The organism is Cupriavidus sp. C2SS-8b, assembly GCF_057073745.1.
In genome coordinates this window covers 1-228,409 of record NZ_CP172718.1, presented here as the reverse complement: position 1 = coordinate 228,409, position 228,409 = coordinate 1, and the positions used below count along the sequence as shown (strand labels likewise).

The 228,409-nt window shown below is 60.4% G+C and carries 209 protein-coding genes and 16 pseudogenes (1 of these 225 cut by a window edge); 109 read left to right on the top strand and 116 right to left on the bottom strand.

Annotated elements, in window-relative coordinates; all coding sequences use genetic code 11:
* A protein-coding gene (locus tag ACIGJB_RS30700; protein WP_043355323.1) for an AraC family transcriptional regulator crosses the window boundary here: on the bottom strand, positions 1–60 show its start. The gene continues 939 nt to the left of window position 1, outside the view; 60 of the gene's 999 nt are visible here — the first part of the coding sequence; its start codon is at positions 58–60; its stop codon lies off the left edge, out of view.
* Positions 61–76: 16 nt separating this feature from the next.
* On the opposite strand from ACIGJB_RS30700, the gene ACIGJB_RS30695 reads away from it, so the two are divergent.
* The 3 genes from ACIGJB_RS30695 (at position 77) to ACIGJB_RS30685 (ending at position 2,356) form a co-directional block, all read left to right on the top strand.
* On the top strand, positions 77–1,141 hold the full coding sequence (locus ACIGJB_RS30695) for a sterol desaturase family protein (protein WP_306418434.1): 1,065 nt from the start codon (positions 77–79) through the stop codon (positions 1,139–1,141).
* Positions 1,142–1,151: 10 nt separating this feature from the next.
* Positions 1,152–1,559: a DUF4345 domain-containing protein gene (locus tag ACIGJB_RS30690; protein WP_043355321.1), complete on the top strand. Its 408-nt coding sequence runs from the start codon at positions 1,152–1,154 to the stop codon at positions 1,557–1,559.
* A gap of 461 nt (positions 1,560–2,020) precedes the next feature.
* Positions 2,021–2,356 carry a helix-turn-helix domain-containing protein gene (locus tag ACIGJB_RS30685; protein ID WP_043355318.1) on the top strand — a complete coding sequence of 112 codons (336 nt, stop codon included), beginning with the start codon at positions 2,021–2,023 and terminating at the stop codon, positions 2,354–2,356.
* Between the two features lie 338 nt (positions 2,357–2,694).
* Here ACIGJB_RS30685 and ACIGJB_RS30680 read toward each other — a convergent pair whose 3' ends face one another.
* Genes ACIGJB_RS30680 through ACIGJB_RS30665 form a run of 4 tightly spaced genes read right to left on the bottom strand, consistent with a single transcriptional unit; the run spans position 2,695 to position 7,230 of the window.
* Positions 2,695–3,705: a site-specific integrase gene (locus ACIGJB_RS30680; protein WP_035864567.1), complete on the bottom strand. Its 1,011-nt coding sequence runs from the start codon at positions 3,703–3,705 to the stop codon at positions 2,695–2,697.
* Complete coding sequence (locus tag ACIGJB_RS30675) at positions 3,702–4,685, bottom strand: tyrosine-type recombinase/integrase (RefSeq protein WP_035864569.1); 984 nt, start codon at positions 4,683–4,685, stop codon at positions 3,702–3,704. The genes ACIGJB_RS30680 and ACIGJB_RS30675 overlap by 4 nt, the downstream gene beginning before the upstream one ends.
* Entirely contained in the window at positions 4,675–5,940 is a 1,266-nt protein-coding gene (locus tag ACIGJB_RS30670; RefSeq protein ID WP_035864572.1) for a site-specific integrase, read from the bottom strand. Before ACIGJB_RS30670 ends, ACIGJB_RS30675 begins: the two co-directional genes overlap by 11 nt.
* 57 nt (positions 5,941–5,997) lie before the next feature.
* Positions 5,998–7,230: a tyrosine-type recombinase/integrase gene (locus ACIGJB_RS30665; RefSeq protein WP_483735130.1), complete on the bottom strand. Its 1,233-nt coding sequence runs from the start codon at positions 7,228–7,230 to the stop codon at positions 5,998–6,000.
* 526 nt (positions 7,231–7,756) lie between these two features.
* Between ACIGJB_RS30665 and ACIGJB_RS30660 the strand changes: the two genes are divergently transcribed.
* Positions 7,757–8,788 (top strand): DNA-binding protein, encoded by a 1,032-nt coding sequence (locus ACIGJB_RS30660; protein ID WP_043358190.1) that lies wholly within the window; start codon positions 7,757–7,759, stop codon positions 8,786–8,788.
* A gap of 60 nt (positions 8,789–8,848) precedes the next feature.
* A complete protein-coding gene (locus tag ACIGJB_RS30655) occupies positions 8,849–9,049 on the top strand; it encodes an H-NS family nucleoid-associated regulatory protein (RefSeq protein WP_373424148.1) in 201 nt (66 codons plus the stop codon).
* 25 nt (positions 9,050–9,074) lie between these two features.
* On the opposite strand, the gene ACIGJB_RS30650 is transcribed toward ACIGJB_RS30655, so the two are convergent.
* The gene (locus ACIGJB_RS30650) at positions 9,075–9,338 is read right to left on the bottom strand and encodes a helix-turn-helix domain-containing protein (protein WP_043355301.1); all 264 of its coding nucleotides are present in this window, start codon (positions 9,336–9,338) and stop codon (positions 9,075–9,077) included.
* 330 nt (positions 9,339–9,668) lie between these two features.
* Here ACIGJB_RS30650 and ACIGJB_RS30645 point away from each other — a divergent pair, with 330 nt between their 5' ends.
* Genes ACIGJB_RS30645 through ACIGJB_RS30630 form a run of 4 tightly spaced genes read left to right on the top strand, consistent with a single transcriptional unit; the run spans position 9,669 to position 11,972 of the window.
* A complete protein-coding gene (locus ACIGJB_RS30645; protein ID WP_043355300.1) occupies positions 9,669–10,199 on the top strand; it encodes an HAD domain-containing protein in 531 nt (176 codons plus the stop codon).
* Between the two features lie 5 nt (positions 10,200–10,204).
* Positions 10,205–10,528 (top strand): hypothetical protein, encoded by a 324-nt coding sequence (locus ACIGJB_RS30640; RefSeq protein ID WP_066735635.1) that lies wholly within the window; start codon positions 10,205–10,207, stop codon positions 10,526–10,528.
* 29 nt (positions 10,529–10,557) lie between these two features.
* Positions 10,558–11,193, top strand: a complete 636-nt coding sequence (locus ACIGJB_RS30635) for a hypothetical protein (protein ID WP_043355296.1) — start codon at positions 10,558–10,560, stop codon at positions 11,191–11,193.
* A gap of 47 nt (positions 11,194–11,240) precedes the next feature.
* Positions 11,241–11,972: a hypothetical protein gene (locus ACIGJB_RS30630; protein ID WP_066735637.1), complete on the top strand. Its 732-nt coding sequence runs from the start codon at positions 11,241–11,243 to the stop codon at positions 11,970–11,972.
* Between the two features lie 258 nt (positions 11,973–12,230).
* On the opposite strand, the gene ACIGJB_RS30625 is transcribed toward ACIGJB_RS30630, so the two are convergent.
* The 3 genes from ACIGJB_RS30625 to ACIGJB_RS30615 all read right to left on the bottom strand — a co-directional run bounded on the left by ACIGJB_RS30625 (position 12,231) and on the right by ACIGJB_RS30615 (position 14,116).
* Entirely contained in the window at positions 12,231–12,869 is a 639-nt protein-coding gene (locus ACIGJB_RS30625) for an NAD(P)-dependent oxidoreductase (RefSeq protein ID WP_043355292.1), read from the bottom strand.
* Between the two features lie 98 nt (positions 12,870–12,967).
* A complete protein-coding gene (locus tag ACIGJB_RS30620) occupies positions 12,968–13,699 on the bottom strand; it encodes an SDR family NAD(P)-dependent oxidoreductase (RefSeq protein WP_043355291.1) in 732 nt (243 codons plus the stop codon).
* 12 nt (positions 13,700–13,711) lie between these two features.
* The gene (locus tag ACIGJB_RS30615) at positions 13,712–14,116 is read right to left on the bottom strand and encodes a DoxX family protein (protein ID WP_043355290.1); all 405 of its coding nucleotides are present in this window, start codon (positions 14,114–14,116) and stop codon (positions 13,712–13,714) included.
* A 93-nt stretch (positions 14,117–14,209) separates the two neighbouring features.
* Here ACIGJB_RS30615 and ACIGJB_RS30610 point away from each other — a divergent pair, with 93 nt between their 5' ends.
* Positions 14,210–14,590, top strand: coding sequence for a winged helix-turn-helix transcriptional regulator (locus ACIGJB_RS30610; RefSeq protein ID WP_043355288.1), 381 nt, complete (start codon positions 14,210–14,212; stop codon positions 14,588–14,590).
* Positions 14,591–14,851: 261 nt separating this feature from the next.
* Here ACIGJB_RS30610 and ACIGJB_RS30605 read toward each other — a convergent pair whose 3' ends face one another.
* Positions 14,852–15,691 (bottom strand): D-alanyl-D-alanine carboxypeptidase family protein, encoded by an 840-nt coding sequence (locus tag ACIGJB_RS30605; RefSeq protein WP_052495066.1) that lies wholly within the window; start codon positions 15,689–15,691, stop codon positions 14,852–14,854.
* 63 nt (positions 15,692–15,754) lie between these two features.
* A pseudogene (gene cuyB, locus ACIGJB_RS30600) lies at positions 15,755–16,396 on the bottom strand (cysteate racemase); the annotation flags it as partial.
* 395 nt (positions 16,397–16,791) lie between these two features.
* On the opposite strand from cuyB, the gene ACIGJB_RS30595 reads away from it, so the two are divergent.
* Entirely contained in the window at positions 16,792–17,727 is a 936-nt protein-coding gene (locus tag ACIGJB_RS30595) for a LysR substrate-binding domain-containing protein (RefSeq protein ID WP_052495059.1), read from the top strand.
* Positions 17,728–17,843: 116 nt separating this feature from the next.
* A complete protein-coding gene (locus ACIGJB_RS30590; protein ID WP_043355224.1) occupies positions 17,844–21,842 on the top strand; it encodes a PIN domain-containing protein in 3,999 nt (1,332 codons plus the stop codon).
* A 1,996-nt stretch (positions 21,843–23,838) separates the two neighbouring features.
* On the opposite strand, the gene ACIGJB_RS30585 is transcribed toward ACIGJB_RS30590, so the two are convergent.
* From ACIGJB_RS30585 to ACIGJB_RS30565, 5 genes are all read right to left on the bottom strand, one after another.
* Entirely contained in the window at positions 23,839–24,309 is a 471-nt protein-coding gene (locus ACIGJB_RS30585; protein WP_483735129.1) for a 3'-5' exonuclease family protein, read from the bottom strand.
* 18 nt (positions 24,310–24,327) lie between these two features.
* Positions 24,328–25,566 (bottom strand): type II toxin-antitoxin system HipA family toxin, encoded by a 1,239-nt coding sequence (locus ACIGJB_RS30580; RefSeq protein ID WP_483735128.1) that lies wholly within the window; start codon positions 25,564–25,566, stop codon positions 24,328–24,330.
* Positions 25,563–25,904, bottom strand: a complete 342-nt coding sequence (locus tag ACIGJB_RS30575) for a helix-turn-helix domain-containing protein (protein WP_483735127.1) — start codon at positions 25,902–25,904, stop codon at positions 25,563–25,565. The genes ACIGJB_RS30580 and ACIGJB_RS30575 overlap by 4 nt, the downstream gene beginning before the upstream one ends.
* Positions 25,905–26,138: 234 nt before the next feature.
* Positions 26,139–27,251, bottom strand: a complete 1,113-nt coding sequence (locus tag ACIGJB_RS30570; RefSeq protein ID WP_483735126.1) for a PDDEXK nuclease domain-containing protein — start codon at positions 27,249–27,251, stop codon at positions 26,139–26,141.
* Positions 27,252–28,028: 777 nt separating this feature from the next.
* The gene (locus ACIGJB_RS30565) at positions 28,029–28,751 is read right to left on the bottom strand and encodes a metallophosphoesterase family protein (protein WP_483735125.1); all 723 of its coding nucleotides are present in this window, start codon (positions 28,749–28,751) and stop codon (positions 28,029–28,031) included.
* 312 nt (positions 28,752–29,063) lie between these two features.
* Here ACIGJB_RS30565 and ACIGJB_RS30560 point away from each other — a divergent pair, with 312 nt between their 5' ends.
* Both ACIGJB_RS30560 and ACIGJB_RS30555 read left to right on the top strand, forming a co-directional pair.
* The gene (locus ACIGJB_RS30560; protein ID WP_483735124.1) at positions 29,064–29,438 is read left to right on the top strand and encodes a PHA-granule associated protein 4; all 375 of its coding nucleotides are present in this window, start codon (positions 29,064–29,066) and stop codon (positions 29,436–29,438) included.
* Between the two features lie 208 nt (positions 29,439–29,646).
* Positions 29,647–30,351, top strand: coding sequence for a hypothetical protein (locus ACIGJB_RS30555; protein ID WP_483735123.1), 705 nt, complete (start codon positions 29,647–29,649; stop codon positions 30,349–30,351).
* Between the two features lie 1,086 nt (positions 30,352–31,437).
* Here the strand turns inward: ACIGJB_RS30555 and ACIGJB_RS30550 are convergent.
* The gene (locus ACIGJB_RS30550; protein ID WP_223999811.1) at positions 31,438–31,896 is read right to left on the bottom strand and encodes a fumarate hydratase; all 459 of its coding nucleotides are present in this window, start codon (positions 31,894–31,896) and stop codon (positions 31,438–31,440) included.
* Positions 31,897–32,214: 318 nt separating this feature from the next.
* On the opposite strand from ACIGJB_RS30550, the gene ACIGJB_RS30545 reads away from it, so the two are divergent.
* The gene (locus tag ACIGJB_RS30545) at positions 32,215–32,415 is read left to right on the top strand and encodes a hypothetical protein (RefSeq protein ID WP_483735122.1); all 201 of its coding nucleotides are present in this window, start codon (positions 32,215–32,217) and stop codon (positions 32,413–32,415) included.
* Between the two features lie 317 nt (positions 32,416–32,732).
* Here the strand turns inward: ACIGJB_RS30545 and ACIGJB_RS30540 are convergent, their stop codons facing one another.
* Positions 32,733–33,026 carry a hypothetical protein gene (locus tag ACIGJB_RS30540; RefSeq protein ID WP_483735121.1) on the bottom strand — a complete coding sequence of 98 codons (294 nt, stop codon included), beginning with the start codon at positions 33,024–33,026 and terminating at the stop codon, positions 32,733–32,735.
* A gap of 69 nt (positions 33,027–33,095) precedes the next feature.
* Positions 33,096–33,407 (bottom strand): H-NS histone family protein, encoded by a 312-nt coding sequence (locus ACIGJB_RS30535; protein ID WP_483735120.1) that lies wholly within the window; start codon positions 33,405–33,407, stop codon positions 33,096–33,098.
* A 275-nt stretch (positions 33,408–33,682) separates the two neighbouring features.
* Here ACIGJB_RS30535 and ACIGJB_RS30530 point away from each other — a divergent pair, with 275 nt between their 5' ends.
* From ACIGJB_RS30530 to ACIGJB_RS30515, 4 genes are read left to right on the top strand one after another with little or no spacing between them, the layout of a single operon-like run.
* Positions 33,683–37,360, top strand: a complete 3,678-nt coding sequence (locus ACIGJB_RS30530; RefSeq protein ID WP_483735119.1) for an ATP-binding protein — start codon at positions 33,683–33,685, stop codon at positions 37,358–37,360.
* The gene (locus ACIGJB_RS30525; protein ID WP_483735118.1) at positions 37,357–38,004 is read left to right on the top strand and encodes a condensin complex protein MksE; all 648 of its coding nucleotides are present in this window, start codon (positions 37,357–37,359) and stop codon (positions 38,002–38,004) included. The genes ACIGJB_RS30530 and ACIGJB_RS30525 overlap by 4 nt, the downstream gene beginning before the upstream one ends.
* Complete coding sequence (locus tag ACIGJB_RS30520; protein ID WP_483735117.1) at positions 37,997–39,217, top strand: hypothetical protein; 1,221 nt, start codon at positions 37,997–37,999, stop codon at positions 39,215–39,217. The genes ACIGJB_RS30525 and ACIGJB_RS30520 overlap by 8 nt, the downstream gene beginning before the upstream one ends.
* Positions 39,214–40,050, top strand: a complete 837-nt coding sequence (locus tag ACIGJB_RS30515; protein ID WP_483735116.1) for a DUF7281 domain-containing protein — start codon at positions 39,214–39,216, stop codon at positions 40,048–40,050. Before ACIGJB_RS30520 ends, ACIGJB_RS30515 begins: the two co-directional genes overlap by 4 nt.
* A gap of 699 nt (positions 40,051–40,749) precedes the next feature.
* On the opposite strand, the gene ACIGJB_RS30510 is transcribed toward ACIGJB_RS30515, so the two are convergent.
* The 7 genes and pseudogenes from ACIGJB_RS30510 to ACIGJB_RS30480 form a co-directional block, all read right to left on the bottom strand.
* Entirely contained in the window at positions 40,750–41,055 is a 306-nt protein-coding gene (locus tag ACIGJB_RS30510) for a type II toxin-antitoxin system RelE/ParE family toxin (protein WP_223999792.1), read from the bottom strand.
* The gene (locus ACIGJB_RS30505; protein WP_483735115.1) at positions 41,052–41,321 is read right to left on the bottom strand and encodes a type II toxin-antitoxin system ParD family antitoxin; all 270 of its coding nucleotides are present in this window, start codon (positions 41,319–41,321) and stop codon (positions 41,052–41,054) included. The genes ACIGJB_RS30510 and ACIGJB_RS30505 overlap by 4 nt, the downstream gene beginning before the upstream one ends.
* 385 nt (positions 41,322–41,706) lie before the next feature.
* A pseudogene (locus ACIGJB_RS30500) lies at positions 41,707–41,811 on the bottom strand (short-chain dehydrogenase); the annotation flags it as partial.
* Positions 41,812–41,883: 72 nt separating this feature from the next.
* Entirely contained in the window at positions 41,884–43,221 is a 1,338-nt protein-coding gene (locus ACIGJB_RS30495) for an MFS transporter (RefSeq protein WP_483713636.1), read from the bottom strand.
* A gap of 101 nt (positions 43,222–43,322) precedes the next feature.
* Positions 43,323–44,192 carry an amidohydrolase family protein gene (locus ACIGJB_RS30490; protein ID WP_483735114.1) on the bottom strand — a complete coding sequence of 290 codons (870 nt, stop codon included), beginning with the start codon at positions 44,190–44,192 and terminating at the stop codon, positions 43,323–43,325.
* 29 nt (positions 44,193–44,221) lie between these two features.
* The gene (locus ACIGJB_RS30485) at positions 44,222–45,181 is read right to left on the bottom strand and encodes a Bug family tripartite tricarboxylate transporter substrate binding protein (protein WP_483713634.1); all 960 of its coding nucleotides are present in this window, start codon (positions 45,179–45,181) and stop codon (positions 44,222–44,224) included.
* A gap of 90 nt (positions 45,182–45,271) precedes the next feature.
* Positions 45,272–45,913: a 4-carboxy-4-hydroxy-2-oxoadipate aldolase/oxaloacetate decarboxylase gene (locus ACIGJB_RS30480; RefSeq protein WP_483713633.1), complete on the bottom strand. Its 642-nt coding sequence runs from the start codon at positions 45,911–45,913 to the stop codon at positions 45,272–45,274.
* A 289-nt stretch (positions 45,914–46,202) separates the two neighbouring features.
* Here ACIGJB_RS30480 and ACIGJB_RS30475 point away from each other — a divergent pair, with 289 nt between their 5' ends.
* The 4 genes from ACIGJB_RS30475 (at position 46,203) to ACIGJB_RS30460 (ending at position 50,518) form a co-directional block, all read left to right on the top strand.
* Positions 46,203–46,895: a GntR family transcriptional regulator gene (locus tag ACIGJB_RS30475; RefSeq protein WP_483735113.1), complete on the top strand. Its 693-nt coding sequence runs from the start codon at positions 46,203–46,205 to the stop codon at positions 46,893–46,895.
* A gap of 137 nt (positions 46,896–47,032) precedes the next feature.
* Positions 47,033–47,896: an NAD(P)-dependent oxidoreductase gene (locus tag ACIGJB_RS30470; protein WP_483735112.1), complete on the top strand. Its 864-nt coding sequence runs from the start codon at positions 47,033–47,035 to the stop codon at positions 47,894–47,896.
* A gap of 41 nt (positions 47,897–47,937) precedes the next feature.
* Positions 47,938–48,918 carry a Bug family tripartite tricarboxylate transporter substrate binding protein gene (locus ACIGJB_RS30465; protein WP_483713630.1) on the top strand — a complete coding sequence of 327 codons (981 nt, stop codon included), beginning with the start codon at positions 47,938–47,940 and terminating at the stop codon, positions 48,916–48,918.
* A 1,168-nt stretch (positions 48,919–50,086) separates the two neighbouring features.
* On the top strand, positions 50,087–50,518 hold the full coding sequence (locus ACIGJB_RS30460; RefSeq protein WP_483735111.1) for a hypothetical protein: 432 nt from the start codon (positions 50,087–50,089) through the stop codon (positions 50,516–50,518).
* 788 nt (positions 50,519–51,306) lie between these two features.
* Here ACIGJB_RS30460 and ttdB read toward each other — a convergent pair.
* The 4 genes from ttdB to ACIGJB_RS30440 all read right to left on the bottom strand — a co-directional run bounded on the left by ttdB (position 51,307) and on the right by ACIGJB_RS30440 (position 55,582).
* Positions 51,307–51,915, bottom strand: a complete 609-nt coding sequence (gene ttdB / locus ACIGJB_RS30455; RefSeq protein ID WP_224010931.1) for a L(+)-tartrate dehydratase subunit beta — start codon at positions 51,913–51,915, stop codon at positions 51,307–51,309.
* Positions 51,912–52,811: a L(+)-tartrate dehydratase subunit alpha gene (ttdA, locus tag ACIGJB_RS30450; protein WP_224010933.1), complete on the bottom strand. Its 900-nt coding sequence runs from the start codon at positions 52,809–52,811 to the stop codon at positions 51,912–51,914. The genes ttdB and ttdA overlap by 4 nt, the downstream gene beginning before the upstream one ends.
* A gap of 44 nt (positions 52,812–52,855) precedes the next feature.
* The gene (locus tag ACIGJB_RS30445; RefSeq protein ID WP_224010949.1) at positions 52,856–54,157 is read right to left on the bottom strand and encodes an MFS transporter; all 1,302 of its coding nucleotides are present in this window, start codon (positions 54,155–54,157) and stop codon (positions 52,856–52,858) included.
* Positions 54,158–54,658: 501 nt separating this feature from the next.
* Entirely contained in the window at positions 54,659–55,582 is a 924-nt protein-coding gene (locus ACIGJB_RS30440; protein WP_224010935.1) for a LysR substrate-binding domain-containing protein, read from the bottom strand.
* Between the two features lie 124 nt (positions 55,583–55,706).
* Between ACIGJB_RS30440 and ACIGJB_RS30435 the strand changes: the two genes are divergently transcribed.
* The 5 genes from ACIGJB_RS30435 to ACIGJB_RS30415 all read left to right on the top strand — a co-directional run bounded on the left by ACIGJB_RS30435 (position 55,707) and on the right by ACIGJB_RS30415 (position 62,159).
* The gene (locus ACIGJB_RS30435; protein WP_224010937.1) at positions 55,707–56,795 is read left to right on the top strand and encodes a tartrate dehydrogenase; all 1,089 of its coding nucleotides are present in this window, start codon (positions 55,707–55,709) and stop codon (positions 56,793–56,795) included.
* 338 nt (positions 56,796–57,133) lie between these two features.
* On the top strand, positions 57,134–58,402 hold the full coding sequence (locus tag ACIGJB_RS30430; protein WP_483735110.1) for a glycerate kinase type-2 family protein: 1,269 nt from the start codon (positions 57,134–57,136) through the stop codon (positions 58,400–58,402).
* Between the two features lie 13 nt (positions 58,403–58,415).
* The gene (gene pyk / locus ACIGJB_RS30425) at positions 58,416–59,834 is read left to right on the top strand and encodes a pyruvate kinase (protein WP_224010941.1); all 1,419 of its coding nucleotides are present in this window, start codon (positions 58,416–58,418) and stop codon (positions 59,832–59,834) included.
* A gap of 9 nt (positions 59,835–59,843) precedes the next feature.
* Positions 59,844–61,130: a phosphopyruvate hydratase gene (gene eno, locus ACIGJB_RS30420; protein WP_483735109.1), complete on the top strand. Its 1,287-nt coding sequence runs from the start codon at positions 59,844–59,846 to the stop codon at positions 61,128–61,130.
* A 42-nt stretch (positions 61,131–61,172) separates the two neighbouring features.
* A complete protein-coding gene (locus ACIGJB_RS30415; RefSeq protein WP_224010945.1) occupies positions 61,173–62,159 on the top strand; it encodes a tripartite tricarboxylate transporter substrate binding protein in 987 nt (328 codons plus the stop codon).
* Positions 62,160–63,285: 1,126 nt separating this feature from the next.
* Here the strand turns inward: ACIGJB_RS30415 and ACIGJB_RS30410 are convergent.
* The 3 genes from ACIGJB_RS30410 to ACIGJB_RS30400 are packed head-to-tail and all read right to left on the bottom strand — an operon-like array spanning position 63,286 to position 64,534.
* Positions 63,286–63,849, bottom strand: a complete 564-nt coding sequence (locus tag ACIGJB_RS30410) for a hypothetical protein (protein ID WP_483735108.1) — start codon at positions 63,847–63,849, stop codon at positions 63,286–63,288.
* 1 nt (position 63,850) lies between these two features.
* A complete protein-coding gene (locus tag ACIGJB_RS30405) occupies positions 63,851–64,129 on the bottom strand; it encodes a hypothetical protein (RefSeq protein WP_483735107.1) in 279 nt (92 codons plus the stop codon).
* A 54-nt stretch (positions 64,130–64,183) separates the two neighbouring features.
* Positions 64,184–64,534 (bottom strand): hypothetical protein, encoded by a 351-nt coding sequence (locus ACIGJB_RS30400; protein ID WP_483735106.1) that lies wholly within the window; start codon positions 64,532–64,534, stop codon positions 64,184–64,186.
* 315 nt (positions 64,535–64,849) lie between these two features.
* Here ACIGJB_RS30400 and tnpA (ACIGJB_RS30395) point away from each other — a divergent pair, with 315 nt between their 5' ends.
* From tnpA (ACIGJB_RS30395) to ACIGJB_RS30380, 4 genes and pseudogenes are all read left to right on the top strand, one after another.
* Positions 64,850–65,248 (top strand): IS66-like element accessory protein TnpA, encoded by a 399-nt coding sequence (gene tnpA / locus ACIGJB_RS30395; RefSeq protein WP_483733949.1) that lies wholly within the window; start codon positions 64,850–64,852, stop codon positions 65,246–65,248.
* A 2-nt stretch (positions 65,249–65,250) separates the two neighbouring features.
* Positions 65,251–65,595 (top strand): IS66 family insertion sequence element accessory protein TnpB, encoded by a 345-nt coding sequence (gene tnpB, locus ACIGJB_RS30390; RefSeq protein ID WP_483733948.1) that lies wholly within the window; start codon positions 65,251–65,253, stop codon positions 65,593–65,595.
* 51 nt (positions 65,596–65,646) lie between these two features.
* On the top strand, positions 65,647–67,245 hold the full coding sequence (tnpC, locus tag ACIGJB_RS30385) for an IS66 family transposase (RefSeq protein WP_483733947.1): 1,599 nt from the start codon (positions 65,647–65,649) through the stop codon (positions 67,243–67,245).
* Positions 67,246–67,353: 108 nt separating this feature from the next.
* Positions 67,354–67,473: pseudogene (locus tag ACIGJB_RS30380) on the top strand (integrase); the annotation flags it as partial.
* 397 nt (positions 67,474–67,870) lie between these two features.
* Here ACIGJB_RS30380 and ACIGJB_RS30375 read toward each other — a convergent pair.
* Positions 67,871–68,779, bottom strand: coding sequence for a LysR family transcriptional regulator (locus ACIGJB_RS30375; RefSeq protein ID WP_483735105.1), 909 nt, complete (start codon positions 68,777–68,779; stop codon positions 67,871–67,873).
* A gap of 268 nt (positions 68,780–69,047) precedes the next feature.
* Between ACIGJB_RS30375 and ACIGJB_RS30370 the strand changes: the two genes are divergently transcribed.
* The 13 genes and pseudogenes from ACIGJB_RS30370 to ACIGJB_RS30310 all read left to right on the top strand — a co-directional run bounded on the left by ACIGJB_RS30370 (position 69,048) and on the right by ACIGJB_RS30310 (position 84,091).
* Positions 69,048–72,086, top strand: a complete 3,039-nt coding sequence (locus tag ACIGJB_RS30370; protein ID WP_483735104.1) for a xanthine dehydrogenase family protein molybdopterin-binding subunit — start codon at positions 69,048–69,050, stop codon at positions 72,084–72,086.
* Complete coding sequence (locus ACIGJB_RS30365; protein ID WP_483735103.1) at positions 72,083–72,898, top strand: FAD binding domain-containing protein; 816 nt, start codon at positions 72,083–72,085, stop codon at positions 72,896–72,898. The genes ACIGJB_RS30370 and ACIGJB_RS30365 overlap by 4 nt, the downstream gene beginning before the upstream one ends.
* A complete protein-coding gene (locus ACIGJB_RS30360) occupies positions 72,895–73,467 on the top strand; it encodes a (2Fe-2S)-binding protein (RefSeq protein ID WP_483735102.1) in 573 nt (190 codons plus the stop codon). The genes ACIGJB_RS30365 and ACIGJB_RS30360 overlap by 4 nt, the downstream gene beginning before the upstream one ends.
* Positions 73,460–75,013 carry an AMP-binding protein gene (locus ACIGJB_RS30355; RefSeq protein WP_483735101.1) on the top strand — a complete coding sequence of 518 codons (1,554 nt, stop codon included), beginning with the start codon at positions 73,460–73,462 and terminating at the stop codon, positions 75,011–75,013. The genes ACIGJB_RS30360 and ACIGJB_RS30355 overlap by 8 nt, the downstream gene beginning before the upstream one ends.
* 4 nt (positions 75,014–75,017) lie before the next feature.
* Positions 75,018–75,833, top strand: coding sequence for an enoyl-CoA hydratase/isomerase family protein (locus ACIGJB_RS30350; RefSeq protein WP_483735100.1), 816 nt, complete (start codon positions 75,018–75,020; stop codon positions 75,831–75,833).
* 114 nt (positions 75,834–75,947) lie between these two features.
* Entirely contained in the window at positions 75,948–77,318 is a 1,371-nt protein-coding gene (locus tag ACIGJB_RS30345; protein WP_483735099.1) for an MFS transporter, read from the top strand.
* A 23-nt stretch (positions 77,319–77,341) separates the two neighbouring features.
* Positions 77,342–77,458, top strand: a pseudogene (locus tag ACIGJB_RS30340) (XdhC family protein); the annotation flags it as partial.
* 349 nt (positions 77,459–77,807) lie between these two features.
* On the top strand, positions 77,808–78,587 hold the full coding sequence (locus ACIGJB_RS30335) for an ABC transporter ATP-binding protein (protein ID WP_020423670.1): 780 nt from the start codon (positions 77,808–77,810) through the stop codon (positions 78,585–78,587).
* A gap of 2 nt (positions 78,588–78,589) precedes the next feature.
* Positions 78,590–79,294, top strand: coding sequence for an ABC transporter ATP-binding protein (locus tag ACIGJB_RS30330; protein ID WP_029043246.1), 705 nt, complete (start codon positions 78,590–78,592; stop codon positions 79,292–79,294).
* A 21-nt stretch (positions 79,295–79,315) separates the two neighbouring features.
* Positions 79,316–80,203 (top strand): branched-chain amino acid ABC transporter permease, encoded by an 888-nt coding sequence (locus ACIGJB_RS30325; RefSeq protein WP_029043245.1) that lies wholly within the window; start codon positions 79,316–79,318, stop codon positions 80,201–80,203.
* 14 nt (positions 80,204–80,217) lie between these two features.
* The gene (locus ACIGJB_RS30320; protein ID WP_224081643.1) at positions 80,218–81,246 is read left to right on the top strand and encodes a branched-chain amino acid ABC transporter permease; all 1,029 of its coding nucleotides are present in this window, start codon (positions 80,218–80,220) and stop codon (positions 81,244–81,246) included.
* Positions 81,247–81,302: 56 nt separating this feature from the next.
* Complete coding sequence (locus tag ACIGJB_RS30315) at positions 81,303–82,523, top strand: ABC transporter substrate-binding protein (protein WP_020423669.1); 1,221 nt, start codon at positions 81,303–81,305, stop codon at positions 82,521–82,523.
* The gene (locus ACIGJB_RS30310; RefSeq protein ID WP_483735098.1) at positions 82,520–84,091 is read left to right on the top strand and encodes an aldehyde dehydrogenase (NADP(+)); all 1,572 of its coding nucleotides are present in this window, start codon (positions 82,520–82,522) and stop codon (positions 84,089–84,091) included. Before ACIGJB_RS30315 ends, ACIGJB_RS30310 begins: the two co-directional genes overlap by 4 nt.
* A gap of 78 nt (positions 84,092–84,169) precedes the next feature.
* Here the strand turns inward: ACIGJB_RS30310 and ACIGJB_RS30305 are convergent, their stop codons facing one another.
* Positions 84,170–85,048 carry a LysR substrate-binding domain-containing protein gene (locus ACIGJB_RS30305; protein ID WP_209761305.1) on the bottom strand — a complete coding sequence of 293 codons (879 nt, stop codon included), beginning with the start codon at positions 85,046–85,048 and terminating at the stop codon, positions 84,170–84,172.
* 163 nt (positions 85,049–85,211) lie between these two features.
* Here ACIGJB_RS30305 and ACIGJB_RS30300 point away from each other — a divergent pair, with 163 nt between their 5' ends.
* The 10 genes from ACIGJB_RS30300 to ACIGJB_RS30255 all read left to right on the top strand — a co-directional run bounded on the left by ACIGJB_RS30300 (position 85,212) and on the right by ACIGJB_RS30255 (position 94,817).
* Positions 85,212–86,333: a glycosyl hydrolase gene (locus ACIGJB_RS30300; protein WP_224081594.1), complete on the top strand. Its 1,122-nt coding sequence runs from the start codon at positions 85,212–85,214 to the stop codon at positions 86,331–86,333.
* Between the two features lie 26 nt (positions 86,334–86,359).
* Positions 86,360–86,800 (top strand): MaoC family dehydratase, encoded by a 441-nt coding sequence (locus ACIGJB_RS30295; protein WP_011296169.1) that lies wholly within the window; start codon positions 86,360–86,362, stop codon positions 86,798–86,800.
* 37 nt (positions 86,801–86,837) lie between these two features.
* Complete coding sequence (locus ACIGJB_RS30290; RefSeq protein ID WP_224081593.1) at positions 86,838–88,406, top strand: acyl CoA:acetate/3-ketoacid CoA transferase; 1,569 nt, start codon at positions 86,838–86,840, stop codon at positions 88,404–88,406.
* Between the two features lie 26 nt (positions 88,407–88,432).
* Positions 88,433–89,563 (top strand): iron-containing alcohol dehydrogenase, encoded by a 1,131-nt coding sequence (locus ACIGJB_RS30285; RefSeq protein ID WP_020201271.1) that lies wholly within the window; start codon positions 88,433–88,435, stop codon positions 89,561–89,563.
* An 11-nt stretch (positions 89,564–89,574) separates the two neighbouring features.
* Positions 89,575–90,717: an acyl-CoA dehydrogenase family protein gene (locus ACIGJB_RS30280; RefSeq protein WP_029043243.1), complete on the top strand. Its 1,143-nt coding sequence runs from the start codon at positions 89,575–89,577 to the stop codon at positions 90,715–90,717.
* Between the two features lie 28 nt (positions 90,718–90,745).
* Positions 90,746–92,401: an acyl-CoA synthetase gene (locus ACIGJB_RS30275; RefSeq protein ID WP_224081590.1), complete on the top strand. Its 1,656-nt coding sequence runs from the start codon at positions 90,746–90,748 to the stop codon at positions 92,399–92,401.
* A gap of 74 nt (positions 92,402–92,475) precedes the next feature.
* Positions 92,476–92,868, top strand: a complete 393-nt coding sequence (locus tag ACIGJB_RS30270) for a hypothetical protein (RefSeq protein ID WP_224081589.1) — start codon at positions 92,476–92,478, stop codon at positions 92,866–92,868.
* A 403-nt stretch (positions 92,869–93,271) separates the two neighbouring features.
* A complete protein-coding gene (locus tag ACIGJB_RS30265) occupies positions 93,272–93,634 on the top strand; it encodes a hypothetical protein (protein ID WP_224081588.1) in 363 nt (120 codons plus the stop codon).
* 239 nt (positions 93,635–93,873) lie between these two features.
* A complete protein-coding gene (locus ACIGJB_RS30260; RefSeq protein WP_224081587.1) occupies positions 93,874–94,101 on the top strand; it encodes a hypothetical protein in 228 nt (75 codons plus the stop codon).
* A 473-nt stretch (positions 94,102–94,574) separates the two neighbouring features.
* Positions 94,575–94,817 carry a hypothetical protein gene (locus ACIGJB_RS30255; RefSeq protein ID WP_483735097.1) on the top strand — a complete coding sequence of 81 codons (243 nt, stop codon included), beginning with the start codon at positions 94,575–94,577 and terminating at the stop codon, positions 94,815–94,817.
* A 352-nt stretch (positions 94,818–95,169) separates the two neighbouring features.
* On the opposite strand, the gene ACIGJB_RS30250 is transcribed toward ACIGJB_RS30255, so the two are convergent.
* On the bottom strand, positions 95,170–95,853 hold the full coding sequence (locus ACIGJB_RS30250) for a hypothetical protein (protein ID WP_483735096.1): 684 nt from the start codon (positions 95,851–95,853) through the stop codon (positions 95,170–95,172).
* Positions 95,854–96,117: 264 nt separating this feature from the next.
* Between ACIGJB_RS30250 and ACIGJB_RS30245 the strand changes: the two genes are divergently transcribed.
* Positions 96,118–97,386, top strand: a complete 1,269-nt coding sequence (locus tag ACIGJB_RS30245; protein WP_483729500.1) for an IS256 family transposase — start codon at positions 96,118–96,120, stop codon at positions 97,384–97,386.
* A 426-nt stretch (positions 97,387–97,812) separates the two neighbouring features.
* Here ACIGJB_RS30245 and ACIGJB_RS30240 read toward each other — a convergent pair whose 3' ends face one another.
* Positions 97,813–98,637 carry a hypothetical protein gene (locus tag ACIGJB_RS30240; protein WP_483735095.1) on the bottom strand — a complete coding sequence of 275 codons (825 nt, stop codon included), beginning with the start codon at positions 98,635–98,637 and terminating at the stop codon, positions 97,813–97,815.
* 9 nt (positions 98,638–98,646) lie between these two features.
* On the opposite strand from ACIGJB_RS30240, the gene ACIGJB_RS30235 reads away from it, so the two are divergent.
* Together ACIGJB_RS30235 and ACIGJB_RS30230 are read left to right on the top strand one after the other, a co-directional pair.
* Positions 98,647–99,264 (top strand): IS66 family transposase, encoded by a 618-nt coding sequence (locus ACIGJB_RS30235; RefSeq protein WP_483735182.1) that lies wholly within the window; start codon positions 98,647–98,649, stop codon positions 99,262–99,264.
* A gap of 106 nt (positions 99,265–99,370) precedes the next feature.
* Complete coding sequence (locus ACIGJB_RS30230; RefSeq protein WP_483735094.1) at positions 99,371–99,592, top strand: hypothetical protein; 222 nt, start codon at positions 99,371–99,373, stop codon at positions 99,590–99,592.
* 287 nt (positions 99,593–99,879) lie between these two features.
* On the opposite strand, the gene ACIGJB_RS30225 is transcribed toward ACIGJB_RS30230, so the two are convergent.
* The 10 genes from ACIGJB_RS30225 to ACIGJB_RS30180 all read right to left on the bottom strand — a co-directional run bounded on the left by ACIGJB_RS30225 (position 99,880) and on the right by ACIGJB_RS30180 (position 110,471).
* Positions 99,880–100,470 carry an HNH endonuclease family protein gene (locus tag ACIGJB_RS30225; RefSeq protein ID WP_483735093.1) on the bottom strand — a complete coding sequence of 197 codons (591 nt, stop codon included), beginning with the start codon at positions 100,468–100,470 and terminating at the stop codon, positions 99,880–99,882.
* Positions 100,471–100,558: 88 nt separating this feature from the next.
* Positions 100,559–101,077 (bottom strand): hypothetical protein, encoded by a 519-nt coding sequence (locus ACIGJB_RS30220; RefSeq protein WP_483735092.1) that lies wholly within the window; start codon positions 101,075–101,077, stop codon positions 100,559–100,561.
* 8 nt (positions 101,078–101,085) lie between these two features.
* On the bottom strand, positions 101,086–101,874 hold the full coding sequence (locus tag ACIGJB_RS30215; protein WP_483735091.1) for a TIGR04255 family protein: 789 nt from the start codon (positions 101,872–101,874) through the stop codon (positions 101,086–101,088).
* Positions 101,875–102,272: 398 nt separating this feature from the next.
* Positions 102,273–102,479: a hypothetical protein gene (locus tag ACIGJB_RS30210; protein WP_483735090.1), complete on the bottom strand. Its 207-nt coding sequence runs from the start codon at positions 102,477–102,479 to the stop codon at positions 102,273–102,275.
* An 841-nt stretch (positions 102,480–103,320) separates the two neighbouring features.
* Positions 103,321–103,569, bottom strand: coding sequence for an H-NS family nucleoid-associated regulatory protein (locus ACIGJB_RS30205; RefSeq protein WP_483735089.1), 249 nt, complete (start codon positions 103,567–103,569; stop codon positions 103,321–103,323).
* 351 nt (positions 103,570–103,920) lie between these two features.
* Positions 103,921–106,863, bottom strand: coding sequence for a Tn3 family transposase (locus ACIGJB_RS30200; RefSeq protein WP_483735088.1), 2,943 nt, complete (start codon positions 106,861–106,863; stop codon positions 103,921–103,923).
* A gap of 594 nt (positions 106,864–107,457) precedes the next feature.
* Positions 107,458–108,270, bottom strand: coding sequence for a DODA-type extradiol aromatic ring-opening family dioxygenase (locus ACIGJB_RS30195; protein WP_483735087.1), 813 nt, complete (start codon positions 108,268–108,270; stop codon positions 107,458–107,460).
* 34 nt (positions 108,271–108,304) lie between these two features.
* Positions 108,305–108,922: an ester cyclase gene (locus tag ACIGJB_RS30190; protein WP_483735086.1), complete on the bottom strand. Its 618-nt coding sequence runs from the start codon at positions 108,920–108,922 to the stop codon at positions 108,305–108,307.
* A 30-nt stretch (positions 108,923–108,952) separates the two neighbouring features.
* Complete coding sequence (locus ACIGJB_RS30185; RefSeq protein WP_483735085.1) at positions 108,953–109,960, bottom strand: zinc-dependent alcohol dehydrogenase family protein; 1,008 nt, start codon at positions 109,958–109,960, stop codon at positions 108,953–108,955.
* A 4-nt stretch (positions 109,961–109,964) separates the two neighbouring features.
* On the bottom strand, positions 109,965–110,471 hold the full coding sequence (locus ACIGJB_RS30180) for a MoaF-related domain-containing protein (RefSeq protein ID WP_483735084.1): 507 nt from the start codon (positions 110,469–110,471) through the stop codon (positions 109,965–109,967).
* Between ACIGJB_RS30180 and ACIGJB_RS30175 the strand changes: the two are divergent.
* Positions 110,355–111,541 (top strand): annotated as a pseudogene (locus ACIGJB_RS30175) (IS3 family transposase); the annotation flags it as partial. The gene ACIGJB_RS30180 and the pseudogene ACIGJB_RS30175 overlap by 117 nt on opposite strands.
* A 229-nt stretch (positions 111,542–111,770) precedes the next feature.
* Here ACIGJB_RS30175 and ACIGJB_RS30170 read toward each other — a convergent pair.
* The 3 genes from ACIGJB_RS30170 to ACIGJB_RS30160 all read right to left on the bottom strand — a co-directional run bounded on the left by ACIGJB_RS30170 (position 111,771) and on the right by ACIGJB_RS30160 (position 114,740).
* On the bottom strand, positions 111,771–112,142 hold the full coding sequence (locus tag ACIGJB_RS30170; protein ID WP_483735083.1) for a nuclear transport factor 2 family protein: 372 nt from the start codon (positions 112,140–112,142) through the stop codon (positions 111,771–111,773).
* Between the two features lie 71 nt (positions 112,143–112,213).
* On the bottom strand, positions 112,214–113,812 hold the full coding sequence (locus tag ACIGJB_RS30165; RefSeq protein ID WP_483735082.1) for a GMC family oxidoreductase: 1,599 nt from the start codon (positions 113,810–113,812) through the stop codon (positions 112,214–112,216).
* Between the two features lie 34 nt (positions 113,813–113,846).
* Positions 113,847–114,740: an SDR family oxidoreductase gene (locus ACIGJB_RS30160; protein WP_483735081.1), complete on the bottom strand. Its 894-nt coding sequence runs from the start codon at positions 114,738–114,740 to the stop codon at positions 113,847–113,849.
* A gap of 121 nt (positions 114,741–114,861) precedes the next feature.
* Between ACIGJB_RS30160 and ACIGJB_RS30155 the strand changes: the two genes are divergently transcribed.
* Positions 114,862–115,257, top strand: a complete 396-nt coding sequence (locus ACIGJB_RS30155) for a winged helix-turn-helix transcriptional regulator (protein WP_483735080.1) — start codon at positions 114,862–114,864, stop codon at positions 115,255–115,257.
* A 175-nt stretch (positions 115,258–115,432) separates the two neighbouring features.
* On the opposite strand, the gene ACIGJB_RS30150 is transcribed toward ACIGJB_RS30155, so the two are convergent.
* The 13 genes from ACIGJB_RS30150 to ACIGJB_RS30090 all read right to left on the bottom strand — a co-directional run bounded on the left by ACIGJB_RS30150 (position 115,433) and on the right by ACIGJB_RS30090 (position 125,596).
* A complete protein-coding gene (locus ACIGJB_RS30150) occupies positions 115,433–116,443 on the bottom strand; it encodes a Bug family tripartite tricarboxylate transporter substrate binding protein (RefSeq protein WP_483735079.1) in 1,011 nt (336 codons plus the stop codon).
* On the bottom strand, positions 116,424–117,245 hold the full coding sequence (locus ACIGJB_RS30145) for an alpha/beta fold hydrolase (RefSeq protein WP_483735078.1): 822 nt from the start codon (positions 117,243–117,245) through the stop codon (positions 116,424–116,426). The genes ACIGJB_RS30150 and ACIGJB_RS30145 overlap by 20 nt, the downstream gene beginning before the upstream one ends.
* Positions 117,246–117,281: 36 nt before the next feature.
* The gene (locus ACIGJB_RS30140) at positions 117,282–117,611 is read right to left on the bottom strand and encodes an EthD domain-containing protein (RefSeq protein ID WP_483735077.1); all 330 of its coding nucleotides are present in this window, start codon (positions 117,609–117,611) and stop codon (positions 117,282–117,284) included.
* A 14-nt stretch (positions 117,612–117,625) separates the two neighbouring features.
* Positions 117,626–118,090: a nuclear transport factor 2 family protein gene (locus tag ACIGJB_RS30135; RefSeq protein ID WP_483735076.1), complete on the bottom strand. Its 465-nt coding sequence runs from the start codon at positions 118,088–118,090 to the stop codon at positions 117,626–117,628.
* 39 nt (positions 118,091–118,129) lie between these two features.
* Positions 118,130–119,107, bottom strand: coding sequence for a Bug family tripartite tricarboxylate transporter substrate binding protein (locus ACIGJB_RS30130; protein WP_483735075.1), 978 nt, complete (start codon positions 119,105–119,107; stop codon positions 118,130–118,132).
* A gap of 128 nt (positions 119,108–119,235) precedes the next feature.
* Positions 119,236–120,123, bottom strand: a complete 888-nt coding sequence (locus ACIGJB_RS30125; protein WP_483735181.1) for an MBL fold metallo-hydrolase — start codon at positions 120,121–120,123, stop codon at positions 119,236–119,238.
* 14 nt (positions 120,124–120,137) lie between these two features.
* Entirely contained in the window at positions 120,138–120,419 is a 282-nt protein-coding gene (locus ACIGJB_RS30120; RefSeq protein ID WP_483735074.1) for a muconolactone Delta-isomerase, read from the bottom strand.
* Positions 120,420–120,444: 25 nt separating this feature from the next.
* Positions 120,445–121,335, bottom strand: a complete 891-nt coding sequence (locus ACIGJB_RS30115; protein ID WP_483735073.1) for an alpha/beta fold hydrolase — start codon at positions 121,333–121,335, stop codon at positions 120,445–120,447.
* On the bottom strand, positions 121,316–122,479 hold the full coding sequence (locus ACIGJB_RS30110; RefSeq protein WP_483735072.1) for an acyl-CoA dehydrogenase family protein: 1,164 nt from the start codon (positions 122,477–122,479) through the stop codon (positions 121,316–121,318). Before ACIGJB_RS30110 ends, ACIGJB_RS30115 begins: the two co-directional genes overlap by 20 nt.
* Positions 122,480–122,491: 12 nt before the next feature.
* Positions 122,492–122,779 (bottom strand): DUF1330 domain-containing protein, encoded by a 288-nt coding sequence (locus ACIGJB_RS30105; protein ID WP_483735071.1) that lies wholly within the window; start codon positions 122,777–122,779, stop codon positions 122,492–122,494.
* Positions 122,780–122,814: 35 nt separating this feature from the next.
* Positions 122,815–123,618, bottom strand: coding sequence for an enoyl-CoA hydratase/isomerase family protein (locus ACIGJB_RS30100; RefSeq protein ID WP_483735070.1), 804 nt, complete (start codon positions 123,616–123,618; stop codon positions 122,815–122,817).
* Between the two features lie 11 nt (positions 123,619–123,629).
* Complete coding sequence (locus ACIGJB_RS30095) at positions 123,630–124,391, bottom strand: SDR family oxidoreductase (protein WP_483735069.1); 762 nt, start codon at positions 124,389–124,391, stop codon at positions 123,630–123,632.
* Positions 124,388–125,596, bottom strand: coding sequence for an acetyl-CoA C-acetyltransferase (locus ACIGJB_RS30090; protein ID WP_483735068.1), 1,209 nt, complete (start codon positions 125,594–125,596; stop codon positions 124,388–124,390). Before ACIGJB_RS30090 ends, ACIGJB_RS30095 begins: the two co-directional genes overlap by 4 nt.
* 129 nt (positions 125,597–125,725) lie before the next feature.
* Between ACIGJB_RS30090 and ACIGJB_RS30085 the strand changes: the two genes are divergently transcribed.
* Positions 125,726–126,646 (top strand): LysR family transcriptional regulator, encoded by a 921-nt coding sequence (locus tag ACIGJB_RS30085; RefSeq protein ID WP_483735067.1) that lies wholly within the window; start codon positions 125,726–125,728, stop codon positions 126,644–126,646.
* Here the strand turns inward: ACIGJB_RS30085 and ACIGJB_RS30080 are convergent.
* The 10 genes from ACIGJB_RS30080 to ACIGJB_RS30035 all read right to left on the bottom strand — a co-directional run bounded on the left by ACIGJB_RS30080 (position 126,627) and on the right by ACIGJB_RS30035 (position 136,030).
* Positions 126,627–127,799, bottom strand: coding sequence for a thiolase family protein (locus ACIGJB_RS30080; RefSeq protein ID WP_483735066.1), 1,173 nt, complete (start codon positions 127,797–127,799; stop codon positions 126,627–126,629). The genes ACIGJB_RS30085 and ACIGJB_RS30080 overlap by 20 nt on opposite strands.
* Positions 127,800–127,806: 7 nt before the next feature.
* Positions 127,807–128,784: a Bug family tripartite tricarboxylate transporter substrate binding protein gene (locus tag ACIGJB_RS30075; RefSeq protein WP_483735065.1), complete on the bottom strand. Its 978-nt coding sequence runs from the start codon at positions 128,782–128,784 to the stop codon at positions 127,807–127,809.
* Positions 128,781–129,479, bottom strand: coding sequence for a 3-oxoacid CoA-transferase subunit B (locus tag ACIGJB_RS30070; protein WP_483735064.1), 699 nt, complete (start codon positions 129,477–129,479; stop codon positions 128,781–128,783). The genes ACIGJB_RS30075 and ACIGJB_RS30070 overlap by 4 nt, the downstream gene beginning before the upstream one ends.
* A gap of 9 nt (positions 129,480–129,488) precedes the next feature.
* Complete coding sequence (locus ACIGJB_RS30065; RefSeq protein ID WP_483735063.1) at positions 129,489–130,175, bottom strand: 3-oxoacid CoA-transferase subunit A; 687 nt, start codon at positions 130,173–130,175, stop codon at positions 129,489–129,491.
* A 124-nt stretch (positions 130,176–130,299) separates the two neighbouring features.
* Positions 130,300–131,256: a D-2-hydroxyacid dehydrogenase family protein gene (locus tag ACIGJB_RS30060; protein ID WP_483735062.1), complete on the bottom strand. Its 957-nt coding sequence runs from the start codon at positions 131,254–131,256 to the stop codon at positions 130,300–130,302.
* Positions 131,257–131,318: 62 nt separating this feature from the next.
* Complete coding sequence (locus ACIGJB_RS30055; protein ID WP_483735180.1) at positions 131,319–132,074, bottom strand: enoyl-CoA hydratase/isomerase family protein; 756 nt, start codon at positions 132,072–132,074, stop codon at positions 131,319–131,321.
* Positions 132,074–133,072 carry an NAD(P)H-dependent flavin oxidoreductase gene (locus ACIGJB_RS30050; RefSeq protein WP_483735061.1) on the bottom strand — a complete coding sequence of 333 codons (999 nt, stop codon included), beginning with the start codon at positions 133,070–133,072 and terminating at the stop codon, positions 132,074–132,076. The genes ACIGJB_RS30055 and ACIGJB_RS30050 overlap by 1 nt, the downstream gene beginning before the upstream one ends.
* Positions 133,069–134,232: a CaiB/BaiF CoA transferase family protein gene (locus ACIGJB_RS30045; protein ID WP_483735060.1), complete on the bottom strand. Its 1,164-nt coding sequence runs from the start codon at positions 134,230–134,232 to the stop codon at positions 133,069–133,071. The genes ACIGJB_RS30050 and ACIGJB_RS30045 overlap by 4 nt, the downstream gene beginning before the upstream one ends.
* A complete protein-coding gene (locus ACIGJB_RS30040; protein ID WP_483735179.1) occupies positions 134,229–135,008 on the bottom strand; it encodes a citryl-CoA lyase in 780 nt (259 codons plus the stop codon). The genes ACIGJB_RS30045 and ACIGJB_RS30040 overlap by 4 nt, the downstream gene beginning before the upstream one ends.
* 38 nt (positions 135,009–135,046) lie before the next feature.
* Positions 135,047–136,030, bottom strand: a complete 984-nt coding sequence (locus tag ACIGJB_RS30035) for a Bug family tripartite tricarboxylate transporter substrate binding protein (RefSeq protein ID WP_483735059.1) — start codon at positions 136,028–136,030, stop codon at positions 135,047–135,049.
* Between the two features lie 324 nt (positions 136,031–136,354).
* On the opposite strand from ACIGJB_RS30035, the pseudogene ACIGJB_RS30030 reads away from it, so the two are divergent.
* A pseudogene (locus ACIGJB_RS30030) lies at positions 136,355–136,694 on the top strand (winged helix-turn-helix transcriptional regulator).
* Positions 136,695–137,178: 484 nt separating this feature from the next.
* Here ACIGJB_RS30030 and ACIGJB_RS30025 read toward each other — a convergent pair.
* The 8 genes from ACIGJB_RS30025 to ACIGJB_RS29990 all read right to left on the bottom strand — a co-directional run bounded on the left by ACIGJB_RS30025 (position 137,179) and on the right by ACIGJB_RS29990 (position 144,602).
* On the bottom strand, positions 137,179–138,273 hold the full coding sequence (locus ACIGJB_RS30025) for a porin (protein WP_483735058.1): 1,095 nt from the start codon (positions 138,271–138,273) through the stop codon (positions 137,179–137,181).
* A 169-nt stretch (positions 138,274–138,442) separates the two neighbouring features.
* Positions 138,443–139,786: an MFS transporter gene (locus tag ACIGJB_RS30020; RefSeq protein WP_483735057.1), complete on the bottom strand. Its 1,344-nt coding sequence runs from the start codon at positions 139,784–139,786 to the stop codon at positions 138,443–138,445.
* A 66-nt stretch (positions 139,787–139,852) separates the two neighbouring features.
* Entirely contained in the window at positions 139,853–140,776 is a 924-nt protein-coding gene (gene kce / locus ACIGJB_RS30015; protein ID WP_483735056.1) for a 3,5-dioxohexanoate:acetyl-CoA acetone transferase, read from the bottom strand.
* 83 nt (positions 140,777–140,859) lie between these two features.
* A complete protein-coding gene (locus tag ACIGJB_RS30010) occupies positions 140,860–141,657 on the bottom strand; it encodes an IclR family transcriptional regulator (RefSeq protein WP_483735055.1) in 798 nt (265 codons plus the stop codon).
* Between the two features lie 53 nt (positions 141,658–141,710).
* Positions 141,711–142,439: an NAD(P)H-dependent oxidoreductase gene (locus ACIGJB_RS30005; protein ID WP_483735054.1), complete on the bottom strand. Its 729-nt coding sequence runs from the start codon at positions 142,437–142,439 to the stop codon at positions 141,711–141,713.
* A complete protein-coding gene (locus tag ACIGJB_RS30000) occupies positions 142,436–143,386 on the bottom strand; it encodes a DUF6282 family protein (protein ID WP_483735053.1) in 951 nt (316 codons plus the stop codon). The genes ACIGJB_RS30005 and ACIGJB_RS30000 overlap by 4 nt, the downstream gene beginning before the upstream one ends.
* Before the next feature lie 23 nt (positions 143,387–143,409).
* Complete coding sequence (locus ACIGJB_RS29995; protein ID WP_483735052.1) at positions 143,410–144,177, bottom strand: HpcH/HpaI aldolase family protein; 768 nt, start codon at positions 144,175–144,177, stop codon at positions 143,410–143,412.
* Between the two features lie 5 nt (positions 144,178–144,182).
* Positions 144,183–144,602 (bottom strand): cupin domain-containing protein, encoded by a 420-nt coding sequence (locus ACIGJB_RS29990; protein ID WP_483735051.1) that lies wholly within the window; start codon positions 144,600–144,602, stop codon positions 144,183–144,185.
* 189 nt (positions 144,603–144,791) lie between these two features.
* Between ACIGJB_RS29990 and ACIGJB_RS29985 the strand changes: the two are divergent.
* A pseudogene (locus ACIGJB_RS29985) lies at positions 144,792–145,118 on the top strand (ISKra4-like element ISBusp5 family transposase); the annotation flags it as partial.
* A gap of 671 nt (positions 145,119–145,789) precedes the next feature.
* Here ACIGJB_RS29985 and ACIGJB_RS29980 read toward each other — a convergent pair.
* On the bottom strand, positions 145,790–146,062 hold the full coding sequence (locus ACIGJB_RS29980) for a hypothetical protein (protein ID WP_483735050.1): 273 nt from the start codon (positions 146,060–146,062) through the stop codon (positions 145,790–145,792).
* Positions 146,063–146,124: 62 nt separating this feature from the next.
* A pseudogene (gene tnpC / locus ACIGJB_RS29975) lies at positions 146,125–146,787 on the bottom strand (IS66 family transposase); the annotation flags it as partial.
* Positions 146,788–147,170: 383 nt separating this feature from the next.
* Between tnpC (ACIGJB_RS29975) and ACIGJB_RS29970 the strand changes: the two are divergent.
* Positions 147,171–150,155, top strand: a complete 2,985-nt coding sequence (locus tag ACIGJB_RS29970) for a Tn3 family transposase (protein ID WP_483735049.1) — start codon at positions 147,171–147,173, stop codon at positions 150,153–150,155.
* Here ACIGJB_RS29970 and ACIGJB_RS29965 read toward each other — a convergent pair.
* Positions 150,139–150,774 carry an MOSC domain-containing protein gene (locus tag ACIGJB_RS29965; protein WP_483735048.1) on the bottom strand — a complete coding sequence of 212 codons (636 nt, stop codon included), beginning with the start codon at positions 150,772–150,774 and terminating at the stop codon, positions 150,139–150,141. The two genes, ACIGJB_RS29970 and ACIGJB_RS29965, sit on opposite strands and share 17 nt — an antisense overlap.
* Positions 150,775–151,108: 334 nt before the next feature.
* Positions 151,109–152,350, bottom strand: coding sequence for an MFS transporter (locus ACIGJB_RS29960; RefSeq protein ID WP_483735047.1), 1,242 nt, complete (start codon positions 152,348–152,350; stop codon positions 151,109–151,111).
* A 239-nt stretch (positions 152,351–152,589) separates the two neighbouring features.
* Between ACIGJB_RS29960 and ACIGJB_RS29955 the strand changes: the two genes are divergently transcribed.
* The 14 genes and pseudogenes from ACIGJB_RS29955 (at position 152,590) to ACIGJB_RS29890 (ending at position 167,762) form a co-directional block, all read left to right on the top strand.
* A complete protein-coding gene (locus ACIGJB_RS29955) occupies positions 152,590–153,471 on the top strand; it encodes a helix-turn-helix domain-containing protein (RefSeq protein ID WP_483735046.1) in 882 nt (293 codons plus the stop codon).
* A gap of 26 nt (positions 153,472–153,497) precedes the next feature.
* Positions 153,498–153,821, top strand: a complete 324-nt coding sequence (locus ACIGJB_RS29950) for a hypothetical protein (protein WP_483735045.1) — start codon at positions 153,498–153,500, stop codon at positions 153,819–153,821.
* 1,018 nt (positions 153,822–154,839) lie between these two features.
* On the top strand, positions 154,840–155,310 hold the full coding sequence (gene tnpA / locus ACIGJB_RS29945; protein ID WP_483730842.1) for an IS66-like element accessory protein TnpA: 471 nt from the start codon (positions 154,840–154,842) through the stop codon (positions 155,308–155,310).
* Positions 155,310–155,663, top strand: a complete 354-nt coding sequence (gene tnpB / locus ACIGJB_RS29940) for an IS66 family insertion sequence element accessory protein TnpB (protein WP_158577782.1) — start codon at positions 155,310–155,312, stop codon at positions 155,661–155,663. The genes tnpA (ACIGJB_RS29945) and tnpB (ACIGJB_RS29940) overlap by 1 nt, the downstream gene beginning before the upstream one ends.
* A 57-nt stretch (positions 155,664–155,720) precedes the next feature.
* On the top strand, positions 155,721–157,310 hold the full coding sequence (tnpC, locus tag ACIGJB_RS29935; RefSeq protein ID WP_483730843.1) for an IS66 family transposase: 1,590 nt from the start codon (positions 155,721–155,723) through the stop codon (positions 157,308–157,310).
* A 378-nt stretch (positions 157,311–157,688) separates the two neighbouring features.
* A complete protein-coding gene (locus ACIGJB_RS29930; RefSeq protein WP_483735044.1) occupies positions 157,689–158,927 on the top strand; it encodes an MFS transporter in 1,239 nt (412 codons plus the stop codon).
* Positions 158,928–158,996: 69 nt separating this feature from the next.
* Positions 158,997–159,845: a dihydroorotate dehydrogenase electron transfer subunit gene (locus ACIGJB_RS29925; RefSeq protein ID WP_483735043.1), complete on the top strand. Its 849-nt coding sequence runs from the start codon at positions 158,997–158,999 to the stop codon at positions 159,843–159,845.
* Positions 159,838–160,788 (top strand): dihydroorotate dehydrogenase, encoded by a 951-nt coding sequence (locus ACIGJB_RS29920; protein ID WP_483735042.1) that lies wholly within the window; start codon positions 159,838–159,840, stop codon positions 160,786–160,788. Before ACIGJB_RS29925 ends, ACIGJB_RS29920 begins: the two co-directional genes overlap by 8 nt.
* 16 nt (positions 160,789–160,804) lie before the next feature.
* Positions 160,805–162,076, top strand: a complete 1,272-nt coding sequence (locus ACIGJB_RS29915; protein ID WP_483735041.1) for a hydantoinase/carbamoylase family amidase — start codon at positions 160,805–160,807, stop codon at positions 162,074–162,076.
* Complete coding sequence (gene pyrC / locus ACIGJB_RS29910) at positions 162,073–163,116, top strand: dihydroorotase (RefSeq protein ID WP_483735040.1); 1,044 nt, start codon at positions 162,073–162,075, stop codon at positions 163,114–163,116. Before ACIGJB_RS29915 ends, pyrC begins: the two co-directional genes overlap by 4 nt.
* A 29-nt stretch (positions 163,117–163,145) precedes the next feature.
* A complete protein-coding gene (locus ACIGJB_RS29905) occupies positions 163,146–164,564 on the top strand; it encodes an aspartate ammonia-lyase (protein ID WP_483735039.1) in 1,419 nt (472 codons plus the stop codon).
* 13 nt (positions 164,565–164,577) lie between these two features.
* Positions 164,578–165,255, top strand: a complete 678-nt coding sequence (locus ACIGJB_RS29900) for an orotate phosphoribosyltransferase (protein ID WP_483735038.1) — start codon at positions 164,578–164,580, stop codon at positions 165,253–165,255.
* An 85-nt stretch (positions 165,256–165,340) separates the two neighbouring features.
* Positions 165,341–166,609: pseudogene (locus ACIGJB_RS29895) on the top strand (malic enzyme-like NAD(P)-binding protein); the annotation flags it as partial.
* Between the two features lie 82 nt (positions 166,610–166,691).
* A complete protein-coding gene (locus tag ACIGJB_RS29890) occupies positions 166,692–167,762 on the top strand; it encodes a porin (protein ID WP_483735037.1) in 1,071 nt (356 codons plus the stop codon).
* 216 nt (positions 167,763–167,978) lie between these two features.
* Here ACIGJB_RS29890 and ACIGJB_RS29885 read toward each other — a convergent pair whose 3' ends face one another.
* The 3 genes from ACIGJB_RS29885 to pdxR form a co-directional block, all read right to left on the bottom strand.
* On the bottom strand, positions 167,979–168,434 hold the full coding sequence (locus tag ACIGJB_RS29885) for a carboxymuconolactone decarboxylase family protein (RefSeq protein WP_483735036.1): 456 nt from the start codon (positions 168,432–168,434) through the stop codon (positions 167,979–167,981).
* Between the two features lie 24 nt (positions 168,435–168,458).
* Complete coding sequence (locus ACIGJB_RS29880) at positions 168,459–168,875, bottom strand: cupin domain-containing protein (RefSeq protein ID WP_483735035.1); 417 nt, start codon at positions 168,873–168,875, stop codon at positions 168,459–168,461.
* A 119-nt stretch (positions 168,876–168,994) separates the two neighbouring features.
* Entirely contained in the window at positions 168,995–170,404 is a 1,410-nt protein-coding gene (pdxR, locus tag ACIGJB_RS29875) for a MocR-like pyridoxine biosynthesis transcription factor PdxR (protein ID WP_483735034.1), read from the bottom strand.
* Between the two features lie 182 nt (positions 170,405–170,586).
* On the opposite strand from pdxR, the gene ACIGJB_RS29870 reads away from it, so the two are divergent.
* Complete coding sequence (locus ACIGJB_RS29870) at positions 170,587–171,246, top strand: HD domain-containing protein (protein WP_483735033.1); 660 nt, start codon at positions 170,587–170,589, stop codon at positions 171,244–171,246.
* A 51-nt stretch (positions 171,247–171,297) separates the two neighbouring features.
* On the top strand, positions 171,298–172,017 hold the full coding sequence (locus tag ACIGJB_RS29865) for an SDR family oxidoreductase (RefSeq protein WP_483735032.1): 720 nt from the start codon (positions 171,298–171,300) through the stop codon (positions 172,015–172,017).
* A gap of 168 nt (positions 172,018–172,185) precedes the next feature.
* On the opposite strand, the pseudogene ACIGJB_RS29860 reads toward ACIGJB_RS29865, so the two are convergent.
* From ACIGJB_RS29860 to ACIGJB_RS29850, 3 genes and pseudogenes are all read right to left on the bottom strand, one after another.
* Positions 172,186–172,305 (bottom strand): annotated as a pseudogene (locus ACIGJB_RS29860) (taurine dioxygenase); the annotation flags it as partial.
* Positions 172,306–172,462: 157 nt separating this feature from the next.
* Positions 172,463–173,653, bottom strand: a complete 1,191-nt coding sequence (locus tag ACIGJB_RS29855) for an MFS transporter (RefSeq protein WP_483735031.1) — start codon at positions 173,651–173,653, stop codon at positions 172,463–172,465.
* 46 nt (positions 173,654–173,699) lie between these two features.
* A complete protein-coding gene (locus ACIGJB_RS29850) occupies positions 173,700–174,656 on the bottom strand; it encodes an MBL fold metallo-hydrolase (protein WP_483735030.1) in 957 nt (318 codons plus the stop codon).
* 101 nt (positions 174,657–174,757) lie between these two features.
* On the opposite strand from ACIGJB_RS29850, the gene ACIGJB_RS29845 reads away from it, so the two are divergent.
* Positions 174,758–175,714: a GlxA family transcriptional regulator gene (locus ACIGJB_RS29845; RefSeq protein WP_483735178.1), complete on the top strand. Its 957-nt coding sequence runs from the start codon at positions 174,758–174,760 to the stop codon at positions 175,712–175,714.
* On the opposite strand, the gene ACIGJB_RS29840 is transcribed toward ACIGJB_RS29845, so the two are convergent.
* The 4 genes from ACIGJB_RS29840 to ACIGJB_RS29825 all read right to left on the bottom strand — a co-directional run bounded on the left by ACIGJB_RS29840 (position 175,711) and on the right by ACIGJB_RS29825 (position 181,016).
* Positions 175,711–177,177: an amidase family protein gene (locus ACIGJB_RS29840; RefSeq protein ID WP_483735029.1), complete on the bottom strand. Its 1,467-nt coding sequence runs from the start codon at positions 177,175–177,177 to the stop codon at positions 175,711–175,713. The genes ACIGJB_RS29845 and ACIGJB_RS29840 overlap by 4 nt on opposite strands.
* A gap of 107 nt (positions 177,178–177,284) precedes the next feature.
* Positions 177,285–178,661, bottom strand: coding sequence for an MFS transporter (locus tag ACIGJB_RS29835; RefSeq protein ID WP_483735028.1), 1,377 nt, complete (start codon positions 178,659–178,661; stop codon positions 177,285–177,287).
* Positions 178,662–178,759: 98 nt separating this feature from the next.
* Positions 178,760–179,794, bottom strand: coding sequence for a GlxA family transcriptional regulator (locus ACIGJB_RS29830; RefSeq protein ID WP_483735027.1), 1,035 nt, complete (start codon positions 179,792–179,794; stop codon positions 178,760–178,762).
* A 535-nt stretch (positions 179,795–180,329) separates the two neighbouring features.
* The gene (locus ACIGJB_RS29825) at positions 180,330–181,016 is read right to left on the bottom strand and encodes a M24 family metallopeptidase (protein WP_483735026.1); all 687 of its coding nucleotides are present in this window, start codon (positions 181,014–181,016) and stop codon (positions 180,330–180,332) included.
* A gap of 278 nt (positions 181,017–181,294) precedes the next feature.
* Here ACIGJB_RS29825 and ACIGJB_RS29820 point away from each other — a divergent pair, with 278 nt between their 5' ends.
* Together ACIGJB_RS29820 and ACIGJB_RS29815 are read left to right on the top strand one after the other, a co-directional pair.
* Positions 181,295–182,296, top strand: a complete 1,002-nt coding sequence (locus tag ACIGJB_RS29820; RefSeq protein WP_483735025.1) for a GlxA family transcriptional regulator — start codon at positions 181,295–181,297, stop codon at positions 182,294–182,296.
* A 144-nt stretch (positions 182,297–182,440) separates the two neighbouring features.
* On the top strand, positions 182,441–183,415 hold the full coding sequence (locus ACIGJB_RS29815; RefSeq protein WP_483735024.1) for an MBL fold metallo-hydrolase: 975 nt from the start codon (positions 182,441–182,443) through the stop codon (positions 183,413–183,415).
* Positions 183,416–183,421: 6 nt separating this feature from the next.
* Here the strand turns inward: ACIGJB_RS29815 and ACIGJB_RS29810 are convergent.
* Positions 183,422–183,668 (bottom strand): annotated as a pseudogene (locus ACIGJB_RS29810) (H-NS histone family protein).
* A gap of 79 nt (positions 183,669–183,747) precedes the next feature.
* A complete protein-coding gene (locus ACIGJB_RS29805) occupies positions 183,748–184,452 on the bottom strand; it encodes a dienelactone hydrolase family protein (RefSeq protein ID WP_483735023.1) in 705 nt (234 codons plus the stop codon).
* Positions 184,453–184,768: 316 nt separating this feature from the next.
* On the opposite strand from ACIGJB_RS29805, the gene ACIGJB_RS29800 reads away from it, so the two are divergent.
* Positions 184,769–184,996: a hypothetical protein gene (locus tag ACIGJB_RS29800; protein WP_483735022.1), complete on the top strand. Its 228-nt coding sequence runs from the start codon at positions 184,769–184,771 to the stop codon at positions 184,994–184,996.
* 890 nt (positions 184,997–185,886) lie between these two features.
* On the opposite strand, the pseudogene ACIGJB_RS29795 reads toward ACIGJB_RS29800, so the two are convergent.
* Both ACIGJB_RS29795 and ACIGJB_RS29790 read right to left on the bottom strand, forming a co-directional pair.
* Positions 185,887–186,204: pseudogene (locus ACIGJB_RS29795) on the bottom strand (PDDEXK nuclease domain-containing protein); the annotation flags it as partial.
* 339 nt (positions 186,205–186,543) lie between these two features.
* Complete coding sequence (locus ACIGJB_RS29790) at positions 186,544–187,158, bottom strand: TetR/AcrR family transcriptional regulator (RefSeq protein ID WP_483735021.1); 615 nt, start codon at positions 187,156–187,158, stop codon at positions 186,544–186,546.
* 109 nt (positions 187,159–187,267) lie between these two features.
* On the opposite strand from ACIGJB_RS29790, the gene ACIGJB_RS29785 reads away from it, so the two are divergent.
* The 9 genes from ACIGJB_RS29785 to ACIGJB_RS29745 all read left to right on the top strand — a co-directional run bounded on the left by ACIGJB_RS29785 (position 187,268) and on the right by ACIGJB_RS29745 (position 194,661).
* Positions 187,268–188,560: an NAD(P)/FAD-dependent oxidoreductase gene (locus ACIGJB_RS29785; protein WP_483735020.1), complete on the top strand. Its 1,293-nt coding sequence runs from the start codon at positions 187,268–187,270 to the stop codon at positions 188,558–188,560.
* Entirely contained in the window at positions 188,557–189,315 is a 759-nt protein-coding gene (locus ACIGJB_RS29780; protein ID WP_483735019.1) for a DUF1365 domain-containing protein, read from the top strand. Before ACIGJB_RS29785 ends, ACIGJB_RS29780 begins: the two co-directional genes overlap by 4 nt.
* A gap of 115 nt (positions 189,316–189,430) precedes the next feature.
* Complete coding sequence (locus ACIGJB_RS29775; protein ID WP_483735018.1) at positions 189,431–190,588, top strand: class I SAM-dependent methyltransferase; 1,158 nt, start codon at positions 189,431–189,433, stop codon at positions 190,586–190,588.
* A 2-nt stretch (positions 190,589–190,590) separates the two neighbouring features.
* Complete coding sequence (locus ACIGJB_RS29770; RefSeq protein ID WP_483735017.1) at positions 190,591–191,130, top strand: chalcone isomerase family protein; 540 nt, start codon at positions 190,591–190,593, stop codon at positions 191,128–191,130.
* Positions 191,127–192,425, top strand: a complete 1,299-nt coding sequence (locus tag ACIGJB_RS29765) for an MFS transporter (RefSeq protein WP_483735016.1) — start codon at positions 191,127–191,129, stop codon at positions 192,423–192,425. The genes ACIGJB_RS29770 and ACIGJB_RS29765 overlap by 4 nt, the downstream gene beginning before the upstream one ends.
* Complete coding sequence (locus tag ACIGJB_RS29760; RefSeq protein WP_483735015.1) at positions 192,422–192,958, top strand: DUF3833 domain-containing protein; 537 nt, start codon at positions 192,422–192,424, stop codon at positions 192,956–192,958. The genes ACIGJB_RS29765 and ACIGJB_RS29760 overlap by 4 nt, the downstream gene beginning before the upstream one ends.
* 10 nt (positions 192,959–192,968) lie before the next feature.
* Positions 192,969–193,757 carry an SDR family NAD(P)-dependent oxidoreductase gene (locus tag ACIGJB_RS29755; protein ID WP_483735014.1) on the top strand — a complete coding sequence of 263 codons (789 nt, stop codon included), beginning with the start codon at positions 192,969–192,971 and terminating at the stop codon, positions 193,755–193,757.
* Positions 193,754–194,215, top strand: coding sequence for a nuclear transport factor 2 family protein (locus ACIGJB_RS29750; RefSeq protein WP_483735013.1), 462 nt, complete (start codon positions 193,754–193,756; stop codon positions 194,213–194,215). The genes ACIGJB_RS29755 and ACIGJB_RS29750 overlap by 4 nt, the downstream gene beginning before the upstream one ends.
* 68 nt (positions 194,216–194,283) lie before the next feature.
* Positions 194,284–194,661: a response regulator gene (locus ACIGJB_RS29745; RefSeq protein ID WP_483735012.1), complete on the top strand. Its 378-nt coding sequence runs from the start codon at positions 194,284–194,286 to the stop codon at positions 194,659–194,661.
* A 342-nt stretch (positions 194,662–195,003) separates the two neighbouring features.
* On the opposite strand, the gene ACIGJB_RS29740 is transcribed toward ACIGJB_RS29745, so the two are convergent.
* The 10 genes from ACIGJB_RS29740 to hpsN all read right to left on the bottom strand — a co-directional run bounded on the left by ACIGJB_RS29740 (position 195,004) and on the right by hpsN (position 205,794).
* Positions 195,004–195,501: an HpcH/HpaI aldolase/citrate lyase family protein gene (locus ACIGJB_RS29740; RefSeq protein ID WP_483735011.1), complete on the bottom strand. Its 498-nt coding sequence runs from the start codon at positions 195,499–195,501 to the stop codon at positions 195,004–195,006.
* 413 nt (positions 195,502–195,914) lie between these two features.
* Entirely contained in the window at positions 195,915–197,384 is a 1,470-nt protein-coding gene (locus ACIGJB_RS29735) for an NAD(P)(+) transhydrogenase (Re/Si-specific) subunit beta (RefSeq protein WP_483735010.1), read from the bottom strand.
* Positions 197,381–197,740, bottom strand: a complete 360-nt coding sequence (locus ACIGJB_RS29730) for an NAD(P) transhydrogenase subunit alpha part 2 (protein WP_483735009.1) — start codon at positions 197,738–197,740, stop codon at positions 197,381–197,383. The genes ACIGJB_RS29735 and ACIGJB_RS29730 overlap by 4 nt, the downstream gene beginning before the upstream one ends.
* A gap of 10 nt (positions 197,741–197,750) precedes the next feature.
* Positions 197,751–198,869 carry a Re/Si-specific NAD(P)(+) transhydrogenase subunit alpha gene (locus tag ACIGJB_RS29725; RefSeq protein ID WP_483735008.1) on the bottom strand — a complete coding sequence of 373 codons (1,119 nt, stop codon included), beginning with the start codon at positions 198,867–198,869 and terminating at the stop codon, positions 197,751–197,753.
* A 648-nt stretch (positions 198,870–199,517) separates the two neighbouring features.
* Entirely contained in the window at positions 199,518–200,693 is a 1,176-nt protein-coding gene (locus ACIGJB_RS29720; protein ID WP_483735007.1) for a UxaA family hydrolase, read from the bottom strand.
* Between the two features lie 59 nt (positions 200,694–200,752).
* A complete protein-coding gene (locus ACIGJB_RS29715) occupies positions 200,753–201,034 on the bottom strand; it encodes a UxaA family hydrolase (RefSeq protein ID WP_483735006.1) in 282 nt (93 codons plus the stop codon).
* A gap of 134 nt (positions 201,035–201,168) precedes the next feature.
* Positions 201,169–202,182, bottom strand: coding sequence for a galactitol-1-phosphate 5-dehydrogenase (locus tag ACIGJB_RS29710; RefSeq protein ID WP_483735005.1), 1,014 nt, complete (start codon positions 202,180–202,182; stop codon positions 201,169–201,171).
* A gap of 55 nt (positions 202,183–202,237) precedes the next feature.
* Entirely contained in the window at positions 202,238–203,590 is a 1,353-nt protein-coding gene (locus tag ACIGJB_RS29705; RefSeq protein ID WP_483735004.1) for an MFS transporter, read from the bottom strand.
* Positions 203,591–203,698: 108 nt separating this feature from the next.
* The gene (hpsO, locus tag ACIGJB_RS29700; protein WP_483735003.1) at positions 203,699–204,481 is read right to left on the bottom strand and encodes a (S)-sulfopropanediol 2-dehydrogenase HpsO; all 783 of its coding nucleotides are present in this window, start codon (positions 204,479–204,481) and stop codon (positions 203,699–203,701) included.
* 2 nt (positions 204,482–204,483) lie between these two features.
* Positions 204,484–205,794 (bottom strand): sulfopropanediol 3-dehydrogenase, encoded by a 1,311-nt coding sequence (gene hpsN / locus ACIGJB_RS29695; RefSeq protein WP_483735002.1) that lies wholly within the window; start codon positions 205,792–205,794, stop codon positions 204,484–204,486.
* Positions 205,795–206,022: 228 nt separating this feature from the next.
* Between hpsN and ACIGJB_RS29690 the strand changes: the two genes are divergently transcribed.
* Together ACIGJB_RS29690 and ACIGJB_RS29685 are read left to right on the top strand one after the other, a co-directional pair.
* Positions 206,023–207,033 (top strand): LacI family DNA-binding transcriptional regulator, encoded by a 1,011-nt coding sequence (locus ACIGJB_RS29690; RefSeq protein WP_483735001.1) that lies wholly within the window; start codon positions 206,023–206,025, stop codon positions 207,031–207,033.
* A 393-nt stretch (positions 207,034–207,426) separates the two neighbouring features.
* A pseudogene (locus ACIGJB_RS29685) lies at positions 207,427–207,558 on the top strand (LysR family transcriptional regulator); the annotation flags it as partial.
* A gap of 40 nt (positions 207,559–207,598) precedes the next feature.
* On the opposite strand, the gene ACIGJB_RS29680 reads toward ACIGJB_RS29685, so the two are convergent.
* Together ACIGJB_RS29680 and ACIGJB_RS29675 are read right to left on the bottom strand one after the other, a co-directional pair.
* A complete protein-coding gene (locus ACIGJB_RS29680; RefSeq protein WP_483735000.1) occupies positions 207,599–209,212 on the bottom strand; it encodes a Fic family protein in 1,614 nt (537 codons plus the stop codon).
* Positions 209,213–209,441: 229 nt separating this feature from the next.
* On the bottom strand, positions 209,442–210,284 hold the full coding sequence (locus tag ACIGJB_RS29675; RefSeq protein WP_483734999.1) for a P-type ATPase actuator domain-containing protein: 843 nt from the start codon (positions 210,282–210,284) through the stop codon (positions 209,442–209,444).
* On the opposite strand from ACIGJB_RS29675, the gene ACIGJB_RS29670 reads away from it, so the two are divergent.
* Positions 210,267–210,449, top strand: coding sequence for a hypothetical protein (locus ACIGJB_RS29670; protein WP_483734998.1), 183 nt, complete (start codon positions 210,267–210,269; stop codon positions 210,447–210,449). The genes ACIGJB_RS29675 and ACIGJB_RS29670 overlap by 18 nt on opposite strands.
* A gap of 161 nt (positions 210,450–210,610) precedes the next feature.
* Here ACIGJB_RS29670 and ACIGJB_RS29665 read toward each other — a convergent pair whose 3' ends face one another.
* On the bottom strand, positions 210,611–210,799 hold the full coding sequence (locus ACIGJB_RS29665; protein WP_483734997.1) for a hypothetical protein: 189 nt from the start codon (positions 210,797–210,799) through the stop codon (positions 210,611–210,613).
* Positions 210,800–212,887: 2,088 nt separating this feature from the next.
* On the opposite strand from ACIGJB_RS29665, the gene hxsA2 reads away from it, so the two are divergent.
* The 12 genes from hxsA2 to ACIGJB_RS29605 all read left to right on the top strand — a co-directional run bounded on the left by hxsA2 (position 212,888) and on the right by ACIGJB_RS29605 (position 224,899).
* On the top strand, positions 212,888–213,169 hold the full coding sequence (gene hxsA2, locus ACIGJB_RS29660; RefSeq protein ID WP_483734996.1) for a His-Xaa-Ser repeat protein HxsA2: 282 nt from the start codon (positions 212,888–212,890) through the stop codon (positions 213,167–213,169).
* A gap of 61 nt (positions 213,170–213,230) precedes the next feature.
* Positions 213,231–213,521 carry a His-Xaa-Ser system protein HxsD gene (gene hxsD, locus ACIGJB_RS29655; protein ID WP_483734995.1) on the top strand — a complete coding sequence of 97 codons (291 nt, stop codon included), beginning with the start codon at positions 213,231–213,233 and terminating at the stop codon, positions 213,519–213,521.
* Positions 213,518–214,978, top strand: coding sequence for a His-Xaa-Ser system radical SAM maturase HxsB (hxsB, locus tag ACIGJB_RS29650; protein WP_483734994.1), 1,461 nt, complete (start codon positions 213,518–213,520; stop codon positions 214,976–214,978). The genes hxsD and hxsB overlap by 4 nt, the downstream gene beginning before the upstream one ends.
* On the top strand, positions 214,972–216,126 hold the full coding sequence (gene hxsC / locus ACIGJB_RS29645) for a His-Xaa-Ser system radical SAM maturase HxsC (protein ID WP_483735177.1): 1,155 nt from the start codon (positions 214,972–214,974) through the stop codon (positions 216,124–216,126). The genes hxsB and hxsC overlap by 7 nt, the downstream gene beginning before the upstream one ends.
* A gap of 732 nt (positions 216,127–216,858) precedes the next feature.
* Positions 216,859–218,178, top strand: a complete 1,320-nt coding sequence (locus tag ACIGJB_RS29640; protein ID WP_483734993.1) for an MFS transporter — start codon at positions 216,859–216,861, stop codon at positions 218,176–218,178.
* Positions 218,179–218,583: 405 nt separating this feature from the next.
* Entirely contained in the window at positions 218,584–219,477 is an 894-nt protein-coding gene (locus ACIGJB_RS29635; RefSeq protein WP_483734992.1) for a MurR/RpiR family transcriptional regulator, read from the top strand.
* A gap of 49 nt (positions 219,478–219,526) precedes the next feature.
* Positions 219,527–220,312: a transporter substrate-binding domain-containing protein gene (locus ACIGJB_RS29630; protein WP_483734991.1), complete on the top strand. Its 786-nt coding sequence runs from the start codon at positions 219,527–219,529 to the stop codon at positions 220,310–220,312.
* A gap of 34 nt (positions 220,313–220,346) precedes the next feature.
* A complete protein-coding gene (locus tag ACIGJB_RS29625; protein WP_483734990.1) occupies positions 220,347–221,729 on the top strand; it encodes an MmgE/PrpD family protein in 1,383 nt (460 codons plus the stop codon).
* 2 nt (positions 221,730–221,731) lie between these two features.
* Complete coding sequence (locus tag ACIGJB_RS29620) at positions 221,732–222,388, top strand: amino acid ABC transporter permease (RefSeq protein ID WP_483734989.1); 657 nt, start codon at positions 221,732–221,734, stop codon at positions 222,386–222,388.
* A gap of 3 nt (positions 222,389–222,391) precedes the next feature.
* Positions 222,392–223,036, top strand: a complete 645-nt coding sequence (locus tag ACIGJB_RS29615) for an amino acid ABC transporter permease (RefSeq protein WP_483734988.1) — start codon at positions 222,392–222,394, stop codon at positions 223,034–223,036.
* A gap of 38 nt (positions 223,037–223,074) precedes the next feature.
* Positions 223,075–223,833: an amino acid ABC transporter ATP-binding protein gene (locus ACIGJB_RS29610; RefSeq protein WP_483735176.1), complete on the top strand. Its 759-nt coding sequence runs from the start codon at positions 223,075–223,077 to the stop codon at positions 223,831–223,833.
* A 100-nt stretch (positions 223,834–223,933) separates the two neighbouring features.
* Positions 223,934–224,899, top strand: coding sequence for an agmatinase (locus ACIGJB_RS29605; RefSeq protein ID WP_483734987.1), 966 nt, complete (start codon positions 223,934–223,936; stop codon positions 224,897–224,899).
* A 104-nt stretch (positions 224,900–225,003) separates the two neighbouring features.
* Here ACIGJB_RS29605 and ACIGJB_RS29600 read toward each other — a convergent pair.
* The 3 genes and pseudogenes from ACIGJB_RS29600 to ACIGJB_RS29590 all read right to left on the bottom strand — a co-directional run.
* Positions 225,004–225,681, bottom strand: a pseudogene (locus ACIGJB_RS29600) (ISKra4-like element ISBte1 family transposase); the annotation flags it as partial.
* Positions 225,612–226,208 (bottom strand): annotated as a pseudogene (locus ACIGJB_RS29595) (Tn3 family transposase); the annotation flags it as partial. The pseudogenes ACIGJB_RS29600 and ACIGJB_RS29595, both read right to left, overlap by 70 nt.
* Entirely contained in the window at positions 226,166–226,738 is a 573-nt protein-coding gene (locus ACIGJB_RS29590) for a hypothetical protein (protein WP_483735195.1), read from the bottom strand. The gene ACIGJB_RS29590 and the pseudogene ACIGJB_RS29595, both read right to left, overlap by 43 nt.
* Before the next feature lie 46 nt (positions 226,739–226,784).
* Here ACIGJB_RS29590 and ACIGJB_RS29585 point away from each other — a divergent pair, with 46 nt between their 5' ends.
* The gene (locus ACIGJB_RS29585; RefSeq protein WP_483735194.1) at positions 226,785–227,114 is read left to right on the top strand and encodes a hypothetical protein; all 330 of its coding nucleotides are present in this window, start codon (positions 226,785–226,787) and stop codon (positions 227,112–227,114) included.
* Between the two features lie 138 nt (positions 227,115–227,252).
* On the opposite strand, the pseudogene ACIGJB_RS29580 reads toward ACIGJB_RS29585, so the two are convergent.
* Positions 227,253–227,690 (bottom strand): annotated as a pseudogene (locus ACIGJB_RS29580) (DUF4158 domain-containing protein); the annotation flags it as partial.
* Positions 227,691–228,409: the final 719 nt, after the last annotated feature.

The window sequence follows — 228,409 nt, the reverse complement described above, 5'->3', positions numbered from 1 at the left end:
CAAGTAGTCGAAAAGCAGGTTCACGTAGGTGCTGGCGTAGTAAGCGGTGGGCGCGGACATGGGATGACAATGAACAATGTCGCGAAGTGTCAAGAAAGTGTCGAGGACTGTCAATGCGGAGGGTCACCAGTTTGATCAAACTGTCGGCAAGCCAAGCGAACAGGAGTCTAAATTGCCGTCCGATATGATGAACTGGCTGCATTCCATATTTGGGAAGTCCGTGGATTGGAAGCAGGCGTTCATGCTCAGCATGGTTCCTCTCTTCATCATTGCATTCAGTCTCGAGACCCTGATCAATCGAAGGCGTAGAGCCGAATCGACACTGAACTGGAAAGAGGTGTGGGCGAACATCGCATTGGGCACCACTTACCAGATCATGGAGCCCCTGGGAGTGGCTCTTGTGACAGGATCCATCTATGCGTGGGTATATTCAAAACGTTTGTTTGATATCCCGGTGGACGGTTGGACCATTCTCCCAATCATTCTGTCGGTCGAGTTCTGCTACTACTGGTTTCATCGCGCCAGCCATCGAATCCGCTGGTTTTGGGCGGCGCACGTCGTTCATCATACCGGCGAGAACATGAACTTCACTACGGCGGCACGACAATCGATGCTCAATGTGGTCGCTGGGAGTTTCATCTTTTTCCTTCCTCCCGTGCTCCTCGGTGTGCCGCCGGCCGCAGTCGCACTCATCCTGGCCGTGAATCTGTCCTATCAGTATTTCATTCATACCGAACTGATCCGCCGCCTTCCTGGCTGGATTGAGTACATCTTCAATACACCGTCCCATCACCGTGCCCATCATGGCCGAAACGACCAATATATCGACAAGAACTACGGTGGCATGTTGATCATTTTCGATCGCATGTTTGGCACTTTCGAAGAAGAACGGGAGACGGTGCAATACGGCATCACCCAACAGATTAAGTCCTACAATATCCTGGTGCTGAATCTCCACGAGTTTGTCGACATGTGGCGTGACGTGATGTCACCGGGGCCCGTGTGGCAGCGACTGCAACACCTGTGGCGGCCGCCGGAATGGGTGCGCCGTGGTCATGAACCCATCCACACATGGACGGTGGACAGGAACGAGCCGACCGGCAGTGAGTCGACACCCACTCCGTCAACGTCCGCTACCTGAGAGCCAACTCATGCATCGCCTCTCTCAAATATACCTGGCCGTTTCGGCACTGGCTTTCCTGCTAATTGGCTTGCATACGTTTCACGACCCCGCTACGGCAATGGCGGGCCTCGATATGCAACCCCATTCGGTGAATGCCTTCAATGAGATCCGTGCCAACTACGGTGGCATGCATCTCGGTATCAGTCTGTTGCTGGCCCTGGGTCTACTCTCGAAGGCGTGGCGAAAGCCCTCGATGTGGATCAACGTCGTGTTCACCAGCGGCCTGGTGCTCGGGCGGCTGGTCAGCATTTCCGCTGACGGGTGGCCAAATGATCTCGTTCGAATGTTGCTTGGAATCGAAGCAGCAGCGGCATTCACCGGCCTAGCGCTGTTGTGCTTCCTCAACAAACATGATGCGCGCTCTTCCATGAGATGAGCGCTCACTTTGAGCGCCCGCGACGCGTGGACATGAGGTCATCGTTCACCCAGTCCTATCAAGTTAAACTCGCACCGATCAACCTCCACCTGTCCTGATACCGGTCTTGCGGACAACGCGCGAGATATCCGCGTTGACGGGCTTCACCGCTTTCTAAGCATCCTTTCATCGCGACGGGTCCGACGCAGCGAAGAGAACGCTAGCTCTCCCGAGAGCAGTCAAGGTGTTGGGGCCTGGCCCCAGTAGAGACTACGGAGGTTGCGTCCAGGACCGTAGTGTTCGGTCTCTTCTGGGGTCTTTCGATGCCGTGTCTGCAATTGCCACCCTCTGCGAAGTGCTTATTAGCAGGCGCAGATCTTTGCCGGCATCCGGCCGCCATTGTGAGAGTATAATTTCACGATAGTGAAACAACACAGAAAACCGCTCTCCACGCTGGTGTTCCTTTTGCAAGAACGACCTCCATGCCACGACCACTACCTGATCCGAAGCCACCGTCGCGTGCGACGATTCGCACCATTCACCAACTGGGCGACCGCATTCGAGCAACGCGGGCAGGGAAAAGGATGCCCATTGACCAGGCGGCAAGACATTGCGGGGTCTCGGTCGGCATGCTGTCCAAGCTCGAGAACGGCAAGGGCGTCAATCTCGAGCACGCCCTGCGTGCGTTGGACGGACTGGGTTTGGCGATGCTGGTCGTTCCCAGGGCGCATGCGCCTTGGCTTGAACAGGCAGCGGCCCATACGGCCAAGATCGGCGAGGACGCGGCCAGGCGACAGCACGCCTGGCTGGAAGAGTAGTAGAGGCCTGCGATCAGGCTGGGCATCAATCTCTGATGCGATCCCAGATCGGTGCGGAAATGCACTTCGCTTGGTGTGCTGACGCGCCTTATGCTTTCCTGATCCATCCGATGCGGTGCCGCTCCTGCGTGGCCTCGTGCCGCGCATCCTCTTCGCTGTGCAGATAGCGCAAATGTGCTGCAGCACATTTGATCTATTACCGGCCGAAAGGTTTTATGCGCAGTCTCAAATCCCACTCGCGATAGGCAAAGGTTCTCGGTCGTAGGAACTGTACATAAAAGTTTGGACAGGATGTGGAGGCCCGCAACCAACAAACGGCGTGCGTAACCTCCTCGGTCCTACAGCGAATGGAGCCATTCGAGCAGCGTTTTGTTCTGCTGCCACGATGGGAACTTTGGAAGCGGCGCACCGTCACTGACTTTCTCGAGCGCTTTGCGCTTCATCTCAAGATTTGCGCGAGCATAGATCTCGGTAGTCTTCACATCGACGTGACCCAGGAAGTCGCGGATGATCTCGAGCGGGACGCCACTTTGCAGCAGGTGCATTCCCTTTGTGTGCCGCAGGCTGTGGGGACTCACCCGCTGCGTAAACTCGGGGTGACTTCGTCGTATAGGAATCACATACTTTTCGAGAAGATACCGCACACCCGAGCGCGATAACCGTGTGCCTTGCCGGTTCTGGAAGAGTGGCTTGTCGGTCTGTTCAGGGCGATCGAGGTTGTTATCGCGTCGATACTGGCGCAGCAGTTCGACAGTCGAGTCCATCAGGGGCACGGCGCGTAGCTTTCGACCCTTTCCCATGAGTCGTACCTGCGACGGAGGATCCAGGCGCACGTCGCCAGCGTTCAGGTCAATCAACTCCTGTACCCGGGCGCCGGTGTCATAGAGTACGCTTAACATTACTGCATCTCGGCGGCCCTCAGACGTACGCAGATCCGGTTGAGCGAGAAGCTGTGCAAGGTATTCCTTGGAGAGATAATCGACGCTGGGGCGCGGCTGTCGCCGCAGCGGAATGGCGAGGACCTGCTGGCATTGCAACAGTTGCTCGGGCACTTCCGACTGTACGTAGCGGAAGAACGCGTGTAACGCCGCGAGGCGATGATTCTGCGTGCTGACAGAAACGTGCCGGTCGGTTACCAGGTGATCAAGGAATGCCTCAACAAGGGGTACGTCGATCTGTGCCAGAGACAGACGCTCCAGTGCGATTCCTCGCACGTCGCGACAGAATCGCAGCAGCAGGGTGAAGACGTCGCGATAAGCCTTGATCGTGTTGGGGCTTAGGTTGCGCTGTGCGGCCAGATGATGCGTCAGGAAGTCGGTCAGGAGCATGGAGAAGTCCGTTGGTTTCATGATCCATTCCTCCGCGGGATGACATCACCGAAGACGGCGCTGGTGCGCGCCGTGATCTCCGGAAACAGTTCAGCTATCAGGTGCAGGTAGCGCTGCGTTCCGACAAGAGACCGATGTCCCATGTAGGTCGCCAGTACCGGGAGCTTTGCATCGAGGTCAGCCCCCTCGCGGCACCAGCGCAGCAAGGCATGTGCGGCAAATGTGTGCCTCACATCATGTACGCGCGGCCCTTTGCCTCTGCCGCCGTGCGTGATTCCGGAGCGCAACAGGAGGTCCCGGAATACCCAGTAGACCGCTTCGAGACTGTACGGTCCGTCGGACGGTGAAGGAAAGAAGTACGCTTCGGGCGACCGGTCCCCCATGATTCCCGCATACCTGCGAAGGCGCTGCACCAGCGGCAAGGCTGGAGGCACGAGGCGGTCCTTCCCGAATTTGGCCTCACGCACCGTCAGGATACCCCGGTCAAGGTCCACATCGGCCACGCGAAGGTGCAGCACCTCGCCAAGACGCAGCCCACAGCCATACAGTAGCCGGAATACTTCCGGCATGATGAGATGGCGCATTGGCGATCGCGCGGTCGGCACGAGCTGGTCGGCCGCGTGGAGCAACCGGTTGATCTCGGCGTGGGTCAGGATGCGTGGCGAGAAACCATCTGCATTTCTTACTGTCAGAGATCGAGCTGGCACGTCAGCGGAATATCCCTGCCGGCACATGAATAGGGCGAATTGGCGAACCGCACAGATGCGATGATCGTGGGTGCCCCTACACTCGTGGGGCTGTTTGGAGAGCCACTTGCGACTAATCGAGCGCGGTAGCTCGCATTGCGATAGTCCTTCATCGCACAGAAAGCGATCAAAGCGCGCCAGCAATCGGGCGGGCTCATCATATCGGTAACCACACGCCCGTCTCTCCTGGACAAACTGTTCCATGAGCGAGCCGACAGCGCTTCGGAACCGTCCCTTGAATGATCTACTCGTCATGGCGCATCTCCTCGGTGTTCAGCGCGGCCGTGCGCAGCGCTTCCACGTTGGTCTTGGCGTAGATCAACGTCGACGCCGTCGACGCGTGCCCCAGGATGTCGCTGATGACTTGAAACGGCGTCTGTTCATGGAGCAGTCGCGTCGCGAGAGTGTGGCGTAGCGAGTGCAATCCGTGACGTTGTGGAGTCCGGAAGCGAATACCGGCACGGGCCTTCCAACTCTCGACGACGTGATACAGGTTATCTGTCTCACAGAAGGGTTGGAAAGGCGCATTCAATGTGAGGAACACTTCTCGATGACCCGATTGAGGACGGGCCAATCTCAGATACTCAATCAGTGCTTCGCCAACTTCTTCCGTTAGTGGCAAGCAAAGAGGTGCTAGGGTCTTCGACTGCTTAATCTCTATGGTGGCTGTATCCCATTTCAGATCGTCGAGGGATAGTGTCCGAATGTCGCTCGCTCGCAATCCAAGGCGACAGGCCAGCAGAAGGATCGCGTAATCGCGCTTTCCTTTGGGCGAGGTTCTATCAACGACTTCGAGCAGCCTAGTCACGAGTTCCGGGTCCCAGACCGATGGAACAGTCGCATCTCGGGGAACGTGGACTACTGGCAATACATGGCTGAGATCCTGCTGCAGAAGTCCTCGCAGCAGAAGAAACCGCAGAAAGCCGCGCACATCGGAAACGATTCGCGAGACGGACTTGGCCACCAGGCGATGTTGCGAGGTCACAAAGGCGCAGAGATCGGGCGGCTGTATCTGATCAAAAAACGTGATGTTCCTTGAACCAAGGAAATCCGCGAATATCGCGATCTCACGCATCCGCTCGCGAAGGGTCGTTGGGCGAAGATGAAGGCGATCCCGGCAGTACAGTTCATAGTCACGCAATGTCGTGCTCATGGGCGCCGGGACCTGTATCTTCTGCATGTCGGTGACGGTGCGTTCAATGTGCCCGTCATGCGCAAAGTCCTCCAGAACCTTGAGGGCAAACACGATATGCCGTCGCCACCCCTGGCGTGAGTTTAGGCGTTCACCCTCACGCATCTGATACGCGGTGCAAAACTGTTTCGCCAGCATCTGTGAGTACGCATCTCCCAGGCTCATCTCGTGACAAAACACGATGAGATGTCGCCAGACTACGCGATAGCGCCCCAGCGATCGTCTGCTGTAGTGAAGCCTTTCCAGTTCGCCCACGGCACCGGCAATGACCTGCTCCAACGGAAGGCGGCTTGAAACTTGATGGGTGGAATGCTCCATGATCGAGCTCCTCACAACGGCGGCCCCGATGGCCGCCAGGACTCCCATCATGAAACTTTATGTGCAGTAAACCAACGCTGGGGACTTGCCTACAAGGCCTTTACCTCGGCTACTGCGCATAAAACCTTTCGGCCGGTAATAGCCGCTCGTCGTCGACAGCGAGCTGTGCCCAAAGTTGTCGCGCACATAACGCAGGTCGACCTGCTGGTCGGTCATATGCGAGCCGGCGGTGTGGCGCAGCCAGTGGGCCGAGGCGCTGGCCAGCACCGCGGCCTGCGCCCCCCACTCGGGCCCGCGCGCCCGCAGGCGCTCCGCGGCCATGCCAAACACCTCTTTCAGGATCAGGTGCAGCGCGCCGCGTGACAGGGGTTTCTCGCCACCCTCTCTGCCAATCACCGGCAGCACCAGTGGCCGCGTCTCCCCGAACTGCGGGGTAGGCGGCAGGTCGTGGGCGCGACGGTAGCGCGCGAGTTCGGCAATCAGTTCGTCGGTCGCCGGCACCAGCCGGGTCTTGTTGCCTTTGCCGGTCACCTCGAGCCACCAGCGCTCGATGCCCTGGCCATCGCGCCGGCAGAAGAACGCGCCCATGGGGGTCGCCGTCAGCTCGGAGGCGCGCAGGCCGCCCAGATAGAGCACGGTCAGCACCCACCGGCAGCGCGCGGCGTGCCGGCGTTCCCGCGCGGTCTCGGTCGGCATGGCCGCGACGGTGTCTTTGACCGTTTCCCACAGGTCGTGGCTCAGATAGCGGGTGATGCGCGCTCGGGTGGGGGCGCGCCGGCGGCGGGCGAGGGCAAGCGGGTTGCCGGCCAGGTAGCCCGCCTCGGTCAGCCAGGCGAACAGCGCGTTCAGGATCACCATCGCGTGGCGCACGCTGGACGGCGACAGCGGCCCGGCAAACGGGCGCCAGTCGGGGTGGCCGCGTGCAAGCTTCTTGCTGCCGGCCAGCACCCAGCGCGCGGCGGGTTGCGGATCGGCGAGGAAGCGCTCGTAGGCGAGCAGGTCTTCGTGCGTCAGCGAGGACAAGGGCTTGCCCACCTGGAGCACGGTCCACAGGATCAGCCGCTCCACCTCGCGGCGATAAGTGGTGAGCGTCGCGGTGCTGTCGGCATAGCGCGCGAGCCAGGCGGTGACGGCGGCCAGGTCGTCGGCCGCGGCGATCCGCGTGGCGCTGGCGGGCGCGCGGTTGCTGCCGGCCGCGCCGGACAGCGCCGGGGTCAGGCGCAGGCGCTCCAGCGGGGTGGGAAGCGGGGCGGCCAGGCCATCCAAAGGTTTAATCGGGAGCAGTTCCATGGTGTATCGGCCTAAGCGTCGGTTTGCACAAATTTGTTCCCGCTGGTCGCACGCCAGCAAGCCGATTGCAGGGCGATGGTAACAATATTGCGTCGAGAAACGCTGCAAGAAATTGTTCCCCCAGCCGACACTTGAAGCAATTTTGTACCTTCCCCCAACGCATCGGTCCGTCGTCAGCCTTCACCCCGCCGACGGCGCGGGGCGATCCGATGGACGGGATTCAGCTGCGCAAAGCGATGACGTTCGCCGTCAGGCGTGCCACGCAAGCTAGCCGAGTCACGCCGCGCCTGCCGCCGGTGCGTGCGCTCCAGCGCGCCAGCCAGGCGTGCCCATGGGGGTCGGGAACAAAATTCTGCAAAAAGAGGGCACAAATTTATGCATACCGACAGGGGCAGCGTGGGGAGGCGATTCGAGCCAATATTATAGACATAAGCGTACTTATGTCTAAACTTTTACACGAATCTTGTTATCCACTACGTATTACGTAGTAATATTTAACTCTGAATGTCCAAAAAGGTGCTCGACCATGACGCCAGACGCTGTAGATCCCCTTCGCCTCGAAGCCGAGGTCGAGCAGTTGCGGCACCTTCACGCCGACACGCGCACGCTCTACCGCGAGGTGTGCGGGCTGCTGTTCTTTCGCTACGGCATCACGCCCACCACCAACAAGCTCTATCAACTGGTGCGCAAGGGCAGCATGGGCACGCCGGCCCAGGCGCTGCAGCAGTTCTGGCAAGACCTGCGCGCCCGTTCGCGGGTCACGATTGACCATCCCGATCTCCCCGACAGCCTGAAGCAGGTGGCTGCCGACGCCGTCCAGACCATCTGGCGCGCCGCCGGCGAAGCCGTCTTGGCCGAACTCGCCGCGACGCGCCAAGACATAGAGGCGCAGGAGCAAGTCGTCGCGGCCGAGCGGGATGCCGCGCAGATGGCTTTCGCCGACGCTCAAGCCGCGCTCACCGCGCTCGAGCGCGAGCGCGAGGCGTTGCGGGCTGAATGCCGCCAGTTGCAGGAGCAGGTGGCGCAGGCGCGCGGCGCCGAAGCAGCCGCATCGACGCACCGGGAGGCCTTGCAGAGCGAACTGCTGGCGGCGCGCGAGCAGGCGGGCGCCGCGCGCAGTGATTTCCTGGCGGAGCTGGAGCGCATGCGCGAGCAACTCGAAGCGATGGAGGCGCGCGGGGACGCTGCCGTGCGGCGTGCCCAACTGGAATTGGACCAGGAACGCACGGCGCGGCGCCAGAGTGACCGGGGACTCGATGCGGCGCGGGTGGAGGTGGATCGCTTGCGCGACATGCAGCGGCAGGAAGCGGTGGCCGCGGCCGAAGCGCTGGGTAGTTGGCAAGCCCAGGCGCAGGCGGCGCAGGTACGTTGCGCGGCGCTGCAGGACGCGCAGGAGAGCGGACAGCAACAACTGGGTGCCGCCCAGGAGGCCTTGGCAGAAATGACCCGGCGGGCCGAGCGTGCCGAGACTGAACGGGACCTGTCGCGCGAGTTGCTGGGCAATTGGCGCGACGGCGCCAAGGTGCGATCCGGGGCACGGCGCAAGGCCGCCGCCTAACCGCTTCGAGCCACCGCCCATGCACGCGCCCCATGAGATTGCCCGCGCCGACGCCATTCGCTGGGTGCGTATCAAGATGGCGCAATCGGGCCTGACACTGGCCGATTTATTGGCGGCCGGCTGTTTCGCGCCCACAGCGGCACGGCCACGCTACCGCAAAATGCCGAGGGGCAAACCTGGGATGGGCGAGGGGAGCGTCCCGACTGGTTTCAGCGGGCCATCAACGCCGGACAGCAGCCGGAATTCTTTCAGATCGACTGAGGAATCTGCGCCAAACGCCCCTGGCTCAATGACGCGGGGCGCGCTTGCGCGGGGGCGTCACGTCTGGCACGCGAAACAGTTCCGCGACCGGGACTTCCAGGGCGAGCGCCAGCCGTTCAATGACGTCGATCGACAAATTGCGGGCCGCCCTTTCGACGTGTGCCAGAAACGAACGGTCCATGTCCGCTTGCCAGGCCAGATCTTCCTGCGTCCATGCATAGGCCGCGCGCAGTCGCCGAATATTCAGGGCGAGCAATTCACGAGCGGAGGGCTGATGGACACGGGACATGCGTCCATATTGCGGACCGTTCCCTTATCTGTCAGTGGTCGTTGAGTCACAATATTTTCCTGCTATATAAGCTCGCCGTTTCCATGAAAGACAAGGCTTTCCGAACATATTCTTGCGTCAAGGTCTTCTCATTCTGTAGTCGTTGAGACACAATGCCGCCTTTGCAGCGGCCCTTAACCAAGGGCTTCGCGCGGCGTCACACTGCTGCGCACACCGATCGCCGCCCCGCGCGCATAGCACCGAGAGGGCCTGCCGCCGAACGGCGGATCTGGGGCGGCAGGCACGAGCGGCTACGCATTGCCCTGCGTCAGCGCAACGACACGATGCACGATGATTTTGTTTCTGGACTACGACGGTGTTCTGCACCCCGATGCGGCCTATCTGGTCAATGGCCGGCCTCAATTGCGTGCGGCAGGCTCGCTGTTCATGTGGGCGCCGATTCTCGTGGAAGCTCTCGCCCCCTATCCCCAGGTCCAGATTGTTCTCTCCACGTCGTGGGTGCGCGTGCTCAAGAGCTTCAGCCGAACCCAAGCCTATCTGCCCGCTGCGTTGCAGGCGCGCGTGATCGGCGCTACTTGGCATTCGGCCATGGCGCGACACCATGAGGGTGCGCACCGCATCGACGCGAGCTGGTTCAGCGAACTCACGCGGTATGCCCAGATCGCGCGATACGTTGCGCGATCTGGGCTGCGGGCCGAACATTGGCTGGCCATCGACGACGACAGCGAGGGCTGGCCCGTCGCGCTGCGCGACCACTTGGTCGAGACGGATGGGGCGCTGGGGCTTGCGAGCGCGTCGACACGGTGCGACCTGACCCAGCGACTGCAGGGGATGGCCGCAAGCACGCTCAGCGGGAAGTGAACACCATGCTACGCGTGACCGTGGAACTCATTCCAGACGGACAGGAAGACTGCCGCCGAACACTTGGGCAGCTTGAGATCGAGAACATCGCGGGCGATTCGCTGGTGACCGGTGCCTACCGAATCGTCATGGACGAGTTCGATGCGCGGGGCCCGGGGCCGCGCACAACGTTCCGGACCATCGCATCGCTAGACAATGTGGAACGGGACCTCGTTCGCCCAATGCAATTGGTCGGCATGGCGCTTAGCGTCGTGGCACCGGTTAAGCGCACGATGCATCGTTCGGAGGACGTGCCGCAGGGCACCGTGCTATCGCGCGAGTCGATCTAAGACGGTTTCGAGTTGCTGGGAGGGGTACCATGGCTGAAAAATTTGTATTCCGAGACCTGGCGTTTCGCGCGGGTGCACACCTATGGTCCAACCCCAAACTGCGCGGCACCCCGGCGGAAATCCCTATCATCCTCGCGCGTCCGACCCTGTTTGATGTGGTCCAACTCGCCCAACGCTACCCGCTGGAAACGTTGTACCGGGCGAATCGCCGGCTCCGGGCGACCCGGGAGATTTCCGAGCGCCAGTTTCTTCGCACGCAGGAGATTCTGCGCAACATCCAACGCGCAAAGAATGATGGTGCGCTCAGTTGCGAAGATTGCGTGACGGCGGTGACCGTAGGTTACGAAGATCCTCCGAGGGAGGAACGAACGTCGACACCAGCGCAACGACACTGCGCATTGGCGAATTGGTTGCCGGGCGGACTGCAAACCATCAAATCTGAACCCGAAGAATACATCCGCCTTGACGACGTGCCGTCGGAGTTCACGGTGCCTCTCCGTCGATGGCTACGGTGGCAACTCGATTGCGCGCCGGGCCAGTCGTCGGGGTGGCTGATCGATACGCCTGACGGCCAGGGTCTCTCACACGGCGGATGGTGCGCTTTCCTGTCCTGGCTAACCGACGCCTTGCTTTGTCGATTAGATCAAATCGAAGTTGGTATGTGACGAGCATCGCTCCGCCGCCGCTTCGACAACTTTCATGTAGCCGTCCGATGCAAAACTCTCTCGTTGTTCTTTCCCTTCCGGGCGCGTGGGTCTCCCGTGCCGAATTTCTATCCGCGCTAAGTTCTCAAGCGCCAAAGTATCGTCTTGTTGACGGCATGCTCACGGATTTGCACACGGGGGAGAGCGTCCTCATCGAGTTTCGGAAAGGACGTCGTAGGAATACCGTGCTGGATTTTTGGTGTTTTGGTCTGCACTGGCACGACACCAGCGAGATGCGTGCAGTGAGGCAGCACGCGTCGTGCGTCATTATCAAGGGCGCGGGGGGCAGTTTGCATCGGATGATGCATCTGATGGCTGCGGCAAGCGCTGTGGTTCAAGCTGGGGCGCTGGGTGTGCTCGTCGAGCACGTCGGCATTGCCCATACGCCGCAAAAATGGCTGGACTTCGCGAGCGAGGGCGTCGATGGGATTCTTCGGGCGTTTGTCGTGACGGTCGATGGGGCCGGCAGCGGTGCCTATAGTTGCGGTATGCATAATTTTGGGATGAAGGAAGTCAGTGCCCCGGCCGAAATCCCAAACTGTGCGAATGTTGTCGGAATCATTACCCGGCATTTGTTGGTGAAGGGCGCGAGCATTGCCCGCGGACAAACTATCGCCATCGGCGGGAAGGCAGACCGGTATCAATTTTGGGATGTGCGATCTGCGGTGGCTCCCGATGGGGCCGTATTCGACCACCAAATTGGCACGTGGAAGCTGCTGCGTGCCGAGGCCATCCATTAGAGTTCGAGGCAGCGCTGTGGACTGACGAGAACGGCCGTAGGAGGCGCCCTTCACCGACGTCAAATGCCGCCGTCCCGTACGACACTCTTGGTCGCTCATCATTCATGCGCCGAGAGTCCAGTTCGTGACTGAAAGGCGGTGCAACTCCCAACAGTCCCGGAAATCGATGTGTTTTACCGCTTTGTAAGCAGGACGGAAAATCAGCGTTCATGAACACTGGGCCGGGCAGTTAAGCGCTTAGCGGTCTCCTCCCCGAAGTCATTGTCGGGTGCTGATTCCGGGAGCCCGGCGAACGAAATCGTGGTTCGCAATTTGATCAAACATGAATTTGGCCAAGTCTTCACGGGCGACCGTCAGCGAATGCTTGGCGTGACCATACAAGCCGACGTTGAGTTGCTCCGCGGCGTGGCGATTCTTCAATACAGCCGCTCGAACCATTGTCCAATCAAGCGACGAGATACGGATCGCTCTTGCAAGTCCGATCATATCTTCGTAAGCACTTGGCATCGCGAACTTGATGATTGCGGCAGGCAGCCAGATCTTGAGGTCGAAATCATCGCCAGGATCAGCGGCTGTCCCGGTCGAGACCGCGATGAACCGCTTCACCTGCTCGCGTTCCATCGCTGAGATGATTGCCCGGGTCGCCGTAGTGATTGGCATACCTTTCGGGTGTGGCTGCCTGGCAGGGCCCAGCGCCGAAAGCACCGCATCTGATCCACGGATTGCGTCTCGCAACAAGTCAATATCGGTAAACTCGCCTCGGACAATCTGCACATTGGCGTTCTCAAACTTACTGCTGGAACGTGCAAAGACGGTGAGTTCGAAGCCGCGCTGCAGGCCCTCGTTTACAAGGGATGGCCCGGTTTTCCCGGTCGCTCCGAAAAGGGTAACTTTCATCTCTCTCTCAATTGCCGCTTCACAGCCTCAGGTGCTAGTGGCCCGATCAAATTTGATAGCATTGCATACGTGTTCGAACCACGGACAGTTGCTCCGAGCTATCGAGCGCTGTCGATGATCGAGCCGCCGTCGGGGGTAAGGCTGTATCCGGTCAAAAACTGGGCATCCTTACTCGCCAAGAACAGGACGACAGGCGCAATATCGTCTTCCGGCGAACCATAGCGGCCGAGCGGGTTGGTCGGCGGAGGGACGTTGGTTTCCGGACCCCATGTCTCGGCCACCGGCAGTACATTATTCACCGTGATCTTGTCGGGGCCCCACTCACGGGCAGCGGTGCGGGTGAGAGCGCGCACTGCCTCTTTGGCCATGTTGTACGGACCATATCCCACCAAGCCCAGGACACCAGCCATTGAGCCGAAGTTGATGACACGTCCTTCACCGCTCGCCTTGAGGTAGGGGTACGCCGCCTGCATCGTCCGCAGATACGCAATCGGTCCCATCTCGAAATTGCGCTGCAACTGTTCCGTCGACAGATCGGTAATGGAAGAGAACGGCGCGGATGAGTCGAAGGCATTGTTGACGAGGATGTCGATCCCGCCATAGGTAGCGACGACTTTATCCACCGCTGCCTTAATCTCGCCGGCATTGGCGATGTCGCAAAGCGCGCCGATTGCCGTTCCGCCATCAGCGCGAATGTCGGCAACGACCGCATCCACATTGGCCAGGGTGCGCGAAAGAACGGCCACTTTGGCGCCTTCTGCGGCAAACAGTTTTGCGATGCCGCGGCTGGCACCAGTGATGATCGCGACTTTTCCGTTGAGTCGAGCCATGGTTGATCTCCGTTAGTTGAGGGATGTTTGGCGCTCCGCAAATGGAGCGTAGGGGGACGGGGTCTCGCGAGCGATGTTCTGTGTTGCGAACGACGAAACGAGCAGCACAACGCCGACTACCGCAGGCAGCGCACCTCTCAGTTCACGGACGCCAAGGTGAGCCAAACCAGACAGCAGCAGGTGATAAAACATGCCGGCGTAGGCCAGGTCGCTTAGCGGCGCGCTGACGCGCGCCAAAATGGCGGCCACGCCCAGGAGCTTTACCGCAGTGAGAAACGGTACGAGATAGCCGGGATAGCCAAGGTCTGTAAGTGCCTGGACAACCCAAGCCCGTTTGGCTAAATACATCGTCGCGGAAGCGAGATAGAGCAAGGAGAGCAGCGCCGTGCTGATCCAGTACACGTAACTTTGAGTCATGAGGTTTCCTAAAGCTGGGGGATTGCATCGACACGCAACAGAATGTCGTCTAAGCTAAAAGTCAGCAAGTAGGATGAAAAACTGGTGGTTAGTATGGAAAAGAAGACTAATGGCGGCGATGAGATCAACATGCACGAGGAAATGCGCCGGGCATTTGCGCTACTGTCGGGAAAGTGGAAGCTGGAAATCATGTGGCTGCTCAACCAGCGGATCTATCGCTTTGGGGAACTGCGCAAGGCCATACCGGGGATCACTCAGCACATGTTGACGGCACAGCTTCGTGAATTGGAGGCGGATGGCCTAATATCGCGCACGGTGTTTGCTGAGGTGCCGCCGCGCGTCGAGTACGAGATCACGGCAAAGGCGCGCGGCTTGGGGGCCACGATGGAGGCGCTGACAGCGTGGTGGAATGAGTATGGGAGAAGTGTGCCGGCGAAGCCGACGTCGCGCGGGCGCAGGGCAAAGGGGAGTTAGCGCATCCGGCATGAGACTGCGTTTGCCCCGGCACCGGTTCGCATCACGCTCGCCAAGCGCAGGGGTGAGCATCGTCAACCCGCTAGTGAGGGAGAGTCTTAACGTGCCAGGAATTACACAAACTCCCGTCAACGGCGACCTGGAGTTCTCGTGCTTCGCATTGCGCGCCCCCATACGCCGGCACAACATGCAGTCAGAGGGCTATACCGCTGCTTGCCGTTGACCATCCCCAGCGACGAGCGGCTCAGAGCCGCAGCGGGCTCAATGAAAGCCGTAATCGATCAGTTGCCTGCCCGCGACGAAGCGCCCATCGTTGGAGGGTGCGCCGAGAACCACAGCGAAAACACGTCGCATCGCTTTGCCCTTGGCCACCGAGCGCTTTGCCGTGACCGCCAGGCAATAGCCTGCCTTGGCAGTATGGCCCGTCTTCAGGCCATCGATAGTTGGATCGTCCAGCAGCCGATTCTTGTTGTGTCTGGTGAAGCTGCCATAGCTGAAATCCCGCTGAGCGGAGAAGGCCAGGTAGACCGGAAAATCCTCCGTCAAGCGCACCGACAGGTGGGCAATGTCTCGGGCAGTCGAGTAGTGGTTTGGCGTGGTAATGCCGGAAGGGGTGGCGAAGTGACTGGCACTCAGCCCTAGACGATTGGCGTAATCGTTCATTTTCCCTAGAAATGCGTCCTCCGACCCGGCGACCGTACGGGCCAGGACCATTGCCGCATCGTTTGCTGAGACAACAATGAGACCCGTCAGTAGGTCCTGAATGCTGATGATCTGGCCGGCCTGGAGGCGCATGGTTGCCTCGTCGCCGCCCACATGAGCAAGGTCGCTGGCCTCCACACGCACCAACTGTTCCCACTTGATCGTGCTCGCCTTCAGGGCGTCAAGCACGACGTAGGCTGTCATCATTTTAGTTAGCGACGCGGGCTGTAGACGCTCGTCAGCATTCTTCTCGAGCATGACGCGATGCGAGCCGCTGTCGAGCAAAATGTAAGAGCGTGCTGCAATCTGTGGAGCCTGCGCGGCCGTTGCGGGGAGGGGGAGGGCGCCGAAAGCAAATGCCGAGGCGGCAAGAAAACGAGTGAAGCGCAAAAAAGGCATCAATGAACTGTCGTGCGTGGGCCGAGGCGTGAGGCCGCCTCGAGGAGAGCATTGTGTAGGTGACTACGCCTGGGCGGAGGACGCTAGCTGGACGCACCGTTTTGCAAGGACATCAGTTGGGTCCACTAGTGCGACGCTCGCGCTTCCGACCGGGAAGCTGTCGGTCTGCGAGAAAACGAGCGGGAGTTCGGTGCAGCCGAGGATCTGGACTTGCGCACCCTTATTTTGGAGGTGCTCGATGGCTGCCCGAAGCGACGCTGCACAGTGCCCCTGCGTGTAGCCAGCCTTCACGCCTGTCGGGCCATAGATTGCCTCCATCACCATCGCCTGGAAGTCGGGCGACGGTGTGATCAGTTCTAGCTGCCCTGCGGCAGCATCGTGATATACCCGACTCTCCACCGTGCCCGACGTCGCAAGAAGTCCAACTTTCGTTCCCTTTCCATACTTGCCGACGATGTGTCCGATGGTTTCCGTCAGCATGTTGACGATCGGAATCGAGAGATGCGGCTGAATCCGCTCAACATACGCATGGGCGGTATTGCAGGGGATCGCAATGGCGTTTGCCCCCTCAGATTCCAGACGTTTGCAGGTTGCGTAGAGTGCAACTGTCGGGTCCGCTTCGTGGCGCAGCAGATTTGCCGTGCGATCCGGGATTTGCGGATTCTGCTCCACGACCATCTTAATGTGATCCTGGTCCTTGGACGCGAGATTGGGTCGCCAGTGATCGGGAAGTTCTCCAGTGCCCTCAGCGTATGAATGCCGTAGTACGCGTCTGCCGGCACCTCGCGGTAGCCAAGCAAGTCATGCTCGCGCCGCGTTCCCTTGAAATCTTGTTGAATAGCCATCGCATTCCTCATCAGTGCGCCTTGTTTGCCAACCGGATTCTAGGAGCGCAATGGAATCCACTTTATGAGGATGTAAATTGAAACTATTCCATACCAGAATAGTTTTGCTTGGAGCGCCACATAGCGCACTTTATGCTGTACTTTGATGATCAGGATTCGCTTATTTCTTGCGTTTTCGGTCCATACATGGGGTTTACGTGGGCGTTCGGCTGCCCACTTGGGTACGTGTGACCCTCAGCGGCAAAGAGGTGCCAAATGCAACTGAAGTGGATCGAAGATCTTTTGGCGATCGAACAGACGCACAGCTTCTCCCGGGCCTCAGAGCTCCGATTTGTTACGCAATCAGCACTTTCTCGACGCGTAAAGTCGCTGGAAGATTGGGTTGGCGTCGAATTGGTAGACCGAGGCACCTACCCGGTCGAATTGACGCCTGCTGGCCGCAGGTTCTGCGAGCAAAGCAAAGAATCCGTCGGTGCCATTACGGAACTGCGTTCGGAACTGCGCCAGGAGGCAAAGATGCCAGGCCGTTCCATCCAGATCGCCGCCGGCCATACGCTCTCGTTGACGTTCTTGCCAAGGTGGTTGAAGCAGTTCCACCAACAAACCGGTGATTTCAATGCGCGAGTCGTCGCAGCGAACGTTCACGATGCCGTCGTCGCATTGGCTGAAGGCAGTTGCGACTTGATGATCGGCTATCACCATCCACTCGTGCCGATCCTGCTCGACCGCGACAAGTTCGCCGGCATCACGTTAGGCCATGAGGATTTCATCCCTGTATCTGCGCCAGACGACCGCGGCAAACCGATCTTTTCGCTGCCGGGCACGACCGACGCTCCGCTCCCGTACCTCGCGTACACGGCCACGACATTCATGGGACGCGTTGTCGATATGATCTTGAACAGCGCCGACGCACCGTACCATCTGCGTAGCTGCTACGAGGCGGACATGGCGATGTTGCTGATGAAGATGGTGGTCGAGCGATACGGCGTTGCGTGGTTACCGGTAAGCGCGGTTGCGGAGGAGATCGCAGCGGGACGCCTCGTCCAGGCGGGCCACGACACCTGGACTGCTCAATTGGAAATCAGGTGCTACCGGGCGATTGCCAACGCCAACCCTACGCTGCAAGACCTGTGGCAGTCATTGGACAATACTTCATCGTGTGAACACGTCGAAGATGATGCTCCAGTCTGAACAAGCGGCGAAGGGAAGGGGAGTCGCTGGGACCTGTTGGCAGAATGCGGGGAAGCAATGACCGCGGAATGGTTGCAAGGGTCATCCGTCGACACAGAACTAGAAAGGCCTACAGAATGCGCGCGTTCGAGATCGAGATCTCAAAGCCAACGAATGCTGACAGCTTCGAAAACATGTGCACGGATGTCTACGGTGTCGTGTTCGACGATCCGACTCCAAAGAGGAACGGCAGATCAGGGCAGAAGCAGGGCGGTGTAGACATTTTCGTTACATCAAGAGCCGGTCGAATTGGCATCCAGTGCAAGCGGTATGTCGATGGCGGGGTGACCACCAAGACAATTGATGATGAGGTTGCCGCGGCCGACGCGGCGGGTTGGAAGATTGTCCGCCTCATAATTGCCACGACAGCTGCAAGCGACACGGCGCTCGTCAAGCACGCACAGGAAGTCAGCGACCTTCGGCAGGCCAATGGCCAATTCTTGGTCGAAGTGGAATCGTGGACCGAGATATGCAACCACATCCAACGATACGACGCATTGCATCCGAAATACTCCCCAAACAGCGCGGGCGGTGCCATTGCGGTGCTACGTGAGCAGGGAGAAAGGACTGGGGCGCAGATCGCTGCCATGCCTGCGACGATGGAAGCAACATTCAAGGCGGCACTATTGCAGATGTTGCCTACAGGTCGGACAGATTCACCGAATGGGCTTGTGACGAGGCAGCTTGACAAGGTGAACGACCTGCTGCGCGGCCTGAAATTTCAGGCTGCGCAGGAGTTGCTTGCCACTCTCGAAACCGAGATCGCGAGCTTCGACAGACATCAGAAGGCGCGCTGGACTCTTCAGAATGGCATTGCACACTGGCAACAGAATCGTGAGGAGGTCGCTGCTGAGTGGTTTCTACGTGCCTATGACCTGTTTTGGGATGACGAGCGCATCGCCGCTAACAAAATCCGAGCGCATATCATCCAGGGAGACCTCAAGCTTGCCAACGCTGAAGGGGCACGCCTGCTAGGCCTATTCCCGCTTTCGCTCCATGTTTGGCTAGCGGCTACCAATGCTCGAATCTGCGAGAACGAGGACTTGACGGAAGCCGAATTGCCGGCGCGCTTCAGAGAAGAAGCAGATGCGCTGCAAATGATGGCCTACGCCTTTTATCGGCAACAGAGCGACTTGGCGGTAACCTACGCACGGCGAGCTTTACGCGCAAAGGATGCAGGCCTTTTCACCCGCAAAGGGGCCGCAGGCATCATCGTTAGCGTCGCAGGAAAGGACGGGATTTCCGCGGACTTCGACGCCTACGCCGAAGATTTGCGTGAGGGTCTCGATGAGGTAATCGCCGCGTTCGAGCCTGCGGCAACAGAACTATGGCGGATCGAAAATAGCCAGCACAGGGCCGAAGCTGCCTCGCACGTGGCGCTTGCCCACATGCTAACCGGCAAGCCTGGCGTGGCGCTCGCCATATGCGAGCGAATCGAAACGGAAATTCCTGAGTATGCCGATAACGTGGCCGCCCTACACATCGGATCCTTGCTCTTCCTCCGCCGGCACGAGGATCTTGTTAAATTTTCCATAGCCCACCTCAATGCGCTGGACGAAGACGGATTGCTCCTTGCGGCCGAAACGGCCGCAAACCGAGGCGAGTCCGAGGCATTTGCTCGCATCACTCACGCATTGCGCGAGCATGCGCCGGACGAGAAACCGGTTGTCAAGCTGCTTGAAATGGTGTGCGCGTGCAACTCCGGCCAATCCGAAAAGGTGGTCAAGGAAGTCAGTGAGACGCCCGCTGATGGCCTTGATCTGATTACACTCAGCGCCTTTGCGGGGCTGATGCTCAATGCCGGCCGTGACAGCGAAGCGCTCCGGTTTGTCGAGGTCATAAAGAAGCGAGTCTCCACCCATTCGAGTTCGCGCGAGCGTCTGATCGTCGCGGATATTTTGATTCGCGCCGATCAGTTCTCCGACGCCGTCGGCCTCTTGGAGTCGGTGGACCCCAGCGGCCGCAGCCTACCAATTCAGACGCGACGACTGCGTGCCCTATTGTTTGGTGGGTACCGGCGAAAGTCAAAAGACCTCCTGGAAAAAGTGCCACCCGAATGGCTTTCAGATGACGCCTTCCGCCGCCTAGCGATGGGCGTCGCACAAGAAGCCAATGACTGGAGCCAGCTCGAACTGCTTGCGAGACTGCATCGCGAGGCCCATCCAGAGCGGGCGGAAGCATGGGTCTTTTGGTACCAAGTTGTTCTTCATACCAGACCACCCGCACAAATCCGAAACGCCTTCAGCGAGGCGCCCGAGCGTCTTACGGGGACCCTGAAGCAGATCGCGCACTTGGCGGCGGCAGAGTTGCAGTATGGCAAGCCAGAGGTCGGGTACGCGCGGCTTTATCGCATGTTCCGCTCGAACATGGACGACGTCAGTGCCGCCTCCTCCTATCTAATGGGAGTTTTGATCGGTCACCGAGCCAGACACGGTAGAACACACTTTCCGGAGGTGAGGCCTGGCTCCATGGTGACGCTTGAGGGCGCGGACAGGAGCATCGTAAAAATCGTGATCGATCCTGCAGGCATGACGGATCTGCCGAAATCTGCGAGATTCCTTGCTGCGGACAGCCCGCTGGCGAAAACGATGCTAGGACTGGCATGCGGCGACACCGTTGACATCGAGGGAACGTTCGATGTTCGCAATTTCACGATTCGTGAGATCAGTGATGCTCATCAAGGACTGGGCGAGTACGCGCACGAACTCTTGTCGAAATCGCTAGAACCCGCGCCTGGTCTGCAGCTCTTCAGCCTGACCGAGAAAGAGGATGGGAACCTGGATGTCTCGCCCATCCATGACCGACTCAAGGCGCAAACGCAACGTAGCAAATCGGTAATGGAGCAATACGCCGAGAGCAAGCTTCCGCTTGGCTTGTGTGCGCAAATGCTCGGCGCCGACGGCATGCAAATGGTCTTCAGTTGGGACCAGCGCAACCCTCCGCTCGCAAGTGGTGTCACCACAGCGCCAGAGCTTGAGGCCGCAAGTGCATTGTTGCTCGACCAATCGTTCCCCGTTGTGATGGACGCGCTCACGCTGGCTGAACTTGTCCGCTTTGGACAGGGTGATCTTCTCTCAGTGTTGCCACGGGTGTATGTTTGCCGGGGGACCTACGATCGATTCAAACAAGCGGAAGTCGAGGCGTTGGATTCTCGCGCAGAGGGACATGCGGCCGATATAGATGGGCAGTTCGCATTCTTGCCTATCACGGAAGAGGCTCGCAAGTGGAAGGCAAGCCAATATACCGAAGCATTGAGGCTAATGGACGAACACTGCGAAGTTTGCCCGGTGTATGGGCCGGAGCAAATGCCTCACGAACTCATCCTTCTAAAGGATCTTCTCGATACAGATACCTATGACGCGCTCGCGTTGTGCCTCGAAAAGGGGGCAGCCTTGTTCTCGGTGGATGAACGCCTTAGGAACTGGGTCTATGGAGTGTTTGGTATCAAGGGTGTGTTCCCCTATCTCGTGGCGATGAAGGGCTTGCAGGACGGCAAGATCTCACGTGGTGATCACGCAGAGTTCGCCCTCAACTCGGCGCTGCACAATCGCACCGTTTTCGCCCTTCATGCAGATGACGTCTTTTGGGGACTCCAGCAGCCGCAGATGGCGGCGCGGACGCTTGAATTTGTTGCCACCCACCTCGCAACCGCGCTCAATCGCCGGTACGCGATCGGCCTAGCGCGCGACCTGATTCAAGGAATGCCAAACGTGTCCATGCAGTACGGCGCAGTTGTAGAGTTCGTGAAATTTATCGCCAATGGCTTGTTTCGCAGAAAGGATAACGTCACAGGAATGCGCGAGGGCTTTGCCCGATGGTTGCGGCAAGTAGCGGACATGTTGTTTGCTTATACCTCGCCGTATCCCGCTACACGAGAGATTCCCAGGGAAGACAAGGCTGAATTTCTCAACGTGCTGGAGCATGGCTTAGAAACGGGAATTGCATTGGCCGGGGAGGGCGGCGCGATAGAGCCGCCCGCGATCGGAGCGCTCTATTGCAGAACCGGCTTCGTCGTTCATCAGCCAAATGCGAAAGCGCTCACAAACGTCACGGTGTCACCGGCAACGGCAAGCTAATAGGACGGCGACGGGTCAACGCGTAGGGCAGGGCAGGCCAGCTTTCGTCGCATCACCTATACGTTGCGCATGAATGACGCACGTGCATTTGGCAATCCGCTGATATCGTGGCAGCAATGCGTGGCTAGTAGTCAATCATAAGCGTTCTGCTCGCGTCCACCGACGCTTTGCCGTGACCGCCAGGCAATTGGCTGCCTTGGCAGTGCGGCCCATCTTCAGGCTATCGGCGGCAGTTGGAATCTGCCCCCGTCTGCGAGATAGATGAAGCCCTGCTTCGCGATGGCATAATGGAAGCAGGCCTAGCCTACGAGGCCACCCCAATGTCTCATTGGTGGCCGCCAAAAGCCCGCGCAAGCGGGCTTTTGTTCGTCTCTATGGCTCAGAATTGCGCTGAAGGCGAACCTGAGCACTCGAGCGTGGCGCGATGTGTGAACGAGAAATAGCAGTTAGAGGATTTTCAGATTCAGCGCTAGTTGGCGGCGGCACAACACTCCACAGGCTCGTATAGCCGGTAACCCAGCCAGTGACAACGATGCCGAGACTATTCGCGTATCCATATGCCGAATGGTGGTGCCCTGGGCGGGTGCAGCGGTGCCGATATGCCGTAAGCTAAGCACTCATCCTTGGGATTGCGTAGACATTTTGCCGAGAATCTACGTTCATTCGACGATACGTGACCCTCAACCAATGGGGAGTTGCCTTCCTAAAACGGGCAGCTTCATCCGGATTTTTGTGTTCGATCCTGTCGGCAACGAGGTTCACGGCGTTTTTTACTATTCCATAGATTGAGTCCCGGCCTAAAGGAACAGCTTGCTCGTCTCCGTGGAGCCGGGATACCAAGGGCGTTGCTGACGGAGGAGGAGGAATGTGGATACCACGTGCCGCCAAGTATCTGTAAATGGCATACTTGGCCGAAGGATTCAGGACAATCTTCCTTGCCTGCTGCCCGCTCGCGTTCCTTAAAGAAAGCGACCACGTTTCATCTCCGGAGCTTGGTGACTTGTAGCAAAACAAATCGGACAGGCGGATACAGGCCAACTCCTCCCCGCGGATGCCAGTGTTTCCCATGAACCGAATTACGAAGAGCATCCGCTCGGCCTCGTCATGCGCTGGATGTCCGACTGGAAACTTCTCGCACTCTAACTCGAGCTCTCGGAGTAATCGAACAAACGACAAAAGGGGCAGGGATCTCGAGGGCTTTGTGGATCCCATGGCACTTTTCTTCCGACGGATTCGTCGCTCGCGGAAGAGGTTATATTGGATGTGCCGGAAATCGACCAGAAACGAAAATAAACTTTCCAAGACGCGAAATGCGAATGAGCAGCTCGCGTCCGACAAAGCTCCCTCGAACGGCCGCCAATCTCCGGCAGTACGACGCCGATTGCGCATTCCGCACCAGGAGTCTGGAGGATCCCGGAGAAATGCATCATAGAAGTCTAGGTCTGACGGGGTGATTTCGGCCAACAGCTTTCGATCGATGAAGAGCGCCCAGCAGTAAAACCTATGGACTTCCTTCTCATAGGCACGCTCCGTAGCATGGGTAGCAAATCCAGACAGCCACTGCAGTACAGTCCCCAGCTCCTGATACGCGCCATCATGTAAAGCGCGATCGACGGGATCGCAAGGATGCCCTGGTTGGCATAGAGTTCGGAGATCCCTCAGGGAAGAAGGAAACGGTGAGATGCTTAGCCCATCTTCTTGAGCGGCCATGTAAACTCCTGCGGCACGTATGCGTTGGACATCATCGCACGGGTCGAAGGCATTCGGCCGATAACAAAACTGTGGGCAGTAAGGGATGCAAATGAAAAAGTATGTTTGTTTTGGCGCGTATGAGCCGAAGAGCATTCGGACACGTATTTACGTCGCGATCAAACATAGTTTTGCGTCTTTCGACTAAAAATAACCTCTTAATTAACTAGCATTAGGCTAGTTACGAGTTTTCGCAATGCATGATAACCGCGCTTATCATGGTGCCAGAAAGAGATCTATAACACTCTTAGAGAAAGGCGCAGGCCTTGGCGCGAGCGTCATGCAACGCGTGATGTCGGGCACCGTGCTCGCGGAAGTAGGCTTCCTGTTTATCGAAAGCTAGGCGACTCCCGATGTGCTCGCACCTCCAGCCGGTCGGGATGTCGCCATCGACTAGGTCGGACAGCAAGTCGAAGTCGCCTTGGTAGTCGAAGCACAGAATCGGCTTGGGCTTAGCTGGCACGGCGAACAGCCATGCCCGCAGCTCGGCTTTCAGTTGTGCGCCCGACATCGACCGGCCCGATACCTGACCGAGTTGTGGCAGCACGGCAACGCGCACGAATTCGCTGCATGCCGACAGATCGACGTCGGAGCACTCACCGTAAAATTCGCGCCCGTCCTCGCCCACGATCGCGATGCTGATAAGCTGGCAGTCCAGAAAATCGGTGAACTCGGTATCGACGAAGTAGCGGCACTTCCAAGGACTGCGCGGTCTCATCGTTTTCGGGCGCGCGGCTCAACCAGTCGAGCGCTCGGAGCGCCGCCGGGTCGGGGGCGGCGGTAGCTCCGAATCTCGCATCATGAAGGGCTCAAGCTCTCGAATGTCACGTTCCGAGACGCCGGACTCTCGGAAGACCTCGCGCCAGCCCGACACCGTGTCCAGGAGTCGCTCGACTTCCAGATACGCCTCGGCCGGCGTCAGCATGAAGCGGCCGGCTTGGGAAAGCGCATTGGTCAGCGTAGGGTCGGTTCCTTCATCGCCAACAATGAGTTGCTGGTACTGAATTCCCTGCAGCTGCGGCTGAACGTCATAGACGGGCGACAGTCGCCAACGGTCCGCACCCTGATGCAGGAAGGCATGATTTTTTGCATGGTCGTCGGTGTTCTCGATCAGGATATTCAGGACCATGCGGCGGAACACCTGAAGGCTGTCTTCCGCGGGCGTGGGAGAAAAGCGGCGGGCGAACTCGGCGACGTCCGCATAGGCCATTTGCTCTTCGGGAATCCCGTCTCCGAGCAACATCGTGCGCGCACTCGCAAAGTGAATCCGGCCACCGCCGGGCTGCCGGTCAAATCGCTTCACCAGCAGCGTATGGCTGCGGCCCAGCTGAACCAAACGGGACTCCGGAGTCTCGATGCCGCATTCCCTCGCCAAGCGCAAGGAAGCATGTTCAATGGCGCAGAAATCGACATCATCGCCTTCGGCCGGGAATTTTGCGATCCAGGCACTGCCGTCGTCCTCAATGACTGCCTTGGGGCGAGCCCCGCCGGCGGTCCCTCCCGGGCGCAGCAGTTGGCGGAGCCTGTCATCAATCGGCAGCTGAAGCTCGACGGCCCGAGCGGCCTCGATGAGGCTAGGCAGATCGCCGCGGTGAAAAGGCGGAGCATCGTTGACCTGGTAGATCTCATCTGACGCCGAAAAACCCAGGGCACCGATTCGGTCCTCGCCCGCGAGAGCGAGGTAGTCGATCGCGGCGCGCCGGCGCGGGTTGAAGGCCCGATCAATGACGCGGCGACCCCAGCGGTCCGGTCCGGCATCCTCGAACACCGGATGCAGCTCCAAGCCGACTGGCGCGGCGTACTGGCCGTCGCGCAACGGCAGGTCGGGGCACAGCGCGATGGCGGCTTGCCGGCTCAGGTACTCGCGCGCATAGGCAAACAGACATTGCCGGCCACCGATTAGATCCAGGCGTCCGCAGAGCTGCGGTTCGTGGCCGTGGGGCGGATAGAACCAGACAAAAAGATGGTCATTCATGGCTTTTTCCACTGGGCCTGAGACTTGGCCGCTGGGCGCTGAATGCGGGAGAGCTCAAGGTCGAGCGCCACGTCATCGGCCGCGGGGTTCGCGATCTCCGGAAGCCATTTCAAGCGGCCGACCAACCAGAGCGCCATCGCATAGACCGCCACTGACACCGTCGGATCGCCTTGCTCCATCTTCCGGAGCGTAGGAACGGAGACTTGCATCCGCTCAGCAAACGACGCCATTGTCTCCTTGCGCCGTTTGCGGGCGACCTGGAGGTTGAGGCCGAGCTGAATCAGGGAGCGACTGACCGGTCCTGGCAGTGTCGAGACGGCGTTGGCTTTTCGCGGCATGATGGAATCAATAATAGCGAAAATGGCAGAAATCAGAAACTATTATTTGCTTTTATCCGTTCATTTCCTGGGCCACGCAGCCGCGTGTCAGCGCGTCATTGTACCGTATAGGGCGCTTTTCGGATAAGATACCTTATGTTAAATGATGGTGCCACAGTGACCGCCTTCATCCATTGCAGTGTCAGCGATGCGCTGGGGGCAACCGGGCGCCTTCACCACGGTCGCAGCGGCCGATCACGGCAGTTCCGGTTGCGCGGGGCCAGCGTCGCCGTCCGAACGATTCTCGAGCCGTGCCCGCGACAGGGCCACGGCCTCATGCAATTTCTGCTCCAGCAACTGCCGGGGAGGAAGCTCGGTCAGGTACTCCGCGACGTGAATGCCGGTCTGGTCCAGTTCCAGGAGTTCGATATGTTCGCGTTTCTTCCCCGTGCAGAGGATGATGCCGAGCGGCGGGGCTTCGCCTGGTTCCTGTTCGTGGCGGGCAAGCCAGCGGAGATAAAGCTCCATCTGGCCTTTGTCTGCGGCCTTGAACTCGCCAAGCTTGAGTTCGATCGCCACCAGACGTTTCAGCCGGCGGTTGTAGAACAGCAGGTCAATATAGTAGTCCTCGTTGTCGATTTGCAGCCGCTTCTGGCGGGCAACGAAGGTGAAACCGGCGCCCAATTCCAGCAGAAACTGCTCCAGCTCGCGCAGGATGGCGTCTTCGAGGTCGCGCTCGAGGTAGCGATCCCGCAGCCCGAGAAAGTCGAGCACATAGGGATCTTTCAACACCAGGGCGGGGCTCAGTTCGCCCCGCTCGCGCAGGGCCGCGAGCTCGTCGGCGAGCAATGCATCCGACTGACGCGACAACGCCGTGCGCTCGAACAGCATGGAGTCGAGGCGCTCCTGCAAGGTCCGGGTGCTCCACCCCTCGTTGCGGCACATTTCGAGGTAGAACTCGCGTTTGAGCGGATCGTCGAGGTAGATCAGGGTGCGCAGGTGGGTCCAGCTCAATTGTCTACTCAGTGCGTAGACAATGTCCTCGCTGGCAAAGACCTCAGCGAAGCGCACCATGTGACGCAGATTCTTCACACCAAAGCCGCGACCATGCTCGGTCTCCAGGCGCCGCGCGAGGGAGACGACGATTTGCTCGCCGTATTCGGCGCGCCCGCCACGCAGGACTTCCGAGCGGATGCGTTGGCCGACCCGCCAATACAGTAGGGTCAGCGCCGCATTGACCGCGACAGCCAATCCGGCGCGGGCTTCGCTGATGAGGCGCTGGATATCGCCGAGGACCGCCTCAGTTTGCAAGCCAGCGGCGGGAGATGCTGAGGGAGAGCCCGGTTTGGTCGCACGATGGCGCGTCATTGCCTCAATTCCTTACTGTCGGCCAGCGGCTCGCGGCCGCACCATCATCTTGTCGCTGCTGCGAACCGTTGCCTTGGACGCCAACCCGCCTTACCTGGCTGCACCGCCCTCGTGTGACAGATCGCCTGCCCTTCGCAGCCACTGTCGTGACCAAGACAGACCACACAACGATCTGGGTACATCACCATTTGCCGACCGACTGACGTTCACGTGTGAAAGTGCTCACCATAAAAATATGGAGGGTGACAGTATAAATAACAATCGTGGGAAATCCAGCCGCGTCCCCGCACCCATGGACGGCCAACACGCTGGGCGAGCGCCCCTTTGGAACTGCCGGGAAAAATGGCTCCTAATCCTGTGTTGCACGATGTTTATATCGCCGTATCCTTCTCCGGTAGGTCCTGCTACCACCCGCGCCCCTCCCCTGGTGAGCGCGGGTTCTTTTTTTCACGAACAGCTGCGCGGCGCAGGCTGGATTGCCGACAACGGCGATCTGGCAGATACTGAGTGTGGGCGACGCCGCAAGGTGTTACCCGATTTCTTCTTGGACGTTCTGCGGCTCTCCTCCATCGGAGCGAGGGCTGCTTTTTTGTCGCGCTCACTATCTGGCAACCGGCGCGTCCAACTTTCCGACGGCAGCCGCCGCATGCGCGATCAATCACCGGATCTGCCGGTGTCATGTCGACCTGCGGGCGTTCTGACCTGTGTGCGCAATCCGGAAAGCGCGCCAGTCGTTTGCCCCGCACCGCTGGCGCCCAATAGGGTTGCTTGCGAACCTCAACCGCCGATCGAGCCTGTTTCGTCTTGATCAGGACAAGTCGGGGCGCTGTGCAAGAAGTCTCCGCCGATCGTGGCCACCGCGCACGCACCGAGACCGAAGAAGCGGCACGGTCCTGTGTTCGGATAAACCGTGGATTCGTGGTGATGGCCGTGGAAAGCTCGTTTCACTCGCATTGCTTCGATGAGCGTGTCAATCACCTCGAACCCGTGTGGGTGACAAGCCGGAGCCTCGTGGCTGATCAAGACATCCGCATGCTGACTCAATAGCGCGTTATATGTCTGCGGGAAGATCGTGCTGCGATGGCGCCGCGGCAGACCGCCACGCCAGTAGTTTCCCTTCCCACATTTGGCAAGATAGTCAGACTCGCTCTCTACGCGCGAGGCATCGGGCGGCATCCAGACCTGGCCGCGAAAAATTCCCCCTAGCCCGGCAATCCGAAGGCCTGCGATCGTGACCACCCGCCCATCCAGGTTCCGGTCGGCCAGGCCCGAGCCGAATAGGTTGTCGTAGTCGGCATCGCTGTCGGTGTCGTGATTGCCGGGAATCCACCACACCTGCGTCAGGGGAAGGATGCTGGCGAGTTCCTGGTCCAGTGGGCGCCTAGCCTGGATGTCTCCAGCGAGCACCACCGCTTCGGGGCGGTGACGGTGGACGCTTTCGATCAGCGGGTCGAACTCCCCATGGGGGTCGCCGCAAATGAATACATGGCCTTCTGACATCGGTCGTTGGGGTAGGTGAATTGGTCTGAGTGGAACTGGCGGATCGATGACGGGTAACGCCGCCACTCAACCTCGGTTATTTCTGAATGATCACCAATTTACCTGATCAGAGGTCTGCCGAATGCGTAGCCACGACTGCACCCGCGCAAGGTTGCTGCATCCACGAGTACAGAGTCGTAAGCCAAAGTCGCACGCCGTAGGACAAGACTGACGAACGCGCCCCTTCCCCGTTTACAATGCTGCCTTGCAACATGAATCTGGACCGTAGAAGCGCGCGAATCGCCACAGGTCCTACGAGCAGGGGAGGCGGCAATGGCGACAGCTCTGGCTGCGACCAAAGGCGAGGCATTAAAGCTTCTGGAAACAGAGGGCGTCACGGTCGTGGATTTGGACTACGAATCAGGATGGCAGGATGCGATTGAACTGGGCAGGCTGGGGGAGAAGCTTGGCATACGTGTCCAGTATCGCGGCCATGAGAGTATTGCTGTCAGCTCGCCCGCGGCACTAGTTGCCGGGCTGAGTCGTCCAAAGTTGACATTCCGGCAGCGCAATCTCTACTGCCAATTTCAGCTCAGCACGCTGCCAGCGGCTGACTTGGAGCGCCTGGAGGGAAAAGCGGAGAAGCTCGGGGACTACATCCTCGCCGGACATCTCATGCGGGATGTCGATGCTGTGTGGGCGGAGTAACCCGTTGCCATGCAGCCTTCCTGAAGCCCAGAACAGGATCTGCGCCGTGAGTCGCGCCTTGATTTGCCTAGCCGCTCTCGGGTAGCTCTTAGCTAGCAGAGATGTGGTTGGCCGGTCGCGGATTGCCCGTAGTCGTGGCAGCAGCTACCATCCCTGAAGGTTTGTTGTGCCCGGCGATGTCGGGCCGGTCCTCGAGGGGTGTACCAACGTGAACGCCGTGACGAATCAGCTTGATCTCTTCGAAGATGGCCGCGATGTCATGCTTCGCAACGACGTGCTCACGGCGCTTGAGCAACGCAATGCTGCCGCCGGGCGTGAAGCACTGCAGCGCCTGGGCGTGGAATATCCAGACGACGCGCTTGTGCCAACCCTGGAGACGCTGGTCGGTGTGCTGGAGTCACCCGCCCACGAATACTTCACGAATCACGCGGCACTGCGCGACCGATGCGAAGCGTGGTGTTTGCCGTGCGTGCCGGCAGCTCGCGGGGCATTCGGCGACGCAGCGGGCATGGCTTGGTGCCTACCGCTGTGGCGCGCCATCGCCGGGGCCGCCTCTCAATTGCCGTTTCACCGGGAGATGTCCGAATGGCATGCGGCACCGCTATGGATGCGCGCAGCGGAGTGGACGAAAGCATGTGAAAGCATCAAGCGAATCGGGTCATGGCGACGCATTCCAATCCCGCTCGCCTGGATGGCCGAGACGGTCTACCGGCTCCAGGGGCTTGATTCGGCGTGGCCGCTCTTGTCGGAGCTTGCTTGGTTGTCTCCGAAAAAGCTTGGCGCGCTCATGCAAACGCTCGGGGATTCGTCATTGGTGGCGCTGCGCCGGCGGTTCGATGCGAATTTCGACGGTGACGGTACAGCCGATGATCTTGCCTTCTTTCCCGCCTGGGCCTTGACGGAAAAACCCTGACTTGCTGCCCTCTTACGCGCGTCCGAGCCTTCGACGGGCACCTTACCCGAACAGGGAATGCGGATCATGCTGGAGTTGCTTAACCTTGAGCGCCAAGGCCGCCAGCATGATTTGGTGGAACGGCGAAAGGACCTACGCGGCCTGCACGGGGGCCTCTTCGAGGCCTATATCCGTACGCGATAACGCTTCGGGGCTCTTCTTCGCTTCTGCACGCACTCAAATAGGGCAAAAAAACAGCTCTCCACCTAGCGGAAGAGAGCCGTGGAACATCCACGAAGAAGTCGGGCACCCGTTGTCAAGCACCCAGCTTCAGTATCCGCCAAGCTCCCAGGGCACGCAATTCCTCCCCCAGCGTGCCGCGTCGACCGTCCGGTGTCATGGGGAGCGCAGTGATCAGCAAATTCAAGCACCTGCGCAGCCATCACGCGATGCCACATGGCCACGCTGAACTTGCTCCATCACCATTCATCATGTTGGTGCGCCAACCGGCCGGTCGATCATTCCTGCGCAATGAGACTGTGCTCAGGTCGCTTGCCAGACTACGCAAGGCAAAGGAAAGAATCTCTGGACCGACGCCTGGCTTGTTCCGCGCCAATTCATTGGCCCGCAGGGGCCCGCAAGATGCCCAGGAGACGTCCCTTCACAGCTCGCAGAAATGGGTACGCACGCCGCAGACGGGTGTCATTGGCATGGGTCTAGAGCGCTCGGCGTGCGGAGTCGACTTTATGGCGACGCACGTTGCTGCTTGGCGCGCCGCGCAGTCAAAGCGTGTGTCTCGGCTGCGCAGCGGCAGCGATTGCCCAGCCAGATGAATTCAGATGGCCAGCGGTTCGCGGGTGGAAAAACGCGGGATCAAGATATGGGGGCGTGCTGGGTGGGCCCCGCGTGAGTTGTGCTGAGCTTCAACGGTATGGGGCCGCAGCACTAACGAGGTAAAGAGCCAAAGGCTGGGAATACTGCTAGAGGGTGAAGAACTGGCCGAAGCTCCTTCCGGCTAGTCTTAGGCGATCAAAACTGGGCGCCGGTGAGCGCCCATCTTGCCTCAATCGACCGGTTGCCGACGGCCAACTCAGTCGAGGCAAATGATCACGCCGAAGCTTCGGGTGTCGCGAAGGTCTGTGCCACCTTTTTCGCCGGGGCTCGCTTCTTCGTTACGGACTTCACCGCGGCCTTCTTCGGCACAACGGTCGCGGCGGCTTTGCTATCGGCAGCCTTTTTCGGGGCGACCTTCGTGGCGCCAGCTTTGCCTGATGCCTTCTTCGCGCCTACAGCCTTCGCCTTTTTCGCCGCGAGTTTATCCTTTGCGGCTTGCTTCTCAAAGCGCGCTGCGGACTTTGCGGCTTCCGTTGCCTTCGCGACGTCACGCTTTGCCGCTTCAATGGCCTTTTTCGAGTCGGCGCGCAGTTTCAGCAAGCGCTTTTTCGCTGCCTGGGCTTCACGTGCGAGCACGCTCGCCTTCTTCGTCGGTGCCGCCAACTTCTTTGCGACAGGCTTCTTTTTGGTGACCGCGCTCGTCGGCGTCGTTGCTTTGGTTGCTGCGACCATGTTGATTTATCCGTTATTCGCTGGAGTCGCGGAGTATAACCTTTGTCGCGATCTGCAGTGATCCGGGGCTCACCATTGGGTTGCCAAACGGCTGAAATATCGACCAACGATCCGAAGTGTTTCAGCGTCGCTGCGCTGCATTGCAGCACGCGTAAAGCTTGATCCCAGGGGCAAGAGCGTTTAGTGTCAATGCTCGGTGTGCGCATACTTAGCGCGTCCTCGCACCGAGTTCACTCAGTGTCTGTCATCCTCCGTGGAACTCCGTCCACGGACCAGCAGTCGTAGTTCCTTTCCCGTCCCCCCGACAAAGGAGCTGGCATGCTCAGTCCGCATGAAATCGCCGCGCTGCTACTGCTTGGCGATGCGCAAGACATCGACGATCTCGAACCGGAACAGTTAGACGGCTTGCTGGTCCACAAACTGGTGACGATGGAGCATGGCTACGGCAGCCCAAACGCCCACCCTCGCGTGACAAGTCAAGGGTATTCCATGCTTGAAACCGTGCGCCGCATTGCGTAACGCCGCTCGATATTGAGCGCCCTTCACGTTTTGCTCTATTTCTCGCGAAGGGTCCTTGGCGACGAATGCCGCGGATCCGATTGCATCGGGCAAAGCCAAAGCCATACCACTACAGTGACAAGTCGGTGGAAAAGACTGCCTTCTTGGCCAGGTCGGGTATCGCCGACTGCGCGTTGAAATTGAGCCAAAGACTTACCACCCAGCGCCTGAGTAACCCGCAGTACTGGCACGCATGTCCATGGGGCTCGACAGCCGGCGGCTCGATGCGAATCATTGCATCCAGTTCCTGACCGTTTTTGATCAGGCGGGGAAAGTGACTAGCGTTCGTCTTTCCGGATAATTTCCACCTGCTCGTCGATGATGACCAGGAGGTCAGCTACTGAGCCGGTGAAACGGTGCCGGACCCTCTCTCGTGCCTTGCGCTCGCTGGCCGAACGCACGAGCTCATAGGTACCGCCCTCCTCCGAAAGACGGATGACTCTCAGTTCTTTGCTTGGCGGAACCTGCAGCCAATAAGAGTACCCATTCCTTATCCCTTTGTCCGTGCGTTCGCGAGGAATCAGGTATGGCCGGGCAAGCATAATCTCGGCGTGAATCGCTTCAAGGGACATGGTGCTGCTCTCAAAAAACAAAACCCCTGCATTGCAGGGGCGATACTACTTCGAGCCAGAAGCTGAAAACTAGGCTTCTGCTGCAATCAGGAATCGCTTGGGGTTCTTGCCGAGCCAAGCCGGCTGGCGACCACGGCCGGACCAGGTCTTCCCGGTCTTGGGGTCGTGGTACTTAGGGGGTAGTTCCGACTTCGGCTTGCTCGCGGCGCTACCTGCTGGACGGCCGCGACGGCGCTTGGCAATGTCTTCGGCCGTCAAGCCGTAGTCCGCCATGAGGCTCCGAATCTTCTCGATGACGCCCGCTACTTCATTCGCGCGTACCTCTTCCAGTTGGGCTTCGAGGGCCTGCTTCTGGGACATGAGTTCCTTATAGGATGCCATGTGAGTTTCCTTTCCAGTAGAGGGATGACAGAAGACAGTTTAATGCTAATCAAGCTTAGACGCAAAACTGTTAAACACGATCATCATAAACCACTATTCAATGGAAAGATCGATGCCATACATCGGAATCCAATGGAAATAGGGCCTAGATTCGCATGAGGTCGGTAATCTGGCAAACTACCCGCGTGGCCGATTCACCATCTCGCTCCACCGCTGTGACCTTGGGCAACGCTCCAAACTAATAACGAAGGAAGCCCGTGCATCGAATCCGGAAAATGTTCCTCGTCAACGTGGGGACGAACAAGCAGCGCCCTTCACGCCGAATCACCGAAATCGACCCGCGCGACGGCGCCGCCGTGGTTGGGCCCAATGGTGTTGGCAAGACCACGACTCTTCGCCTCACCCCTCTCTTTTACGGGCACCTACCGAGTCAGATCATTCAGATCGGACATGGCCAGAAATCGATGCCGCGATTCACGCTGCCCACGCCGGAAAGCGCGATCGTTTTCGAGTACCAGCGCGGCCCGTCCGAAGCACACGATTTGCGCCTGGCCGTTCTGCGTGCCCGCCGGGACAATCCTGACGCCCTCGAGTATCGGCTTTTCGAATCCGGGTTTCGGCGCGAAATTTTCGTTGACGAGAACGGGACGTTTCTGGACGACGAAGGATCCAAGACAGCGGCCACCAATATCGGCGTAGCCTTCTCGATGAAGCTCGACGCTTCCGAGTATCGATCCATCATCCTGAATCTCCAGGCCAACACGAAACAGGCGCACAAGTTGCGCCAGATCGCCCGCGAATACTCTTTCGCCCCGCGCGCCATGCCCAACCTCGACCGCCTGGTAGGCTCGGTTGTCAAGGAACATGTGAGCTTCGCCGACCTCATCCAGGTCGCCGTCGGCATGGTCAACGAGGAGACGAGCGCCAGTTCGGACGCGGAAAGGAACAAGCTCCTCCTCAAGCAGACCAAGGCCGAGATCACCGATTGGATCAAGAATCGCCGCGCTTGCGAGGACGCCAACAAGGTAACTCCGATCGTGGAAGACCTTGACTCCACGATCGACCGCTGCTATCGCGAGGAAGATGACATTCGCCTGCTCTCTGCCGAGGTGAGCGCACTGCTGGACAACAAGACGAAAGCGCTCGCCGACGTCACTGCTCGTCAGGACACCGCCGAAACACAACGGCAACGCCAGCAGGAGTCCGAGCAGAATATCCAGGCAACCCTGACCACCGAGTTCGAGCAAGCGCAGTCCAATCGTCGGACTGCCGAACAGGCCTATAACGATCAAGCCACGCTCAAGGCACGCTTCGACAAGGAAGACGTCGCCGGGTGGGCTAAGAAGCAGGAAGGCGTACAAGCGTTGAATGCCGAACGGGCTGGCATCCTGCAGCAACGCCAGGTGTATTCTGCCGAGGCCGCTGTTATCGAAGACGAGATCCGGGCTGCTCGCGAGGAGATCGAGACGACCCGCGATGCCGACCTCGAGACGCTCAACCGAGAAGCTGAAGAGAACCGCGAACGGCGCGCGGCCCAGCTGGAGAGCCTGAACGACCAGAAGAGCGCATCGCTTGAAGCCGCTCGTGGGCGTCATGGGGAGCAGACTGCCGCCAACCAGGAACAGCTGGGCGACACTCGGGTGGCGCTTGAACGCGCCAAGATCGAATCCGAGCGTGTCGAAGGACCGAAAGACGCTCGAGCGCTGGTTGACGACCTCCGGGAACAAATCGACGGCATCAAGGACTCTCTGATTGGCGCCCGTAGCGTCGTGGTGACGAGAAGGCAGGAAAGCGCGGCCGCCCGCGAACGCTTTACCCTTCTCGATCAGGAAGTCGCGTCCGTTCAAGAACAGATTGGACGCATTGAGTCCGAGATTGGCCACCTGGATCGCAGCCTCAAGCCGGAAGATGGGACGCTCCTGGCAGCCATCCGGCGTAAACCCCAAGAGAACTGGGAACACTTCGCAAAGTTCGTCGATCCCCAGCATCTGACTCGGACGGACCTGAATCCGACGTTTGGCGACGGCCCCGACCCGACAACCGCCTTCGGGTGGTCCATTGATGTCGAGAATCTGGCGATGCCGGCGTGGGCGGACGAGGAAGAGATTCGGAAGGAGATCGAAGAGGCGTGCCGGCGCCTTACCGCCGCGAATACCCTCCAGGCCGAGACCAAGACCATGCGTGAAGCCGCCTCGGCCAATGTGACGAGCGCCCGTGAGGCGTTGCATCTCGCACAAAGCCAGGTGTCGGTTTACGAGAAAAACCAGGCCACAAAGGAACTTAGCCTTGCGAAGGCCCGGGAGAGTCTTGAACAAGCGAAGAAGGCAGAACGAGAGCGGCTTGCCGACACCATCAGTCGCCTCAGCAAAGAGTTGAAGGCGCTGAAGCAAGCGCAGGAGCAATATGCCGCCTCCGCGAAGGAAGAGATTGCAGGCATAGAAAGCCGCTTCGGTACCGAGATTTGGAACGCTGGCACTGCTGCAAAAAAAGAAGCGAACGATTTCGAGTCCCGCCGGGACGCCATCAAGAAGCAAGCCGTCAACCAGGTAGCCGCGCTGACCGCCCGACGCAATGAGCGGCTGCGCGCCCAAAATCTCGATCCAGAGAAGCTCGAACAATGGGATGCTCGCCGCAGGGAAATCGATGCGACCCTGCGGACCTTGGAAAACAAGGCTGTGCTGATCGAACAGTGGCGCACCTGGCTCAACAACAACGGGCCGACAGAACTGATCCGCCTTGAGGACGTGGCGCGCGATGCTAATACGGCCCTATCGAAGGCAGACGCCGCCATCAAGGCTCATGAAGATACCGTCAAGCGAGCAATCGAAGCCTATCGAGTGCAGCAAAAGGCCTTCACCGAGTCGATCAATGACTTGGACAACCAGGTCAAGAAACTGCAGATGCTTGAGGCTGAGTTGCCACCGCCCAAGCACGCAGATGTCTCCATCGACCCCAGTATGACCGCTGCACAATTGGCGATCAACGTCAGCGCTGCACAAAGCAAGTTGGCGTCGACGACACGCCGGATCGGCGAGCTCCACAATACGATCTACAACCGCCTGACGGCCGGCGACAACAACGTCAGGGAGTTTGTCGAGCGCTGCGTGGCGGAGGTATCGAACGACCGTATCGAGAAAGCACGCGCCCTCGTACGATGCCATCGCAATATCCCGAATGAGATCGTTGCGAACCTGAACAATACGCTGCGCGTGATACTGGACACCATCGAACGCTTCCATAGCGCAATTCAGAGCTTCGAGTCGGACATCAAGCGCTTCAACAAGGAGCTCGGCAAGGGCCTTCAGTCCGTGCAACAGTTCGAGCGCATTCGTGGGCTGGAGATCGAGATGGTCACGGATTTCTCTGACCTGGGCTTTATGGAACGCCTGAAGCAGGTCAGCAAATTCGCGAACGACTCACACCTTACCCTGGGACGCGCAGGCCAGCGCCGGCAAGTTCCCGACGAGGCTGCCGAAGTCGTACTCCATGAGTTCGCCAATACCATCGCTAGCGGTGGCCGGCTTGAAGTCGACCTGTCGCAGCACATCCGTATTCGCGGCAAGGTGATGGAGAACGACGTCGAGAAGACGTTCCACCGCGAAAGCGAGCTAGAAAACGTATCGTCGAACGGCCTGACCTCGATCATCCTTATTACGCTCTTGCTCGGGATGCTGAACATGATTCGCGGCAAGGACGCGATCTACATTACATGGGTCACCGACGAGGTCGGAAAGTTTGACGGACCGAACTTCATCGCCCTGATGGATATGCTCCGCGAGAACCGGGTCGACGTGATCACGGCTTCGCCTGATCTGAACCCTCGCCACTATCGCAAGTTCGCGCAGCGATATCGTTTGGAGGACATGGGCGTGATCCGCACATTCGCCGTACCGAAGCACGACATCGCGAGTACGGGCGAAATCATGACCATCGCCGCTGGGGGCGCTCAATGATCGCCGCCGTTCTCAAAACCCTTCTGTCCGGCCGCTTCATCTGTTCGGTCGCGTACCCGACCGAGTACAACTACCTCTCGGACCCGGAGGCGCTCGCAAAGGTCGAAGACGTTCTGGGACACATGGACTTCCGCCTCGCGCGCACGAATCCGGAGGACGGCGCGTATTACACGGCGCCGAAGGACGTCACGACCCTGTCAGTTACCCGTCTGAAGGAAGATCTCCGCCGCTTCCGGGATGTCTATGGACCTGCGGTGATGCTGCTTGACCTCATCCGGCAAACAAACTCCACGGAGATCGCCCTCAGCCCGGGCGATGTCATTCGACTGGCGCGGATGGAAGAACTGATCATCGACAGTGCGTCGCTGGAGAGCCAGCTCAATGGGCTCAGCCATGTGATTAAGGGCTTCAACCCGCGCCAGTCCATCCGGGAGAATTTCCGCAAAGTCCTGGAGCAGTTGCGCGACGAGGGTTACGTCATCCTCTTCAACCCCCAGGCCGACATCTACAAGATTACCGGCAAGATCGAGCACCTCTATTCTGTCATCGAATTCATCTCGGAGAACGAAGCCATCCAGGCCGACCGAATCGAGGACGAAGTGATCGAGGAGCAGAAAACGCTGGACGGGATGAGCGATGCGTGAGTCCTCCGATCAGATTGGCAAACTCCTCCGGGCGCTGAGTCAGAATGACGACTTGATCTCAGAAGCTTTCGATGCCTCAGTGGAGTTGGGGGACCGTACTCGCAACGCCAGAATCGACACGCTCTCGAACCTGAAGGCGCTGAAGCCACAGGACGAAGGCGTCTACCGCCTGAACCCGCGACTCCGCGATTTCATCGCCGACTACCTCGTCAGCTATCGCGCGTACCAGACGCTGACCCGCCTGTCCGGTGGGATCCAGCAAGCGCGGTCGGTCTGGCGTGAGATTCGCGTTCGATACGATAACGGCGACGCCAGCGACCGGGAGTCGCTGGTTGCCCAACTGGTCGACACGGTCATCGACATCTCCTACTCCATTGAGCGAAATTTGTCTTTGCTTCATGCGCTCATCTCCACGCAGTACGGCGACGTCTCGAACTTTCAAGCGAAGCTCCGGCAGAACAAGTTCTATGTGAACGAGGTCTCCGAGTCACTGAACGAGATGGAGCAAGTGAGCACCCTGTTCGGCGAGGTGGAAACCCAAGCGCTGAACATCGGCATGCTCGACGTCCGATCGATTGTGCGCAAGCGTCTGACGAGCCGCATCCTCACATGGACCTTGCAGATCAAGGACGTGCAGGCGGCGATCAACCGCTCTCTCTTTCGTGCCAAATTGCAGTCGGAGCGGGTGCGTAAGCTCAGTCGCGTTGCGCACTACCTGCGCCAGAACAAGACCGCCTCCGGGTTCGAGGTCTCGTCGGACAGCGCACCCCCTGCGATCTTCGTGGCCGAGCCGATCCCGCTGGTGCATAACCTGGACGTCAGGACGTGCAGCGACCGCGACCGGGCCGCGCTGATGGATGCGCTCCGGCGCCTGCCTCCGCGTGCGGTTCCAGTCCCGGTTCAGGAAGCAGAGCCAGCCCTCGCGATCATCGACGAAGAAGAAGTGGCCGCTCCCGATCCCCTCGAGCCCCACGACGCGATGCTGAGCGATCTGATCACGGCGCTTCATCAGTCCTCACAATCCATCTCGTTGCGCGACTGGAAGGAACGTCACGCGGACGGCGGGGACCTGCGGGATGAGGATTGGCTACTCTATGCGTCCATCCAGTTGGAGAGCGAAGGCGTCCATCTGACCTTTGTCAACGCTTTGCCTGCCGACCAGTTGTACGCCAACCAGGTTTCCAGCGATATTCTCGCGCACGGTTTCCTATGATTCTCTCCGCCCAGGAAATCACCTTTCTCCAACGCCTGATCGCTGCGCGGCCGGCGACGCGAAAGGCCGGACCACTCTCCCTGACCATTGCGACCTACGGTGTCGGGCGGGCTTCCGGGCGATCGATCCACTACGGCCCCAGCGACTGGGAAACGGCAGCTAAGCTCCTCGAGAATCGAGGCATCCCGCTCTCGCGGCCTGACGGGGAGATGCGCCGGGCCGAGACTGTGGAATATGCTGGGGTATCCGAGAAAGCGTTTGGTAGTCGACCCCATTCCAACTCAGTGGCTCTGCGCACCGCCCATGGCGACTGCGATCTGGACGGGGCGGGGTTAAAGGCGCCAGGCGGCGGCTATATGGTGCTGACGACCGAGGACGCAATGCGCGTCCGGTGCGACCGTATCCTTCTGGTCGAAAACCTCGAGACGTTCCGGCATTTGCACCGCTATGAATGGATTACTTACGGTCGCGGGAGCACCCTCGCGATATTCCGCGGAGACCCGACTTTCAGCCTTGCTGACGCGGCGAAGGTCCTTGCGGCTCGCGGGGAGCCAGTCGATGCTTTCGTGGATTTTGACCCTGCCGGGCTGTCCATAGCCGCTTCGCTTCCTCGTCTCGCCCATCTGATCCTTCCAGACGAGCGCTGGCTTATTTCGGCCATCCGAGGGCGCAAGCGCTACGACCTATATGACGATCAAATCGGAGTGTCCGGGGCCAAGCTCGCGGCGTCGACGCATCCAGACATCGTGCGCTCGTTCGCCCTGCTCAAGGAGTTTCGTCAAGGCTACTGCCAGGAATGGATGGAGAGCGCGCCTACATCCCCGACGTTGTGATTGACGGCCCCTCAACTGGAGGAATGTCTTGTGGCTTGGGGAGTCGTGGATCAGGAAGGACTCCAAGGTGCAATGGATTGGGCCGCAATATAGTGTCCTGACCATCCCAGTTCTCCAAACTCCAGCGAATCAGCCGAGTTCATGACATCGAACGCAGCCCAATGGCTCGTAACTGGGATATGGGCTGACTTTGCGGACCAAATCATTTCACCTTCCCTCGTCGCCATATACCGCAACTTTGTGATCGCGGGATCTGTCGGCAAGACGGGAAAATTACACTTCGGTGTGCCGTCTTTGACGAGATGCCCGCAACGACCAAGCGGCCACAGAAAACGTTGTTGGAAAGTTCGCTGGACCCGCCGAGCTGTCGGCTGTTGCATCGGATGCTCCCATGGCTTGTATCCAAATGCCGGACCACTGCTTCGCGGCCCGGGGGCTGCCGCCTCTACTCAGGAAACGAGTAGTACATCCCCTGTATTTTCACGATCACGAAACTATGAAATAACGTGTTCGCCGAAACCTGCTCTGCAAGAATTATCGCTAGGGTTTATACTTAATCTCGTCTCCTCCCTTTCCTTCTAAAGGGATTGCAGCCCGCCATTGCAGCGGGCTTTCTTTTGCTTGCGCGCCACGCTTGGCCGGCCACAAGCGCGCGGTCGCTCGCCAGGATCCGCAGCAGAAGTGTGCTCATTCTGTAGATCAGTTGAATAGCAGCGCGGCATAGTTGCGGGCGCTGTGCAGCACGTGCAGCACGTCGATTCGCGCAGGCGGACCGCCCACCACGCGGTAGAAGATCTGGTAGTTGCCGTGTACGCGGTGCCGGATGCCTCGGTCCTCATAGCGGGGTACCAGCGGGAAGGCAAGCGGCATGTCTGCGAGCGACAGGCATCGGTCGCGCAACTCCTGCACGAAGGAGAGCGCGCGGCGCGGGTTGTCGCGGGCAATGTAGTCGGCGATGGCTTCGAGTTCGGCCTCTGCCAGCGGCGTCAGGTGAACGACGATCATTCGCCCTGTCCGGGCGTTCTATCTGCCGCGGCGCGATATTTCGCCTCGAGGCGGTCGAACACGGTGGCTGCGTCGGTGCCGCGGCCCGCGTCGGCCTCGGCTAGGCTCTGCGCGAGGGCCGCGTCCAGCGCCATCAGTTGCGCTTCGCGGTCCTGTATCAGACGCACGCCTTCGCGCAGTACTTCGCTTTTAGAGCCATAGCGGCCCGAGGCGACAAGTTCAGTCACGTAGCGCTCGAGTTGTTGTCCCAGGTCGGCACTGATCATTTTTACTCCTCTCCAGACGAAGCCGGCGCGACGCGCCCGGCTTTGTTGTTCAGTGTACCGGCCTTAATAATAGTTATCAATCTGAGACGTAAAGTGTATTGTAAGACTCTTAAATGTCGGTTCCTCGTGGAGCGCATACGCCGATAAAGCCTCATAGCGCGCCTCATCGCCTGGACTTATAGCCCCGAGGGTTTAGTGGGGTGCAATGGCAGTAGCCGGCCACCAACGGACACTGCGCTGAGCCTTGCCCCGGACATCCAAACGTCCGTTCCATTTCACGAAGCGGCCGTTCAGCTCCCCGCTCGCGAACGTTGCTGCGTCGTCCGTCACTACCGGTTATATATGGCGTAGGCGCCCTCATGAGACACCATGGCGCGGACAAGGACAAATCGGTATCGACCCAAGGCGGCGCTACCAGCAGGATCCTGACGTTGCTATCACGTAGCGTGAAGCGTTGCGACTACGCGTAAGAATGAACGGCTGCCTTGGTCACCCCGGTGTGTAGTCATTTGCTGGTCAACGCGGATCGGCCTCGTTGAGTCCAAGCCGCTACCGATTGCTCTCACGCGGCCATAGCGGTCGCCATCGTTGCTCGCATGCGTTGTTCCGCTTCCTTGACGAATCGCAGGCGCACCACGAGGATGCCTGCAGCGACGAGCGTCAAGCTTACAAAGGCCAAGCCAGCATAAATCGACCCCGTCGAATCCTTCAACGCGCCAAATGCGACCGGTCCGACGAAGCCACCAAGGTTCGCGATTGAGTTAATCGCCGCCAGACCAACGGCCGCCGAGGAGCCGGTCAGGAAAAGAGAAGGCATCGCCCAGAAGGGCCCATACGGTGCGTAGATTGCGGCAGTAACCACTGTCAGCAATGCCAGGGATACCCACAGGTTGCCGGCCGCTATCGCCATCAGTACGAGGGCGACGCCAGCGGTAAACAGCGGTAGCGCCACATGCCAACGCCGCTCGCCGGTCCGGTCAGAACGCCGTGCCCACCAGACCATCACCACGGTCGCGACAGCGTAGGGAAGCCCGTTCAGCAGGCCCACCGTTGTGTTGCTAAGTTCCTGGCCGAGCCCTTTTAGGATTTGCGGCGAGTAGAACGCGAGCACATACACGGCCACGGATTTGGCGTAATAGATGAATGCAAGCAGCCAGATGCGCACGCCACTGAGACTCTTCCAGAACGACATTTCCCCGTGTTGCTTCACCTTTGCCTTCGCTTCCGCCTCGAGAATGCCGGTGAGCCACGCCTTCTCATCCGAGGTCAGCCATTTGGCATCACGCGGACTGTCTAGAAGTATCCGCAGCGCCACGAAACCCAGCAGAACCGCCGGCACCCCTTCGAGGATGAACAACCAGCGCCACGAAGCAACGCCTGCCCAGTGCACGTGGTCCAGAATGACACCAGAAAGCGGTCCTGCCGCCAGAGTCGCGATGGGCAATGCGACCATAAACAGCGCCACTACGCGGGCCCGCTCCCTCTCCGGAAACCAGTAGGTCAGGTAGAGGAGCACACATGGGAAAAAGCCTGCCTCAGCGATGCCCAGCACTGTGCGCACGATGGCGAGCTGCGTGTAGCTGTGCACGAAGCCCGTGCAAGCGGAAACCGCTCCCCAGGTAAACAAGATGCGTGCAATCCACTTGCGGGCGCCGTAGCGATGCATCAGCAAATTGCTCGGTACTTCGAAGAGGAAGTATCCGACCGTGAACAACCCCGCAGCGACGCCAAACTGTGTCGAGGAGATTCCCAGGTCCCCGTTCATCTTGAGCGCGGCGAAGCCGATGTTGGACCGGTCAATGAACGCGATGATGTAGAGGAGCACAAGGAATGGAAGGATGCGCCACTGAATCTTTCGAATCGTTGTCGCGCGGTAGTCAGTCTGCGCTGCCGCTGTCATGCGGGTCTCCTATGCAGTGCATGTGCTACGAACGGCTGTTTGAAGAATCGCTCGCTGCATTAAACAAGTTATGTTCGACAGGTTCGTTCGTGGGCCAGAGCTCACCGTCGGCTGTCGAATTGGTAAAGAGTGGAGGGGTTCGCTACCAGAATGGTGCTTCTTACACCCTCGTCGGGAATCCATCTTGCGAGGAGATTCATCAATGCCGCATCATCCGGCTTAGTCGCTTCTGTCACGTGAGGCCAGTCTGTCCCCCACACCAACCGGTCGGGGTATCGCTCTACGACCGAATTAACGAATTCCCCGAGCCGGCATGAGTCCGGGTTTCCGTCGGGAACCGCCATATAGGCTCCGGAGAGCTTCAGCCAGCCGCGGCCACTCCCTAGCAATTTATGTACACCCCGCTCAACGAGTGGCGCCAGCCTCTCGTCGCTCCACACGCGGGCGAAATGGTCAACGACCACATCAACGCTCAGGGAAAGCAGCAGGTCCAAGTTTGTCAAAAACGCTTCGGGCCACAGGTGGACCTGCAAATGCCAGCCCAGCCGCCGCAGTTTCGCCGCCAAGGGACGGGCCATGACGATGTCTGTTGCGCCGCGCTGGACCAGATTCATGCGTGCCCCGACGACATTGGCGGTAGCTAACTGATCCAGCGCCGCGTCTTCCGTCTCTGGCCTAATGACGGCCACGCCGCGAGCGGTATCGCCAAAGTCCTGGAGGGCAGCGAGCAACGCCCGGTGGTCGGTCCCATAGGATGAAGGCTGAACCACTACGTTGCGCGACGTGCCCAACCGCTTCTGCAGCATTCTGTACTGCGCCGATGTCGCAGGACCATGTGTCAGCAATGCATTGGCTGCAAACGGTAGAGCCGCATCAAACACGTGCATATGGCAGTCACACGCGTCAGCCGGCATGCGAAACAAAGGCCTTCCCGTGCCGGTCGAGTGCGGGACTGTCATAGCAATGGGCATGGTGGGTATCGTCTGTCTGCGGTATCGAGTTATCGCTTGGCAGGCGCTGCAGTGTGCCAAAAGCGATATGTACGCTGCAGTTCTGTCGTCGCGTCGGCAAGCGAACTCGACGATGCGATGTCGAGGGACATGTCATTGATCTGCTTTCGGACGTCCGCATCTTGCAATGTCTTGCGAAGGGCGGCATTGAACTTCTCTGCGATAGGCGCCGGCAGGCCCTTTGGTGCAAAGAAGGCATTGAAGCTGCTCAGACTCAGGCCTTGAACGCCCTGCTCCTCGAAAGTCGGCACGTCAGGCAGCAGTGTGGAACGCTTGTCTCCGGTAATCGCAAGAATCCTCACCTTCTTTCCGCGTGCCATCGTGACTCCTTCTGGAGTGCCAGTTACGCCCGACGCAAGCTGGCCACCTATCAGTTGAGGCATCATCTGGGCCGAACCGTTAAAAGGAATAGCTTCCATGGAAGCACCCACCTTGCCGCCTACACTGGCTCCGATAAGGTCGGGCATCCCACCCATCAGCGGGACGCCAAAGTTCCGCTTGCTCGCATCCTTCTTTGCGAGCTCGATAAATTGCTTGAGTGTTGTCGCGGGACTGGTGTTGGGAACGGAAAAGGCCCACTGGAAGCGCGCAACCGTGCCGAGCGGCGTGAAATCGCGCAGCGCATCGTACCCCGCCGAAGGCGTAATCAAGGGCACGATGACTACCGAATGGTCGAGCGCCAAAAGGTAGGTGGAGCCGTCAGCCGGGGCGTTCTTCACGTAGGCCGTGCCAATTTGCCCGCTTGCGCCGGGGCGGTTTTCGACGACGACGGTCTGGCCAAGCTCCTTGGCAAGTCCCGGTGCAAGCAGCCGCGCAAGCGCGTCCGTGGCACCGCCTGCGGCGAATGGCACCACCACTCGCACAGGACCATGGGAATCCGCAGCCATAGCAACGGTGGAAACCGTAACGCTCATGGCGAACGCGGTCAGAATGCGCACGAGAATGTGCATGGGATGTCTCCAAATTCTGGGAATGCGCTTCTGCGAGCGCTCGAGCAAGAGGTAGGTAGTCGCGCACCCGAAAATCCGGGTGCCGACACATCACTGGAAGCCGAAGCGGCGCAGAGTCTCACCGAGATTCATCAGTTCGACCATGGTCTTGCCCTCCGCGAGCGCTGCACGGATGCCTTCTTCCTTGTGCTCACGCTCTTCGCTCTTGGCAATGACACCCTCCACTTCATCAGCGGCTACCACTACCAGGCCATCGCGGTCGCCGACCACGATGTCACCAGGGTTGATTTGGACACCGCCCATGTGCACCGGAACGTTAATCTTGCCGGGCTGGTTCTTGTGGGTGCCCTTGATGGACAGGCCACGACAAAACACGGGGAAGCCCATTTCGATGATGGCATTACCGTCGCGAACGGAGCCATTGATGACCAGCCCTGCGATGCCGAGGTTCATGGCGGCCAACGTCAGAATGTCACCCCACGGACCGGCTTCCAAAAACCCCTTGGCGTCGACGACGAGCACGTCGCCCGGCTTCGTCTGGGTCAGCACGTACTGAATCATCAGGTTGTCACTGGGCCGGATGTCGACGGTGACCGCTGGGCCGGCCATGCGCAGGGTCGGGTCCAGCGGCTTCATGCCGACGTCCAGTGCGCCTTTCTGGCCTTGCGCCTCATGGATGGTGGCGGTACCGAAGGCCTTGAGGCGGTCAAGTTGTTGTGCGGTGATGGACATGTAGTCTCCTTGGTGGGGTTCGTGTTGGCGATTGCGCGTCGAACGGATAGTACAAAATAAAAACAATGAGGTGCAAGGAGATCGTTGTTTTGTACGGGTAAACGTTGGGGTTTGCGAGGGATGCTCGGTCGCATCGTACAGATAAAATACATACGCCGAAAAAGTAACTTGGGTGAAACCTGTTTCCAGGCGCCCGGGGGAGTCTTTGGTAGGATTGCGGCGCGTCTCGCTTGGCGAACGCAAGGAGACAGGACTACAACGGAGGCAGAGGAACCCCTCGACAACGGCGATGAAAAAGGGCAGCGAGCAGACCTACGAAGTGTTGAAAAAGCGTATCGTCGCGGGGCACTACACGGCGGGCACGCAGTTGAAAGAAGAGCGCATTGCAGAGGACATAGGCGTCAGTCGGACGCCCGTGCGCGCGGCGCTCAAACGGCTGATTGATGACGGTCTTGCTGTCGCAGAGGCGGGCCGCGGCGTTTTCGTTGCCGGCTGGACGCGCTGGGATATCGAGGACATGTTCCGCCTCAGGATTCGCTTGGAACCGTTTGCCGCACGGCTTGCTGCGGAGCGCGCCGACCCTCGAATGGTTGCGGAACTCAAGCGGTGCAACGAGGAGATGGCCCACGCCATCGACCAAGCTGAAGTCTCGCAAGATGCCATCGCCGAGGTCCAAGCCGCCAATAGCCGATTTCACCGCATGCTGCTCGATGCCGCAGGGTCTCAACGTCTGAAGACGATGCTTGAGACGATGATAGACATGCCCATCATTACCCGCTCGTTCTTCCTCTATGAGCGGGACGACCTCCTTCGCAGCCTTCAGCATCACCGCGACATTACCTTGGCCGTGGAACTGGGGAATGGTGACCTTGCCGAGCAAGTGATGACGGTCCACCTGCTCATTTCGAACCAGCGCTTCATGAGCCGCCGGCTGGACAGCTTGCAACCCGATGCCAGGAAAGATACAAAATTAGAACATTAAAATCCTATAACATCACTTTATAGGCTAGGACCGGCGGGCAAATCTCACGTTTACCCGGAGGTTGCTCGATTCCCGTTGCTCGAACTGTATTTTATTTGTACTCTTTGGCTGTATCAGCATCCAGCCAGGAGACAGTCTTGAACATCGCAATCATTGGCCTCGGCGAAGTGGGCCGCTGCTACGCCAACGCCCTCGCCACCATCCCGGGAACAACATTCCAGTTCTGCGACACCCACCTCTCGCAAGCCGGCCGCGAACTGGCCAGCAAATTCGGCGTACCCGTTGAGTCGGCAGTTGGCCCCTGGCTCGCCGAAGCCGATTGGGTGTTCTCGTGTGTGTTTGGAGCCGTGGCGCTCGATGTGGCCGGCCAGTGCTTCGAACACATGAAACCCCATGCCAAGTACGCGGACTTGACTACGGCGAGCCCCGCGGACAAGCGAGCCGCGTCGGAGCGAGCTAAAAGCAAGGGCATTGACTACGTTGACGTCGCGGTGATGGGCGCCATTTCCCTCGCCTGGGCACGGACACCTTTGCTCTGTGCTGCGACGCAGGGCGCCGATGAACTCGCCTCGCTGATTCAGACGGCTGGAGGCAACATTCGCGTCGTTGAAGGCGGCGCTGCAGGAGACGCTATTTCGCTGAAGGTGCTTCGCAGTGTGTTCACCAAAGGAATGGAAGCGCTCGCCGTCGAGTTGCTCATGGCGGCGGAAAAACAAGGTGTTCGCGCAAAGCTGTACGCCGTACTGAAAGATATCGACGAGAGCCCGTTGGCCGACTTCATCGACATGCTCGTGCGAACGCACACCATCCACGCGAAGCGTCGCACTCACGAAGTCGCTGAGGCCCAGAAGGAACTGAAGGGATCCGGCCTAACCTCGCTTGTGCTACCTGGTGTCGAAGCTCGTTTCAAGAATACTGCCGCCGCTATCGATGCTCAGCCCGTGGGCGAGAACCCCTCTCTTGACGATGCGCTGAAGTGGCTGCTGGAGAAAGCGGCCTGAGAAAAGAATCCAACCAAAAAACAAAGCCTGGAGACACCATCATGCAAAAATTCCTCTTTGCCGTATCGGCGGCGGCCGTCCTCGCGAGCACGTGCGTAGCGCCGGTGGCGCTCGCAGCCGACTCATATCCCAACAAGCCGGTGCGCATGCTCGTCGGCTTCCCCCCCGGCGGTTCGGCTGACATCAACGCGCGCATTGTGGCTCAAGGGCTATCGACGCAATTGTCGACATCGATTGTCCCCGACAACAAGCCCGGGGCGGGCGGCAACATCGCGGCGACGGAAGCCAAACGCTCGTCGCCAGACGGCTACACGATTTTCTACAGTACCTCGGCCATCGTCCTGGCGCCGTCCCTGTACCAGAACGTGCAGTTCGACGCCTTCGCCGACTTCATTCCAATCAGTCTGACGGCAAATATCCCGCTTGTTCTCGTGGCGACTCCCAAGCTTCCAGTCACCAATGTGAAGGATTTGGTGTCGTACGCGAAGGCTCACCCTGGCAAGCTGAACTATGCGTCATCCGGCTCGGGGGCCCTGTTGCATCTTGGCGGCGCGCTATTTGCCAAGGAGATGGACATCAACGTTACGCATGTGGCGTACAAGGGAAGCGCTCCGGCCATCACCGACCTCATTTCCGGCTCGACGCAGTTCATGTTCCTTCCCCTCAACGAAGCGACGCCGCACATCAAGGCGGGTAAGCTGAAGCCCTTGGCAATTACCAGTGCCAAGCGTTCGACGTTGCTGGCCGATGTACCGACCATCAAAGAGGCAACGGGCAAGGACTCGCTCGAGATGGGTGCCTGGCAAGGTATTCTTGTTCCGAAAGGCACGCCTGATGCCATTGTCAGTCGCCTGCGTCAGGCAACCGAGCACACGCTGCAGGACAAGACCGTTCGGAATAAATTGCTCGACCAAGGTTCCGAAATCCTGGGTGGCACACCGCAGCAGTACACGCAGTACATGAAGAGCGAATCTGTTCGCTGGGCGCGCGTCATCAAGGAGTCGGGCGCAAAGGTCGAATGATAGGGCGGCCATGGCGGAAAAGGCGTCAACTGGTATGCCGGAACTCCACTCAGGTGCCCCGCAGAGGCTACTCCGCGGATAGAGTCGGCACGCTCGCACGGCAATTCGTTGCTTGCTGGCGCATTCTCTCTGCAGTGAAACCGGCTTGGAGCCTGGTACGTGTGCGCGCAAGCGCAGCGGCCGGACGCGGAAAGCGGAAGGCGTGGCGAATGTCACGCCCGATATATTTTTCTCGGCACTCTTCAGTCGCCCATCGTACGAGCCAAAGAGCGCAGTTCGCTTTTTGTAGTGGTCGACGCACGCGGCCAATGACCGGTGGACGCTGAGAACGGACGTTGCAGTTGCGACGTCCCCGATGACCGCAGCGGGTCGGTCACCGCCCTTCGCCGTCCGGCGCCGGTGAGAATGACCGGCACACCGCCCTTCACCTCCGGATCCTCAACGACGCTGATCACCTCGCCCCCCTACAAGTTCACATCGTGGCGCAATTATGAGCTGGCCATAATTATGGCCAATCCATAAATTCCATAAATGCAGCCAGCGGGACCCGCATAGCCGCGGCGCGTCTCACTAATGACTGTAGGGCGGCGCGCCATACTGCGGTCACTGTGGCCACGAGGGAATTCGGGATCAGGCCGCGGCCGGCATGCCAGGAGATTGGACAGAGGCAGCATTCTGTCTAGACTCGCATGAAATGCGCCGGCAACGTCCCCTGCGCTAGGGGCCGCGCGACACGACACGGCGAATCGGGGCCGCACCGGGCGCTATCGTGACGTGGACTTGGAGGAATTCAATCAGCAACACGCTGCGATCCGGCGCCAATTCAAGGGCCAATTCAAGGGCGAGGACGATGACCATGGCGCGTGAACTGGTTTGCTGGGGCAATGCCGGCTGGCTGAGTCAACGGCTAGCCGTGCTGACGCTGCGCGACCGACTGGATGCAAGTCCAGCGCATTGCCCATCCCCCCGCTACAGACCGGACGGGGACCGGGCGCGGCTTGACGAAGCGGCGGCGGCCTACCCTGTTGCTGGGCAATATGGCGCCGAACCGGAACGTCCGGTTTTATGGAGTGACGCCAATTCCTGTCCCATCGGGGTCCGCTCCGAGCGCGGCCGGGCACCTATGATGGAGGGAGTCGATCTCCATCGAGATCCATCGGGACGTGTCATGACCACCCCAAAATATGAGCCGGATGACGACCCACTCCGCGACGATGACCTGAAGCGACTGCGGAAGGCCGCCGCCACCAGACTTCCCCAGGGCCGGCTGTTGCGCCGCCGCGTCCTGTCGCTGGCCTTGCTGGAGCAAATCAGCGAGCACATCAGCGCCGGCGACTATGCGGCGGTCAGCCACCTGCTGGGTGCCGACCTCGGGCCGCGCGCGGAGGACAACGAGCCGGTCGGAATCGAGGATCTGCCAAGGTTTGGGGAGGACAATCTGCTCGCGCGCGCCACGCAGGCCTTTAGCGATCCCGCGCGGGCGTGTGACTGGCTGGAGACCCCACTCGATAGCCTGGGGGGGGCGGAGCCCGCTCGAGGTCGCAGAGACCGTCGAGGGCGCACGCCAGGTCGCGGCGCTCCTGGCGCAAAGGATCGCTGACCTTCTGGCCGTGCCTGGCGCCGACGAGATTGAACTCGATATCCCTCGGCATCGTGAACGTGCTCGTTCTGCGGATCTTGACTGATCCCATGACGCGGAAAATTGGGGGCGAGATGGCAACCATGAGTCATTTTGTGACCGCATGGGGCGGGCTTCGTGGGTGAACTTTGCCTCCTCTTCGACCGATGGCTCTTCCCGGCCAATTGCCGACAGTTGCAACTCGCCCTCGAATGGCCGCTTCGGGTAGGTCACCGGACATCTCTACGAGGATGGCAAAGACGACTACATGGTGTAAATTCAAAAAAATAGCGCCGCGGCAGGGCGGTCGTGGTGTCAAAGCTCGAATGAGGCCCGGCGGACTGGCCACTGCGGGCCCTGCCTGTTCGAATACCTTGGTCATGCCAATATTGCTGGACTCCTCAATCACCCTGCCGCGGTCAGAACACCGTTGGCACCATCGTCGGTGATGTTGGCCCTTCAAGCATGTAGCGGCGCAGGTCCTGTGTCGATGAGCGTGTCCGGTGTCACTCCCGCGGCGAAGCTTGGCGGGGGTAGCCGTCCTCCGCCTGCCTTGGCGACAACACAAAAGCCGACTGCTGCGTTCTAGATAGAACAAAGACGGTGCCCGGTTCTTTTGGATGGATTCCCTCCGGGCACCGTTCAAACAACACCGACTGCCGACGCCGCACCGGAAGTCAACTCGGTCACTGAGCGCAGGCGCCCAGGAGCGATAAATCTGTTTTGAGACATCGCCGGCCCGCTACCGCCCGATCGTGACCCACAACTAATTACTTGATGAAGCTCAACTGCTGATTGATCCGATCCAGAACGGGCTGCTTCTTTGCCTTGAATTCTTCCTTGTTCTGCTGGATCAGATTGTTACCTTTGGTGTCGATGGAAATGATCAGCGGGCCAAATTCCTTGACACGGTTCACCCACAGCGTTTCAGGCATACCCAAGTCCTGCCACTCCGCCGCTTCGATCTCCTCGACCTGCGTGGCTGCCAGCACCGCGCATCCGCCCGGGAAAATGGCATGCACTGCGATGTTCTCCTGGCAGCCTGCCGCCGTCTCCGGACCCATGCCCCCCTTACCAACGATCAGTTTGACGCCTGTTTGACGGATAAACTCGCGCTCAAACTTCTCCATGCGCATGCTCGTGGTCGGCCCGATGGAAACCATCTCGAACTTGCCGTCTTCCTTCTTGCGCACAATGGGGCCCGCGTGAAAGATCGCCCCGCCCTCCAGATTCACCGGGAGCTCACGGCCCTGCTCGATGAGTCGACGATGTGCGACATCGCGGCAAGTGACGAGTCGCCCAGTGAGGTACACCACGTCACCAACATTCAGATCGGCAAGGTCTTCGTCTTTGATAGGCGTAGTCAGAATCTTCTTCACAGCACCACTCCTTCGTGGGAAATGATTTCGTACGACATGTCCGCGTTGATGCGGATCTTTCCGCGCCGGTGCGCCCAGCATCCCGTGTTGACCGCCACACCAATGGTCGAAGGATGGCGTGCGGAAGATTCGATATTCACGCCCATGACGCTGTTGTTGCCCGTCAAGCCTTGGGGTCCGATACCAATCTCGTTCAGCCCCTGTTCCAACAGATCCTCCATCAGCGCGGCACGGGGATTGTCGCTCTTCGAGTCCACGGGACGCATGATTGCCAGCTTGGACAAGCGGGCGGCCGTCTCGACCGATGTCGACACACCGACGCCAACGAGAAGCGGCGGGCACGCATTGACGCCACGCTCCGTGATGACATCCATCACGAACTCCGCGACACCTTCATAACCTTGCCCTGGCATCAGCACCTTTGCCGCCCCAGGCAGTGTGCAGCCGCCACCCGCCATGTAGACGTCGATGGTGCACGTGTCACGGTCGGGAACGATGCGCCAGTCAAGCCAAGGAATCTGCGTGCCGGTGTTCGTGCCGGTGTTCTTCTCGTCGAACGTTTCCACCGCGTTATGGCGCAGCGGACCGATGCGCGTTGCTTCTGCCGTCGCTTCCTTCAGGATGTCCTCAAGCTCTCCAAGCAGTGGGAAGTGGGCGCCAGCCTCAACAAAGTACTGGATCACGCCGGTATCCTGGCAGCTCGGCCGGTCGAGCTTGTCTGCCGCCTCTTGATTGCCCGCCATCGAGTCATAGATCGATTTGGCCAACGGATTCGTTTCCATCGTCCGCAGCTCGCCAAGCTTCTTCGTGACATCCTTCGGCAGGCGCTTGCCGATGTAGGCCGTGAACTTGGCCATCGTGTCGGTCAACGCGACAACAGCGCTTTCCTTTTCCATGGAGTACTCCAGTTTCTTTGTGGGGGTATGCAAGCCGCGTACGCTCAGTGCGCAGCGACCTCGTTTGTGCTTGGCTTTACTTTCTGCGCCAGCGAGAGAATTAGCGCGAGCGTTGCGGAAAGAACCAAGAGACCTGCGACAAAATACAAACCGCCGGAGAAGCTGCCGGTCTTGTCCTTAACCCATCCAATCATCGCAGGTCCGACGAACCCGCCGAGGTTGCCGATCGAGTTGATCGTCGCTATACCGGTCGCGGCTGCCGCGCCAGACAGGAACATCGTTGGCATGCTCCAGAGCGGGGGCTTGGCGCAACTGATGCCTACGTTGACAAGCGTGAGCGCAGCGATCAGTCCGATGACGCCGTTCGAATTGCCCGCGATGACCAGGCCGACGGCGGCTGCGAGACAGGGCAGCACAACGTGCCACGTCCGTTCCCGGGTCCGGTCGGAATGCCGCGACCAGATCACCATGGCGACCACCGAGACCAGCGGCGGAATCGCATTCAGCACGCCAACCGTCATCGAAGACATGCCGAGCTGCTTGATGATCTGCGGCGCCCAGATGCCGAGCGTATACAGCCCAGCCGAAGTGCCGAAGTAGATCAATGACAAGGCAATTACCCGGAAATCGGCCAAGCCGCGCAGGATGCTGTGACCGCTGTGTTTGGCCTTCCCCGCATTCTCTTCCTCCATGACTTTCACAAGCCATTCGCGCTCGTCATCCTGCAGCCATCGCGCCTGCTGAGGCCGGTCCGTCATGTAAAAGAACACGACCACGCCAAGCACCACCGCCGGAATGGCCTCAAGCAGGAACATCCATTTCCATCCGGCCAAGCCCCAGAATCCGTGCATTTCGAGGAGTGCCGCCGAGAGCGGCGATCCAAGTGCCGTTGAGATCGGTGCCGCGGCCATGAAGAAGGCCGTGACCCCTGCGCGGTGCTTCGCCGGGAACCAGTAGCTCAGGTACAGAATGATGCCGGGGAAGAAGCCGGCTTCGGCGGCGCCAAGCAGAAAGCGAATGACGTAGAAGCTCGTAGTCCCTTGGACAAACGCCATCGCCCCGGAGATCAGGCCCCAGGTCAGCATCACGCGGGCGATCCAGAGCCGCGCTCCTACCTTGTGTAAAGCAATGTTGGAGGGCACCTCAAACAGGAAGTAACCCCAGAAGAAGATGCCTGCGCCGAAGCCAAGAATCGACGCAGTAAAGCCGAGGTCATCCTTCATGGTGAGCGACGCAAAGCCGATGTTGACTCGGTCGATATAGGCGATGAAGTACAGCAGCATGATAAACGGCACGATGCGCCAAGTGATCTTGCGCAAGGTGCGTTTCTCAATGTCTCGCTCCATTTTTATGTCTCCATGTCTCCGACTGGCAGTGCCAATCATGTGTGAGGTTTCTTGTCTGGCTACGCTGAGGGACTTGCCCTTCTGCGACATCGGATCTGAGCTCTTCGGCTGCATTGGATCGAACGCCTTTTCTCGCGTCGATGTTTCGATTGCCATGTGCGTCAGCACGGTGAACAGCGCGATGGCGCTGCTAGCCAGCAAGTCGAGGTCGCGTGCCGCTCTCGTGAATGGAGCGTTATTGCGTGGAGTGGATTTTGGTGGCGCGGGACGCCAATGGCGCGAGGGCGAAGTTAAACTGCTCTTAACTTCAGCTTAAAGATGGGGGCAGAAAAGCTTAGCTGTTCACGCGTAGGACCGCGCAAAACGCGCATCAGGGCGGCGTGCGCCGTACTGGCCTGTCGCCCTAAGCCTTCGCGGGACACGCGAAAAGGGATGCGCAACGCGGCCGCCGTCGAGCGACATGCCTAGAGCTGCGGCAAGGCGTATCAGAGGGAAAAAGTTTTACTTGCCGAATTGCCCGAATTTTTTGGCCAGGAACTCGACGAAGAGCCGAATACGTGAGGACAACTGGTGCCGCTGCTGATACACCGCGTAGATATCTGCTTCGGGCGTCGCGTAGTTGGAGAGGACCTGCACCAGCCTGCCGCTACGCAGGTAACGTTCAACATCCCATTCCGCCCGCAACACGATGCCATGTCCCTCTAGCGCCCAGTGGACGGCAATCTCGCCGTCGTTGGTCGTGAGGTTGCCACGCACATGGATCGACTCCGACTGCTGTTTCGGACCCTTCGTGGCTCCAAGGCGCCACACGCCGTAGGCATCGCTACCCTGCCGAATTCCGATGCAGTTGTGTCGCAAGAGTTCTTGCGGTGTTTGCGGTACGCCGTGCTCCCTAAGATACATCGGCGAGGCGCACAGGATGCGGCGGTTCGGCGCCAAGTGCCGCGCCACGACTCTCGCATCCGGCGGCTCGCCAAAACGGACGCAGACGTCGAACGCATCCTCGATTAACGGCGGCGGGTCGGCCGATAGTTGCAACTGCACGTCCACATCCGGATACATGCGCGAATACTCGGAAATGACCGGCGCTACGTGCATGCGTCCAAAGCCAAGCGTAGCGTTTACCCTTAACAGGCCGCTAGGCCGTCCCTTGGCACTGGTCAGCAACTGTTCGAGATCGTCAATATCGCCAAGGATGCGGCGGGCATGCTCCAGCAGAACTTCGCCCTCGGGGGTCAGACTCATACGACGGGTCGTACGCGTCACGAGTGGCATGCCGATACGCGTCTCCATCAGCGCCAAGCGCTTGCTGACGGCCGCGGTCGAAATCCCAAGATCCCGTGCCGCTGCACTAAGGCTGCCGGCGCCCGCGACCGACACGAAAAAGCCCAGCTCCGCCGGCTGGATCGCATTCCCTGCACCCATCTGAATCTTCAACCTGTAGTTAAAAACGGTTTAACTTTAGCCGCAGTCAAAACTTGCGTCTACCCGACAGAATCACCTTCACGCATTTTTGGTTGAAGTTCGATTCAAAAACAGGAGACGAAAGATGAAGACGTACAAGATCGCAACCATCCCGGGTGACGGCATCGGCAAGGAAGTAGTGCCCGCAGGTCGTGAAGTCATGGAAGCCTTGGCCGCTGCCGGCGCCAACTTCCGCTTCGAGTTCGAGGACTTCGACTGGGGCGGCGACTACTACCGCCAGCACGGCGTGATGATGCCCGCCGATGGCCTGGATGCACTGCGCGACAAGGACGCGATCCTGTTCGGCTCGGCCGGCGACAACCAGATTCCCGACCACATCACGCTCTGGGGCCTGCGCCTGAAGATTTGCCAGGGCTTCGACCAATACGCCAACGTGCGTCCGACGCGCATCCTGCCCGGCATCGATGGCCCGCTCAAGCGTTGCGCGCCCGAAGACCTGAACTGGGTCATCGTGCGCGAGAACTCCGAGGGTGAATACTCGGGCGTGGGCGGCCGCGTCCACCAGGGCCATCCGATCGAAGCTGCCACTGACGTGTGCATGATGACGCGTGTGGGTGTCGAGCGCATTCTGCGCTTCGCCTTCAAGCTGGCCCAATCGCGTCCGCGCAAGCTCCTGACCGTGATCACCAAATCCAATGCCCAGCGTCACGCCATGGTGATGTGGGACGAAGTGGCTGTAGAAGTCGCGAAGGACTTCCCGGACGTCACGTGGGACAAGGAACTGGTCGATGCCGCCACCGCGCGCATGGTAAACCGCCCGAAGACACTCGACACGATCGTGGCCACCAACCTGCACGCCGACATCCTGAGCGACCTGGCCGCCGCGCTGGCCGGCAGCCTGGGCATCGCCCCGACCGGCAACATCGATCCGGAACGCCGCTACCCGTCGATGTTCGAACCGATCCATGGCTCCGCCTTCGACATCATGGGCAAGGGTCTGGCCAACCCGGTAGGCACCTTCTGGTCGGTGGTCATGCTGCTGGAACACCTCGGGGAAAACGACGCGGCCCAGCGCGTGATGGCCGCCATCGAAGCCGTGACCGCCAACCCGGCGCTGCACACCGGCGACCTCGGTGGCAAGGCCAAGACCGTTGACGTCACCAAGGCGGTCTGCGACTTCCTGGCGAAGAGCCAACAGAACCTGGCCGCCTGAGCCGCAGAGGGTATACACCCCCACCGCACGATTGCGTGCACCGCGGGCGCCTTTTGCGCACGCACCCTTGCGCTAGCTCAAACAGCCACCAGAGCTGCTAGCGCGAGAACATTCCGAATCAGAAGGAGACAGCCATGATTCACAGAGTGAAGGGCCCGCAGTCCGTCAAAATCGCTCCATTGGACCGGCTCTCCGCAGCCGCAGGATTTTTGCGCAGAAGAGCCGGCCAGGCCGACCATGGCGGCCACGCCAAGCGCTGTCTCCCCAAGCTTCGCGCGCTTCTACAAAGAACCGCCGAAGCTCATGCCCATTTGCTCCACTAGCTCTCCGACATAATCATGAACGCGGATCAGGCGCGCGGCTTGCTGCGCGAAATGTTCGATGCGGCGATCGCCGCAGCGCAGCCGTCTAGAACGCTGGCACACCATCTTCCCGAGCGTCCCCGCGGACGCACCATCGTGATCGGCGCCGGAAAAGCCTCAGCCGCCATGGCGCAGGCGTTTGAATCGGCTTGTCCCTGGCCTGTCGAAGGGCTGGTCGTCACCCGGTATGGATATGCGGTGCCCTGCGCACACATCGAAATCGTCGAAGCTGCACATCCCGTGCCCGATCAGGCAGGCCATGACGCCGCGCGGCGCTTGCTCGAACTGGTATCGAATCTCACGGAAGACGACCTGGTTGTCAGCTTGATTTCCGGCGGTGGCTCCTCACTGCTGCCTTTGCCACTGTCGGGCATCTCACTCGAAGACAAACAGGCCGTCAATCACGAGCTATTGAAGTCCGGCGCGACCATTACGGAGATGAACTGCGTTCGCCGCCACCTCTCGGCTATCAAGGGCGGTCGTCTGGCGGCCATCTGCCACCCCGCAAAGGTCTTCAATCTCCTGCTCTCCGATGTTCCCGGGGATGACCCCATCGATATCGCATCCGGGCCGACTGTCGCCGATCCGACCACGCGCGACGACGCAATCGACATTCTGCGGCGCTACGCCATCGAGGTGCCCTCGCACGTGATGACGGCGCTCAGCACCGAGCAGGCGGAAACCATCAAGCCGGGCAGCCCGCAACTGCCGCCGATCCAGACCACGATGATCGCCACGCCCCGCATGGCTCTCGAAGCCGCAGCGGCAATGGCGCGTCGCGCCGGCCTGCCGGTGTACATGCTTGGTGACGCTATCGAAGGCGAAGCCCGTGATGTCGGCCTCGTGCTGGGATCCCTAGCCTTGGAAGCGGCGAACCACCAGCAACCGTTCGCACCGCCCTGCGTCCTGCTCTCAGGCGGCGAGACGACCGTGACAGTGCGAGGCACTGGCCGCGGCGGTCGCAATGTCGAATTCCTGCTGTCCTTGGCGCTCACCCTGCGCGGGCATCCCTCCATCTACGCCTTGGCTGGTGATACCGACGGGGTGGACGGACAGGAAGAGATCGCCGGCGCAGTCATTGCGCCTGACACCCTGCAGCGTGCGAGAGATCTCGGGATCCGTCCCCAGAACGCCCTCGCCAACAATGACGGCCACGGATTCTTCGAGGCATTGGGCGATTCCGTGGTCACCGGCCCGACCCTCACCAACGTCAATGATTTCCGCGCGATCCTGATCGCACCTTGAAAGGCAAGAGAATATGAGACGCCAACGCAATGCAAAGATCGTTGCCACCCTCGGTCCGGCGAGCACGTCCCCCGAGATCATCGACGCGCTGTTTGAGGCTGGAGCCGATGTATTTCGGCTGAACTTCAGTCATGGTTCGCATGACGACCACAAACAGCGACTTGCAACGATCCGCGAGATCGAACAACGCCGCGGTCGTCCCGTCGGCGTCCTGCTCGATCTACAAGGCCCGAAACTCCGAATCGGCACCTTTGCCGAGGGCCCGGTCCAACTCTCCGCGCAAGCAAAATTCCGACTCGATCTGGAAAAGAGCGTGCCGGGAACGAGCGAGCGCGTCAGTCTGCCTCATCCGGAGATTTTCGCTGCATTAGAGGAGGGAACGGAACTGCTTCTCGACGACGGCAAGCTTCGTCTTCGCGTCGATCGCTGCGGGCCCGATTTTGCCGAGACGACTGTCATCAATGGTGGGACATTGTCCGAACGCAAGGGCGTGAACGTGCCCGGCGTTGTGCTGCCGTTGTCGGCCATGACGGAAAAGGACCGACGCGATCTCGACTTCGGCCTGACGCTTGGCGTCGACTGGATCGCACTCTCCTTTGTGCAGCGTCCTGAAGACATCCAGGAAATCAAGGCCATCGTGCAGAATCGCGCAGGCATCGTCGCGAAACTGGAGAAGCCAGCAGCGATCCAGAGCCTCGAGGCCATTGTCGCCGAGTCGGACGCGGTGATGGTCGCCCGTGGTGACCTCGGCGTTGAGATGCCCGCGGAGCAAGTGCCTTCGCTGCAGAAGCAGATCGTTCGCGCATGCCGCAAAGCCGGGAAGCCGGTCATCGTAGCGACCCAAATGCTCGAGTCGATGATCTCTTCGCCGGTTCCCACACGCGCGGAAGCGTCCGACGTGGCCACCGCCATCTACGATGGTGCGGATGCGGTCATGCTTTCCGCCGAATCTGCCTCGGGCCGCTTTCCGGTCGAAGCCGTCAAGATGATGAACAGCATCATCAGCCGCACCGAATCGGATCCGCTTTATCACGACGCAATCCAGGCCTCCCATACCCCACCGCGTGCAGAGGCAGCCGATGCCATCGGCTATGCCGTTCGCCATATTGCCGGGCTGCTGAAGGTCCCAGCGACGGTGGCCTACACCAGTTCCGGATACTCCGCCCTTCGCATGGCCCGCGAGCGCCCGGAGGTTCCGATTCTTGGCATGACACCACGCGTGGCGACCGCGCGCCGTCTCGCACTGGCTTGGGGCGTCCACGCGGTCCTTTGCCATGAAGTCGTCGACGTGCTCGAAATGACCGACCTGGCGAGCCACACCGTCCTGAAGGAGGGCTTTGGGCAGAGCGGTCAATCCATCGTGATCTCGGCCGGCCTGCCCTTCACGGTCGCCGGCACCACCAACCTCCTGCGCATCGCGCAAATCGCCTGAGGAAGCAACATGTCTGTGATTCAAGAAGTGCGTGGTTATGAGGTGCTGGATTCGCGAGGCAATCCTACCGTCGCTGCACAGGTATTGCTTGCCGACGGCAGTGTCGGATTTGCCGCGGCGCCATCGGGCGCTTCCACCGGGTCTCGCGAGGCCATCGAGCTTCGCGACGGAGAACCGCACCGCTATGCTGGCAAGGGCGTCCGGAATGCGGTGAAGCACGTCAACACGGACATTTCGCGCGCACTGTCTGGACTCCCCATCTCCGGACAGGCGGAGATCGATCGTTGCCTGATCCAGCTTGATGGGACGGCGGACAAGTCCAGGCTTGGCGCAAACGCGCTGCTTGCCGTGTCGTTGGCTGCAGCGCGCGCTGCGGCCTCGTCCGCACGAATCCCGCTCTATCGCTCGATTGCCGGCGCAAACCAAGAACTTCGTCTGCCAATGCCGATGATGAACATCGTCAACGGCGGCGCCCACGCCGACAACAACGTCGACATGCAGGAGTTCATGATCCTGCCCATCGGCGCTCCGTCGTTCGCGGAAGCGGTGCGTTGGGGCGCGGAAGTGTTTCACACGCTCAAGTCACTGCTCAAGCAACGTGGCCTGTCGACGGCCGTCGGCGACGAAGGTGGATTTGCACCCGACCTCAAGTCGAAAGTCGAGGCGCTTGACGTGATCATGCAGGCCATCGACGCGAGCGGCTTCGAAGCAGGCCGCGATATCGCCTTGGGGCTCGATGTGGCGAGTTCCGAGTTTTACCGTGGCGGCGCCTATGTGCTCGAATCCGAGGGGCGGAGCTATGACGCCGCAGGCTTCGTCGAACTTTTGACGAACTGGGCCGCCCACTACCCGATCGTCTCGATCGAGGATGGCATGGCCGAGAATGATTGGCGCGGTTGGAAGTTGTTGACTGACCGCCTGGGCCGCCAACTCCAGTTGGTGGGCGACGATCTTTTCGTGACCAATACGGCAATCCTGAAGGAAGGCATCGACGCCAGCGTCGCGAATGCCATCCTGATTAAGCCCAATCAGATCGGTACGCTGACCGAGACACTGGCGGCCATCGAGATGGCCCGGACCGCAGGCTATGCATCGGTCATCTCCCACCGCTCAGGTGAAACCGAAGACACCACCATCGCAGACCTGAGCGTTTGTACTGCCGCCACCCAAATCAAGACGGGCTCTCTGTCTCGGTCCGATCGGACGGCAAAGTACAACCGACTGTTGTTCATTGAAGCTGAGTTGGGGTGCGCTGCCACATTCGCGGGGCGCGCCGCCCTATCCGCCTCGAAGTAAAGCCATTCTTTCGCAGACTACTACAACCAGAGGAGACACATCATGCGTAAGTCAGAGTTCGCAACCAAGGCGCTCGGCGCTATCCTGGCCGTTGCCGGGATCGGTATAACCAATGGGGCTATTGCCCAGACGTGGCCGGCCAAACCGATCAGCCTGGTCGTGCCGTTCCCCTCGGGCGGCACGACAGACATCCTGGCCCGGGCGCTGGGCGACCAGCTATCGAAGAACCTCGGGCAACCAGTCATTGTGGAAAACCGCCCGGGTGCCGGCGCAACCGTCGGTGCCGACTACGTTGCAAAGGCTAAGCCAGATGGCTATACCCTTCTCATGGGAGCCGTCCACCATACAATCGCCACCAGCGTGTACAAGAAGCTGCCCTACAGTTTCCAGAAAGATCTGGCACCCATCTCAACGCTGGCCATGGTGCCGAACGTGCTAGTCATTAACAGCGCCAAGACGCCGGCCAAGAACGTATCGGAACTAGTAGGGCTGGCGAAGAAAGCCTCGCCCGAGCTGTCCTACGGCTCAAACGGCAATGGAACGGCCCAACACCTGATCGGCACGCAGTTTCAGAAGGCAACGGCCACGCAACTGCTTCACGTGCCGTACAAGGGGAGCGGGCCGCTGACCACCGACCTGCTGGGCGGCCAGGTTAGTATGTCATTCGATACGATCACTACCGTCCTGCCCCACATAAAAGGGGGAAAGCTGTCCGCCCTGGCGGTGACGACCGCGAAGCGCTCGTCGGCCTTGCCTGACGTTCCGACCATGGAAGAAGCGGGGTTGAAGGGCTTTGACATCGGCACCTGGTTTGGCGTGCTCGCACCCGCCGCTACCCCGAAACCCATTGTGACCCGTCTCAACGCAGAAATCGTAAAGATCGTCGGCTCCGCTGACTTCCAGCAGCGCCTGCTTGCCGCCGGTGCAGAGCCGATGTCGAGTAGTCCCGAAGCCTTTGCCAAGCGGATCAATGACGAGACCGCAAAGTTCGCTACCCTGGTGAAGGAAGGCAAGGTCACGATCGAGTAAGACTGCTGGCGGTTCGGTGTTCCGTTGCCGAATCCTTCAAGCCGCCCTCGCTGTCTGCTGGCAAAACGCCGGAGAGGCTGACAGCGAGGCAATTTGCTTCTCGCGGTCACTCGCGGAGAAGCATTGACGTACGGCCGAAGGAGCTATGCCGCATTGGGAATGTCCCTCGCCGTCCGACGTTCTCGCGAGAACAACGGCGTCAAGATACAAGCCTTTCGTTTGACTCTCGACGCATCATTCAGTAAGGGATGGCACAGGCTTTGGCGACGCTTCAGACACCGACCCGATATGAACGACCGATGTTGACCGAGTAGCTGCCATTGCGACCAATCTACCAATCCTATGCAACGTCTCAGAAGGGTCGGTATTCGCCTCTGGCGCCGGAATGCCCTGCCCAGGTGGATCAAGGGCCGAGATCGGCCGCACCTGACCACTACACGTCTCGTAGCACAGCCGAGCGGACAAGACGCGTTGAAATGACGTATGCGACGAGGATCGGTCCTGCCAGGTGCCAATGCACTCGACCGAGGAGCTACGCCGGCGGGTGGAACATGCCCCCACTGGGGCCGCGTGGCTCCAGTGCGCGCGTGGGGACATGGGTACGCGCCCCGGCCCCCTCAAATTCGACGATGACGGCGGTGGGGCTTGCAATGCGGGTGATGATCACGTGCGCGCCTCGAAATGTCCATATAGTTTCGATCTGGTAGGGACTCTTTCGGTACGCTTTGCGGCGTTGTTTGCTGTTCACGCCGAATTCCGCTGAATCGCCGCGCGCCTCCCGTCCATCTTGCACGATCTCTTGCGACGGAGGGTTCGAACTTCGTCGGCGACGGCCAGGGGCGGTAGATTGAGGGCGGTCATGGGCTCGATGCTGATCATGGGTAGCGATTGTTGCAGCATTCGCAAACTGTAATGCAGGCGGCGCTGGTGACCGGCGTGTCGGTAAACCCGCTAGGCTCCACGCCAGGAAACTTGGCAATTCCGCACAAGGTGACGTTGCCTCAGACGTTCATCGGGCTCGTAAGTTTCCTGCAGACCTGGCCTTCTTTTCTCAGCTATATGAGGCGTTGCCATCGGGCAACGTGGCTGCGGCCTGCGCCCGGACCTAGAACATTCGCGAGCGAGATCAAAGAATGCCCGAGACAATCAGGCCGGCAGCGATGTAAGGCCGCATCTGCCAAATCCATTGGTCCTTGCTGGACGCGCGCAGATCCTCTTCGGAAGCGATTGCGTGCGTCATTACCGGCGAGCCGTTGCTCCCCTTCGGCAGCTCGATCGGCATCTCCGCGAAGAGCATGGCCCCCAGGAGCCCATACTGCAGGTTGGCCGCCGAATAGTTGGCGTAGCCTGCGGCCTTGGCGAGTTCGGTTGCCGTAATCCTCTGGTCGACAGCCTTCAAGTGCGCCCGGAGCATTGCCTTGTGGCCCGGCGTGAGTTGGTGCTCAATGCGAAGAAATGCCCTGGCGGCTTCCTCTGCGGTCGGATCGGCGCCGCGTCGCGCAGCGGCCAGCGAAATCTGTCGTTCGTAAAGCGCGTCCCAGAGCTTGCCCCAGACATCGTCGATCTTTGCTCCTTGGATATCCACGACCTTCTGCTGGTCAGCCCACATGACCCCGCGGAACCCGGCATCAATGGAACGTGCTACCAGCGTGTATCGGCCGGCTTTCATGGTCTTTAGCTCTTCGGACATTTCACCCTCCGCTTGCTACTTGCTTGATAAATGCATCGAATGACCCGTCTTTCATCAACCGATCGATTGTCTTGGCGAGTTCGTGATGCATGACCAGCTCAAATTCGGTACCGGCGGGCGTGGCGGAGTTGCCCACACCGATGGAGCTACTATAAAACAGCGTCTCCCGCCTGGTACCAGGCTGAAACTCCATCCCTACTGCCTGCCCCAGTAGCTTCCCGAGCCTGAAAAACCATGCCGAAGACGGAAGAGAGTCAGAGGATTCATCAAATGACTCCATCCTCATGCCAACGGCAACGGATATTACAGGACAGGAAGACATGTTGGCCTTGCGCTAGTCAACGCGCCGAGTCCTAACAGGGAACGGCTTGCCGGTTACGAGGACGATGAAGATATAGCCTCTACTGCGCCGGTCGTTGTTCGGGATGAATCGGCAAAATGCTTGAGCTACGTTTTGGATGCAGGCGACCTCATACTGCTCCCGGAAGCTGGGCGGGAAATAGGCCCGGATCTCTTTGGCTGAACTGTCCCTGTATTCGCAGCCCGGATCGCAGGGCACATTTTTCCAGTCTTTGCCCGGCAACTTACTGGCGTTCACCCACTTGCCGCCGGAGCGGCTGAATTTCTGGAGTACGCCCGTCGGGGTGCGATCCTCCTTGAGCCACTCATAGGTGCCTGCATCCACGTCTGACAACTCTGCTGCCCACGTGACTGAGCACAGTCCGAGGAGCACCATTCCCATCAGCAAGCGTATCCCAACCATTGCCTATCCTTTCGCCCCAGTCAGAGCCTCACAAACGAGGAATGCCTCAGCCTATCAATAGATATGGGAATTAGGGGGTGGCAACTGTGTGCCAGCCCGCACCGGCATGCTTCGCTTCTGAAACCGCGGCGGCAGCGTATTCAGCGTAAGCGTCCGCTGATGGCCGTGTAGACGCGAGAGTCGAACCTATCCAGAGTAGTTCCCATCAGAAATCTGGCGGGGACTACTTTGGAGACCGTGGCAAAGCGTGGTGGCCGCGTGCGCGGCACCCGCAATCATCCGATCGAACTGAAGCAAAGGCTTGCAGAAGCTGCGTGCGTGCCAGGCGTCTCGGTTTCAAAGCTGGCGCTGGAACACGGTCTAAACGTGAACATGGTCTTTCGGTGGCGTCGCATGCTTCGAGCAGGCCAACTAGGCGTCCCCCATGTTGGTGACACCCCAGTGTTGTTCCCCGTTGTGGTCAGAGGCCCCGGAGTCGAAGAACCGTCCGTCGCGTCGCTCACGGGAAAGCCATGCGAGCGACCGGAAGCGTTGCCAGCAGGAGTCATCCGATTGCACTTGGCCAAGGGCCAGGTGAGCATTGAAGGCCGAGTCGATCCGGAAACCCTGCGCATGGTGGTGCAGTGCCTGAGCTAACGATGGAGCCGCCGGCAAACACCCGGATCTGGGTTGCCGCAGGATTTACGGACATGCGATGTGGCTTCGATGGCCTGGCTGCCAAGGTACAGACAGTACTGCAAAAGGACCCATTCTCTGGCCACGTTTTTATCTTCAGGGGCAAACGTGGTGATCTGCTCAAGTGCCTGTACTGGCGGGACGGTGGTTTGTGCCTGTTCGCCAAACGTTTGGAACGAGGTCGGTTCGCCTGGCCGCGTGCCGAAGGTGGCGTGGTGGCCCTGACGAATGCGCAACTCGGACTTCTGTTGGAGGGATTCGACTGGCGGCAGCCCATCGATGCTGCCCGTCCATGCAGTGCTTTGTAAACGTCTGTGACAACACACGTAGGAGGTGATGCTGGCGCCTAGACTGCTTGCATGAGCTCCAGTAACGCTTCGCTTCCCGACGACATCGACGCCTTGAAGGCCCTGCTTCTGGCTCGGGAAACGACGCTTCGTGAGCGCGACAGCGACTTAGAGAATCTACGCGACACGGTCGCGACGCTGCAGAAGACACTCTCAGATCGGGCGCTGGAAATCGAGAGCCTGAAGGTGTGGATCGCAAAGCTCCAACGAATGCAGTTCGGGCGCAAATCCGAGAAGATTGATCGCCAGATCGAACAACTGGAATTGCGTCTGGAGGATCTGCAGGCCGACGAAGGCGCAGGGGTGCTCGACACAAGCAAGCAGCGCTCAAAGGACGCGACCAGGCCGACTGGACGCAGAGCCCTCCCTGATCATTTACCGCGCGAAGATATCGTCCATCAACCTGACGAGGTGTGCTGTCCGCAGTGCGGCGGAACGCTCAACGAGCTTGGCGAAGACATTGCCGAGCAACTCGAGTACGTGCCCGGGCACTGGCGAGTGATCCGCCATCGTCGACCAAAGAAGGCCTGTGCCTGCTGTGACTGCATCGTACAGGCACCGGCGCCCAGCCGACCCATTGATCGCGGTATGCCGGGTCCTGGCCTGCTCGCCCATGTCCTGGTTGGAAAGTTCTGCGACCATCTTCCCCTGTACCGGCAGTCGGCGATATACGCGCGGGATGGCGTCGAGTTGAGACGCTCGACACTCGCCGACTGGGTCGGACAAGCCAGCGCACTATTGCGCCCGCTGGTCGATGCAATCCGGCAGTACGTGATGGCGGCCTCGAAGATCCACGCTGACGATACGCCGGTACCCGTACTCGAACCCGGGAACGGCAAGACCAAGACAGGCCGACTCTGGACCTATGTACGTGACGACAGGCCCGCTGGTTCGGTGGACGCGCCAGCCGTATGGTTTGCGTACAGCCCGAGTCGGTCAGGCGAATATCCGCAAGCTCACCTGAAAGGCTTCAGGGGAATCCTGCAAGCTGACGCATTCGCAGGCTACAACTCGATTTACAGAGATGGCGAGGTGCAAGAGGCTGGATGTGTCGCTCACGCGAGACGAAAGTTCCACGATCTGTACCTGGCACGCAGGAACGACGTCAACACTGAGGCGCTGCGCCGGATCGGTGAACTTTACGCAATTGAGGCTGATATCCGCGGGAAGCCTCCCGACGAGCGAAGGCGCGTCCGACAGGAACGGGCGCGTCCATTGCTCGAAGCCTTCGAAATCTGGCTACGTTCGACGCTCAGCAAGGTGTCGCCCAAAAGCGATACCGCGAAGGCCATTGGCTACGCATTGAATCAGTGGTCGGCATTGACCCTGTATGCCAGTGACGGTCACGTTGAGATCGACAACAACGCAGCGGAGCGTGCGCTGCGGGCCGTTGCCCTCGGCCGAAAGAACTTCCTGCACTTCGGCTCTGACAGTGGCGGTGAACGCGGTGCCGCTATCTACTCGCTGGTGGCCTCAGCCAAGTTGAGCGGCCTCGACCCAGAGGCCTACCTGCGCCACGTCATTGCGCGCATCGCCGACCACCCTGTCAATCGCGTCAGCGAACTGCTGCCATGGGCCATGGCTGAGCAGATCAGCTCGACCGCCGCCTGAAAGCAACCCCGTCGTCAAGAACGCTGTCCGTCGGACGGTTACTATTCAGCCGCAAGCGACCATTCTGGTGGCGGTAGGACGTCGACGCTTGTCATGACACTCATCGCAACATCCCGGACGCGGGCGGTGCAGTTGCTGCTTGGCCATTCCAAACTTGAAAGCACCGTCCGATACTTGGCATTGAGGTAGACGATGCGCTCGAAGATAGCGGAGCAAACTGAAGTCTGATAACCCGATATCCGGCGAGCGGTCGCTTGCGGCCAATTGCGGTCCTCGGCCCCCAACCTTGCCAAGTCATTCGAACGTCGGCTGAACTCTCTACTCCGGACATGCAGGCTCGATACTCATGCCACTTGAGAGGTGCCATTCACTTTCGACCTACGGCAATAATGCCGCCAGGATTGCAGCCATCGCCGCACTTGCCGCAAGGCAGTAAATGGCCAGCGTGAAATCGCTCGACTGGCTGCGGGCAACGCCCACGAGCCACGGGGCGAAGAATCCAGCAAATCCGCTAATCGCGTTGATGAGCGCGATGTCACTTGCCGCTCCCGCTCCGGAAAGAAAGGACGGGGTCTTGATTGGATCCCGAGTTCCAGCGATTGAATGACGCCATGTTACGTTAGTCTCACGGGTGGCCGCCCCCGGAAACTCGCCGGATTTCCTCGGCCACGATGGTGATCAACGCTTCCGTGGCCGTACTCAGCGGCCGCTGCGGATGGCTGACGCAGACCAGGTGCCGCACGATGCGCGGAGCAACAATGGCATGCATGCGTAGCCGGCCGTCTTCCACGGCCCGCTGCACCACGATGCGCGGCAGCACGGTAGCAAAGCGCGTGGCTTGCACGAATTGCACGATGGTGCCGAGGATGTCGACCTCGAACTTCGGCGCTAGCGTGACATCGTGCGCCTGCGTGGCCGTATCCAGCACCACGCGCAGGCCATGGCGCTTGGTCGGTAGCACCAACTCCAACCCTGGCAGCTTCGCCATCTCTACCGATTCCGGTAGTTCTGGACCATGCGCGGCGCTGGTCACCAACACCATCTCCTCGTCATGCAGCGGCTGCACCTGTAGCGCTACCCGGCCGCGCTGCCGGTGGACCACCGCGGCGTCGAGCTGGCCAGCGGACACGAGATCGATCAGCGCGGCGCTGAAACCGTCCGCCACGGATACCTCCACATTCGGGTAGCGTGCGTTGAAGCGCGCTAGCGATCCCACTAGCACGCTCTCTGTCTCAGAGGCGACCATGCCCAGCGCGATGCGGCCGGCCATCTGCTCCTCGCGCTGCATCATCTGCTGCCGCGCGCTCGCGAGGTCGCGCACGATGGGCAGGAACAGGCGGTACATCATCCGGCCAGCAGCCGTAGGCGCCATCCCATGTGGGATACGCTCGAATAACTTCTGCCCAAATTCCTCTTCCAGCCGGGCGATCTGCATGCTGAGCGCCGGCTGCACGATGTTGAGCCGCTTGGCCGCCCGTGTGACGGAACCGTCCTCGAACAACGCAATGAAGTACTGAATTTGCTTGAGGTCCATTTTCGGATAGATATCAATAAAGATGCATCACATCATCAGTTTCTGTGATGCAAGTCATCATGTGGACGCGGAGAAGTAACCCTCGCGTGCAGCTTATTAGTCACAACGGATCGATGAAAGCCAACTAAGGCTGGCATCAAAAATAATGATTTTGTTCATCAAAAAACAATATTAGAACTTATATCTTGATCTCACTAATCTCCGCTTGACGTCGCACGATTCCACCGACCTTCCGGCCCGGGATTCAGCGCTTCGAACGGAGCTGCAAATGAAAAGATTCGATGCCGGCGAAACGACCGGCACGGTACAGGAGACACAGGAGACCCGGCAGGCACCCCACGTCGGTCGCCCAATGGCGCGCGTCGAGGACGCCGCCATCCTGACCGGCCGCGGCCGCTATGCCGACGACCTCGGCGTCAGGCCCGGTACCCTGCACGCCGCCATCCTGCGCTCGCCGCACGCGCACGCCGAGCTCGGCGCCATCGACTTCGCGGCGGCACTGAAGGTACCGGGCGTGCGCGCGGTGCTGACGGCCGCTGACCTGCCCGCCTGGTCCCGGCCCTTCGTGGTCGGCGTGAAGGCGCCGATGGAGCAGTGGGCGCTGGCGATGGATCGCGTGCGCTACGTAGGCGAACCGGTGGCCGTAGTCGTGGCCGAAAGCCGCGCGCTGGCCGAGGATGCGCTCGACCTCGTGCGCGTGGATTACCGCGCGCTGCCACCGGTGGTGTCGATCGAGGCTGCCGTGGCAGGCGACGCCCCCGTGCTGCACTCCGGCCTCGGCAGCAACGTCGCCAGCGACCGCCATTTCTGCTACGGCGACCCCGAGGCCGCATTCGCCGCCGCGCCGCACCGCGTGACACTGACCGCGCACTACCCGCGCAACACCTGCACACCTATCGAGTGTGGCGTGGTAATTGCCGAACACTTGCCGGGCGACGAGGGCTACCAGGTTACCTCCAACTTCATGGGGCCGTTCTCGCTGCACGCCGTCATGGCGATGGCCCTGCAGGTGCCCGCCAACCGCCTGCGCCACGTCGCTCCGCGCGACTCGGGCGGCAGCTTCGGCGTCAAGCAGGCGGTGTTTCCCTACGTGGTGCTGATGTGCCTCGCGTCGCGCAAGGCCGGCGCACCGGTGAAGTGGGTGGAGGACCGGCTCGAGCATCTGAGCGCCGCCACCTCGGCCACCGCGCGGCTCTCCACCCTGGAAGCTGCCGTCGAGGCCGATGGCCGCATCGTTGCCCTATCGTACGATCAGCTCGAGGACTGCGGCGGCTACCTGCGCGCGCCGGAGCCCGCTACCTTCTACCGCATGCATGGCCTGTTGACCGGCGCCTACGCGATCCCCAACCTGCTGGTGCGCAACCGCGTGGTGTTGACCAACAAGACACCGACTGGCCTTGTGCGCGGCTTCGGCGGGCCGCAAGTGTACTTCGCGCTGGAGCGGCTGGTACAGCGGATCGCTGTGGAACTCGGCCTCGATCCGCTCGACGTCTACCGCCGTAACTTCGTGCCCGCCGACGCCTTTCCGTATCGCGCGGCGGCCGGCGCGTTGCTCGATTCCGGCAACTACCAATTGGCGATGTCTCGCGCCCTGGAAGCGGGGGCTTACGATGAACTGAAGCGCCGTCGCGATGCCGCGCGCGCCGAGGGCCGGCTGTACGGCATTGGCTTTGCTGCCATCGTCGAGCCGTCGGTGTCGAACATGGGCTACATCACCACCGCCACACCGGCCGAGGCACGCCGCAAGGCTGGGCCAAAGAACGGCGCTATCGCCAGCGCTACAGTCAGCGTCGACCTGCTCGGCGGCGTGGTAGTGACCGTCGCCTCCACGCCAGCAGGACAGGGCCACATGACCGTATGTGCACAGGTCGTGGCCGATGTACTCGGCATCGACCCCGCGGACGTAGTGGTCAACGTCGAATTTGATACCCACAAGGACGCGTGGTCCGTCGCTGCGGGCAACTACTCGAGTCGGTTTGCCGGCGCCGTGGCCGGAACCGTGCACCTGGCCGCTACGCGTGTGCGCGACAAGCTGGCGCGCATCGTGGCTTCCCACCTCCGTTGCGACCCGGCCGAACTGGTCTTCACCAACGGCCGTATTGCCCGCAAGAGCGCTTCGCCAGACACCGCACTACCCTTCGCCCGCGCCGCCAGCAACGCGCCGCACTGGTCGCCGCAACTCCTGCCAGCCGGTGAGGAACCCGGCCTGCGTGAGACCGTGTTCTGGTCACCGCCCAACCTCGACGCGCCGGACGAACAGGATCGCGTCAACACGTCCGCCTGTTACGGCTTCGCCTTTGACCTGTGCGGCGTGGAGATCGACCGTGCCACCGGCCGCGTGCGCATCGACCGCTACATCACCGCGCACGATGCCGGCAAGCTGCTCAATCCGGCACTGGCCGACGGCCAGATCCGCGGCGCCTTCGCGCAGGGACTCGGCGCGGCGCTGATGGAGGAGTTCCGCTACGGCCCCGACGGCAGCTTCCAGTCCGGCACGCTGGCTGACTACCTGCTGCCCACCACGTGCGAAGTGCCCGACCCGGTCATCGTCCATCTGGAAACGCCGAGCCCGTTCACGCCGCTCGGGGCCAAGGGGCTCGGCGAGGGCAACAACATGAGCACACCGCCCTGCGTCGCAAACGCCGTGGCGGACGCACTCGGCGTGCGCGACGTCCGCCTGCCACTTACGCCCGCCAAGGTGATGGCGATGATCGGCTTTGACGATCCGCCGCCGTCGCGCCCCGAACTGGCCGAAGCGGCGAAAGAGGCAGCGCCTGCAAACGGCAAAGGCGGCAAGGCCGCGAAGGCCCTGAGCGCACGCGGGACGGTCGATCTCGACGCCACACCTGAAGCCGTCTTCGCCGTCCTGCTCGACCCGAAGGCGCTGGCCCAGGTCGTGCCCGGCTGCCACGCGCTCGAACGCATCGGCGAGAACCGTTACCGCGCCGACGTAACCGTGGGCGTGGGCATGATCAAGGCGCGCTACGAAGCCGAGATCGCACTGTCCGACCTGGAGCCGCCGCACCAGCTACGGCTGGCAGGCGCCGGCCTGTCCTCGCTCGGCAGCGCGCGCGGCTCCGGAATGGTGGAGCTGACCCCGCACGGCGACGGTACCCGTCTCGCGTACGACTACGAGGCCGAGGTGTCCGGCAAGGTGGCGGCCGTCGGCGGCCGCATGCTCGAAGGCGCGGCCAAAGTGGTGCTGCGCCAGTTGTTCGAATCGCTCGGCCGGCAGGCAGGCGGCAAGCCGGTGCGCAGTCCCGGCTGGATCGCTCGCCTGCTGGCGCTCCTGGGAGTCCGTCGATGAAACCCGCCACGTTCGACTACCTGCGCGCCGAATCCACACCGCACGCGCTGGAGACACTCGCCCGTGCCGGCGAGGGCGCCCGCATTCTGGCCGGCGGCCAGTCGCTGATGGCCGTCCTCAATATGCGGCTCGCGCAGCCGCAACTGCTGGTCGACATCTCTCGCACCGCCGACCTCAATACCGTGCGCGTAGAAGACGGCCATCTCGTGGTGGGCGCCGCCGTGACGCAGGGCAGCGTCGAATGGCGCGCATCGCTCCCCGACGAGGTACCGCTGCTCGCGCTCGCCTTCCCGCACATCTCGCATTTCCAGATCCGCAACCGGGGCACGGTGTGCGGCTCCGTCGCGCACGCCGACCCCAGCGCAGAACTGCCGCTGGTGCTCACGGCGCTCGGTGGCGAAGTCGTGCTGCGCTCCTTGCGCCGCCGTCGCGTGCTGCCGGCCGCCGGGTTCTTCCAGGGAATGCTGATGACCGCGCGCGAGCCAGACGAACTGGTGGAAGCCGTGCGCTTCCCGCTGAGGCGGCCTGGCGCGCGCTACGGCTTCATGGAGTTCTCGGCCCGGCATGGCGACTTCGCGCTGGTCGCGTGCGCTGCAATCGTCACCGACGACGCCATCTCACTGGCCGTGGGCGGCGTCGCCGACCGGCCAGTACTGGAGAGCTGGCCACGCCTGCAAGGCAAGGCGCTGGCCGAGGCCATCAACGATTTCAGTTGGAAGCTGGGCGCGCAGGACGACGCCCATGTTAGCGCGCAGTACCGCCGCCACCTGGTGCGGCAATTGGGCATGCGCGTAATCGAGGAGGCAAGATGAGCAAGACCCTACGTGGCGCGCCAGCCGGCACGCTCTCAGTGATGCGGCGCGACGAGCGCCATCGCGTCACCCTGACCCTGAACGGCAGCGAGCGCAGCGGCCTGTGCGCTCCGCGCGAGCTGCTGTCCGACTTCCTGCGTCATGAACTCGGCGCCACCGGCACGCACGTCGGCTGCGAGCACGGCGTCTGCGGCGCCTGCACGGTGCGCGTGGACGGCGTAGCCGCGCGTTCCTGCCTGATGCTGGCCGTACAGGCCGACGGCCGCGCCATCGACACCGTCGAAGGCCTCGCGCCGCGCGAAGGCCTGGGCGACCTGCAGGAAGCCTTCCGACGCCACCACGCCCTGCAGTGCGGCTTCTGCACGGCAGGCATCCTGATGTCGTGCGCGGACTACCTGGAACGGGAGCCCGAGCCGACTGAGGCGCAGGTGCGCGACATGCTGTCCGGCCACCTGTGCCGCTGTACGGGCTACACGCCGATCGTCGCCGCCGTCCTTGATGTCGCGGCCAGTCGGGCGCGGGCACGCCACGTCGAAGCGACGACAGCCGGGGAGACCTGCGATGCTTGATCTCGGCCGCACTTTCCTGCAAAGCGTGGAGCGCAGCCCCAGCGCCCCCGCCATCATCGACGGCGACCTGCTGCTGACCTACGAGCAATGGCTCACGCGCATCCGCTGCGTGGCCGCCGGCCTGCACGACCTCGGCCTGCGCCCCGGCGATCGCCTCCTGGCCATCCTGCAGAACCGCTGGGAAACGGCCACGCTGCACTGGGCCTGCCAGTTCGCCGGTGTGGTCATCGTCCCGCTGAACTGGCGCGCCAAGCCGGACGAGCTGGACTATTGCGTGCGCGATGCCGGCGCCAGGGCGCTGGTGTTCGAGCCCGTCAGCGCCGACGCCGTGCTGGAGAGCTCCGCCGCGCAGGAGATACCCTGCATCGCATTGGACCATGCGCCGGGCGGCTCGCTGTCGTTCGACACCCTGCTCGACGTCACACCCCGGCCCGACAGCACATTGGCCGAAGCCGACGACATCTCGCTGATGCTGTACACCTCCGGCACCACCGGCAGGCCGAAGGGCGTGCCGCGCCGCCACCGGCAGGAGCGCGCCGCCGCCCTGGCGCACGTCGCGCAGAACCTGTATCGGCGCGGCGAGCGCACGCTCGGCGTGATGCCGCTGTACCACACGATGGGCGTGCGCTCGCTGCTTGCCATGGCGCTGGTGGACGGCCTGTTCGTCTGCGTGCGGCGCTGGAGCCCATCGCAGGCGCTGCAGGCCATCACCGACCATCGCGTGAGCTGCCTTTATCTTGTACCAACGCTGTACCACGACCTGCTGGCCGACCCGGGCTTCGACAGCATGGATGTCCGCACAGTCACCAAGCTTGGCTTCGCCGGCGCGGCGATGAGCGACGGTTTGCTGTCACGGCTCGAGCAAGCATTCCGCCCGGAGTTGTTCGTCAATCACTACGGTTCATCCGAGGTGTACACATTCAGCATCGAGCAGCGCGCGGGGCGCAAGCCGGGCAGCGCCGGGCGCGCCGGCCTCAATACACGGCTGCGCGTGGTACGGCTGGACGCCACTTCGCCTGAGGCGGTGACCGCTTCGGGCCAAGAGGGTCAGATCATTGCCGACCTGCGCGGCGATGAAGCGTTCGAAGGCTACTGGAACCGCGACGACGCCAATGCAAAGTCGCTGCACGACGGTTGGTACTTCACCGGCGACATCGGCTACTTCGACGCCGACGGCGATCTCTTCGTGACCGGCAGAGTGGACGACATGATCATCAGCGGCGGCGAGAACATCTCGCCCGCCGACATCGAGTCGGTTCTCTCCCTGCATCCGGCCGTGGACGAGGTGGCCGTGGCTGGGCTGCCGGATCCCCGCTGGGGCCAGAAGGTAGTGGCCTTCGTCAAGCCGCGCGGTTGCGTGGACGCCCTGGCACTCGACACCTACTGCCGCGGCTCCGAACTCGTCAATTTCAAGCGCCCGCGTGACTACGTGTTCGTGGCCGAACTCCCGAAGTCACCGGTCGGCAAGATCCTGCGCCGCAAGCTGTCGGCCGGCGAATACACCTCGCTTTCCTGCCCTTCTTCCAACGTCCCGACCAAGGAGTAACGACGTGACACAAACCTTCGCATTGACCCATCCCGACCAGCAGCGGCTCCAGGACCTCGACGGCTTTTCCGTCGAGATCGACCCTGCGCGCGAGCGGGCCGACATCATCCTGCACCGCCCGCCCTACAACGTGATCTCGATGGCTGCCCGCGACCAGATGCGCGCCGTGTTCGAGACGCTGGACGCCGACGACCGCGTGCGCGTCATCGTCCTGCGCGCGCAAGGTGAACATTTCTCGAGCGGGGGCGATATCAAGGGATTCCTGGAGGCATCGCCCGAGCACGTATCGAAGCTGGCGTGGAACATTGCGGCGCCGGCGCGTTGCAGAAAGCCGGTTATTGCCGCCAACCGGGGCTACTGCTTCGGCGTTGGCTTCGAACTCTCGCTGGCGTGCGACTTCCGCATCGCCACCCACACCACCGAGTACGCGCTGCCGGAACAGAAGCTCGGCCAGATTCCGGGCTCGGGCGGCTCCGCGCGGCTGCAGAAGATGGTGGGCGTCGGCCGCACCAAGGACATCGTCATGCGCTCGCGCCGCATTGCCGGCCGGCAGGCGTACGACTGGGGCCTCGTTGTGGACTGCGTGGCCGATGCCGAACTGGAAGCCGCCACTGACGCGCTGGCCGACGAACTGCGTGCATTCTCGCCGCTGGCCCAGCGCACCGCCAAGAAGTTGCTGAATGACACCGAGGACGCGCCGCTGTCGATCGCCATCGAACTCGAAGGGCACTGCTACAGCCGCCTGCGTAGCTCGAACGACTTTCGCGAGGGCGTGGAAGCATTCCACGAGAAGCGCAAGCCTGTATTTCGCGGTAGCTGACCGTATGCGCGGGCGCGGCTGAACTGGCCGCCCCAAAGGTAAGAAGGACTCGCGGCGATGCCCTTTGGCGGGCATCGCGGGGAGCCGCTTGTTCAAAGAAACAAGGAGACAACGATGGAAATGCTGGCAAACGACAAGACGAAACCGGGCGGCTCGGGGATCGTGGTGTCACCGGCTGCGAGCAACCGGCAGGTGCTGGGAGCGGTGACGGCCTCATGCATGGGATGGGCGCTCGATCTGTTCGACCTGTTCATCCTGCTGTTCGTGGCACCCGTGATCGGCAAGCTGTTCTTTCCGTCCCAGCATGCGATGCTGTCGCTGGCAGCGGTGTATGCATCATTCGCGGTCACGCTGCTCATGCGGCCACTGGGCTCCGCCATCTTCGGCTCCTACGCGGACCGACATGGCCGCAAGGGGGCGATGGTGGTTGCCGTGACCGGAGTGGGCCTGTCGACAGCGGCATTCGGGCTACTGCCGACGGTCGGCCAGATCGGCCTCTTTGCGCCGGCGCTGTTCATCCTGCTGCGCCTGGTGCAGGGGGTGTTCGTCGGTGGGGTGGTAGCGTCGACGCATACCATCGGCACGGAATCGGTACCGCCGTCATGGCGCGGCGCGGTGTCGGGGCTGGTGGGCGGTGGCGGCGCGGGCATTGGGGCGCTGCTGGCGTCGATCACGTATATGGCGATGACGGCCCTCTTTCCCGGCGACGCCTTCGGGACTTGGGGATGGCGCTGCATGTTCTTCGCCGGCATCGTCAGCTCGGTGCTCGGGCTGGTCATCTTCAATTCGCTGGAGGAGTCGCCGCTGTGGAAGCAGTTACAAGCGGCAAAAGCGGCAACAGCGGCAAGCGGCCAAGCAAAGCCGCAGACGCATCCGCTGCGCACGCTGTTCTCGCGCGAATATCGCGGCGTACTGCTGGTCAACATCCTGCTCACCGTGGGCGGCGGCAGCGCCTACTACCTGACTTCCGGCTACCTGCCGACCTTCCTTAAGGTCGTGGTGAAGGCGTCCCCCGGGGAGGCTGCGGCGACCCTGATGCTGAGCAGCATCGGCGTGATTGTGGCGTCGGTAGCAGCGGGCCACCTCAGCACGATGATCGGGCGCAAGCGCGCCTTCCTGCTGATCGGCGCGGTCAGCGTGGTGCTGATGCCGCTGCTCTACCAGTGGATGCCGGCCGCACCGACCGCCGTTCTCCGCGGCGTCTACGCGGCGGCCCTCAGCATGCTCGGGTGCGCCGGCTTTGCGCCGATCCTGATCTTCCTGAACGAACGATTCCCTACCAGCATCCGCGCCTCGGGCACGGGACTCTCGTGGAACATCGGCTTCGCCATCGGCGGAATGATGCCGACCCTGGCCTCACTCGCTGCGCGCACACCAGCCGACCTTCCGGTAGTCCTTGGCATCTTCGTCGCGGTGGTCACGCTGATCTACCTGGCGGGGGCAGCAATCGTACCGGAGACGCTGGGCCGTCTCGCGGAAAAATAGACACGCCATTCGTGGAGCACATCATGGACAGCATCGACCTGCAGGTGCTGAAGGACGCACAGCGCTGGCTCGATGCTGGATTCGGCGTGACGCTGGTTACGGTGACTCGTACCTGGGGCTCGAGTCCGCGCCCGATCGGCGATCAAGCGGGGTAACCTCAGATTCCCTCACATAACGCGCGCAGCGTTTCAGCAGCGGAGAGTACGCGATCGGTCCCACAGCCAAGGTGCGATTGTGAGCACGCCCAGCGGTTCGCGCGCCGGCGTTACCGCGTAAGTCGGGTGCAGATACCAATCGCTTCTGTCGCCTTGTGGCGCTTCGACACGCCTTCGTGTCCTGACGTCCGCGACAATTCGCAAGTAGCGCCCGACTGGCTGGCGCGTCCGTCATATACACAAAAAGTGTCAATGAATAACCAATAATATATTGGACGTGATCTAGCTGCGGCCATATTCTCCAGCAGACCCAACAACGGGCGCGGAAATGACCATGGCAAGCAATCTCATTCTTGAAACCGTCGGACTGAGGAAAGAATTCAAGGGATTTGTCGCCGTAAACGACGTCAGTCTCAAGGTCAGGCGTGGGCACATCCACGCGCTGATTGGTCCGAACGGTGCAGGCAAGACCACCTGCTTCAACCTCCTTACCAAGTTCCTGGATCCCACGCGCGGCACCATACGGTTCAACGGTGCCGAGATCACGGGCGAGAAGCCGGCGCAGGTCGCACGCAGGGGCGTGGTGCGCTCCTTCCAGATCTCGGCGGTGTTTCCGCACCTGACCGTGCTCGAGAACGTACGTATCCCGCTGCAGCGCAGGCTCGGGATGTCGTTCCAGTTCTGGCGCTCGCCGAAAGTCCTCGCATCGCTCGATGACAGAGCCATGGCATTGCTCGCCGACGTCGGACTGGATGACTTCGCCGACATGACGACCGCCGAGATGCCGTACGGCCGCAAGCGCGCGCTGGAAATCGCCACCACGCTGGCCCTCGACCCCGAGCTGATGCTGCTCGACGAGCCCACGCAGGGCATGGGCCACGAAGACGTTGACCGCGTCATGCAGCTCATCAAGAAGGTCTCGGCCAATCGCAGCATCCTGATGGTGGAGCACAACATGAAAGTGGTGTCCGGCATCTGCGACGCCATCACGGTGCTGGCGCGCGGCAGCGTGCTGGCCGAGGGCACATACGCGGAAGTCTCCGCCAACCCGCAGGTCATCGAGGCCTATATGGGCAGCGCCGATGCCGCGCTCGCTGCGCCGGGAGGGCATTGATCATGGCGACGGAATACCTGCGGGTCACCGACCTCCACGCCTTCTACGGCGAATCGCACATCCTGCACGGCATCGACTTGCTGGTGAACGAGGGAGAGTGCGTGACCCTGCTCGGCCGCAACGGGGCAGGCCGTACCACCACCCTGCGCGCGATCATGGGCCTGACGGGGCGGCGCGCCGGCTCGGTCATGATCGACGGCCGCGAGGCAATCGGCATGCCGGCCCATCGAATCGCGCGTCTCGGCGTCGGCTTTTGCCCGGAAGAGCGGGCGATTTATTCCAGCCTCTCGTGCGAGGAGAACCTCCTGCTGCCGCCGCAGGTGGGTGGCGGCGGGATGAGCCTCGACGAGATCTACGCGATGTTTCCCAACCTCCACGAGCGGCGGCATAGCCAGGGCACGCGGCTCTCGGGCGGCGAGCAACAAATGCTGGCGATGGCGCGCATCCTGCGCACTGGGGCGCGGTTGCTGCTGCTGGACGAAATCTCCGAGGGACTGGCGCCGGTGATCGTGCAGAAGCTCGCCCAGGTCATCCGCGACCTCAAGGCGAAGGGCTACACGATCGTGCTGGTGGAGCAGAACTTCCGGTTCGCCGCGCCGCTGGCCGACCGCATGTACGTGGTGGAGCACGGCCAAATCGCCGCGGAGATCCACCAGCACGAGATTCACGAGAAGCAGCACCTGCTCCAGGAACTCCTGGGTGTCTGAGACCGCTGCGGAGGAGACAACATGACAACGATTCTGGGAGTCCCGCTACAGGGGCTGTTGGGGCAACTCGTGCTCGGGCTGGTGAACGGCTCGTTCTACGCGATTCTCAGCCTCGGGCTTGCCGTGATCTTCGGCATGCTCAACATCATCAACTTTGCCCACGGCGCGCTGTTTATGGTGGGCGCATTCGTCGCCTGGGCGGGCCTGGAGTATCTCGGCATCAGCTACTGGTGGTCGCTGCTGGCGGCGCCGGCGCTGGTCGGGCTAGCGGGTATCGCCATCGAACGCGGCCTGCTGCGGTGGCTGTACAAGCTCGACCACCTGTACGGCCTGCTGCTCACCTTCGGGCTGGCGCTCATTATCGAAGGCCTGTTCCGCTTCCAGTTCGGCGTCTCGGGGCAGCCCTATTCGATTCCCGACGAGGTGGCTGGCGCCTTCAACCTCGGCTTCATGAGCCTGCCGAAATACCGCGCGTGGGTCATCGGCGCCTCGCTCACAGTGTGCCTGCTGACCTGGTTCACGATCGAGAAGACCCGCCTCGGCGCCTACCTGCGCGCCGCCACCGAGAACCCAAGCATTACCCAAGCCTTCGGCATCAACGTGCCGGTGATGGTGATGCTGACCTATGCCTTCGGCGTAGGCCTGGCCGGGCTGGCCGGCGTGCTGGCAGCACCGACGGGGCAACTAAGTCCGCTGATGGGGTCGAACCTGATCATCGTCGTGTTCGCGGTGGTGGTGATCGGCGGCATGGGTTCCATCCTTGGCGCGATCGTCGCCGGGCTGGGGCTGGGCGTGGTCGAAGGACTGACCAAGGTGTTTTATCCGGAGGCGTCGGCCACGGTGGTCTTCGTGATCATGGTCATCGTGCTGATGGTTCGGCCGGCAGGCCTGTTTGGCAAGGAAAAGTGAGGTCGAGTATGAAAATGAGAAATCTTGGCTACGGTGTCCTGCTGCTGGGCGCGCTGGCGGCCCCGGCCGTGCTCTATCCGGTGATGCTGATGAAGGTGCTGTGCTTCGCCTTGTTCGCCTGCGCCTTCAACCTGCTGCTCGGCTATACTGGCCTGCTCTCGTTCGGCCATGCGGCGTTCCTCGGCACGGCGGCCTATATATCGGGCTACGGCATGAAGACCTGGGGGCTGACCCCGGAACTCGGCCTGCTGCTCGGCACGGCCGTCTCGGCTGCCGCGGGCTTTGTCGTCGGGGCGCTCGCTATTCGCCGGCAGGGCATCTACTTCGCGATGATCACGCTTGCGTTGGCACAGATGTTCTACTTCCTGTTCCTGCAGGCGCCGTTCACCGGCGGCGAGGACGGCATGCAGGCCATTCCGCGAGGCAGGCTGTTCGGCCTGATCGACCTGGCGTCGGACCTGCGCATGTACTACTTCGTGCTGGCGATCTTCCTGTTCACCTTCTGGCTGATCCACCGCATCATCCATTCGCCTTTCGGCCAGATCCTGAAGGCGATCCGCGAGAACGAGGCGCGCACCACCTCGCTGGGCTACGACGTCGCGCGCTACAAGCTGCTGGCCTTCGTCCTCTCGGCGGGCCTGGCCGGCCTTGCCGGGGCCACCAAGACCCTAGTCTTCCAGTTTGCCACGCTGACCGACGCGCACTGGCACACCTCCGGCGAAGTCGTGCTGATGACGCTGTTGGGCGGCCTTGGCACGGCCTTCGGCCCGGTGGTGGGCGCGGGCATCGTGGTCGCCATCCAGAACGCCTTGGCCGACAAGGTCGGTTCCATGATCACCGTGATCATGGGGAGCATCTTCGTCGTGTGCGTGCTGGCGTTCCGCCGCGGAATCGTCGGCGAGTTGAACGCGTTGTGCCAGAACATCGCGGGCAACCGCCGCGTCCGGCCCGCACCGTGCCACGCTGCCGTGCCGGCACCAAGTCATGACGAAACGTCCGCCGGAGCAGGCGTGCCTGGCGGGCGCGTGGAAGGAAAGGCATGAAATCTGGCGCTGAACGGAACACCCCATATCTATCCCCACAGTAGAGGAGACACATGATGAACAATCGCATCAAGCTGCTTTCGCTCGCCGCGCTGCTGACGGCCTCGACGGCGCAGGCCGAGATCACGGACGGCGTGGTCCGGATCGGCGTGCTCAACGATCAGACCGGCGTTTATGCCGGGCTGGCTGGTCCCGGTTCGGTCTGGGCTGCGAAGAAGGCAGTCCAGGACTTTGCGCCCGAGAAGCATGGTCTGAAGGTGGAGATCGTGGCCGCCGACCACCAGAATAAGCCGGACGTCGGGGCGAGCATAGCCCGCCGCTGGTTCGACGTGGACAAGGTGGACGCTATCGTCGACGTACCGACCTCGTCGGTCGTCCTGGCGGTCAACCAGGTGGCCAAGGAGAAGAACAAGGTGATGATTGTCACCGGCGGCGGCACCTCCGACCTCACCGGCAAAGCCTGCACGCCCAATGCGATCCACTGGGCCTACGACACGTGGGCACTGGCGAATGGGACTGGTAAGGCGGTTGTCAAGTCGGGTGGCAAGAGTTGGTTCTTCGTGACTGCTGACTACGCCTTCGGCCACTCGCTCGAACGCGACACCGAGGCCGTTGTCGTCAAGAACGGTGGCAAGGTCCTCGGCAAGGTCCGGCATCCTTTCCCGGGCAACGATTTCTCCTCCTACCTGCTTCAGGCTCAGGCCTCCAAGGCGCAGGTAGTGGGCCTGGCCAACGCCGGGGGGGACACCATCGGCGCGGTCAAGCAGGCCGCCGAGTTCGGCGTGACCGCCGGCGGTCAGAAGCTGGCAGGCCTGCTCGTCTTCAGCAGCGATGTCCAGGCGCTCGGCCTCAAAGCCGCCCAAGGCCTTTTGCTGAGCGAGACCTGGTACTGGGACATGACCGACGAGAACCGCAAGTTCGGCAAGGAATTCGCCGCCGCCAACAACGGCAAGTTTCCAACCATGGCGCAGGCGGGCACGTACTCGGCGGTGACCCACTACCTGAAGGCAGTGGCGGCGATGAAGGCGGACGGCGACGGCGCTGCCGTGGTCGCGAAGATGAAGGCCATGCCCACCGACGACAAGCTGTTCGGCAAGGGCAGCATCCGCGAAGACGGCCGGAAGATCCACCCGCTCTATCTTTTCGAGGTGAAGAAGCCGTCGGAATCGAAGTACGCGGGCGACTTCTACAAGCTCATCGCCACCATTCCCGCCAACGAGGCGTTCCGGCCGATGGAAGAAGGTGGCTGCCCGCTCATTGGGAAGAAGGCGTCATGAGGATCACCGGACATATGCTGATCGGGCAGAGCAGCGTCAGCGGCACCGCCGGCGCGTTCAAGGCGTTTTCTCCGGCGCTTGCCGCCGACATCGAGCCCGCCTTCGGCGGCGCCGGCCCCGCCGACGTCGATCAGGCCTGCCGCCTCGCTGCGAGCAGCTTTGCGAGGTATCGCGAGACGACGCCCGAGACCCGCGCCAGCTTCCTGGAAGCAATCGCCACCGGCATCGAAGGCCTCGGCGACGCCCTCGTCGAGCGCGCCATGGCCGAGACGGCTCTGCCGCGAGCGCGTCTGCAGGGCGAGCAGGCGCGCACGGCGGGCCAGTTGCGGCTGTTCGCAGGGGTTGTACGGGCCGGGCACTGGCATGGGGCGACGTTGGATACGCCCTTGCCCTATCGCACGCCGCTGCCGCGCCCGGACCTGCGCCGACGCAACGTCCCGCTGGGCCCGGTGGCCGTCTTCGGCGCCAGCAATTTCCCGCTGGCGTTCTCGGTGGCCGGCGGCGACACGGCGTCGGCCCTCGCGGCGGGCTGCCCGGTGGTCGTCAAGGCCCACCCAGCGCATCCCGGCACTTCCGAACTGGTCGGCCGGGTCATCCAGGCGGCGGTTGCCGAATACGGGCTGCCGGAGGGGACGTTCTCCCTGCTCTTTGGCGTTGGCAATGACGTAGGACAGGCGCTCGTCGGGCATCCCGCCATCCGGGCGGTCGGCTTCACCGGCTCCCGGGCCGGTGGCCTCGCGCTCTCGCGGCAGGCGATGGCCAGGCCGTTGCCGATTCCGCTTTACGCCGAAATGAGCAGTGTCAACCCGGTGCTCCTGCTGCCACATGCGCTGGCAGATCGTGCCGAAGGCATCGCGCGGGAATTTGTCGATTCGCTCGTGATGGGCGTCGGCCAGTTTTGCACCAACCCCGGTTTGGTGATCGCGCTGGAAGGGGACGACTGTGATCGCTTCGAGGCCGAAGCCGGGCGGATCGTACAAGGCAAGCCGGCGGGTACGATGCTGACGCCCGGCATCGGCCGCGCCTACGCCGCCGGGGTGGCGCGCCTGCGGGCGCATGAGGCAGTCCGAAGCGTGGCCACCGGCGAGAGCAGCAGCGGTGCCTGCGCGGCGACGGCCCATCTGTTCGCCACCGACGCGGCCAGCTTTCTGGCTTTTCCCGAACTGGGCGAGGAGATATTCGGTCCCTGCTCGCTGATCGTCAGATGCCGCTCGGCGGCGGATGTGGCGGCGGTGCTCGACGGGCTGGAAGGGCAACTGACCGCCACGCTGCAGATGGCGCCGGCGGACGAAGCTCTCGCGGCCGAACTGCTGCCGCGGCTGGAAGACCGGGCGGGCCGAATCCTGGTAAACGGCTTCCCGACCGGCGTGGAAGTGAGCCACGCCATGGTCCACGGCGGACCGTTCCCGGCCACGTCCGATGGGCGCAGCACGTCGGTCGGCAGTGCCGCCATCGAGCGGTTCCTGCGCCCAGTGTGCTATCAGAACTTCCCATCCAGCCTGTTGCCGGCCGCGCTGGCCGACTTCAACCCACTGGCGCTCGACCGCCACGTCGACGGTAGCCTGTAGCCGACCTCCCGTCGCGACTGAACACCCGCGCCATCCTCCACCTTGCCCATGTTGCAGCGGGCGAGGTCGGGGGAACCCTCACAGCATGCTTTTGGCCGTCTCGATGAACGCCGTCATGAGCGGCGTTGGGGTGCGCTGGCTATAGCCGAGCATGATCTCGATTGTCGGCTGCCGGCCTTCGATCGGCTTGTAAACCACGTGGTCGAACTTCACCTTCCGGACTGACGCTGGCACGAAGCCGATGCCCGCACCGGAGCTGACCAGGCCGAGCAGCGTATAGACCTGCCCCACTTCCGAGATGACCTTCGGTACAAAACCCGCCGACGCGCACATGCGCATGTTCATGGCGTGGAAGTCCGGCGCCATCTCTGGTATGTACATGATGAAGGGCTCCTGCGCGCATTTCTTCAGAGAAATCGACTCAGCGTTCGCCAACGGGTGTCTTGCCGGCACGGCCAGCACGAACGGCTCTTCCAGGATGGTCTCCCATGTCACTTCCTCAAGGTCTGGCACCGGCCGCATGAAGGAAATATCCGCGTCACCCCGGCGCAGAGCTTCCGCCTGTTTGACGACCGGAAACCAGCGCAGCAGGATTTCGACGGAAGGAAAACGTTCTCGGTAGGCGCGCAGGATGGGCGGCAGCAGCGTGTAGGACGTGTGTTCGAAGAAGCCGACCGTCAGCCGACCCGTCTCGCCGCGATGCGCGCGTTGCGCCTGCACGACTGCCCTCTCGGTAGCTCGCAGGATCTGCCGCGCTTGCTCAAGGAAAATGCGACCCGCTTCCGTCAACTCCACGTGCCGACGCGAGCGATTTAGCAGTGTGACATCCATCTCCTCCTCGAGTTGGCGGATCTGCATGCTCAGCGGAGGCTGGGCGATGTGCAGTCGCTCGGCCGCTCTCGTGAAATTAAGTTCCTCAGCGATGGCGATGAAGTACCGCAGGTGGCGAAGGTCCATCACTATATCCATTGAGTATCAAAGATCCATTAATTATATATTGGACACTAGTTTGTGCAATCCCTAGGATTCCATGCATACCCCGCTCCGCACGCCACCCCAGTCGGTCCGCAAGGCTGGCACCGGAGACCGGACAAGCCAATGTACGCATGGAGACAAACATATGGATTCCAGACTGATCGATGATGCGCTCGATCGCATCCTGCAACGCATCGATGCGACGATCGCGCAGGACGAGGTGGGCTTTCCGCACTATGGCAATCCGGCCGACGGCACCTGGACACGCACCCCGGCCGGCGACTGGACCGGCGGGTTCTGGGTCGGGATGCTGTGGCTGGCTGCCTTGCGCACTGGCGAGCAGAAGTACCGCGACAGCGCCCGCATGTGGTCCGCACGGCTGGCGCCGCGGGTGGTGTCGAAGTCGGTGTTCAAAGGGTTCCTCTTCTGGTACGGCGCGCAACTCGGCGGCTCGCTGCTGGCCGATCCGCAGGCCGCGGGGCTCGCCCTCGACGGCTCGCGTGGCCTGGCGGAAATGTACAGCGAAGCAGCCCGCCTGATCCCGCTCGGCACCGAGGCTGAGGAGGCTTCCAGCGTGGGGGCGTGCGAGGTCAACATCGATGCGATTCCGGGCACCGTGGCGCTGCTGCTGCGGCACGACGCCGCGCTCGGCACGGGCGAGATCGGCCGCCAGCACCTGCGCCAGCACATTGCCTTATGCGTGCGGGAGGATGGCTCGGTTTGCCAGTCCGCCACATTCAATGCTGCCGATGGTTCGCTCGTGAAGCGCTACACGCACAAGGGCATTCATGACAGCAGCACCTGGGCCCGCGCCCAGGCGTGGGGCATGCTCGGCCTCGCACAGGCGCTGTCGTGCGGCGAGCAGGCGTTCAAATCCGACGCGATCCGCGTGGCCGATTGGTGGGTCGCGCACCTGCCCGCCGACTGCGTGGCCTTCTGGGATTTCGACGATCCCGCCATCCCGCACACTAACCGCGACACCTCGGCCACTGCCATCGCCGCCGCCAGCCTGTTCAAACTGGCTGCGCTCATCCCGGAGCGGGCGGAAGTCTACCGCCAGGCCGCCGTCGAGAGCATCGAGCAACTCGTGATCCGCTTCCTGACCCCGGTCAGCCCAGGCGATGTACGGCAGGCGGGCATCCTCACCGGCGGCTGCTTCAACAAGCGCAATGGCGTCGCCATGGATAACGAACTGGTCTGGGGCGACTACTTTCTCTTCGAATCTCTGCTCATCCTCGCGGGCAGGATTGACGCCACCCAGGTCTGAACCCAACCCACTCCCGGAGAAACCAAGTGTCCGACATCAAGATCCCGCACGAAGGCAACGTATCCACCCTTATTGGCACGCACACCAGCTACACGCGCACCCTCGGCGAGTACGACATCTATGCCTTCGCCGGCATCAGCGGTGACAACCACCCCAATCACATGGACGAAGAATACTGCAAGCGCATGGGCTTCGGCGGCCGCATCGCGCAGGGCGCCATGATGGTCGGTTTCATCGCCGGCGCCGTGACCAAGTATCTCGACATGATCAAACGCCCGGCGGTCTCCTACGGCTACGACAACGTGCGCTTCACCAAGCCCGTTCGCATCGGAGACACCCTCACCGTGAACTACCGCATTGCTCGCGCCGACGACGAGAAGAAGCGCCTGTGGGCTGAGGCAACGCTACTCAACCAGCGGGGCGAGACGGTCTGCGTCGGTACCCACATTATCCATTTCCAGGCCTGAGCCCGGGCTGCGAGCAGCGAGAAAGGTGAGAGATCGCATGAGCAAGATCTGTACTGCGGCGCAGGCCGTTTCGGATATCCGGCCCGGCCAGAGCGTGGGCAGCGTCGGCGTGATCGGCTGGCTGACGCCGGACGCGTTGTTCCAGGCGCTGGCGCAACGCTTCCATGAGACTGGATCGCCTCGTGACCTGACCTTCTTCTTCCCGGTCAGTGTCGGCGACGGCATGGGCATCCGCGGCATGGATCACGTGGCAGTCGAAGGGCTGATGAAGCGGATCGTGTCGGGCAACTTTACCAATGCGGTGAATCCGGCCACCGGCGAGCGCCCCGAGTTCATGCGCCTGATCCGCGAGAATCGGGTGGAAGCCTACTGCTGGCCGATCGGCGCCACCATGCACTGGCTGCGCGAAGTCGCCCGGCGCAGCCCAGGCTACCTGACCCGCATCGGCCTAGGCTCCTACATCGATCCGCGCCAGCAGGGTGGCAAGTACACGGCGCGCGCCACCGACGACCTGGTGCGGATGCAGGAGCTGGACGGCAAGGAATACCTCTTCTATCCGAGCTGGCCGCTCGACGTGGCGTTCCTGCGTGCCACCAGCGCCGACGAGCACGGCAATCTGAGCTTCGAGGACGAGCCGATCACGTCGTGCGCGCTGGCCATGGCGCTGGCGGTGAAGGCGTCAGGCGGCACCGTGATCGCACAGGTGCGCAAGCTGGTGCCGCGCCACGCCCGGCCGGCGCATGCGGTGCGGATTCCCGGCGTGCTGGTGGATCGCGTCGTGGTGGAACCCGACGCCATGATGACCACCGACATCCGGTACGACGATGCCTATCTCGGCGGCCAGCTTTTCGACGGTCGCGCCTCGGACCGCCTGACGCCCGGCGCCGACAAGGTGATCGCTCGGCGGGCGGCCCGGGAAATCAGGCCCGGCGAGGTCAGCATCTTCGGCTTCGGCGCTTCGTCCGACGTGCCCACGGTGATGATGGAAGACGGCCTGTTCGCCGACGGCGGCCTGCATCGCTACAGCTTTACCACCGAGCACGGCCCCTTCGGCGGCGTCGTGATGAGCGGTTGGCAATTCTCCGCCAACAAGTATCCGGAGGCCTTGATCGACGGCCCCTCGCAGTTCGACTTCATTGACGGCGGCAACTGCCCGATGGCGGCGCTGGCCTTTGCCCAGTTCGACCGGGCCGGGAACATCAACGTCAGCCGCTTCGGCGCGGCCAATCCGGGGCCGGGCGGCTTCATCGACATCGCCTACAACGCGCGCAAGCTGCTGTTCACCGGCACCTTCACCACCGGCGGCCTCGCCGCCGACACCACCGACGGTTTCCTGTCGGTCGGGCGTGAGGGAAGCGTGCGCAAGTTCGTCGAGCGCGTGGACGAAATCACCTATCCGCTCGGGCGCAACGTGGCCGAGCGCGGCCAGGAGGCCAAGGTCATCACCGAGCGCGCAGTCTTCTCGGTGGCGCCAGACGGACTGGTGCTGGAGGAGGTTGCGCCCGGTATTGACATCAGGTCGCAGGTGCTAGACCTGATGGCCTTCCAGCCGGTGCGCGTGGCGGAGCCGCTTGCGCGCATGGACCCAACGCTATTCCGCGCCTGACGCATCGACATATCTACGAGGAAAACATGGCTGTCATCAACTACCTGACTACCGTTCACATCGACTTCGGCGCCATCCGGATGCTGGGAGCCGAGCTGCAGCGCCTGGGCATCCAGCGACCGCTGATCGTCACCGACCGCGGCATCCGCGCCGCCGGTATCGCCGACAAGGTGCTCGACGCCCTGGGCCCGGATTGCACGCCCACCGTCTTCGAGGACACCCCATCCAACCCGACGGAAGCCGCTGTGTCCGCCGCGACCGGCCTTTACCTCGGCAATGGCTGCGACGGCATCGTGGCCGTGGGCGGCGGGTCGCCCATCGACCTGGGCAAGGCCACCGCGCTGCTGGCGACCCACCCGGCACCGCTGCAGACCTACGCGGCGGTAGAGGGCGGCGCGAGCCGGATCACCAGCCGGGTCGCCCCGCTGGTGGCCATCCCGACGACTGCGGGTACCGGCAGCGAAGTGGGCCGGGGCGCTGTCATCGTCATGGAGTCCGGCCGCAAGCTCGGCCTGCTTAGTCCGTTCCTGCTGCCGAAGCTCGCTATCTGCGACCCCGAACTGACGCTGGGCTTGCCTCCGGCCCTGACCGCGGCGACCGGCATGGACGCCATCGCCCACTGCATCGAGACCTTCCTGGCGCCGGCGATCAACCCGCCGGCCGAGGCGATCGCTTTGGACGGCCTGCGCCGCGGCGTGGCCAATATCGGCAAGGCCACCGTCGACGGCTGCGACCGCGACGCGCGCTGGAACATGATGATGGCCGCCATGGAAGGCGCGCTGGCCTTCCAGAAGGGGCTGGGCGCGGTGCATGCCCTGTCGCACCCGCTGGGCGCGGTGCCCGGCGTCTCGTTGCACCACGGCACGCTGAACGCCGTGCTGCTGCCGGCCGTGCTGCGCTTCAACAAGCCGGCGACCCAAGCCAAGCAGGCCGCACTGGTACAGGCCATGGGCCTGCCCGCCGGCGGGGACCCGGTTCAGGCCATCAGCGACCTCAACGCCCGTCTCGGCTTGCCGGCCGGTCTCGGCGCCATGGGCGTGCCGCGTGACGTGTTGGAAGACATCGCGGTCGCCGCCACGAAGGACCACTGCCACGCCACCAATCCCCGCATTGCCACGGTCGACGATTACTTGGCGATGCTGCAGGAATCGTATTGAGGAGGAAGACGATGTCATACGTCGCAGAACACCACGAGATGATCCGCGAGGCGGTGCGCCGCTTCGCCGAGGAAGAGATCGCACCGGTCGCCCACCGGTTGTGGGAAGAGGAGAGTTTTCCCTACGAGATCTGGCGCCGGGCCGGCGAACTGGGCTATATCGGGCTGCCGTACCCCGAAGCCTGGGGAGGTAGCGGCGGCGACTGGCTTGGCTTCGCCATTGCGCTGGAAGAGATCGCCCGCGTCGATTGCGCCGTGGCGGTGGCCATCATGGCCAACTCGACGGCGGCCAGCCTGCTCAACAACTACGGCACCGACGGCCAGAAGGCGCGCTTCCTGCGGCCGATCCTGACGGGCACGCAGGTCGGCTGCATCGGCCTGACAGAGCCGAACGCCGGCTCCGACGCCGCCAATATCCAGACCCGCGCCGTGCTGAAGGATGGCTGCTGGGTCATCAATGGCGCCAAGACCTTCATCAGCAACTCGGGATCCGAGATCACCGGCCCGATCGTCATTGCGGCGGTGACGGGAACCCGGCCCGACGGCCGCAAGGAGATTTCGAACTTCATCGTGCCGAACGGCACGCCCGGCTTCAGCCATGGCAAGAAGCTTCACAAGATCGGCTGGCGCGGATCGACCACATTCGAGCTGTTCTTCGAGGACTGCACCATTCCTGCCGAGCACCTGCTCGGCGAGCTCGGGGCCGGCCTCAGACAGACCCTGTCACAGGTGAGCACCGGCCGCATCCTGATCGGAACGCTGGGCCTGGGCATCCTGCAGGGCTCGCTGGAACGCTCCGTCCGCTACATGAGCGAGCGCACAGCGTTTGGCAAGACGCTCAACCAGTTCCAGTCGCTGCAGTTCAAGCTGGCCGACATGGCGACCCACGCACACGCTGCCCGTCTGATGCTCTACGACGCCGCGGTGGCCAAGGACGAGGGCCGGCCCTACGATCGGCAGGCCTCGATGGCAAAGCTCTTCGCAACCGAGAAGGCCATGGAGGCGGCCCACCAAGCCGTGCAGATCCACGGCGGCAACGGGATCATGACGGAATACGCGGTATCGCGCGCGTTCGGGGATGCCAAGGTGCTCGAGATCGTTGAGGGGACCTCCGAGATCCAGCGGATGATCATCTCCCGCGACGTAATGCGCTGACGCACGGCTGCAGCCAGTGAGGCAATCCATGGAATACGTCGAACACAGCGCGGATGGGCTGGAGCGCAGCCCGGTCAACTTCGTGCCCCTGACGCCGATCTCCTTCCTGCGCAGGACGGCCGAGGTCTACCCTGAGCGTACAGCCATCGTCTACGGCGAGCGCCGCACGAGCTGGCGGGCAATGCTGGACCGCAGCCGCCGCCTCGCGTCGGCGCTGGTGGCCACCGGCGTCAGGACTGGCGATACGGTGGCCGTGATGGCCGCCAACACGCCGGAGATGCTGGAGATGCATTTCGGCGTGCCCATGAGCGGCGCTATGCTGAACACGCTGAACGTGCGTCTGGACGCGGCCGCCATTGCCTTCACGCTCAGGCACGCGGATGCGAAGGTGCTGGTCACCGACACGGAGTACGCTGACGTAGTCGAAGCCGCACTGGCACTCCTCGACGACAAGCCGCTGGTGATTGACATCATCGATCCCGCCGTCGAAGGAGGCCGCAGGCTGGCGGAGATCGAATACGAGGGCTTCCTGGCCGGGGGCGATCCGTACTGGGAGGGCGGCGAGCCCGTCGACGAATGGCAGGCCATCGCCCTCAACTATACGTCCGGCACCACGGGCAACCCAAAGGGCGTGGTCTACCACCATCGCGGCGCCTATCTGGCTGCGCTGTCGAACATGCTCGACTGGGGCATGCCCCGGCACGCCGTCTTCCTGTGGACGCTGCCGCTGTTCCACTGCAATGGCTGGTGCTTCGCCTGGACGCTGGCGGCCAACGCCGGTACCAGCGTCTGCCTGCGGCGGGTGGATGCTGCCGCCGTGCTCGATGCGATTCGCGAGCACCAGGTCACGCATTACTGCGGAGCGCCGATCGTGCATGCGATGCTTGCCCACGCACCTGAAGCGTGGAAGGCGGGCATCGACCATCCGGTCCACGGACTCATCGGCGGCGCGCCTCCGCCGATGCCGGTGATCGAGGGCCTGTTGCGCATGGGGATCAGGATCACCCAGATCTACGGGCTGACCGAGGTCTACGGCCCCGCGGCGGTTTGCGTGGAGCAGCCCGAATGGAACGACCTCGGCATCGATGCGCTGGCGGAACGGAAAGGACGGCAGGGCGTCCGCTACACTGCGCAGGAAGGCATGGCCGTGCTGCATCCCGAAACCCTTGTGCCGGTGCCGTGGGACGGGAAGACCATCGGCGAAGTCATGTTCCGCGGCAACATGACGATGAAGGGCTACCTGAAGAACCCCGAGGCCACGGCGGAAGCTTTTGCCGGCGGCTGGTTCCACTCGGGTGACCTCGCAGTCGTCTGCCCGGATGGCTATGTACAGATCCGGGACCGTTCCAAGGACGTCATCATTTCCGGCGGAGAGAATATCAACTCGCTGGAGGTGGAGGAGGTGCTCTACCGGCACCCCGCGGTGCGCGTGGCAGCCGTCGTCGCCCAGCCGGACGAGCGTTGGGGGGAGACGCCATGCGCCTTTGTCGAAGTCGTCGATGGCGCCAGGGTCGGCGAGCGCGAACTGATCGAACATTGCCGCGCCCACTTGGCGCACTTCAAGGCGCCGAAGAAGGTGGTCATCGGCCACCTTCCCAGGACGTCGACCGGCAAGATCCAGAAGTTCCTCCTCAGGCAACGAGCAAGCTCCGGCGCTCCCGGACCCGACCACGTACCGGCGTGAGTTCCCCCGTGAATGTCTTTCGGTGGCCCGCCGAGCCTGCTCTCCACATTCGGGATATCCGTGAGCGCCCGGTCGTGGCGGAGCAGAAGACTCGTGTCCGGTATCGCATCGGCAGCGAAGACCGGTTGATCGACCGCCTTGGCGACATCTTGCGCGAGATGCGTGACTGGCGCGGTGCTACCGCACGGCAGGCACGGCATCTGTCCAGGCGTCACGGTATCGGCTACCAGGCCGCCCTGCTCTTCCTCTATCGCGCGGAGATGCGTTCGGCGTGCCCGCGGCGCATGGTGATCTGTCTGGCTGCGGCGGTGGAAACTGGCATTGACTTGAGCGGCTTCCCGCCTGGATGCAGGATCGAAGAGGCAGAGCTGTCTTCGGAAGTTCGGGTCATGTATTGGGCGGCCTTACGGAGGGGCGCAGGGCGGAAATGGAGCCAGTGGCCAGGTGATGGCGCCGGACAAGTATGAGAACAGGGTAATTTCGGATGGTGGTCGGCTGAATCCGCGGTGGTACGCGGCCGTAGGCATGGCAACCTGTGACAGTTGCGCCGATCCTTTTCTGCCGTTGGCGCGCGGATTACCGAATGACTGAAATGGCGACCGTCTACCGCAGCAGCATTAGGGCGGATGACCGTTGGACTCGAATAGCCGTCATCGTGTTGAGGAAGATTCGAACGGCGCATAGGGGTCGTTCAGGGACCGTCGGGCTCTCGCCGCTGCATCTAGGTTGGCCAAGTCGGGACTAGTGCGAATCATCTGGACCGTCGGAGCGCATGCCCCCGGGCTGCGCCGTGGCCACGCACGGCAAATGTCAACCCCGTCGTTTCTTTGTCGTTAAAAGACTGTCGCTCGGGTAAACCGATCCAACATCATGAGCGGGGTAAATATGCCAGTTGATGGCAACGACGTGCCGAAATACCCAAGGGGCGACCTGCGGCGAATGCTTACCGTTCTGGCCGCGATCGACGCCATCACCGATGCGACCTTGGTCAAGGTGGTAGCGCGGACTGGCATCGATAAGAAGACTGTCACCCTGCTAGTTAAGCAAGCGGCGGCGCAGGCCGGGGTTCGTATCGAGAAGGACGGACCGGTCTATCGGCTGGTCGATTGGGGACCGGTCTTCAAGAAGTCTGGCGCGAAAATGGCATTGAACGGTGTATTAGGAACCGACTCAGTGACAGCTGCAATGCAAAAGCAAATGCCCTTGGCCATGCGAAGCATTGACGAGCCCTGACGCCGCATGGTCGACTGCATCTCGTCCTTCCTGTCCTGGGCTGGCCTTCCCGCGTTGCGATACCCCACCGGCGGTCGGGTGGAGGCGGCGACTGGCCGAAGCACCCCGCCCTTTCAGAGGCCTTCCAGCGTCCTGTCCCATAGTCGGCCCTTTGCAACGGATCCAGTGGCTCGCTCGTCAAGCTCATTGACGTGCGCCTCGTCACGCTAGACTAGCGCAGGAAGCCACATGGAGCCGCGATGGACCCGGATGACGTAATACGAGATTTCGAGCGCCTGGCGCTGGATGACACGACGGAATTGGAGGTCGACGACGCGATTGCGGGCTTGGCCGTGCTGTTGGCCGATCCTGCGATCGCGGGGAAAGAGCGGGCCTTGTTGACCCAAGTAGGTGCAACACTCTACCGGTTGGGCCTCAACGAACGGGTGGTGGCGGCGCTCAAGAAGCGAGGCGACACAGCGCAGTGAGCTCCCCCTGCGTTCGCCGTGGGTTTCCCCGGAGCTGAAGTTCAGTGGATGCGAGAGCACCGGCTTCAAGACTCCCTACAACGAGCCCGTGGCGGCTCGTCAGCTTCCGCCGTGTCCGCGGAACTGTGCCGGTTGTGAAGGCGGTTGTGCACCGTCTCGCAGCGGATCAACATCTTAGCCGCGGGCGCCTCATCCTCGCTGGCTGTGCCGGCTTCTGCGGCGCTCCGCAGATAGACTTGCCGGGAGACGATGGCGACGATCACAATGATGGCAACGACGCAGCAGGCCCGCGCCGCAAATTGAAGGTATCGTGCCATGGAAATCGCACCGGATTGCAGGAGGTGATGGGTGGCGAGACTACATGAAATTGTCACAGAACTGTGCTACGCCGTTGTGGGATTGACATCGCCTCCGTTTCGGCGTGGCGGGGTCGGAACCGCGCCTTGTGCAACACCGCACCGGGCCAAATGAGCATGCCAAAGACAATCGCGCCCCTACCGAGCGGCCACTACTGGGCCACGCCCCACGCGCCCTTTCCGCTGGACGTTGCTAACGGGTATGACGAAGTGTTCCCTGGCGCGCGCTGCGTCAGCGACGGCAAATGGGTCATCTTCGATAAGAACGGGGACGAAGTCTGGGCGTGCAATGCCATGTATGCCGCCGCCCATTTCGACTTTGCTCCCCTGTCCGGCGCCTTCGCCTTGGCGGCCGATTGAGGGTCTGGCGGTGCCGGTCGGCCCTGCGCTACTTTCCGCTCGGACAGTCGTTTTTCACTGTCCGGGCGTTATGTTAAGTCCAAGCTCCCGACAACTGTGACGTGGCTCCTGGCGTTGGGTTGTACGATCTTGTTCCATCGTTGCGGCATTGTGCTCAGACCCGGTTCAGAACCGCCCGCGCATGGGATCGGCCTCATCGTTACTTGCCGGGCCCAGCATCCAGCCGGCTCGAACAATTCACGCGGAAGGACCTCGGGGTCTTAAACGTAAATCAACAGCATCCATCAGATAGGCGCGAAAGCAACCCGTAGCGGGCTCATAAGGGCTCATGGGTGACATCGCGTGCGTCTGACTAGCGCAGTGCTCCCGGCGGAACGAGGGAGCGGAACAGTAACTCCTGCACGGCACCCCGTGTGAACTGAGCCTTCTTCAGCACAGTATCCCTCTCGATCAAGTAACCCTTGGCGTCGCACCAGGCGAGCATTTCGCCCTCCATGCAATAGTGGAAGGCGCTTGGTTCGTCCGCCTTGGCTGCAGGATGCATGGCGGGCTTGATGTCGCGTGCGTAGAACGGTTCGAAAGTGACGGTGATTGTATTGTTGGCGGTACGAGTGCCTCCTGCCGAAGGGCCAAATTCAAGCGGGCCGATTTTTAACTCTTCGCTTTCGCTAGTTGTGTTGATGAGGCTCAGCGTGTAAGTGCCAGCCAGCTCCGAGGAATCTGGTGTGTACGAGGTGAGGCACGCGAGTGGCGGTTTGACCGCCGCTGCCGGCCGCGCCGTTGGTGCGCCTGTTGCGGCAAGCAAGCCTTCGCGGAGGTCGGCCAGCGCCTTCGCGAGTGGTGCCTTGTTCAGGTCATCATGCGTATAGGTGGTGAAGATCGTCGGGTCCTGGTAGTAGGCAGGGACGACGCGTTGGGGATATACAAGCGTCTGTTCGTTCTCGGACGAGGCGGTGATCGTAGGTATGGGCGGCAGTCCCTTGATCCCGGCGTTCACGTTGATGGTAGTGATGAGCTTCGTTTCAACGTTCGTCAACCTGAATTCGAGGTCGCCGAGCCCGCAGTGCGCCGGAGGCTGGGGCGGGGATCGCCGGGCATCGGCCATCAGGCGTTGTTGCTCGGCAAGATAAATGGCAACCTGTAGCTTGATTGCCTCCTGGACATCCGCAACTCTGTCGAGGCGGATAGCCGGGCTTGAGCAACCGCTAATCAGAACGATGGCGCTTGCGGCGCAGCCCAGGTTGAGAGCCTGTCAGATTTTTAGTGTGACGAGGTCATGAGACGATTACGGAAACGTCCTATGACCGACACAACAGTGACCAAGAAGAGCAAGAGCCCGAAGGCACCCAAGCTGTTCCCTGATGAACTGATCGATCAACTGCTGGCGCAGGTCCAGAACAAAGATGCCGAGTCGATCCTCGGCGAATCAGGCCTGGCTGGGCAGTTGAAGAAGCAATTGGCCGAGCGAATGTTGGCGGCCGAACTGACTCATCACCTGGAGAGCGAGGCGGAGCAAGGCAAAGCCGGCAACCACCGCAACGGCAAGAGCCCCAAGACAGTCATTACGCCCAACGGCGAGCTGACGCTCGATATCCCGCGCGATCGGCAGGCAACGTTCGAGCCGCAGTTGGTTGGCAAGTATCAACGCCGGCTTCCAGGCTTCGACGACCACGTCATCAGCATGTATGCGCGCGGCATGAGCGTGCGCGAGATTCAGGGCCATCTGCTGGAGCTATACGGGCTCCAGGTGTCGCCCGATCTGATTTCCACGGTCACGGATGAGGTGCTGGCCGACGTCGAGCAATGGCAGCAACGGCCGCTCGAGGCCATGTATCCGATCGTGTACTTTGACGCGCTCCGGCTGAAGATTCGCGACGAAGGCACGGTCAAGAACAAGGCGGTCTATCTGGCGCTGGGCATTCGGGCCGACGGCCGCAAGGAAGTACTGGGCCTGTGGATCGAGCAAACCGAGGGCGCCAAGTTCTGGCTGAAGGTCTTCAACGAATTGAAGAACCGCGGTTTGAACGACATCCTAATCGCAGTGGTCGATGGCTTGCGCGGCTTTCCCGAGGCGATCGAAGCGGTCTATCCGGATGCCCAGATCCAGACCTGCATTGTGCATCTCATCCGCAATTCGCTGAGTCTGGCGAGTTGGAAGGATCGCAAGCCGCTCGCTGCGGCGCTCAAGCCGATCTATCAGGCCGCCACGGCCGATGCGGCAGCAGCGGCGCTGGAGGCTTTCTCCCAAGGCGAATGGGGTCGTAAATTCCCTACCGTCGCGGCCATGTGGCAACGCCAGTGGGAGCAAGTGATTCCCTTCTTTGCCTATCCACCGGAAGTACGCAGAATCATATATACGACCAACGCCATTGAAAGCATGCACATGCAGTTGCGCAAGATCGTCAAGAATCGAGGCCACTTCCCCAGCGACGAAGCGGCCAGCAAGCTGTTGTTTCTGGCCTTGCGCAACATCGAAAAGGATTGGAAGATGCCGCCTATCACCTGGCGGCAGGCAGTCAATCAGTTCGCCATTCTGTTTGGCGAGCGATTCACCAACGCCATCGGCTGAGATTTCTTACAACGACCTCAGCACACGAAATTCCTGACACGTCCCAGGTTGATGAAAACCGGGATTGTTCTTCTAGGGCTATTCGACACGACTTCCCCTCCCAAGGCGTCAGAGACTCTTCTTTATAGAAAAGCGCCGCGTGAATCTCAACCGCCAGCGACAGTGGAAGCCCACCACCGGATGGGGGCAGCCGTGCCACAGGTGCCACTCGGCGCTATGCAGCGCCTTGATCAATTCCGCGTTGCTGGGGCCATCGCAGTGCGCCGGCCCGCCCTTGATCATTTGTTAGAGGTTCTGTACGCGCATGGCAATGTGCCAGGCCGCCAGTTTCCTCCCGCCACGAAAGGTATGATCCTCCCGCTAGGACTTGTGTTTCTCGCTGTGGGTCAAACGGCTTCGATGCCTGCCCACGCTAGGGTGCAGAAATCAATTTTCCAGGGCCAAACGCGCGAGCTTTTCAAGCACGCTCATCTTTGAATTGTCTCCGCCCACAAGCATTCCGTTGGTCATAGTGTGCAGATACAACTGGACGAGGGGCAGGTCCAGCAATCCGGCCTTGCTGATTTCGCCGTCGGGGCAGTAGTGCATAACGTCGCGCATGCCAGAAAGCGCGTCCCCGGAGCCGTTGATACCGCCCTCCGGCGGCACAAAGAGCCGCACCCACGAACCACAGTCCTGCACCGGCATCTTCAGCCCGATTCGCTCGCCATGCTTTGTGTGCTCGGGTCTGAACATCGAAATGTAGTACGGAAGCAAGTTAAAATCGCGACTCTTGGAAAGAAGCCGGCCCTTTCCACCGTCCTCTATCTGCGCAGTCAGGTAGTCGTCCTGCGCGGCGATGGCCGCTTCGATGCCGGGATACGCGTCATTGAGAATGATTTTGGGCACGAATTTGCCAGCCCAGACGTTCAACCTGGCGCCCGTTGTGGCATCTACGACCCAAAACTGCTTGTCCCGAATCCAGTTTTTTCGGCTCTCCTGCAAGAAGGGGAACTCAGCTACGAATTCCAACAATGCACTGGTCTTCCCCCAAGGGGTGCGACGAGTCCGTGTCACATACACCGCGCTGCCCTCGATCATCACATCGACAGCCGCCACCATTTGTTCAGGTGTCTGGCGGCCTGGCAGCTTGATGCGCCTGGTTGCGAGTAGTGTCAATTGTCGCGAGACAGCATCAGGCATCGAAGGGATCAAGACCGGCTTGCCTTCCTGGGAGGTGCCAGCGAAGACCGCAACGAGCGATGTTGGCAAGGTACCTTGGTGCGCGACGAATACGCTGCCTATGACAGCGTGTTGCAAGCCAGCCCCGGTCGCGTAGCGGCGGGATGTCTTGCTCATGCCCGACGTCGGTACGACGAACTGCTGCGGAACCAGGGCAACAGCACGGTCGCCCCAGAGGCGCTGCGTCGCATCGCGCAGATCTACCGTCTTGAGCGCGAGCTCGCCACGCTGAGCAGCGAGCAACGTCAGGCCAGGAGGCACAGCGACGCCAAGCCGCTGTGGGAGCAACTGCATGCCTGGCTGCAACTGGAGCGGTCACGTGTGCCTGACGGCAGCATCACAGCCAAGGCGCTCGACTACAGCCTCAAGAACTGGCCGACGCTGACGCACCACCTCCTCGATGGAGAGGTCAGTGTGGACAACAACAGCCTAGAAAATCTGATCCGCCCCTGGGCCCTAGGAAGGCGCTCGTGGTTGTTCGCTGGCAGCGAACTGGCCGGTCAGCGCGCCGCGGTCGTGATGAGCCTGGTGCAATCAGCCAGGCTGCAAGGGCACGATCCATGGGCCTACATCACCGATGTGCTGACCCGCCTGCCCACCCATCTGAACAGCCGCATCGACGAGCTGCTTCCCCACAACTGGCGTCCCGCACGCTGAGCGCGTCTGCTCTCTCACAACCGCTCCCAACCGGCAAGGTGGGACGGCGAGACGCTTACCTCGCAGATACAAGCTTCCTGCAATCGACTTGGGCGCGGGCCTCTCGATGAGCAAGGCTCTTGTGACGCTTGTGGGTACATCAGGAAATCTTCAGCCCAAAGCAATCGGCGAGTGTGTTTGGGAGGCTTCGAAGCTTAGTGGTGGACGAAATGCAGTGCTGGTGGCGGAAGGCGTCAAGAAGGCTTGGCCCACGACGCAAAATGGCACCCTTCGCTTTCTTCCAACCTCCATTAAGGGGGTGGAAGGCTACAAGGTGATAAGCAAGTGAACCGAACTCCTTGCTGACCAACGATGTCAGCTCGCGACCAGGGTCATCGCACTTTGCGTGCGAAATTTGGCGGTAGCCGCCCTGGGTTCGGCTCCCAGTAAGGCTTTCAAGTCAGAAGGATTCATTCTGCCAGTAGCTTTCCAACTACTTGATTCAGAAAGAATTTCCGGAGTCAGACCGCCCGTTTTCGCACGCAAAGTACGAATACTCCTACTTGTCGACGATTTTCGCGATGGACTGCAATTCCGGACCTACGCAAGCAGACCGCCACACTGGCGGGCGACCCTCTAATCCTGTAGAAGCACCACACTGCCCTTCTTCTTCTGCAGCGGGGCCAGCGGCAAGGTACCGGACTGGGCTTGCAGCGTGTACCGAAGAGACTCAAGGTCGCGAACAACAATGTCATGTTCCGCAGCAAACTCAGTATCCGACATATCTCCCGCCGCTTTCAGCTTTTGCAGGTTAGCTAGATACTGCTCCTGAGAAATGATTTCACCTTCCAGCATGCGGACCAACCTCAAGGTTCCGAGCCGATACTTGACACTTGCGGGTTCGTTAAGCTGGAGTAATTCCTCCATGTGCTCGCCATCACTACTGCGCGATACCATCTTTCCCGTTGTAGCATCGAAACGAATATGTGCCGCCATTTCATGATCGCAAGGATTCACTACAAAAGGACCACCTTTTTCATCTGTCGGCCAATCATTATTTTTTCGACTATTGCAATTGCCGCAGCAATAATACAGATTTAAATATGTACAGAGCAGGTTAGCGAATTTATCCTTCGGTCTGTAGTGATCGACTCCGAAATTTAGGTTCGGCGCACTGCTATCAGGCTGCCGGCAATACACGCAAATTCTAGAGAACTCGGTCTGCAAGTACCGCTTATAAGTGCGGTACTGCTTAAATTGCCGAGGGGCAAGAGTGCGGGTGTGCCTCCCCTTCGGATACTGAAAAAGGGACATGTCAGATAAGCCCCAATCGCCGCGCCATTTCCTCCCGTCTGGCGCGTGCCTGGAGCACCTGTTCTTCGGCAGCTTCCAATGCGCGCACCTGATCTTGCGACACTCTTGGCGCTTTCTCCAATAGGCGATTGTTCAGAATTTCGAGGCGTGCTACGACCTCCGCCTGATTCTCTCCTTTCGCATACTTGGCAGCCAACATGAGCACTCGATCCTTGGCTACACGATCAACTTCAGCATGATCTATTGAGGAATACGATGGCGAACGCTTGATTGAACCTGTCGCCTCACTCACCGTCCGCGTGGTTGCTGGTTCTGTGGCAGAGCGGATTTCATGAGTGCTCGTGGGCGAATCCGGTCCAACTGCATTGTCGAGAATATCTTCGACGTACTTGTAGCGAGACGCTATGAATTCAGTCCGGTGCCAAGACTTCTGTGGTTTTCTCTCAGAAAGAAAGGCGGAGGCACTGCGCCAATTTTCAAACGAGCCAGTGGCAGACTGTCCGCCGGTATAGTAGCGCATGACTGATCTCAGCGTTTTGAAGGCGTTTTCTCAGTTGAAAGAAAATCTCTAGCCTTCTCTCCTAAAGCCCAATCAAATACCTCGAAGGCCTGAGCATGCATTGCATCTAGGGCTGCAGGTGCGTCCCCCACGGGAACCTCCGTCCGAAACGCATCAACATCAATCAAATACTCAGGGTAATCGTCGCTCGCCTCAGCGCTCGTCCGGTGCTTCTTAAACTTGATTCCATGCTGCAGCAGGCAGCCGCCATCTGCGGCTCCCACCTGTAACTTTCCAGCGAAATCCTGAATACCCGTGAAGCGCTGCGACAGCAAAGGGCCCGTCAATTCAGGATTGACCCAGCCGTCGACAGGATCGCTTCCGCTGTCGATCACATTGATATATCGCACACCGACTCGGGTAAAGAAATCCGAATCGATAACCTTCGATGCTGCCTCCACTACATGAAGAACCCTGTCTTTCATCTCAGCGTACTCGGTATAACGGTTCGTTTCAATCGAAAACGAGTTCTGCTTAAGCGAGACCGTCCAGGTCATCTTCGAAGAGCGGAATATATGCGTGTGGTTGAATCCATTAGCCCCACCAAGGTTAAGCGTCACTTCGTTGCCAAGCTCTAAATGAGGGTACTCCTTCCGCAGCGCCGAAACGAACTGCGCGGGCGGACGCGTCCCGCCCAGTTCAAGGAGGGTCGGAAAACGAAACTCGCACACCGCTTGCTGTAGGAAATTCCGCTTGTATCGGTCTATGTTCTGCGAGCGCGCGGGGACCAAGCCGTCAGCTTCCCAAGTTGCAGCCATATTTCGTATCGTGGAATGATTTCAATTACCAACGGACCGATTCTGCCATGCAACGCGCCCAATAGGGCAAGTTCGCAGTGTCGAACGTGGCTCGTATGCAAACAATATCCCTACTCTCGGTTTCCTTCATGGCGATGGGGATCTGGACGCGTGGCGCCAGCATATGCCCAGTTGGCAACTGGCGCTCCATGGGGGCGGAAGCGCAACGCAAGACGGCGGGTCCGCTAGGCTGGCATAGTGCCGTATATACCACTTTCGGTTCTTCTTCCAGCGTCTGTCTGGCTTTATCCGGAAGTCAGGGGCGCCGTCGGCGCCACGGGATCGCACCAAACCGGGGTGGGGCTGACTAAGCACCGATCACCCTCAGCGGCGGAACTTCTCCGTCGTGTTTAAGTTGATTACGTTGGCGCAACCAAAGTTGGTGCGAATGGAGCCCCATTGATAATCTGCAGCCCTCCGATTTTGATATGGCCGGAAAGTTCGCATGCATGAAGGGAGAGTTGGCCCCAGCCGCCGTTCGGAGTAATTTCTGACCACTCTTTCGAGATACGCTCGAACACGATAATCGCCCGTCTGGCCTCCAGCTTCAACAGATTCTTCCCCATCAGGAACTGTGCTCCGGCGGCCTGGAGTGCCCCCCATCCTAGGAGTCTGTCGGACTTGAACAATGCCGACGTGCTACAGGCCGAAAGTTGAGGTTTGATGAGGGCGTTGAAGACGACTTTTCTTCTCTAACGCGCAAAATCTGCTCAACATTTAATCAAAAGCTCGTCGGGCAGCGAAAGTCCGACAGGCTCCTAGGCATTCTTTCATCTCGAGAAGAATCGTTTCACCGCCTGTCGTGACGAGGTAGCCGTCCACCCTCGCTGCGCGACACCTATAGAGCCGTTCGATCCCCAGTGCGAGTCGGTTCTCAAGTAGAGCATTGAAAGCGCGGTGTTCGATTCCATTACCGACAAAAATTCCGTCACCTCCGTCGCGTGGGCATCGCTCATACGATTGTTTGGCTCGTGATCAAAGCAAGCGTTCAACATCGTTATTCCCTCTCAGTTATTGTCCGTCGAGGCCTGGGCTTGCCCAGAATCGTCTCATGCCGCCCCGCCGCCGCGTCTCCTCGGGGCTGAAGCTACGCGTCGTGGCGTCCGGAGAAGCGTGGCCGGCGTCTTGTGCGACTCGAGCAGTACGCCGGCGACTACCGCGTGCGAGATATGTGTGTATCGCAGCCCAGTGCGTACTGCGCCCAGTCGCTTCCCCAGGCGCGTCCGCCGGCTCGATCGCAGCCGTGTAGCGAGCGGCGCAGGCCTCGGTTGGGAAAGAAGACACCCTATCACGAGGGATACCGAGGATCACTTGGCATTGAAAGGAAATCTACAGCCCGCTTTGCACGCTGATTTAGCTGAAACATTCAGAGTGCTCCGGATCACCCGGCCTCGAAATTGAAGCCTCTCATCTGGCCCGGAAAAACTCAACGCTCTGCCCCGCATTGACCGCGCGCTTGAGCCACGAGGGCATCTCGCCCTGCCCGTCCCAGGTGAGCCCTTCCGCGTTGCGGTAGCAGACCACCGGCGCCGGTGGTGCGGGCGGTGGCGGCGCGAAGCACCCCGCCGCGTCCAGGTCTTCCAGGGTCAGCCCGTAGTCGTCCATCTGCGTCTGGATCCAGCGGAACGCGTCCGCCCGCTCAGTTTTTGCTGTCATCGCTGCCGTCACTGCTGTCGTTGCCTTCGTCCTGATTGTTGGGGTAATCGTCCTTTTCGTGCAGATTGATACGGTTAGGGTTGAAAAGACATTCTGAAACAATGACTTAGCGATCCTCTGTTTCGCGGTGCGCCGTCCTTTCCTTGCGGATTAGTACGCTTGTCCACCGTTTCCGCCTTTGAAAAGCTGGCACACGTAGGGCCATGCTTAGGTGCACCAACGGATCGGTTATCTGCGGCGCGCTACTACTGCCGCAACTGCCGCCGCAAAGGTACTGCCGTATCTCGGCCTCCAGCCACTGCGGTGTGCCAATCTGTGCGCGATTTTGCTCTGTGGCGTTTGATGTTGCGGTCATCCCATAGCCTGTCGCGCTGTAGCTCGGTGGCCTTGGATCAGCGCATCCATGTAACGCTCGACACCGAAACTGAGGATCCCGCGGAAGTTAATGTGCCCGAAATGCCCGGGCCCCATGCGGCGCAGCCAAGCGTCCTCGAGAGTCGTACCTCCTATGCGAAGTTGCTCGACAACATCGTTCATGCGGTGGGTGTTCCACGCCAGTACGGCGTTGGTCAGAAGCGCGTGCGCTCCCGAGATCGCCTTCATCTCATCGCCTCGCCGGCCGCGTTCGTGTGGTACCCGGCCATCATGGATCGCGCGCTGCAACTGGTGCACCGACTCCCCCCGGCTGAGCAATGTATGGATTTCACGGCGGAAGTCTTCAATGGTCACGTAGTCGCACAAGAAGATGCTACGCAACAGCCGGCCGAGATGCTCGGCAGCTTTGTGAGCTTTGTTGGTCCTGGCGGCGCCGCCTAACCGTTGCATCGCGAGCTCAGCGCTAATTCGGCCGATACGGATTGATGCCAGCACCCGTAGAAAATCGTCCCAACCCAGGCGTATGGCTCTTAAGGACAGTCGCTTCGTGGTGACACGCTCGATACCCTCAGGCACTATGAACTCTGCAGGCAGGTACAGCTTGCGCTCTGCCAGATCGCGCAGCCGCGGACATAAATCGAAGCTCAGGCCTTTGGCCAGGGCCATCGCGGCGTTCGTGTAGCCATGCGTGTCCACTGCCAGCAACGACAGGCGGATACGGTCCTCGCTGCGGTTGTGCTGCTCCACGCCCTCGATGGCAACCCCTGCCTGACGCTCGTTCAAGACGATCGGTTGGTCATAGACGATGCCCCACTTGTCAAGCACGTGGGTGTAGATGCCGGTCGCGTAGGTGCGTCGACGTGGATCAACACGAGCGATCCACAGATGTCGTGAAACGTCCAGTGACATCATGTCGGCCGATGCCTTCTTTCCGGTGCCCCAGTGCGTGGCTAATGGGATCTTTCCTTGAAATTCAGCCACCACCTCGTTGGCCCTGCGCAAACGGCCATGGGTCTCCAGCCCGCGCATGGCAAGTGACACCTGAGCGGTGTCGATGCCGGGAATCATCGCAGCAATGCCCTTGGCATCGATCTCCGTGCCATGGGCGAGCAAGGCCGCGTAGGTTGACAGCAGCTCGGCCACGGACTTCGCCCGGTGCCCGAGTAGCACCTCGCTGAAATTGGTCGAGGCGTCGACCTCCAGCAATAGGTCCGGGAACTGGACATCGCCAATTGTCTTGAAGATCAAGTCGCGCGTGCGGCGCGGCTCATCGTCCTGCTCCACCGGCACAATCGCCGGCAGGTGAAGCATGCCATCGTCTCCAATTTCGATCTTGCCTTGAGCGCAGGCTTCGGCCACCGCAGCCACGCCAGCACGAAGCGTATCCAGTAGTTGTTCGATGAAGGTATCAGCGGCAAGTGGCAGGCCCAACAGCCCGAGATACTTGGCACGGTCGCGCTCCCACTCCTTGGCAGGGATGAGCATTTGGTCGCCATCACGAAAGCGCATCGAGTGGTCAATCCATACGCTGCCCCGGCGCAGGCTATTTCGTAGCGACATCATGGTGCAGGCGGCGAAGGCCTGATAGCCACGCTTTGGATCAGGGTCATGGACGAGGTCATGCCATGCCGTGCCAACCCCGCTAGTCTCCGTAAAGTCTTCTGGCAGGGCATTGAGCTTCCTCGTCTGCAGGTCGCGCCACGCCTTGAGGTTCGCAAAGCCCGGATCGTCCTCCCTGCCGCCGAATTCCAGGCCCTCCAGGCCCGACAGGAGAGCGTGAATCCGCTGATGGTCACCGGTCAGCGCCGCGCGCACATGTGACGCAAAGCTCGATTGCTCCGCATCGGTGACGTCGGCCAGGTGCTTCAGCGCTTCATCCACCCGCTGCTTGGTGGACTTGCTCTTGTCTTGCAGAACGGCCTTGGCCTTGAGCGCCTGCTGCCTGTCTTCCATGGCAGAGCGGGTGTGCGTCGACTGCGCCGTGCTGGCCGCGCGTCGGAACAAATCCTGGCTGCGTCGGCTGGTCTGGTGTAATGCGATATCGGTGAGTTCCAGCAAACTCATCCGTAGAAAGCACACCAGTTCAAGCCCCTGCGTGCTCTCCTTCAGTGTTTTGGTCTTGGCTGGTCGCCTTGCTTGCACCTTCTGCGCATAGGCACGCAGTTTGGGCAAGGCGATGTCATCCAGGTTCCATTCATGCACAGCGAGGGACTTCAGGTACCGGACCTTGTCCAGCGTTTCAGCGAGGTTCTTGGGACCGTTGCGCCTGGAAGGCGCCTTGATCCACTCGAGGTGCGTTGCAGAGCCGTCAGCCCGAGGACTTCGGACGGATTCCATGCAGTGCTGCAGCGTGGCCGCCGGCACTGCACGGTTGACCGCCGCGAGCATTTGCGCCTCGTAGGCGGAAAATGCTTGGCGTGCCAAATCGGTGATCTGGCGCTCGCCGGGAATGAGGCGGCAACGATCGTAGAGCCATCGCTGGGCGGTGGTGACAAGTTCATCCATGTGCGCCGCTGCGGCAGCTTGCACGTGGAGCATCTCCAGCAAAGCAGCCTGGCTGGTGACATCGAACGCCTTGATGCCAAGGTGCTCCTTGACCCATTGCTGATGCTCATACAACGTCGGGCGTCGTTGGTACAGCGTCTTCAGGCTGGCAATCGACAGCAGCGGCGCGGAAAAAGCCTCGCACAGGTACTGAAGGAGATTGCGCGGAACGGCAGCAACCCGGTCCAACGGCCGACCGAAGGCGCGGAGACAAACGAGCTGTAGGCCTACCGCCGCGTATCTGTCGGCCCGAAACCGCTCCCGTATTGCCGCAATGTCAGCACTGGTGAGCTGAAAGAACTGCCGCAGGTCAAATTCTGTCAAGCGGGCAGGCAAGTCTTCCCTGCCAACGTAGCGATACGCAAATGCCGACATCTACACTTTTCAGAGCGTCGTTCGGGACAAAACTGTACGACAAGTGCTTGGATGGCCGCAATAAGGTTAACCGAATGGGATGCAGCCTACCCAACATAGGACTCGGGGCTGGCTAATAACCGTATCAATCTGCACGAAAAGGACGATTACCCCTTGTACCATACCTGCTTGCACGGCAAGCGAGCTATCGGCCAGCAAGCGCTTCAACTCTCGGAGCGCTTCACAATTGACGACGGGGGACGCTGCAGAGGTGAGGTGACTACAAACTATCGGATCGAACATCCACTGGGGCACCTCCAGCACGCGCGCCGACTCGAGCGAGTTCAGCGCACAGCGCAGAACGATCTCCCCGTTCTTCGTGACCGTGTTGAAAATCCACACCCTGCGACCATACCAGGGGTGCCAGCGATACAGAACTTCCCTTGAGTCGGTAATGTGGGCGTTGTGTTGACGGCTTGTATAACCCGGTGCGCTTGCACTCAACCCTGGGGTATCTGTCGCCCACTGCCTACGAGGTGAAATCGACAGTGAAACAACCTATCTGCCTGTCCGAAATTACTTGACCACTACACGGAACCGCTGTTCAGCGGGGCGTCATTGAGCTGTAACGCCCAACTGAAAGCTCGAAGCTGTCACACCACCCATAAAATCTTGCTCATGGTAAACAGCACGGGCGACCTCCCGCTCCGCGGCACCGACAACCACCATCAGCGGGAGCAAGTGCTCTTCACGCGGATGCGCCAAGCGGGCTGCAGGCGCTCGTTCCCATTCAAGCAGCGCCTGGATCCGTTCGGCAGCTGGCAACGCCAACGTCTGGTGCAGCCAGCCATCGAATGCCGTCGATGCTTGCGCCGCTGCAGGCCCGAAGGCCCGCAGATTGTGGTAACTCAAACCGCTGCCGACCAGCAGAACACCTTCATCGCGCAATGGAGCCAAAGCCCGTCCCAGCTCAATGTGTGCCTTCGCATCTAAGCCTGCCAACAGAGAAAGCTGAACGGTGGGCATATCTTCATTCGGATAGGCGATGGCCATGGGAGCGTACATACCATGATCGTAGCCTCTGTCAGCATCCAATCGCACGTCAAGATCAGCGTCGCCTAACACCTCTGCTACACGCGCGGCCAAGGCAGGATCACCGGATGATGCATATCGAATCCGGTACGTGTGTTCGGGAAACCCGTAGTAGTCGTACACCATGGATGGATGCGGATTCGACTGCACCGAGAAGACGGGCTCCTCCCAATGGGCAGACACCATCAAGATAGCGCGGGGCCGGCCGCCAGCATCGGCCGCCATGCGGCGCAATGACGCGGCCAGCTTCGAGTAGGGCCCCGCGACCATCCCGTCCATCCATGGCCAAGGTCCACCACCGTGGGAAATAAAGAATGTTGGCAATCGGTCCGTCATGGTCGCATCACTTTGGTAATTCGCGCCTGGCGCATCACTGAGCCAATCCGATCTGCTTCATGAATGCCTGGTTGTCCCAGTACAGCCATTCCTCGTCCATCACGCCGTCCTTGTTCCAGTGGCCGATGGTGACCATGCCGAGCTTGAAGGCTTTTCCGGTGGGGGCAATCGTCTTGCCGTCGCCAATGGGCATCGGCTGCGAGAACGTCCCTTCCACATATCCGGACACTGCTGTCCACACGCCGGAGGCAATACGGATCGGATGCTCCCTGATACGCACATCGGGGGCGAAGACGAGCATCGGTTTGAGCTCTTCGATGTGTTCGGGCAGGCCCTTGGTGATGCGACCGTCCGGCATATGGACGACGATATCCGGCGAGTGGCTCTTGGTCATCTCGTTCCACTTCCGACCGCTATAGACATTGAAGTCGAGATCGTCGAAGTTGGCCAGATTGGCCTGCTCGGTTTGACGCTGAGCGGCAATCGCGGCGACTTGCCGTTTGAGCGCTTCCACTTGGGCCCGGTCCTTGGCCTCCAATGCGGTTTCCGGGACGGCAGGCGTCTGCGTGGGGGCTGCAGATTGAGCGGCTGCGGCCAAAGAACCCACTGCCATGCTAAGCGCCAAACAGACTTTTGCGAGATGCGATTTCATTGCATTCTGTCTTAGATGAGGAAAGTCGGTTCAATACTCGAGGCCGATCTTTCCGAAGTGCCCACCTGCCTGCTGCAAACGGAAGGCTTCGGCGAGATCGGTGAGTGGGAACGACTTGTCGATCACGGGTCGGATTGGCAACACGTCGAGAGCGCGAACGAGATCTTTTTGATGCTGGCGACTCCCGACGATCAACCCCTGCAGGCGCTGCTGGCGAATCGTCAAGCCTGCGGTAGGCACCGGCCCGGCCGCACCGGTGAGGACGCCGATGAGCGCAATGTGGCCAGCCACGCGCGCGGCCTGGATCGACTGCGCGAGTGTTCCGGGGCCACCGACTTCAACCACATGATCGACACCGCGACCACCGGTGATCTCAAGAACCGGCTTGGCCCACTCGGGTTCGCGCCGGTAGTTGATCAGGTGATTGGCACCGAGCCGACGCGCGCGCTCGAGCTTCTCGTCTGAAGACGATGTCACAATGACTGTCGCTCCAAGGGCGTTGGCGACCTGCAGAGCGAAGACAGAGACGCCGCCGGTCCCTTGCACCAGCACGGTGTCGCCAGCCTTTATGCCACCGTTTACGACCAAGGCACGCCAAACCGTCAAGCCTGCCGTCGTCAAAGTAGCTGCTTCCGCATGGCTCCAGCCTTGGGGGGCGTGGGTAAAAGCGGTCGCTTCGGCCACCACCCATTCGCGGGCATAGCCATCAACGCCGTCTCCGGGAACCGTCGAGAAGTTTCCGCTCAGCGGATCGCCGTTCAACCAGGTGGGGAAGAAGGTCGAGACGACGTGATCGCCGACGGCGAATTCACTGACGCCAGCACCGACCGCCTCGACGATGCCCGCGCCATCCGCCATCGGAATACGACGATCGGCCGAGGGCATGTGACCGGTAACCACGCCAAGGTCGTGATAGTTCAGAGAACTAGCATGGATACGGACGCGAATCTGACCCGGCCCCGGTGTGCCTGGGTCCGGCAAGTCGACAATCTCAAGCCGGTCAAGTCCACCGGGTGCGCGTAGTTGAATTGCTTTCATTTGGTTAATCTCCCAGCGTGATTACGCCCTTGAGGTTGATGAAGGAGCCGTCCGCACCAGCGATGTTGGTATGCACCACGCCCAGATCGTAGTTCTGCACGTGCACAACGTTCGCCCCTGTGCCTTGCTCGTGCCAATAAATCATGTAAACGTTGTTCGCCACTTCGAGGGCGGTATAGCGCACTGTGTCCTGCACGCCCTTGAACGGTCCATCCACGCCGATAAAGGACATCGTGGAGGCATCCTTGAAGTTCAACTCGAACGCCAGTTCGCCGAACCTCACCTGGACCTTGCGCCCGACGGCCGGGAAACTAGGTGAAGTAAAGTGGACCCACGATTTGAGACAGTGATCAGGCGGTGGTTTAAGCTGTTGTCCTTGACGGGATGATGGCAAATGAGTGAAGGCAAGAAGCGCAAGGTACACACGGCAGAATTCAAGGCCAAGGTTGGTCTGGAAGCCGTGCGCGGGGTGAAGACGATCAGCGAGATTGCGCAGACATACGGCGTGCATCCGGTGTTGGTTGGGCAATGGAAGAAGGAAATTCTTGAGCGGGCCGGCGCCCTGTTCGAAACCAAGCGTGGCCCCAAGCCGGCCGAGGAAAAAAGCGACGAGGATCGCCTGTACGGCGAGATCGGGCGGCTGAAAATGGAAGTGGACTGGCTTAAAAAAAAGTTGGGGGAGTGAGCCGGGAAGCGCGAATGGGGTGGATCGATGGTGCGGAGGAACTGCCTTTGAGCCGGCAGTGCGACCTGGCGGAAGTGTCGCGCGCAACGGTGTATCGGAGGCAGGGCAAGACGACGCGGGAAAAGCGCGACGAGGATCTGCGGCTGTGCCGGTTGATCGACGAGGAATATACGAACCGGCCGTTCTACGGCAGCCGGCGCATGGCGGTATTCCTGCGCGGCCAGGGCTGCGTGGTGAGCCGCAAGCGGGTGCAGCGCCTGATGCGCGAGATGGGGTTGGCGGGCATGGCGCCGGGGCCGGCGACGAGCGCCAAGCATCCGAAGCACAAGGTCTATCCGTACCTGCTGCGCGGGGTCGAGGTGACGCGACCGAACCAGGTGTGGTCGACCGACGTGACCTATATTCGCCTGGCGCGCGGTTTTGCCTACCTGGTGGCGATCATCGACTGGTACAGCCGGAGGGTGCTGTCCTGGCGCCTGAGCAACAGCATGGACGCGTCGTTCTGCGTGGACTGCCTGGAGGATGCGCTGCGGGAGCACGGAAGGCCGGAGGTGTTCAACAGTGACCAGGGCTCCCAGTTCACGAGCCACGTCTTCACGGGCGTGCTCAAGCGCGAAGGCATCGCCATCAGCATGGATGGTCGCGGCCGGGCGCTGGACAACATCTTCGTCGAACGGCTGTGGCGCAACGTGAAGCACGAGGATGTGTACCTGAAGGGGTACGCCAACATGGCGGAGCTGATGATCGGGCTGGCGCAGTACTTCTCGTATTACAACGAGGAACGGCCGCACCAGTCGCTGGGCTACAAAACGCCGAAGGCCGTCTATGCCAGCGGCGAGGGCGGCGGGGCAATGATTGTCGATAAATTCGGCGGTGCGCGGGGAGAATCCCCTGCTCCGCTACGCTGCGCAGGGGATTCTCCCCGCGCAAAATCAGGGCAGCGCTGTTCCGCTGCATGTGAAGAAATGGATGCAGCTTAAACTCGGTTGAAATCTGTCTTGACCGAGGGGTCCACTTTAAAGTCACCACATCTGTTTGGGCCATGTCTTTCTCCTTATCTCAGCATTCATCCGGCGGCGGTCTTGGCGACGCGCATTGCGGGCCGCGCCACGCCAAGGGACCACCTTAAATGACTGGGAACATGCAGTTGCCGTTGGCCGCCTTGTTCGCCGGTACTTCTTCCTGCATCACGTCCCAGTGCTCCACCACCTTGCCGTTCTCCAAACGGAAGATGTCGACGGCAATCATGGTTTTGCCGAACCAGTTGGTGTAGCGGCCGTGGACCATCACCAGATTGCCATCCTCCATGGCGACGCCCGCCTCGTAGCTCGGGCCGGCGCCGGGGCTGCTGATGAAGCCACGCAGCACGTCCAGGCCATTCGGCATGCCAGGGTTGTGCTGGATCATGTCGCCAGCCCAGTACGTCTCGGCCTTGGTCAGGTCACGCCGATTGAAGACAACGTTTAAGTAATCGACGACGGTATCTCTATTGCTCATGGGATGCTCCTTTGTGAAAACGCTGCCGATACGGACAACGGGCGGAGAAAACGAAATAAGTTAGGCGGTCACTACCCCAAAATGAATCGTGCAGCTTGTTCTCCAACGTAGATGGCCGGCGCCATCGTGTGGCCGCTAGTCAACGTCGGAAAGACAGAGGCATCGGCCACGCGCAAATTCTCAATGCCGCGAACCTGCAGCTTGGCGTTGACGACGGCCGAAGTGTCGTCATCGGCTCCCATCTTTGCTGTGCCAACTGGATGGAAAACGGTGGCGGCGGTCGCTTTGACGAAGGCGAGCAGATCGGCGTCGCCAGTCGTTGGGGCGGGGAAAACCTGTTCGGTCAGCGGTTTGAGGGCCTGAGTCTGCGTCAGCCGAAACAGCTGGCGCACGCCTTTAACCAGTGCATCGGCATCGTCCGATTCGCTAAGGTAGTTTGGGTCGATGACCGGCGCGTCGGTTGGATTGGCACTCGCCAGCCGCACCGTGCCCTTGCTCTTCGGGTGCAAGAGCACCACGGCGTAGGAGTAACCGGCGCGCGGCCCATTTACACCCGGGAACAGGTCATGACCTTCACTATCTTTCAAAGTAGGCTGGTACATCGGGATCAAATCGTACTCCGGCTGGCTTTGGCCGGGGGAGAGCGAGAAGAAGCCGATGCCGTTACCCGAGAAAAATGTCGCTGGCCCGGTACGATGGAAACGCCACTCTGTCATCGACGCAGGATCAGCACTCGGGTAGACAGGAACGGGCACCTCTTTGGGCGCGACAGCCTGGATGGCCACGCTCAAGTGGTCTTGCAGGTTGGCGCCGACCCCGGGAAGATCGGCCGCCACGGGAATGCCGTGTGCCCGCAGATGCGCCGCGGGTCCGATACCGGACAACATCAGCAACTTGAGCGTGTTGATTGCTCCCGCTGCCAACACGACCTCGCGGCGCGCCCGCGCAGTCCGCTCTTCGCTACCAACGGTGAACCGTACGCCAACCGCTTGCTTGTCTTCGATGATGATCTGCGAGGTGTGCGCATAGGACACCAACGTCAGGTTTGGTCGACGCCGCACCTCGGGCGTCAGGTAGGCATCGGCTATGGTGTGCCGATACTTATCCTTGTGGATGGTCTCGACCCGTGTCGCCACATAGGGACTGGCCCCGTTGATATCGCCTTTAGGCCCCAAGCCCGCTTCCACGAAGGCGTCGAGCAATAGGTCCGGGACATAGCCATCGGTGATCAGGGGCTCCATCACCACCGGGCCGTGACCGCCACGCAATGCGTCATCTGGGGCCCGCTCGGAGTTCTCAATCCGCTTGAAGGTTTCTGCAGCGGTTTGGGCATTCCATCCCTCGAGACCCAAGGCAGCCCATCGGTCGTAGTCGGCCAGCGCTCCCCGCGTCCAGAAGCCGACGTTGATTGCACTGCTGCCGCCGACCGCCTTGCCGCGCGGCGTATAGATCGATCGGCCGTTCAAATTGGCTTGCGAGACTGTGCTGTAGGCCCAATCGGCTTCTCCTCCCCATAGGGAATGAAAGGTGCCTTGGGCCCTCCCCAGTTCACTGTTGGACTCGCTACCGGCTTCCAGCAACAGCACGGTGCGGTCCGATCGCTCGCTCAAGCGAGCGGCTACGGCGACGCCAGCAGGGCCAGCGCCGACGACGATGTAGTCGTATGTCATCGCATCCTTGCAAGACGTGTGATCCTGGCAGAACTCAAAGCGCGGCGAGGGCTGCTGTGTTCGCTTGCAGCCAGTCCTCGAAGGACTGAGGTTGACGGCCGGTGATGTCCTGGAAGTCACCCGTGACTGCGGCAACGCGGCCGGCCTCTGTATTGGTGTCGAATGACGCGAAGACGCGAGCCAACGGCTCGGGCATGCCAGCTTGCACCATGCCTTGCACCAGGGCCGCCAACGGAATCTGCACGGCTTCGATCGGCTTGCCGATTGCTGCGCTCACCGCAGTAGCGATCTCAGCCTTGGTCAGAGACTTGGGCCCGGACAGAGTGTAGGTCTTCTTACCGGTCCCGGTGCCTGCGAGCACCGTCGCCGCAGCCAACGCCAAGTCGCTGCGAGCGATGTCCGCACTGCCTTGACCACCATCGGCCGCGTACCACTTGCCCGAAGCAATTGCAGGCGGCAGGAACAGGAACAGGTTCTCGAAATACCAATGGTTGCGCAGCACGGTCCAACCTGCCAAGCCACTTGCAGCAAGTGCCTTTTCTGTGCCCTCATGGTCGGGGGCGATCAGCAGCGGCGCCCTCTCGGGATTGGGAGCCGAGGTGTAGATTACGTGGCCGACACCGGCAACTTCCAGTCCTCGAATGGCGTTGGTGTGCTGTTCCAGCCGGCGACCATGGCGGTCCAGTGCGTCGGTGCTTACCAGCAGGGCGCGTTCGATGCCATCAAAGGCTGCAGCGAAAGTGCTGGGTTGTTCGAAGTCCAGCGCACGCGTCGCAACGCCCACGGCGGCCCAATCGGACAGTTTGGCGGGATTGCGGCTGGCGGCAACGATGCGACTGGCGGGAACCGACAGCGTTTCGGTCAGATGCCGCAGAACCAGTTGGCCGAAATGGCCAGAAGCGCCGGTAACGAGAATCAAACTGCTCACGAACAACCTCCTAACAGCGTGCTTTGAATTCCAAAACAGAATGCTAGTGATTACACTATATTTTTGGAAGTACGCACCAAAAGGTTAGTGTCATGCCATTGAACCCGCATCGGGAGAAAATATGCCGCAAGAAGCGCGCAGTAAAACCCTGACCGAAAAGGTCAGACTGGGCGAGTTGTTTACGGTTGACTGTCCTTCGAGGGACGTCCTCAAGCACGTGAGCAGCCTCTGGGGAGTGCTGTGCCTGATCAGCCTGCGCGACGGGACACTGCGCTTTAGCGATTTACGCCGCAAGGCCTCCGGCGTGAGCGAAAAGATGCTGGCACAGACCTTGAAGCGGCTGGAAGAAGACGGATTTGTCCTGCGCTTTTCTCATCAAGTCGTCCCACCATATGTGGAATACAGCTTGACTCCGTTGGGGCGTGAGGTTTCCGACCAAATTTCGACACTCGCCGATTGGATCGAACTCAATGTCTGGCGCGTGATGGAAGCCAGACGAGAGAAGGGCATCGCGTAATGCTGCTGCGTTCGCTGCATAGCACTGCAAGCCCCCTCTTAGGTTGCCCCTCTGGATAGCTTGTAGGCTGTCTGCCCGCAAGCGCCGCAGGCGGCGTCGCCTGCTCTGCCTCGTCTAGTCTTACTCTTGTTGTCAGAAGCGGCCGTAGTCGGCTGTTTCCGCTATTCGCCCCTTCCTATTCTGGATGAATACCGGCGGCCTGGATACTCTTTCCCCATGCACGCCGCTGAGCATCCATGAATGATGCAAAGGCGGAGGGCGAAGCAAAGGCTGGCTCCACAAGCAGTTGCTCGAGTTTGCTGCGAAATGCTGGCTGGGCGAAAGCCCTCTGTAGTGCGGCGCTGAGCTTCGCCACGATCGCCTCTTCCATCCCAGCAGGACCCACAATGCCACCCCAGGCCACAGGCTCGAACCTCGATAGCCCGGCGGTCTCCGCAGAAGCCGGCAGGTCCGGTAACAGCGGAGACCGCGTGCCACCGACAGTCGCGACTGCGCGCAGCTTACCGCCGGCAACTAGCTCTTTCGAAGCGGCCGCGTCAACCACCATCCACGTGACATTGCCTCCTATAATGTCGGCCATCGCTTGCGGTGTACTTTTGTAGCCAACGCTTTGCGAGGCCAACTTGGCCTCGCGCGCAATCGCAGCTCCGGCGACCTGGCCTGTACTATTGCCATAGGCGTACGACGTTGGCGACGTCTTTGCGTAACGGATCAGATCGCCGATGCTTTGGATGGGCAGCCTCGCATCAACCACAAGCGTAAACGGCGCGAGGAAAGTACGAGCGATCGGCGTGAAGTCCCGCACGGGATCGTAGCGCAACTCCTTGAACAGCCAGGGATTTGCCGAGTGCGATGTGTTGGTCGTGAAGAAAAGCGTGTAGCCATCCGCAGGCGCCTTCGCGACGGCTGCGGCGGCAATTTGTGCCGATGCACCGGGCCTGTTGTCAATAACGAAGGGTTGTTTCAGCACACTCCCCAACTCGGCTGCAATCAACCGCGCGGCCAAGTCTGCTCCGCCTCCCGGCCCGAAGGGGACAACGACCTTCACAGGCCGACTCGGGTATTGATCGGCTTGCGCTCCTCCGACAGGAGCCAGGAATAGGCTCAGGAAAGACACCAAAGCTGTTGACTTCAATCGAAAATCGGAACGCCGTGGTAGGCAGTGCTTAGGAATGATCGATTTCATGGGTTCTGAATACGGAAGGGGACCAGAGAGCCAGTGCTTCAGCCACGGCGTCAGGCTGTTCAGGAAGTAGCGCATGACCGGCATTTGCGATAACGCAGACCGTTACACGGCTACCCAGCGCGCTTGCTAGAACATGGGCAAATCGGCGCGGTGCGACGCTATCCTCAGCCGCCTGCAAATCGAGGACGGGCTTTCCGCCGGCCGCAAAGTAGGCGTCCACTGGGGTGCTTTCCCATGCAGCGAGTTGCATGGGCTTAATATGGGGGTACCACCCCCCGAGCCACACGCTTTCATCGTTCCCCGGTGCGAAGAACGCCTTGCGAAGGTGGCCGAGTCGCTCTTCTCGGCTTAGCGAAAGGTCTCCACTAGCTTTGACCGACGCCATAATGTCAGGTGGGATGATTTCCTCTCCTGGCGGTGCTTTACCAGCCGAGGCTGCGAGCAGCGCGACCCCCGCGACAGTAGCAGGCCAGCAGGTGGCTAGCATGCGCGCTACGAAGTTCCCATATGCATGGCCTGCCACTACCGGCGGCTCGTCGCAGGTTGCACGTATCACGGCCAGTACATCCTCGGCCAAATCTCGAAGGCTGGTCGCCACGCTATTGCCTTGACTTAAACTAAGGCCGCGAGGAAACGGACGAAGGACGCGAAATCCGCGCTGCGCAAGCCGCTCGGTGATCCCGTCGAAATCGGCTGGACCTCTGCCAAGGGACGGCAGCAGAACAATGCATTGCCCTTCCCCTTCGTCCAGATATTCGACTACGGAGCCGTCGTGGCTGACTATTCGTATCTGATTGTTCATAAGACCTCCTTGCACGAAAGCGCCGGGTCGCCTCCGTCAGATGATCGGAAGCTCGTCGCAGATGAACATTTCAATCCGGCCAATGAACTCGACCCCATCGTTCGTCAGGGCTTTCCCGTCAGGACTATCGAGCGCGCTATGCATACTGTCTCGATTGTCGAACCATAATTCCGCGATGCCATCGACGCCCACGCCTTGCGAAGGGATGTCCGGCCTCGTCAAGGTACCGTCGACGGGGCACACGACGTACTTCCTGATACCTTCCACCGCGAGAGCGAGTGGCGCGTGATGGTCAACCCACCGCCGGATGAACTCCTCATGTGACAGTTGTTCGGAACGGGTGAGAAGGGCAACGATCTTGATCATAAGTTGCAGCCGACTTATCGAGCGAGGGATAGCCCAGGACGCTGTCCAGTGAATCCGTCCTTGACGGGGCTATAGAAGTAGAAGGTGATCTTTCGCGAAGCAAACTTCCATTGTCCGTTGACCCTTTCGAGCACATCGTCGTAATGCCCGGCGGAGAGGAAAGACACACCGTCGGTAACCGACCAATATTCCATGGAAATGCGGCCCGTGGCCCGGTCGCCGGCGAGGTCCAAAGTGCCGTTGGAGCAGAAGTGCCAAAACTGCTCAGCGATGCGTGGAACATCCTCGGAAAAGAAGCGGTGAATCGCGCCACGCCCGACGACCCTGTGCAGTCCGTCAAATACTCCCTCCGAGGTAAACAAATCCGCGAAGGCGTCCCACTCCCGGTTGTCCAACAGTTGACAATACCGTCCACGGAGGTCCGCGATAGCCAGGCGGTCCTCAACCGCAAGCACTCTCGCCTCGATGTCGGGTTGCATATCTTCTCCTCGAATATGGCTGCCTAAGACGGGTAGGTGTTATTGGTCCAGACGCGCGCCAGAGTCCAGAACGCGCTTCTGCTGAACCGGACGCTGGGTTTTCAAGAACGCAGCGAACTCGGCCGGGGACGACCCCACCGGGACCAGCGCAAAGGGATCGATGTTTGTCGCCCGAAACTTCGGATCCATCAGGACCTTGCGGGTGTCTTTGGCGATCTTGTTGATGACATCCAAGGGAGTTCCAACTGGCGTGACCAGAGCGACGATGTAGTTTGCCTCGGGGTCTGTGATTCCAAGCTCCCTAAACGTGGGAATGTCCGGAAGTGCCGCCAATCGCGCTTCAGAGGACACCGCTAGACCGCGGAGCTTTCCCGCCTTGACGTGAGGCTCGATCATCGAGCCGCCGATCACACCGGCTTCCACCTCATTCGCGAGGAGAGCTTGCATAACCGGCGCGCCACCCTTATATGGAACGTGAGTAAAGTGAATGCCGTACTCCTTTCCAATCGCCGCGAATGGCAGATGCGTAGGGCCGCCAATACCAGCGGAACCATAAGTCACTGACTCCTTTCCCCGCGCGCGCGCCTGCTCGATAAAATGCTTCATCGTCATCGCTTTTGACTGGGCTGGCACGGTGAAGACCAGTGGTGCCTTGACCAGTTGCGTCACCGCCGCGAATTGCTTCGCGGGGTCGTAAGACAGCTTGGTGTAAAGAAACGGATTCAGCAATAACGCTGCCTCACTGGAGACGAACACCGTGTAGCCATCGTTGGGCGCTCGGGCCGCCAAATCAGCGCCAATAATCTCATTTGCGCCTGGGCGATTGTCCACCAGTACTGGCTGCTTCCACTCAGCGTGGAGCGCGTCCGCTAGGGCACGCACAAGGACGTCGATTGGACCTCCGGCAGAGTACGGCACGATAAAGGTTACCGGCCGCGATGGGTAACCTGCAGCAACTGCTATGCCATTCGCGACGGCAAGAAGAATGCCCAAAACACATTTCCAGACGTGCTTCATTTTATGTCTCCTCTAACGGCATTTCGCCAGGCTAGTAGTCCCGCCGTGAGAAACTGCGGACGTGCAATGGCGCGGCGGGCACCCGCCGTCGTCTCACTGGTAACCTTACGTAAGAATGACTTTCTGCTCTACCAGCCTGCGGGCTCGTACAGAAAGCCACTGCCCTCTCGCCTGACAAAACCGCAGTAGGGGTCGCCGAAATGGACTGGCAGAATTAAGACTTCTCTGTCAGCAGCATCGCTCAGCAAAGCATGCCGCGTGCTGCGCGCCTGGTCTGGCCAGATGCAATAGCCCGAATTCATCTCAGGGTATGCAACTTGGAGAGGGTTGTGCAGAACGTCCCCGCTGAAGAGCGCCTCATCGCCCCGGGATCGCAGACGGTATACGACCTGCCCCGGACTATGACCTGGGGCCGGCTCGCAGTGCAGGCAATCGCCGACTTCCATACCCGGCATGACCATCTTCGCCAGGCCCGCATCCACGACGGGCATCACACTATCGAAGAATGCGTCGCCAAAGACGTCTAGACCTTCGACCTTGTTGCGTCCAGACTCGCAAAACTGGAAATCGTCTCGCGGCAAATAGTAAGTGGCGTTTGGAAAGGTCGGCGTCCACCGGTTGTCCTTCCACGTGGTGCACCATCCTACATGGTCGACATGAAGATGCGTCAGCGCCACGTGCGTGACCTTCTCGGGGGGCGCACCCGCGGCGTGAAGCCATTCAAGCACCAGCGTGTTGAGCATATGCATGCGAGCGAGCCCTGGCCTTGGCTTGTGATTGCCCACACCTGCATCTACCAAGATAATGTTGTTGCCTGCATGAACGACCCAGAACTGGACCGTAAGAACGAACTTGTTCATGTGCGGCACCCAGTGGTTGGGGGCCATCCATGAGGCATTGCTTCGCAGAATCCCTTCTTCCGCGTCAGGCAGGAGGAACTTTGGATCGTGAGTCGGCCCGGAATACTCTAGGATGCGAGTGACTTTCAGGTCGCCGATCATGCGGGATTGCATCATCATCGCGCCGCCCCTTAGCGAGGCAGCGCAGACGGGTGCCGTGCCAAGGGCGTAACCGTTGTGCTGAAGTAAGGGAACATCGGCAACGACGACAGCAAGGTATGCAGTTCGTCGTGATCTATACAATCCCACACGCTGATGTTGGCCATGCGTCCTGCGACCCGCCACAGGTGCAGAAGCTTCCCCTCCTGTTGAAGAACATGAGCACGCTCCTGTTCGCGGTCGCGCAGCGCGTTTAGCGTGGCTGCGTCCATGTCCGGCGGAAGCCGGACTTCTACGTGAGTGCAGTAAAGCATTGTGCGTCTCCTTCTTGTTTGCTTGTCAAGCCGCGACGTATCGCTCGCGTCTCCAGTGCTCATCGTTCGATAGAAACTCGGAAACCAGTGCCGCGGCGCTTCGGTTGGCGGCTACATAGTCCGTAATCAGCGCGCTCACGAGGCGGGGGCTGCTGACCGACATCATGTGCCCGCTGGGAACTGAGATTACCTCCGCCTCGGCAATGGCTGACAACCGCTCCACCTCGGACCGCGGGCGCAAGGGGTCATGCTCTCCCGCCACGAACACGGTCCGGCCAGGGAGGTTCGCAAGCGACTCCTCCATCTGCAGGTCCGCAAGCATCCGTAGGGTATGCGCCAGGCTTCGAGGATCTGTAGCAAACCAGCGGGCACGGTAAGAAGCATCCGAAGCACGATCCCCCTGAAGCGCCTCCGGATAGGCCCTATCCAGCATCGCGGCCGCAGCACGCGTTCCGCATCGCTCAATCTCATCAGCGAGAGACCGCGTGGCATCGCGCGCGCCAGCGGCGACACCGCAGGCTGGCGCCATTGCGAGCAGATGACTCACCTTTTCTGCGTGCTTAGCCGCGAACCCGATTGCGACCGCAGCCCCCACGGCGATCCCGGCCAGCGCAATCCGGCTATGCGCGCCTACACGATCCAGCAGCGCATTGAGGTCGTTCGCATGGTCGTCCACGGTGCAGGGGGCCACCACCTTCTCCGACATGCCGGCCCCTCTGACGTCGTAGCGCAGCACATTGAACCGCAAGGTGAGCGTCTCGAACACCCCGTTCCAGCTCTCCAGGCTGCCGCCCATCTCATGGATCAACACCAGAACTGGGGCGTCACCCGATAGCGCACTCCACTGAAATCGTATGCTTACCCCATTGACTTCTGCCCAGTCCAGGTTCGAAGTCTCACCGAAACGCAGCGACATCAGTGATCTCCCTTCCTTGTATCAGCGCAAGAATTCCGTTGGTACCGTCAGGCACCTGGAACATTCTCGCATCGCGCCAAAGCCGTTCGAGCCCGAGTTCAACACTGATTCCCATCGCCCCGTGGATCTGCATTGCCTTTTGGATAGCGCGCTCGCAAGCCTGCGTCGCATACCGTTTTGCCATCGCCGAGGTGCCGTTCGGACGCCTCCCGCGATCGATGGCATCCAGCGCATAGAAGCAGAGAAGCCGTGCCGTCACGATTTCCGTCTCGATCTCCGCAAGATCCTGCTGCACCAGTTGCATGCTGGCGAGCGACCGCCCGAACTGGCGTCGCGTAACAGCATACTCCCGCGCCATCTCAAATGCCTTGCGCGCTAGGTGAACGGTCATCAGCCCGACCAAGGGACGGTTACCGTTCCACCCGAGCGTGAGTTGCGTCGCAGCGTCGCCGCTGCCCTCGCCTTGCCCGAGCACGCTCTCGCGCGGCACGCGGGTTCGCTCGAATACCATTTCCCCCAAGTGACCCTGCTGCAAGCCCATCACGGGCGTTTCTCGCACCTCGAATGGTGAGATATCCCGATCCACGAGTACGCGACGGACGATCGGCCTGCCGGAGTTGTCTGCGCCCTCCACACAGGAGACATTCACGACGTCGGCGATCGAAGCATTGGTAATCCACATCTTCCGGCCTGTGATGTAGGCGTAATCCCCCTCGATCTCCACCTTCGTCGTTACTGCGCGCGAATCCGAGCCTGCCTGTGCCTCGGTGTTGGCGGTGCAGGCGATCTTGCGACCCGAGATAAGGTCGGGAAGGAAGTCATTGGCTACTGGCGAATTCCCGCCCGCATGAATACGCGCAATGGTCCCCTCATGCGAGAGGAGCGAAAGCGCCAGCACCGGAGGTAGCTGCTCGAGTATTAGCCCATAGTCAACCATCCCTAGTCCGCCACCGCCTGCGGACTCCGCAAGTCGCGGCGCGAGCACGCCGAGCTCCGCGAGGCTGCCATAGAGATCCAGCATGCTTGCCTTAGGCAGCGGCGCATCGGCACGATGCGCCGCCAGCTTTGGCTCGATCGCCTCGCGAACGAGCCGATTTGCTGCGTCCGCCATGGCCTGCTGGTGACCGGTTGGCTCAAAGTTCATCACATCCTCCCTTCAAATACCCGCGAGGGCTATCACGTCAAGTTCGCCGAGGCCGGCGCGCAGCGGGCGCAATTGTTCGTATTCCGGCGAATCCCACATCGCCTGAATCGCGTCCATTGAAGGGAATTCAAAGATCGTGATGCGATCCGGGGTGCACTTCCCCTCGAGAACATGTGGATTCGAGCGCTTAACCAAATACTTTCCGCCAAAGCGGGCAAAAATGTCACCCACTTGGCTCTGATAGGGCTCCCAGCCCTCGGACTTAAGTATCTTGGTGGAAACGATGAGGTATGCGGCCATTGTTGTCTCCGGATTGGAATCATTTTTACCTACGGTCAACCGCCAACGTAGCGCGGCTTTCGCTTCTCGGCGAAAGCTTGCCGTCCCTCCAGCCGGTCTGGGGAATCCCGCAGCAGACCCCACTGCTGATTGGACAAGCTGACGAAGTCACGCGGCGCCAGGTGCGCTGTTTCGAGCGCCAATTTCTTCACTACCTGGACGGCTAACGGACCATTCGCCGCGATCCGTTCCGCCAGCGCCATGGCGGCGTTCTGTAACTCCGCGGCCGGCACCACGTCGCTGACGAGGCCGATACGTAGTGCCTCCTGCGCATCGATACGGTCCCCCGTCAACGCCATTTTCATCGCGTGCGCCGCGGGAATCGCGCGGAGCAAGTACTGAACTCCACCAACTGCTGGCACGCTCGCCACCTTCACTTCTGGTAAAGCGAATGACGCGCTTTCGCTGGCAATGCGGAGGTCGCACTGCAAAGCCAGCTCCATCCCCCCGCCGAGGCAGTACCCGTTGATTGCGCCGACGATGGGCTTCCAGATCTCCAGGTCGCTGAGGTCGACCAAGCGCGTGTAACCACATTGTGTCGCCTCCTTGCGGCGGCTCTTGAGCATGCCGTTGGCGAAGCTCTGGGCCGGCGGGTTGGTGGCTTTGAGATTGGCCCCAGCACAAAATGCCTTGTTTCCCGTGCCCGTGAGGACAATGGCGCGAACGCCGTCGTCATCTTGTGCCTGCACCAGAACCTGGCGAAGTTGAAGCAAGTCCTCGATTGTCAATGCGTTCAGGGACTCCGGCGCGTCCAGCGTGATCGTGACAACATGACCGTCGCGCCTCGTTTCGATTGCCATACTATTTCTCCTCAAACACTGGGACTGGACAATGACCGGCCACCACAGACGTACAGCGTCTGGCCGGTGATATACGACGCGCCGCGGTCGGCGAACATCAGGACAGCATGCGCCACGTCTTGCGGCTGGCCGATTCGACCCACCGGTACGCTCCTCCGGAGCCGGTCACGCACCTCGTCGGTATAGGTGTTGAGTAGCGGCGTCTCAACGATCCCCGGTGCAATGGCATTGGCCGTGACGCCTTCGGAGGCCAACTCGATTGCCAGCGAGCGTGTGAAGCTAACTACCCCACCCTTCGCTGCGGAATAGTTGGCCTGCCCAAAACCGCCGAGCCACGCGCGCGACGAGATGTTGATGATCCGTCCGTGCCGCTGAGCAAGCATGCCGGGAATCGCTTCCTTAACACACAGAAACTGCGACTTCAGATTGGTGTCGATGACAAAGTCCCAATCCTCGACCGTCATACGGGTGATCCGCTTGTCCCGGCTGGTCCCAGCGTTGTTCACCAGGACATCAGGTGCCTTCCATCGATCGGTGACGGCAGCGAAGCCCGCTCGTACGCTTTCGGCCTTGGTCACGTCTACCTGCAATGCGATGAGGCTATCGGGATGCCCGAGCTCCGCCATCGCTTCATTCAATGCGTCGAGGCTCAAGTCAAACATGGCAGCACGGTATCCAGCACCGAGCAACGCGCGGGTGATGCCCAGGCCTATCCCCCTGGCCCCGCCTGTCACCACGGCCACCTGTCCCTCATTCGTATTCGTGGCGCTCATGCCATCGCTCCTTCGAAAATTGCTGCCAAGCCCTGGCCGCCGCCAATGCACATTGTTTCCAACCCGTACCGAGCCTTGCGTCGTCGCATCTCGTGCAAAAGCGTCGTCATGATTCGAGTTCCGGTAGCTCCGATTGGATGCCCGAGCGAGATACCAGAGCCGTTCACATTCACGCGCGGGTCACCGTCTAACTTCCACTCACGCAGAACGGCGAGCACTTGTGCGGCAAATGCCTCGTTCACCTCAATGAGGTCCATGTCCTCCAGTGACAGACCCACTCGGTTGCACAATCGCGCGACAGCGGGAACCGGTCCGATGCCGAAGCGCAGTGGATCACATCCCGCTGCCGCCCAGCCGACTAGACGGGCGATGGGCTGCAAATCGTGGGTGCGCATATATTTCTCAGAAACAACCAGACATCCGGCCGCAGCGTCGTTCTGCTGACTCGCATTCCCGGCGGTGATCGTGCCTCCGGGCAGCATCGGCTTGAGCTTGCTCATCTGCTCGAGGTTCGCGTCATGGCGGATCCCTTCGTCCAACGAAACGAGCACAGTTTCGCCCTTTCGCTGCTTTACCGGGACTGGTACCACTTCCTCCGCAAAGCGGCCGTCCGCCCATGCGGCGGCGGCTCGCCGGTGGCTGGCCACCGCATACTCATCCGCTGCCTGGCGTGAAATGTCATACTGAGCCACCAGACTTTCGATACCTTGCGCCGCACCCGAGAATGGCCCAAAACGCTCCTCGGGTTGAGAGCGAACCCGACCTCGATCCAGCCTGTCGTAGAGCTTTGCATCCCCCATTCGATGCCCCCAACGCATACCGGTTGTATAGAACTCAATGTTGCTCATGCTCTCTACGCCAGTGACCAGTACTGCATCCGAAATGCCAGTCTGGACCTGCATGGCGGCCTCGAGCACGGCCTGCAAGCCAGAACCGCACCTCCGGTCCACGGTATAGCCGGCGAGTTCAATAGGCAGACCGGCCAAGAGGGCTGCATAGCGACCAATGCAGGGGGCCTCGCTCGAAGAATAGGACTGGGCCACGACGACGTCGTCAAGCGACTGCGGGTCGACCCCGCTGCGCCGGACCACTTCGGTCATCACATGGGCCGCGAGATGGTCTGCTGTGACAGAGGCCAGTGCGCCACCGAACTTTCCGATCGGTGTGCGCACCGGGGCCACGATAAACGCGGTAGAGGAGGTCATTGCTTGATCCGAAGGTTTAATTTACAGTTTTGTAGCCGTGCATTTGGCCTGTCACCATTCTGCTGACGCGGCCCCCTCTTCGCAATTTCGACTTTTGAAAGCACCGCTTTCATACCTAGAAGAACTATCATGGCTTTTCACTTCGACATCAGTGACTTTCGGCTCTTCGTCAACATCGTGGAGTCGGGCAGTCTTACCCGCGGTGCGGAACGAACATTCCTGTCACTACCGGCCGCCAGCCAGCGATTGAAGAACTTCGAGGAGACCCTCGGGTTGAAGCTCTTGATCCGTTCCGCGCAAGGTCTGCAAGTCACCGAAGCTGGCAAGGTCTACCTTGAACACGCCCGGCGCGTGCTGGCGCAGCTCGATTTGCTCACCAGCGCCCTGCAGGATTTTGGTGCCGGCATCAAAGGAAAGCTGCGGCTGCTCGGAAACACAACAGCCGTTACCGAATTCCTGCCAGCAGTGCTGGGTTCCTATTTGCTAGACCATCCGGACGTGCAGATGGAATTGCGGGAACGGACCAGCGATGACATCGTGCGCGCAGTTCGCGAGGGTGCCGCCGATATCGGCATCGTTTCCGGGATGGTTTTGATGGATAAGCTGCAGACGCTACCGCTGACGTCGAGCCGCACGGTCGTTATTGCTCCACTGGGTCACCCTATCCTGGAGCATGAGCAGGTGTACTTCAAGGAAGTGCTGGATTACGAACAAGTGTGCCTACCGGAAGGCAGCGCAATTCACGAATTCTTGCTACAGAAGGCTAGCGCGCTGCACATGCCGTTGTCGGTGCGCGTTCAGGTGTCGAGCTATGACAACGTCTGCAGGATGGTGCAGAGCGGCATTGGTATTGCGATTGTTCCTGTCACCACCGTGAGCCGGCCTGAATTCGCGGAGCGTCTTGGGGTCTGCGAACTGCTCGACCTCTGGGCGCGGCGAGAGTTTTTTATCGTCGCACGGGACTTCCAGGGACTACCCCGCTATGCGACGGAGTTTGTCGAAGCGCTGCGCGAGCACTTCGACTCGCAAGTCAAAGCGATAGAATCGTAACGAGGGCGACGGCGGAGTCTCCTCCCATCTGCCCTCCGTTGTTCTCGGCCAAGGCGACTTTGGCCCCTGGCCTCTGCCGTGCCCCGGCCTGTCCTCGCAACTGATGCGTCAGTTCTACAATCTGTGCAGCACCTGTAGCGCCTACAGGATGTCCTCGACTCAGCAGTCCACCGCTAGGGTTGACGCTGATGCGACCACCGATGTCGGTAGCGCCGGAGCGGATCAGTTCCGGTGCAGCGCCTGGCGAACAGAAGCCGAGATTTTCATAGTGAATCAGTTCGGCCGGCGCCGACGCGTCGTGTAGTTCGGCGACATGGATCTCTTCGGGACCGATGCCGGCTTGCTCGTAGGCTTCGCGAGCGGCACGCACAGCAACAAGTTCCGCCCCCTCCTGTCCCGTTGCCGAGACAATCGAGCTGGCCCGGATAAATACCGGTCGCGCTCCGACCCTGCGCGCATACTGCTCCGAGCAAACCAGGATCGCTGCGGCGCCGTCTCCGATCGACGAGCACATGAATAGCGTCAGCGGATCGCTCACCATACGGCTAGCCAGCACCTCCTCTACTGACGTCTCTTTGCGAAACTGGGCCGTGGGATTCAAGGAGCCTGCGCGCCGACTCTTGACGCACACACGAGCAAAGTCAGTGGGCTCCGCGCCTGTCTTGGCCATCCACTTACGGGTCTTCGCCGCGTAGATGTCCATAAACAAGGTGCCGCTGCCCGACCCCAGTTCTGGCGGCAACGGCTCTTCCAGATCGACTCCCTTGGCAAACGCACCAAAGGACACCGCCTTATCCTCATGCGAGAGCTTCTCGGCCCCCACTACGAGAGCGGTTTCGCATTGCCCAGATGCCACTGCCAGCCACGCCAGATTCAGCGCCGTACTGCTGGAGGCGCACGCGTTCTCGACGTTGTACATCGGCTTGCCCGCGAGTCCCGTGTTGCGAAGCGACGATTGAGCACGGATCATTTCCTGCCCGGTCACGACGCCGGCCGCGGCATTCCCAAAGAAGACACGCTGTACCTCTTCCGGCTTCACATTGGCGTCCGCCAGGGCTAGTTGCACCGCCTCCTCGCACAGTGATTTGAGATTTCGGTGTATGAACTTTCCAAACGGCGTCATACCGACGCCTGCAATCACAACATTTCTCATGCTTTTCTCAATTAAGCTGTGCGCCAGAAATCTTGACCCGTTCGGCTTGAATGGGACGGCTTCTTTCCAGCCAGTCCCGGAATTCCGCAGGGGTAGATGCAATGGGCGTGAAGGCAAATGGTGCCAGGTATTTGACTCTAAAATCCGGGCGCGACATCACACCCCTAACGTCCAAGGCAATCTTCTCAATGATGTCGTTCGGTGTTCCCGCAGGAGCGGCAAGCCCGACCATGAACTCCGCCTGCACGTCCTTGATTCCGGTTTCCGCGAAAGTCGGGACCTGCGGCAACGATGGCAGTCGCGCGGCGGCAGAGACGGCCAGCCCTTTGAGGCGACCACTGGTGATGTATTGCTCCGCCACAGATGCGGCCACGGCCGCCAGTTGAACTTCTCCGCCCATCATTGCTTGCAGCAATGGCGCCGCTCCCTTGTAAGGTACATGCGCCATGGCGAGGCCGTTATCCTTCGCCAACATTGCCAGTGGCAGGTGCGTGGCACCGCCGACACCGGATGAGCCATAGTTCACCGAGTTCGGGCTCCTTCGGCGAACTTCGGCGATAAACTCCTTCAGCGTGGTAGCGGGAAAGTCAGCCGGTGTCACCAATACCATCGGCACCTGAACCAAACGTACCACCGGCGCAAAATCCGATCTGGGGTTGTAGGGAAGCTTACTGAACAGGAATGCGTTCATCATGATTCCCGATTCCGAACTCGCCAGCAATGTGTAGCCATCCGCCGGGGACTTGGCAACCACGTTGGCGCCGACGCTCTCGTTCGCGCCAGGCCTGTTTTCAATGATCACCGGCTGCTTCCATTTCTCCGACAGATCATGAGCGAGCGCACGCAGCAGCGTGTCGAACGGACCTCCCGGTGGATACGGTACGACGATCTTTACGACCTTGCTCGGAAAGGCTGGCGCAGCAGACGCCGAACCGAACGCCAAGGCGAAAACGACAAGAATGGATTGAAGGATCTTTTTCATCATGTCTGCGGCCACAGTGGGACGTATGAGTTCGAGAGGTCAAGTGCGGGCTCGCAGTCGGGATCGAATGAGAGCGCTGCGCCAGTAGCCGCCTGCAATGCAGCTTTCGTTACGCCCTCCGCCATCTCCACGACATGTAGCCCAGACTCACGCACCTCGATCACCGCCATGTCGGTGTAAATTCTGGACACGCAGGCAAGGCCGGTGACGGGATAACTACACTCCTCAAGGATCTTATGGGCACCCCCCTTACCGGTATGCGCCATCAATACAAAAATCTGCTTTGCCCCCGCAGCGAGGTCCATGGCGCCGCCTACGGCGGGTACGGCAGATGGATCCCCGGTATGCCAGTTCGCGAGGTCGCCCTTCTCTGACACCTGGTAAGCGCCAAGTACGCAGATGTCGATGTGCCCACCGCGCATCATCCCAAATGATTGAGCGTGGTCGAACAGCGCGCCACCGGGAAGTAACCGGATCGGCGATTTTCCCGCGTCTACGAGATCCCAATCCACGTCCGATCCGGTGGCCTTGACCCAGCGGCCCAACACGCCGTTTTCGCTGTGCAGAAAGACTTCGCGTTCCGCAGGGATGTAGTCCGCGACGAGGGTTGGCAGGCCAACGCCAAGATTAACGTAGGTCCCTTCCGGGATATCTCGGGCGGCGCGCGCCGCAAGCTTTAGTCTTGTTTCCAGGTTCATGATGCTTACTCAGACGTTGACGGTCAAACCGATTGGGAAACGGGGCACGACGCGGTGTACAAAGATCCCAGGGGTGACCACGCCTTCAGGATCAAGGTCGCCCAGCTCAGACACGTACCCGACCGAAGCGACGGTGCAGCTTGCCGCTGTGGCCATAACCGGGCCGAAGTTGCGCGCCGTCTTACGGAATGCCAAGTTGCCCCAGCGGTCGCCGCGCTCGGCGCGAACTAGGGCATAGTCAAGGCGGATCGGCGCCTCGAGGACATAGCCTCGTCCGTCGATCATCCGCGTTTCCTTTCCTTCGGCCAGCAGCGTCCCGAAGCCGGTGCGGGTGAAAAACCCCCCGATGCCTGCGCCTGCCGCACGCAAACGTTCAGCAAGATTTCCCTGCGGCGTCAACTCCAGTTCGATCTTTCCGCTCCGGTAAAGATCGTCGAACACGTTCGACCCGGGCATACGCGGATACGTGCAAACGATCTTACGCACAAGCCCTGCCTTCAGAAGCGCGGCGATGCCAATTTCCCCCGAGCCCGCATTGTTGGTAACGATCGTGAGGTTGGTCGGCGCGCGCGCGATGAGCGCATTGATCAGGTCCTCGGGAACCCCCGCTCCGCCAAAGCCGCCAATGCCGATCACGGCGCCGTTCGGTACGTCATGCAACGCGGCGGACGCGTCTGCGAAAACTTTGTTGATCATGGATTTGCGCTCTGTTGCGTTGTGATGGAATCAATCTTGCCGAACGAGCCCAGATCACACAATTTCGAAATATCGAAGCGTCGCTTTCGTCTAGCTTGAACAGCCTACCTGGCGGGCCGCAGCGCTAGCCGCCGAGTGCGCGAGCCGGGTGCTCTTCGCCGATTTCTCGCAAAAGCTTGCCGTCGAGCCATGCGAGCAGGTCCTCCACCACTGAGCGGTAGATCAACTCATACGTGTTACGTGTCACGTATCCTAGGTGCGGAGTCGCAATAACATTGCGTAGGGAGCGATACGGATGATCAGGCGGCAGTGGTTCCTGGTGAAACACATCGAGGCCCGCGCCGGCTATCCTGCCTGCCGCAAGAGCGGTAATCAATGCAGCTTCATCGACAATCGGTGCGCGCGATGTATTGATCAGAAACGCGCTGGGTTTCATGGCGGCGATCTCCTCCCGACCTACGAGCCCCAGCGTCCGCTCCGACAGTACGCTGTGGATCGACACGAAGTCGGATCTGTGCATCAACTCCATGAGGCTCCCGCAGCGCTCCACCCCGAGCTCGACACATCGTTCTTCGCGAAGGTTTTGACTCCACGCGATGACAGGCATGCCGAAGGCGCGCGCGATAGCACTGATACGCGCGCCCAAGCGCCCCAGCCCAATCAGGCCTAGCGTGGCACCGGACAAGTCGACGCCTATTGCACACTGCCATCCAACTGCATTTCGGAATGCGTCAACTTCCCGTGGCACATTGCGCGCCAGTGCAAGCAGCAACGCCCAGGTCAGCTCCACCGCCGGTGTCTCCAGGATCGGTGTTCCGAGAACTGGGATACGGCGCACTCTCGCTGCGTCCACTGCGAGAGCTCCATTTCGATGCCCTGCAGTCACGATTAACCTAAGATGCTGGAGCTGCTCAATCACTTCCCGGCCGAAGGCGGTACGCTCTCGCATTAGCACCACGATGTGGTAGTCCCGCAGCGCATGAACGGGGTGCTCTACGCCTTCCAGGCGCTCGTGAAAAAAGGTAACGTCGATCCGGTCTTGAACGAGAGACCAGTCGGCGCAAGTGGCTGCGGCGTACAAGTTGTCGTCCAGAACGGCGCACTTTAGACGGTCGGCTGTATTTGACATAGTACTTGGCTGAATCATGACGGTGCGCGTGCCAGCGCCGCATTCAGCGCTGCCCGGAACTCTATTGACGCCACCCTTTCGAGTTGCCGCTCGCACTCGTCGTCAAGCGCTTCACTTAGCGAGCCGTACGGCTTGGCCAACATCGCTTTGGTGATCGACCAGGCCTCGGGTGGTAATCGAAGCCACTGCTGAACGAGCCGCTTCGCCTCCATCAGCGCGTTGCCGTCCCCCACGATAGCGTCGGCCACACCAAGTTGCAGGGCCCGTGCAGCGTTCAGCTTCTCACCACCCAACAACACCCGACTAGCAACGCCCGTCCCAACTTTGGCGCGCAGCAGATACAGCGATCCCCAGTCTGGCACCAGGCCGAGCTTCACGAAGGGGAACAGCAAGCTGGCGCTCTCGGCCATCACGAGCGCATCGCAGGCGAGCGCCAAGCCCGCCGCCCCCCCCACCGCGTAGCCTTCCGCAGCCGCCACCACCGGCTTGCGCGAGCGCTTGATTGCCCTAACACAACGATGGGCGTTCCGGAGCAGTGCCTGCACGTCCGTCTGGGAGGCCCGCGCCAGTTCGCTCAGGTCGCCGCCGCCGCTGAAGTGGCCCGCGGCGCCCGTCAAAATGATCGCCCGCGTGCAATCGTCCTCGACAAGATGTTCGAGTGCACTCGCCAGCATCTCGCGCATCGTCCCCGTAAAGGCGTTGCGTCGTCCCTCGCGACAGAGTTCCACGGTCGCAATGTCATCCTCGTGGCTGATCCGGATCTCTTGCATCACGCGGGGCTCCGCAATTGCTGCATGCGTTGCATGGACGCATTTGCTTCGTCGATAATCTCGTCGAAGATTGCCTCTACGGGCTTGATTTCGTCTGCGAACGCCGCGGCCGGTCCCATATCGATCATCCCTTGCGACCAATCGCCGTCCACATAGGCATTGCGAACGATTGCCCCCGCGACCAATTCTCGGTACTGCTCGAAATCGGCCACACCGCTCGACTCAAGGGCAGAAACTTTGCGTGCTGCCTCATTGTCCAGCACCCGATGCTGCTTGCCGAACGAGCCCATGACCACGCGCGAGCCGGACTCCGACAGTCGAACAATGTGTTCTTTATAGGCGCGGTGCGCCCAGATCTCTTCCGCCACCACCATCCGCGACCCGAGGATGATGCCATCGGCACCCAGGCTCAGCGCCGCCACCAGATGTCGGCCGTCGCCCATCCCTCCCCCCACCACCAGCGGCTTACGAAGGGCGTCGGCAGCCAAAGGCGCTTGTACGATCTGGCCGACCATGTACTGGCCGGTGTGGCCACCAGCCTCGCCACTGATTACTGTGACTGCATCGACCTCTTCGCGCGCGGCGGTCATTGCATAGCGCACCGCCGGCACCTTGTGAATGACGATACAACCAGCGGCCTTCAGGCGTGGCAATAGCCATGCCGGATTGTTCCCCGAGGTTTCGATGAACCGGATACGCTCCTGCACCACGATATTGACGAATGGTTCAAGGAATTCCTTGACATTGGGCCGTCTCGGCAACGAGATGCTGACGCCGAAGGGCCGTCCTCCGGTCAGCTCCCTGCATTTCTGAATTTCGCGGCGGAAGCGCTCTGGCTCGTCCGGAAAAGAGAGGCATGTGATAAAGCCCATGCCGCCGGCATTGACGACTGCGGCGACATACCGGGCGTCCGCCAGCCACTGTAATCCTCCGCAAAGGATCGGATGCCGAATGCCGAATAGCTCCGTGACGCACGTGCGAAAGATCTGATCCCTCATCGTTTGGCGCTCCGCTTCGCATAGGGAGCGCGAATCTCGTCGGTATGCTCCCCTAGGCCTGGAGCCGGTCTCAGCCCTGACGACATTGGGCCACCAATGGGTCCGAACGTCATGGGCGGCACTACGTTCACCTCGCCGATTCCCGGCTGCATCACCTGAGCAGAGAGCCCCGCCCGCTTGAATTGCTCGGAATGTGTCACTGCCTGGTAGTCCAGAACAGGCGAGCAGATGATGTCCACTGACGACAATTTCTCTACCCACTGTTGCGTCGTCCTTCGCTTCAGCATCGGGGCGATCAACATGGTTAGCTCATGCCGATTGGCCACCCGCAGCGGGGACGTGGCAAACCGATGGTCGTCTACCAAGTGGGGCATATTCAGACAAGCGCAGAACGATCTCCAGCGATCCGGGTGATATGCCGCCACCAGCAACCAGCCGTCGGCGGTTTCATAGGCCTCGTTGGGCGCCGAATAGGGTGCTGCATTGCCTGTGCGTTCCGGTAAATCCCCCGATGTGAGATACGACGCGAGTGCCGTTTGTTGTAACTGCATCGCACAGGAATACATGCTGACGTCAAGCCACTTTCCCGATGCGCCCTGCGACCGCAGCAGCAATGCGTCAAGGATCGCCATGGTGGCAAAAAAGCCGGTCACCATGTCGATGACCGGAGCTTGCATCTTAATCGGCGGACCATCAGCAAATCCCGTCGTGCTCATGAGTCCTGAGACGGCCTGGATCGCGCCATCTACGCCAGGCCTCTCCCGATCCGCACCGGCCTGCCCATACGCGGAAATGCTGCAATAGATTAAGCCTGGATGCCGCGTCTTCAGCGTGGGATAGCCCAGGCCAAGGCGCTCCATAACTCCCGGGCGGAAGCTCTCCACAACGATGTCTGCGTCAGCTATCAAGGTTTGCGCAAATTCAACGTCCGCGGCGTCTTTCAGATCGAGAACGATGCCACGCTTGTTTCTGTTCAGAGCCAACTGGATAACGCTGTGCCCCTTAATCCACGGCGGCCCTAGTTGACGCCCCAGTTCGCCCGACGGCGGCTCGACCTTGATGACGTCGGCGCCGCGGTCGGCGAGCATCATCGTACAGGTCGGCCCTGCGGCAATTTGTGTGAAATCGATAACACGAAGACCTTCCAGTGACTCGTTCATTGCTCACCTTCGACGTTCGTCAATGCTTCCCGGTCCGCTCGCGCCCAGATTTCCATGCCGATCGGGTTCGTCATCTCTTCTAATATGTGCCCCACCAATCCAATCGAGCGGGCCATTACGCCAATGCCACGGACGATGCGGCACGGAATGCCCAGTTCACAGCAGATGGCGCCTATCGCGCCGGTTGCATTGATGGGAAGATTCTTCCCCGATTGGCGCTCGGCCTCTTTATGGATGAGCTGCATCAATTGCACGTACTGGCCATCTTTTCCACACTCTCTTGCGATTTCGAATAGCCGCGTGGCACGAGGATCGACAGGTTTGTGCACGGGATGACCGATGCCTGGGATGGTCTTGCGTTCAGCACGGAACCGTGTAATCACCTCTTCAGCAATGCTCTGCAATTCGACGCTGTCTCGTGAGGAGTGGCCGATCAGCGCGTCTTCGAGCATCTTCGCTGCTCCTTCCATGCTGCCGACAAAAACCGTCCCCAGCCCGCTTAGCCCCGCCGCGACCGCTGCTTGTATGGATTCGGGAGCGCCGGTGTACGTGAGCCTTGCAGCCAACGCGCTAGGAGTGATGCCGTGCTCGATCAAGGTGACGACACTGGCATTGAAGAGCCTTGATTCTTGCGGTGAAGGCAAGCGGCCCATGAGCACCAACCATGCCATGTCACCCAGGCTCACATTTCCCAGGATTTCTTCGGGAAGATCCAGGCCCCTCACGACTACGCTGTCGGGAGTGCTGTAGCCTAGCTTTGTCGAAATCGGATGCATCTCAGCATGCACGTTGGGCTCCTCTCCTGTTACCGGTTTCATTGCGCCTTGATACCTCGTGTCCTGATGAACTCCCCCCACTCTCGGTATTCGAGTAGAAAACGCTCCGCTCCTACCGATGGCTCCCCGAAGATCGGCCTAGCCTGATAGTCCCGCAACTTGGCCAGCAGCGCGCTGTCCTGCAGGGACTCTCGCACGTCACGGTTTATGCTCGCCACTAACTTTGGATCGATGCCCGCCGGCCCAATCAGCACCAGCCATCCAGGTGTTGGTGGGCCCTGGATACCCAATTCGTCGAACGTCGGAACATTGGGCATCTGAGGTGCACGCGCTGTACCGGACACCGCAAGCGGAGTCACCTTTCCGGAGGCGATCTGGTTCAGCGCACTGGAGAGGACACTGACCATCAGGCTGGTCTCCCCGGAGATCGTGCTCAGCATGGCCGGCCCCACCCCATTGAACGGAATGTGGCGCAACTGAATTTTCGAAGCCGAAGCCAGCATCTCCATGACAAGATGCGTGGAGTTCCCCATACCGCCACTCCCGTACGTCAACTCCCCCGGCCTCCTTCGTGCTGTGTCGATGAAATCGGCGTAGGAAGTCAGACCGCTTTTTCGACTAGCAAGCAGCACGAACTGCGCTTCCATGATCGGCGTGATGTAGGTGAAGTCTCTACGCAAGTCATACGGAACGGTGGGGTAGAGGTGCGGGTTGAATGCAAGAGGCGTGGATCCCGACACCAGAAGGGTGTAGCCATCCGGTTGTGAGCGGGCGACTTGCGACGTGGCAATCACTCCATTGGCCCCCGGCTTATTTTCGACCACGACCGCTCGCCCCCAACGCCTCGCCAATGCATCCGCAAGCGCGCGCGCGATCAGATCTCCCGTGGAGCCCGGGGACTGCTGAACGAGCAGGGTGACCGGTCTAGCCGGATAGGGTTCCTGGCCGTAGGCCTGCGTCATGAGCAAGACAGAAGCGGCCAACAACAGGCGGAGTAGCCTGAGCCACGGGTGCGTTTTCATTGAGTGTCTCCTAGAGTCGACGCACTTGCGGCGCCTTTATAGGAGTCTGCCCGCCTGAGCAGTGAGAGGCAATTTCGATGATTTGAAGCAGTGCTTTCAATCAGCGAACGCTGACCGCGGAGAGCGAGTACCTTATGAGGTCTGCGGTGTAGCGGCAGAGATACACGCTTGCTTCCTCGAAAGCCCTTGGATCGGCACTCCCCTGCCGCATGTGCACGGCCTCAATCGCGTTTCAAGCGAGTCGCGGCTGCACTATACGTCCTTCGGAAGGCAACCTGAGTCGAACCCCGCCCTGTCAGGCCCGGGAAGACAAAGGCCACGTCTTTGTCCGCAAAGGTCAAGCGTGGAGAACTGTTCACCGTAGATTGCCCGTCACGGGAGGTGTTCAGGGACGTCACCAGCCTTTGGGGTGTGCTGTGCCTGATCGCACTGCGCGACGGTACGTTACGTTTTAGAGAACTGCGCCGGAAGGCGACGGGGGTGAGTGAGAAGATGCTGGCGCAAACGCTCCAGCGCCTCGAGGAGGACGGGTTCGTGCTTCGCACTTCCCACTTCCTATCCCGAGGTCCCCCCGCGGGTGGAATACGACCTTACGCCATTGGGCGAGGAAACCACGGTGCAAGTGGCCAAACTGGCAGACTGGATCGAAGCCAATCTCTTCTAGGTGCAGGCGGGCAAAAAGGCAGGTTGGCTAACGAGGTTTTGGTGTGGGTGCAAACCAGAAGACAGCTGCCCGGCCGACCACGCACGTCACTGGCAGGGACCGCTCTTACGGCCAAATGAAGAAACAGTGCGCAGGTCCAGCTACATCCACCAGAAGAACGCAAGCTCCGCGATAGCTAAAGGAATGAGGATAAAGGCGACGGAAAGCCCCCCTTTGCAGTAGTCCCGATGCTCCGCAGATGTCATCACATGGGCGCTCCAGCAGCCCCCAACGATTAAAAGGTCTTCGACGCCCTCGTTCGAACGCTCATGACATAGGTGGCGCCTTCTAGCCATCGTCTCGATCCGAGTCTTCGCCGTCACACTTCGGCGCAATTGCGAATACGAACGCATCCGCAATAGTCCGAACTTCCTTAGTATTCGCATACCCTACCCCCGCTACAGAACAGGCGCCGCGACGAACTCCGACATAGCGCCATATCTCCCTAGAAGATGTGTTTGATGCCAAGCATCGCCCCGAGCTGATTGCCACCAGGCGCGGGGTTGGACCCAACCTGCCCTGCACTGACCGATTGTGCGAGAGTTCCGCCGTTATCGATAAAGCCAGCGGTCGCGTACAGGGACGTGCGCTTGGAAAATGCATAAGTGCCGCGTGCCGCGTACAACCAAGCCTTGTTCGCGCTATTGTGATAACGAAGGTTGAATACTTCGGCATCCACGCTGAATGCCGCTGTCACGGGATATGAGACTCCTGCGAAATACATGTCGCTACGCGGCGTAGGACTTCCCTTGTTGTCACGCCGCAGCCAGCCAAGTCCGATCTTCGCCTTTTCGACCATGAAATACCCGTTCAGCAAGAGCCGGTCATCCGTCAATCCGCTACTTGTAAGGCCGCCAAACGCGCCGGGGCCACCGCGCAGCGAGTCGTAGGCGGCCGCAATTTGCCACTTTTGGGTGCTATACATCAACAGCGCCGACCACTCTCTGCACGCACGCCTGTCTGCAGGATTCTCTCCGGCGCAGTTTGACCCGGCGGGGCTGGGGCCAGCATTGACGGTGTCACGCCCGAAGCTGTATGTCGCCCCAAGCGTCAAGCCCCCGACCGTTCCCTTGTACGAGACGGAATTGTCTGTCCGCGCATTGGCCAGGTAAGGATCGAGCGAGCCAGAACCATATACGTTAGGTCCGAGCATGTCGGGCTCGGCCATCCCCCAAAAGAGCATGGTGTATTGGCGTCCCAGTCCAATTTGCCCCCACTTCCCCGAGAGCCCCACTGATGCCTGGCGACCGAAGAGCCTGCCGCCCTGGTTATTCACTCCGCTATCTGGCGCGAATCCGGACTCAAGCCAAAAGAATGCCTTCGTGCCATTGCCCAGATCCTCAGTTCCGCGCAGACCCCAACGAGAGGGAACTGTGCCAGTGAGATTGGGTATGCGAAACAAACTGTCTTTTGCAGCCCCAACGTTGGAGACATACTCAATACCTGTATCCACCACGCCATATAAAGTCACTGCCGATTGCGCTGAAGCCGCCATCGGTGCGGCAAAGGTTACAGCCGCAATCGCCTCCCTGAATTTCATCTTCTCCTCCGTAATTAAAGGTATTTTTTTTGTATGTATCTCGGGCAATGTCCTTTTCGCTGGTTGTGTGAGGCCCTGCCTCCATCAGACTGATGGAAGCGAGCCTCAATATGCGAAAGGGAAAAATAACCGCGGTGATGGGACCTTGAACAAGGGCCCCAGCTCAGAATCAGGCTACGGAATTTCGTATGCTTGACGAACTCAGCGTTGTCGTAGCGCTCTTTGGGAGAAAGAAGATGATAAGGGCACCAATCGCGAGCGACACTCCCATGGCGTACAGCCCGAACTCAAGGTGCCCAGTCGCTTGTTTTACGAGTCCCATCATGTATGGCGCGAGATAGCCGCCTAGATTTCCGATTGTCGCCATCAGCGCGATGCCTGCCGCGGCAGCTGCGCCGGTGAGAATAGCGCCCGGTAGCGCCCACATGACGGCGATGCCCGCGAGGGCGCCAGCAGCTGCAAGGGAAAGGCCGAGAATGGCAAACATGGGGCTTGCAGCATTAGCGCCCGTGATCACCATGCCCAAGGCCGCGGTCAAGGTGCACCAGATCATGTGCCAGCGTCGCTCGCCCGTTTTATCCGAGTGTTGGCCGACCAGAACCATGGCAACGGACGCAATGCCAAACGGCAGTGCCGTCAAGAGGCCATTGGAGATCATATTGGTCACCCCCATGTCCTTGACAATCTGCGGCATCCAGAAAGACACACCATAGATGCTGGACAGAAGTGCGAAGTTGGCAAGCGACAACCGCCATACGTTAGCGCTGCGGATCGCATCCAAGAACCTGTGACCGTGTCCGGCGCTGCGTTGCATCGCCGCTTCTTTTTCGAGAGCGGTTGCAACCAGATCGCGCTGCTCTGCAGACAACCATTGCGCCTGTCGAGGTCCGTTGTCGAGATAGAAATAGGTGACGATGCCTGCCAGTATGGCAGGGGCGCCCTCGAGCACAAACATCCATTGCCAGCCCGAGTGTCCCCACACCCCGTGCATGGAGTGCATAATCCAACCAGACAACGGGCCGCCTATCAGACCGGACAAGGGAACGCCAAGGAAGAAGATGCTGCAAACCTGTGAGCGCAGACGCTGAGGATACCAGTACGTCAGGTAGAGGATGACGCCGGGGTAGAAGCCTGCTTCAGCGATACCCAGAAGGAAACGCAGGATGAGAAATGACGTGGGGGACGTCACCAGGCACATAGCCGTTGAAATGATGCCCCATACGACGAGAATCCGCGCTATCCAGAATTTCGCGCCAAATCGCTGCAGCATTAGATTGCTAGGGATTTCGAAAAATGCATAGCCGATGAAAAATATTCCAGCGCCTAATCCAAAGGCAGCGTCACTCAGACCTATTTCTGCACCCATCTGCAGCTTTGCGAAGCCAACATTGACTCGGTCCAGGAATGAGATAATGTACAGCAGCAGAAGGAACGGTAGCAGTCTGCGCGAGATCTGGTTGTAGGTTTTGTGCTCAAAGTCGTTGGAAAACGACGAGCGAGTTAGTAGTTTCATGTTGCCTCCTCCGAACTGTTTCGGACTATTCCGGGATCTGTGTTGTCTTGGCCGGGCTTTCTGCCGCTAGAAGCTCACCGCTTGCGCGCCTTTAAGTTTCAAAATTTCACGGGCCTCCGCCGGGCTCGCAATCTCCAGCGACAGAGATTCCAAAAGTGTGCGAATTCGAATGACCTGGTCTGCATTGCTTTCCGCCAGCTTGCCCGGCCCATCCCATAACGAATCCTCGAGCCCCACGCGTACGTTGCCTCCCATCGATGCAGCCATTGTTGCAAGTGGGATCTGACTTCGTCCCGCTCCCAAGATGGACCACACGTAGTCATCGCCGAACAGTCGATCCGCTGTTCGCTTCATATGCATGACATCATCAGGATGAGCACCGATACCGCCGCGGATACCGAAGACCGTCTGGATAAAGATCGGGCCCTTCAACAGCCCGCGGTCAACAAAGTGGGCCGCAGTGTACAGGTGGCCGACGTCGTAACATTCGATCTCGAATCGCGTCCCTAGCGCTGCGCACGACTCCAGTACGTATGCGATATCGCGGAACGTATTCTTGAAAATTAGGTCGTCGCTGTTTGCGAGATACGGCCGCTCCCAGTCATGCCGGAATTCCTTGAATCGGCCGAGCATCTCGAACAGTCCGAAGTTCATTGAACCCATATTTAGCGATGCCAGTTCCGGCGCAAATCGCAGGGCTGGTGCCAGCCGGTCTTCCAGGCTCATGACCGGCGATCCGCCAGTGGTGAGGTTAATTACGATGTCGGATTCAGCCTTAATAAGGGGCAGAAACTCCGCATAGAGGTCGGGTGCCTGGCTTGGCCGCCCGTCCACAGGATTGCGGGCATGCAAGTGAACGATTGCAGCCCCTGCCTCTGCTGCCCCAATCGCAGCCTTGGCAATCTCGTCCGGAGTTACCGGCAAATAGGGAGACATAGACGGGGTATGAATGGCGCCCGTGATTGCACAAGTGATGATTACCTTACCCATGACAGCTTCCTTAGGCGAGCGACTTCCCCACGGTTCTTCAGCCGTGATGGGATATTTGCTCAGAGTTTTGAGGATCCGGTTCGCTATGCCGCTTTCGCTGCGCTATGACCCTTGTAGCCGATCGCCTCGGAAACGACCCGTGCCGCCTCTAATACTCCCGAGAGTTGGCGCTCGGAAGGCTCGGGTGCGATCGCTTGCACCAGGTCTACGATGGCGATTGCACCGATCAGAACACCGGACGCATCGAGGATGGGTGCCGCCAGCGTATTCAGCCCGATAGCAGCCTGGTTGGGCGCCACGGCCCAACCTCGCGCGCGGATGGTGGCAAGTTCCTTCTGAAGCTCTTGCGGATTGACGATCGTATGCTGTGTGTGCGGCTCGAGCATGCCCGAGAGCACACGTTCCTGTACCTCGTTGGATGCATAGGCAAGCGTCACTTTGCCTTGTGCAGACCAGTGGAACCCGAGGACAGAGCCCGGTTTGACGATGATTTCGACCGGCGAGGTTCCGGTCATAACGGAGATGACATGCGCACCGTCCGGGCCGGCAAGCGACAACACGACCGAGTGGCTCAGCTTGTCGCGCAGTACCCGCATAGGACCCGACGCCATACGTGTCAGGTCAAAGTTTTCGCTGACTGCGTGACCGAGGGCAATTAGCCGCGTGCCTGCTCGATAGCGTTCGGATTCGCCATCCTGAACAATGTAACCTAGTTGGACCAGCGTTCGCAGATGTCGAAATATCCGATTCTTGTTCGTTCCGAAGTGCTTGGCCAAGTCCGTTATCCGAACGGCTTCCTTGTTTGCAGCCAAGTATTCCAATATTTGCAGGGCGAACAAAACGGCCTGCACGCCCCCTGCGCTCGTTTGATTATCTTTCATCCGTCACTCTCTATGGCTAGCTGCCGCCGGCTTTTCGTGCTGGACCGGGCGGTTCAGTTCGCACGTGCCCAAGCATCTCCTTGCGGAATTTTAGCCGTGCAGCGCAGACGGTCATCCGCCGAGGGCGCCAATACCCGCGCTGCCCCTGAAGCTTCCCTCACTTGCTTTCCCCAATCCTCTAGGTAAGCGGCTCGGGCAGCATCATCCACGCGGGGCGAAGCGTAGGCTACAAAGCTCTGCGCAACGGTCAGTCCCAAATACTCAAGCATGCACCGCCGGTGTGGGTGCAAAAGCATCTCGATGTCGCCATACGCGCCATCGGGCGAAAACCGATCACGAGTACCGCCAGTGCTGATTGCCTCGATACCGACCCGCCCCTTGAAAAATCCTCGGTCGAATCGCTGGCCATCGGCGTATGCGAACCCATACGCCAGTACGCGATCGAACCATCCCTTTAGAATTGCCGGCATCCCGCCCCACCAAAAGGGGTAGACGAAGACAAACAGGCTGGTGTCGGCAACGCGCCGCTGCTCGCGTGTGATATCGTCTGCAAACGCCCCTTCCTTCGACGCATGGAGCTGTTCGGCTTGGTAGTGAAATCGCTCCGGATCGCATACGGAATGAAAATCGTGCCGGCCCGCTACAGGGTTGAACGCTTCGGCATATAGATCTGAAACTTCGACGTCAAAGCCCTCAGACTCCAGGCAACGGACAGCCGTGTCCTTAAGCGCTGCGGTAAACGACGTAGCTTCCGGATGTGCAAATACGATCAAGGCCTTCATACGTTGTACTCATCCAGTCCGATCAGGGCCGCTGCGTTTTGGGAAACCATCTTGCGCACTTGAGCTTCGCTATAACCAAGATCCAAACAGATCTCGATCACGCTACGGAAGCCATCCACCAATCGCGGGTTACCGACCTGACCCAGGTCAGATCCTAGGATTGTCTGTTCCACGGTGCCAGCTTCAATCAGGGACTTCAGCGTCTCCGGCTCATAGAAACGGAACTTTGAATTCTCTGCAAACATGCACATCGAATGCTCGATGTACACACCCATCTGTGCCAGCGTAGTGAGATCTTCGACCGTAGCGTCAATGACGTATGTCGGGTGGTTGCAAAGTAGCCGCTTTACGCCCCGGCGCTTCGCCTCCTCGAAGAGAGGCCAGATCTCTGTGATGTGCAGGTGGCCTGACGAGAGCACCACATCGTGTTCGGCGACCATGTCCAGGATCGGCAACACTTCGGGTAGCAATGCACCCTTGTCGTCGACAACGGTCAGGGCCTTTGGCGCAAGCATCTTCTTCTTTGCGCGCGGAAACTGGAAATCATCCCCCTCCTTCTTGTGGTGTGCGATGTGGTTCGCCGATGTGAAAGTTGGCATCCAAACGAGGCGTGCACCAAGCGCGATACCATGTTCGACTGCGTAGACGTTAAGACCACCGGTCTGATTATTGAGCGGCACACCAGAGAGCAGCTTCACCTTCAAGTGGTGGCCGAAGTGCTTGTTCAAGAGACTAGTGACCGGCGTGGCAGAATAGTAGTGGTCCTTTATTAGCAGCGCACGGACGCCTGCTTCGGATGCCTCCTGCATGGCTTCGTAGTGGTCGAAATACCGCGGCATCACCGACGGGCCGCTATGGCAATGAAGATCAATCGCACCGTGCATCAGTCGGTCGACAATTCCAGGATCCGCAGTACGCCAATTGGTCGTTTGCATCGAGACAGACATTCCAGATTACTCCTTCAGCGTGCTTAAAGTTGATCAGGGGTGGCGAGTCGCTTGAACTGTTCGGCGGCCGATACGGCGGCGCCCCGTAAGAAGGCCTGGTCTGACCCGAAAATGAAAACTGTGAATCCCATGCTGTGGAACTCATCTACCTCGGATAGCGATGAGACGAAAATACCAGCCGCTCGACCGTGATTCGCACAGGCATCAGCCACCTTGCGAACCCCGGCGACAACGGCGTCGTCAGTTACGCGATGCTTGCCCATCGAAACTGCCAGATCGCCGCGTCCAACAAATAAGCAATCGACATCGCTGATCGATGCGATTTCGTCGATCCTGTCTATCGCGACGCTGTCTTCAATCTGGCATAGCACCACGGATGATGCGTCGGCCGCGTCAATGTGCTCGGCCATAGTGAGCCGTCCATATCCACCCGCGCGCGGCGAGTTAGAGAACCCGCGGGTTCCATCCTTGTAACGAGCCGACCGCACAACGCGCATAACATCAGCAACGCTAGTGGCGTGTGGAACGAGGACACCGGTAAGGCCGACATCGAGCGCGTTTAAAACTGAACTCTCCGAAGCCTCTGGCACGCGCACCAGCGCAGGAAATTCTCGAGCCGCCAGCGCCATGACGTCCAAGTGCGCTCGGTCAAACGGAGCATGCTCTGCATCTAGTACGGCAAAGTCGAGTCCGGTGTTTGCCAATACCTCCAACGTCTGGAACGCCGGCGTCTTAACGAACGTGCCGAGCAGAGGCGCCCGGCCGCGCATGCGCTGTTTGAAGTTGATCAAGGTAGTCACTGTTCGACCACCTTGTCTACTGTGTCCGACGGGCCCGTAACCGCGAATTCCGCCGCCTGGTATTCGACCAGATGTGCGTAGTCTTCGCGAATGGGCGAGAACACGTCCAGGTTAAGAACCACTTCATCGCCGACCGGCACGGCGTAGTGAACGGTATGGGGTGGCACACGAAGCATCGAACCTGGCGTCATCTCGAACACATCGTCACCAACGTGATAGTTCATTCGACCCTGAACGCAGATCGCGATCTGTTCGAAGGGGTGGCTATGCGGCCTGACGTCCATGCCAGGCGTCGCCCAGTTCATGACCATGACGACGTTCTCGCCGCGGAACCCGACCCGTTCCACACCCTTGCGCACCACTTCGCGATCAAGCGTATTCCAGTTGTACATCGTCGTTTTTGTGGATGCTGCCATACTTGCCTCCTGCGGTTTTCGGTGTTATGCTGTACATAACGGGATGTCATTCTGCATAACTGCATGATAGAGGCTTTGACGGGCAGCGCCAGTAGGGGTTAGCCCTATGGAAGTCATTGCGCAACGGCAAGTTGCAGGAAGTCGTAAAAAGGGCTGGAATTAGGCCCTCGGCGTCAGCGGAGAGTCGACATGCGATGCACGATCGTTCTCAAATTCGATGATGGCGATGCCATCCCGGTCAAAGGCGCCGAGCTGATGCGGCTTCACCGCACCGACTGCGCGGCCTCGGGCGACTGTCAGCTTGTCCCTCGCGGAAAGCCAATCATTAATTAATTGCGTCCAGCAGGAATTTGCCGTGAAGCAGAGCGATCGTAAGATCGCTACTGCGCGTCGCAGCGAGCTTGTAAGGCCTGCGGCGCGCTCCGTCGTGTGCACGACGGGCATTCCTCCGAACTGAAGATCACGTCGGGAAAGGTCTTCTACTGCCGCGAGCGATGGAAAGCATGCAAGTGTGGTGGGGGAGTGTTACTAACCCGTACACTAAATAGTGCGTCAATCAGGCTGCGTAGCAAACACGCTTTTCCTGAAACAGGTTACGGATGACATGAGGCTGCTGTTGAAGATCGCGGTTCGTGCGAGCACATTCATGAGACTGTCGCTTTTTTCGGATCATCAATCCTGCGACTGTGGCTTTTCAGTGCGAGACGACTTTCCGGTGGGGCATTGCGTACGCTCTTCGAAGCAGCTGATTGAAATTGCCAAGCGTAGAGATGTCCCAGTGCAAGGTCGTTTCGAGCTTACCCGGATGTTGCTCGCACGTTGAAAAGGTCGGATCCAGCCCCTCGAGTTTCCAGAAGGGCGAACAGACATCGGCGCGGTTCAGGATCAAACAGAGATAGCAACATCGTAAGCGACGTCGTTCATAGATCCAACCGATCGGAGTCTGCATGGCCCGCAGGCGATCCACGCTTACGTGGGTTAGTTGTGAGAGACGTTCCAAGGTCTCGAGCGGTACTGGCGGAAACAGTAGCCATTTCCCATCTGTCAGAGTTGGCATCGGACCGAGATCGGCGTGCGTCCAAAGCTGCTCGACCGTCATGGAGTACTTGCCAGCGAGGCGTCCAAGCCAGCCTCCAAATGCCTAGCCATCAAAGGGACGAGGGGCAATTGGCCACGGCCTCGGCCGGTTAGAGCAGGCAGCACCGGGCGTGTTCAATGTGGGAGACATCAATCATTTCCCTTCCATCGCGAATCGCAAGCTCGGTGGCAGCATTCAAAAGCCACGAGACCTCACCGGTCAAACCTCCGCTCGCCGCCAGAACCGCCGTGACAATTTCTCGCCTTGACAGGTTTGACGGCCGCCGCAAAGGAAGAATGCGCTCGAATGCCGCCGTCAGGCCACGGAAGGCTTCCGACTCCTGCCATCGAGGCATCTCGAAACGGGCAAAGCGACTGCTCATTTGCGAATCGGTTTGCAGTGGTAACCGTCCGACGGACAGCGTTCTTGACGACGGGGTTGCTTTCAGGCGGCGGTCGAGCGGATCTGCTCAGCCATGGCCCATGGCAGCAGTTCGCTGACGCGATTGACGGGGTGGTCGGCGATGCGCGCAATGACGTGGCGCAGGTAGGCCTCGGGGTCGAGGCCGTTCAACTTGGCTGAGGCCACCAGCGAATAGATAGCGGCACCGCGTTCGCCGCCACTGTCAGAGCCGAAGTGCAGGAAGTTCTTTCGACCGAGGGCAACGGCCCGCAGCGCACGCTCCGCTGCGTTGTTATCGATCTCAACGCGACCGTCACTGGCATACAGGGTCAATGCCGACCACTGATTCAATGCATAGCCAATAGCCTTCGCGGTATCGCTTTTGGGCGACACCTTGCTGAGCGTCGAACGTAACCAGATCTCGAAGGCCTCCAGCAATGGACGCGCCCGCTCCTGTCGGACGCGCCTTCGCTCGTCGGGAGGCTTCCCGCGGATATCAGCCTCAATAGCGTAAAGTTCGCCGATCCGGCGCAGCGCCTCAGTGTTGACGTCGTTCCTGCGTGCCAAGTACAGATCGTGGAACTTTCGTCTCGCGTGAGCGACACATCCGGCCTCTTGCACCTCGCCGTCTCTGTAAATCGAGTTGTAGCCTGCGAATGCGTCAGCTTGCAGGATCCCCCTGAAGCCTTTCAGAGGGCCGGCCGGGATTCGCAAAAAATCCGCCACATCTCTGGCAACTCTTTGATTTATCGAGGGAATCTAGCCTTCCCGGCACCCCGGATAACCTCGTGGCTGCGCCCCGGCTAGAATGAGCTCAAATTGCGATGAGTGCCTCAAACGGCACACATCGGCAAAGATGAGGCTGAAGTTGGGAGCGCTTGGCCCGTCGATCTGTCATCAAATGCAGGCAAATTCCACATCCTGGCACGCACGCTGTCGAAGGGCTCCGATACCGGACCAAGGGAAGTAACGGATTTGGAAAACAGGGGGTGAACGTTGGCAGCTCCAAATGGCGACAACACAATCCGCAACGATGACGAGGTCCGGTACATGGGGCGCATCAAGCTGGACGTTGTGCGGCGCTAAGGATGCCCCAAATCCACGATACCGCCTATCCGACGCTGCCGGCTGAGTTTACCGCCGCCGAACTCGACGCTGCGTTCACGCCGACACCGACCGAGATCCGTTTCGCGCGCAGCCAGTCCCGTCGCACCTCTACGACTGTGCTGATTCTCGTGCAGCTCAAACTGCTGCAGCGCCTTGGCTACTTCCCCATGCTGGTTGACGTGCCACCTATCGTGATCGATCACGTGCGCGCAGCACTGCGAGCCTCTGCCCTGCCCCGCGCAACGATCAAGCGCTACGATGCCTCTGGCACCCGCTCCCGCCATCAGAAGTTGCTACGCGGGTATCTCCACATTCGGCCGGTCGACGCCAACACGCTGAAATGGCTAGAGGCGCTCGCAACCGATGCGGCCCACACCAAGGTCGAATTGCCCGACATCATCAACGTGCTGATCGAAGAGCTGATCCGGCTACGGTGCGAACTGCCCCCATTAGCCAGTCTTCACCGAATGGCCACCCAAGCCCGCAGCCGGTGCAATGAAGCCATCTATCGTGCCATCGCTGATGCGCTCGATGGCTCGCAGATCGCTCGGATTGAGGCGTTGTTTGACGGTCAGGCCGATCAATCCGGTTGGGACCAGCTCAAACGTGAGCCCAAGCGCCCCGCCGCACGCGAAATCGCAAGCTTCCTCAAACACATCCAGGCCCTGCGAACCTTGGCCGACGGTCTGCCGCAGGCGCCAGCGTTGCTTTCCGTGTCCAAACGCGCGCAACTGGTGACGGAGGCCCGGGCGCTTGACATTGCTGAACTCAGGTCGCTCAAGCCAGCCAAGCGATTCACTTTAGCAGTGCTCTTCATTCACGCGCAGTTACAGAAGGCGCTCGACGATGTGGCCGAAATCTTCATCAAGGTCATGCGCAAGCTCGAGGGCCTCGCCAGGACCCGACTGCAGCAATATCAGCTCGCGCATGCCGACTCCTTGGAAGACCTGGTCAGCCAGTTCCGTGATGTGCTGCAGGTTCTCGAGGATGACGGTATTGCCGATATCTTCCGGCTGGATAAGGTGCGTGAGGTCCTCGGTAACGATGCAGCAGGTGCGCTTGCCCGCTGCAATGAGCATATCGCGTACGCTGGCAACTTCGATCTTCCATTCATGCTCGCGCCGTACCGCCAGCAGCGCTCCCTGCTCTTTCAGTGCCTTGAGGTCTTGCCGCTCAGATCCAGTTCGCAGGACAAGACGGTCCTGGTGGCACTGGCCTGGATACAGGGCTTCCGGGCCTCGCACCGCGAATATCTACAGCTCACTGACGACGACCTGCTGAACCTTCCGCTCGACTGGCTCCCGGCCAAGTGGGAAAAAGCCATCTTTCCGGACGGCCGGAGTTCTCGTCTGCTCCATCGCAGGTACTTTGAGCTATGCGTGTTCGATCAGGTCATGCGTGAGCTGAACTCGGGTGACCTTTACGTGGAGGGCAGCGACCGCTTTGACGACTTCCGCCTCCATCAGGTATCGGAGGAGGTGTTCGAGCGGGAGTTACCGCATTACTGTGACATCGTTGGCCTGCCAACGGATGGCAAGAGCTTCGTTAAAACATTGTCCGACAAACTGAGCACGGCCCTCGACGAGGTGGATGCCAACTTCCCCGAGAACGACGGCATTGAGTTTGGAGAACAGGGGCTGATCATCCACCGGCCCGGCAAGGCGCCTGACCCGCCCAACATGATGCTGATCGACCAGGCCATCACCGCATCGATGCCGCAGATCAGCATCCTTGACGTGCTGACCGAAACGGAGCAATGGCTAAATCTGCATAGGTTGTTCGGTCCATTGTCCGGCTTCGATGCCAAGCTCGATGACCCTCGCAAGCGAGTTATCTGCACGCTGTTCTGCTACGGCTGCAATCTGGGGCCGAGCCAGACGGCACGATCCGTCAAGGGGCTGAGCCGCAAGCAAATTGCCTGGCTGAACCTGCGTCACGTCACGGAGGAACGGCTCGACAAGGCCATCGTGAAGGTCATCAACGCATACAATCAATTCGCGCTACCGAAGTACTGGGGTAGTGGCAAACGCGCGTCCGCGGATGGAACGAAGTGGACTCTGTATGAGCAGAATCTGCTGTCGGAGTACCACATCCGTTATGGCGGGTATGGCGGGATCGGCTACTACCATGTCTCCGACATGTACATCGCGCTCTTCAGCAACTTCATTCCGTGCGGCGTGCATGAGGCGGTGTACATCTTGGACGGCCTCATCAAAAATGGCTCTGAGATCCAACCGGATACCATTCACGGTGACACTCAGGCGCAGAGTGGGCCGGTGTTTGGTCTGTCCTACCTGCTGGGCATCAACCTGATGCCGCGCATGCGCAATATCAAGGACTTGGTGCTATACAAGGCGGACCGGCGCCGGCGATACGACCATATCGAGCGCCTGTGCCGTCAGTCCATCGACTGGGACCTGATCCAACGACACTACTCTGACATGATGCGCGTTGCCGTCTCGATCAAGGCCGGCAAAATGACACCGTCGACGATCCTGCGCCGGCTGGGTTCGGAGAGCACGAAGAACAAGCTTTACTTCGCGTTCCGTGAACTCGGCCGCGTTATCCGCACGCTGTTCTTGCTGAAGTACCTGAACGACCCGGAGCTCCGTCGCACCATTCACGCCGCGACCAACAAGAGCGAGCAGTTCAATGACTTCGCGCAGTGGTTGATGTTTGGCGGCGACGGGATCATTGCCGAAAATCTGCGGCACGAGCAGCGCAAGGTGATCAAGTACAACCAGCTGGTTGCCAACATGGTCATCCTCCACAACGTTCAGTGGATGTCGCGCAAGCTCAAGGATTTGCAGGAGCGCGGGCACCCGGTGAATGCCGAAGTCCTCAAGGCGTTGTCACCTTACCGACGCGAGCACATCAACCGGTTCGGCGATTACCTGCTCGACCTGCAGCGGCGCGTGCCGCCGCTCGACCCATCGATCGATTTCATATTCAAATCAGCGGCTTAGCGAAGATGTGGCGGATTTTTTGCGAATCCCGGCCGCCCCTCGTGATGCGCAGATCGAGGACCGGCGGGCGGTAGACGAGCGGTGCATGAGGCGGTGGTGGCAACTCGACCTCGATTGTGTCACCTGGGCGGACCTCGCCGCCGCGGATCACGATGCTCATGACCCCTGCCTTCCTCACCAGCCCACTGGGTTCAGCTTCCACCACGTGCTGGAGCAACCCCGGCTTGAACTGCTCAATTTGCACACATGGATTGCGTAGGCCCGTCAGTTCAATCACAGCGTCATTGCCCAGATGCAGGCGGGTTCCGGTCGGGAGGCCCAACAAGTCGAGATGTCGTGTAGCGATATTCTCGCCGAGGTCGCCCGGCCGGACCAAATGCCCTTTCAGGTCCAACTCGTCGAACAGTTCCGTCTGGATCAGATGAACCTGCCGGAGATTGGGCTGCTGGCCAAAGCGCTTAACGTGGTACGCATGCTGATCGGTCGTGCCCGCATGGGCGTCGCCCTCGACGCCAAAGTTCTCGATGAGCCGGATGGCCTGCTTCGGGGTCTTACTGAATGTGTGGTGCTTGCTGATCTGCACTCCAACGACTATGGGCTTAACGTTTGTTTCTGACATGGAATAGTCCTGTTTCTGCACGCCCGACGGGAGCTTCCGCTGGCGTTATAACCGGGACGGACGCTGCTGCGCTCGACCGCGGCCGGTATTAACCGCATATGTGGGCACGGGCATCAGAATGTCGCATCCCAGCACTCGGCGTCAGCTTGACCCAGAACGGATGCTCGGTGCTCCGGCGGATCGCCGAGACCACCTCGCAGATAGTCTCGAGCAGGACATATTTGGCTTCGATCGCGACCGCTTCCGGAAGTCACATTTCATCGTCTGCACGCCGAATTCATCCGCGGTCTCGGCTGAGGTTGCACGTCCGGGGATTGCCTTGCTCAGTCCGGCGTCATTCCAGTTCGATACCCTTGAGTTCAGGCACCAGGAATACGGTGGCGATCATTTCAATGACGTAGAGGCCGGCGAGCAGCGCGATCGCGATTTGAAACGAGTAGGCAGCCGCTATGGCGCCTACGACGATGGGACCGAGCCCGCCCACCGCACGCCCAATGTTAAAGAGCACATTCTGCGCGGTAGCGCGGGCAGCCGTCGGATAGGCTTCCGAGATCAGCGCACCATAGCCGCCGAGCATGCCGTTGACGAACATGCCCATCACAGCGCCTGCCCACAGCATCGTCATGGGGTCGGACAGCCTGGCATAGAGGAGCACCATCACCACGGATCCGCCCTGGAAGATCAGGAACGTCGGTTTGCGGCCGATGCGATCTGCCAGTTGGCCGAAGGCAAAGATGCCGATCATCATGCCGACGATGGTCACCGAGGTCCACATTGCCGACTTGGTCAGCGAAAAGTCCAGGACTTTGGATAGGTAGGTGGGCAGCCAGATCATGATGCCGTAGTAGCCGAAGTTCTGGACTGAAGCGAGAATTACGATGCCAAGGCTGGTACGCACGGTCCTGCCGTCGGCCACTAGCAGCCGAAAGGCGTTGGGCTTGTTCCCTGCGCGCGCGCTGCGCACAAATACTTCGGGCTCGTGAAGGCGGTTTCGGATGAACCATGCAACCAGGGCCGGAATCACACCGACCACAAACATACCGCGCCAGCCCACCACGGGCAGCAGCACTGGCGTCAGTAAGGCGGCCATCAGCACGCCCGTCTGCCAGCCCAGGGCAACATAGGATGAAACGCGTGCGCGCTTGGCGGCTGGCCACGCTTCGGCCGCCAGGGCCATGCCGATGCCGAACTCCCCGCCCAGGCCGATGCCCGCGATGGTGCGATAAATTAGCAGGTCCCAGAACCCCTGAGCGAACGCACACATTCCGGTAAACACGGCGAACAGAACTATGGTCCAGGTCAGCACCCGTACTCGCCCATAGCGGTCACTCAGGGCTCCGAAGACGATGCCGCCGGCCACTGCCCCAATCAAGGTCCACGTCACCAGCGCACCCGACTGGCTGGAGTTCAGTGCCAGGGCCGCACTGATTACCGGCAGCATGAAGCCCAGGATTAGCAGGTCGAATCCGTCCATGGCATAGCCAATGGCGGATCCCGCCAAGGCCTTCCAAGCATAGGGGGGAGTAAGTGGTGACTCGACGTCCTGCGCCGGTTGGGTGAGTGGCTGACTTCTCATGCTGTCTCCATTTTTAGACTGAAAAAGCGCAAAAACACAGCAGCGCTGGCCGTCGAGCCGGGTCAGTGATCCTGCAGGCCAGCGCCGCCGCAAATCTCTTTTTTTAGACTATGCGGGACGCATCACAAAAGCAAGCTGTTTGTATTTTTTCGGGGTTTACGCCTAGCGCTTCAGTACAAATACAGCCCTCTCATGGCTGTGGCATGCTATAGTGACAAAATCTAATTAATGAGACATCTATGCCACGTTGCGCGACGGCACCCGGGGAGATCGACTTCGAAGCGATCGGTGCCCGGCTTCGGGCCTATCGCTTGGGCGCTCAACTGCGTGCCGAACAGATTGCCGACGTTCTCGGCATTTCGCGCGCTGCCGTCTATCGAATGGAGAAGGGCGAGATCGTCAAGATCGAAACGCTAGATCGCTTGGCCGCCATTCTGGGGACTTCGCTGGAGTCGTTGCTCGGAGCGGGAACTGAATACTATCCGTCGGCCATTGCCTACATCGAGCGAATGCGTCAGCTTGAGCAAGGCGCGACGCGCATCCTGGCCCACTTCGAACCGATTTCATTCCTGCTCACCTCACCAAACTATGAGAGGTATCTCGAGCAGATGCTACAGGAAGGTGGAGACAACGATGAGAGCCGTATCCAGGCCGTCATGGAGTTGCTGCGCGAGCGGAAAACGTCCTATGCTTCTCAGCCAACACCGATTGTCAGTCTTATTGGTTTGCGGGAACTCGAACGGTTCGTGCACTTTGGATTGATTGGCCGAATGGATTTGCCCCCGGCGACAAGGATGGAACGCTCGCTCGCTGCCCGAGCCGAAGTGGAGCGCATTGCCGGGCTACTCGAGCAGCAACCGGCCGGTATGCAAATCGGCATCGTGAACGAGAGCATGCCAAACGCCACGTTCCAGATCTTCGAGCGTCCGACAGGCTCCTATGTCGCGGTCAGCCCGTTTCGATTCGGGGAGTTTCCCAATATATCCGGAGGCATTGCGTCTGTAACCGCCGCGCCTGAGGCTGTCTCGCTGTACACCAGCATGGTCGATGCACTATGGCAGCGGTCCTTTAAGGGAATCGATGGCGCCAGGCTTTTGCGGCGCATGCTGCAACAGGTTTGATTTGATCGTTTGAAATAGAGAGACATATGGACTTCAAGACCGTCACCGCCGAGTTTGCACAGAGTGCCCCCGGAACGGACGCCTTCCTAAAGGTAAAGCAACAGTCGCTAGAGCTGATGAAAAGCGATATCGGCAATGCTGCTGCCTATTTCCTAATCTACGGTTTCGCACGTTCCTACGTAATCTTGCATGACGACGAAGGTATCACGACCGAAGTCGCGAACGCAGCCCAGATCCAGTTGCTCGGCTATATGAAGACAATTGAGCCGGCGCTAGGAAATACTCAGGCCCTTCTGGATGCGATGAACCGGATTGTGCTCGACTACGACGAACGGCGCCAGTTCTTTTAACAGAGCAGTCTAAGACCTTGAAGCTTGCGTGGCAAAATCCAACTGATGCCTCCCCAATATTTCTTCGATCCGGCCAAGATAGCTGAGTTTTGATGAGGGTGTAGAAGCAACGTAGTGAGTCCGGGTCTAGTAAAACAGAAACGTCTGCGTGAGGTGTGAGGCGCTCCCCATGATATTCAGCCTGCCCGGTCGAACGTGAGGGAGGTGGCCAAGCAATTACTAGATCCTAAGATCCGAGGTCATTGAAATTGATGGGGCCAAGACAGCCCAGGCAGCATTGAAGGTCAGTTGCAGCGCAGCATGGCTGCCGAACGATCGCCCATCACGGACTGGCAGCTTCGGCCGTTGCTGGAGCACTACAGGCCGAAAGGCCCGTCGGGCTAGTGTCTCGCACGCGTAGGCGCCCCGCGACAAATGCCTGTTCGGCTGAACGGGAGGCCGCGGCTCAGGCCTTTTTCCGAGAACGTTCTTTGGATTTCGGATCTACGCTGCATGCAAGAAGCTGCACGAATGCCACGGGCTGAACCTGTCAAAGGGTACGATCCGCAGGCTGATGGCTGTGGTGTGCGACGCAGCGTCTGCACGCTGCTCGCATACGTTGACGATATGACCAGCCTGATCATGGAGCTACGCTTCACGCATTCAGAACCTTGTGTTCATGTACTTCGACGCGATGCCACCTATTTGAAGCGGCATGACAATTCGGATGTCGCTCTACAGCGACAAGGCTAGTGTTGTCAGAGTCAACATGCCGAGCTTGACTGCGGCCACCTAGCATTGCCTTCGTCGATATTTCATCTCTCAACACCTGCTCGAGCTACCCATCGTAGCTTGGGCAGGTAAGCAGGAATGAGACGGCCTCCAAAGAGCCAGGATGCGTGTCGCAATTTTTTTCAGTCGAACGCGAGATCCCGAGTGCGCCTCTCAATCTGCTCGTAAGCGCGAAATTGACCCCACCTAGTATTTGCGGCTGAGAGTGGGCAGGCTTGCGTCCGCAACACTATTTGCGGACGCAATCATGATGGAAGCCGAGTTTGACGTTCTGCCGCTGAGGGTGATCCGTGTTCGCTCCAACGGGAAGCGAGACTTTGACCGGACGGACAAGCGCCGACTAGTCGAGGCATGTCTGCGGCCTGGGGTATCGGTATCCGGGATGGCCCTCAAGCTCGGTATCAATACGAACCAGTTGCGCAAGTGGATTCGGCTGCACCAGGTGGCAAATGAAGCCGCCGCGGCCACAGGGTCTACGATGCCGGCGTTCGTGCCGGTCGTCGAGGTGAACGACGTGATGCGCGTCACGGAATCGCCGGTGGTGCGGGGACGTCCGCCGGCCGAGGCGCCAGCTCGCACGCAGCCACCGCAGCGCTTATCTCTGACACCAGCGTTACTGAAGGCGCGGCTACCCAACGGCGTGACGGTCGAACTTGAATGCGGCGGGCAGGACGTTGCGCTGGTGAAGGCGATGATCGAAGCGTTGGGAGCGCGTTGATGTTCCGATTCGGCTCCGACGTACAGGTCTACCTTCACCGCAATGCGGTGGATTTCCGCCTCGGGATCAATGGGTTGGTTGCGCTGGTCGAGCAGTCGATGCAGCTTGATCCCTTTGCCCGCGCCGTCTATGCCTTCCATAACCGTCGGCGCAACCGCGTCAAGCTGTTGCTGTGGGACCGCAACGGGTTCTGGTTGCTGCTCAAGCGCCTGGAAGAAGACCGCTTCGCGTGGCCACGGCGTCAGCAGATGGTGGTCGAGCTGACAACCGAGCAGTTGCACTGGCTGCTGGACGGTATCGATGTGGACGCAGTGAAGCGCCATCCGTCACGCCAATATCAGCATACGGCTTGATGGCCGTGCGGGGTGACGTATACCTATCTGCGCAGTAGCTGCACTATCGTGTTCAGCATGACTGAACACGACTTCTCGCGATTGCCGCCGGCCGCCCAGGCCTATATCCGCGAACTCGAAGCGCGGGCTGCCACCAACGCCCAGCACATCGCCGAGCTGACGGAGCGCATCAAGCTCCTCGAAGAGCAGTTCCGCCTCGCACAGTCCAAACGCTTCGCACCGAGCAGCGAGAAGCTCAAGGACCGCGTGTTCGATGAAGCTGAGCAGATGGCTGCCACGGCCCTGTCTGACGACGAGGATGACGCGTTCGCGCTTCCGGACACGGGGTTGCCGGAACCTGATAGGCCTGCAGGCGGCAAACGCGGACGCAAGCCGCTGCCGGCGGAGTTACCGCGCCAGCGCATCGAGTACGACCTGACTGAAGACCAGAAGATCTGCCCATGCTGTCAGGGCTCGATGCACCGCATGGGCGAGGAGGTCAGCGAACAGTTGCACATCGAAGCAAAGGTCTCGGTACTGCAGCACGTACGCTTCAAATACGCGTGTCGGCACTGCGATCGCAATGCCGAGCGCACGCCGGTGTTGACCGCGCCGATGCCAGCCCAACCACTGCCCGGCAGCAACGCAAGCCCGGCAATGCTGGCGACGGTGACTATCGGCAAGTACGTTGACGGCACGCCGCTGTACCGCATGGAGGATGCGCTGGGGCGCGCTGGGATTGGGGTTGGCCGTGGCACGCTGGCGAACTGGATCATTCGCCCTGCACAATTGCACTACAGCCGTCTGTACGAGGCGCTACGCCGCACGCTGCTGTCGCAGCCGCTGATCCATGCCGATGAGACGACGGTGCAAGTGCTCAAGGAAGAAGGCAAGACCGCTCAGAGCAAATCGTATATGTGGGTCTACCGCAGCGCGGAGGACTGCGAGCATCCGGTGGTGCTATTCGACTACCAGCCGGGGCGCGGACAGGAGTATCCGCAGGCGTTCCTCGCCGGCTACGAGGGCATGCTGATGACCGATGGCTACAGTGCCTGGCGCAACCTCGAAGGCGTCACGCACTTCGGCTGCCTGGCGCACTCAAGGAGGATGTTCGTTGATGCGCAAAAAGGTCAAAAGAAGCCCAGCGCCCGAGTGGGAAAGGCCCTCGAGTACTTCAAGGCCCTGTATCAGGTCGAGGCGCTCGCCAAGGAAGATCTGCCCGATGGCGAAACGCGCGCCAACTACACGTATCGGCTGCGCCAGCAGCACAGCGTACCGTTGCTGAAAGCCTTCAAGGCGTGGCTGGATGAACAGGCGCCACAGGTGCTGCCGGAAAGCCTCCTGGGCAAGGCCATCGCCTACACGCGCAACCAGTGGGAATACCTGAGTCGATATGCTATCGATGGACGGGCGCCGGTGGATAACAACGCGGTGGAGCGTGACATTCGGCCATTCTGCACAGGTCGAAAGGCATGGCTCTTCGCGGACACGGTGGCTGGCGCGAAGGCAAGCGCCATGATCTATAGCCTGATGCTTACGTGCCGCGCCAGTGACGTCGAGCCATACGCCTATCTGCTCCACGTGCTCACAGAGCTGCCAAAGCGAAAGCCAGACGCTGACATTAGCGACCTGTTGCCGTTCAACTTCGCCCCGCCGCATCCTGCCTGAACAAGTTCATCGCACGCAAGGTGTGCAGAAACTAGCGCTTACATCTGCTCAGCCCATATAGCTGCTGCGCAGCCAACGCGGCAAGGCGGTTGGCACGAAGCCCCCAATCGCCTCGAAGTCAATCCCTCCCGATGCAACGTCGTCTCATTAATTGGATTTTCCAAAGTGTAGCATGCGACCGAGCTGCATCATGCTTGCGCATGCCCCGCCTCGGCGTAAACCCCGACATTGCCGTAAATCGCTTGCAATCGGCATTGTTCCGGCATAGTCTAAAAAATAAGATCTTCCACTGCATCAGCACTTCATCCTCATCAGGATCCCAAGCGCACCGCAATGCAGTGGTTTTTCAGGCTCTTACAGTCTAAAAATGGAGACAGCATGCGAAGCCAGCCCCTCACTCAGTCAGTTTCAGAGGCCGAGGTCCCCACTTCCCCGTACGCATGGAAGGCCTTGGCCGGATCGGCCATTGGCTACGCCATGGACGGCTTTGATCTTCTGATCCTGGGCTTCATGCTGCCGGCCATCGGCGCAGCGCTCGCGCTCAGCACCAGCCAGTCAGGAGCACTGGTCACTTGGACGCTGATCGGTGCCGTGGCGGGCGGAATCATCTTCGGCGCGCTCAGCGACCGCTATGGACGCGTTCGCGTGCTGACCTGGACCATTGTCCTGTTCGCCGTGTTCACCGGCATGTGCGCGTTTGCACAAGGGTTCTGGGATCTGCTGGTCTATCGCACTATCGCCGGCATTGGCCTTGGCGGCGAGTTCGGCATCGGCATGGCCCTCGCAGCCGAAGCGTGGCCGGCCAGCAAGCGCGCCCGCGTCTCATCCTATGTCGCGCTGGGCTGGCAATCCGGCGTGCTAATGGCTGCGTTGCTGACGCCATTGCTGCTGCCCCTTGTCGGCTGGCGCGGCATGTTCGTGATTGGTGTCGTCCCAGCACTGGTTGCATGGTTCATCCGTAATCGCCTGCACGAGCCTGAAGTGTTTGTCCGGAGTACCCGCAGGGAGAAAAAGCCCAATGCATTCAAGTTGCTGGTTGCTGACGGTAAGACCACGCGAATCAGTCTTGGCATCGTCGTTCTTTGTTCGGTTCAGAACTTCGGGTATTACGGCATCATGATCTGGCTGCCCACCTATCTATCCAAGACACTGGGCTTCTCGCTGACCAAATCGGCCATGTGGACCTCCGTCACGATCGTCGGAATGATGATTGGCGTCATCATCTTCGGCCAGCTCGCAGACCGCATCGGCCGCAAGCCGACGTTCCTGATCTTCCAGGCAGGCGCAGTGGCGATGGTGCTGTTTTACGCCCAGTTGTCGGATCCCATGACAATGCTGTGGGCTGGCGCGGTGATGGGAATGTTCGTCAACGGCATGATCGGTGGATACGGTGCACTGATCTCCGAGGCCTACCCCACCGCGGCACGCGCTACCGCACAAAACGTCCTGTTCAACATCGGACGCGCAGTCGGCGGGCTGGGACCAATTGTCGTAGGCGCCATTGCGGCAACCTACTCCTTTCAACTCGCGATCGCATTGCTTGCCAGCATTTACGTTCTGGACATGATCGCCACCATCTTCCTCATCCCTGAACTCAAGGGCGTCGAGCTCGAATAACGCCGGAACCTACCGGACATTCCTTAGGCTGCGCCGTGCGGCGCAGCGCATTTCTCAGGAGTTACCACCATGTGTGCCACCGTGTGTAGCGCGGATTCCGCGGCTACCGTAGCCTCCTATCGCTGTCGAATTGTTGAGCACTACTGGGTCAACCAGCGATACAAGTACATCAGGCTCGAATCCGATGCCCCGATTGCCGACATTACGCGCCCCGGGCAGTTCTACCAGCTCAATTGTCCAACGACTGCCGAGGAGCAACCGTTTCTGCTACGGCCGATGAGCGTCTACGGCGCCGGCCCGGAATCCGGGCGAATCGAGTTCCTATACAACGTCACTGGCGTTGGCACGAGGGCGATGGCCACTCTTCCCACCGATGGTTACATGGACATTGTTGGGCCGCTCGGCAACACCTTTACGTTCGAGCCATCCTTCCGAAGGATTCTCGTCGTGGCCCGTGGCGTAGGTCTGGCCACGATGGCTCCGCTGATCCATCAGGCTGCCGAAGCTGGCGTGGGCATCACCGCGGTGATGTCTGCACGCACCTCGGGCGACCTGATGGAGAAGGAGTTCTTGCGCGGCGCCACAGCAGAGGTGCATAGCGTCTTGGACACCGACGGCACGTCATCGGTGGAGTCCGTGGAGGCCCTGATTCGCCGCCTCATCGCCGAGCAGTCCCCCGACGCCATTTATACCTGCGGGTCGCACCGCCTGCTAATGCTGCTCCAGCGCGTGCTGCAAGACCACCCCGAGGTGCAAGGCGAGGTCGCAATGGAGCAGCGCATGGCCTGCGGTATGGGTGTGTGCCTGTCGTGCGTACGCCTGTTCGATTGCGAGGGTGGCAAGCAGTTCCTCCGCGTGTGTCGCGAAGGCCCGGTATTCAAGATTCGCGAAGTGGTTGGGGAGGTGGAGTTTGGCTAATTTGACTGTCCGGGTTGGCGACCTGACGCTGCGCAACCCCGTAATGCCCGCATCCGGCTGTTTTGCGATCGAGTATCGCGAAGCCATGAACCTGAACAAGCTTGGCGCCCTGGTCATCAAAAGCGTTTCGCCAAAATCGCGTGCCGGCAACCCCACGCCGCGCGTGGCGGAAACCTATACCGGGATGCTCAATTCGATTGGTATTCCGAGCAAGGGGCTGGACTACTACAAGAACGAAGTACTTCCGCCTTACACGCAGTACAACACTCCCGTTATCGTGTCGATCTCTGCTGACACTGCGGAAGAGTTTGGCGCGGCATGCGAAGAGATGTCACTGCCAGAGGTCGCGGCAATAGAGGCGAACATCTCATGCCCCAATCTGGAGGCGGACGGCATGGCCTTCGCCATGTTGCCGGAAACGACCTACAAGGCCGTGTCCGCAATCCGCCGTCGTACCAAGCATCCATTCTGGGTAAAGCTCACACCTAACGCCGGCAACATCGCCGCGGTGGCCAGGGCCGCCGAGGAAGCCGGTGCCGATGCGATTGTCATGGGTAACACGGTGCTGGGCATGGCGATCGATATCCGTACCCGCAAGCCCAAGCTTGGGAACGTCATGGGCGGTGTCTCGGGACCGGCCATCAAGCCGATTGCGCTACGCATGGTGCACCAATGCTACCGCGCCGTACGCATCCCGATCATCGGTTGCGGTGGCATTCAAAACGCTGAAGACGCCATTGAGTTCATGTTGGCCGGCGCCTCTGCCATTCAGGTCGGCACCGCCTCATTCCGCGATCCGGCGGCGATGCAGAAGATCATCGATGGGCTTTACGCCTTCTGCACGCAAACCGGCGTTGAATCCATTCGCGACCTCACTGGTCAGGTAATTCTGGATCGCCAGCTTAGCGACCGCTGGCTTCGCTTCGCCCAGCAATCCGGTTGAGCAACGAGATAAGCAAATGGACATCCTCCACCTCAAACCACTCGCCGAGCAGCTATTCGCGGACATCCATGCATTGTCCTTCGACGGTGTCGGCGTCACGCGCGACAGCTACGGCGCGGGCGAATCCGCAGCGGCAGACTACCTGCGTCGCGTCGCCGTCCAGCACGGACTCAGCGTGCAGAACGACAAGGCCGCCAACCTTGTCTTCTCCCTGCCGGACGAGGACGCCAGCGCGCCGGCTGCATGGGTAGGTTCGCACATGGATTCTGTCCCGCAAGGCGGAAACTTCGATGGACTGGCCGGCATCATCGCCGGATTGCTATGCCAGATTGCGCGAAAAGAGCAGGCCGTCTCCAGTAGTGTGCCACTTCGGGTCATCGCTTTCCGCGGCGAGGAAAGCGCCTGGTTCGGCAAGGCATATATGGGCTCTGGCGCAGCACTGGGTAAGCTGGCTCCGGAAGATCTCACGCTAAAACACCGTAGCTCCGGACGAACACTCTCGGAATGCATGGCGGCGGTGGGCGCCGACGTCGACGCCATCGCAGCGCAGCAACCACTCTTCGACAGGGCTTCGGCCGCAGCGTACTTGGAGTTGCATATTGAACAGGGCCCTGTCATGGTCGCGCGGAAGCTCCCACTGGCCGTGGTGCCCGGGATTCGCGGCAACGTCCGTCACAACCGAGTGACATGTATTGGCGAACCAGGACATTCTGGTGCTGTTCCCCGCTGGCTGCGCAAAGATGCCATGTTTGCGGTAGCGGACCTCATCACCCGCCTCGACGAGCACTGGAAAGTGTTGCTGGAACGCGGTAGCGATTTGGTCGTTACCACCGGAATCGTCTCCACCGATCCTGCAGAACATTCCATCTCGCGCATTCCCGGCAAGGTGGACTTTAGTTTTGAAGTCCGCAGCAAGAGCGTGGACATGCTCGAAGGCTTTTACCAACTGTTCCGCACCGAGTGCAAGGCCATCAGCCGCGATCGTGGCGTGAACTTCGAGTTTGATCGCCGCATCGAATCCGCGCCTGCGACGATGGATCCCGGGCTTTCGGATCTCCTGCGCAACGCATGCGCCAAGGCGGAACTGCCGGTAGAAATGGTCCCGAGCGGCGCAGGCCACGACGCGTCGCTGTTTGCCAATGCCGGCATCCCGACTGCGATGCTTTTTGTACGCAACGAACACGGCTCGCACAATCCGGACGAAGCCATGGAGCTGGACGACTTCATTCTCGGCACGAAGGTTCTGTACGAGGCGCTCGAAGCCATGCCGCGCGGGAGGAAGTCATGACCATTGAGACGCTGACGATTCGTCGTCCAGACGACTGGCATCTACATCTGCGCGATGACGATATGTTGCGTGCCGTACTACCGGCTTCCGCCAGCCAGTACGGCCGGGCCATCGTGATGCCGAACCTGAAACCGCCGGTTACGACCATCAAGGCTGGTTTGGCCTATCGGCAACGGATTTGCGATGCACTTCCCAGCGATTTGGCGTTCACGCCGATGATGACGTGCTATCTCTGCGACGACACAGATCCCGGGGAAATCCGTGCCGGATTCGAGTGCGGAGCGTTTGCTGCCGCCAAGCTCTATCCCGCTGGCGCCACGACGCACTCCGAGTATGGCGTCACATCGGTCGACCGGATTGCCAGCGTCCTGGCGACCATGCAAGACATTGGCATGCCGCTGCTGCTCCACGGCGAGTCCACGGACCCGGCGATCGACGTCTTCGATCGGGAAGCGGCGTTTCTGCGCACGACGCTGACACAGATCCTCACCCTCTATCCACGTTTGAAAGTCGTGCTGGAGCACATTACGACCGAGGAAGCGGCCGATTTCGTCATGCGCGATGAAAGCGGCCGCCTGGCGGCCACCATCACGCCGCAGCACCTGATGTTCAACCGCAACGCGATGTTCACTGGCGGCATTCGCCCTCACTTCTACTGCCTACCGGTGCTCAAGCGCGAACAGCACAGACTGGCACTGCGGCGTGCGGCCACATCGGGATCGCCTGCCTTCTTCCTGGGCACCGATTCCGCTCCGCACGACACGAGCGCCAAGGAATCGGCATGCGGTTGCGCCGGCATTTTCAGTGCCTCTGTCGCATTGCAGGCATACCTGACGGTGTTCGAAGAAGAACAAGCCCTGCACCGCTTCGAAGCCTTCGCCAGCGAGAACGGTGCGCGCTTCTACGGTGTCCCGCTGAACGAAGGAAGCGTCACCTTCCATCGGACGCCGACACGCGTCACCGGTAACATCGACCTGCCGGATGGACGCCGAATCCAGACGTTCCTCGCTGGGGAAACGCTGCCCTGGACCCTCGCATAGCTTTACGCGCTCTTTCATTGGACTGCACCGTGACTACCACCTATCGCACCGAAGCCGACCTGCTTGGCGAACGCCAGGTTCCTGCCGACGCCTACTATGGCGTGCACACCCTGCGTGCTTGGGAGAACTTCCAGATTACCGGCACACCCATTTCCTCTTGGCCGGATCTCATCATTGCGCTGGCGTCCGTCAAACAGGCTGCCGCCGAGGCCAACGCCGAACTAGGCCTATTGCCACTCGCATTGCGCGACGCCATTATTGCCGCGTGCCACGACGTGCGCGACGGCCGCCTCCACGATCAGTTCATCATTGACACGATTCAGGGCGGCGCAGGTACGTCCACGAACATGAACGCCAACGAGGTGATCTGCAATCGTGCCCTCGAACATTTGGGTTTCGGCAAAGGAGACTACGCCTTCCTGCACCCGAATGAGCACGTAAACATGGCACAAAGCACGAACGACGTGTATCCGACGGCGCTGCGCATCGCCACGTGCTTTGCCATCGAACATCTCATGGAGGCGATGGATGTCCTTCGCATCGCCTTCGACAAGAAGTCAGCCGAGTTTTCGAGGCTCTACAAATTGGGGCGCACTCAGCTTCAGGATGCCGTGCCGATGACTCTCGGACAAGAGTTCTCCACCTATGCCGTAATGCTGGAAGAGGACATGGAGCGGCTGCGTGAGGCCTCAACCCTTATTCGCGAAATCAACCTCGGTGCCACAGCCATCGGTACGGGCATCACGGCCCACCCCGACTATGCAGCGAAGGCACTGGCCGCGCTGCGGCGTATCACAGGTCTCGATCTCGCACTGGCACCCAACCTGGTGGAAGCCACCCAGGACTGTGGTGCGTTCGTCCAGATTTCTGGCGTGCTCAAGCGGATCGCCGTCAAGCTCTCCAAGACCTGCAACGACCTGCGTCTTTTGTCCAGCGGCCCGCGTGCCGGGTTCGGCGAGATCAACCTTCCCCCGATGCAGGCAGGCTCATCGATCATGCCGGGCAAGGTCAATCCCGTCATTCCGGAAGTGGTCAACCAAATTGCCTTCGAAGTGTTTGGCAATGACACAACCATCACGTTCGCCGCGGAAGCTGGTCAGTTGCAGCTCAATGCGTTCGAGCCAGTCATCGCCGCCAGCCTGTTCCGCAGCTTCCGGCACTTGACCAATGGCTGCCTGACGCTGGCGCAGAAATGCGTCTGCGACATCACCGCCAACCCGGAACGCTTGCGCGAGACCATCGAACGGTCCATCGCACTGGTGACGGCACTCAATCCTGTGATCGGCTACAAGAATGCGACGTCGGTTGCTGCCCAGGCCTATGCGGAGAACAGGACGATTCGCGAAGTGGTACTTGCCCGCGGCCTGATGACGGCGGAGGCTCTGGAAGAAGCGCTGCGTCCGGAGGCTCTCACCCATCCCCGTGCGGACGTTCACTGCAAGCCATAAAGGGACTATTGCCATGTCCAAGAACCGCACCGATCTCACTCTCCAGGCATCCATCAGCCAGGCGCTGCTAGATGCAGGTTGCGTTCGCTTTCGTAGCGATGAACCGTTCCGTCTCCCATCAGGGTGGGCGAGTCCTGTCTACATCGATTGTCGCCGTCTGATCTCCTACCCGACGCTGCGTCGGGCATTGGTCCAGCAAGGTCTGGCGCTGCTACGTGACAGGGATAGATTGACCGGCATCGATGTGATTGCAGGCGCGGAATCCAGTGGCATCGCGTTTGCCGCCTGGGTTGCCGAGTTGCTGAACCTGCCGATGGTATATGTGCGCAAGGAAGCACGCGGCACGGGTCCTGCGGCTCAGGTCGTGGGCGATATCCGTCCCGGTGACCGTGTGCTGCTGGTCGACGACATGATGGCAGCGGGACGATCCAAGGCTGCCTTCTGTGAGGCGCTGTCCGCTGCGGGCGCGACCGTGCAGGACATCCTGGTCCTGTTCGACTACGGAACCTTCCCCACAGCCGACGCGCTTTCCCAGTGGAACCCGGGGGTCCATGCCCTGGCCACCTGGTCAGACATCCTGAACGCCCTGAGCGAATCCGGCGAAGTGCCAGAGGTTGAACTGTCCGAGCTGCGCGCGTTCCTGAGCGATCCGCCGCACTGGTCCAGCGCGAACGGCGGCATCGCCGGGTAGCGCCAATCCTCTGAGTTATTCGTGGTGCCCCGCCCGTTCACGACGGGCGGTGGCCTCCTTTTTTCCGCATTTTCTGAAACCATCCATGGACGAAGCATTCAAGCAGCGCGCACTCGAATACCATCGCGCCTCGACACCCGGCAAGATTTCGATCACGCCGACTAAGCCACTTGCCAACCAGGCCGATCTCGCACTGGCCTACTCCCCCGGTGTCGCCATCGCGTGCGAAGCCATCCACGCCGATCCGCAGGACGCGCGGCACTATACGGCGCGCAACAATCTTGTTGGTGTGATCACCAACGGCACCGCAGTGCTGGGGCTTGGCAATATCGGTCCGCTTGCCGCCAAGCCGGTGATGGAGGGGAAAGCTTGCCTGTTCAAGGCATTCGCCGACATCGATGTGTTCGACCTGGAGCTGTCTGAAACGGATCCGGACAAACTCGTCGACACCATCGCCATGATGGAGCCGACGTTCGGTGGTATCAACCTGGAGGACATCAAGGCACCGGAGTGCTTCTACATCGAGCAAGCACTGCGGGAACGGATGCACATTCCTGTATTCCACGATGACCAGCATGGCACCGCCATCATTGCTGCCGCAGCCATCCTGAATGGCCTCAAGGTAGTGGGAAAGGCCATCGACAACGTGAAGCTGGTTTGCTCCGGCGCCGGTGCCGCGGCCGTAGCGTGCCTTGACCTGCTGGTTAACCTTGGACTGCCTCGTGAGCATATCGCCGTACTGGATTCGCGCGGCGTGATTCTGGCCGAGCGCGAAGCACTCGATCCAAGCAAGCGCCGCTACGCTCAGGATGGAGCGACCTACCTGGCGCGCACGCTGGGCCAAGCGCTGGAGGACGCCGACGTATTCCTGGGTTGCTCAAGTGCCGGTGTGCTCAAGCCCGGCATGCTGCGTGGCATGCGTGAGCGCCCGTTGATTCTCGCACTCGCCAATCCCGAACCCGAGATTCGCCCGGAGGAAGCACGCAAGGTGCGTTCCGATTGCGTCATTGCGACCGGTCGTTCGGACTATCCCAACCAGGTGAACAACGTACTGTGCTTCCCGTTCATCTTCCGTGGTGCGCTCGATGTCGGCGCAACAACGATCACCGAATCGATGAAGATGGCATGCGTGCACGCCGTGGCCGCGTTGGCAGAGGAGGCGCCCGGCCAGGAGGTTGCCGGCGCCTATCCCGGCCAATCGTTTGATTTCGGCTCCGAGTACCTGATTCCGAAACCATTCGACCCCCGCCTCATTACGCATCTCGCGCCTGCCGTGGCCCAAGCAGCCATGGATGCCGGCGTGGCACGACGCCCGATTGTCGACATGGCGGCCTATCGATCGCAACTCGCTGCACGACGCTTCGTGTTTTCGGGTTGATCACCGCACGCGTTCTAAGCAAGTTCAACAGCGTTCCTAGAAAAAGAAGGAGGAGACTATGCATCAATTGAACCGATCCCTTGCCGCCACAGCGCTGGCGGTAGGCCTGATTCAGCCTGCGTTGGCGCAATCGAGCGTCACGCTCTATGGCCAGGTTGACGCCTTTGTCGGCTCCACGAGAGCCTCAGGCGGAGACCGTGCAGCAATCCTGGGGGCTGGCGGCATGCAGACCTCCTATTGGGGCATGCGCGGATCCGAGGATCTTGGCAGCGGCCTGAAGGCGGTCTTCGACCTGAATGGCTTCTATCGCGTCGACACGGGGCGTTTCGGCCGATCCGACACCGATGGATTACTGACGCGCAGTGCCTATGTAGGACTACAATCCTCCGGCTACGGTACGTTCAGGCTGGGACGAAACACAACGCCGTACTTTCTTTCGACCATCCTGTTCAATCCGCTGGTCGACTCCTACAATTTCGGCCCTTCGATCTTCCAAACGTACAAGACGACCACTGACGGACGTGTATTCGATCCCGGCATCATTGGTGATTCGGGTTGGTCGAACTCCGTCGTGTACTCGTCGCCAAACTTTGGCGGCCTGACGGTGAATCTAATCTATGCGTTTGGCGAGCAGTCTGGAAGCACGGGACAGAACAAGTGGGGCGGCAATGTGACCTACTTCAGCGGGGCGTTTGCGGCAACGGCGGCATTCCAGCAGGTCAAATTCAATATCCTCCCTGGAGATGTCTCCGCTCCACCCGCGGCATTGGCCGGCTTCGACAAGCAGACGGCCGCCCAACTCGGGCTAAGCTACGACTTTGGCGTCGCCAAGGTATTTGGGCAAGCCCAGTACATTCGCACGGTCGTCAATGGCGCGCAAGGCGATATCCGCCATGCCAATGGGCAGCTTGGCGCGTCAGTCCCGTTGGGCGACGGCAACGTCCTGGCTTCATATGCCTATGCCAATACGCGCAATGATACCGCCGCGATTGGCCGGCATACAGCGGCCATTGCCTATGACTACAACCTGTCCAAGCGGACCGATCTGTATGCTGCGTACTTCTATGACCGCGTGACCGGTCAATCACATGCCGAGACCTTTGGCGCCGGGATGCGGCATCGATTCTAGGCACGCTGATCGGCGCCGCGGATATCGTTCGCGACTCGGAGTCAAAACTGCCTTTGCATCACTCTACTCGCGTCTTTTTGGCGCCCTGACTGGAAAACTCCAAGATATGCACGCGCGCCGTGCCTATCCATAGCGATTGGGGAATCCCATTGGAAAATTGCGCGCGGCTAATGCCGAAGTCGGGACGCTTCTCGCTGCATAAACCCGCGAGGCGTTTTACTGTTCTGTCACGGCCTGAGGCGTGTTGCGGAAGCTGATCGCCATACGGTTATACGTATTCATCAGGCTGATGGCGATGGTCAGGTCAACCAGTTCGCGTTCATCGAACACGGCGCGGGCGGCCTCGTAGGCCGCGTCCGGCACGCCGGTCTGCGCCACCAGCGTGACCGATTCGGCCCACGCGAGTGCTGCACGCTCGCGGTCGTCGAACAGCTGGCCCGCTTCCCTCCATGCCTGCACGAGCGCAAGCTTTTCGACCTTCACGCCTTTTTTCAGCAGGTCGCGTGTATGCATGTCGAGGCAATAGGCGCAGTTGTTGATCTGCGAGATGCGCAGGTAGACTAGGTCGACGAGGACCGGCGACAGGTCGCTCTGCATGACGTAGCCGTAGACGGCGCCAAGGGCTTTGACGCCCGCAGGCGCAATCTGGGTGTAGTCGAGGCGCTTGCTCATGAGGTGACTCCTTGAGGCTGCGGTTTACTTGATGGGGGTGGTCAGGGCTTTGTCGTTGCTGTCCGCAACGAACACGGCGAGCAACTTTGCAGGCCTTGTTTCGCTCGCGTTGCGGCTTATCCGGTGAACGGCGCCCGGCTCCTCGAAGAAGCTCTCGCCGACATGGTAGACGTGCTTCGGACCGTCATCCACCTGTGACTCGATGTCGCCCGATACGACGTAGGCATAGATGAAAGCCGAGCCCGCATGCCTGTGCGCGGGTGACGCTGCACCGGGTGCGTAATCGACGACGACGGCGGTCAACGACTTTCCCGGAATGTTGGAAATGGCGTGCTGAAAGTTCGGTGTGACGGTTTCGGCCGCGCCATGTGCTGCGGCCGGCACGGTGATGGCGAAGGCCATGACCGTGCTAGCGGCTCTTACGATGGATTGAATGTTCATGGATGTCTGGCTCCTTTGTGCTCGTGTATTGTGGTGCGACTTGGGTAGCACGCAAAAGCACCAGGAATGAACATTTTCGATGTACCAAGAAGCGATGGCAGAGTAGTGTCGGAGGTCCGTCAGTGGCGCCCGTGAACGAGTTCGAGCAGGCGGGAACAGTCGGCCGGCAGCGTTCTTTCATTCAAATTCGTTACGCCAAGCAGTAGCCCGTGCTGCGCCGGATGGCTCGTGTACCAGGGTGAGAGAGGAACTGGGGCCAGCCCGAGAGCTCGTGCCCGCAAAGCGATATCAATATCCATTTCGGATTCGGGAAGCGCGGCGACGACGGTCATGCCGGCGGCGGCCTGCACTTTGATTGATTCCGAGGCCAGTTCCTTCAGACAACGAACGAGGGCTTCCTGTCGGGCAGTGTAAAGACGCTTCATACGCCGCAGATGGCGAAGAAAGTGTCCGTCGTGCATGAACTCGGTCACGGCGTGCTGCACGGATGCAGCCGGGGCGGGCGCAAGGCACGCCGCGACGTCGCCGAAGCGGCGTGCCATGTCCGGCGGGACAACGAGAAATCCCAGGCGCAGTGCCGGGCTGATCGTCTTGCTGAAAGTCCCGATGTGCAGCACTCGTCCGTCCTGATCGAGCGAGGCCAGCGCCGGTGCGGCCCGTCCTTTCAACTGCAACTCGCCGAGATAATCGTCTTCGACGATCCAGGCGTCGTGTTGTTTGGCCCAGCCGAGCAGTGAAATCCGTCGAGCGAGCGACATCGTCATCCCGAGCGGCGCTTGCTGGCCCGGTGTCACCACCGCGAGGGCGGCTTTGGGGGCGATCCGCATGCCTGCTTCGATATCGAGCCCGTCCGCGTCCACCGGCACCCCTGCCACGGTCATGCCGGCCAGCCCGAGCGCCGTACGCGTGAGCGGAAAGCCGGGGTCTTCCATCCAGGCTTGTCTGCCTTCCACGCGCAGGGCGCGAATCGCGAGATTGAGCGCGCCAGAGAAACCTGCCGTGACGAAGACCTGGGAGGGACTGCATCGAAGTCCGCGTGAGACGCCAAGATACGCCGCGATCTCCTGTCGCAAATCCGGTTCGCCGCGTGGATCGGGGTATCCGACAGGAGCCGCTGCCGCCCGGCGCGCCGCGCGTGCCTGAATGCGTGACCAGAGCTTGTAGGGAAAGGCGTCCTGGGAGGGCACACCCATTTGAAACGCCAAAGGCGCCGTGCTGAAGTCGTAGAACAGCTCCGGAAGGGGCGGCGCTTCCGGCGACCATGCGGTCGTCGCTGGCAGTGGCCGCGCGGCTACCCGGGTGCCGGCCGCGCCCTGGCCGATCGCGAACTGCTCGTCGATCAGACGTTCATAGGCGGCACGAACGGTGCCCCGGGACACGCCGAGCTGGGCGGCCAAATCCGACCAGGACGGCAGCCGCGCGCCGGCGGCAAGGTGGCCCGACTCGATCGCATCTCGGATCGAGCCGTAAATTTGCGCCGATAGCGAGATGCGTCCGGCGCGATCGAGGCCAATAGAAATCGTTGCCATGGACGCGATAGTACATTGGTATTTCTCGATCTTGGTCCTGTTTCACGATTGATGGGCGGCGTAATCTATTGGATGTAACCCACCGCCAGTAGTCCGGGCGCGGAATTAGCCGCCCACGTGGGGCGGTCGGGAAGTCAAGCGTGCCGCAGGAAACGCACGCTCTCTACAGCTCGAGTATCCCGATGAAGCAAGATAAAACCGCACCGACGAACCAAATGTTCGACGTCGTAATTCCAGACAGCCAGCTGGCACGTAAGGTAGCCCAGCTCATTCGCGACACCGAAAGCGAATTGCTGTTTAACCACTCGACACGGGTCTACCTTTGGGGCGCGCTGTTGGGAAAACAAAAGAGTGTCGCGTTCGACCCGGAGCTGCTCTACGTTGCGGCCATGTTCCACGATATCGGTTTGACGTCGGCCTATCGCGAAAGCCAACTTCGTTTCGAAGTGGACGGCGCCAACGCCGCGCGCGATTTTCTGCGCAGCCATCATATCGACGAGGCGGACGTCGCAAAGGTGTGGACCGCTGTGGCGCTCCATACGACGCCGGGCATTCCCGAGCACATGCACGGTGAAATCGCGCTGGTGCAAGCCGGAGCTGGAATGGACGTGGCGGGACGGGGCTTCGATGCGTTTACCGAGGAACAGCGCGCGGCGGTGGTCGCGGCCTATCCGCGCGGCGCCGATTTCGCCGGCAAGATGATCGATGCCTTCTACGATGGCATGAAGCATCGCCCAGGCACCACATTCGGCACGTTCAACGACGATTTTCTGGCGCACAAGGATCCGGGCTTCGAGCGCGTGAACGTGTGCAGCATCATCTTGACTTCCAGCTGGGGTTGACTTCCTTAGCGGACCCCAACGGCTCACTCCTACATCTATCGGATTTTCGCAATGCTCAGACGTACATTTTTGGTCACGGGCGCCAGCAAGGGCATCGGGCGCGCGTTGTCACACCGGCTCGCCGCGGACGGACATCAGGTCATCGGTCTTGCGCGCGGGCACGACCCGAGTTTCCCCGGCACACTGGTTTCCGTCGATCTGACCGATCGCGATGCGACGACACGAACGCTCGAGGGGCTGGTCGACCGTTATACCTTTGATGGCATCATCAACAATGCGGGGTTCGTCCGTCTGGCCGGCGTCGAAGCGGTTGATCTTGACGATCTCGAAGCGTCCTTCCGCCACAATCTCACCTCGGCCGTACAGACCGTGCAAGCCTTGCTACCCGGCATGCGGGACCGAGGGTGGGGACGAATCGTCAATCTCTCGAGTCTCGTCGTGCTTGGCGTCGCCAACCGCACAGCCTATGCTGCGGCAAAAGCCGCGATGATGAGCTTTACGCGCACTTGGGCGCTGGAGCTTGCGCAGACCGGCATTACCGTCAATGCTGTTGCGCCCGGGCCTACCGAGACCGCACTGTTCCGGCAAAACACGCCCGTCGGCAGCGAAGCGGAGCAGCGCTTTTTGTCGCTGGTGCCGATGAAGCGATTCGGCAAGCCTGAGGAATTAGCTGCGGCCGTGGCGTTTCTTTTGTCCGAGGATGCGGGCTTCATCACTGGACACACCTTGTTCGTCGACGGTGGCGCGTCGGTGGGCAAAGCGGCATTCTGATCGTTCGGTTCTTGTCGTCCTCAAAATACGCGAGGGAACAACGCCGCCCTCGAGCAATATTGCCTGAAGCAGCCCGGCGACTGACGCTGGCGTTAGTTTCACGATTTGTCATGCGCTGCCTCGATTCGGCAGGCAGCTCGACACCAGGATGACGAGCCGCCATATCGGGCTGATCAGATAACGCAGCGGGTCGCCCGCACCGGGAATCGCGTCCTGGCCAAAGCGTACCCGTGCCGGCGTGTGAGAGTTGCTGAAACGGCTGGTGAAAGCGTTCACGAACAGCACTTCTCCCCGTCGAGATCGCCCACTTGATGCGGTCTGAGGCCTGCTGGTGCGGGGGCGTGGCTTGCATCCGATCAAGTGAGGAGTCAGCCAGCATCGACTCGAGCGCGTTTGGCCATCGAGCGTTCATTTCAAATGGGCTTGGTCCGCTTCGACAGGCGATTTACAGCGCTTCCGCCTGCGGGTCGGCCGTTGTGTAGTCCCGCCTGAGCGTTCGCTCAGTGCACAGATGCGCGGCCTCGGCACAAGCCAAAGCGACTGCAACCAGGCCCGCTCCGACGAGACTGAGGTACTGCCTGTCGACGAAAAGAAGCACAATGCCGCCGAGAACGCCCGAGCAGGCAAGTCCGCCGTAGGTGGCCGTATTGTTCAGGGCGAGCAGCAACGGAGCCACCTGCGGCGCGATCTTCACCAGCCGGTGTTGTTGCGGCACGATCAATCCCCATCCGACCAGCCCCCAGACAATCAGGGCGGCCACGGAGGTGGCCATATGTGCGGAAGTCCACGGCAGCGCACAGAAATTCAGGATGCCCACGCAAAGCCCCGCGTTGATGATCTTGCGGCCTTCGAAACGATCGACGAGACGGCCGGCAAACATGTTCCCGACTGTCGCGGCGCAGCCCCAGACGAGAAGCACGCCAGCGAGCACGCGTTCGTCGCCGCCGGTGACCGGCGCCAGCACCAGTCCGGCATAGGTATAAACCATCAGGAACCCGCCAAAGGCGAACAGCGATGTGAGCAGAGTGAGCGCAACGCGAATATCGCGCATGGGCGCCAGCCGCTCGCGCAGCGTGATGCGTGCAGGTTGTGGAACCGAACGCAGCATGGCCCCTACCCCGACCATCGCGATCAGCCCAAGGAGCGCGACGAACCAGAGCGTGCTTCTCCAGCTACCGAATCCACCGATGAACGTGCCGATCGGGGCGCCGAGCGCCGTTGCGCCGGCAAGACCGGCGGTTACGGTGGCAAGCGCGCGCCCTCTTCTGTCAGGATCCGCAAGCAGGGTGGCAACTCCCAATGCGGTGGGAGAAAACATCGCCGCGCCAAGGCCGGCCAGTGCGCGGCTGAACAGAACCGTATTCAGATCCGTTGCGAGCGCCGTGATGACGTTGCCGACAACAAAGATGCCGAGCGCGGAGACCAGCAACAGCTTCCTGGGCCACCGCCCTGCGACAGCGGCCATCACTGGAGCCAGGATCGCATAGGAGAGGGCATAGACGGTGACCATCTGGCCGGCCAGGCTGACGGTGGTGTGCAGTGATTCAGCGACGCCAGGAAGAATGCCTGCGACAACGAAGTTGTCCGTCCCCATGGCGAACATGCCTAAGGCAAGCATGAGCAGTCGACGATCCATTTGATTGACCTTTTACGTGGTTCGGTAAGCTTGAATCGGCCGCGAGCTAGAAGCTGTACGACTGGCCGTCCTCCGGCACCAGCACGCGCCGCGAATTCATTCCCTTCTCGGCGATGTAGTCGCGCAGTTCCTGGCGGGACTGAGTGCAATGGGCAAGCGCCTCCATATGGCTGGCAATCACTGTGGTTCCGGGCGCCGCCTGGTAGACGCGATAGAGATCTTCCTTGCCCATGATGAAAGCGCCGTCATAACCGACCAGGCGTCCAAAGCACGCGTTCAGGATCGCGACGTCTGGCCGGTATTGCGAGAGTGCCTCCTCCACATATCGGTTCCAAACCGTGTCGCCCGCCACGTACACCGTCTTGTATCCTGGCCGCTCGAATACGATGCCCGAAGATTTTCCCAGGCGCTTTCCCCGACCTTCGACCATCGCGTCACTGCCGTGCTGACCACCAGTCTTGCTCAAGCGTGTCCCATGAAAGTCGACGTTGGTGGTAAGCACGCGCACGTTCTCAAAGCCGTCCTTGCGGAGGCTTTCAGCATCTTCGTCGCTCTGCGTAAAGATCGGAATGTCCTTGGGGAGGCTGCGCCTGGCGGCTTCATCCCAGTGATCGTAGTGCTGTGCGTGGGTGACGATGACCGCGTCAGCCTTGATGACTTCCTCCAGCGGTATCGGTAGGTCAACCAACGGATTTCTGAGCTGGCTGTTGTAGGTACCCTCGAATCCCGGGTATGCGCCTTTCCTGGCGAGCATCGGGTCGATGAGGAAGGTGGCCCCGGCATACTCGACCTTGATCGTGGCGTTGCGAATCTGACTGAATCGGACCACCGACGCGTCTGCGGGCGGCGTCATGTTGGCGACGGAATCAGTGGCAACGATGTCTGCGCAGCCACCTAGCAGGATGGCGGACGCCGCGGCAACGGCGATCTGCAAGTGCGTCGAACAATTCATGGGTATCCTTTGCATTACCGGGAAGGTTCCGGCAACGGCGCCGCTTCCCATGGCCCGAATTCTGTGCGCATCGCCCGTGAGCGAACAGTATTCCGGAGGCCCAGCTTCGATATAATCGGGCCATGCGGAAAACAGCCTCTACACCTCGACGCCTGAGAGTTGCTGTGATTGCCTTCGACGGCATAACGCCTTTTCACTTGTCGGTGCCATGCCTGATATTTGGCGGCAATCTCAGTGACCCCGGGGTATCGGCTTTCGAGGTGATGGTTTGCGCAGCGGACGCGGTGCCGCTACGCACTACCGCCGGCTTTGCCATCGACACTGCGTGCGACCTTGCCGCCGTGGACTCCGCCGATCTCGTGATCATGCCGTCCTGGCATGACGACTGCCGTCAGGCCCCGTCGGACTTGCTCGAGGCGCTGCGTCGTGCGCATCGTCGCGGTGCGAGGGTGGTGGGCTTATGCCTGGGGGCATTTCCGCTGGCCCAGGCCGGCCTGCTGGATAGCAAAACCGCGACAACTCACTGGGAATGTGCCGGCACACTGTCGGAACGATATCCGAAGGTCAGAGTGGATCCGGATGTGCTGTATGTCGACGAGGGCGATGTCCTCACCTCCGCGGGCGTCGCTGCAGGCATAGATTGCTGCTTGCATCTGTTGCGCCAGATTTCTGGCGCAGAGGTTGCCAATCGTCGCGCCAAACGGCTATTGATCGCCCCACATCGGCAGGGAGGGCAGGCGCAGTTTATCGAGCGGCCATTACCGGTCACCCACAGCGACGACCGGCTCTCCCAGGTTCTCGACTGGGTGACGCACCATCTGGAGCAAGCCCATACCATCGAATCGCTCGCGGATCGCGCCGCGATGAGCCGACGCAACTTTACCCGCCATTTTCGTCAGACCACCGGCACGTCGTTCAAGCAGTGGATATTGCACCAGCGGCTGGCACGTGCGCAGCATTTGCTTGAAAGCGGCGACGCCTCGATTGAATTCATCGCCCAGGAAACGGGCTTTGGAACAGGCTTGTCGCTGCGTCAACATTTCCGCGCCGCCCTGCTCATCTCGCCGTCGGCCTACCGCAGGCAATTCCGGTCGGATCCGCCAACCTAGCCAGGAAAACCCGGGCGCTGGTCCCAGAGCTGCTGGATCAGTGTTCCGTGCGCTGCCTCGATGATAGCGCCCGCATGCAACAGTCGCATTTCACGGAATGCCGGCGCAACGAGCTGTACCCCAACGGGCAACCCCCCAGCCAGTCCCGTCGGAACGTGCAGACCTGGCAATCCGCACACTGCCACTGCCATCAGCGGACTCTGCACGTTGAGCAAAGCACGCATTTCATCGACCGACCCTTGGTCGGCGTCCCAGCGCAAAGGCAAGCGGCACGACGTAGGCATCAGGACCAGCGGGTAGCGCCGGAACAGGATATTCCACTTGCGTCGCATTTCATCGCGAGAGGCAATCGCTTCGGCATAGCCGGACAGGTTCAAGTCTGGCGCACAGGCTGCCATGTTATGCACCGGCGTACTGATGACCGCGTCGCCAATTGCGTCCACGGCGTCAAGCATGCCGAGCCTGCATTCCGACATGACGATGCTTTCCCATAGCTCCATCCCTTGCTTAAGGTCTGGCAAAGGAACCCGCTCAACCGTGTAACCCGCGCTGGCCAGCACGGCGGCGGCCGAGAGTAGTGCTTGTTGGATTTCTCGATCGACATGGATGCCATCTATCTCGTCTACGAGAGCCACATGGATTGGCAGTTCGTCATCGTCGTATCTGAGGCGCGCATCGACCCAGGTCGGATCAATGCCCCCATCACGCGCCATCGCTTCCAGAGCCAGCCTTGCGTCCGAAATAGTACGCGTGAGCGGACCCTGCGCAGACATCGCCTGAAGTCCGAAGTAGCGTCGTGGCGCCGTGGCCTGGAATGAGGGAATGCGACCAGTCGTTGCCCGCAAGCCCACAACACCATTGACATATGCCGGATATCGGATTGACCCCGCTATATCAGTGCCGTGAGCGATCGGACCCATACCACTCGCGACGGCTGCGCCGGCGCCACCGCTCGAGCCACCTGATGTCACCGCGGCCGACCAGGGATTGCGCGTGCGTCCATAAACCGGATTCTCGGTGAACCAGCGGAAAGAGTGTGGTGGCGTGTTCGTGCGCCCTATGATTACCGCCCCCGCGCGGCGCAGATTGGATACAACGCCACTGTCTTCGCAGGCAATCCGATCGAGCCATAGCGGATTGCCATTGCTCGTCGCCTCGCCGGCGACATCGACGTTCAGCTTGATCGAGACAGGCACTCCGGCAAGCGGCCCCAACGGCTCGCCCGCACTGCGCCGGCGGTCCAGCGCTCCGGCTTCGGCCAGCGCACGTTCCCTGTCCATATGGACGATGCTGTTGATCACGGGATTCACCGCGTCAGCACGCGCGTAAACGCTCTCCACGACCTCTACAGCCGAAATGTCGCCACGGCGAACCGCGTTGCCTATTTCTGCGCCGGACCAGCGCCAGAGATCCCTGGCAACGTCGATCGCGCGTTTGCTGCTTTCAGTTTGATTCGCTGACATCCTTTCCTTCCGGTTTCCTCTGGTGACAGGCAGCCGTTGTTGGCATTGGCAAGCAGCCAGCTGGCGGCGCGGCATGGTGTTCGAGCCAAGTTTGGAAGCGTGTCAGGTCAACGCGCGTTGCAAGGCTGAACACTACCTTCCTGCGGGCGCGTGGCAGTGACCGTCATCGAGTTCTGCCGTCGGTCAATTAATGCGACTGCAACCATTGCGATAGCAGCTGGAATCGCCATAAGCAGGAAGTTTTGATGGAGCGGGAGTTGCATCCCGACCACGGCGCCCAGGACGACGGGCGCCGAGATGGCGCCCGTCCGTCCCACGCCGGAACCGACACCGATGCCAGTCGAACGAACCGACAACGGATAGTACTGTCCCGCATAAGCGTAGACGACAATCTGCGTGCCAATTGTCGATGCACCCGCTACGCACAGGAGGAAATACAGCACCGGCGTTGATGACCTGAATCCCAGCAGCGTGATGGAAACACCGGCCAATGCGAACATGAAGATGAGCACACTGCGAATCTTCATGCGGTCCGCAAGCATGCCACCACCAATTGCGCCAAGCATGCCACCAATATTCAGGATGAGAACGAACGTCAACGCCGATCCCAGGCTATAGCCCGCGTTGGCCATGAGCTTCGCCAGCCAGGAACTCAAGGCGTAGACCATGAACAAGCACATGAAGAACACAATCCAGAACATGCATGTACTGAGGGCCCTTCCATCGCTGAACAGGGTGCGCAGCGAAGCCTCGCCATCGCGGTTCGCGCCAATAACGAATTGATCATCGTGGCGGAACACGTAGGTACTATCGAGCTTTGTACAGATGCGGCTCAACTCCTGCCGGTGATCGTGCTTGACCAGGTAAGCGATCGACTCCGGAACATACTTCAAGACCCAGGGAACGACCAGTACAGGCGCTGCCGCTGCGTAGAAGACCGCCTGCCATCCGTAGCTCTCGATGAGACCCTTGCCGAGCAGGGCGGCGATCATGCCTCCGACAGAGTAGCCACTGAACATCACCGTAACCAGCGTGGTCTTCAACTTGCGCGGCGAGTATTCCGTCATCTGTGCCACTACCGCGGGCATCACGCCACCGATGCCGAGTCCGGCAATAAATCGCGCAATGCCAAAGGCCACCGGAGTTGTGGCCATGCCGGCTATCGCTGTAAACAGACTGAAGAGCGAGACGCACAGCGCGATTGCACGACGTCGCCCGATACGGTCAGCAAGGGTACCGAGCAACACCGCGCCGCACATCGCCCCAAACAGTGCTGAACTGACCATCATGCCGGCGCCGGTGGCGTTGATATGCAGATCGCGCATGATGGATGGCAGCGCTATCCCCGCAACAGCGAGGTCATAACCATCGAAGATAATGATCAGCCCGCACCACGCCAGTACCAGTGCATGGAAAGCGCTGAACTTTGCATCGTCCGCGACCTTTAGCAAATCGATAGAACACCCAGTTCGTTTTTCGTCCACCGTTGTCTCCTTTCTGATATCGCCTGATTGAATGCGAAATGGTTCCCCATCCTGGAGAGTCCTTAATCGCCAGGAATTGCACTGCTGACAATCTCGAGTCACGCGGTTATGGTCGTCTCGTGCAGGCGCTCATCAGGCCGCACCTTGCGCTGACTGCGCGTCCGGGTCGCTGAAGACGGATCAAGAAAATGTGCGCGATAGTCCTGGGGTGAAATCCCCAGGCGCCGCCGAAATACCGAACGCATACGGTGCGCGCTGCAGAATCCGCACTGGTACGCGATGGTCTTGATGGGCTTCGATGAGGTTTCAAGCAGGCCTCTTGCCGCATCTATCCGCACGGCCTCGACGAAATCCATGACGCTGAGGTTGGACTCGCGCATGAAGATTCGCGTGAAGTGGCGGACGCTCATTCTCACGACGTCCGCCAGAACGTTGAGGGAAAGATCAGCAGCCAGATTGGCAAATACATACTGCTGTACCTGCGAGACCAGTGAATTCGGCTCTACCGAGATATTGAGGTAGGAACTGAACTGGGACTGTCCGCCCGCGCGATGGGTAAAGAGCAACAACTGCTTGGCCACGTTGACGGCGACTTCCCGGCCATGGTCTCGCGCGAGCAGATAGAGGCTCATGTCAATGCCGGCGGTGACTCCGGCAGACGTGACCAGATTACCGTCCTGGATATATAGTCTGTCCGCATTTACCACGGCGGACGGACATTCCCCTGCGAGACTGGCCGCGTCGTTCCAGTGCGTCGTGACATGCTTGCCATCAAGCACGCCAGCTCTGGCCAAAAGAAAGGTGCCATTACAGATGGTGCAAACACATGCTGAATTTGCGGAGGCCGTCCGCAACCAGGCATACAAGGACGGCGCAAAGCGCTGTTCAGGCAACGTAGGACCTCCTGCTATGAGCAACAAGTCGTAGGCGCCATCCGAGTCCGAAAACAAGCGATTGGCATGGATTTCCAGGCCATTCGAGCAACGTACGCGGCCGCTCTCCGTGCCCAGGATTTCAAAGCTGTACTGATCGTCTGCAGAAAGAAAGCGATTCGCTTCCGCAAAGACATCGAGCGGCCCTGAGACATCCAGCCCCTGAACCCCCGGGAATACCAATATGGCTGCGGTTTTCATGTACGGGCCTGCACTTCAGGTGATCTCAAACCACGGCACCTCTACAAGGCCGCACTGGCCGTCTTGCTGTCACCCGGGGCCGGGCTGGCTTGCCCTGCGGGTCCGTCATACAGATCGGCAAATCTTCCGCTCCGGCTTGCTTGCTCAAGCACGCGTTCCGGAATCAGTGTGACAAGGAAGTATGTTGTGTACCCGCCGAACAGTAGCGCCAGCAGAAAGTACGTCACGGAAAGTAGCGCGAACATTTAATGGTGCCAGTCCAGGAACCTAAAGAAAGTGCGCTATAACGTCCTTCTCAAGACGGTCCAGCGACACGCTGATTGGCCCGTCGCATCCCTGTATGCAGGTACGGGCCCTCACACGGCAGTGTAGGCGGTATGGAACGCGTCTCTCGTGCAGAGGGCGAACGAATCCGGCCAAAGTACGGTGGTTTCGGGTCGCGGTGGTTTGGACGATATCCCAGAGGGGATACGGCACAGCATTTTGTGATGGATCCTGCCACCGCACTTCGCGTTGTGACCAGCGCAGAGCCGAGTTATCGGTAGTCCGCGTCTTCCAGCAGCATGTCCTCGAAGAACGCGCCGAATCGTTTCCTCGGATCGCGCAGGTGGATCTCGAGAATCCAGCGCATTGCCGCCGGGCTGTCTTCGAAATCCGCCAGCGAGCCGGCGTGGATCGTGGCGTGGGGAAAGTCCGACACACGGTGACCCGGCAGTTCGAAGTTGAGTTCCCAGCCCATCGACTTCGCCATACGGTCCGCTTCGGCGTACAGCTCCTGTCCGGTCAGACGTTCACGCTTCCAGACACTGCGTACCTCGTGGAACAGTACCTCGGCATCGCGTGCACAACGTTCGTACTCCGTATGCTGCCCCACCACGAATGACGCCCCGCCGTCGCCTTCCCAGGCATCCACGCGAGGCGCGATGTCAATGAAGAAGATGTCGTTCTCCTGCAGGATCACACCGGGCTCCGAAGCCAGCTTCATTGGCTTGATGGTGTTGCGGCCGAAACGGACACGAGTGGGATGCCAGCTAAGGACAAGGCCTGCGTCAAGCATGACGCCCTTGGCCATCGCGACGGCGTCTTCCTCGACCATGCCCGGAGTAACGCGTTCCGCGATCCGGGCGATTGCCTGGCGGGTCTTGTTGCGCGCCAGCAGCATGCCATCGACAGTAAAGGCCGGGCCGACGCGCTCGGCGGGGGATGCGGGAACTGCGCTCATTCAATGCTCTCCTGTGAGAAGGCCGAAACCGCTTCGGCCTTGAGCAGTGATTGTTCCCGCGTTCGTCGTTCCAGGCAGCGCAGACAGACAGCTTGGGAGTGCCAATCAGCGTGCCTTTCGTGCCAGTCTCTAGTGGCCGCGATGTCAGGGGAGATTTCGGGCCAAAATGCGTTCAATTCCGGCTATGGCAGAGGAGCTGCCATGGCTCGAACCGAGGCTTTCCGATATCGTTCGAGATTCAAAAAAGCCCTCGTCCGCCGCCTTTTGCATCTGCGCCCGTGACCCGAACTGTTGCCCTCCTCGTTTTCCCCGGCGTGCAGGCACTGGACGTCGGCGGTCCGATGGACGTGTTTGCCGAGGCGAACCGCTTCGTCCCAGAGGACGCTCGCTACGAGATTGAAGTCATCGGCATAGGCGTTGATGGGTTGATCGCCTGCTCCAATGGCTTGCTGCTCAAAGCGCATCGTGCGTATGGCGACGTCGATCCCGTGGTAAGCAGTTACGACCTGGTTCTGACAGCGGGCGGGCCAGACTTTCCCAAGGTCATATGGAATGCCGGTGTCTATGACTGGTTGCGGCGCATCTGCGCAGTATCGCGGCGTTACGGGTCCATCTGTAACGGCGCCTTCGCTCTCGCGCGTGCAAGACTGCTCGACGGGCGCACCGTCACCACGCACTGGAGCGATGCCGGGCAGCTTGCGAACCTATGCCCGAACGCACGGGTGGAGGCTGACCGGATCTTCGTACGTGACGGCAACCTTTATACGTCGGCAGGCGTGACGGCGGGCATTGACCTCTCGCTGTACCTGGTTGCGCAGGACCATGGTGACGATGTAGCACTCAACGTTGCCCGACGCCTCGTCGTGTTCAGGCAGCGCGCGGGTGGGCAATCGCAGTTCAGTCCCTACCTCACTCCCTGTGCGGAGCCGACTTCGCCGGTCGCGCTGGTGCAGGAATACGTGCTTGGGCACTTGTCGGAAGAGCTCAGCGTTCGCGTCCTCGCCGGCGTTGCGAGGATGAGCTTGCGCAACTTCGCGCGGGTCTTTGCGCGGGAAGCCAGGATGACACCCGCCGCCTTCATCGAAAGCGCTCGAGTCGATGCGGCGCGTGCCATGCTTGAGAAAGGCAAGGCACCGCTCAAGCGCATCGCCTACGAATGCGGATTCGGCGATGCCCACAATATGCGGCAGATCTTCAAGCGGCGCTTCGGCGTGTCTCCTCAGCAATACCGCGCCACCTTCTCTGCACCGGCAACTGACCCGGTCCTCCCAATACGTTGACGCCAATGCTTAGGCTGGCACGAAGGCATTGCAGTTTGGCTTGAATCGTCCCCCTGTCGCGACGCTGACGCTCGCCCCCCATTGCCATACTTATCGCTGATGCAGGCAATCCAGCTCGCGTCCCCGTATGAGACAAACGACTTCATGTTAAAGCGACTTCTTCTATCTACTCTTATCGTGGCGAGCCCGCTGCTCCCGTGCGCAGCGATTGCAGCCAATCGTGGCAGTCAGTCGCTCGCCAGCCCCGAAGCCACACCAGACGATTACTTCCATACCGGTGCAGGGGCCCGCTATCTGCGTCGCGCCGATGCCGATCTCGTTGTTCAACCCTTGCGCGGAAACATCACCGTGCTGATGGGATCCGGTGGCAATATCACGGTGCTGTCGGCCAAGGAAGGAATGTTCCTAGTTGACGCAGGTATCGGCAAGTCGCAGGAGAAACTGCGGGCGGCGCTCATGAAGATCAGCCCGGCCCCGCCAAGGTTTGTCGTGAACACGCATTGGCACTGGGATCACACCGATGGCAATGCGTGGATGCACGCGGCGGGCGCCACCATCGTCGCGCAAGAGAATACCTTCAGGCATCTGACGGAAACCACGCATGTGAACGCCTGGAACTGGACATTCGATCCTGTGCCCCAAGCGGCCCGTCCAACGCTGCTGGTCAAGGACGGGAAGATCTTCAACTTCGGGGGCACCCGAGTCGAAGTGGAAAATTTCGGCCATGGCCATACCGATGGCGATCTATGGGTCTACTTCAAGGACGCAGACGTACTGGCGCTCGGCGACACCTTCTGGAACGGCTTCTATCCGTATATCGACAACGAGGACGGCGGCAGTATCGACGGCGCAATTAAATGGGCCAACAAGGCTGTCGCGCGTACCACCGCGCGCACCATTGTCATTCCCGGCCACGGTGCGATCGGCACGCGCACGCAGCTGGTCGAATTTCGAGACATGCTAGTCACGGTACGCAACAACGTGGCGGTCCTGAAAAAGCAAGGCAAGTCACTCGACGAGGTCATCGCGGCCAGGCCGACGGCCACGTTCGACGCGAAATGGGGAAATTTTGTGTTCAACGGCGACCAGTTCACAAAGATGGTCTACGCCGGCTTGTAGACATCGCTATCCGATGCGGAAAAACTCGATGCTCTGCCCCGCATTGACGGCACGCTTGAGCCACGATGGCATCTCGCCCTGCCCGCCCCAGGTCAGCCCTTCCGCGTTGCGGTAGCAGACCATCGGCGCCGGTGATGCGGGCGGTGTTCGTGGGGGTGGACGTGGCCGCTGCATCCAGGTCTTCCAGCGTCAGCCCGTAGGCGGCCATCTGGGTCTGGATCCGGCGGATGGCCGCCGCCCGCTCATCTTTCATGTCATCGTTGCCGTCGCTGCCATCATCCCAGCTTCAGGACAGCGTGGGCGCAGACGGGATGCTTCCCGGCTGGCGATGATCAGCGCCAGAGGTGGCGCGCGAAGAACGTCAGCGTGCGGTCCCAGGCGACCTGCGCCCAAGCGGCGTCGTACTGAGTACCGGCGATGCGGCCGTCGCCGATGGCTTCCTCGTTGGCAAAGGCATGGTGCGCGAGGTAACGGTGAAAGGTCGCGTCGACGCCGCCGGCGCGCAGCTTCTCCTCGAGCTTGTCGAAGTCCTCGGCCGCAAAGAACGCGTCCTGCGTGGCCGAGTGGACGAGTACCGGCGCCTTGATATTGGCGGGGTCGATAGCTTCCAGCGGCGGCATGCCGTAGAACGGCACACCTGCCTTCAGTTCGGGAATGGCGTTCAGCGACAGCAACGTCAGGGCACCACCCATGCAGAAGCCGGTGATACCGATGCGGCTGCTCAGGGTGCCGAGGTACTGCACGGCGCCGCGGATGTCCTGCGCCACGGCGTCGCCGAAGTTCAGATTGGACATCAGGTGGTGGGCCTCCTCCTGCTTGACCGTTATAGCGCCGCGGTAGAGGTCAGGCACCAGCGCGTAGTAGCCGGCACGCCCAAGGCGGTCGGCCACGCCGCGAATCTGGTTGTTCAACCCCCACCACTCCTGGACAACGATGATGGCCGGGGCGCCGTCGGTGAGATCCGGCTTGGCAAGGTAGCCGTTGACCGACTGGCCGTCTGGACGGGTGAACGAGACTGTCTGACCGATGTGTCGCATGATGGGCCGCTCCTGTCGTTTGCTGTGGACCAGATGGGCCGGATGATAGCGCAAGGGAGGTGCTCCGGAATGCGCGGGCAGCGACAAGCGGCGATCCCGGCGGCTATCCGACCCGGAAAAACTCCGCGTTCTGCACTGCGATAGCTGACTACAGCTGGCGGTAGCGAGGCGGCGGATCGAAGCACCCCACCGCTTCCAGTCTTCCAAAGTCGACGCCAAGTCCGCCCTGTGCGCCCGGATTCAGCGAATCGCTGCGCACCGTCACAGACGGCCGCCTCGTCGGCTAGACTGGCGCAGGAAGCCACAAGGAGCCACGATGGACCCGGATGACGTGATACGTGACTTCGAGCGCCTTGCGCTGGATGACACGACAGAATTGGAGGTTGACGACGCGATTGCGGGCTTGGCGGTGCTGTTGGCCGATCCTGCGATTGCGGGGAAAGAACGGGCCCTGTTGACCCAGGTAGGTGCAACACTCTACCGGTTAGGCTTGAACGAACGAGTGCTGGCGGCGCTCACGAAGCGGGGCAACACGCCTCAGTGACCCTGCCCATCCACCGGCCGCCGCGGCTTTCCTGGGCATTGAAGGACAGTGGGGGAATGCTGAGGCACCGGCTTCAAGACTCTCGACAACGAGCCCGTGGTGGCTCGTCGGCATCCGCCGAGTCCGCGAAAATGTGCCGGTTGTGAAGGCGGCTGTGCACCGTCTCGCAGCGGATCAACCTCTTAGCCGCAGGCTCCTCATCCTCATCGGCAGTGCTGGCTTCCGCGGCGCTCCGTAGGTAGACTTGCCGGGACACGATAGCGACGATCACAATGATGGTGCCGACGCAGCAGGCTCGGGCCAAAAATTGAAGGTATCGTGCCATGGGAATCGCACCGGATTGCAAGGTGATGGGTGGCGAGACTACACGAAAGTGCCACAAATCGATTGCTATGCCGTGGCAGTATTGACACCGCCTCCGTTACGTCATAACGGGGTCGGACTGCGGCGTGTGTACCGGGCTGATGGCCTTGCCAAAGACAATCGCGCACCGTGTCGAGCGACCATTACCGGGCCACGCTTCATCTGCCCTTTCCGCTGGACATGCGAACGGCTATGACGAAGCTTTCACCGACGCGCACTGCGTCAACGACGGCAAATGGGCCATCTAGGGACGGAGAAGAGGTCCGGGCGTGAAATACCATCTATGCCGCTGCGCATTTCGACTTTTCAGCCATTTCGAGTGCCTGGACGTCGACGACTGACTGAGGAGCTGGCGGCGACAATGGGCATCCGTCTCTTCCTTAAACTTACTCTCCCACCAACCAGCAAAAATTCGGTTCGGGTGTTATGTTGAGTGAGGAATCCAGCCAGCCTGTGATGAGGGCAGCCCAAGACATTAACGAAAACTGCGGTCCTGCGGGATCGTAGACAAGCCTCAGTTAAGCAATGACGGTCGGATGATCCGCCTCGCTTTTCATCTGTGCGTCAACGGCCCGACAGATAGAAACTGATTTGATCAGCATACTCAGGTTTAAAGGCGCCCGTTTTTAATTCAATGACGATATAGCAGCGCAGCTTGAGGTGATAGAACAGTAGATCAAGATAGAAGTCATCGCCTCCAACTTCGAGGTAAACCTGTCGGCACGCCATAGGCGAAGCCGGCCCCGAGCTCGAGAAGGAAAACGAGTAATATGATCGACCAGCGCTGCCTCCAGGTCTCGTTCGGTCGCATTAGCACGCAAACTAAAAAAATCGAAGACGTAGGGATGAGTCGGCCGATCAACCGCCGGAGCGATAGTTGAGGCGGATGACCGCTAGACTCGGATAGCCGCCATCGAGTTGTGGAAGCCTTGAGCGGCTCAGAAGGGTCGAAAGCGGGAGTCCGTGGTTGCTGCGGGCCTGGCGACCGGCGAACTTCCGCGTTCGGCTATCACAGCCATTGGACAATATTTGACTAGCGTCTGCTGTTCGAACAAGAGCCGACCCTAGTGCGGCTTTCTTGATTGGCCCAATGGCGCTCGTCCCAAATCGTCTGGCGTCGACGCGGTCAAGCGCCGAAGCAGAAGCAACGGCTTGGGGCACAGTGGAAAGCGAGACGACCCGGATTATTGACGCGCGGCGATGCCATGAAAACACACGTCTAGCATATGGGAAACGATTTGCTCGTCGTCCATCTTGCCATATAGGCGCAAGTAGTCGACCGCCGGGTCGCAAGTACGCGAGTAATAGGAAAAAAGGATGACGTCATCAGGAAGCCCCGCGTCCAAGTCACCTGCCTTCTTTGCTTCGCCCACCAGCCCCTTCAGAACCCCGTTCAGCTTGAGCACGCGCGTCACATAGTGCAAATTGCGCGTGAGCATATCGCGAACGCTCGGGCTCGTTGAAGGCAGGAACGGCAACCCGCCCTCCAGGCGGACTCGCAACGCCCACGCCAGCAGCGCACGCAAGTGAAACGCCGCAGTTTGCTCTTGCGGCAATCCATCAAGAAATTCCAGCGCACCGTCGATCAAGCGAATCATTGCTGCCCCAACGAGGTCGTCCTTTGACTTGAAATGCTTGTAGAGGATGGGCTTTGAAATTCCCACCTCGCCCGCGACGTCGTCCATCGTCATCAAGTCGAACCCCTTCCCCGCCAGGATACGTGTCGTGGCATCCAGGATTGCGTCCTCGCGCAACCGGAAGGTTTGGTCCTTGAAGCTCAGCTTGCCCAGAATACCCATTTGTAAATTTCGTTACTATGCAGTAACCTTCTTTCCGAGACAGTAGGGATATGGTAGCACCCTGGTTAGACGGCGCATCAATAAATGCAAAAAAACTAGGAAGGTGGTCATGAGCGCTTCTTCAGTCACTCAAACGGGATTGCGAATTGCTGTGGTTGGGGCCGGGATCTCGGGGTTGGCGAGCGCCTGGATGCTTGCACGGGATCACGCCGTCACGCTTTTTGAGGCGGGTAACTATCTTGGCGGCCATTCCAACACGGTCGACGTGTCCCTTGATGGCTACCTTTGTCCGGTAGACACCGGCTTCCTCGTATTCAACGAACGCACATACCCGAATCTGGTAGGGATGTTCGAGGCGCTTGGCGTACGGACTCATGCGAGCGATATGTCTTTCGCGGTCTCACTGGATGAGGGACGTCTTGAATGGGCTGGCACGAATTTGAGCACCGTCTTTGCCCAACGACGCAACGCCTTTTCACCGACGTTTCTCGGCATGCTGCGCGACATCGTGCGATTTAACGGTGCTGCCCAACACCATCTCGCGTTCGCCGAGCGCAGCGGCTGTTCAGTGGGTGACCTGTTGACGGCCGGCCAATATGGACAGCCCTTCCGTCACCATTACCTGCTGCCCATGGCCTCCGCCATCTGGTCGTGCGCGACGACCGACGTCCTGCGCTTCCCGGCGGCCACCTTCCTGCGCTTTTGCTTGAATCACGCGCTTCTGCAAGTTCGCAACCGCCCGCAGTGGCGCACGGTCGCGGGCGGTGCACGTGAATATGTCAGACGCATCGCCGCGCATCTCGACGACATCCGGCTGGGCGTTGCCGTGCGCGCGGTACGCCGGGACGAAACCGGCGTGACGGTTATGACCGACGAAGGCTCTGCGCGTTTTGATGCCATAGTGTTCGCATCGCACGCCCCGGATACCCTCAGGATGCTTGCGGATGCGACAACAGATGAACGAGCAGTGCTTGGCAGTGTGCGCTACGCCCCGAATGTCGCTATCTTGCACACCGACGCAACGCTGCTGCCCAGGCGCTCGCGTGTATGGTCCGCCTGGAACTACCTCGGTCGCCGCCATGGCGATGCCGAGCGTGCAGTGTGCGTGAGCTACCTTCTTAACCAGTTGCAACCTTTGCCGTTTCGCTCGCCCGTCGTGGTGACGCTCAACGCCTACCGGGACCCGGCTCCCGGCACGGAGTTGCGCCGCTTTCACTACGAGCATCCTCTCTTCGACCTCGCTGCCATTGCAGCGCAGCGGCAACTCCCCGCGTTGCAAGGCAAACGACGGACCTGGTACGCCGGCGCCTGGACCGGCTACGGCTTTCACGAAGACGGCTTGAAATCGGCTCTGAGAGTGGCTCGCGATTTTGGCGCCTTGCCGACCTGGTCAAAGCTATGAAGCCCCCTGCATTGCTATTGCGCTGCCGCGTCATGCACGACCGCCTGCGCCCGGTGCGCAACCGCTTTGTTTACCCCGTCTTTTGCCTGCGCGTCGACATCGATGGGCTGACGGCCTTGCAACAGTGGTGGTTCGGCGTGGACCGCCAGAGACTTTTCAGCCTGCAAACGCGCGACTACGGACCACGAGATGGCACAAGCCTGAGCGATTGGATTCGTCCACGTCTTGCAGCCCTGGGGCTGCCCGATGACGGACCGATCTGGTTGCAGACCACACCCCGCATCTTCGGGTATGCCTTCAATCCCGTGAGCTTTTGGTATTGCTACGACAAGGCTGGCGAACTGCGGGCGTTTGTCGCTGAAGTGAACAACACGTTCGGCGACCATCACGCTTACCTTGTTACGGCACCGGACCTCGGGGCGATCCATGCGCGCACAGTGCTCGCGACCCGCAAGGTCCTGCATGTGTCGCCCTTTAACACCATGCAGGGCCACTACGCGTTTCAAGTGCGCGAGACGGAAAGCACTGCCTATGCCGCCATTGACTATTTCGACGACGGCGGCCTGTTGCTTCGCACCTCGATCGGCTGTCGCAAGTTCCCGCTCACCCTGCCGCGCATGCTGATGGCCTTGGCAACTCAGCCTTGGGCGGCAATCGCCGTCATCGTACGCATTCACTGGCAGGCGTTTCGATTGTGGCGGATGTCGGTTCCCTTTCATGGCAAGCACCCGCCTTCGGTACCTCCCGTCGGCTAACACCCATTTCTGTCCGGCAATATCCGCTCATATGACCCGCCCTCCTGACCAACGTGCACTGCTACAACCTTGTATCCCGGCCCTGCTGCCGTCACGAACGTCCGTATTTGCCCGGATGTTCCTGGCCGCGCTCGAGCGCGTGGCCGTGGGCCATCTGGTGCTCTTACGGCCGGACGGGGAGGAGGCGATTTACGGCGATCCGCATGAAGCGCCGGGGGCTCGGCTGACGTTGCGAGACTGGCGCGCCTGCGAGGCCATCCTTCGCGCCGGCGATATCGGTTTTGCCGAGGCCTATCGTGCCGGCTGGATCGACACGCCCGATCTGGTTGCCCTGCTTCGCCTGGCCCTTGAGAACGAATCGGTCTTGTCAGGCGCCATTGATGGTGCATGGCTGGGCCGCCGCTGGTATCAACTGCGACAGATTTTCCGCAGGAATACACGGCGCGGCAGCCGGCGCAATATCCACGCGCACTACGATCTGGGCAATCCTTTCTATGCCCTGTGGCTCGACGAGACGTGGAGCTATTCCGCCGCGTACTTCGGCGGGCACAACGAGCGCCTCCTGGCAGAGGCACAGGAAGCCAAGTACGCGCATATCTTCGACACGCTTGGGCTGAAGCCGGGGATGCACGTCCTTGAGATTGGGTGTGGTTGGGGCGGCTTTGCCATGCACGCGGCCAGACGCGGCGTGAATGTGCACGGCGTCACGATTTCCGCCGCTCAATTGGCGCAGGCACAGATCCGCATTGAGCAGGCGGGCATGACCGACCGTGTCAGGGTGGAGTTGCGCGATTATCGCGACCTGCAAGGCAATTACGACGCCGTCGTATCCATCGAGATGTTTGAAGCGGTGGGGCAGGCCTATTGGCCCGTTTTCTTTGATCAGGTCTGCCGTAGGCTTCGCCCGGGCGGCCAAGCCGTCGTGCAATCGATCACGATCGACGATGCACGCTTCGATGCGTATCGGTATGGCAGCGACTTTATCCGCGAGTACATCTTTCCGGGCGGAATGCTCCCAAGCCCGGAGAGATTTGCACAAGCCGCCAGCCGAGCGGGGTTTTCAAGCCGTCAGGTATTGGCCTTCGGCAAGGACTATGCCGAAACGCTGCGGCGATGGCGCGAACGTTTCGAGGCCCAGAACGGAGCAATCCTGACACTTGGCTTCGACGACGCATTCGTACGCATGTGGCGGCTATATCTGTGCTACTGCGAGGCAGGATTCGATGCGGGTCGCATCGACGTCGTGCAATTCCTTCTCACGCGCGGCGACTAGCAATGGGACGGCACCTGGCAGCCTGGACGCTTGCGCTGGCAACTCTGCCCGGTATTGCGGCCGACTCGTGGCGCGACGCCCTGCCGCAAGCGCATATGGTCGGGCAAGGTGAATACCGCTGGTTGGGGATGCGCATCTATGAAGCGCAGCTTTGGAGAGGCCACCCTCCCAGCCCCGGGGACCCGGCGGGCGTGCTCGACGAGCCGTTCGCGTTGCGCCTCATCTACGCGCGAGACATTGGTGCACAACGCCTGGTGGACACCAGCATCGAGGAAATCCAGCGCATCTACGGAAATGCCTTGTCCGAATCCACCGTTGAACAGTGGCGACAGGCGCTTTCACGTGTATTGGTCAACGTGCGTGCGGGAGATCGCTTAACCGGCGTGTACGCGCCAACGCTGGGCGCGCGCTTCTTCGCCAACGACCGCGAGACCGGCCAAATCGCCGATCCGGTGCTTGCCCGTGCATTCTTTTCCATCTGGCTTGGGCCCTCGACGCGGGATCCGGCACTGCGCCAGAAGCTCCTTGGATTGGCACGATGACGATACGCTCGACGCAGCTCCTCGCCTATGGTGCCCTTGGCCTCCCGCTCGCCATGGTGGCGCTGCCGGTATACGTGCAGGCCCCAGCCTACTACACCTCTCGCCTTGGCATGCCTTTGTCCACGGCTGGCCTCATCTTGTTTCTCGCCCGCCTTGTCGATACAGCACAAGACCCGTTCTTCGGGCGCTGGGCAGATACTCTGGCGCGCAGTGGCCGGCTGCCAGCGACCTTGTGGATCAGTGCCGTATGTCTTGCCGCCGCCTTTGCGGCCCTGTGGATGCCGTTGGCAGAAGGCACGGCATTGGCCGTCTGGTTTACCGTAGCCGTTGTTGTGGTATACGCCACCCACAGCTTCATGAACATCGCGTACCTCGCGTGGGGAGCCAAGCTAGGGAACGATAGCGACGTGTTGACCAGGGCGGCAGCGTGGCGGGAAGGCGCTGGCCTCGTGGGCGTCCTCATCGCCAGCGCGGGCCCCTCATGGCTACTGGCAGGCGAAGCGTCGGCGCCGCAGGATGCCATGTCCCCGTTCATTGTGCTTTTCTCCGTTCTGCTAATTGGAGCACTGTGGGCGCTCCGCTTTGCTCCGCCCTGGCAGGCATCACGCCCGCCGTTACATAACCCCGGGGGCGGGCGAGCAGACCCTTCCATTCGGATTGTATGGAGAGCCGTGCGCGACAACCGCTCGTTCCGCAGGATCTTGCTGCCGTATTTTCTGAACGGCCTAGCTGTCGCCATACCCGCCTCCCTGGCAGTGTTCTTTATCGAAGACCGCCTGCGTGCCATGCACTGGGTCGGGCCAAGTCTTGGACTGTATTTCCTGGCTGCCGCCCTGGGGCTCCCAATATGGGTTCGGATATCCAGGCGCGTCGGTCCCCAGCGTGCCTGGAGCACCGCAATGAGCCTGGCAATCGCCGCGTTCGTCTGGACGGCGACGCTCGGACAGGGAGACCTGGTGCCGTTCCTCGTGGCATGCATCGGATCGGGATTTGCGCTCGGGGCCGATCTTGCATTACCGACGGTCCTGCTGGCCCAGTGCATTCCCAATCGGGAAGGGTCCGGCGCCTACCTGGGGATCTGGACCCTTATCGGCAAGCTATGCCTGGCACTGTCGGCACTGATGCTGCCGGGACTGGCCTGGCTGGGCTATAAACCGGGCGCACCCGCCGTCGGCGCGCCAGGGGTGGCGCTCGCCCTTGCCTACGCTGGCCTCCCCTGCCTGCTCAAGTTCGGAGCCCTTATGGCACTGCGCGCGAATTCGTCCACCACAACCGTCACAGAGGAACGCCAATGAAGCCGCTCGCCGCGATGATCTTCGGTGCCGCTACGATTCTCGGCACGGCCTGCACTACGCCAGATGTCAGCCTGTATGCACAGGAGCGCCCCGTTTTGGACGTGACGCAGTTCTTTGCAGGCAAGACCGAAGCCTGGGGAATGTTCCAGAAGCGCAGTGGCGAAATCGTCAAACGATTCCATGTGGCCCTCGACGGTCGCATGTCTCAGGATCAATTCGTCCTGCACGAGGCGTTTCGCTACAGCGATGGCACGACACAGGAACGTACCTGGACGCTCCAACGCGGGCCCGACGGCGCCTGGCGTGGCGAAGCCCCGGACATCGTTGGCACGGCGAGAGGAGAATCTGCTGGCAATGTCCTCCGGTGGCGCTATACCTTGCACCTTCCGGTCGAAGGGAAGGTCTACGACGTCCAGTTCGACGACATGATGGTCCTTATCGACCCGCAGACGATGATCAATCGCGCCCGTGTCACCAAGTTCGGCTTCGAAGTCGGACAGGTGACGCTCGTTTTTCGCCGTCCGGCACCGTAGGAGCACGAACATGATCCTCGGTTGGCACCTTAACCCCCGCTTGCGCGACTGGCATGGCAAGCGCGTCTGGCTGGTCGGCGCCTCGAGCGGGATCGGTGCGGCACTCGCCAGGGATTTGCTTTCAAAAGGGGCATGGGTCGCAGTGTCGGCGCGTCGCGCTGGCGCACTGCTGGCGGTCGTTGAGGGCCATCCCAAGGGCGTCGTGCTGACCATGGATGTACGCCAGCCTCAAGATTGGAAAGCGACTCACGACGCGCTGTGTGAAGCGTGGCAAGGGGTCGACCTCGTGGTCTTCTGCGCGGCAGATTACCGCCCCCTAAGCCCTTGGGAATTGAATGCGCGAGAAGCACACGACACGATGGAAACCAATGTTTGCGGCGTGTATTACGGGTTGAGCGCCGTGCTGCCTACGATGCGTTTGCGGCGCTCGGGCGGTATCGCCATCGTCGCAAGCGTCGCAGGCTACGTGGGCTTACCCAACGCCACGCTATATGGACCGTCCAAGGCGGCCCTGATCAACCTGGCAGAGCTCTTGTACGCGGAACTCCATGCGCACGGCCTCGGCGTGTATCTGATCAACCCGGGCTTCGTCAAATCGCGCCTGACGGCACGCAACACCTTCCGAATGCCCGCGCTCATGACACCAGAAGCCGCTGCCGAAGCGATTGTCGACGGGTTGGAACGAGGCAGATTCGAAATCGCATTCCCGCAACGGTTTACGCGCCTGGTTCGCCTCGTCAGTCTGCTGCCTTACCGGTTTAGCCTGGGCCTGCTGCAGCGATTAACCCATGCAACATGAACGCTTCGTCCGACATGCCCGATCAAGATACCCCGACGCCCCATGCCCTCGCCCAATTGTTGACGTGGTACGAGGCGTTATCGCCTTCCTCGCTAGCGCATCTGGAACACTATTACGCACCGCATGCGCGCTTCTGCGACCCATTTAATGACGTCTGCGGGGTCGCCTCGATCCGTGCGGTCTTTGAGCATATGTTCGAGAGTGTCAAGACGCCACGTTTTTCGATCCAGGCACGAGCGAGCAGCGGGCGTGAAGCGTTTGTTGCCTGGAGGTTCACGGGGAAAGTGCGCCGGCATCCCTTCGACGTACCCGGCTGCACCCAGCTTTCCTTTGATGACGACGGCCTTGTTGCAAGCCATCAAGACTTCTGGGACGCTGCCACACTGTGGCGTCAGTTGCCGCTCATCCGCGCTCCCGCTGCGTGGCTGTGCAAACGCTTTTCAGCAACAGTTGCATGACACATGCCTCCGAGTTGGAACAGTCATACCGTCATGCCCCGCTAACACGTCTTGCGAATTTCCGAACCATGGCCACCATTGTTGTCATCGACGACGAGCCAATGAATGCCGATGCGCTGGCCCTCATGCTTTCGGCGGAAGGGTTTTCAGTGCGAACCGCCGCCGATGGCGAAGCAGGTCTGCGTTTGGTGGCAGAGACTCATCCGGACTTGATCATCACGGACTTTATGATGCCTTTAATGACGGGGCTTGAACTTGCGCGGGAGCTGCGAGCCAACGCCACCACCGCTCATATTCCCGTCGTGCTATTGACTGCTGCTCAGGCAGAATCCGGCCGCCGTTATCCACACCTGTTTGACGCCGTCTTTGCAAAGCCTTGTCTTCCCTCAGACATTTTCGGCGCGGTGTCGCGACTACTGAAAAGCCAAGCCAGTCGTCGAATATAAGGCATTCATGACTCGACAATGGCTGATGCCTCGGCAGCAAATCTGAAAACACGCAATCAGCCAAACCATCGCTGAGTTTGCCGGCCGCAAGGACGGCGTCTCCCAATACCAACATGGTTCTCTATGTAGGGATTCGTCTGGAGTCGCGCCAACTTCGGACGTTCGTTTCGATGTACCGAGAGACGGAGATGGGTCGTACTCTGCCCTACGCGGACCGGTCCAGGGGGAGCGCTCGGTTGTGCTCGGCGTCGGGCCGGACCCGGCCATTTACGGACGCTCACCCGCGGCTTCAAGCGGATATTCGAACGGCGCATCTACATCGGAAACCGGCCATTCGGAAACTCAGTCTTCTCCCTCAACGTGGGAGAGGATTCGATGCGCTAGTCGTAAATGCGGTCGGTCGACCATAGCGTTTCCAAGCCTCGCCACACCTGAGGCACCGACGCTTGAGAACGCACTAACAATTTCCCTCGCCCATCGGACCTCTTCCTCCTGAGGCATAAAGGCCTCATTTATTGCGCGGATGTGGGAGGGGTGAGCTGCAGCCTTCGCAGTGAATCCGTCGCGCTTTGCTCGCGCTGCTTCTTGACTAATATGCGACGGGTCGGCAAGGGTCGTGCTGACGGCATCGATTGCATCAATGCCGGCTTGCGCGGCTGCAAGCAGACACATCGTGCGCGCCACTGAGAACGGGGCAGTCAACTCACTGCCAGCATGAGATGAGAACGCGCCGAGGTCTGCAGCCAGATCGTCTACGCCCCACATAAGTGCTTGGAGGCGCATCGGAGCGTTTCGATAGGATGAAAGCCCCAAGACGCCTTCCGATGATTCTGTCGCCATGGCAATGACGGCCGTCTCCCACTTGCCATCCAGAAGAGCCCGCAAGGAAATCGCAGATTCTATGCACATCCTGAACGCTGCGGCATTTGGGCAGCACGATCTGTCGCTATCAGCCGGAACGAAGAGTAGGGACCGCAGTCGATGGGGCAAGGCCGGATGCATTCTCGTTGATCTCCTGAGGTGCGCCGAGTTGTCTAGCAGCCGGAAGCGGCTCCCTTTGACTCTGATGGCGCAAGTGGGAAGAATCGACATGCGGAAGCGCACGATCGAACTGCACCTTACCCGCCGCATATGAATCTTCGACGACACGGCTTATCTCACTTCCACAAGATCGGCAAGTGGTGCCGCTCGTCCAACTGGGCCCGGGGAGATGCTCAGATAAGCGCAACGCCGGTCCCGGAAACGCCAGCTATTCAATCCACCGCCTTGAACATATCCTCGACCACCTTCTTGGCGTCGCCGAACACCATCATGGTCTTGTCCAGGTAGAACAGTTCGTTGTCCAGGCCGGCATAACCGGCGGCCATCGAGCGCTTGTTGACGATGATGGTCTTGGCCTTGTAGGCCTCCAGGATCGGCATGCCGGCGATCGGCGACTTCGGGTCGGTCTTCGCCGACGGATTCACCACATCGTTGGCGCCGAGCACCAGCACCACGTCGGCCTGGCCGAACTCGCTGTTGATGTCTTCCATCTCGAAGACCTGGTCGTACGGCACCTCGGCCTCGGCCAGCAGTACGTTCATGTGGCCCGGCATGCGTCCCGCCACCGGGTGGATCGCATACTTCACGGTCACACCCTTCTCGGTCAGCTTCTCGGTCAGTTCCTTCAGTGCGTGCTGGGCGCGCGCCACGGCCAGGCCGTAGCCCGGCACGATGATCACGGTCTCGGCATTGCCCATCAGGAACGAGGCGTCATTGGCCGATCCCGACTTCACGTTGCGCTGGGCCTGCGCGCCGCCCGCGCTGGCCGCCGTCGCATCGCTGCCGAAGCCACCCAGGATCACGTTGAAGAACGAGCGGTTCATCGCCTTGCACATGATGTACGAGAGGATCGCACCGCTGGAACCCACCAGCGAACCGGCGATGATCAGCATGGGGTTGTTCAGCGAGAAGCCGATGCCCGCCGCCGCCCAGCCCGAATACGAGTTCAGCATCGACACCACCACCGGCATGTCGGCGCCGCCGATCGGGATGATGATCAGCACGCCGAGCACGAAGGCGATGGCCAGCATCACCAGGAAGGGCATCCAGTCCTGCGTCATGAAGAACGCGATGCCGAAGCCGACCATCGCGACCGCCAGCGCCAGGTTCAGCATGTGCTGGCCCGGGAACACCACCGGTGCGCCCTGGAACAGGCGGAACTTGTAGCGCCCGGCCAGCTTGCCGAACGCGATCACCGAACCCGAGAAGGTAATCGCGCCGACGAAGCAGCCGATGAACAGCTCGATGCGGTTGCCCGTCGGGATTTCATGCGAGCCCGCCGCCGCGATGCCAAAGGCCGCTGGCTCCGCCACGGCTGCCACCGCGATGCACACCGCGGCCATGCCGATTAGCGAGTGCATGGCGGCCACCAGCTCGGGCATCTTGGTCATCTCGACCTTCTTCGCCACATAGGCGCCAATGCCGCCGCCGACCACCAACCCCGCGAGAATCAGCGCTAGGCCCGAACCCGCACCCGTGCCAGCGCCAGCCGCGAGGAACTCGCTCTTGAGCTTGGCGATCAGCGCCACCGTGGTGAGCGCCGCCACCGCCATCCCGATCATGCCGAAGGCGTTGCCCTTGCGGGCCGAAGCCGGATGCGACAGGCCCTTCAAGGCCTGGATGAAGCAGACCGACGCACCAAGGTAGAACAGCGTCACCATATTCATGGACAGGGCATTCATCGCGGCATCTCCACCAGTTCGCCGCCCGCATGCGGGGCCTTCGCGTTGCCTTCGGCCTTCACCTTGGGCGCCTTCTTGCGGAACATCTCCAGCATGCGCTGCGTGACCAGGAAGCCGCCGAACACATTGACCGCGGCCAGTGCCACCGCCAGCGTGCCCATGGTGCGGCCCACGCCGCCTTCGGTCAGGCCGGCCGCCAGCATGGCGCCGACAATAATGATGGCCGAGATCGCATTGGTTACGGCCATCAGCGGCGTATGCAGTGCGGGCGTGACGGTCCAGATCACGTGGTAGCCCACGTAGATCGCCAGCACGAAGATGATCAGGTTGATCACCGTGTGGTTCACCATTTCCATCGAACTCTCCTTAACAGGCCAATGCCTCTTCTTCCCGCCGTGTCATCAGGCAGGCGGCGACGATGTCGTCGTCCGGGTTGAGCGTGAACTGGCCTTCCTTGTCGATGACCAGCTTGAGGAAGTCCAGCACGTTGCGCGCATAGAGCGCCGAGGCATCGGCAGCAACCATGCTGGCGAGGTTGGTGTGACCGACGAAGGTCACGCCATGGCGCTCGACCACTTCGTCTGCCACGGTCAGCGGGCAGTTGCCGCCTTGCGCGGCGGCCAGGTCGACCACCACCGAACCCGGCTTCATCTGCTGCACCGTGGTTTCCTGCAGCAGCACAGGTGCCTTGCGGCCGGGGATCAGCGCCGTGGTGATGATGATGTCGGCCTGCTTCGCGCGTTCGTGCACCAGTTCCGCCTGGCGGCGCATCCAATCCGGCGGCATCGGGCGCGCATACCCGCCTACGCCCTGGGCGATTTCGCGCTCTTCGTCGGTAATGAATGGCACGTCCAGGAACTTGCCGCCGAGCGATTCGATCTGCTCCTTAACGGCCGGGCGCACGTCGGAGGCCTCGATCACCGCGCCCAGGCGCTTGGCCGTGGCGATGGCCTGCAGGCCAGCCACGCCGGCGCCGAGGATCAGCACCCGCGCCGCCTTGACGGTGCCGGCGGCGGTCATCAGCATCGGCATGAAGCGCTGGTAATAATGAGCGGCCACCAGCACGGCCTTGTAGCCGGCGATATTGGCCTGCGAAGAGAGCACGTCCATGCTCTGCGCGCGCGTGGTGCGCGGCGCGGCTTCGAGCGCGAAGGCCGTGATGCCGGCGGCCGACATGCGCGCCTTGTTCTCGACATCGAACGGATTGAGCATGCCCACCAGCACGGCGCCCGGCTTCATCTGGGCCAGTTCCGCGGCTTCGGGCGCGCGCACCTTCAGCACCAGATCGGCCCCGAGCGCCTCGGCGGCGCTGCCGATGCGGGCGCCCGCGGCCTCATAGGCGGCATCCGGCTGGCTGGCCCGTACCCCGGCACCCGCCTGCACCACGACCTGATGGCCCTGAGCGACGTATTTCTTGACCGTCTCCGGAGTGGCGGCGACTCGAGTCTCGCCGACTCGTGTTTCTTGAGGGATGCCGATGTGCACGTTACTTTCCTGTTTTGATTACGTTAAACCTCTGCAACAGACCGGCTTTCTTGCTCCTTAATTACCGGCGACTTACTGTCACTCAACTGTGATGTGCTTCTCTTCCATGAGCTTTGCCCACCGCATCACTTCCGCGCTAAAGTATTCGGTGAACGGCAGGCCGTTCTGGCGTACCAGCGTAAAGTCCGCCGCGATAATGCGATTGCGTACGGTTTTCAGATGCCAACATGCGAGAAGCGGAGGTGGCAACCGTGTCGACAATTGGGCGCGACGAGCCAACGGACATCAGCAAACCAGTCCCGTTTTCGACAATCACCGGATAGCCGACCTCGGTCACGGTTGGCAAGTCAGGCAGCAGCGGATACGCGTGGTCAACGCCAGGGCGCGCAGCTTGCCTGACTTCACATATGCCAGCGACTCTGGAAAATTGGAGAAGACCACCTCGATCTGATCGTGAGTGCTGCGGCGCAGTCAGCAGCCCCGCAGCTACCTGGGTGCCCTACGAAGATCAGCACCGGGGCACCACTAAGAGCCTCGACCAGGTGTTGCGCATGCCGACTTAGCCCGGCTCGTCCCGTAAGTCAAAGCCGGGTGTCAGCGCCTGCACCGCGAAGGGGTTCATGTCTGCACTGATGCAGCGCGGTATCGTTATGCGGACTCGTGGATGCGGGTCAGCACGAACTCACGATGGCCGAGCGCCTCAGCCGCGGTCCAGCGACCATTGACAGTCTCCAGCATGCATTCGAGCAGCTTGTCGCCAGTCTGGTCCAGCGTCTGTTCGCGTTGCAGCAGCCCCGAGCAGTCCACGTCCATGTGCTCGCTCATGAGACGCACTGTACGCGGGTTGGCGCACAGCTTGATGACGGGGACGATCGGGTTGCCGATCACATTGCCTTGGCCGGTCGGGAAGAAGTGGACGACATAGCCGGCGGCGGCGCAGAGCGTGACCATCTCGGCAGCAGCCGAGGATGAGTCCATGAACCACAGGCCCGGATGGGTCGGCTCTTCTGCCTTATCCAATACACCATCGACGGTGCACTTCTTACCAATCTTCTGGATGTTGCCGAGCGCCTTCTCCTCAATCGTGGTGAGACCTCCAGCGATATTTCCCTTGGTCGGCTGCGACTCGGAAAGGTCTGAGGTCTTCCAGCGGTCAATCATGCCCTGGTAGCGCTCGAACATTTCCATGAACTTATGGCGAACGTCATCGTTAGCGCAACGGGCAGCGACGATATGCTCGCCACCAGTCAGCTCCGAGGTCTCGCCGAACACCAGCGTGGTGCCAAGCGGATGGAGCTTATCGAAGGCATTGCCGACCGTCGGGTTGGCACCGCAGCCGGAAGTGGTGTCCGACTCACCGCACTTGGTCGACACCCACAGTTCGCTGATCGGGCACTCGACGCGTTGCAGTGCAGTGGCGTACTGCACGAATTCCTTTGCTGCCTTCGACGCCCGCATAATGGTTTCATGGTCGCCGTGGCCCTCGATGCCAAAGCCGACCACCGGCTTGCCGGTCTTGGCGATGCCATCAACGACCTTCTTCGTCCAGCCGTCTTCGATACCGATTACTACTACCGCCGCGACGTTCGGGTTGCTGCCCGCGCCAATCAGGGTACGGAAGTGCAGGTCGAGGTCCGGACCGAACTGCAGGCGCCCATACGGATGAGGGATGGCCATCGTGCCCTTGATGGCGACAGCGACGGCTTCGGCGGCGGCGTTGGACAGGTCATCCAGCGGGAGGATGATGACGTGGTTGCGAACGCCCACGCGACCGTTGTCGCGGCGGTAGCCCCAGAAAGTGGTGTTTTGGTCAATAACGGACATGACGTGGTCCTCGGATGCTTTGATGAAAAGGTGGATTCGGAGGGATGCGGTGGTGCGGCTTACCAGCGCTTGGTCTTGATGTTGTGAACGTGAGCGTGTTCACCCGCCTTGATCGGCGCGACAACATTGCCAATGTCGATGCCGTACTTGTAGACCGTCTCGTTCACGTCCATGTCGCGCAGCGCGACCTTGTGGCCGATGGGAATCGGCTGGAGCGCGGTAACCGTGATGACCTTGTCCTCGTCCATGATCCAGGCGTTCAGCGTGGTGCCCGGCTCAATCCCCTCGACCACGGCCACCGCGACGGTGTCCTTGGCGTCATGTAGTACTACGTGAATCATCTTTGTCTCCTTCGTGCAGTTTATCGGTGAAATCATCTTAGGTAGCCAATTCATCCATGGCACCTAGATCATATATATGACGTGGCAAGGCAAAAAAATTTCTTCTACGTAAGTCGATACGGGTTGGGACTTTCCTAGGCAAGCTCGGGAATCAATACAACTTTCCCCGCTGCCACCCGCCCCGCGGCGAGATCAGCAAAGGCGGCCGGGCCATCTGCCAAGGAGCGGGTTTCTACCCATTCAAGCGAGCCAAAGTTGCCTTGCTCTAGCGCCTGAACAGTAGCGTGCATGTCGGACATCGTGTAGGTGTAAGTCCCCAGCAGCGTCAACTCGGCAAGGGTCAATTTGCGCATATCGATCTCGCTCGACCATGCTTGCAAACCGATATGCATGACAACTCCCCCGGGTCGCGTCGCGGCGATGGCAAGGTTCCGGGTTGGAGCGGCGCCAACCGCATCGATGACAACGTCGAACGCGGATTCGGGAGGCAGACTGACAGTTGGATCGATCACCTCGCATCCAAGATGCCGGCTTACCGACGCCTGTCGGAGGGCATTGGTCTCAGCCACGCAGACACGTTTGCAGCCGTAAGAGGTCACCAAGGCAGCGGTCAGCATGCCTATCGCGCCGCCGCCGATGATCAGCACACTCGCCTCCGGCAAGGGCCGACTCATCGCCCGCATCGTGAGGTTGACAGCATGGAGCGCTGTGGCTGCTGGTTCGGTCAGCGCTGCGCTGACGCTCGGTAGCGTGTCGGGGATCGGGATTGCGCAGCGAATCGGGATCGCGAGATATTCGGACAGTGCGCCGGGCCGGTTCATGCCAACCATGCCGCGATTGGCGCAGAGGTTGTCACGTCCCTGGAGGCAGTAGTCGCAGTGACCGCATGTAACAAGTGGGTTCGCTGTGACGCGCTGACCGACGGCCATGCGGGCTTCGTCGGAAGAGGCGATGACAGTACCCGCAAACTCATGGCCGAGAACCAGCCCGGGCTTGCGGCGGGGATCGTGACCATGGTAGGCGTGGAGATCCGAACCGCAGATGCCACTAGCATCGATGCGCAACAGAATCTCACCGGGCTCGAGGTCCGGCATGTCTCGGTCCAGTACCGCGACGGCGTCCGGTTGGGTATAGACGATTGCTTTCATGGTTTACCTTATCCTGAATCGGGTGTTAATGCAGGTGATGAAGCGGAGTCGCGCGTTAGCCATGGACCTTGGAAGGCTCCAGGCTTACGCGGTTGGCGTGCGCCGACCGAAAGGCAATCCACATCGTGCAGGCGGCGCTCATGATGCCGACTGCCAGCACGTATGAGCACAGATACCAGGGTTCCCCGCCTGCCTTGGCGTTAAGCCAGGTGGCGATGATCGGCGTCAATCCTCCCGCAAACACGCCGGCGAACTGGTAGACAAAGGAGATGCCGGTATATCGAACGCCAGGGTCGAACACTTCCGAGAACATCGACGACATCGTGCCAAATACCGCCGCGTGGAAGATGCCGAACGGAATGATGATCGCTGCCCACACCAGCAGCACATTGCCACCGGAATGCTGCATCAGCCAGAATGCCGGGAAGGCCGAAAGACCTGCGAGCAGCGCGCCGGTACCGTAGACGATGGGCCGTCCGACACGGTCGGATACGGCGCCCCATAGCGGAATGAAGAAGGTCATCACGCCAGCACCGATCAGGACGCCCAGCAACGCCTGGTCACGGGACAGCTTCAACGTCTGCGTAAGGTATGCCAGCGAGAAAACGCCGAACACATTGAAGAAGACCCCATCGATAAAGCGCGCCCCCATGCAGGCAAGCACCACGGCCGGATACTGTCGAAGCATGGCGAAGAATGGAAGTCCGGTCGCCTCCTTGCGATCATGCTGCGCGGCCGCGAACTCCGGGGATTCCTCCACATGCGAACGCATGTACGAACCGATCAAGACCATCACCGCACTCAGCATGAAGGCAATGCGCCAGCCCCATGCCAGGAAGTCCTTGTCGGACAACAAGAGAGACAGGATGGCGATGACGCCGCTCGCTAGTACCAGCCCAAGAGACATACCTGTCTGCGGCAGACTCGCAAAAAATCCACGACGATGGCTTGGAGCGCTCTCGAAGCTCATCAACACCGCCCCGCCCCACTCGCCACCGAGGCCAATCCCCTGCGCTACCCGACATACCAACAGTAGGATCGGCGCCCAGACACCAATTTGCTCATAGGTGGGAATCAGGCCGATGGCAGTAGTCGCCACGCCCATGATCATCAGCGTCAGTACCAGCATGCGCTTGCGACCCAGGGTATCGCCGAAGTGTCCGAAAATCACCCCCCCAAGCGGCCGGGCCACAAAGCCTGCGGCGAAGGTTGCATAGGCCAGCAGTGTGCCGACCACGGGATCCGTTGAAGGAAAATACAGCTTGTTGAACACGAGCCCAGCTACCACCCCGTAAAGGAAAAAGTCGTACCACTCAACCATCGCGCCAATCGTGCTCGACGCAACAACCTGGCGTAATTTTCGCGCCGCGTCCTGGGCGGACTGCACCACCGTTGCCTGCTTCGTCATGCTTGCCTCCTAATTCGGTCTTGTCCCGTGGTTGCGCATCAGAGGCGCTATTTTCGGTACGGACAGCGGCGGTGTTGCGCGCGCTGCCCTTGTGGGTTGCCGCGTTGCTTACCGAGCTGTATAGCCTCCGTCAACCATGAAGGTCTGGCCAGTGATGTACGCTGCCATATCGCTGGCTAGGAAAGCGACCAACCCGTGCAGATCCTCGAGTTCGCCATTGCGCCCAATACAAGTACGGCTGGCGTGATACTCCGTGAGACCGGCATCCGCAAACACGGGACCGGTCAGCGCTGTCGGGAAGAATCCCGGACCAATTGCGTTGCAAGTGACCCCGTGACGAGACCACTCTTCGGCGATAGCTCGTGTGAGCTGGACGATGCCACCTTTTGCCGCACCATACGGCGCACTGTTAGCGAAGGCGCGGTGCGACTGCAGGGAAGCGATGTTCAGGACCCGTCCCCACCCCTGAGCCTGCATTGCGGGTGCAAGCGCCTGCGTGAGGAAAAATGGCGCACCGAGATGGGTGTCGAGCTGGAGCCGCCACGAAGACGGCGTGACGCTTGAGTACGATTCACGCAGATTCATTCCCGCCGCATTGACGAGGATATCGATGGTGCCATGTTGCTGTTGCAGTGCATTCGCCGCAGCCGGAATGGCATCGAGATCGGACACATCACACACGTGGGTATCGACTGCGATTCCCATGGCGTCGAGGCGGGATGCAGCGGCATCGAGCTGGGACTGGCGCCTCGCCACGAGAATCACTCGCGCGCCGACCAAGCCCATCGCAGTGGCAATGGCCTCTCCGATGCCGGAACTGCCGCCCGTTACGAGGGCCTGCCTTCCTGAAAGATCAGGCACAAGCCTCCCGGCATTTTGGAGTCCGGTCATCGTTATACCTCCACCGGCGTGCCCATTTCGAAGGACGCGTTCGGAAAGTACTTCACCATGCGGTCATCCGCGGTACGGGCATGTGCTTCCATGCCTTCGAGCCGCGAGATGCGAGCTGTCACCTGGCCAATCTGGCGGGTCGCTTCACGCGTCATTTGTTGCCACGTCAGCGTCTTCATGAACTTGTGCACGGACAGGCCGCCGGAGTAACGCGCCGCGCCCTTGGTCGGAAGCACGTGGTTGGGCCCGCTGGTTTTGTCGCCGAACGCCACGGTTGTCTCCTCACCGAGGAAGAGCGAGCCGTAGCAGGTCAGATTGGCCAGCCACCAATCGAGATCCGCCGTGTGGACTTCCAAATGCTCGGAGGCATAACGGTCAGAGACCTCCGCCACCTCTTCCCGGGTGTCACACAGGATTACCTCGCCGTAATCACGCCAAGCGGCGGTGGCGGCATCGCGGGCGGTCGGGGGAAGCTTGGCGATCAGTTCCGGCACCAGCGCCATGACACGGTCTGCCAGATCACGCGAAGTGGTGAACAGCCAGGCGGGCGACTCATGGCCGTGCTCGGCTTGCCCAACGAGGTCGCTGGCGACGATAGTCGGGTCGGCGGTCTCATCGGCGATGACGGCGACTTCCGACGGTCCGGCGAACACGTCAATGCCGACTTGGCCGTAGAGGGTCCGCTTGGCCTCTGCCACGAATTTGTTGCCTGGGCCAACCACCACGTCGGCCGGCTTACCAGTGAAGAGACCATAAGCCATGGATGCGATCGCTTGCACCCCGCCCAATGCCATGATGACGTCGGCGCCTGCAGCCTGGAAGGCGTAAAGGACGTGCGGATGGATGCCTTGGCCGCGGAACGGGCTCGAGCACGCCACTACAGTCTTGACACCCGCAGCCTTGGCAGTAGCCACGCCCATATACGCTGACGCGATGTGCGCGTAACGCCCTGCCGGCGCGTAGCAACCAACCACATTGACTGGCAGCACCCGTTGTCCCGCAGTGACGCCCGGATGCAGTTCCACAGAGAACTCTTTCAGGGATTCGCGCTGCGCCAGTGCGAAATCGGTGACCTGCCGAATGGCGAAGTCAATGTCGGCGCGCACGGCCGCCGACACGTCCCTGGTCTGCTCTCGGATCTGATCAGGCGTAAGGACAACATCGCCACTCCAGCCGTCGAGTTGTTTGGCGTACTGACGCACGGCGTCTTCACCGCGCGCTTGGATCTCGGCAAGCATCTCCGTCACAACCTTCTGTGCTGTCGCCGTTTCGGTCTGGGGCGTCTTTTCCGCTTTTTTCAGATACGAGATCATTTCTGCAAGTCCTCAGGTGTGGGTACGATAGAAATGTAAGCGCTTTCATTTTTTGACACACAGCCACCAATTTCGGTTGTGTTTCGAATGAAAGCGCTTTCATGTAAAGAATAACTCGTACGCGGCGGACCGCAAGAGGGGGTTTTCCCGAGGGTTGTACGCACCCACGTTGTAGTTGCTACAGCACCTCCTTACAGATCGGCGACAATAAGGCACTGGACGGGAATAATGAAAGTGCCTAAAACGAAACTTGAAGATGTAGCGAGGTTAGCCGGCGTCTCCATGGCGACTGTGTCGCGAACACTCTCCTCACCTTCGTTGGTGCGTGAAGATACTTTGGCGCGGGTGCGGCATGCCATTCAGGCACTCGGATATGTCCCCGACGCTTCTGCACGGACGCTGGCTTCTGGTCGGTCCCGCACGATCGCAGCGGTTGTGCCTACTCTGGACAACGCCATCTTCTCGCATGCCATCCAGGGGATGCAGGGTGTGTTGGCCGCGAACGGCTACCAACTTCTCCTGGGCTCCCACAACTACGACTCTCAAACCGAGATAGATGTCGTCCGTGCATTGTCAGAGCGCGCCGTGGATGCAATGGTTCTGGTCGGCGCCGACCACGCTCCTGAAACGCTCTCAGTTCAACGACAATCGGGCACGCGGACTATCATCACGTGGGCGTTGTCGAACGACTGTCCCTGCATCGGGTTCGATAACTTTGAAATCGGAGCGCTCGCGGCCAGATACCTGTTCGATCTTGGGCATCGGCACTTCGGCATGATTTCCGGTATCTCGCGGAACAACGATCGCGCACGATTACGCACCGAAGGCTTCGTCAATACTTTGCGAGCTCTGCGTGCCGAAATCGTTCCCGGCGCGGCCTGCGAGCAGCCCTACTCGTTTGCAGGTGGCCGTATCGGACTGCGAAACATACTTCGCGACGCATCGACCAGGCCAACGGCGATCTTTTGTGGCAATGACGTGCTAGCGCTCGGTTGTCTGTTCGAGGCAACAGCGCTAAACGTCAAAGTGCCTGATCAGCTTTCGATCGTTGGCTGCGATGACTTGCCGATTTCGGCCGAAGTCGCGCCGGGCCTCACAACCGTAGCGTTGGAAAGTAGCTTGTTGGGCAAGAAAACTGCGGAGGCTTTATTGCGATGGCTGCAGGACGGCACGGAACCGGGTCGTACGGAGATGCCCATTTCACTGATTCAGCGCGGCACTGCGGCTCCGCCTTCGTGACTCGATCGCGCAGTCTCGGAATCCGTTATGCTCGTTAAGCATCAGCCTTTGCAGAGGCTCCCGCGTGCCATCCTTGCTCAGCTACCGCACCTCTTGCAAATTCAGGCCGGTGTCCCCTTTGCCCAATTAATCGTCCGGCAATTAAGCCGGGCGAACGGCGCCTGTATTTCCGGAAGCGGTCGTTACGGCCTCTGAAATCCGAAAGGCGGTTGAGAGTCGTTCTGGGACGGTCTGGCTCGCGCCGCGGCATCTAGGTTGGCCGAGTGGGGACTAGTGCGAATCATCTGAACCGTCAGAGCGCATGCCCACGGGCTGCACCATGGCCACGCGCACTGCAAATGTCAACCCCCGTCGTTTCTCTGGCTGGCCAGCTTCGCAATATCCCTGCCCAACATTGCCGAGAGAGCGGGCGAAATCTACCGGCACGCAGAAGAGGCTGAGCACGCCGCCAAGGACCTGTCGACGCAGCCACGGGGCCTCATCCGCCTTTCTGTACCGATGTCCTTTGGCGTGCGCTGGGTTAGCGCTACTTGGCGTGTCCATAAGTCGACCGGTCTCGCGCACATTACTTGCCCGGGGGTTTGGTCGGGTGATAGCGCTCGACCACGTGCGGGTCCGCCGGCGCATCGTTGCGCAACGCTGCCTCGACAGTCTCGACAACCGTTTCCCAGATGCCGGGGCGCTCAAGCACAGGCATTTCCTTTGCCAGGACGTTGCTGAGCTTCCCCTTGTTCTGCTCGATGGAGCGCAACACCCGGTCGGCTTGCTCGTCGGGCATCTCCACGATTTCCTTGAGCGCTAGCCTCGCCTGCGTGTGGCTGCGCAGATATTTCGATTCCTCTCGCATCTGTTCGGTGAGCGTGCGCTCGATGATCTTGGAGAGATACACGACGTGGGGAGTCAGATCGAGATGTCGCCACAGCGGCCGAGCGAGCTCATCGCCGTGGAACTCCAGGTTAGACGAGATGCCGTCCGGATATTGCGTTCTCGTGGATGCGAACTTAACGTGGTCGCGAACGAGTCGCATCAGCGGGGCAGACACCTCATCGAGCACCCGAGCGTATGCGCGGCGCTCGCCGGCGTCATCCGTGATGACCGCTGACACCGGGAGGATCACCGGCGCGGGGATGACGCCGTCTCGACGTAGCACATCGTTGATCAGGAATCGATGCACCCGTCCGTTGCCATCCGCCATCGGGTGGATGTAGACGTAGCCAAACGCGGCCACCGCGCTACGCATCACCGGCGACTGGCCGGCGGTGCGCGCGAGGAACACCCGCAGCCCTTCCATCATGTCGGCGACATCTTCCTGACCAGGTGCGACGTAGTGAACGACTTCGCTGAAGCGGACGGTCTCGCCCACGAACACAGGCGATTGGCGAAAGCCAAAGCGCGTGACCGTCGTGATCTCGCCAAGAATCTCGCGTTGCAGCTCGGCCGTTGCCGCGTCCGTCAGCGGCAGCTCGCCCTCACCTGTACGCCGACCCATCACATCAGCGAAGCGCTGGATGCGCGTGGTGCGATCGCCCTCGCCCTCAATGACGAAGCTGCTCTTGCTCTCGCGCAACGTAATCCAGGCCGCGGCGCGCATGAGCAACTCCTCGCCGAACTCGTCCGTCAGGCCCGTATAGAGAGCGGCGACATCGCGTGCCGCCGCAATCAGATAGGCATCAGTCTTCACGAGCGTGGGGCAGAAGTAGCGGGTGCCAGGCATGTTGTCGTTTACGCGCCAGCGGGCAATCTTCTGAGTCGCGTTTGCCGACGCCGTCACCTGCTTGTCGTCGTCAAGTGCGTCGACGTAGTTGCCGCCCAAGCGTTGGGGAACCTCGAGTTCGGCACCGGTGAGCCATTCATAAAGGAAGGCGGCCCGTCGGGCGTATTGCCCGGTAGGCTCTCGAGCGACCCATTCCTGGACAAACTCTCCGCCCGCCCGCGCGAAGAGCCTTGCTAGGAATTCCAGTTGCGGGACCTCATGGCGCAGATGGAACTGCAAGTTCGCCGCCGGCGTCTCGTCGGGGCGCATCTGCTCGGTGTAGGTCTCCAGACGAAAACCATCCTCCGCCTCGGTCGTGCGGCGGGTGCCGATGCGGCTACTCACGGGCAGTGTCGCCATCTGCGGCAGATCGAAATGCCTGATGAGCCAAGCCGCGCCGATCGGGTTGTCGAAGGGTTGTGGCATGCTCCTCCGTATGTCAGCGCCGCGACGGATCGATTAAGAGGCGGGCTCATGATGGGGTTGACGATTACGACTGCGTGAAATCGATTATAAACTGGCGCATCTGCACAAAATCAATTATCAAATGTGCGCTTTACGGCTCATCAAGGATTTCGGGTGGTGCTGAACGGTAGATGTGGCGTTTTTGCTCGTTTGGAACCCGCCTGTCCAATATTTTGAACAGTTTTGGACCTCACTGTGCCGCCGCGGCGGCGACCATGCGGACGATGCCGGCAAACGTACTTTCCGCCTCCGTGGCGCCAGACATCATTTCCAGCGCGACCCCGGTATTCACGGCGCCGCTCTTGATTGACTCGCCCGCGACGCACTGGCGCATGGCAGACTCGCCAGTCAGCGCCGACTCGTCCAACTCCGCGGGCATCGTCAGCGCGCCGTCGACGGGCAAGACCACGTGTCGGACCATCAAACGGCCTCCCGGACGGACTTCAGCGACATCGACCTGCCGCCATTGCACCGCCTCGAGCCGATTGGCGACCTGCGAGCGTGGCTCAGGCTGCGCCGTCATCTCCCGCCGGGCGCGAGATCGGGCGTAGTTCTGCAAGGCACGACCGGTCGCCAGCATCAGCGATACGACAGCCGGCACGAGAAACTCTCCGAAGATCAGCGCGACCACGATGGATAGCAACGACAGCGCGTCGATGCCAGATTGCCTACCGATCGCTGCGCCCGCGCTGGACATCACCAACGCCATCGCATTAGGCAATGTCCCGGCTATCCAGATCCACTCGGCCAGCGTCTCGTCTTGCATCTGGCGCGCAACGAGACCTCCCGCCAGCGTCACGGCGGAAACCGCAAGCAGCGCACCGGTGAGCCGGCCAGCGGGCAATCGCATGCCCGTCCCCTGCAACATGCGGCGTCGGGCGCCGTCCTTCATGACGAAATCGTGCCAGAGTGCACCGGACTCATGCAACCCGACAAAGACATACACAACGGGTAGGGGGAATCCGGAAGGCTGCGGCGCGATCACGCGCCGAAAATCATCCTTGCCGGCAGCGGCATGGCGACGGGCGGACATGGGGTGCACCATCTTGCCACCTTCAGCACGGACCCGCGCTGCACCATTCTGCTACGCCCTATCCTCTTTCCGGACGGCTTTGAACAATCGCGAGCATCCGCTGCTAGGCCCTCGTTAGCGGATCGCCGAGCATCAGCGCTTCGCTATGCGCGTAGCGTGGCATGATGGTGTTGCGGCCAGCCGCTTTTGCCTGATACAGGCCCAAGTCCGCCTTGCACAGCAACTGTTCGGCGGATTCGCCCGGAGATCGCTTGCCGTCGAGCGTGGCCGGCGCATAACAGGCGCTGGCGACCCCGATGTCGCTGGGGGCCAGAATGGCGGCGAGTTCAATGATGTCTGCCGATGGCCTCGAGTAGTTTGAGCCCTTTCCCCGTCACGCGTATTTCACGTTCCGCCAGTTCGAGACGCACCAGTTGGCGCTCTACGAGCGCGTCGACGTCAGCGGGATCCAGTGCCTCATGGGCGTTCGCATCGTTCAGAACCAGCAAGGCCGCAATTTCGTGTGGACTCAGCATCGCCTGTCTCCGGCATGGTCGTTGTGTCTCGTGCTTTTTCTTGTGCGGCGCACTGCCATGGGTTCTGTTCAGCTTCTGGCCAATCGGTGTGCCGGCAGGTCCAAGGCACTATATAAGTTGACGCCCCATGGGCGTAGATGGATCCACCAATTATTGCGTTTCGTCAAACTGGTGCTGGTACGGTGTGCCCAAAACGCCGGATGGAAGATGCCAGCCGTCCATACTCAACATTGCGCAACGCGAGCAGCTTGCCAGGCGGGCTCCCCGGCGCGATAACGCGCGTCGCGCGATCCGATGCGCTGCAGGCACGCTGCATCAGCCTGCGCCGAAGTGCGCGCCCGGATACGTTGTGGTACTGCACGTCGAATTCCGTGTCGAGCCTCCCCTTGGCGGCCACGCGGCTGCGCGGGATGGCCTCAGCGTCCGCGTCTGCCGCCCCGGCAGCGGCACGCCGGTGGGCGCTGCCAAGCGGCGCGGTCACACTTGCGCTGGGTATGTGATCGGCCCCGCGAGAAACGGGACGAACATGCCGACCGTCGAATCCGGCTTACGCTCCAAGTCCGGGCGGATCGCTGGCGCAGTGCCGCCGTTTCCTGCGCTATTCGAGGACCAATAACGCGTGCCTGCCGGGCAAGTCCGCGCCCAGCGCGTCGGGCGGTCTTATGGAGCGCCGGGGACAGCAGCGCGTCCGTGCTGATTTGCCGATGCGGCGAGTCTCCAACAATTCATTCGGTGTGACAAGAACCGTGTCCCACCGTACGCAGAAACAGGTACACGCTCTAACGCGTCCGGCAAGTATCAGATATGGCCGGGCAAGCACTATGCTGCGCTGCTGGCGAATAAATCATCGTCTCCCTGTCGCCGGTAACTCGACGAATGCTACGACAAGATCACCGGAATCGAGCACGGCGATACCTTCGGCGTGGGCATGCGCCACAAGTACCTCAAATCTTGCGACATCAGCTGCAAGCTAAGCGGGCGAGAGACTGTGCGACCTCGCTACAAACTACAAAGTTACAAAGGAAAGGCTGTGACGACTTTGCCGTCGCCGGAGTTCTTCACTTCAAACACAACACGTACCCGCGTTGTCGACTTGCCGCTCACGCCGGTTCCAACCTGCTCGCCCACTCGGGTACCTTCCGCCTGTGACATCACGACAAAGAATTTTTCTTTGTTCAGGCGTTATGTCAAACGAGCGATCGTGCTGACTCATGACAAGACAGCCCAGGCCTCGACGAAAGCCGAAGCCGTGTGGGATCGGAGCTAGCCTCCGGTTGATGCGATGATTTTCCATCTATCTCAAGCAAGGGCGGCGGATCTCACTCTGAATCGCCCTCCGGCCGGACGTCCAATTCCAGTTCTTGTGTCAGTGTTGTTTTCGCTGAAAGCTGATCTTCAACGAGCCGAGGACTTGGCGTGGCACGCAGCAAGGGCGATTTGGGGCCAAGCACGAGATGTTCGGTCTTGCCTAGTCTACCGACACCTTGATCCAGTAGACGAGTCGCGAGCCGATATCTTCGGCGATGCGCTCACTCTTATTGCGGGCCGTGCGCTTGCGTCCAGCTCGCGTAAGCTGCGCCGCTCGCTGGCTTCGGCGCGTTCCTGCGTCACCGCCTCGCGGGCCGGCTCCAGCTCCGTCGAGAATTGGGTGCGCAACGCTTCCATGTGGCGCCTGCCCGTCTTGAGCTCCGTCCGCCCCGCCTCGAGCCGGGCCTGCGTCGCGGGGCGGGCCTGCCGCTCGGCGGCCAAGTCCGATGCGCGAGCTGGACGGCAATCGTCGCGACGTCCTCGCGTGCGGCGGCCTTCTCCACGCGCGCCGCATCTCGCTCGGCTTCCGCAGTCCGCGAACTGCAAGTCGGATGAGCCTCATCCTCGACGGTGGGCTCGCCCCCTACAAGAGAGGGGTCGTTGAGTGCTCTAAAGTAGGCACCAACTTGGGGTCACCCGGTATACACTTGCGAAACCTGCTAGTAACTATTTGTAACGTCGCCGGACAAGCCAGATAAGATTCTAGGACGGCTGCGAAATGCGCACCAAACGCGCATTTGTTGCTGTGGGGAAACATATCAACCAGGGGGGACGGTCAAAATGAAGGTATTCCTCAAAGCATTTGCAGCAGTGGCAGCGGGATTCGCCGCGCAAAACGCGCCGGCGATGCAAGTTCCGACTCATGATTCTACGGGGCAGAACTCGATCTCACCGTCGGATTCGAAGCCGACGGAGCGAATCGCAGTACGTACTCAAAGCGGTGATGCATTCAACTTCGTTCTGAAGCGCAACGCCGAAGAAGGCACGTTGATGGCCTACCACCATTCCCACGCCTCGCATGCTTCGCACGCATCCCACGCATCGCATTACTCTGGTCGTTAATCGTCCAGCAGACTGATTTGCAGTATCGGCTCCATATCGGAGCCATTTTTTTGAACCTACGATGACACTACGTCTGGAACTGGACCCCGCCATCTATCGACTGGAGGCTGTTCAGAAGGCAGCCTATCGGTTCATTGATCGCCTTACTATCCTGATATCTCAAAGCGGGGATAAGCTCGTCTGCGAAATCGATCCAGTGAAGGCGGGAAGCACCACGCTGGACGACATGGTGGCCAACTTTAAGAGAGAGTTGCTTGACCAGCAGTTGCGCCTGCAAATCAAAGAAGAGACGGAGCCTGCCCGAAATCTCATCCTGGCATACGCCTTTTCGCGCACCGGGCTCCAAGGATGAGTAAGTTTCAGCCCTTCGAGAGTTACCTCGACAGCTCCGGTAAGTATCATCTCTTGCCGTTTCGATTCGAGCCGTTGAATGACGAAGAAGTAGTTCTCACGAACGCAGTCGGCGAGTTCACTTTCTTGTCGCGCGCAAGGCTCGACGACCTGCTTGCCCATCGTCTAAAGGCCACCGACGATGACTATATTTCGCTACGGTCGCGGCACTTTATTAGGGAAGAGGGCGACGAAGCCAGCCTGGAACTTCTCGCACTCAAGACGCGCACGAAGTTCAGCAAGCTCGCGAATTTTACGAACCTGCACCTGTTCGTCGTTTCGCTTCGTTGCGACCACAGTTGCCAGTACTGCCAAGTATCACGTCAGTCGGAGGACAAAGGCGCCTTCGATATGACGCGCGAGACCGCAGACAAGGCCCTGGAGCTTGTCTTCCGGTCGCCCAACTCGGCCATCAAAATTGAGTTCCAAGGTGGTGAACCTTTGCTCAATTTCGACCTAATTCGATACGTAGTCGAGAAGGCCGAGCGACGTGGCCTAGCGGAAGACCGTGATCTGGAGTTCGTCATTACGACGACCCTTGCACTAGCTACCGACGAAATCTTGGAGTACTGCAGGGACCACCATATCTATCTGTCTTCATCGCTTGATGGTCCGGAAGATCTACACAATAAGAATCGTCCGCGCCCAGGACGTGATAGTCATGCACGGTTTGTCGCAGGACTTCAACGAGCCAGGGATATTGTCGGGTACGACTCTGTGTCGGCGCTGATGACAACATCGCCAGCGAGCCTGAACAGAGTTCGCGACATCATCGACGAATACATCAAGCACGGCTTAAGCGGCATCTTTTTGCGGCACCTCTCGCCCTATGGGTTTGCTCTGAAGACGAAGAGCTTCCAAGCCTACAACGCAGAACGCTGGCTGCAGTTCTACAAGGAAGGTTTGGACTACATTCTGGAACTTAACAAAGCCGGTTTGCCATTCACCGAGTATTACTCCAGTCTCATTCTGACGAAGATGTTGACGTCGGATGATCCTGGTTTCGTCGACTTGATGAATCCGGCAGGCGCAGGTATCGCTGCGGTAGTGTTCAACTACGATGGCGATGTGTACGCGTCGGACGAGAGCAGGATGCTTCGAGAAATGGGCGACACAACGTTCCGGCTTGGCAACGTCCACGAGAACACCTACGAGCATATCTTTACGAACGACGCTTTGCTCAATGCGCTAGAGGATTCTTTCACGGGTTCGGCGCCGATGTGTAGCGATTGTGCCTTCGAGCCGTGGTGCGGAGCCGAGCCGGTGTTCCATCATGCAATGTACGGCGATGTCCTGGGACGAAAGCCAGAATCAGAGTTTTGCAAACGCATGATGGGCGTAACCAAACACTTGCTAGACATCATGCGCCGAGATGCCGACGCGAAGGAAATCTTCATGCGGTGGGTAAACCGATGCTAACTCTCTCAGGCCGCGTCATCTGGACGGAAAAAACTACCGCTCGGCGCCAGATTTTAAGTCTGAGCACAAATCGCACGCTACCCGCACCGCTGCGCGGAGGCAAGGCTTTCCTGGTCAAGGGCTCCGGGCCTGTACCGGCTGGATTTGCGCACTATCTGGCGTTCAATCGCCGCCCCGCAGATCTCAGCGAAAAAACACCGTGCACGCTGTTAGGCGACGAGTTTGCGTATCTGGACGATGGCGATGTCATCGCTCTAAGCGGCGATGGCCGTGTTCGATCCTTGTATCGCGCAAGTTCCAATCACAACAGCCTTTTGCTTACGGAGCAGTGCAACAACTATTGCTTGATGTGCTCCCAGCCGCCAAAACGCGTAGATGACAGCTGGCTCTTGGAAGAAGCGAAGGAAACGGTTCGCCTCATCCCCCGAGAGACTCGCAATCTCGGTATCACCGGAGGCGAGCCAACGTTGTACGGCGACGGGTTCATTGGCTTGCTTTACCATATCAAGAACTGGCTGCCACACACCTCGCTGCATATCCTTTCTAACGGCCGAACCTTTTCGGATTCCCAGTTCGCCGCGAAGTATGCTGCTATCGGCCATCCCGATATGATGGTCGGCATCCCAGTTTACTCGGCGGATCCGTCACGCCATGACTATGTCGTACAGGCAAAGGGAGCATTCGACGAAACCGTCCGCGGCATCCTGAATCTCAAGCGCCTGAACCAGAAGGTCGAGATTCGTGTGGTGCTCCACAAGCAAACCTGCGAGGGCTTACCGGAGTTGGCTGAGTTTATTGCGCGCAATCTACTGTTCGTGGACCACGTTGCTCTCATGGCTCTCGAGATGACGGGCTTCACTCGAGCGAATCTGGATGCGCTCTGGATCGACCCTATCGAGTACAAATCGGAACTAAGCAAGGCCGTGAAGATATTGAGGAGCTACGGCCTCAAGACATCCGTGTACAACCATCCGCTGTGTCTCGTGAATCGTGACATCGAGCCATCCTACGTCAGGTCAATATCGGACTGGAAGAACGAGTACGCGACGGAATGCGGACCTTGTGTGAGGAAGTCCGACTGTGGTGGCTTTTTCTCGTCTGGCATCCAGCATGGTTACAGCAAGTCTATACAGCCGTTCCTGGCATAAACTCCGCGAAGAGGGGGCACGCGCTTAAGTCCTCTTACAAGGGCAAGTGCTCCCGTATCACGGGAGCCCACTGCCGCCGCGTTGTGTTTTCGCGACCGGAGCGAGTCCCGCCTTTGGCCGCGGCGTATCCTGGCACACCGGCCCTGAGCCAGACTTGGGGTGGCACTTAAACGCGACGATCTGTTGTGCCCGCCCGGAGACCGTCAGTGCAACCGGACGCCGACACCCGGCGCGCGCGGTTGGAGCAGGCCGTGGCCCTGACGCGGGCGGCAGGATGGACGTCGGCCGGCGATCCGACCATTCAGCCGAGCATTGGTCCGACGAGGACGGCCATCGTCGCAGCGTTTCCCTCCGCCACGCTCGTATGCAAGATCGGCGAACACCGCGTTGCCATCCGACGCTCCGAACGCTGGATCAGGCGCTGCGCGCGACCCTGGCGAAAGCCCGTGCGCGTCCATGCGGCGGGCCCTCCTATTTCTGACGGCTCGTTGCCACACGATCGGGAATAGACAAAGGGGGGTATGTCAAAATTCTGCGAGAGGGGCGCCTTGCGAGCAGCCCAGGGGCACATCGCCACGACCGCTCAGCCAGTCAAATGGGCGGTATGAATCGCGCACCGTAATCCCTCCGACAGATTCGCGCGCCCAGCGCCGAAGCGCGCGAGTGGCTGGCAGCAACTAGGCAGACGTCCCGTCGCCTGCAAGGCACGGCTACGCGACAAAAGGAGATGCAATGGCAGCAGCGCAGCCAACAGAGATGGCCGCATCGAAGCCAACACGCTACCGATGGTTCATGGTGGGCCTCGCATTCATTGCGATCGTGACGAACTACATGGACCGGGCAAACCTGTCCGTAGCTCTACCCTATATGAACGCGGAACTGAATCTCTCTGGCGCAGAATCCGGAATTATCCTGGGAGCTTTCTTTTGGACCTATGCCGCGTTTCAAATCCCGGCCGGCGCACTTGTCGACCGCCTGGGCGCCCGAGTGGTATTTGCGGCAGCGGTAGTCTGGTGGTCGACGTTCACGATTGCAACAAGCTTCGTCCGGTCCAGTGCCGGGCTGCTCGGTGTCCGTCTGATGCTCGGCGTGGGGGAAGCTGGCGCGTTCCCCGCGGCAACCAAGTTCGTCGAACGGTGGTTCCCACCGACCGAGCGAGGGCTGGCGACCGGCATCTATGACAGTGGTGCGCGGGGCGGTACGCTAATTGCGATTCCGTTGTGCACGGCAATTATCGCCGGCTTCGGATGGAAGGCCTCGTTCATTGTCACCGGTCTGATCGGATTCCTTTGGACAGCGGTATGGTTGCTCACTGCGACCGAGTTTCCGGCGCAGAGTCGGTTCGTGAACAAGGCCGAAGTCGAGCATATCAACCACGGAGAATCGGACGAGCACCTCTCGTCGGTACGCATCAAGTGGCGATCGCTGCTGAGATCGAAGACGATCTGGGCGATGTCTCTTGGGTTTGCATGTCAGAGCTACGTGATCTACTTCTTCATTACCTGGTATCCCACATACCTCGTCAAAGAGCGCGGGTTTTCGCTTCTGCAGCTAGGCTTCTTCGGGATTCTGCCCGGCCTGCTTGGACTAGTAGGCTCCTGGGTGGGTGGTTGGGCCTCCGACAAGATTGCAGAAACCCGCTATGGTCTCAGCTTTGGACGCAAGATCTGCATCGTCGTCGGTATGACGTTGAGCGCGACGATTGGACTGGCAGGCATCGTTCCGCAGGCATGGTTCGCCCTTGCGCTCCTGTCGATCGCGTTCTTCGGCGTCTCCGCTGCGACTTCCGCGATTCTTGCACTACCTGCCGACGTATCGCCTCGGGGGTCGCGCTCGATCGTGGGTACGATCGCCGGATTCCAGAACTGCGTCGCAAACTTCGCGGGCCTTGCCAGCCCGGTTGTCATTGGCTACCTCAAAGACCGCACCGGCTCATTCACGCCAGGGTTGGTGTCCGCATCTATCGTCGCCCTCGTCGGTTGCCTCATCTACATCTTTGCATTGGGTCCTATCAAGGCTGATCTCTTCGAGCACGCAATCGAAGACCGCTAGCCGATCGATCTCCACAAGCCTCTCCGCCTTTATCCCACCTCTGCAGTGTTCCCAGCATCCCGGTAGATCACTCACGCCACCCTTCAGCAACGACCAAAGCAAGTCGGCCGATCACTTCATGCCATAAGCGACTGCATCGGTCGCGTGCCGCACCGCGACGAGCTCACCGTCGACGGCCCCGTCCACAACTGAGATCGACGCTGCAATGCTCCTGCGGACCAAAGATCCATGGGCCATCGGTCTTATACGGCACATTGGATCAATTTTGATCCAGCTCGCGGCGCCCTTGCGCGTTCCCCCCCAGCAAATCAAAGGCTTTGCACGTAAACCCTTACGCGAAGTAATGACCCAAATGACCCATTATCATCTGCAAATGACGCATCTGAACTACACTCGACTCACACCATGAACCCCGCAACGAAAGTGGAATACTCAACGATCATCACCCTCCTGAAGGAACAGCTGGACGTCATGCCGAAGCAAGAGCGGCAGGCTGCCAAGTTCGTGATGGAAAGCCCTCAGGAAGTGGCTGTGATGTCAATGCGTGACCAGGCTCGGATGGCAGGCGTTCCCCCGTCCACCATGACGAGACTTGCAAAGCGTCTGGGCTTCGCCGGCTTTGACGATATGCGGCAGGTATTCATTGACTCGGTCCGCTCCAGAAGTCCGGCGTACGGCGGACGCGTAGAAGGATTGATCGAACTGAACCGTCGCATTGGAGAACATGCGCTGGTCCAGGACATGGCGAACAACGTCATCTCGCATATTCAGTCGATTTGCTCGGAAGCAAATCTGGCCGCCATTGTCCGGTCCGCTCGACGGCTCGCGGCTGCCCGAAACATCTATTCGCTCGGCGTACGCTCGTCCTATAGCGTTGCTTTTCAGTTCGCTCACGTCGCAGCGTACTTTGCCCGTAATGTCCGGCTGGTCGAAGGATCCGGTGAAAGTGGTGCGATGACAATCATCAACCAGGCGGGCGTCGGCGATGTCGCGCTTGTCTGCAGCATGCCCAGATATGCCCGCCGCGCAGTGACACTCGCCAATTTTCTACATCAGCAGGGCGTGGCGATCATTGCCATCACGGATAGCCCTGCATCCCCGGTCGCGCGCTTCGCTAGCGAAACCATCATCGTCAGAAACGAAGCACCCTCGTTCTTCGACACAGCCACTCCAGCTCTGCTAGTCAGCGAGATTCTTGTCGCGCTGCTTTCTGCCAAGAGCAAGGGTGACACGCGTAAGGCTGTGACTGAGAACGAGCAGAAGCTAATCGGTCTCGGGGAATGGTGGGACATCGGCTGACGTCCCTATCCTCAGACATCAACGCCCTGCCCCTACAGGAGACATCACCATGAAGCTGCTCAATCCGCTCGTCATTCTTCCGCTCGCTATAGCAATGCTCCCGGCCTCGAATGCTGTTGCCGGTGAAGCGCTTGCGCGCATTCAGCAACAGAAAACCATCCGCGTGGCAGTGCCGGTCGACTACCCACCTTATGGCTTCGTCGGCGGCGACATGCAGCCAAAGGGGCTTGATATCGACATGGCAAAGCATATTGCAGACAAGCTCGCAGTGAAGCTGGAGTTGGTGCCGGTCACGGCACCCAATCGAGTGGCCTACATCCAGACAAAGAAGGCCGACCTGACTATTTCTTCGCTGGGGAAAACCGCAGAGCGCGAGAAGGTGATCGACTACAGCATTGCTTACGCCCCCTTCTTTGATGCGGTATTCGGCGCGAAGGCCCTTCAGGTCAAGAACTTCGAGGAGATGGCCGGAAAGACCGTGGCCGTCACGCGAGGATCCATGCAGGACAAGGAACTTGAGGAGCTGGCACCGAAAGCCGTTCCCAAGCGCTTCGATGATAACAATGGCTCAATTTCGGCGTTCCGGTCAGGCCAAACTCAAATGGTTGCCATTGGAACGACGGTTGTTGCCGCCATCAAGCAGCGAGATCCGTCGCTCGATATCGAGCTGAAGGCAATCCTTTCGAATGCTCCCTGCTACATCGGGATGGGCAAGAACGAAGCCGAGCTGCGCACCAAGATCAACGACGTCATCCGCCAAGCCAAGGCCGACGGGACCATCGACGGGCTATCGAAGAAATGGCTGGGCGCCTCCGCTGGACAACTGCCCGAGTAAAGGCCTGGATGAACGAGATCAGGAAAGGTTCGTGATGTCGCAAGCCCCCACATCGGCTCTGGCAGCACTAGCAAACTGGTGTGCCACCGTGAGCGCCGAAATCATCCCGGCCGAAGTCTGGCACGTCGCCGAGCGTTGCCTCATCGATACGGTTGGCGTCGCTTTGGCCGGCGCGGCCACCACTGTCGCAGAACACGCCCGGCACCTCGCGGTCGAAAGCAGTCGCGCCGGACATGCCCGGATTGTGAGCCACACGGAAAGTGTTTCGCCGGATGCAGCCGCTTTCGCGAATGGTACGGCGGCCCATGCCCTGGACTTTGACGACAACAGCTATGCGGGCTTCGTCCACGGCTCCGCCGTGATCGCCTCTGCCGCCATTGCGATGGCTCAGTCTAACGGCTGCTCCGGACGAGAACTTCTGACAGCCTTCATCGTGGGCTCGGAGTGCGAGTATGCGCTTGCGATAGCCCTCGGCCCGAACGTCTATGAGGCGGGATGGTGGACCAGCGGTGTATTTGGCGTGATCGGCGCATGCGCCGCGGCAAGTCGGGCGCTCCATCTCGACGCTAACCGAACGCTCAACGCTATGGCCATCGCCCTCTCCGGGGCTGGTGGGGTCAAAGCATGCTTTGGCACGGACGCCAAGCCCCTACTTGCGGGCAAGACGGCTCAGGCGGGTATACAAGCTGCAATGCTTGCCCGTCTCGGCTGCACCGGCCCGGCCGACATCCTGCGGCATCCAAGCGGGATGGCGCTCTTCGGCGGCAACCGGGCGGAGCCGACAGCCTTTGACGGGCTGGGCGAAGTCTGGCGGCTGACGTCGCCCGGTATTGATGTCAAGCGGGTGCCGGTCTGCCTCTCGTCGCATGCTGCGATCGACGCTGCGCAAGCGCTCGTTGCAAGGCATGGCATCCGTCATGAGGACATTCAGGGTATTGAGTGCGACGTACCGCCGATCGTCGTGGCGAATCTCCTGCACGTGCTACCTGCGACGCGTCAGGCATCGCAGTTCAGCATGGACTACGCCATAGCCGCCAGCTTGTTGCACGGGCAGATCACACTGCGTCTTCTCGATGACAGCAGCGTTCGCACCGCTCCGGGGCTCGTTGCGCTGATGAAGAAAGTCACCATGGAGTCGAGTCCCCGTTGGGATGCCAAGACCCTCGAGTTGGCGCCCGAGGGCGCCTGCGTGCGGATCACCTGCCGCAATGGGCGCATCTACGAGCACTTCCAGCCAAAGCCTATTGGCTCCGCATCGCTTCCGCTCTCGATGCAGCAACTGCACGAAAAGTTCATGTCCTGCGCAACGCTGTCGATGTCTCCCAAGTCAGCGAAGCAACTGCTCGATCAATTGTCCGGGCTCCCTGCCATGAACAACGTTCAGGCGTTGCTTCTCGGGGGCGATAACGAGGTCTGAAGATGGAATTCGATTTTAGTACGGTACTAAAGCAGTGGCCGACGTTGTTGAACGGCCTGTGGATGACCTTGTTGATTACGGCCGTCTCGGCTCTGCTCGGCACCCTGCTCGGCATTGGCTGCGGCTGGGCTAGAGCCAAAGGGCCGGCGTGGGCAAAGTGGCTGGTGGGCGGTTACGTTGAGCTGATCCGCAATACGCCGTTCATCGTGCAATTGTTCTTCATCTTCTTCGGTCTCCCTCCCTTGGGGATCAAGCTTACTGCCTTGACCGCCAGCCTCCTGGCCAACGTCGTCAATCTCGGGGCGTATGTTAGCGAGATCGCAAGGTCCGGCATCGAGGCGACGCCCCGAGGTCAGCTAGAGGCAGGACAGAGCCTGGCGTTGTCGCGTTGGCAGATATTCAGTCGGGTCGTGTTGCCGCCGGCTCTGAAGAAAGTATGGCCGGCACTGGTGGGGCAGATCATCATCATCATGCTGGGATCGGCAGTCTGCAGCCAGATTTCGATGGATGAGCTGTCTTACAGCGCGAATCAGATCGCGAGTAACACCTTCCGGAACTTCGAGGTCTACATCGTTGCTGCCCTTATGTATCTCCTTCTCGCCATGTTTGTCAGGCAGGCGCTGAACTGGATCGGTCTTCGGCTCATCTTTGGACGCTAAGCCATGTACGAGTTCTCCTTCGTTGATATCGCACGGAACCTCGTGCTGGCAATGCGCTGGACGGTTGGGCTGTCATTGATCGCCTTTCTTGGTGGCGGATTGCTCGCCGGCACCCTGGTCTTGCTTCGCCTGACTGGCGGTACGCTTGCGAACCGCCTGGTTGGTGGTTACGTTCAGGTATTCCAAGGCACGCCGCTGCTTCTGCAGCTCTTCCTTGCCTACTTTGGCCTCGCGTTGATCGGCCTTGAGACGACAGCCCTGCTCGCCGCATCTGTCTGCCTGATCTTCTATACGGCCGCATATCTGAGCGAAATCTGGCGAGCCTGCGTCAAGGCCATCGACAAAGGTCAATGGGAGGCAGGAGCGAGTCTCGCGCTCTCGTTCGGCGAACAGATGCGCTTTGTCATCCTGCCTCAAGCGCTTCGGCTCGGTATTGCGCCGACTGTCGGTTTCCTCGTCCAGGTTGTCAAAGCGACCGCCGTCACATCGGTGATCGGATTCGTGGAGATGACAAGGGCCGGACAAATGATTACCAATGCGACATTCCAACCCTTTACCGTCTATGGATGTGTCGCGCTTCTCTATTTTGCAATCTGTTTCCCGCTGTCGGCCTGCAGCCGTACGCTGGAACACCGGTTCCGTCGCTAAGGAAGACCAACATGCAAGCCACTGCCGTGATCGAAGAGATGCCCGCCTCACAAGAACAGACCACCGACGGCGTGGTCAGCATCAAAGCACTTCGCAAAAGCTTCGGCACCAACGAAGTTCTCAAGGGAATTGATCTATCAATCGCTCGCAAGGAAGTTGTCTGCATCATTGGCAAGAGCGGTTCCGGGAAAAGCACCCTGCTCCGATGCATCAATGGACTGGAAGTCTTTCAGCAAGGGGCGATCAATGTTGATGGCAATCCCCTCAAGCACGATGACCATCAAGCCATGCGCGAACTGCGCCAACACGTTGGTATGGTCTTCCAGAACTTTAATCTCTTCCCGCATCTGACTGCGGCTCAGAACGTCATGCTGGCGCCACGTCTGGTCAGGCATATGCCCAAGGAGCAGTCGAGCGCTGATGCGAGACGGCTTCTGCAGCGGGTAGGCCTTGGCGAACGCGCGGACCACTACCCCGATCAGTTGTCTGGAGGTCAGCAACAACGCGTTGCCATTGCTCGGGCGCTGGCCATGAATCCCGCCGTACTGTTGTGCGATGAGATTACGTCAGCGCTGGATCCCGAGCTGGTTGGCGAAGTGCTGTCCGTTGTAGAGGGATTGGCAAAGGATGGCATGACGCTGATCATGGTGACGCACGAGATGAACTTTGCGCGCAAGGTGAGCGACCGCATCATCTTTATGCACCAGGGAAAGGTACATGAGATGGGACCGCCTGACCAACTCTTCTCATCCCCATCGACACCCGAACTGCGGCAGTTCCTTTCCAGCATCCACTGAATACTCCTCTTCCGTTGACATTATGTGGTCTGCCGTTGCGTGCGGCGGTTGGCCACCGTTCGCCAGCGAGTCCGGCACCCCTTGCAGTATGGAGAAAATCATGTCCTTTCCTCTCACAGTCCCCCCGTCGAAAAAGCATCAGAGCTTCCTGTGGTCGCCGATCTGCACTGATCTGGATAAACTCGATGCGCACGTCGCGATCCTGGGGATTCCGTATGGACAGGCCTACTCTGCGGACCACATCAGCAATGACCAGAGCAAGGCACCCGATGCTGTGCGTGCCATGAGCGATCGCATTTGTCGAAATCTTATTCATTACGATTTTGACGTCGGCGGGCCGATCTATGACAACCGCGCGCTCAAAGTGGTCGACTGCGGTAACGTTCCCGCTGATCCTCAGGACCTGAGTACTCACTCGCAAAGGGCAGAACAGGCAGTTCGAAAGATTCTCGATGCTGGGGCGCTTCCCATAACGCTAGGTGGTGACCACGGGATTCCCATTCCGATTCTGCGCGCATACGAGGGGCGTGGCCCAATCACACTGATCCATATCGATGCTCACCTGGACTGGCGAGACCACGTCAATGGAGTGCGAGATGGCCTGTCCAGTCCGATTCGACGCGCCTCCGAGATGGATCACGTCAACGAGATCTTCCAGATCGGCCTGCGCGCCCAAGGCAGCGGCCGCCCGGAAGAGTACGAGGCGGCCGTCGCCTATGGCGCGCACCTCTACACGGCCTATGACGTTCACGAGAACGGCATGAAGTCTGTACTGGATGACATTCCCGATGATGGCAACTACTACCTGACGATCGACGCCGACGGAATCGACCCTTCAGTGATGCCTGCTGTGGCCGGGCCCGCCTTGGGTGGCATCACATACGTGCAGATGCGCCAGTTGATTCACGGTCTCGTGAAGAAGGGACGGGTCGTCGGCATGGACATCGTCGAAATTACGCCGTCGACGGACGTCAACAACATCAGTTGCATTGCAGCAGGCCGACTGATGGTCAACCTGATCGGGGCAGCGGTGCGAGCCGACTACTTCGATGCTCCCAAGCTTTAAGCGACAGCCGCTCGAGGAATGCGCACCAAGGGACCGGTGGGTCTGCGACGGTGCGCAACGATTTGCTCTTCTCTATTTGGAGACCGCGCCAAACCGGGGGCTAACTACACGGCACGGCGGTGGTCCTCTTCTCGGGAAATGGACGGATACCATCGCTCAACGTAAGACCGGAGTTGGTTATTGAGCACGGCAGTCCGGATTTGCAGCAGGTTGTGCGCGTGCCGAGGCCGCCAGGCCATCTGTTGCCGTTTGACGAACCGCTTGCTGACCACCTGGTTGACGGCCGACTCGACAAATCCTGAGGCAATGGGCTCCTCATGCCGATAGCGGTCACCGTAGTCCACGATGAAGTGCCGGTTGTTGTCCAGGTAGACGACGAACTCGTCGAGCTTGCCGAGGAGTTTGGCCTCCTCGGGACTGGCCTCAGGGTCCAGATCCCAGCTCAGGCTTTCCAGGCGGTGCAACGCCGGATGGGGGCAGCCGTGCCAAAGGTGCCACTTGGCGCCATGCAGCGACTTGATCAATTCCGCGTTGCTGGGGCCATCGCAGTGTGCCGGCCGGCCCTTGATCATCTGTTCGAGGTTCTGTACCCGCATGGCGATGTGGAACCAATCGAGGACGTACTCGCCGCGGTCACCAAAGCCGAGTTGGGCAAACCGTAGGCCACGGCACCCATGCGGCGGTAACGGAAATGCATGCCGACCAGAAGGTTCTGCTCGTAGACGTCGTACTGAGTGCCATCGGCGGCCACCTTCTTGCCCTCGCCCCACAGCTTCGGCAAATCAAGGCGCAGATACAGCTCGGTCAGGTCACGGCAAGCACTGTCCAGCTGCTTCAGGCCCATGTGCCGCTGATTCACGTACGACAGTTGATGTGGGGTCACGCCGTTCGACAAGTGCCGCGCCGCTTGGCTGGGGCCCAGGTTGCAACCCATCGCAAAGACGGTAAGCAGATAGCGTTCACGCGCGTTGCGCAATTTCGGATCATCGCCGGACTGCGGCCCGAAATGACGGGTGAACCCAGTCCAATGCTCTATGTTCGCGAGGATGTCCAGTAGGTTGCGCGGCACGAGCCGGCTGTCGATGGCGGCTTGCAAGGCAATGGCCGAGGGAGGTATTTCGCGCGCCACGACGCGTGTGAGCGTGGGCTTGCCGCTCGGGCTGATCGTCACGTCGCCGGCATGCTGGGGGAATTCACTGTCGACCTGTTCGGCCGTCTCCGTCAGCAGCTTCTTGAGATTGTCGATGAAACCTTGCGCATCGGACGCTAGACCGATCCGATCGCAATGTCCTGGAGCAACGCCTGACATTCCCCCCAAGGCATCAGTTGCTGACGAAGGTCGGAAAAATTGCCCGATCCTTCGATGCAGACGTCGCCGCAGCGCAGGTCGCCGGCGAGATGGGAAAACACGCACACCTCCAAGTAACGCCGATTCGTCGGGTTGCCCAAGGTGGCCGAACGACGCACCAGCTTTCGCCAGCGCTCAGAGGCGAACGACAAATCCACCTCGTCGGCGAGCCATTCGGTCTTGCGGTGTTCGTTTTGCAGCACGACATCCAACGCCTTGAGCAGTCGGCGGTCTTCGGTCGTCGCGACAAGACGCAGCCCTTTCGCCATCTGGAACATCGCCGCACGCCAGGACTTGAAAGGCTTCCACAGCAACGGCAAGTGATTGCCGTCGCTCCAGACGCGGATCGCTTCGCAATCGGCCTGCAGCGTATCCAGATCGCCGTCGGGCGCCAGCAGCGCGCGCACGCGCTGCCCGGTACGGGCGTCGTCCAGGGATTCGGCCAGAATGCCGATGACCAGCTCGAGCGCGGCAACCAGTTCTTCGCTCAATTCGCGCTAGCGCCTGAATGAGAGTGAGTTCCTCCTTGGCACTCTTGTGGATCGCTCCCATGCGCCGGATGAACATTTCTGCGATGTCGTCGCGCGCGCCGATACGCATCTGGCGGATCAAGGCGAGGATCAGTGCGTGTCGCCTGGAGGGCCGGAAGTCCTTCATGTCACCGGCGTCGAGGGCGGATGCCATGTTGGCCAAGTGTTTCAGTTTGGTGGCCGGAACGCAGTCGATCAGCGTGTCGTTGTCAGGGAGCGATTCGAGCCACTTCAACTGGTCCAGCACGAGGTCGAGGTGTTTGCGCGTCGCCTTTTTTGCGGATCGCTTGATCTGCTGATAGAGCGAGCGCCGCGCCGGCAACTCGGTTTCCAGTAGTTGATCGAGCCATTGGCGCTGGTCGGCGGACAGGCGCTGCTCGATGTGGCGATGGAGCGCGGCTTCGGCCACCGCATGGGCCTGTTCCGCGATCTCATCGAGCGTCCGGAAGGCTGGCAGTTCGTAGCCCAGCCGAACGAGTTCTTCGATCGTGATGTTGATGACGTCCACGCGTGTGTCCACCACGCCGGCGGCTTCCTCGGCAAGTCGGTTCGCGACGAGGCGCGTCTGGGCATCGGTGTACGGCCTGATGCCCAGCAAGGTACGAATCACCTTGTGATGGCGATAGAGCGCGGTATGCGCAGCGGGATAGGTGATGCGCTGAACCGGTGCAATGCCCAGGCAGGCCGACACGTGCTCGACGACTTCGGAGGGCACCGCCTCCACTGCCGGAAAGTGGCGCAGGTACTGGAAACACTTCAGGTTGACCAGAAGCGCGAGACGCCGTTCAGCGGTGCGCGCGAAGCCTTGCGCCCACTCGATTTCCTCAGGGCGCGGGGTGAACGAGGCCTGCAGATCTTTCAGCGTGAGGGTACGCGGAAACCGAGGATAGGCAGTTCGTTCGATGCTGGCCATGGCAAAGGACTCCCCATCCGGGATCGGTGGACTTGTTCGGTAAGGCGCTTTGCGAGGTTGCGCGGAACGCGCTCGAACTGACCAGAATAGGCAGTCGATGCCGGAACGCCAAGCCTGCGGCGCTGCTTGGCAATCACGCTGGGTTGGAGTCAGGGAACCGGCAGGCGCGCCGATTCGATTCGAAGCCGCACAGTCAGGCAGTGGCCGTGGCTCTTCGTCTGTGGGAAACAGCAGGTGATGCCCTCTCCGAGCGCGATGGCGAAGCGCTCCGCCCGCGCTGTCTCGCTGGCCGCATCAGGCCGGTACACATGGTCCAACTGGGCGAGTCGCAGCGGTTTTGACGCGCTTTCTCTGACCCGATGCCGCGGAACACGTTGCGCACGAGCAGCGCCTTGGTCGGGGCCGGGCAGCTCTGGTCGCGATGCCATTGCTCCATGGCTGCAAGCCGCCATGGCGGTGTGTTACCCGACAGCCTCTCGGCAGGGGTCCGCAAGCTTCTACACGACGCTGTCGGCCGGCAGAAAGCCGATCCAGCCGACGTCTCTAGGCCAGGCTAGAGGCATAAAGGGGTCGCTTCAGAAAACGGAAAATATTGCACGCTAAGCCATGGGAGCCCCGGCCGAGCGCCGGTTATCGGGCCGCGAAGGCCTGATTCATCTGGCGCGCCCGCTTGACCTCGTCGCTTTGCAGATAGATCAAATGTGCTGCAGCACATTTGC

Bases quoted from the DNA above. Each gene is read 5' to 3' on its own strand.
- ACIGJB_RS30695 (WP_306418434.1), top strand. From the start codon at position 77: ATGTCGCGAAGTGTCAAGAAAGTGTCGAGGACTGTCAATGCGGAGGGT.
- ACIGJB_RS30690 (WP_043355321.1), top strand. From the start codon at position 1,152: ATGCATCGCCTCTCTCAAATATACCTGGCCGTTTCGGCACTGGCTTTC.
- ACIGJB_RS30685 (WP_043355318.1), top strand. From the start codon at position 2,021: ATGCCACGACCACTACCTGATCCGAAGCCACCGTCGCGTGCGACGATT.
- ACIGJB_RS30680 (WP_035864567.1), bottom strand. From the start codon at position 3,705: ATGAAACCAACGGACTTCTCCATGCTCCTGACCGACTTCCTGACGCAT.
- ACIGJB_RS30675 (WP_035864569.1), bottom strand. From the start codon at position 4,685: ATGACGAGTAGATCATTCAAGGGACGGTTCCGAAGCGCTGTCGGCTCG.
- ACIGJB_RS30670 (WP_035864572.1), bottom strand. From the start codon at position 5,940: ATGGAGCATTCCACCCATCAAGTTTCAAGCCGCCTTCCGTTGGAGCAG.
- ACIGJB_RS30665 (WP_483735130.1), bottom strand. From the start codon at position 7,230: ATGGAACTGCTCCCGATTAAACCTTTGGATGGCCTGGCCGCCCCGCTT.
- ACIGJB_RS30660 (WP_043358190.1), top strand. From the start codon at position 7,757: ATGACGCCAGACGCTGTAGATCCCCTTCGCCTCGAAGCCGAGGTCGAG.
- ACIGJB_RS30650 (WP_043355301.1), bottom strand. From the start codon at position 9,338: ATGTCCCGTGTCCATCAGCCCTCCGCTCGTGAATTGCTCGCCCTGAAT.
- ACIGJB_RS30645 (WP_043355300.1), top strand. From the start codon at position 9,669: ATGATTTTGTTTCTGGACTACGACGGTGTTCTGCACCCCGATGCGGCC.
- ACIGJB_RS30640 (WP_066735635.1), top strand. From the start codon at position 10,205: ATGCTACGCGTGACCGTGGAACTCATTCCAGACGGACAGGAAGACTGC.
- ACIGJB_RS30635 (WP_043355296.1), top strand. From the start codon at position 10,558: ATGGCTGAAAAATTTGTATTCCGAGACCTGGCGTTTCGCGCGGGTGCA.
- ACIGJB_RS30630 (WP_066735637.1), top strand. From the start codon at position 11,241: ATGCAAAACTCTCTCGTTGTTCTTTCCCTTCCGGGCGCGTGGGTCTCC.
- ACIGJB_RS30625 (WP_043355292.1), bottom strand. From the start codon at position 12,869: ATGAAAGTTACCCTTTTCGGAGCGACCGGGAAAACCGGGCCATCCCTT.
- ACIGJB_RS30620 (WP_043355291.1), bottom strand. From the start codon at position 13,699: ATGGCTCGACTCAACGGAAAAGTCGCGATCATCACTGGTGCCAGCCGC.
- ACIGJB_RS30615 (WP_043355290.1), bottom strand. From the start codon at position 14,116: ATGACTCAAAGTTACGTGTACTGGATCAGCACGGCGCTGCTCTCCTTG.
- ACIGJB_RS30610 (WP_043355288.1), top strand. From the start codon at position 14,210: ATGGAAAAGAAGACTAATGGCGGCGATGAGATCAACATGCACGAGGAA.
- ACIGJB_RS30605 (WP_052495066.1), bottom strand. From the start codon at position 15,691: ATGCCTTTTTTGCGCTTCACTCGTTTTCTTGCCGCCTCGGCATTTGCT.
- ACIGJB_RS30595 (WP_052495059.1), top strand. From the start codon at position 16,792: ATGCAACTGAAGTGGATCGAAGATCTTTTGGCGATCGAACAGACGCAC.
- ACIGJB_RS30590 (WP_043355224.1), top strand. From the start codon at position 17,844: ATGCGCGCGTTCGAGATCGAGATCTCAAAGCCAACGAATGCTGACAGC.
- ACIGJB_RS30585 (WP_483735129.1), bottom strand. From the start codon at position 24,309: ATGAGACCGCGCAGTCCTTGGAAGTGCCGCTACTTCGTCGATACCGAG.
- ACIGJB_RS30580 (WP_483735128.1), bottom strand. From the start codon at position 25,566: ATGAATGACCATCTTTTTGTCTGGTTCTATCCGCCCCACGGCCACGAA.
- ACIGJB_RS30575 (WP_483735127.1), bottom strand. From the start codon at position 25,904: ATGCCGCGAAAAGCCAACGCCGTCTCGACACTGCCAGGACCGGTCAGT.
- ACIGJB_RS30570 (WP_483735126.1), bottom strand. From the start codon at position 27,251: ATGACGCGCCATCGTGCGACCAAACCGGGCTCTCCCTCAGCATCTCCC.
- ACIGJB_RS30565 (WP_483735125.1), bottom strand. From the start codon at position 28,751: ATGTCAGAAGGCCATGTATTCATTTGCGGCGACCCCCATGGGGAGTTC.
- ACIGJB_RS30560 (WP_483735124.1), top strand. From the start codon at position 29,064: ATGGCGACAGCTCTGGCTGCGACCAAAGGCGAGGCATTAAAGCTTCTG.
- ACIGJB_RS30550 (WP_223999811.1), bottom strand. From the start codon at position 31,896: ATGGTCGCAGCAACCAAAGCAACGACGCCGACGAGCGCGGTCACCAAA.
- ACIGJB_RS30545 (WP_483735122.1), top strand. From the start codon at position 32,215: ATGCTCAGTCCGCATGAAATCGCCGCGCTGCTACTGCTTGGCGATGCG.
- ACIGJB_RS30540 (WP_483735121.1), bottom strand. From the start codon at position 33,026: ATGTCCCTTGAAGCGATTCACGCCGAGATTATGCTTGCCCGGCCATAC.
- ACIGJB_RS30535 (WP_483735120.1), bottom strand. From the start codon at position 33,407: ATGGCATCCTATAAGGAACTCATGTCCCAGAAGCAGGCCCTCGAAGCC.
- ACIGJB_RS30530 (WP_483735119.1), top strand. From the start codon at position 33,683: ATGTTCCTCGTCAACGTGGGGACGAACAAGCAGCGCCCTTCACGCCGA.
- ACIGJB_RS30525 (WP_483735118.1), top strand. From the start codon at position 37,357: ATGATCGCCGCCGTTCTCAAAACCCTTCTGTCCGGCCGCTTCATCTGT.
- ACIGJB_RS30520 (WP_483735117.1), top strand. From the start codon at position 37,997: ATGCGTGAGTCCTCCGATCAGATTGGCAAACTCCTCCGGGCGCTGAGT.
- ACIGJB_RS30515 (WP_483735116.1), top strand. From the start codon at position 39,214: ATGATTCTCTCCGCCCAGGAAATCACCTTTCTCCAACGCCTGATCGCT.
- ACIGJB_RS30510 (WP_223999792.1), bottom strand. From the start codon at position 41,055: ATGATCGTCGTTCACCTGACGCCGCTGGCAGAGGCCGAACTCGAAGCC.
- ACIGJB_RS30505 (WP_483735115.1), bottom strand. From the start codon at position 41,321: ATGATCAGTGCCGACCTGGGACAACAACTCGAGCGCTACGTGACTGAA.
- ACIGJB_RS30495 (WP_483713636.1), bottom strand. From the start codon at position 43,221: ATGACAGCGGCAGCGCAGACTGACTACCGCGCGACAACGATTCGAAAG.
- ACIGJB_RS30490 (WP_483735114.1), bottom strand. From the start codon at position 44,192: ATGCCCATTGCTATGACAGTCCCGCACTCGACCGGCACGGGAAGGCCT.
- ACIGJB_RS30485 (WP_483713634.1), bottom strand. From the start codon at position 45,181: ATGCACATTCTCGTGCGCATTCTGACCGCGTTCGCCATGAGCGTTACG.
- ACIGJB_RS30480 (WP_483713633.1), bottom strand. From the start codon at position 45,913: ATGTCCATCACCGCACAACAACTTGACCGCCTCAAGGCCTTCGGTACC.
- ACIGJB_RS30475 (WP_483735113.1), top strand. From the start codon at position 46,203: ATGAAAAAGGGCAGCGAGCAGACCTACGAAGTGTTGAAAAAGCGTATC.
- ACIGJB_RS30465 (WP_483713630.1), top strand. From the start codon at position 47,938: ATGCAAAAATTCCTCTTTGCCGTATCGGCGGCGGCCGTCCTCGCGAGC.
- ACIGJB_RS30460 (WP_483735111.1), top strand. From the start codon at position 50,087: ATGACCACCCCAAAATATGAGCCGGATGACGACCCACTCCGCGACGAT.
- ttdA (WP_224010933.1), bottom strand. From the start codon at position 52,811: ATGGAAAAGGAAAGCGCTGTTGTCGCGTTGACCGACACGATGGCCAAG.
- ACIGJB_RS30445 (WP_224010949.1), bottom strand. From the start codon at position 54,157: ATGGAGCGAGACATTGAGAAACGCACCTTGCGCAAGATCACTTGGCGC.
- ACIGJB_RS30440 (WP_224010935.1), bottom strand. From the start codon at position 55,582: ATGGGTGCAGGGAATGCGATCCAGCCGGCGGAGCTGGGCTTTTTCGTG.
- ACIGJB_RS30435 (WP_224010937.1), top strand. From the start codon at position 55,707: ATGAAGACGTACAAGATCGCAACCATCCCGGGTGACGGCATCGGCAAG.
- ACIGJB_RS30430 (WP_483735110.1), top strand. From the start codon at position 57,134: ATGAACGCGGATCAGGCGCGCGGCTTGCTGCGCGAAATGTTCGATGCG.
- pyk (WP_224010941.1), top strand. From the start codon at position 58,416: ATGAGACGCCAACGCAATGCAAAGATCGTTGCCACCCTCGGTCCGGCG.
- eno (WP_483735109.1), top strand. From the start codon at position 59,844: ATGTCTGTGATTCAAGAAGTGCGTGGTTATGAGGTGCTGGATTCGCGA.
- ACIGJB_RS30415 (WP_224010945.1), top strand. From the start codon at position 61,173: ATGCGTAAGTCAGAGTTCGCAACCAAGGCGCTCGGCGCTATCCTGGCC.
- ACIGJB_RS30410 (WP_483735108.1), bottom strand. From the start codon at position 63,849: ATGTCCGAAGAGCTAAAGACCATGAAAGCCGGCCGATACACGCTGGTA.
- ACIGJB_RS30405 (WP_483735107.1), bottom strand. From the start codon at position 64,129: ATGGAGTCATTTGATGAATCCTCTGACTCTCTTCCGTCTTCGGCATGG.
- tnpB (WP_483733948.1), top strand. From the start codon at position 65,251: ATGGAGCCGCCGGCAAACACCCGGATCTGGGTTGCCGCAGGATTTACG.
- tnpC (WP_483733947.1), top strand. From the start codon at position 65,647: ATGAGCTCCAGTAACGCTTCGCTTCCCGACGACATCGACGCCTTGAAG.
- ACIGJB_RS30375 (WP_483735105.1), bottom strand. From the start codon at position 68,779: ATGGACCTCAAGCAAATTCAGTACTTCATTGCGTTGTTCGAGGACGGT.
- ACIGJB_RS30370 (WP_483735104.1), top strand. From the start codon at position 69,048: ATGAAAAGATTCGATGCCGGCGAAACGACCGGCACGGTACAGGAGACA.
- ACIGJB_RS30365 (WP_483735103.1), top strand. From the start codon at position 72,083: ATGAAACCCGCCACGTTCGACTACCTGCGCGCCGAATCCACACCGCAC.
- ACIGJB_RS30360 (WP_483735102.1), top strand. From the start codon at position 72,895: ATGAGCAAGACCCTACGTGGCGCGCCAGCCGGCACGCTCTCAGTGATG.
- ACIGJB_RS30355 (WP_483735101.1), top strand. From the start codon at position 73,460: ATGCTTGATCTCGGCCGCACTTTCCTGCAAAGCGTGGAGCGCAGCCCC.
- ACIGJB_RS30345 (WP_483735099.1), top strand. From the start codon at position 75,948: ATGGAAATGCTGGCAAACGACAAGACGAAACCGGGCGGCTCGGGGATC.
- ACIGJB_RS30335 (WP_020423670.1), top strand. From the start codon at position 77,808: ATGGCAAGCAATCTCATTCTTGAAACCGTCGGACTGAGGAAAGAATTC.
- ACIGJB_RS30330 (WP_029043246.1), top strand. From the start codon at position 78,590: ATGGCGACGGAATACCTGCGGGTCACCGACCTCCACGCCTTCTACGGC.
- ACIGJB_RS30325 (WP_029043245.1), top strand. From the start codon at position 79,316: ATGACAACGATTCTGGGAGTCCCGCTACAGGGGCTGTTGGGGCAACTC.
- ACIGJB_RS30320 (WP_224081643.1), top strand. From the start codon at position 80,218: ATGAGAAATCTTGGCTACGGTGTCCTGCTGCTGGGCGCGCTGGCGGCC.
- ACIGJB_RS30315 (WP_020423669.1), top strand. From the start codon at position 81,303: ATGAACAATCGCATCAAGCTGCTTTCGCTCGCCGCGCTGCTGACGGCC.
- ACIGJB_RS30310 (WP_483735098.1), top strand. From the start codon at position 82,520: ATGAGGATCACCGGACATATGCTGATCGGGCAGAGCAGCGTCAGCGGC.
- ACIGJB_RS30305 (WP_209761305.1), bottom strand. From the start codon at position 85,048: ATGGACCTTCGCCACCTGCGGTACTTCATCGCCATCGCTGAGGAACTT.
- ACIGJB_RS30300 (WP_224081594.1), top strand. From the start codon at position 85,212: ATGGATTCCAGACTGATCGATGATGCGCTCGATCGCATCCTGCAACGC.
- ACIGJB_RS30290 (WP_224081593.1), top strand. From the start codon at position 86,838: ATGAGCAAGATCTGTACTGCGGCGCAGGCCGTTTCGGATATCCGGCCC.
- ACIGJB_RS30285 (WP_020201271.1), top strand. From the start codon at position 88,433: ATGGCTGTCATCAACTACCTGACTACCGTTCACATCGACTTCGGCGCC.
- ACIGJB_RS30280 (WP_029043243.1), top strand. From the start codon at position 89,575: ATGTCATACGTCGCAGAACACCACGAGATGATCCGCGAGGCGGTGCGC.
- ACIGJB_RS30275 (WP_224081590.1), top strand. From the start codon at position 90,746: ATGGAATACGTCGAACACAGCGCGGATGGGCTGGAGCGCAGCCCGGTC.
- ACIGJB_RS30265 (WP_224081588.1), top strand. From the start codon at position 93,272: ATGAGCGGGGTAAATATGCCAGTTGATGGCAACGACGTGCCGAAATAC.
- ACIGJB_RS30260 (WP_224081587.1), top strand. From the start codon at position 93,874: ATGGACCCGGATGACGTAATACGAGATTTCGAGCGCCTGGCGCTGGAT.
- ACIGJB_RS30255 (WP_483735097.1), top strand. From the start codon at position 94,575: ATGCCAAAGACAATCGCGCCCCTACCGAGCGGCCACTACTGGGCCACG.
- ACIGJB_RS30245 (WP_483729500.1), top strand. From the start codon at position 96,118: ATGACCGACACAACAGTGACCAAGAAGAGCAAGAGCCCGAAGGCACCC.
- ACIGJB_RS30230 (WP_483735094.1), top strand. From the start codon at position 99,371: ATGAGCAAGGCTCTTGTGACGCTTGTGGGTACATCAGGAAATCTTCAG.
- ACIGJB_RS30220 (WP_483735092.1), bottom strand. From the start codon at position 101,077: ATGCGCTACTATACCGGCGGACAGTCTGCCACTGGCTCGTTTGAAAAT.
- ACIGJB_RS30215 (WP_483735091.1), bottom strand. From the start codon at position 101,874: ATGGCTGCAACTTGGGAAGCTGACGGCTTGGTCCCCGCGCGCTCGCAG.
- ACIGJB_RS30210 (WP_483735090.1), bottom strand. From the start codon at position 102,479: ATGGGGAAGAATCTGTTGAAGCTGGAGGCCAGACGGGCGATTATCGTG.
- ACIGJB_RS30205 (WP_483735089.1), bottom strand. From the start codon at position 103,569: ATGACAGCAAAAACTGAGCGGGCGGACGCGTTCCGCTGGATCCAGACG.
- ACIGJB_RS30200 (WP_483735088.1), bottom strand. From the start codon at position 106,863: ATGTCGGCATTTGCGTATCGCTACGTTGGCAGGGAAGACTTGCCTGCC.
- ACIGJB_RS30195 (WP_483735087.1), bottom strand. From the start codon at position 108,270: ATGACGGACCGATTGCCAACATTCTTTATTTCCCACGGTGGTGGACCT.
- ACIGJB_RS30190 (WP_483735086.1), bottom strand. From the start codon at position 108,922: ATGAAATCGCATCTCGCAAAAGTCTGTTTGGCGCTTAGCATGGCAGTG.
- ACIGJB_RS30185 (WP_483735085.1), bottom strand. From the start codon at position 109,960: ATGAAAGCAATTCAACTACGCGCACCCGGTGGACTTGACCGGCTTGAG.
- ACIGJB_RS30180 (WP_483735084.1), bottom strand. From the start codon at position 110,471: ATGCACGCCGTATGTCTGCGCAATCTCGCTGATCGTCTTCACCCCGCG.
- ACIGJB_RS30170 (WP_483735083.1), bottom strand. From the start codon at position 112,142: ATGAGCAATAGAGATACCGTCGTCGATTACTTAAACGTTGTCTTCAAT.
- ACIGJB_RS30165 (WP_483735082.1), bottom strand. From the start codon at position 113,812: ATGACATACGACTACATCGTCGTCGGCGCTGGCCCTGCTGGCGTCGCC.
- ACIGJB_RS30155 (WP_483735080.1), top strand. From the start codon at position 114,862: ATGCCGCAAGAAGCGCGCAGTAAAACCCTGACCGAAAAGGTCAGACTG.
- ACIGJB_RS30150 (WP_483735079.1), bottom strand. From the start codon at position 116,443: ATGAAATCGATCATTCCTAAGCACTGCCTACCACGGCGTTCCGATTTT.
- ACIGJB_RS30145 (WP_483735078.1), bottom strand. From the start codon at position 117,245: ATGAACAATCAGATACGAATAGTCAGCCACGACGGCTCCGTAGTCGAA.
- ACIGJB_RS30140 (WP_483735077.1), bottom strand. From the start codon at position 117,611: ATGATCAAGATCGTTGCCCTTCTCACCCGTTCCGAACAACTGTCACAT.
- ACIGJB_RS30135 (WP_483735076.1), bottom strand. From the start codon at position 118,090: ATGCAACCCGACATCGAGGCGAGAGTGCTTGCGGTTGAGGACCGCCTG.
- ACIGJB_RS30130 (WP_483735075.1), bottom strand. From the start codon at position 119,107: ATGAAGCACGTCTGGAAATGTGTTTTGGGCATTCTTCTTGCCGTCGCG.
- ACIGJB_RS30125 (WP_483735181.1), bottom strand. From the start codon at position 120,123: ATGATGCAATCCCGCATGATCGGCGACCTGAAAGTCACTCGCATCCTA.
- ACIGJB_RS30120 (WP_483735074.1), bottom strand. From the start codon at position 120,419: ATGCTTTACTGCACTCACGTAGAAGTCCGGCTTCCGCCGGACATGGAC.
- ACIGJB_RS30115 (WP_483735073.1), bottom strand. From the start codon at position 121,335: ATGTCGCTGCGTTTCGGTGAGACTTCGAACCTGGACTGGGCAGAAGTC.
- ACIGJB_RS30110 (WP_483735072.1), bottom strand. From the start codon at position 122,479: ATGAACTTTGAGCCAACCGGTCACCAGCAGGCCATGGCGGACGCAGCA.
- ACIGJB_RS30105 (WP_483735071.1), bottom strand. From the start codon at position 122,779: ATGGCCGCATACCTCATCGTTTCCACCAAGATACTTAAGTCCGAGGGC.
- ACIGJB_RS30100 (WP_483735070.1), bottom strand. From the start codon at position 123,618: ATGGCAATCGAAACGAGGCGCGACGGTCATGTTGTCACGATCACGCTG.
- ACIGJB_RS30095 (WP_483735069.1), bottom strand. From the start codon at position 124,391: ATGAGCGCCACGAATACGAATGAGGGACAGGTGGCCGTGGTGACAGGC.
- ACIGJB_RS30090 (WP_483735068.1), bottom strand. From the start codon at position 125,596: ATGACCTCCTCTACCGCGTTTATCGTGGCCCCGGTGCGCACACCGATC.
- ACIGJB_RS30085 (WP_483735067.1), top strand. From the start codon at position 125,726: ATGGCTTTTCACTTCGACATCAGTGACTTTCGGCTCTTCGTCAACATC.
- ACIGJB_RS30080 (WP_483735066.1), bottom strand. From the start codon at position 127,799: ATGAGAAATGTTGTGATTGCAGGCGTCGGTATGACGCCGTTTGGAAAG.
- ACIGJB_RS30075 (WP_483735065.1), bottom strand. From the start codon at position 128,784: ATGATGAAAAAGATCCTTCAATCCATTCTTGTCGTTTTCGCCTTGGCG.
- ACIGJB_RS30070 (WP_483735064.1), bottom strand. From the start codon at position 129,479: ATGAACCTGGAAACAAGACTAAAGCTTGCGGCGCGCGCCGCCCGAGAT.
- ACIGJB_RS30065 (WP_483735063.1), bottom strand. From the start codon at position 130,175: ATGATCAACAAAGTTTTCGCAGACGCGTCCGCCGCGTTGCATGACGTA.
- ACIGJB_RS30055 (WP_483735180.1), bottom strand. From the start codon at position 132,074: ATGCAAGAGATCCGGATCAGCCACGAGGATGACATTGCGACCGTGGAA.
- ACIGJB_RS30050 (WP_483735061.1), bottom strand. From the start codon at position 133,072: ATGAGGGATCAGATCTTTCGCACGTGCGTCACGGAGCTATTCGGCATT.
- ACIGJB_RS30045 (WP_483735060.1), bottom strand. From the start codon at position 134,232: ATGAACGAGTCACTGGAAGGTCTTCGTGTTATCGATTTCACACAAATT.
- ACIGJB_RS30040 (WP_483735179.1), bottom strand. From the start codon at position 135,008: ATGCATCCGATTTCGACAAAGCTAGGCTACAGCACTCCCGACAGCGTA.
- ACIGJB_RS30035 (WP_483735059.1), bottom strand. From the start codon at position 136,030: ATGAAAACGCACCCGTGGCTCAGGCTACTCCGCCTGTTGTTGGCCGCT.
- ACIGJB_RS30025 (WP_483735058.1), bottom strand. From the start codon at position 138,273: ATGAAATTCAGGGAGGCGATTGCGGCTGTAACCTTTGCCGCACCGATG.
- ACIGJB_RS30020 (WP_483735057.1), bottom strand. From the start codon at position 139,786: ATGAAACTACTAACTCGCTCGTCGTTTTCCAACGACTTTGAGCACAAA.
- kce (WP_483735056.1), bottom strand. From the start codon at position 140,776: ATGGGTAAGGTAATCATCACTTGTGCAATCACGGGCGCCATTCATACC.
- ACIGJB_RS30010 (WP_483735055.1), bottom strand. From the start codon at position 141,657: ATGAAAGATAATCAAACGAGCGCAGGGGGCGTGCAGGCCGTTTTGTTC.
- ACIGJB_RS30005 (WP_483735054.1), bottom strand. From the start codon at position 142,439: ATGAAGGCCTTGATCGTATTTGCACATCCGGAAGCTACGTCGTTTACC.
- ACIGJB_RS30000 (WP_483735053.1), bottom strand. From the start codon at position 143,386: ATGTCTGTCTCGATGCAAACGACCAATTGGCGTACTGCGGATCCTGGA.
- ACIGJB_RS29990 (WP_483735051.1), bottom strand. From the start codon at position 144,602: ATGGCAGCATCCACAAAAACGACGATGTACAACTGGAATACGCTTGAT.
- ACIGJB_RS29980 (WP_483735050.1), bottom strand. From the start codon at position 146,062: ATGAGCAGTCGCTTTGCCCGTTTCGAGATGCCTCGATGGCAGGAGTCG.
- ACIGJB_RS29970 (WP_483735049.1), top strand. From the start codon at position 147,171: ATGCCCCAAATCCACGATACCGCCTATCCGACGCTGCCGGCTGAGTTT.
- ACIGJB_RS29965 (WP_483735048.1), bottom strand. From the start codon at position 150,774: ATGTCAGAAACAAACGTTAAGCCCATAGTCGTTGGAGTGCAGATCAGC.
- ACIGJB_RS29960 (WP_483735047.1), bottom strand. From the start codon at position 152,350: ATGAGAAGTCAGCCACTCACCCAACCGGCGCAGGACGTCGAGTCACCA.
- ACIGJB_RS29955 (WP_483735046.1), top strand. From the start codon at position 152,590: ATGCCACGTTGCGCGACGGCACCCGGGGAGATCGACTTCGAAGCGATC.
- ACIGJB_RS29950 (WP_483735045.1), top strand. From the start codon at position 153,498: ATGGACTTCAAGACCGTCACCGCCGAGTTTGCACAGAGTGCCCCCGGA.
- tnpA (WP_483730842.1), top strand. From the start codon at position 154,840: ATGATGGAAGCCGAGTTTGACGTTCTGCCGCTGAGGGTGATCCGTGTT.
- tnpB (WP_158577782.1), top strand. From the start codon at position 155,310: ATGTTCCGATTCGGCTCCGACGTACAGGTCTACCTTCACCGCAATGCG.
- tnpC (WP_483730843.1), top strand. From the start codon at position 155,721: ATGACTGAACACGACTTCTCGCGATTGCCGCCGGCCGCCCAGGCCTAT.
- ACIGJB_RS29930 (WP_483735044.1), top strand. From the start codon at position 157,689: ATGCGAAGCCAGCCCCTCACTCAGTCAGTTTCAGAGGCCGAGGTCCCC.
- ACIGJB_RS29925 (WP_483735043.1), top strand. From the start codon at position 158,997: ATGTGTGCCACCGTGTGTAGCGCGGATTCCGCGGCTACCGTAGCCTCC.
- ACIGJB_RS29915 (WP_483735041.1), top strand. From the start codon at position 160,805: ATGGACATCCTCCACCTCAAACCACTCGCCGAGCAGCTATTCGCGGAC.
- pyrC (WP_483735040.1), top strand. From the start codon at position 162,073: ATGACCATTGAGACGCTGACGATTCGTCGTCCAGACGACTGGCATCTA.
- ACIGJB_RS29900 (WP_483735038.1), top strand. From the start codon at position 164,578: ATGTCCAAGAACCGCACCGATCTCACTCTCCAGGCATCCATCAGCCAG.
- ACIGJB_RS29890 (WP_483735037.1), top strand. From the start codon at position 166,692: ATGCATCAATTGAACCGATCCCTTGCCGCCACAGCGCTGGCGGTAGGC.
- ACIGJB_RS29885 (WP_483735036.1), bottom strand. From the start codon at position 168,434: ATGAGCAAGCGCCTCGACTACACCCAGATTGCGCCTGCGGGCGTCAAA.
- ACIGJB_RS29880 (WP_483735035.1), bottom strand. From the start codon at position 168,875: ATGAACATTCAATCCATCGTAAGAGCCGCTAGCACGGTCATGGCCTTC.
- pdxR (WP_483735034.1), bottom strand. From the start codon at position 170,404: ATGGCAACGATTTCTATTGGCCTCGATCGCGCCGGACGCATCTCGCTA.
- ACIGJB_RS29870 (WP_483735033.1), top strand. From the start codon at position 170,587: ATGAAGCAAGATAAAACCGCACCGACGAACCAAATGTTCGACGTCGTA.
- ACIGJB_RS29865 (WP_483735032.1), top strand. From the start codon at position 171,298: ATGCTCAGACGTACATTTTTGGTCACGGGCGCCAGCAAGGGCATCGGG.
- ACIGJB_RS29855 (WP_483735031.1), bottom strand. From the start codon at position 173,653: ATGGATCGTCGACTGCTCATGCTTGCCTTAGGCATGTTCGCCATGGGG.
- ACIGJB_RS29850 (WP_483735030.1), bottom strand. From the start codon at position 174,656: ATGGGAAGCGGCGCCGTTGCCGGAACCTTCCCGGTAATGCAAAGGATA.
- ACIGJB_RS29840 (WP_483735029.1), bottom strand. From the start codon at position 177,177: ATGTCAGCGAATCAAACTGAAAGCAGCAAACGCGCGATCGACGTTGCC.
- ACIGJB_RS29830 (WP_483735027.1), bottom strand. From the start codon at position 179,794: ATGAAAACCGCAGCCATATTGGTATTCCCGGGGGTTCAGGGGCTGGAT.
- ACIGJB_RS29825 (WP_483735026.1), bottom strand. From the start codon at position 181,016: ATGAGCGCAGTTCCCGCATCCCCCGCCGAGCGCGTCGGCCCGGCCTTT.
- ACIGJB_RS29815 (WP_483735024.1), top strand. From the start codon at position 182,441: ATGTTAAAGCGACTTCTTCTATCTACTCTTATCGTGGCGAGCCCGCTG.
- ACIGJB_RS29805 (WP_483735023.1), bottom strand. From the start codon at position 184,452: ATGCGACACATCGGTCAGACAGTCTCGTTCACCCGTCCAGACGGCCAG.
- ACIGJB_RS29800 (WP_483735022.1), top strand. From the start codon at position 184,769: ATGGACCCGGATGACGTGATACGTGACTTCGAGCGCCTTGCGCTGGAT.
- ACIGJB_RS29790 (WP_483735021.1), bottom strand. From the start codon at position 187,158: ATGGGTATTCTGGGCAAGCTGAGCTTCAAGGACCAAACCTTCCGGTTG.
- ACIGJB_RS29785 (WP_483735020.1), top strand. From the start codon at position 187,268: ATGAGCGCTTCTTCAGTCACTCAAACGGGATTGCGAATTGCTGTGGTT.
- ACIGJB_RS29780 (WP_483735019.1), top strand. From the start codon at position 188,557: ATGAAGCCCCCTGCATTGCTATTGCGCTGCCGCGTCATGCACGACCGC.
- ACIGJB_RS29775 (WP_483735018.1), top strand. From the start codon at position 189,431: ATGTTCCTGGCCGCGCTCGAGCGCGTGGCCGTGGGCCATCTGGTGCTC.
- ACIGJB_RS29770 (WP_483735017.1), top strand. From the start codon at position 190,591: ATGGGACGGCACCTGGCAGCCTGGACGCTTGCGCTGGCAACTCTGCCC.
- ACIGJB_RS29765 (WP_483735016.1), top strand. From the start codon at position 191,127: ATGACGATACGCTCGACGCAGCTCCTCGCCTATGGTGCCCTTGGCCTC.
- ACIGJB_RS29760 (WP_483735015.1), top strand. From the start codon at position 192,422: ATGAAGCCGCTCGCCGCGATGATCTTCGGTGCCGCTACGATTCTCGGC.
- ACIGJB_RS29755 (WP_483735014.1), top strand. From the start codon at position 192,969: ATGATCCTCGGTTGGCACCTTAACCCCCGCTTGCGCGACTGGCATGGC.
- ACIGJB_RS29750 (WP_483735013.1), top strand. From the start codon at position 193,754: ATGAACGCTTCGTCCGACATGCCCGATCAAGATACCCCGACGCCCCAT.
- ACIGJB_RS29745 (WP_483735012.1), top strand. From the start codon at position 194,284: ATGGCCACCATTGTTGTCATCGACGACGAGCCAATGAATGCCGATGCG.
- ACIGJB_RS29740 (WP_483735011.1), bottom strand. From the start codon at position 195,501: ATGGCGACAGAATCATCGGAAGGCGTCTTGGGGCTTTCATCCTATCGA.
- ACIGJB_RS29735 (WP_483735010.1), bottom strand. From the start codon at position 197,384: ATGAATGCCCTGTCCATGAATATGGTGACGCTGTTCTACCTTGGTGCG.
- ACIGJB_RS29730 (WP_483735009.1), bottom strand. From the start codon at position 197,740: ATGGAAATGGTGAACCACACGGTGATCAACCTGATCATCTTCGTGCTG.
- ACIGJB_RS29720 (WP_483735007.1), bottom strand. From the start codon at position 200,693: ATGTCCGTTATTGACCAAAACACCACTTTCTGGGGCTACCGCCGCGAC.
- ACIGJB_RS29715 (WP_483735006.1), bottom strand. From the start codon at position 201,034: ATGATTCACGTAGTACTACATGACGCCAAGGACACCGTCGCGGTGGCC.
- ACIGJB_RS29710 (WP_483735005.1), bottom strand. From the start codon at position 202,182: ATGAAAGCAATCGTCTATACCCAACCGGACGCCGTCGCGGTACTGGAC.
- ACIGJB_RS29705 (WP_483735004.1), bottom strand. From the start codon at position 203,590: ATGACGAAGCAGGCAACGGTGGTGCAGTCCGCCCAGGACGCGGCGCGA.
- hpsO (WP_483735003.1), bottom strand. From the start codon at position 204,481: ATGACCGGACTCCAAAATGCCGGGAGGCTTGTGCCTGATCTTTCAGGA.
- hpsN (WP_483735002.1), bottom strand. From the start codon at position 205,794: ATGATCTCGTATCTGAAAAAAGCGGAAAAGACGCCCCAGACCGAAACG.
- ACIGJB_RS29690 (WP_483735001.1), top strand. From the start codon at position 206,023: ATGAAAGTGCCTAAAACGAAACTTGAAGATGTAGCGAGGTTAGCCGGC.
- ACIGJB_RS29680 (WP_483735000.1), bottom strand. From the start codon at position 209,212: ATGCCACAACCCTTCGACAACCCGATCGGCGCGGCTTGGCTCATCAGG.
- ACIGJB_RS29670 (WP_483734998.1), top strand. From the start codon at position 210,267: ATGGCGACGGGCGGACATGGGGTGCACCATCTTGCCACCTTCAGCACG.
- ACIGJB_RS29675 (WP_483734999.1), bottom strand. From the start codon at position 210,284: ATGTCCGCCCGTCGCCATGCCGCTGCCGGCAAGGATGATTTTCGGCGC.
- ACIGJB_RS29665 (WP_483734997.1), bottom strand. From the start codon at position 210,799: ATGCTGAGTCCACACGAAATTGCGGCCTTGCTGGTTCTGAACGATGCG.
- hxsA2 (WP_483734996.1), top strand. From the start codon at position 212,888: ATGAAGGTATTCCTCAAAGCATTTGCAGCAGTGGCAGCGGGATTCGCC.
- hxsD (WP_483734995.1), top strand. From the start codon at position 213,231: ATGACACTACGTCTGGAACTGGACCCCGCCATCTATCGACTGGAGGCT.
- hxsB (WP_483734994.1), top strand. From the start codon at position 213,518: ATGAGTAAGTTTCAGCCCTTCGAGAGTTACCTCGACAGCTCCGGTAAG.
- hxsC (WP_483735177.1), top strand. From the start codon at position 214,972: ATGCTAACTCTCTCAGGCCGCGTCATCTGGACGGAAAAAACTACCGCT.
- ACIGJB_RS29640 (WP_483734993.1), top strand. From the start codon at position 216,859: ATGGCAGCAGCGCAGCCAACAGAGATGGCCGCATCGAAGCCAACACGC.
- ACIGJB_RS29635 (WP_483734992.1), top strand. From the start codon at position 218,584: ATGAACCCCGCAACGAAAGTGGAATACTCAACGATCATCACCCTCCTG.
- ACIGJB_RS29630 (WP_483734991.1), top strand. From the start codon at position 219,527: ATGAAGCTGCTCAATCCGCTCGTCATTCTTCCGCTCGCTATAGCAATG.
- ACIGJB_RS29625 (WP_483734990.1), top strand. From the start codon at position 220,347: ATGTCGCAAGCCCCCACATCGGCTCTGGCAGCACTAGCAAACTGGTGT.
- ACIGJB_RS29620 (WP_483734989.1), top strand. From the start codon at position 221,732: ATGGAATTCGATTTTAGTACGGTACTAAAGCAGTGGCCGACGTTGTTG.
- ACIGJB_RS29615 (WP_483734988.1), top strand. From the start codon at position 222,392: ATGTACGAGTTCTCCTTCGTTGATATCGCACGGAACCTCGTGCTGGCA.
- ACIGJB_RS29610 (WP_483735176.1), top strand. From the start codon at position 223,075: ATGCCCGCCTCACAAGAACAGACCACCGACGGCGTGGTCAGCATCAAA.
- ACIGJB_RS29605 (WP_483734987.1), top strand. From the start codon at position 223,934: ATGTCCTTTCCTCTCACAGTCCCCCCGTCGAAAAAGCATCAGAGCTTC.